The sequence below is a fragment of the Roseomonas sp. WA12 genome (genome assembly GCF_054165765.1).
The window spans coordinates 3,817,150-4,044,581 of record NZ_CM135108.1 but is presented as its reverse complement, the minus strand read 5'-3'; the positions used below and the strand labels follow the sequence as shown (position 1 = coordinate 4,044,581).

At 70.0% G+C, this 227,432-nt stretch carries 189 protein-coding genes, 2 pseudogenes and 1 riboswitch (1 of these 192 running past the window's edge); of the genes and pseudogenes, 108 read left to right on the top strand and 83 right to left on the bottom strand.

The window, feature by feature from the left end:
• Positions 1-1,528, bottom strand: the 5' portion of a protein-coding gene (locus tag ACVBD7_RS19135) for a PAS domain S-box protein (RefSeq protein WP_458094834.1). 836 nt of this gene lie to the left of the window's left edge; only the first 1,528 of its 2,364 coding nucleotides appear in the window; the start codon lies at positions 1,526-1,528; its stop codon lies beyond the left edge, outside the window.
• Between the two features lie 192 nt (positions 1,529-1,720).
• Positions 1,721-2,815: an alkene reductase gene (locus ACVBD7_RS19130; protein ID WP_458094833.1), complete on the bottom strand. Its 1,095-nt coding sequence runs from the start codon at positions 2,813-2,815 to the stop codon at positions 1,721-1,723.
• A gap of 173 nt (positions 2,816-2,988) precedes the next feature.
• On the opposite strand from ACVBD7_RS19130, the gene ACVBD7_RS19125 reads away from it, so the two are divergent.
• Both ACVBD7_RS19125 and ACVBD7_RS19120 read left to right on the top strand, forming a co-directional pair.
• Positions 2,989-3,810: an alpha/beta fold hydrolase gene (locus ACVBD7_RS19125; protein WP_458094832.1), complete on the top strand. Its 822-nt coding sequence runs from the start codon at positions 2,989-2,991 to the stop codon at positions 3,808-3,810.
• A gap of 227 nt (positions 3,811-4,037) precedes the next feature.
• The gene (locus ACVBD7_RS19120) at positions 4,038-5,528 is read left to right on the top strand and encodes a mannitol dehydrogenase family protein (protein ID WP_458094831.1); all 1,491 of its coding nucleotides are present in this window, start codon (positions 4,038-4,040) and stop codon (positions 5,526-5,528) included.
• 24 nt (positions 5,529-5,552) lie between these two features.
• Here the strand turns inward: ACVBD7_RS19120 and ACVBD7_RS19115 are convergent, their stop codons facing one another.
• A complete protein-coding gene (locus ACVBD7_RS19115; RefSeq protein WP_458094830.1) occupies positions 5,553-6,467 on the bottom strand; it encodes a DMT family transporter in 915 nt (304 codons plus the stop codon).
• A gap of 235 nt (positions 6,468-6,702) precedes the next feature.
• On the opposite strand from ACVBD7_RS19115, the gene ACVBD7_RS19110 reads away from it, so the two are divergent.
• The 3 genes from ACVBD7_RS19110 to ACVBD7_RS19100 all read left to right on the top strand — a co-directional run bounded on the left by ACVBD7_RS19110 (position 6,703) and on the right by ACVBD7_RS19100 (position 9,178).
• Positions 6,703-7,677 (top strand): hypothetical protein, encoded by a 975-nt coding sequence (locus tag ACVBD7_RS19110; RefSeq protein WP_458094829.1) that lies wholly within the window; start codon positions 6,703-6,705, stop codon positions 7,675-7,677.
• A 60-nt stretch (positions 7,678-7,737) separates the two neighbouring features.
• Entirely contained in the window at positions 7,738-8,187 is a 450-nt protein-coding gene (locus ACVBD7_RS19105) for a DMT family transporter (RefSeq protein WP_458094828.1), read from the top strand.
• Positions 8,188-8,350: 163 nt separating this feature from the next.
• Positions 8,351-9,178, top strand: coding sequence for an SDR family NAD(P)-dependent oxidoreductase (locus ACVBD7_RS19100; RefSeq protein WP_458094827.1), 828 nt, complete (start codon positions 8,351-8,353; stop codon positions 9,176-9,178).
• Between the two features lie 85 nt (positions 9,179-9,263).
• Here ACVBD7_RS19100 and ACVBD7_RS19095 read toward each other — a convergent pair whose 3' ends face one another.
• The 5 genes from ACVBD7_RS19095 to ACVBD7_RS19075 form a co-directional block, all read right to left on the bottom strand.
• Positions 9,264-9,464, bottom strand: a complete 201-nt coding sequence (locus ACVBD7_RS19095) for a hypothetical protein (protein WP_458094826.1) — start codon at positions 9,462-9,464, stop codon at positions 9,264-9,266.
• 76 nt (positions 9,465-9,540) lie between these two features.
• A complete protein-coding gene (locus ACVBD7_RS19090; RefSeq protein ID WP_458094825.1) occupies positions 9,541-9,888 on the bottom strand; it encodes a DMT family protein in 348 nt (115 codons plus the stop codon).
• A complete protein-coding gene (locus tag ACVBD7_RS19085; protein ID WP_458094824.1) occupies positions 9,885-10,658 on the bottom strand; it encodes a phosphatase PAP2 family protein in 774 nt (257 codons plus the stop codon). The genes ACVBD7_RS19090 and ACVBD7_RS19085 overlap by 4 nt, the downstream gene beginning before the upstream one ends.
• Positions 10,655-11,929 carry an AmpG family muropeptide MFS transporter gene (locus ACVBD7_RS19080; RefSeq protein ID WP_458094823.1) on the bottom strand — a complete coding sequence of 425 codons (1,275 nt, stop codon included), beginning with the start codon at positions 11,927-11,929 and terminating at the stop codon, positions 10,655-10,657. Before ACVBD7_RS19080 ends, ACVBD7_RS19085 begins: the two co-directional genes overlap by 4 nt.
• 293 nt (positions 11,930-12,222) lie before the next feature.
• Entirely contained in the window at positions 12,223-12,462 is a 240-nt protein-coding gene (locus ACVBD7_RS19075) for a DUF3072 domain-containing protein (protein WP_458094822.1), read from the bottom strand.
• A 130-nt stretch (positions 12,463-12,592) separates the two neighbouring features.
• On the opposite strand from ACVBD7_RS19075, the gene cuyA reads away from it, so the two are divergent.
• Positions 12,593-13,609, top strand: coding sequence for a D-cysteate sulfo-lyase (cuyA, locus tag ACVBD7_RS19070; protein ID WP_458094821.1), 1,017 nt, complete (start codon positions 12,593-12,595; stop codon positions 13,607-13,609).
• A gap of 170 nt (positions 13,610-13,779) precedes the next feature.
• Complete coding sequence (locus ACVBD7_RS19065) at positions 13,780-14,301, top strand: hypothetical protein (RefSeq protein WP_458094820.1); 522 nt, start codon at positions 13,780-13,782, stop codon at positions 14,299-14,301.
• A 214-nt stretch (positions 14,302-14,515) separates the two neighbouring features.
• On the opposite strand, the gene ACVBD7_RS19060 is transcribed toward ACVBD7_RS19065, so the two are convergent.
• Together ACVBD7_RS19060 and hemE are read right to left on the bottom strand one after the other, a co-directional pair.
• The gene (locus ACVBD7_RS19060) at positions 14,516-15,514 is read right to left on the bottom strand and encodes an alpha/beta fold hydrolase (RefSeq protein ID WP_458094819.1); all 999 of its coding nucleotides are present in this window, start codon (positions 15,512-15,514) and stop codon (positions 14,516-14,518) included.
• Between the two features lie 293 nt (positions 15,515-15,807).
• Entirely contained in the window at positions 15,808-16,860 is a 1,053-nt protein-coding gene (gene hemE, locus ACVBD7_RS19055; RefSeq protein ID WP_458094818.1) for a uroporphyrinogen decarboxylase, read from the bottom strand.
• Between the two features lie 329 nt (positions 16,861-17,189).
• Here hemE and ACVBD7_RS19050 point away from each other — a divergent pair, with 329 nt between their 5' ends.
• The gene (locus ACVBD7_RS19050) at positions 17,190-18,074 is read left to right on the top strand and encodes a pyruvate, water dikinase regulatory protein (RefSeq protein WP_458094817.1); all 885 of its coding nucleotides are present in this window, start codon (positions 17,190-17,192) and stop codon (positions 18,072-18,074) included.
• Between the two features lie 259 nt (positions 18,075-18,333).
• Positions 18,334-18,972: a Maf family protein gene (locus ACVBD7_RS19045; protein WP_458094816.1), complete on the top strand. Its 639-nt coding sequence runs from the start codon at positions 18,334-18,336 to the stop codon at positions 18,970-18,972.
• A 52-nt stretch (positions 18,973-19,024) separates the two neighbouring features.
• Here ACVBD7_RS19045 and secB read toward each other — a convergent pair whose 3' ends face one another.
• On the bottom strand, positions 19,025-19,561 hold the full coding sequence (gene secB / locus ACVBD7_RS19040; protein ID WP_458094815.1) for a protein-export chaperone SecB: 537 nt from the start codon (positions 19,559-19,561) through the stop codon (positions 19,025-19,027).
• 114 nt (positions 19,562-19,675) lie between these two features.
• Positions 19,676-20,233, bottom strand: coding sequence for a histidine phosphatase family protein (locus ACVBD7_RS19035; RefSeq protein ID WP_458094814.1), 558 nt, complete (start codon positions 20,231-20,233; stop codon positions 19,676-19,678).
• Between the two features lie 440 nt (positions 20,234-20,673).
• On the opposite strand from ACVBD7_RS19035, the gene ACVBD7_RS19030 reads away from it, so the two are divergent.
• The 8 genes from ACVBD7_RS19030 to ACVBD7_RS18995 all read left to right on the top strand — a co-directional run bounded on the left by ACVBD7_RS19030 (position 20,674) and on the right by ACVBD7_RS18995 (position 27,930).
• On the top strand, positions 20,674-21,327 hold the full coding sequence (locus tag ACVBD7_RS19030; protein WP_458094813.1) for a Tim44/TimA family putative adaptor protein: 654 nt from the start codon (positions 20,674-20,676) through the stop codon (positions 21,325-21,327).
• Positions 21,305-22,318: a murein transglycosylase A gene (mltA, locus tag ACVBD7_RS19025; RefSeq protein WP_458094812.1), complete on the top strand. Its 1,014-nt coding sequence runs from the start codon at positions 21,305-21,307 to the stop codon at positions 22,316-22,318. The genes ACVBD7_RS19030 and mltA overlap by 23 nt, the downstream gene beginning before the upstream one ends.
• Positions 22,319-22,446: 128 nt before the next feature.
• Complete coding sequence (locus ACVBD7_RS19020; RefSeq protein ID WP_458094811.1) at positions 22,447-23,262, top strand: hypothetical protein; 816 nt, start codon at positions 22,447-22,449, stop codon at positions 23,260-23,262.
• Between the two features lie 334 nt (positions 23,263-23,596).
• Entirely contained in the window at positions 23,597-24,382 is a 786-nt protein-coding gene (locus tag ACVBD7_RS19015) for a (Fe-S)-binding protein (RefSeq protein ID WP_458094810.1), read from the top strand.
• A complete protein-coding gene (locus ACVBD7_RS19010; RefSeq protein ID WP_458094809.1) occupies positions 24,379-25,011 on the top strand; it encodes a DUF1345 domain-containing protein in 633 nt (210 codons plus the stop codon). Before ACVBD7_RS19015 ends, ACVBD7_RS19010 begins: the two co-directional genes overlap by 4 nt.
• A gap of 395 nt (positions 25,012-25,406) precedes the next feature.
• Positions 25,407-26,393, top strand: a complete 987-nt coding sequence (locus ACVBD7_RS19005) for a KpsF/GutQ family sugar-phosphate isomerase (RefSeq protein ID WP_458097725.1) — start codon at positions 25,407-25,409, stop codon at positions 26,391-26,393.
• A gap of 92 nt (positions 26,394-26,485) precedes the next feature.
• The gene (locus ACVBD7_RS19000; RefSeq protein WP_458094808.1) at positions 26,486-27,337 is read left to right on the top strand and encodes a 3-deoxy-manno-octulosonate cytidylyltransferase; all 852 of its coding nucleotides are present in this window, start codon (positions 26,486-26,488) and stop codon (positions 27,335-27,337) included.
• Entirely contained in the window at positions 27,334-27,930 is a 597-nt protein-coding gene (locus ACVBD7_RS18995) for a histidine phosphatase family protein (RefSeq protein WP_458094807.1), read from the top strand. The genes ACVBD7_RS19000 and ACVBD7_RS18995 overlap by 4 nt, the downstream gene beginning before the upstream one ends.
• Before the next feature lie 75 nt (positions 27,931-28,005).
• On the opposite strand, the gene ACVBD7_RS18990 is transcribed toward ACVBD7_RS18995, so the two are convergent.
• The 3 genes from ACVBD7_RS18990 to ACVBD7_RS18980 form a co-directional block, all read right to left on the bottom strand.
• Positions 28,006-29,640 carry a heparinase II/III family protein gene (locus ACVBD7_RS18990; protein ID WP_458094806.1) on the bottom strand — a complete coding sequence of 545 codons (1,635 nt, stop codon included), beginning with the start codon at positions 29,638-29,640 and terminating at the stop codon, positions 28,006-28,008.
• Positions 29,637-30,341, bottom strand: a complete 705-nt coding sequence (gene rpe / locus ACVBD7_RS18985; RefSeq protein ID WP_458094805.1) for a ribulose-phosphate 3-epimerase — start codon at positions 30,339-30,341, stop codon at positions 29,637-29,639. Before rpe ends, ACVBD7_RS18990 begins: the two co-directional genes overlap by 4 nt.
• Before the next feature lie 91 nt (positions 30,342-30,432).
• Positions 30,433-30,903, bottom strand: a complete 471-nt coding sequence (locus ACVBD7_RS18980; RefSeq protein WP_458094804.1) for an Lrp/AsnC family transcriptional regulator — start codon at positions 30,901-30,903, stop codon at positions 30,433-30,435.
• A gap of 121 nt (positions 30,904-31,024) precedes the next feature.
• Here ACVBD7_RS18980 and ACVBD7_RS18975 point away from each other — a divergent pair, with 121 nt between their 5' ends.
• Entirely contained in the window at positions 31,025-32,041 is a 1,017-nt protein-coding gene (locus tag ACVBD7_RS18975) for a tripartite tricarboxylate transporter substrate binding protein (RefSeq protein ID WP_458094803.1), read from the top strand.
• Positions 32,042-32,049: 8 nt separating this feature from the next.
• Here ACVBD7_RS18975 and ACVBD7_RS18970 read toward each other — a convergent pair whose 3' ends face one another.
• From ACVBD7_RS18970 to ACVBD7_RS18940, 7 genes are all read right to left on the bottom strand, one after another.
• Positions 32,050-33,117 carry a dihydrodipicolinate synthase family protein gene (locus tag ACVBD7_RS18970; protein ID WP_458094802.1) on the bottom strand — a complete coding sequence of 356 codons (1,068 nt, stop codon included), beginning with the start codon at positions 33,115-33,117 and terminating at the stop codon, positions 32,050-32,052.
• Positions 33,118-33,146: 29 nt separating this feature from the next.
• Positions 33,147-34,160, bottom strand: a complete 1,014-nt coding sequence (locus ACVBD7_RS18965; RefSeq protein WP_458094801.1) for a Bug family tripartite tricarboxylate transporter substrate binding protein — start codon at positions 34,158-34,160, stop codon at positions 33,147-33,149.
• A 61-nt stretch (positions 34,161-34,221) separates the two neighbouring features.
• Complete coding sequence (locus ACVBD7_RS18960; protein WP_458094800.1) at positions 34,222-35,361, bottom strand: mandelate racemase/muconate lactonizing enzyme family protein; 1,140 nt, start codon at positions 35,359-35,361, stop codon at positions 34,222-34,224.
• 8 nt (positions 35,362-35,369) lie between these two features.
• Positions 35,370-36,545, bottom strand: coding sequence for a mandelate racemase/muconate lactonizing enzyme family protein (locus ACVBD7_RS18955; protein WP_458094799.1), 1,176 nt, complete (start codon positions 36,543-36,545; stop codon positions 35,370-35,372).
• On the bottom strand, positions 36,542-37,537 hold the full coding sequence (locus ACVBD7_RS18950; RefSeq protein ID WP_458094798.1) for a hydroxyacid dehydrogenase: 996 nt from the start codon (positions 37,535-37,537) through the stop codon (positions 36,542-36,544). The genes ACVBD7_RS18955 and ACVBD7_RS18950 overlap by 4 nt, the downstream gene beginning before the upstream one ends.
• Positions 37,538-37,539: 2 nt before the next feature.
• Complete coding sequence (locus ACVBD7_RS18945; protein ID WP_458094797.1) at positions 37,540-38,679, bottom strand: mandelate racemase/muconate lactonizing enzyme family protein; 1,140 nt, start codon at positions 38,677-38,679, stop codon at positions 37,540-37,542.
• A 36-nt stretch (positions 38,680-38,715) separates the two neighbouring features.
• A complete protein-coding gene (locus tag ACVBD7_RS18940) occupies positions 38,716-39,471 on the bottom strand; it encodes a FadR/GntR family transcriptional regulator (RefSeq protein ID WP_458094796.1) in 756 nt (251 codons plus the stop codon).
• Positions 39,472-39,532: 61 nt separating this feature from the next.
• Between ACVBD7_RS18940 and ACVBD7_RS18935 the strand changes: the two genes are divergently transcribed.
• The gene (locus ACVBD7_RS18935) at positions 39,533-39,859 is read left to right on the top strand and encodes an NIPSNAP family protein (RefSeq protein WP_458094795.1); all 327 of its coding nucleotides are present in this window, start codon (positions 39,533-39,535) and stop codon (positions 39,857-39,859) included.
• A gap of 10 nt (positions 39,860-39,869) precedes the next feature.
• On the opposite strand, the gene hemJ is transcribed toward ACVBD7_RS18935, so the two are convergent.
• The 3 genes from hemJ to hemH are packed head-to-tail and all read right to left on the bottom strand — an operon-like array spanning position 39,870 to position 42,195.
• A complete protein-coding gene (gene hemJ, locus ACVBD7_RS18930; protein WP_458094794.1) occupies positions 39,870-40,322 on the bottom strand; it encodes a protoporphyrinogen oxidase HemJ in 453 nt (150 codons plus the stop codon).
• Entirely contained in the window at positions 40,319-41,005 is a 687-nt protein-coding gene (locus ACVBD7_RS18925) for an HAD family hydrolase (protein WP_458094793.1), read from the bottom strand. Before ACVBD7_RS18925 ends, hemJ begins: the two co-directional genes overlap by 4 nt.
• Positions 41,005-42,195, bottom strand: coding sequence for a ferrochelatase (gene hemH, locus ACVBD7_RS18920; protein ID WP_458094792.1), 1,191 nt, complete (start codon positions 42,193-42,195; stop codon positions 41,005-41,007). Before hemH ends, ACVBD7_RS18925 begins: the two co-directional genes overlap by 1 nt.
• Before the next feature lie 191 nt (positions 42,196-42,386).
• Here hemH and ACVBD7_RS18915 point away from each other — a divergent pair, with 191 nt between their 5' ends.
• The 3 genes from ACVBD7_RS18915 to ACVBD7_RS18905 all read left to right on the top strand — a co-directional run bounded on the left by ACVBD7_RS18915 (position 42,387) and on the right by ACVBD7_RS18905 (position 45,109).
• A complete protein-coding gene (locus ACVBD7_RS18915; RefSeq protein WP_458094791.1) occupies positions 42,387-43,190 on the top strand; it encodes a lytic transglycosylase domain-containing protein in 804 nt (267 codons plus the stop codon).
• A gap of 148 nt (positions 43,191-43,338) precedes the next feature.
• Positions 43,339-44,514: a zinc-dependent alcohol dehydrogenase gene (locus ACVBD7_RS18910; RefSeq protein ID WP_458094790.1), complete on the top strand. Its 1,176-nt coding sequence runs from the start codon at positions 43,339-43,341 to the stop codon at positions 44,512-44,514.
• Positions 44,515-44,554: 40 nt separating this feature from the next.
• Positions 44,555-45,109 carry a hypothetical protein gene (locus ACVBD7_RS18905; RefSeq protein ID WP_458094789.1) on the top strand — a complete coding sequence of 185 codons (555 nt, stop codon included), beginning with the start codon at positions 44,555-44,557 and terminating at the stop codon, positions 45,107-45,109.
• Between the two features lie 291 nt (positions 45,110-45,400).
• On the opposite strand, the pseudogene ACVBD7_RS18900 reads toward ACVBD7_RS18905, so the two are convergent.
• Positions 45,401-46,496: pseudogene (locus tag ACVBD7_RS18900) on the bottom strand (Bcr/CflA family efflux MFS transporter).
• Between the two features lie 367 nt (positions 46,497-46,863).
• Between ACVBD7_RS18900 and ACVBD7_RS18895 the strand changes: the two are divergent.
• From ACVBD7_RS18895 to dnaJ, 3 genes are all read left to right on the top strand, one after another.
• The gene (locus tag ACVBD7_RS18895; RefSeq protein ID WP_458094788.1) at positions 46,864-47,409 is read left to right on the top strand and encodes a nucleotide exchange factor GrpE; all 546 of its coding nucleotides are present in this window, start codon (positions 46,864-46,866) and stop codon (positions 47,407-47,409) included.
• A gap of 199 nt (positions 47,410-47,608) precedes the next feature.
• On the top strand, positions 47,609-49,558 hold the full coding sequence (gene dnaK / locus ACVBD7_RS18890; protein WP_458094787.1) for a molecular chaperone DnaK: 1,950 nt from the start codon (positions 47,609-47,611) through the stop codon (positions 49,556-49,558).
• A 112-nt stretch (positions 49,559-49,670) separates the two neighbouring features.
• Positions 49,671-50,819 carry a molecular chaperone DnaJ gene (gene dnaJ, locus ACVBD7_RS18885; RefSeq protein ID WP_458094786.1) on the top strand — a complete coding sequence of 383 codons (1,149 nt, stop codon included), beginning with the start codon at positions 49,671-49,673 and terminating at the stop codon, positions 50,817-50,819.
• A gap of 145 nt (positions 50,820-50,964) precedes the next feature.
• Here dnaJ and ACVBD7_RS18880 read toward each other — a convergent pair whose 3' ends face one another.
• Together ACVBD7_RS18880 and gshB are read right to left on the bottom strand one after the other, a co-directional pair.
• A complete protein-coding gene (locus ACVBD7_RS18880; RefSeq protein ID WP_458094785.1) occupies positions 50,965-52,779 on the bottom strand; it encodes a CocE/NonD family hydrolase in 1,815 nt (604 codons plus the stop codon).
• A 2-nt stretch (positions 52,780-52,781) separates the two neighbouring features.
• Positions 52,782-53,729, bottom strand: a complete 948-nt coding sequence (gene gshB / locus ACVBD7_RS18875; RefSeq protein ID WP_458094784.1) for a glutathione synthase — start codon at positions 53,727-53,729, stop codon at positions 52,782-52,784.
• Between the two features lie 363 nt (positions 53,730-54,092).
• On the opposite strand from gshB, the gene ACVBD7_RS18870 reads away from it, so the two are divergent.
• The 5 genes from ACVBD7_RS18870 (at position 54,093) to ACVBD7_RS18850 (ending at position 60,192) form a co-directional block, all read left to right on the top strand.
• Positions 54,093-54,953 carry a shikimate dehydrogenase gene (locus ACVBD7_RS18870; protein WP_458094783.1) on the top strand — a complete coding sequence of 287 codons (861 nt, stop codon included), beginning with the start codon at positions 54,093-54,095 and terminating at the stop codon, positions 54,951-54,953.
• Positions 54,950-55,564, top strand: coding sequence for a dephospho-CoA kinase (gene coaE / locus ACVBD7_RS18865; RefSeq protein ID WP_458094782.1), 615 nt, complete (start codon positions 54,950-54,952; stop codon positions 55,562-55,564). The genes ACVBD7_RS18870 and coaE overlap by 4 nt, the downstream gene beginning before the upstream one ends.
• Entirely contained in the window at positions 55,561-56,934 is a 1,374-nt protein-coding gene (chrA, locus tag ACVBD7_RS18860) for a chromate efflux transporter (RefSeq protein WP_458094781.1), read from the top strand. Before coaE ends, chrA begins: the two co-directional genes overlap by 4 nt.
• Before the next feature lie 61 nt (positions 56,935-56,995).
• On the top strand, positions 56,996-57,697 hold the full coding sequence (gene dnaQ, locus ACVBD7_RS18855; protein WP_458094780.1) for a DNA polymerase III subunit epsilon: 702 nt from the start codon (positions 56,996-56,998) through the stop codon (positions 57,695-57,697).
• A gap of 407 nt (positions 57,698-58,104) precedes the next feature.
• The gene (locus ACVBD7_RS18850; RefSeq protein ID WP_458094779.1) at positions 58,105-60,192 is read left to right on the top strand and encodes a PAS domain S-box protein; all 2,088 of its coding nucleotides are present in this window, start codon (positions 58,105-58,107) and stop codon (positions 60,190-60,192) included.
• A 97-nt stretch (positions 60,193-60,289) separates the two neighbouring features.
• Here ACVBD7_RS18850 and ACVBD7_RS18845 read toward each other — a convergent pair whose 3' ends face one another.
• Positions 60,290-62,254: an AI-2E family transporter gene (locus ACVBD7_RS18845; protein WP_458094778.1), complete on the bottom strand. Its 1,965-nt coding sequence runs from the start codon at positions 62,252-62,254 to the stop codon at positions 60,290-60,292.
• A gap of 161 nt (positions 62,255-62,415) precedes the next feature.
• On the opposite strand from ACVBD7_RS18845, the gene ACVBD7_RS18840 reads away from it, so the two are divergent.
• Positions 62,416-62,637: a zinc-finger domain-containing protein gene (locus ACVBD7_RS18840; RefSeq protein ID WP_458094777.1), complete on the top strand. Its 222-nt coding sequence runs from the start codon at positions 62,416-62,418 to the stop codon at positions 62,635-62,637.
• A gap of 238 nt (positions 62,638-62,875) precedes the next feature.
• Positions 62,876-65,644 (top strand): DNA polymerase I, encoded by a 2,769-nt coding sequence (gene polA, locus ACVBD7_RS18835; protein ID WP_458097724.1) that lies wholly within the window; start codon positions 62,876-62,878, stop codon positions 65,642-65,644.
• Between the two features lie 277 nt (positions 65,645-65,921).
• Here polA and ACVBD7_RS18830 read toward each other — a convergent pair whose 3' ends face one another.
• The gene (locus ACVBD7_RS18830; RefSeq protein WP_458094776.1) at positions 65,922-66,899 is read right to left on the bottom strand and encodes a S1C family serine protease; all 978 of its coding nucleotides are present in this window, start codon (positions 66,897-66,899) and stop codon (positions 65,922-65,924) included.
• A gap of 128 nt (positions 66,900-67,027) precedes the next feature.
• Between ACVBD7_RS18830 and ACVBD7_RS18825 the strand changes: the two genes are divergently transcribed.
• Genes ACVBD7_RS18825 through ACVBD7_RS18815 form a run of 3 tightly spaced genes read left to right on the top strand, consistent with a single transcriptional unit; the run spans position 67,028 to position 72,548 of the window.
• Positions 67,028-67,816: an ImuA family protein gene (locus ACVBD7_RS18825; protein ID WP_458094775.1), complete on the top strand. Its 789-nt coding sequence runs from the start codon at positions 67,028-67,030 to the stop codon at positions 67,814-67,816.
• Positions 67,737-69,248, top strand: coding sequence for a Y-family DNA polymerase (locus ACVBD7_RS18820; RefSeq protein WP_458094774.1), 1,512 nt, complete (start codon positions 67,737-67,739; stop codon positions 69,246-69,248). Before ACVBD7_RS18825 ends, ACVBD7_RS18820 begins: the two co-directional genes overlap by 80 nt.
• A 42-nt stretch (positions 69,249-69,290) precedes the next feature.
• Positions 69,291-72,548: an error-prone DNA polymerase gene (locus tag ACVBD7_RS18815; protein ID WP_458097723.1), complete on the top strand. Its 3,258-nt coding sequence runs from the start codon at positions 69,291-69,293 to the stop codon at positions 72,546-72,548.
• A gap of 280 nt (positions 72,549-72,828) precedes the next feature.
• Here ACVBD7_RS18815 and ACVBD7_RS18810 read toward each other — a convergent pair whose 3' ends face one another.
• Positions 72,829-73,920: a S1C family serine protease gene (locus tag ACVBD7_RS18810; protein ID WP_458094773.1), complete on the bottom strand. Its 1,092-nt coding sequence runs from the start codon at positions 73,918-73,920 to the stop codon at positions 72,829-72,831.
• A gap of 219 nt (positions 73,921-74,139) precedes the next feature.
• Here ACVBD7_RS18810 and ACVBD7_RS18805 point away from each other — a divergent pair, with 219 nt between their 5' ends.
• On the top strand, positions 74,140-75,528 hold the full coding sequence (locus tag ACVBD7_RS18805; protein ID WP_458094772.1) for a carbohydrate porin: 1,389 nt from the start codon (positions 74,140-74,142) through the stop codon (positions 75,526-75,528).
• 263 nt (positions 75,529-75,791) lie between these two features.
• Here ACVBD7_RS18805 and ACVBD7_RS18800 read toward each other — a convergent pair whose 3' ends face one another.
• Positions 75,792-76,580: an enoyl-CoA hydratase gene (locus ACVBD7_RS18800; protein WP_458094771.1), complete on the bottom strand. Its 789-nt coding sequence runs from the start codon at positions 76,578-76,580 to the stop codon at positions 75,792-75,794.
• Between the two features lie 108 nt (positions 76,581-76,688).
• Between ACVBD7_RS18800 and ACVBD7_RS18795 the strand changes: the two genes are divergently transcribed.
• Positions 76,689-77,366, top strand: a complete 678-nt coding sequence (locus ACVBD7_RS18795) for a class I SAM-dependent methyltransferase (RefSeq protein ID WP_458094770.1) — start codon at positions 76,689-76,691, stop codon at positions 77,364-77,366.
• Between the two features lie 288 nt (positions 77,367-77,654).
• On the opposite strand, the gene ACVBD7_RS18790 is transcribed toward ACVBD7_RS18795, so the two are convergent.
• Together ACVBD7_RS18790 and ACVBD7_RS18785 are read right to left on the bottom strand one after the other, a co-directional pair.
• Positions 77,655-80,840: an efflux RND transporter permease subunit gene (locus ACVBD7_RS18790; RefSeq protein ID WP_458094769.1), complete on the bottom strand. Its 3,186-nt coding sequence runs from the start codon at positions 80,838-80,840 to the stop codon at positions 77,655-77,657.
• Positions 80,841-80,854: 14 nt separating this feature from the next.
• Positions 80,855-82,054, bottom strand: coding sequence for an efflux RND transporter periplasmic adaptor subunit (locus ACVBD7_RS18785; RefSeq protein WP_458094768.1), 1,200 nt, complete (start codon positions 82,052-82,054; stop codon positions 80,855-80,857).
• 120 nt (positions 82,055-82,174) lie between these two features.
• On the opposite strand from ACVBD7_RS18785, the gene ACVBD7_RS18780 reads away from it, so the two are divergent.
• Entirely contained in the window at positions 82,175-82,786 is a 612-nt protein-coding gene (locus tag ACVBD7_RS18780; protein WP_458094767.1) for a TetR/AcrR family transcriptional regulator, read from the top strand.
• A 12-nt stretch (positions 82,787-82,798) separates the two neighbouring features.
• On the opposite strand, the gene ACVBD7_RS18775 is transcribed toward ACVBD7_RS18780, so the two are convergent.
• Positions 82,799-86,452, bottom strand: a complete 3,654-nt coding sequence (locus tag ACVBD7_RS18775) for a hydantoinase B/oxoprolinase family protein (RefSeq protein ID WP_458094766.1) — start codon at positions 86,450-86,452, stop codon at positions 82,799-82,801.
• 162 nt (positions 86,453-86,614) lie between these two features.
• Between ACVBD7_RS18775 and ACVBD7_RS18770 the strand changes: the two genes are divergently transcribed.
• Positions 86,615-86,821, top strand: coding sequence for a hypothetical protein (locus tag ACVBD7_RS18770; protein WP_458094765.1), 207 nt, complete (start codon positions 86,615-86,617; stop codon positions 86,819-86,821).
• 18 nt (positions 86,822-86,839) lie between these two features.
• Here ACVBD7_RS18770 and hydA read toward each other — a convergent pair whose 3' ends face one another.
• Both hydA and ACVBD7_RS18760 read right to left on the bottom strand, forming a co-directional pair.
• Positions 86,840-88,231: a dihydropyrimidinase gene (hydA, locus tag ACVBD7_RS18765; RefSeq protein WP_458094764.1), complete on the bottom strand. Its 1,392-nt coding sequence runs from the start codon at positions 88,229-88,231 to the stop codon at positions 86,840-86,842.
• 199 nt (positions 88,232-88,430) lie between these two features.
• The gene (locus ACVBD7_RS18760; RefSeq protein WP_458094763.1) at positions 88,431-88,577 is read right to left on the bottom strand and encodes a hypothetical protein; all 147 of its coding nucleotides are present in this window, start codon (positions 88,575-88,577) and stop codon (positions 88,431-88,433) included.
• A gap of 191 nt (positions 88,578-88,768) precedes the next feature.
• Between ACVBD7_RS18760 and ACVBD7_RS18755 the strand changes: the two genes are divergently transcribed.
• Both ACVBD7_RS18755 and ACVBD7_RS18750 read left to right on the top strand, forming a co-directional pair.
• Entirely contained in the window at positions 88,769-89,305 is a 537-nt protein-coding gene (locus tag ACVBD7_RS18755) for a metallophosphoesterase (protein ID WP_458094762.1), read from the top strand.
• A 7-nt stretch (positions 89,306-89,312) separates the two neighbouring features.
• Positions 89,313-91,070: an ABC transporter transmembrane domain-containing protein gene (locus ACVBD7_RS18750; protein WP_458094761.1), complete on the top strand. Its 1,758-nt coding sequence runs from the start codon at positions 89,313-89,315 to the stop codon at positions 91,068-91,070.
• A gap of 54 nt (positions 91,071-91,124) precedes the next feature.
• Here ACVBD7_RS18750 and ACVBD7_RS18745 read toward each other — a convergent pair whose 3' ends face one another.
• Entirely contained in the window at positions 91,125-91,259 is a 135-nt protein-coding gene (locus ACVBD7_RS18745) for a hypothetical protein (protein WP_458094760.1), read from the bottom strand.
• Between the two features lie 113 nt (positions 91,260-91,372).
• Positions 91,373-93,832 (bottom strand): SLBB domain-containing protein, encoded by a 2,460-nt coding sequence (locus ACVBD7_RS18740; protein ID WP_458094759.1) that lies wholly within the window; start codon positions 93,830-93,832, stop codon positions 91,373-91,375.
• A 253-nt stretch (positions 93,833-94,085) separates the two neighbouring features.
• On the opposite strand from ACVBD7_RS18740, the gene ACVBD7_RS18735 reads away from it, so the two are divergent.
• Positions 94,086-95,312 carry a tyrosine-type recombinase/integrase gene (locus ACVBD7_RS18735; RefSeq protein ID WP_458094758.1) on the top strand — a complete coding sequence of 409 codons (1,227 nt, stop codon included), beginning with the start codon at positions 94,086-94,088 and terminating at the stop codon, positions 95,310-95,312.
• Positions 95,313-95,887: 575 nt separating this feature from the next.
• Positions 95,888-96,673, top strand: a complete 786-nt coding sequence (locus ACVBD7_RS18730) for a KilA-N domain-containing protein (RefSeq protein ID WP_458094757.1) — start codon at positions 95,888-95,890, stop codon at positions 96,671-96,673.
• Positions 96,674-98,269: 1,596 nt separating this feature from the next.
• Here the strand turns inward: ACVBD7_RS18730 and ACVBD7_RS18725 are convergent.
• Positions 98,270-98,365, bottom strand: a complete 96-nt coding sequence (locus ACVBD7_RS18725; protein WP_458094756.1) for a hypothetical protein — start codon at positions 98,363-98,365, stop codon at positions 98,270-98,272.
• Between the two features lie 176 nt (positions 98,366-98,541).
• Between ACVBD7_RS18725 and ACVBD7_RS18720 the strand changes: the two genes are divergently transcribed.
• On the top strand, positions 98,542-98,856 hold the full coding sequence (locus ACVBD7_RS18720; RefSeq protein WP_458094755.1) for a hypothetical protein: 315 nt from the start codon (positions 98,542-98,544) through the stop codon (positions 98,854-98,856).
• A gap of 100 nt (positions 98,857-98,956) precedes the next feature.
• On the opposite strand, the gene ACVBD7_RS18715 is transcribed toward ACVBD7_RS18720, so the two are convergent.
• The 3 genes from ACVBD7_RS18715 to ACVBD7_RS18705 all read right to left on the bottom strand — a co-directional run bounded on the left by ACVBD7_RS18715 (position 98,957) and on the right by ACVBD7_RS18705 (position 102,287).
• A complete protein-coding gene (locus tag ACVBD7_RS18715) occupies positions 98,957-99,775 on the bottom strand; it encodes a hypothetical protein (protein ID WP_458094754.1) in 819 nt (272 codons plus the stop codon).
• A 184-nt stretch (positions 99,776-99,959) separates the two neighbouring features.
• A complete protein-coding gene (locus ACVBD7_RS18710) occupies positions 99,960-100,232 on the bottom strand; it encodes a Rap1a/Tai family immunity protein (RefSeq protein WP_458097722.1) in 273 nt (90 codons plus the stop codon).
• Between the two features lie 1,812 nt (positions 100,233-102,044).
• Positions 102,045-102,287, bottom strand: a complete 243-nt coding sequence (locus tag ACVBD7_RS18705; RefSeq protein ID WP_458094753.1) for a helix-turn-helix domain-containing protein — start codon at positions 102,285-102,287, stop codon at positions 102,045-102,047.
• 131 nt (positions 102,288-102,418) lie between these two features.
• Here ACVBD7_RS18705 and ACVBD7_RS18700 point away from each other — a divergent pair, with 131 nt between their 5' ends.
• The 13 genes from ACVBD7_RS18700 to ACVBD7_RS18640 all read left to right on the top strand — a co-directional run bounded on the left by ACVBD7_RS18700 (position 102,419) and on the right by ACVBD7_RS18640 (position 111,544).
• Positions 102,419-102,823: a hypothetical protein gene (locus ACVBD7_RS18700; protein ID WP_458094752.1), complete on the top strand. Its 405-nt coding sequence runs from the start codon at positions 102,419-102,421 to the stop codon at positions 102,821-102,823.
• Positions 102,820-103,338 (top strand): hypothetical protein, encoded by a 519-nt coding sequence (locus ACVBD7_RS18695; RefSeq protein ID WP_458094751.1) that lies wholly within the window; start codon positions 102,820-102,822, stop codon positions 103,336-103,338. Before ACVBD7_RS18700 ends, ACVBD7_RS18695 begins: the two co-directional genes overlap by 4 nt.
• The gene (locus ACVBD7_RS18690; protein WP_458094750.1) at positions 103,335-103,691 is read left to right on the top strand and encodes a hypothetical protein; all 357 of its coding nucleotides are present in this window, start codon (positions 103,335-103,337) and stop codon (positions 103,689-103,691) included. The genes ACVBD7_RS18695 and ACVBD7_RS18690 overlap by 4 nt, the downstream gene beginning before the upstream one ends.
• Positions 103,688-104,170 carry a hypothetical protein gene (locus ACVBD7_RS18685; RefSeq protein WP_458094749.1) on the top strand — a complete coding sequence of 161 codons (483 nt, stop codon included), beginning with the start codon at positions 103,688-103,690 and terminating at the stop codon, positions 104,168-104,170. Before ACVBD7_RS18690 ends, ACVBD7_RS18685 begins: the two co-directional genes overlap by 4 nt.
• Positions 104,171-104,868: 698 nt before the next feature.
• Positions 104,869-105,597, top strand: coding sequence for a hypothetical protein (locus tag ACVBD7_RS18680; RefSeq protein ID WP_458094748.1), 729 nt, complete (start codon positions 104,869-104,871; stop codon positions 105,595-105,597).
• Between the two features lie 148 nt (positions 105,598-105,745).
• Positions 105,746-105,940, top strand: a complete 195-nt coding sequence (locus ACVBD7_RS18675) for a helix-turn-helix domain-containing protein (RefSeq protein ID WP_458094747.1) — start codon at positions 105,746-105,748, stop codon at positions 105,938-105,940.
• 148 nt (positions 105,941-106,088) lie between these two features.
• The gene (locus ACVBD7_RS18670) at positions 106,089-106,298 is read left to right on the top strand and encodes a hypothetical protein (protein WP_458094746.1); all 210 of its coding nucleotides are present in this window, start codon (positions 106,089-106,091) and stop codon (positions 106,296-106,298) included.
• Positions 106,298-106,852, top strand: a complete 555-nt coding sequence (locus ACVBD7_RS18665; protein ID WP_458094745.1) for a hypothetical protein — start codon at positions 106,298-106,300, stop codon at positions 106,850-106,852. The genes ACVBD7_RS18670 and ACVBD7_RS18665 overlap by 1 nt, the downstream gene beginning before the upstream one ends.
• Entirely contained in the window at positions 106,849-107,853 is a 1,005-nt protein-coding gene (locus ACVBD7_RS18660; protein ID WP_458094744.1) for a hypothetical protein, read from the top strand. Before ACVBD7_RS18665 ends, ACVBD7_RS18660 begins: the two co-directional genes overlap by 4 nt.
• Positions 107,853-109,904, top strand: coding sequence for a DUF927 domain-containing protein (locus ACVBD7_RS18655; protein ID WP_458094743.1), 2,052 nt, complete (start codon positions 107,853-107,855; stop codon positions 109,902-109,904). The genes ACVBD7_RS18660 and ACVBD7_RS18655 overlap by 1 nt, the downstream gene beginning before the upstream one ends.
• A 53-nt stretch (positions 109,905-109,957) precedes the next feature.
• A complete protein-coding gene (locus ACVBD7_RS18650) occupies positions 109,958-110,215 on the top strand; it encodes a hypothetical protein (RefSeq protein WP_458094742.1) in 258 nt (85 codons plus the stop codon).
• A 67-nt stretch (positions 110,216-110,282) separates the two neighbouring features.
• The gene (locus ACVBD7_RS18645; RefSeq protein ID WP_458094741.1) at positions 110,283-110,867 is read left to right on the top strand and encodes a hypothetical protein; all 585 of its coding nucleotides are present in this window, start codon (positions 110,283-110,285) and stop codon (positions 110,865-110,867) included.
• Entirely contained in the window at positions 110,867-111,544 is a 678-nt protein-coding gene (locus tag ACVBD7_RS18640; protein ID WP_458094740.1) for a hypothetical protein, read from the top strand. The genes ACVBD7_RS18645 and ACVBD7_RS18640 overlap by 1 nt, the downstream gene beginning before the upstream one ends.
• A 409-nt stretch (positions 111,545-111,953) precedes the next feature.
• On the opposite strand, the gene ACVBD7_RS18635 is transcribed toward ACVBD7_RS18640, so the two are convergent.
• The 3 genes from ACVBD7_RS18635 to ACVBD7_RS18625 all read right to left on the bottom strand — a co-directional run bounded on the left by ACVBD7_RS18635 (position 111,954) and on the right by ACVBD7_RS18625 (position 113,808).
• The gene (locus tag ACVBD7_RS18635; RefSeq protein ID WP_458094739.1) at positions 111,954-112,547 is read right to left on the bottom strand and encodes an SH3 domain-containing protein; all 594 of its coding nucleotides are present in this window, start codon (positions 112,545-112,547) and stop codon (positions 111,954-111,956) included.
• Between the two features lie 306 nt (positions 112,548-112,853).
• Positions 112,854-113,318 (bottom strand): hypothetical protein, encoded by a 465-nt coding sequence (locus ACVBD7_RS18630; RefSeq protein ID WP_458094738.1) that lies wholly within the window; start codon positions 113,316-113,318, stop codon positions 112,854-112,856.
• 274 nt (positions 113,319-113,592) lie between these two features.
• Positions 113,593-113,808, bottom strand: a complete 216-nt coding sequence (locus ACVBD7_RS18625; RefSeq protein WP_458094737.1) for a hypothetical protein — start codon at positions 113,806-113,808, stop codon at positions 113,593-113,595.
• Positions 113,809-114,234: 426 nt separating this feature from the next.
• On the opposite strand from ACVBD7_RS18625, the gene ACVBD7_RS18620 reads away from it, so the two are divergent.
• The 11 genes and pseudogenes from ACVBD7_RS18620 to ACVBD7_RS18570 all read left to right on the top strand — a co-directional run bounded on the left by ACVBD7_RS18620 (position 114,235) and on the right by ACVBD7_RS18570 (position 129,134).
• The gene (locus tag ACVBD7_RS18620) at positions 114,235-115,905 is read left to right on the top strand and encodes a heparinase II/III family protein (protein WP_458094736.1); all 1,671 of its coding nucleotides are present in this window, start codon (positions 114,235-114,237) and stop codon (positions 115,903-115,905) included.
• A gap of 28 nt (positions 115,906-115,933) precedes the next feature.
• Entirely contained in the window at positions 115,934-116,836 is a 903-nt protein-coding gene (locus ACVBD7_RS18615) for a hypothetical protein (RefSeq protein ID WP_458094735.1), read from the top strand.
• 187 nt (positions 116,837-117,023) lie between these two features.
• Positions 117,024-118,280, top strand: a complete 1,257-nt coding sequence (locus tag ACVBD7_RS18610) for an O-antigen ligase family protein (RefSeq protein ID WP_458094734.1) — start codon at positions 117,024-117,026, stop codon at positions 118,278-118,280.
• A complete protein-coding gene (locus ACVBD7_RS18605) occupies positions 118,273-118,917 on the top strand; it encodes a sugar transferase (protein WP_458094733.1) in 645 nt (214 codons plus the stop codon). Before ACVBD7_RS18610 ends, ACVBD7_RS18605 begins: the two co-directional genes overlap by 8 nt.
• Before the next feature lie 201 nt (positions 118,918-119,118).
• A pseudogene (locus tag ACVBD7_RS18600) lies at positions 119,119-120,338 on the top strand (DegT/DnrJ/EryC1/StrS family aminotransferase).
• 86 nt (positions 120,339-120,424) lie between these two features.
• Positions 120,425-121,642 (top strand): glycosyltransferase family 4 protein, encoded by a 1,218-nt coding sequence (locus tag ACVBD7_RS18595; RefSeq protein ID WP_458094732.1) that lies wholly within the window; start codon positions 120,425-120,427, stop codon positions 121,640-121,642.
• 147 nt (positions 121,643-121,789) lie between these two features.
• Positions 121,790-122,899, top strand: a complete 1,110-nt coding sequence (gene wecB / locus ACVBD7_RS18590; RefSeq protein WP_458094731.1) for a non-hydrolyzing UDP-N-acetylglucosamine 2-epimerase — start codon at positions 121,790-121,792, stop codon at positions 122,897-122,899.
• Complete coding sequence (locus tag ACVBD7_RS18585; RefSeq protein ID WP_458094730.1) at positions 122,896-125,367, top strand: glycosyltransferase; 2,472 nt, start codon at positions 122,896-122,898, stop codon at positions 125,365-125,367. Before wecB ends, ACVBD7_RS18585 begins: the two co-directional genes overlap by 4 nt.
• Before the next feature lie 10 nt (positions 125,368-125,377).
• Positions 125,378-127,351, top strand: coding sequence for a polysaccharide biosynthesis protein (locus ACVBD7_RS18580; RefSeq protein ID WP_458094729.1), 1,974 nt, complete (start codon positions 125,378-125,380; stop codon positions 127,349-127,351).
• A 50-nt stretch (positions 127,352-127,401) separates the two neighbouring features.
• Positions 127,402-127,797 carry an OmpA family protein gene (locus ACVBD7_RS18575; RefSeq protein WP_458094728.1) on the top strand — a complete coding sequence of 132 codons (396 nt, stop codon included), beginning with the start codon at positions 127,402-127,404 and terminating at the stop codon, positions 127,795-127,797.
• Positions 127,797-129,134, top strand: coding sequence for a nucleotide sugar dehydrogenase (locus ACVBD7_RS18570; protein ID WP_458094727.1), 1,338 nt, complete (start codon positions 127,797-127,799; stop codon positions 129,132-129,134). The genes ACVBD7_RS18575 and ACVBD7_RS18570 overlap by 1 nt, the downstream gene beginning before the upstream one ends.
• 117 nt (positions 129,135-129,251) lie before the next feature.
• Here ACVBD7_RS18570 and atzF read toward each other — a convergent pair whose 3' ends face one another.
• A complete protein-coding gene (gene atzF / locus ACVBD7_RS18565) occupies positions 129,252-131,015 on the bottom strand; it encodes an allophanate hydrolase (RefSeq protein WP_458094726.1) in 1,764 nt (587 codons plus the stop codon).
• Positions 131,016-131,112: 97 nt separating this feature from the next.
• Here atzF and ACVBD7_RS18560 point away from each other — a divergent pair, with 97 nt between their 5' ends.
• From ACVBD7_RS18560 to ACVBD7_RS18550, 3 genes are all read left to right on the top strand, one after another.
• Positions 131,113-133,299: a VTT domain-containing protein gene (locus tag ACVBD7_RS18560; RefSeq protein WP_458094725.1), complete on the top strand. Its 2,187-nt coding sequence runs from the start codon at positions 131,113-131,115 to the stop codon at positions 133,297-133,299.
• A 6-nt stretch (positions 133,300-133,305) separates the two neighbouring features.
• Entirely contained in the window at positions 133,306-134,040 is a 735-nt protein-coding gene (locus tag ACVBD7_RS18555) for an endonuclease/exonuclease/phosphatase family protein (RefSeq protein WP_458094724.1), read from the top strand.
• 222 nt (positions 134,041-134,262) lie between these two features.
• Complete coding sequence (locus ACVBD7_RS18550) at positions 134,263-135,984, top strand: SDR family oxidoreductase (protein WP_458094723.1); 1,722 nt, start codon at positions 134,263-134,265, stop codon at positions 135,982-135,984.
• Positions 135,985-136,065: 81 nt separating this feature from the next.
• Here the strand turns inward: ACVBD7_RS18550 and ACVBD7_RS18545 are convergent, their stop codons facing one another.
• The 9 genes from ACVBD7_RS18545 to ACVBD7_RS18505 all read right to left on the bottom strand — a co-directional run bounded on the left by ACVBD7_RS18545 (position 136,066) and on the right by ACVBD7_RS18505 (position 148,029).
• On the bottom strand, positions 136,066-136,407 hold the full coding sequence (locus ACVBD7_RS18545; RefSeq protein WP_458094722.1) for an NIPSNAP family protein: 342 nt from the start codon (positions 136,405-136,407) through the stop codon (positions 136,066-136,068).
• Between the two features lie 48 nt (positions 136,408-136,455).
• The gene (locus ACVBD7_RS18540; protein ID WP_458094721.1) at positions 136,456-136,983 is read right to left on the bottom strand and encodes a TetR/AcrR family transcriptional regulator; all 528 of its coding nucleotides are present in this window, start codon (positions 136,981-136,983) and stop codon (positions 136,456-136,458) included.
• A gap of 314 nt (positions 136,984-137,297) precedes the next feature.
• A complete protein-coding gene (locus ACVBD7_RS18535) occupies positions 137,298-138,293 on the bottom strand; it encodes a glutathione S-transferase family protein (RefSeq protein WP_458094720.1) in 996 nt (331 codons plus the stop codon).
• Between the two features lie 47 nt (positions 138,294-138,340).
• Positions 138,341-139,327, bottom strand: coding sequence for a TRAP transporter substrate-binding protein DctP (gene dctP, locus ACVBD7_RS18530; RefSeq protein WP_458094719.1), 987 nt, complete (start codon positions 139,325-139,327; stop codon positions 138,341-138,343).
• 161 nt (positions 139,328-139,488) lie between these two features.
• Complete coding sequence (locus tag ACVBD7_RS18525; RefSeq protein WP_458094718.1) at positions 139,489-140,607, bottom strand: OmpA family protein; 1,119 nt, start codon at positions 140,605-140,607, stop codon at positions 139,489-139,491.
• Positions 140,608-140,837: 230 nt separating this feature from the next.
• Entirely contained in the window at positions 140,838-141,893 is a 1,056-nt protein-coding gene (locus ACVBD7_RS18520; RefSeq protein WP_458094717.1) for a hypothetical protein, read from the bottom strand.
• 492 nt (positions 141,894-142,385) lie between these two features.
• Entirely contained in the window at positions 142,386-144,113 is a 1,728-nt protein-coding gene (locus ACVBD7_RS18515; RefSeq protein ID WP_458094716.1) for a hypothetical protein, read from the bottom strand.
• Between the two features lie 374 nt (positions 144,114-144,487).
• A complete protein-coding gene (locus ACVBD7_RS18510; protein ID WP_458094715.1) occupies positions 144,488-146,842 on the bottom strand; it encodes a glycosyltransferase family 9 protein in 2,355 nt (784 codons plus the stop codon).
• On the bottom strand, positions 146,839-148,029 hold the full coding sequence (locus tag ACVBD7_RS18505; RefSeq protein WP_458094714.1) for a tetratricopeptide repeat protein: 1,191 nt from the start codon (positions 148,027-148,029) through the stop codon (positions 146,839-146,841). The genes ACVBD7_RS18510 and ACVBD7_RS18505 overlap by 4 nt, the downstream gene beginning before the upstream one ends.
• A gap of 239 nt (positions 148,030-148,268) precedes the next feature.
• Here ACVBD7_RS18505 and ACVBD7_RS18500 point away from each other — a divergent pair, with 239 nt between their 5' ends.
• A complete protein-coding gene (locus tag ACVBD7_RS18500) occupies positions 148,269-148,664 on the top strand; it encodes a DUF6165 family protein (protein WP_458094713.1) in 396 nt (131 codons plus the stop codon).
• An 8-nt stretch (positions 148,665-148,672) separates the two neighbouring features.
• On the opposite strand, the gene ACVBD7_RS18495 is transcribed toward ACVBD7_RS18500, so the two are convergent.
• Complete coding sequence (locus tag ACVBD7_RS18495) at positions 148,673-150,970, bottom strand: polysaccharide lyase 8 family protein (protein WP_458094712.1); 2,298 nt, start codon at positions 150,968-150,970, stop codon at positions 148,673-148,675.
• A gap of 75 nt (positions 150,971-151,045) precedes the next feature.
• The gene (locus tag ACVBD7_RS18490) at positions 151,046-152,107 is read right to left on the bottom strand and encodes a polysaccharide pyruvyl transferase family protein (protein WP_458094711.1); all 1,062 of its coding nucleotides are present in this window, start codon (positions 152,105-152,107) and stop codon (positions 151,046-151,048) included.
• 150 nt (positions 152,108-152,257) lie between these two features.
• Here ACVBD7_RS18490 and ACVBD7_RS18485 point away from each other — a divergent pair, with 150 nt between their 5' ends.
• The 5 genes from ACVBD7_RS18485 to ACVBD7_RS18465 all read left to right on the top strand — a co-directional run bounded on the left by ACVBD7_RS18485 (position 152,258) and on the right by ACVBD7_RS18465 (position 162,287).
• The gene (locus ACVBD7_RS18485; protein WP_458094710.1) at positions 152,258-153,850 is read left to right on the top strand and encodes a DUF1800 domain-containing protein; all 1,593 of its coding nucleotides are present in this window, start codon (positions 152,258-152,260) and stop codon (positions 153,848-153,850) included.
• Positions 153,851-154,235: 385 nt separating this feature from the next.
• Entirely contained in the window at positions 154,236-155,333 is a 1,098-nt protein-coding gene (locus ACVBD7_RS18480; RefSeq protein WP_458094709.1) for a glycosyltransferase family 4 protein, read from the top strand.
• Between the two features lie 262 nt (positions 155,334-155,595).
• Positions 155,596-159,852 carry a glycosyltransferase gene (locus tag ACVBD7_RS18475; protein WP_458094708.1) on the top strand — a complete coding sequence of 1,419 codons (4,257 nt, stop codon included), beginning with the start codon at positions 155,596-155,598 and terminating at the stop codon, positions 159,850-159,852.
• Position 159,853: 1 nt separating this feature from the next.
• Positions 159,854-160,918 carry a glycosyltransferase gene (locus ACVBD7_RS18470; RefSeq protein WP_458094707.1) on the top strand — a complete coding sequence of 355 codons (1,065 nt, stop codon included), beginning with the start codon at positions 159,854-159,856 and terminating at the stop codon, positions 160,916-160,918.
• Between the two features lie 298 nt (positions 160,919-161,216).
• Positions 161,217-162,287, top strand: a complete 1,071-nt coding sequence (locus tag ACVBD7_RS18465; protein ID WP_458094706.1) for a hypothetical protein — start codon at positions 161,217-161,219, stop codon at positions 162,285-162,287.
• Positions 162,288-162,533: 246 nt separating this feature from the next.
• On the opposite strand, the gene ACVBD7_RS18460 is transcribed toward ACVBD7_RS18465, so the two are convergent.
• Positions 162,534-163,418 carry an amidohydrolase family protein gene (locus ACVBD7_RS18460; RefSeq protein ID WP_458094705.1) on the bottom strand — a complete coding sequence of 295 codons (885 nt, stop codon included), beginning with the start codon at positions 163,416-163,418 and terminating at the stop codon, positions 162,534-162,536.
• Between the two features lie 123 nt (positions 163,419-163,541).
• On the opposite strand from ACVBD7_RS18460, the gene ACVBD7_RS18455 reads away from it, so the two are divergent.
• The gene (locus tag ACVBD7_RS18455; protein WP_458094704.1) at positions 163,542-164,729 is read left to right on the top strand and encodes a fumarylacetoacetate hydrolase family protein; all 1,188 of its coding nucleotides are present in this window, start codon (positions 163,542-163,544) and stop codon (positions 164,727-164,729) included.
• A gap of 49 nt (positions 164,730-164,778) precedes the next feature.
• Here ACVBD7_RS18455 and hppD read toward each other — a convergent pair whose 3' ends face one another.
• Entirely contained in the window at positions 164,779-165,891 is a 1,113-nt protein-coding gene (gene hppD / locus ACVBD7_RS18450; protein ID WP_458094703.1) for a 4-hydroxyphenylpyruvate dioxygenase, read from the bottom strand.
• Positions 165,892-166,003: 112 nt separating this feature from the next.
• On the opposite strand from hppD, the gene ACVBD7_RS18445 reads away from it, so the two are divergent.
• The 4 genes from ACVBD7_RS18445 to ACVBD7_RS18430 all read left to right on the top strand — a co-directional run bounded on the left by ACVBD7_RS18445 (position 166,004) and on the right by ACVBD7_RS18430 (position 168,873).
• The gene (locus ACVBD7_RS18445) at positions 166,004-166,492 is read left to right on the top strand and encodes an Lrp/AsnC family transcriptional regulator (RefSeq protein WP_458094702.1); all 489 of its coding nucleotides are present in this window, start codon (positions 166,004-166,006) and stop codon (positions 166,490-166,492) included.
• A 103-nt stretch (positions 166,493-166,595) separates the two neighbouring features.
• Positions 166,596-167,369 (top strand): hypothetical protein, encoded by a 774-nt coding sequence (locus ACVBD7_RS18440; protein ID WP_458094701.1) that lies wholly within the window; start codon positions 166,596-166,598, stop codon positions 167,367-167,369.
• Positions 167,366-167,761 carry a phage holin family protein gene (locus tag ACVBD7_RS18435; protein ID WP_458094700.1) on the top strand — a complete coding sequence of 132 codons (396 nt, stop codon included), beginning with the start codon at positions 167,366-167,368 and terminating at the stop codon, positions 167,759-167,761. Before ACVBD7_RS18440 ends, ACVBD7_RS18435 begins: the two co-directional genes overlap by 4 nt.
• Complete coding sequence (locus ACVBD7_RS18430) at positions 167,758-168,873, top strand: DUF3618 domain-containing protein (protein ID WP_458094699.1); 1,116 nt, start codon at positions 167,758-167,760, stop codon at positions 168,871-168,873. Before ACVBD7_RS18435 ends, ACVBD7_RS18430 begins: the two co-directional genes overlap by 4 nt.
• Before the next feature lie 115 nt (positions 168,874-168,988).
• Here ACVBD7_RS18430 and ACVBD7_RS18425 read toward each other — a convergent pair whose 3' ends face one another.
• Entirely contained in the window at positions 168,989-170,272 is a 1,284-nt protein-coding gene (locus ACVBD7_RS18425; RefSeq protein WP_458094698.1) for an amidase, read from the bottom strand.
• Positions 170,273-170,402: 130 nt separating this feature from the next.
• Here ACVBD7_RS18425 and ACVBD7_RS18420 point away from each other — a divergent pair, with 130 nt between their 5' ends.
• Positions 170,403-171,419: a phosphotransferase gene (locus ACVBD7_RS18420; protein WP_458094697.1), complete on the top strand. Its 1,017-nt coding sequence runs from the start codon at positions 170,403-170,405 to the stop codon at positions 171,417-171,419.
• 35 nt (positions 171,420-171,454) lie between these two features.
• Entirely contained in the window at positions 171,455-172,759 is a 1,305-nt protein-coding gene (locus ACVBD7_RS18415; protein ID WP_458097721.1) for an aspartate aminotransferase family protein, read from the top strand.
• A 270-nt stretch (positions 172,760-173,029) separates the two neighbouring features.
• Here ACVBD7_RS18415 and crcB read toward each other — a convergent pair whose 3' ends face one another.
• Positions 173,030-173,428: a fluoride efflux transporter CrcB gene (gene crcB, locus ACVBD7_RS18410; RefSeq protein ID WP_458094696.1), complete on the bottom strand. Its 399-nt coding sequence runs from the start codon at positions 173,426-173,428 to the stop codon at positions 173,030-173,032.
• Positions 173,429-173,581: 153 nt separating this feature from the next.
• A complete protein-coding gene (locus ACVBD7_RS18405; RefSeq protein ID WP_458094695.1) occupies positions 173,582-174,643 on the bottom strand; it encodes an NAD-dependent epimerase/dehydratase family protein in 1,062 nt (353 codons plus the stop codon).
• Positions 174,644-174,746: 103 nt separating this feature from the next.
• A riboswitch (TPP riboswitch) is annotated at positions 174,747-174,853 on the top strand.
• Between the two features lie 141 nt (positions 174,854-174,994).
• Here ACVBD7_RS18405 and ACVBD7_RS18400 point away from each other — a divergent pair.
• A complete protein-coding gene (locus ACVBD7_RS18400) occupies positions 174,995-176,572 on the top strand; it encodes an ABC transporter substrate-binding protein (RefSeq protein WP_458094694.1) in 1,578 nt (525 codons plus the stop codon).
• A 65-nt stretch (positions 176,573-176,637) separates the two neighbouring features.
• Here the strand turns inward: ACVBD7_RS18400 and ACVBD7_RS18395 are convergent, their stop codons facing one another.
• Positions 176,638-176,868 (bottom strand): hypothetical protein, encoded by a 231-nt coding sequence (locus tag ACVBD7_RS18395; protein WP_458094693.1) that lies wholly within the window; start codon positions 176,866-176,868, stop codon positions 176,638-176,640.
• A gap of 176 nt (positions 176,869-177,044) precedes the next feature.
• On the opposite strand from ACVBD7_RS18395, the gene ACVBD7_RS18390 reads away from it, so the two are divergent.
• The 3 genes from ACVBD7_RS18390 to ACVBD7_RS18380 all read left to right on the top strand — a co-directional run bounded on the left by ACVBD7_RS18390 (position 177,045) and on the right by ACVBD7_RS18380 (position 180,585).
• Positions 177,045-177,968: a LysR family transcriptional regulator gene (locus ACVBD7_RS18390; protein ID WP_458094692.1), complete on the top strand. Its 924-nt coding sequence runs from the start codon at positions 177,045-177,047 to the stop codon at positions 177,966-177,968.
• An 83-nt stretch (positions 177,969-178,051) separates the two neighbouring features.
• Positions 178,052-179,407: an aldehyde dehydrogenase family protein gene (locus ACVBD7_RS18385; protein ID WP_458094691.1), complete on the top strand. Its 1,356-nt coding sequence runs from the start codon at positions 178,052-178,054 to the stop codon at positions 179,405-179,407.
• Positions 179,404-180,585, top strand: coding sequence for an NAD(P)/FAD-dependent oxidoreductase (locus ACVBD7_RS18380; RefSeq protein WP_458094690.1), 1,182 nt, complete (start codon positions 179,404-179,406; stop codon positions 180,583-180,585). The genes ACVBD7_RS18385 and ACVBD7_RS18380 overlap by 4 nt, the downstream gene beginning before the upstream one ends.
• Positions 180,586-180,625: 40 nt before the next feature.
• On the opposite strand, the gene ACVBD7_RS18375 is transcribed toward ACVBD7_RS18380, so the two are convergent.
• Both ACVBD7_RS18375 and ACVBD7_RS18370 read right to left on the bottom strand, forming a co-directional pair.
• Complete coding sequence (locus tag ACVBD7_RS18375; RefSeq protein ID WP_458094689.1) at positions 180,626-185,383, bottom strand: glycosyltransferase; 4,758 nt, start codon at positions 185,381-185,383, stop codon at positions 180,626-180,628.
• A 114-nt stretch (positions 185,384-185,497) separates the two neighbouring features.
• Entirely contained in the window at positions 185,498-186,454 is a 957-nt protein-coding gene (locus ACVBD7_RS18370) for a glycosyltransferase family 2 protein (RefSeq protein WP_458094688.1), read from the bottom strand.
• A gap of 307 nt (positions 186,455-186,761) precedes the next feature.
• Here ACVBD7_RS18370 and ACVBD7_RS18365 point away from each other — a divergent pair, with 307 nt between their 5' ends.
• On the top strand, positions 186,762-187,496 hold the full coding sequence (locus tag ACVBD7_RS18365; RefSeq protein WP_458094687.1) for a class I SAM-dependent methyltransferase: 735 nt from the start codon (positions 186,762-186,764) through the stop codon (positions 187,494-187,496).
• A 13-nt stretch (positions 187,497-187,509) separates the two neighbouring features.
• Here ACVBD7_RS18365 and ACVBD7_RS18360 read toward each other — a convergent pair whose 3' ends face one another.
• Together ACVBD7_RS18360 and ACVBD7_RS18355 are read right to left on the bottom strand one after the other, a co-directional pair.
• On the bottom strand, positions 187,510-188,136 hold the full coding sequence (locus ACVBD7_RS18360) for an acyltransferase (protein ID WP_458094686.1): 627 nt from the start codon (positions 188,134-188,136) through the stop codon (positions 187,510-187,512).
• Positions 188,137-188,150: 14 nt separating this feature from the next.
• Positions 188,151-189,701, bottom strand: a complete 1,551-nt coding sequence (locus ACVBD7_RS18355) for a class I SAM-dependent methyltransferase (RefSeq protein ID WP_458094685.1) — start codon at positions 189,699-189,701, stop codon at positions 188,151-188,153.
• Positions 189,702-189,907: 206 nt separating this feature from the next.
• Between ACVBD7_RS18355 and ACVBD7_RS18350 the strand changes: the two genes are divergently transcribed.
• Both ACVBD7_RS18350 and ACVBD7_RS18345 read left to right on the top strand, forming a co-directional pair.
• On the top strand, positions 189,908-191,539 hold the full coding sequence (locus ACVBD7_RS18350; protein WP_458094684.1) for an NAD(P)/FAD-dependent oxidoreductase: 1,632 nt from the start codon (positions 189,908-189,910) through the stop codon (positions 191,537-191,539).
• 115 nt (positions 191,540-191,654) lie between these two features.
• Positions 191,655-192,686, top strand: a complete 1,032-nt coding sequence (locus ACVBD7_RS18345) for an LLM class flavin-dependent oxidoreductase (protein ID WP_458094683.1) — start codon at positions 191,655-191,657, stop codon at positions 192,684-192,686.
• A 257-nt stretch (positions 192,687-192,943) separates the two neighbouring features.
• Here the strand turns inward: ACVBD7_RS18345 and ACVBD7_RS18340 are convergent, their stop codons facing one another.
• The 3 genes from ACVBD7_RS18340 to ACVBD7_RS18330 form a co-directional block, all read right to left on the bottom strand.
• Positions 192,944-193,732, bottom strand: coding sequence for an SDR family NAD(P)-dependent oxidoreductase (locus ACVBD7_RS18340; protein WP_458094682.1), 789 nt, complete (start codon positions 193,730-193,732; stop codon positions 192,944-192,946).
• 29 nt (positions 193,733-193,761) lie between these two features.
• The gene (locus tag ACVBD7_RS18335) at positions 193,762-194,931 is read right to left on the bottom strand and encodes a zinc-dependent alcohol dehydrogenase (RefSeq protein WP_458094681.1); all 1,170 of its coding nucleotides are present in this window, start codon (positions 194,929-194,931) and stop codon (positions 193,762-193,764) included.
• 129 nt (positions 194,932-195,060) lie between these two features.
• Positions 195,061-195,933: an SDR family oxidoreductase gene (locus ACVBD7_RS18330; RefSeq protein WP_458094680.1), complete on the bottom strand. Its 873-nt coding sequence runs from the start codon at positions 195,931-195,933 to the stop codon at positions 195,061-195,063.
• A 106-nt stretch (positions 195,934-196,039) separates the two neighbouring features.
• Here ACVBD7_RS18330 and ACVBD7_RS18325 point away from each other — a divergent pair, with 106 nt between their 5' ends.
• Positions 196,040-196,789: a hypothetical protein gene (locus ACVBD7_RS18325; protein ID WP_458094679.1), complete on the top strand. Its 750-nt coding sequence runs from the start codon at positions 196,040-196,042 to the stop codon at positions 196,787-196,789.
• Here ACVBD7_RS18325 and ACVBD7_RS18320 read toward each other — a convergent pair.
• Positions 196,773-197,252 carry a GNAT family N-acetyltransferase gene (locus ACVBD7_RS18320; protein WP_458094678.1) on the bottom strand — a complete coding sequence of 160 codons (480 nt, stop codon included), beginning with the start codon at positions 197,250-197,252 and terminating at the stop codon, positions 196,773-196,775. The two genes, ACVBD7_RS18325 and ACVBD7_RS18320, sit on opposite strands and share 17 nt — an antisense overlap.
• Before the next feature lie 102 nt (positions 197,253-197,354).
• Between ACVBD7_RS18320 and ACVBD7_RS18315 the strand changes: the two genes are divergently transcribed.
• Positions 197,355-198,350: a Bug family tripartite tricarboxylate transporter substrate binding protein gene (locus ACVBD7_RS18315; RefSeq protein ID WP_458094677.1), complete on the top strand. Its 996-nt coding sequence runs from the start codon at positions 197,355-197,357 to the stop codon at positions 198,348-198,350.
• A 141-nt stretch (positions 198,351-198,491) separates the two neighbouring features.
• On the opposite strand, the gene ndk is transcribed toward ACVBD7_RS18315, so the two are convergent.
• Together ndk and nhaA are read right to left on the bottom strand one after the other, a co-directional pair.
• The gene (gene ndk, locus ACVBD7_RS18310) at positions 198,492-198,914 is read right to left on the bottom strand and encodes a nucleoside-diphosphate kinase (RefSeq protein ID WP_458094676.1); all 423 of its coding nucleotides are present in this window, start codon (positions 198,912-198,914) and stop codon (positions 198,492-198,494) included.
• A gap of 78 nt (positions 198,915-198,992) precedes the next feature.
• Positions 198,993-200,180: a Na+/H+ antiporter NhaA gene (gene nhaA / locus ACVBD7_RS18305; protein ID WP_458094675.1), complete on the bottom strand. Its 1,188-nt coding sequence runs from the start codon at positions 200,178-200,180 to the stop codon at positions 198,993-198,995.
• A 136-nt stretch (positions 200,181-200,316) separates the two neighbouring features.
• Between nhaA and ACVBD7_RS18300 the strand changes: the two genes are divergently transcribed.
• Both ACVBD7_RS18300 and ACVBD7_RS18295 read left to right on the top strand, forming a co-directional pair.
• Positions 200,317-202,200, top strand: a complete 1,884-nt coding sequence (locus ACVBD7_RS18300) for an ABC-F family ATP-binding cassette domain-containing protein (protein WP_458094674.1) — start codon at positions 200,317-200,319, stop codon at positions 202,198-202,200.
• 117 nt (positions 202,201-202,317) lie between these two features.
• Positions 202,318-203,280 (top strand): redoxin domain-containing protein, encoded by a 963-nt coding sequence (locus ACVBD7_RS18295; RefSeq protein WP_458094673.1) that lies wholly within the window; start codon positions 202,318-202,320, stop codon positions 203,278-203,280.
• On the opposite strand, the gene ACVBD7_RS18290 is transcribed toward ACVBD7_RS18295, so the two are convergent.
• Positions 203,277-203,522 carry a DUF6356 family protein gene (locus ACVBD7_RS18290; RefSeq protein ID WP_458094672.1) on the bottom strand — a complete coding sequence of 82 codons (246 nt, stop codon included), beginning with the start codon at positions 203,520-203,522 and terminating at the stop codon, positions 203,277-203,279. The genes ACVBD7_RS18295 and ACVBD7_RS18290 overlap by 4 nt on opposite strands.
• A gap of 132 nt (positions 203,523-203,654) precedes the next feature.
• Between ACVBD7_RS18290 and ACVBD7_RS18285 the strand changes: the two genes are divergently transcribed.
• The gene (locus ACVBD7_RS18285; RefSeq protein WP_458094671.1) at positions 203,655-204,116 is read left to right on the top strand and encodes an Lrp/AsnC family transcriptional regulator; all 462 of its coding nucleotides are present in this window, start codon (positions 203,655-203,657) and stop codon (positions 204,114-204,116) included.
• 61 nt (positions 204,117-204,177) lie between these two features.
• On the top strand, positions 204,178-205,881 hold the full coding sequence (locus ACVBD7_RS18280; RefSeq protein WP_458094670.1) for an IlvD/Edd family dehydratase: 1,704 nt from the start codon (positions 204,178-204,180) through the stop codon (positions 205,879-205,881).
• 257 nt (positions 205,882-206,138) lie between these two features.
• Here ACVBD7_RS18280 and hflX read toward each other — a convergent pair whose 3' ends face one another.
• Entirely contained in the window at positions 206,139-207,491 is a 1,353-nt protein-coding gene (gene hflX, locus ACVBD7_RS18275) for a GTPase HflX (protein WP_458094669.1), read from the bottom strand.
• A gap of 412 nt (positions 207,492-207,903) precedes the next feature.
• A complete protein-coding gene (locus tag ACVBD7_RS18270; protein WP_458094668.1) occupies positions 207,904-208,353 on the bottom strand; it encodes a nuclear transport factor 2 family protein in 450 nt (149 codons plus the stop codon).
• 507 nt (positions 208,354-208,860) lie between these two features.
• Between ACVBD7_RS18270 and rfbB the strand changes: the two genes are divergently transcribed.
• The 10 genes from rfbB (at position 208,861) to ACVBD7_RS18220 (ending at position 218,357) form a co-directional block, all read left to right on the top strand.
• The gene (rfbB, locus tag ACVBD7_RS18265; RefSeq protein ID WP_458094667.1) at positions 208,861-209,925 is read left to right on the top strand and encodes a dTDP-glucose 4,6-dehydratase; all 1,065 of its coding nucleotides are present in this window, start codon (positions 208,861-208,863) and stop codon (positions 209,923-209,925) included.
• On the top strand, positions 209,922-210,791 hold the full coding sequence (gene rfbA / locus ACVBD7_RS18260; protein ID WP_458094666.1) for a glucose-1-phosphate thymidylyltransferase RfbA: 870 nt from the start codon (positions 209,922-209,924) through the stop codon (positions 210,789-210,791). Before rfbB ends, rfbA begins: the two co-directional genes overlap by 4 nt.
• A 110-nt stretch (positions 210,792-210,901) precedes the next feature.
• Positions 210,902-212,638, top strand: a complete 1,737-nt coding sequence (locus ACVBD7_RS18255) for an outer membrane protein assembly factor BamB family protein (RefSeq protein ID WP_458094665.1) — start codon at positions 210,902-210,904, stop codon at positions 212,636-212,638.
• Complete coding sequence (locus tag ACVBD7_RS18250) at positions 212,635-213,162, top strand: c-type cytochrome (protein ID WP_458094664.1); 528 nt, start codon at positions 212,635-212,637, stop codon at positions 213,160-213,162. The genes ACVBD7_RS18255 and ACVBD7_RS18250 overlap by 4 nt, the downstream gene beginning before the upstream one ends.
• A complete protein-coding gene (gene coxB / locus ACVBD7_RS18245) occupies positions 213,159-214,145 on the top strand; it encodes a cytochrome c oxidase subunit II (protein ID WP_458094663.1) in 987 nt (328 codons plus the stop codon). Before ACVBD7_RS18250 ends, coxB begins: the two co-directional genes overlap by 4 nt.
• Complete coding sequence (gene ctaD / locus ACVBD7_RS18240; RefSeq protein WP_458094662.1) at positions 214,142-216,049, top strand: cytochrome c oxidase subunit I; 1,908 nt, start codon at positions 214,142-214,144, stop codon at positions 216,047-216,049. The genes coxB and ctaD overlap by 4 nt, the downstream gene beginning before the upstream one ends.
• Positions 216,046-216,648, top strand: a complete 603-nt coding sequence (locus ACVBD7_RS18235; RefSeq protein ID WP_458094661.1) for a cytochrome c oxidase subunit 3 — start codon at positions 216,046-216,048, stop codon at positions 216,646-216,648. The genes ctaD and ACVBD7_RS18235 overlap by 4 nt, the downstream gene beginning before the upstream one ends.
• Positions 216,648-216,974: a hypothetical protein gene (locus ACVBD7_RS18230; protein ID WP_458094660.1), complete on the top strand. Its 327-nt coding sequence runs from the start codon at positions 216,648-216,650 to the stop codon at positions 216,972-216,974. The genes ACVBD7_RS18235 and ACVBD7_RS18230 overlap by 1 nt, the downstream gene beginning before the upstream one ends.
• The gene (locus ACVBD7_RS18225; protein WP_458094659.1) at positions 216,962-217,843 is read left to right on the top strand and encodes a cytochrome c oxidase assembly protein; all 882 of its coding nucleotides are present in this window, start codon (positions 216,962-216,964) and stop codon (positions 217,841-217,843) included. Before ACVBD7_RS18230 ends, ACVBD7_RS18225 begins: the two co-directional genes overlap by 13 nt.
• Before the next feature lie 58 nt (positions 217,844-217,901).
• Positions 217,902-218,357, top strand: coding sequence for a c-type cytochrome (locus ACVBD7_RS18220; protein ID WP_458094658.1), 456 nt, complete (start codon positions 217,902-217,904; stop codon positions 218,355-218,357).
• Positions 218,358-218,638: 281 nt separating this feature from the next.
• On the opposite strand, the gene ACVBD7_RS18215 is transcribed toward ACVBD7_RS18220, so the two are convergent.
• Genes ACVBD7_RS18215 through ACVBD7_RS18205 form a run of 3 tightly spaced genes read right to left on the bottom strand, consistent with a single transcriptional unit; the run spans position 218,639 to position 222,263 of the window.
• Positions 218,639-219,562, bottom strand: coding sequence for a c-type cytochrome (locus ACVBD7_RS18215; protein WP_458094657.1), 924 nt, complete (start codon positions 219,560-219,562; stop codon positions 218,639-218,641).
• A gap of 50 nt (positions 219,563-219,612) precedes the next feature.
• Positions 219,613-221,442 carry a glycoside hydrolase family 15 protein gene (locus tag ACVBD7_RS18210; protein ID WP_458094656.1) on the bottom strand — a complete coding sequence of 610 codons (1,830 nt, stop codon included), beginning with the start codon at positions 221,440-221,442 and terminating at the stop codon, positions 219,613-219,615.
• The gene (locus ACVBD7_RS18205; RefSeq protein ID WP_458094655.1) at positions 221,442-222,263 is read right to left on the bottom strand and encodes a glucose 1-dehydrogenase; all 822 of its coding nucleotides are present in this window, start codon (positions 222,261-222,263) and stop codon (positions 221,442-221,444) included. The genes ACVBD7_RS18210 and ACVBD7_RS18205 overlap by 1 nt, the downstream gene beginning before the upstream one ends.
• Positions 222,264-222,668: 405 nt before the next feature.
• Between ACVBD7_RS18205 and purH the strand changes: the two genes are divergently transcribed.
• On the top strand, positions 222,669-224,243 hold the full coding sequence (purH, locus tag ACVBD7_RS18200) for a bifunctional phosphoribosylaminoimidazolecarboxamide formyltransferase/IMP cyclohydrolase (RefSeq protein WP_458094654.1): 1,575 nt from the start codon (positions 222,669-222,671) through the stop codon (positions 224,241-224,243).
• A 260-nt stretch (positions 224,244-224,503) separates the two neighbouring features.
• Here the strand turns inward: purH and gnd are convergent, their stop codons facing one another.
• The 3 genes from gnd to ACVBD7_RS18185 form a co-directional block, all read right to left on the bottom strand.
• Positions 224,504-225,484 (bottom strand): phosphogluconate dehydrogenase (NAD(+)-dependent, decarboxylating), encoded by a 981-nt coding sequence (gene gnd / locus ACVBD7_RS18195; protein WP_458094653.1) that lies wholly within the window; start codon positions 225,482-225,484, stop codon positions 224,504-224,506.
• 96 nt (positions 225,485-225,580) lie between these two features.
• Positions 225,581-226,108 carry a gluconokinase gene (locus ACVBD7_RS18190; protein WP_458094652.1) on the bottom strand — a complete coding sequence of 176 codons (528 nt, stop codon included), beginning with the start codon at positions 226,106-226,108 and terminating at the stop codon, positions 225,581-225,583.
• Complete coding sequence (locus tag ACVBD7_RS18185) at positions 226,105-227,352, bottom strand: CaiB/BaiF CoA transferase family protein (protein WP_458094651.1); 1,248 nt, start codon at positions 227,350-227,352, stop codon at positions 226,105-226,107. Before ACVBD7_RS18185 ends, ACVBD7_RS18190 begins: the two co-directional genes overlap by 4 nt.
• Positions 227,353-227,432 lie beyond the last annotated feature (80 nt).

Sequence of the window (227,432 nt, the reverse complement as noted above, 5' to 3'; positions counted from 1 at the left end):
GGTCCTCGGCGGTGTAGAGCAGGGCGGCAGACTGGCCGAGGGCCTCCCCCGAGGTCCAGCCGAAGACGGCGGCGGCGCCGGGGAGCCAGGTGTCGATGCAGTAGTCGGGGTCGGTGGTGAAGATGGCGTAGTCGTGCACGTTCTCGACGATGAGGCGGAGGCGTTCCTCGCTCTCGCGCAGGCGGTGCTCGGCCCGGGCGCGCTCGACGGCGGCCCAGAGGCGGTCGCAGGTCTCATCGACCAGGGCGAGCTCGGCGGGCTGCCATTCGCGCGGGGCGGGTTCGTGGATGAAGAGCATGGTGGCGAGGCGGCCGTTGCGGATGCGCGGCACGTCGAGGATGGCCTGCACGCCGATGGCGGCGAAGGAGGCGGCGGTCCCGGGCTCGCTGGTGCGGGGGTCCAGGGTGATGTCGGGGATGGCGACGGTTTCGCCGCGGTGCAGGGCGGCGGCGAAGTTGGGGCCGAAATCGTCCAGCAGCCAGAGGCCGGCGACCGAGGGGATGCGGCCGTCCGTCCAGTCCCGGTGGACGGCGACATGGGTGCCGGCCTCGTTCAGCTCGCCGAAGCCGACCTGGGCGACGGACAGGTGCTCGCCGAGAAGGCGGCAGGCCTCGGCCTGGATCTCCGCCGCGTCCGCCAGGGGGGCGAGGGTGTCGCCGAGGCGAAGGAGGAAGCCCTGGCGCGTCTCCATCGCGCGCAGGCGGGCCTCGGCGTCCTTGCGGGCGGTGATGTCGCTGAAGAGGACGGCAACATGGTGCGCGCCGGGCTCGCCGATGCGGAAGGCGTTGACGTCGAACCAGCGGCCCATGGCCTGGGTGTGGTTGGCGAAGCGGATGGGCTTGCCGGTGAGAGCGACCCGGCCATAGGTCTCGATCCAGAAGGATTCCAGGTCCGGCACCAGGTCGCGAGCCCTGCGGCCGAGGACGTCCCGGAGGCCGGTCTGGCGCTCGAACACCTCGTTCGTCTCGAGGAAGGCGTAGTCGGCGGGCCGGCCGTGCTCGTCGAGCAGCATTTCGATGACGCAGAAGCCCTGGTCCATGGAGTCGAACAGGGCGCGGTAGCGAGCCTCGCTCCGGCGGCGTTCGAGAACGACCCTGGTGGTTTCGCGGCAGACGACGATGACCCCGCCGACGCCGGTGGCGGCTTCGTCATCCGCGACGGGGCTGATGCTGTAGGTCCACCAGGTGTCGCGGCGCTGGCCCTGGCGGGTGATGGGGAGGAGCTGGTCCACATGCCGGGTGGCGCCCTGGCCGGCCATGACCGCTTCGATCTGCGGGCCGATGATGTGCCAGAGATCGGCCCAGCCCTGCTGGCCGGGAATTCCAAGGACGGCGGGATGCGTTTCCGGATCGAGGGTCTCGCGGTGGGCATCGTTGTAGAGCTGGATGAGCTCCGGACCCCACCAGAGGACCATTGGGTGGCGGATGCCGAGCATGAGACCGGCGGCGGCGCGCAGGCTTTGCGGCCAGGCCTCGATGGGGCCGAGAGGGGTTGAGGCCCAGTCATGCGCACGGATGAGAGCGCCCATCTCTCCCCCGCCCGTGGGCCAGTCGGACGTGGTATGGGTGCGTGTTTGCATCGATAGGCCGAAGTTAGTGCAAACTCGCGGAATGCAAAGCCACGGTGGCGCGAGCGGGAGTCCGGCCCCCTGCGAGGGAGGCCGGGCGCATCACCGTTGGCGCGACTTGCGGCCTTGGCCGCAAGCGCAGCGGATGGCGGCTCAGGCCGCCAGCGCAGGGTAATCCGTGTAGCCGTGGTCGTCGCCGCCGTAGAAGGTGGTGCGGTCGGGCTCGGCCAGCGGGGCGCCGGACGTCATGCGCTCGACCAGGTCGGGGTTGGCGATATACGGGCGGCCGAAGGCGACGAGGTCGGCGCGGCCTTCGCGGAGCGCGGCGTCGGCCATGGCGAAGTCGTAGCCGTTATTGGCCATGTAGGCGCCGCGGAAGAGGCGGCGGAGCTCCATGAAGTCGTAATCGGGCACGATGTCGCGCGCGCCGCCCGTCGCGCCCTCGATCATGTGGAGATAGGCGAGGCCGTAGCGGTTCAGGCCTTCCACCGCGTGGCGGAAGAGGGGGGCGGGATTGCTGTCGCTGGCGTCGTTGGCGGGGGTGACGGGGGAGAGGCGGAGGCCGGTGCGGTCGGCGCCGATGGCCTGGGTGACGGCATCCAGCACCTCGAAGAGGAAGCGGGTGCGGTTCTCGATGCTGCCGCCGTAGTTGTCCGTGCGCTTGTTCGTGCCGTCGCGGAGGAACTGGTCGATCAGGTAGCCGTTCGCGCCGTGGATCTCGACACCGTCGAAGCCGGCCTGGCGGGCAGTGGTGGCGGCATGGGCAAAGTCGGCGACGATCCCGCGGATCTCATCCACCTCGAGCGCGCGGGGCTCGCCATGGGGCTGGAAGCCGGTCTCGGTGAAGGCCTGGCCCTTGGGCGTAACGGCGGAGGGGGCCACGGGCTGGCCGTTGTTTGGCTGCAGGCTGGGGTGGGAGATGCGGCCGACATGCCAGAGCTGGGTGACGATCTTGCCGCCCTTCTCGTGCACCGCATCGGTCACGCTGCGCCAGGCCTTGGCCTGTTCCTCGGTGAAGACGCCGGGGGTGAAGGCGTAACCCTTGGCGGTCCAGCTGATCTGGGTGGCCTCGGTGATGAGAAGGCCGGCAGAGGCGCGCTGGGCGTAGTAGGTGGCGGCGGACGGGCGCGGGACATCGCCCTTGAGCGCGCGGCTGCGCGTGAGGGGCGCCATGGCGACGCGGTTGGCGAGGTCGAGGGCGCCGATCTTCACGGGCTGGAAAAGCGGGCTGGCGCTGTTGTCGGGCAAGGGGGTCGTCCTCTGTCGGCGGACCGAGCTCAGGCCCGGTGGTCGGGGCGATAATTGGGGGCGGGGGCGGCGCTTCCGCCGTTGCAATGCAACATGGCAGCCATGTAGTGCGCGGCAACCCGCGCCCTGGAACGACCGTTCTGCCCGGGATTTCAGCGCAGGAGAGACGATCGGTGCCCTTCATCAAGACCCGCGACGACGTGGCCATCCACTACACCGACTGGGGTGCCGGCAAGCCGGTGGTGCTGATCCATGGCTGGCCGCTGAGCGGGGCGATGTGGGAGTACCAGGCGCTGTTCCTGGCCGAGCACGGCTATCGCGTCATCGCCTATGACCGACGGGGCTTCGGGGAGAGCGGCAAGCCCTTCACGGGGTATGACTACGACACGCTGGCAAACGACCTGTCGGACCTGATGGAAGGGCTGGACCTGCAGGGGGCGGCGCTGGTCGGCTTCTCGATGGGCGGCGGCGAGGTGGCGCGGTATCTGGCGCGGCATGGGGCTTCGCGTGTCTCCAAGGCGGTGCTGGTGAGCGCGGTGACGCCCTTCCTGGTGAAGACGCCGGACCACGAGGACGGCGTGCCGCGCGCGACCTTCGACGACATGGTGAAGGGGCTGCGCGACGACCGGCCGAACTTCCTGGCGACCTTCGGCAAGCAGTTCTTCGGCGCGGGGATGCTGAACTTCACCGTGACGGCCGAGATCATGCAGTGGGCGCAGATGCTGGCGCTGCAGGCCTCGCCCAAGGCGACGATCGACTGCGTGCGGGCCTTTTCGGAGACGGACTTCCGCGCGGATATGCGCGCCTTCACGGTGCCGACGCTGGTGATCCACGGGGATGCCGATGCCACCGTGCCGACCGATGTGAGCGGGCGGGCGGCGGCGCGGATGATCACCGGGTCGAAGCTGATCGAGTATGGCGGGGCGGCGCACGGGCTGTTCTTCACGGAGAAGGATCGGCTGAACGCGGATCTGGTCGCGTTCCTGGGGGCGTAGGGCTTCGTGGCCTCCGGGAGGGAGAAGGAATTCTCCCTCCCGGACCCTCCCTCATCTTTTTCTGATCCTTGGCGCTTGTGGCCGATGTCGTGCGCCGAGGGTCGTGGACCCTCGGCGAGACCCCTGATCCGCATCTCGCAGCAGCCTGTTAGAAGAAGATGAGGGGGTTTTCAAAGGGGGGAGAATTCCTTCTCCCTCCTTTGGGGCGGCCTGCGCGGAGAGCGTCGATGGAAGCGGTGGTGTTGAACCGGGCCAATCTCGGGCGGATTGCCGCGCCGGTGCGGGTGCCCGGGTACGACGTGGCGTCGGTGCGGGCGGGGATCCTGCATCTCGGGCTGGGGGCATTTTACCGCGCGCATATGGCGCGTTACGCGCACGCGCTGATGGAACGGGAATCATCGGCGCTGGAGTGGGGGATTCTCGGCGCGGGGCTGCTGCCCGGGGATGCGCGCGTGGAACAGGCGTTGGGGCCGCAGGATGGGCTCTACACGCTGGTAGAGCGGGATGGGGTGACGGAGGCGGTGTCTGTCATCGGGTCGCTGGCGGGGGTGGTTTACGCGGGGGACTCCACGGCGGGGTTGCTGGGGCGGATGGACGATCCGGCGATGCGGATCGTCAGCCTGACGGTGAGCGAGAACGGGTACCTCCTGAACCCGGCGACGCGGCGGCTGGATGCGGGGCATCCGGCGGTGGTGGCGGATCTGGCGGAGCCGGCGCGGCCGCGGAGCGCGATCGGGGTCATCGTGGAGGCGTATCGGCGGCGGATGTTGGCGGGGGCGGGCGCCTTCACGGCGATGAGTTGCGACAACATCCAGAACAACGGCGACGTGCTGCGCGGGGCGGTGCTGGATTTCGCGCGGATGCGGGATGCCGGTGAAGGAAATCTGGGCCTGGCGGAATGGATCGCCGAGCGCGGGGCGTTTCCGAACACGATGGTGGACCGGATCACGCCGGCGACGCGGGCGGATCATGTGGCGCATCTGGAGAGCGCCTATGGCGTGCGGGATGCGTGGCCGGTATTTTCCGAGAGCTTCACGCAGTGGGTGGTCGAGGATCGGTTTGCTGCGGGGCGGCCGGACTGGGCTTCGGTGGGGGCGCAGTTCGTGGGGGATGTGGCGCCTTACGAGATGATGAAGCTGCGGCTGCTGAACGGGAGCCATCTGGCCATCGCGGCGCTGGGGCGGCTGATGGGGCATCGCTTCGTGCATGAGGTGATGGGGGATGCGCGGATGCGGGCCTTCATGGCCGCGCTGATGGAGCGTGAGACGGGACCGACGCTGGCGCCGGTGCCGGGGGTGGATCTGTCGGCGTACAAGCGCGCGCTGATCGAGCGGTTCGCCAATCCGGCGATCGAGGACACGGTGGAGCGGATCAACACCGATGCGCCGATCAACCTGCTGGTGATGCCGATCGAGGCGAGCCTGGCACGGGGCGGGCCGGTGGAGCTGCTGGCGCTGGGGCTGGCGGCGTGGATGCGGCGGATGCGCGGGGTGGACGAGGCGGGGGCGGCGATCGGGATCCGGTATCCGCAGGCGGAGCGGCTGATGCGGCTGGCGGCGGAGGGCGGGGCCGATCCGGGGCCGCTGCTGTCGGTGGAGGAGATGTTCGGCGGGTTGCGGCATGACGAGCGGCTGGTGGGGCCGCTGCGGCGGTGGCTGGCGTCGCTGTACGAGGTGGGGGCTTCGGCGACGCTGGATCGGGCGCTGGCAGCGGGGTGAGGTGCCGGCTGCGGGGGCCGGGGCCTACTCGCGGCGCTGCCGGGATTTCAGCGTCTGGGCGAGCACGCCGCCGCCGATGACGAGCAGGGCACCGAAGAGGCTGGCCGGCACGGGCATGACGTGGAGGAGGATGGCATCCAGCGCCATGGCCCAGAGCAGCCCGGAGAATTGCCAGGGCGCCAGGCGCGATGCCTCGCCCCGGTGCAGGGCGGCGGCGATGCAGGCCAGCGCGGCGGTCTGGACGACGGTCACCGCCACGACCAGTCCGGCGGCGAGGAGCGTGACAGGGTGCCAGTCGGCGGCGACGGGCACGGCCAGCAGGACGACCCCGACAAGCGCGACCTGCATGATGGTGTCCTGTGTGGTGGCGACGTCCCGCAGGCGCCGGATCACGATCTGGTAGCCGGCATAGGTGAGCGCGCCCGCGAAGGCCGCTGCGATGCCGAGAGGGCTCGCCTCCCCGCCCGGCCTCACGATCAGCAGCATGCCAGCGAAGCCGACCAGCGTTCCGAGCCAGCGGCCGAGCGAGACCTTTTCGCGCAGGAAGAGGCCGCCGAGCAGGGCGAGCAGGAGCGGGGCGGTGAAGCCGAGAGCCGAGGCGGCGGTGACGGAGAGGAGCGTATAGGCGAGCACCGCGAGGGCGTTGGAGGCCACGAGCGCGGCGGCGGCCGCTCTCTGCTCCCAGGCCCGTTCGGGCCGGAACAGGCGGTGCCAGGTCAGGCGGGTGCCGGGCCAGGCGGTGGCGGCCAAGGTGGCGACAAGGATCGCGGCGCAGCGGAGGAAGGTGACCTGCAAGGGGGTCAGGCCGTGATCCGTAACCAGGGTCTTGGAGAGCGCGTAGCCCAGGACATAGAGGAGGCCGGAGAGGATGGTGAGGGCAATGGCGGCCGATGCCGTCGAGCCCGGCGCGGCGTCCGCTTCGTTCTTCCGCAGTTCCACGCGCCCACTCCGCCAATCCGGGATCGGCTCGGTGCTGCGCCGTCACGCCGCACCATAGCCGGGGACGCGGCCCAAGGGGATGGCGGGCGATGGGCCGGACGCCGGTTCCCGAGCTGGGGGCTGATGCTGCGGACTGCTGCCGGGGGCTGCCGGATGATATTGCGGGGGCGAGGGCGGCGGGGCATGGCCGTTGGGCCACCCTTGGCGATCGGGCCGACGCGACAAAGAATGGGGCATGACGATGGAACGACGTGCCCGCGGCTGGACCCTGCATCGCGGGGGGGGCCGGGCCACCCAGGCCGAGGTGCTGCGCAAGCTGACCCGCGCGATCATGTCCACCTGCCTGTGGGATCCGCAGGAGGAGGGGACGTCCTGGTCGCTGGGGGACATGCGGTTCCTGACCGTCTCGGCGATGATGCCGGATGTGGGGGAGGCGGCCTATGCGCAGGTGTTCTCCGCCCCCTACGCGAGCAGCGCGGTGGAGGTGGCTTCCGGCCGATTCGCGCCGCGCGGCGTATTCGCGAAGCTGCCGGTTTCGGCGCGCAAGCGGGCGAGCGTGCTGAAGCAGCTCGGGCTGACGCTGGCGCCGCATGGGCGGGAGGACTGGTCGCGCGACCTGCCGCCGCTGGACGAGGCGGGATGCGCCTCGCTGGCGCGGATGGCGCTGGACGCGATCACCGGGGGGTTTGGCTGGGATCCTTCCGTGTCGCTGCAGGCTTCCGTGATCCATGAGACGGCGCTCGGCGATGCGGAGGCCTTCCTGGAGGGGCTGCGGCCGATCCATGTGGAGGGGCTGCTGCGCGAGGCCGGGCTGGAGATCGTGGAGGGGGAGCCGGAGGATGACGAGGAGGCGCCGGCCTTCCTCGTGCAGCACGGCGCGCCGCTGCCCTTCCAGGTGGAGCTGACCGATCCGGTGGAGGAGGAGGATCCTCCGGCGCTGGCCTGGCATTACGGGACGATCGTGTTCTCGCTCGCCATCAATGTGGAGGAGGGGGATGCGCTGGCCCTGGCGCTCGCCCTGCACGGGCTGACGCGCTGGGCGCGGGTGGAGCTGCCCGAGGAGAAGCGGGTGGTCGTCTCGCGCCTGGACAGCGTGGAGGGGGTTACTCCCGAGGGGCTGCGGGCAATGCTGGATCGCTGGCTGGAGGAGCTGACGGCGGTGCGGAGCCGGCTGGAGCGCGGGCCGGAGGGGATCGGCGAGGAGGATTAGGCCGGGACGCCGTGGCCGGAGGTTCCGCGTTAAGGCCCAGGACGGACCAGGAGACGGGCCTTGGCCTATTTGCTCGCAGCGATCGCCGGCATCCTCAACACGCTGCAATCCGGGGCGAACGCGACGCTGCACGAGCGGCTGGGCGCGGGGCCGGTGGTGCCGGCGCTGGTGGTCTATGCCGCCGGGGCGCTGGGGGTGCTGGCGGCTTGGCCGTTCCTCGGCGGGTTCGGGAGTGGGTCGGGCGCCGCGTTGCGGCAGGCCGGCGAGGTGCCCTGGTGGGGGTGGGTCGGCGGGCTGATGGGGGCCTTCTACGTCGTGGTCACCCTGACCCAGGCGAAGGCGATGGGGGCAGGGCCCTTTACCGCGGTGACGCTGACGGCGGCGGTGGTGGCGAGCCTGGCGATGGATCATTTCGGGCTGCTGGGCTTCGAGGTTCACCCGGCCTCGGCCATGCGGCTGCTGGGCGGGGCGCTGATGGTGGTGGGGGTGGTGCTGGTCGCGCGGTTCTAGGGGCGCTGGCCGCATCCCGCCGCCGGGCCTGATCGGATGCGGCTTTCCGGCGTGCCCTCCCTCACCAGCGGCTGGCCCGCTTCGGCCCGGCGCGGGCAGGGCCCCGCACAACGGAGGCGCAGCCTGCGCGTTGCCGGACGGGACAGGCGATGGAGCTGTGTGCGTGGACGCGATCGCGGTGGGAAACGTGGCGGTGGTGACAGGCGCCGCGGGCGGCATCGGCCTTGCAATCGCCGAGCGACTGGCCGGGGCCGGGATGCGGGTCGTCCTCGCCGATAGCAGCGCGTCGGTCATGCAGGCGGCGCAGTCGCTCGGCGATAGAGCGGCGGGCTTCGTGGTGGACGTTGCCGATCGCGCGGCGGTGGAGCGCTTCGCCTGTGAGGTGGCGGACCGCTTCGGGCCGGTGTCGTTCCTGATGAACAACGCCGCGATCCATGGCGGCGCCGATGCGCTGACGGGCGCCGGGATCTGGGACCGTACCCTTGCCGTCAACCTCATGGGCGTGCTGCACGGGGTGCAGGCCTTCGTGCCGGCGATGGTCGCGCATGGCCGTCCGGCCGTGGTGGTCAACACCGGGTCCAAGCAGGGCATCACACAGCCGCCCGGCAACACCGCCTACAATGTCAGCAAGTCCGGCGTGAAGGCGCTGACCGAGGGCCTTGCGCACACGCTGCGCGAGGAGACGGGCGGGCGGGTGACGGCGCATCTGCTGATCCCCGGCTCCACCTTCACCGGCATGACCGGCGCCAAGGGGCGCCCGGCGGGGTCTTGGCTGCCAGGGCAGGTGGCCGACTTCCTGCTCGCCGGGCTTGGCGACGGCGACTTCTACGTGCTGTGCCCGGATGACGAGACGACGCGCCCGATGGATGAGAAGCGCATGGCCTGGGCGATGGGCGACGTGATCCACAACCGCCCGGCACTCTCGCGCTGGCATCCGGCCTTCCGGGACCGGTTCGCCGCCTTCCTTTCCGGCGAGGGGCCGAACGACTGAGGGCGAGGTTCGCAGGGGCAGACGGCCGGGGCGGCACCGGCTCCGGAATCGGGTTGCCTGCAGTGCCTTTTGGCAGCGGGCTGTTCTAGGCGCCGCTCCGTGGCGGGGTTCCCTCCGGCGCCGGGCCGGGAAGGGCGGCCAAGAGGTCGAGGGAGCGGTCGAGGGACTGGCAAGAGCGTGCCAGGAGGCGGCTGACCAGGGCCGTGGTCTCGGCCGCGCGCGTCACCGCTTCCTGAGCCACCAGCTGGCGTCGCGCCATGCCGGTGGTGGTCCAGTTCCCTTCCATTTCCGTCCTCTCAGCCTGTCGCGGGAGGAGTTCGTGGCGATCCGCCGGACGGCAATGGGGGATGGGGTGTTCGCGTTCAGTCCACCCGAATGAAGATGAAGCCGACGGCGGCGATGAGGCAGGCCATGGCGGCCAGGTAGTTCCAGCGCAGGGGTTCCCCCAGCACCGCCACCGAGAAGCCGGCAAAGACGGCCAGTGTGATCACCTCCTGCATCACCTTCAGCTGCTGGCCGGTGAAGGTGCCGTAGCCGATGCGGTTGGCGGGGACGGCCATGCAGTACTCGAAGAAGGCGATGCCCCAGGAGGCGAGGATGGCCAGCCAGAGCGGCCAGGATGGGCGCTTGAGGTGGCCGTACCAGGCGAAGGTCATCAGCACGTTCGAGCCGATGAGGAGCAGGGGCGTCCAGATCGCGGCGGGGGTCATTCGGGCCTGGGTGGTTCCGGGGGCTCGGCGGGGGTTTCGACCCGGCCGCGGCGTTGCAGGGTGACGGCGGCGAGCCAGCAGAGCAGGGCCCAGGCGGCCCCGAGGCACCAGCCCGCCAGCACGTCGGTCGGCCAGTGGACGCCGAGATAGACGCGGCTGGCGCCGACGAGAACCGTGGTGAGCACGGCGACGAGGATGACGTAGCTGCGGGTGCGCCAGCGGGCCTGCACCTGGGCGATAAGGGCGCCGAGGGTGAGGTAGGTGGCGGCCGAGAGCATGGCGTGGCCGCTGGGGAAGCTGGCCGTGTAGACCTCGACCGCATGGGGCACGAGGTCCGGCCGGGGGCGCTCGAACAGGATCTTCAGGCCCGCGCTGATGAGCATCGCGCCGGCGATGGAGCCGAGGACGAGGAAGGCGGCGCCGCGCTTGCGGTTGAGGGCGAGAAGGATCGTCACCCCGAGGGTGAGGCCGATGAGGATGGTGTGGCTGCCCAGGCCGGTGACGTCGCGCGCCGCTTCCTCGAACCAGGCGGGGCCGATCGGGTCGGCGGGGTTCGCGGGATCCCGCAGGGCGAGGAGGACCGCGCGGTCGAAGGCCAGGGTCTCGCCTTCCAGCACCTCGCCGGCGAGGCCCACGAAGGCGAGGACGCCGGTGATCGCGAGCAGCAGGGCAGCGAGGCGGGTGAAGGCGGCGGCGCCGATGCGCTGGGGCGCGCGGGCGAGGGCGGAGAGGGCGGCGGCGAGCCGGCCGGGGGGCTCGGGGGCCGTCACAGGACGGGTTCCGCCAGCTTGTTCGGCCCGGGCGCGGGTTCTGCGGGGGGCAGGCGCCAGAGGAGGAAGAGCATGATGGCCATGGCGGGCAGGGCGGCCGCCGTGGTCATCAGGAAGAAGGCGGGCCAGCCGAGGGCTTCCGCCATGGCACCCGACGAGGCGCCAAGGGTTCGCAGCGGGACGGCGGCGAGGGAGGACAGCAGCGCGTACTGCGTGGCGGTGAAGGCGCGGCTGGTGAGGCCGGAGAGGTAGGTGACGAATGCGGCGTCGGCCAGGCCATCCGTGAAGTTCTCGATGCCGACCTGGGCCCAGAGCATGGGCATGTCGTGGCCCGCATGGGCGAGCGCCACATACATCAGGTTGGAGAGCATCTGGCCGAGGCCGGTGAGGACGAGGGCCTTCGCGGTGCCGAGGCGGGCGACAACCCAGCCACCGGCCAGCGCGCCGCCCAGGGTGGCGAAGAGGCCGAAGACGGTGCCGACGGCGGCCACCTCCTCCCGGGTAAAGCCGAGGGATCGGTAGAAGGGGGTGGTCATCACCCCTGCCAGGGCTTCGCCCAGCTTGAAGAGGGCGATGAAGAGCAGGATGGCCAGCCAGAGGCGGCGGCGGGTGAAGTCGGCGAAGGGCTGGACGACGGAGGTGCGGAGGCGCTCGCCCCAGGGCAACGGCCGGGCGGCGGGGGTTGGGGCCTCGCGAGAGGCGAGGGTGGCGATGACGCCGACGAGCATGAGGGCCGCCGCATAGGCGTAGGCGCCGCCCCAGCCCAGGGCGCCCACCAGCCAGAGCGTGCCGCCGCCGCTGGCGAGCAGGGCCAGGCGGTAGCCCCAGACATAGCAGGCGAGACCGTAGCCCTGTTCCGTCTCCTCGAGGATCTCGATGCGGTGGGCGTCGACCACGATGTCCTGGCTGGCGGAGAGGAAGGCGACCAGGGCCGCGAGCGCCGCGGTGCCGAGGGGGCCGGTGCTGGGGTTGCTGTAGCCGGTGGCGAGGATGGCCAGGATCAGCAGGGGCTGGATGAGGAGGAGCCAGCCGCGTCTCCGGCCCATTCGCGAGAGGAAGGGGGGAGCCACGGTGTCCAGCGCGGGGGACCAGAGGAACTTCAGGGAATAGGCGAGGCCGATGAGGGCGGTGAGGCCGATATCGGTCAGCGACAGGCCGGACTCGGTAAACCACTGGCGGAGGACCTGGCCCGCAACCAGGGGCAGGGGCACGCCGGCGGAGAAGCCGAGGGCGAGGAGAATGAGAAAGCGGCGGTCTCGAAGTGCGGGCATCGCTTGGCAGCGTGCCATGGGTGGGGGTGGCGCGGGAGACCCCTGGAGAAGGCTCTGCCTCTCCAGGCCCATCATCAGGGAACCGAGTTCCCCTGAGCCCTCATCTGTTTAAAGGCGGTGCGCCTGAGGTCCGCGACCCTATGCGATCGGCACGGTGGAGATGTGGCCGGGGTTTACGGCCTGTGGCAGCGAGTTCGGGCGTCGTTCCCCCGGAAACCGATCGCAGGGTCCGGGGAGGCCGTTGGCTCCCGGGCGATGGGGGAGAGGAAGCGGCGCTCTCCCCCGAGCCGCCCTTATGTCCCGCGGCCGGTCTTTTCCTGCAGTTCGTCGATGCGCTTGGAGGCATCGGCCTTGTTCAGCTTGTCGTCGAACTCCTCATGCGCCTCTTCGGAGAGGGTCTTGAGGTAGGAGGCCTGGGCGCCGGTCATGGGCTGGTCGCCCGTGGTCCAGTCACTCGGGTCCTTGATGGTGTTGGAGCCGGGGTTGGGGTCGGTCTTGGGGTTGTGGTCGTCGTGCTCGGGCTGCTTGGCCATGGTGAGTCCCCTCTCGTGTGTGTTCTCTAAACGTTCGGGGGCGGCGCGGGTTGCCGGCGTGGGACGATTGGCGTGGGGGGCCGGGCGGCCTAGCGTCCTGGCCCTGCGACGCCTTCGGGAGGAAAAACCTGTGAATCTCGCCCGCTTTCCCCGTGTCCGCCTGGGCCATCTGCCGACGCCGCTGGAGCCGATGGAGAACCTGTCCCGCCACCTCGGCGGGCCGAAGCTGTGGATTAAGCGGGATGATGCGACGGGGCTTTCCACCGGCGGCAACAAGACGCGGAAGCTGGAATACCTGATGGCCGATGCCCTGGCGCAGGGCGCGGATGTGGTGATCACCCAGGGGGCCACGCAGTCGAACCATGCCCGGCAAACGGCGGCGGCGGCGGCGAAGCTGGGGCTGGCCTGCCACATCCTGCTCGAGGACCGGACGGGATACACGGACCCGGCCTATACGCGGTCTGGCAACGTGCTGATGGACAAACTGCATGGCGCCACCGTGTCCCGCCGGCCGGGTGGGGCGGACATGCAGGCGGAGATGGAGACGCTGGCGGCGGAGCTGCGGGCCTCGGGCAAGCGGCCCTATGTGATCCCGGGCGGCGGGTCCAACCCGGTGGGGGCGCTGGGCTATGTGGGGGCGGCGCTGGAGCTGGTGGCGCAGGCTTCCGAGCTCGGGCTGCGGATCGACCATGTGGTGCACGCCACGGGCAGCGCGGGCACGCAGGCGGGGCTTGTCGCCGGGCTGGTGGGGCTGAACAGCGGGATCCCCGTGCTCGGCATTGGGGTGCGGGCGCCGCGGGAGAAGCAGGAGGCGAATGTGCTAGCGCTGGCCCAGCGCACAGCCGCGCATCTGGGGCTGCCCGAGGGCACGGTGCGGGCGGAGCATGTGGTGGCGAATTGCGACTATGTCGGCCAGGGCTACGGCATCCCGACCGAGGGCATGGTGCGGGCCGTGAGGTTGCTGGCAGAGAAGGAGGGCATCCTTCTCGACCCCGTCTATTCCGGGAAGGGCATGGCGGGGCTGATCGACCTGATCGCGCAGGGGCGGTTCGGGGCGGAGGAGAACGTGGTGTTCATCCATACCGGCGGGCAGGTGGGGCTGTTCGGGTATCCGGAGGTGTTCGACCTGCCGGCGGAGGTGGGCTGAGGGCGGCGGTAGCGCGGCGCTTCTCCTCGGGGCGGGCTCTTGCGAAGCGGTTCGTTCCGCCTCCCAATGGCCCGATCGGATGGAGGATTTGCCCGGTGCACCACGGACTTCGCGCGATGGCTCTCGTCGCGTTCCTGCCGCTTGCCGCCTGCGGGACAGCGGAGCTGCCCATGACCTACAACCCCCTGACGGCGCCGCGACCGGTCGCGATGGCGCGGCCGGTGGTGGCCGTCGGGCCCGTGACGGACGAGCGGACGGACGGGCAGGCAAATACCAGCCAGTTCGGGACCATCCGCGGCGGCTACGGCAACCCGTTGCGTCGTCTGGCGGCGCCGACGCCGGTGAGCGATGTGGTGGCTCAGGCGTTCCGCGACGCGCTGGCCGCGCGCGGGCTGCTCGCCCCCGGTGCGGGCGGCGGCTACGAGCTGCGGGTGCGGGTTCTGCAGTACAATGCCAGCAAGCTGATGCGAACCGAGGCCAACGTGCAGTTCCAGGGAAGCCTGGTGAACCGCGCGACCGGCGCCGTGGCCTGGACGGGCGAGGGGCGGTCGGACCTGGTGGAGAGCGGCGACATCCTGGCGGGCGGCATCCTGGCGAACCCTGAGGAGCTACGGGGGACGACGCTGCGAGCCATGGCGGCGGCGATCGACGCGATGCTCGACCGGCCGGATTTCGTGGCGGCGCTGCGCTGATTCTGGGTGGGGCGGGTGGCCGCTAGGGGCGGCTTTTCCTTCCCCACTCTCCCTCCACCGGGGATGCATCGGCCTCCCCGCACCCCGCGTTCGGCTTTTCGGAGTGCCCGGACAACGCGGGCTGAGATGGCCGGTGCCAGGGGTCTGTGACCCTCAGCGAGACCCCTGAAAACAAATGGTGGGGTTCAGGGGGGACGCCCCTGGCGCAACACTCTCACCAGGCCGGTAAAGGCGCCTTGGCCCAGGCCAACCCCGCCGCATCCGCGCCGGAGGGGAGCGGGGCGGCCGGGCGGTCCATCCAGGCGAGCATGTCGGCGATGACGGTGGGGGCCGCGAGGTCGCGCAGCGGCATGTGGTGGACGGCGGTGTAGTAGGCGATGCGGGCCGGGGCGTCGGGTGAGATGGCGCTCAGCAGGGCGCGGGTGGCGACGGGGGGCACGAGCTGGTCCCGGGCGCCGTAGACCAGCAGCATCGGCGGGGTTTGGGCGCGCAGGCGCGGGCCGGCGGCGAGGGCGTCGTCCATCAGGTCCACCAGGCCGCGCGTGGTGTCCACGCGGGTTTCGCGGATGGTCAGCGGGTCCCGCGCCAGGCGGTTGAGGGCGCGCATGTTGTCGGTGGGTGCGAGGCCCGGGACGCTGGAGGCCACCGCAATGCGCGGGATGGTGTGGGCGAGCACCTCGAGCAGGCCGACCGCCAGCCGGGGCATGGTGACGCGGCCCCAGACGGCGGGGGCGAGCAGGACGTAGCCGGTGACCTCGGGCGGCGCCTGGCGGGTGGCGGTGAGGAGCAGGACGGCGCCGCCCATGCTTTCGCCGAGCAGGAACAGCGGCACGCCCGGGTGGCGGGCGCGGAGGAGGCGGGCGGCGGTGGCGGCGTCCTCGGCCAGGGTCTCGGCGCCGGGCCAGACCCCGCGGTGGGGGGCGCCGCCGAAGCCGCGCTGGTCGTAGGCGTAGACGGCCAGGCCAGCGGCGGTCAGCGCCTCGGCCGGTTCAATCATGAAGTTGCGGCTGTCGTTGAACCCGTGGAGGCAGAGGAGGACGGCCTTCGGGGTGCCCTCGGGCTGCCAGGCGCGGAGCGGCAGGCGGGCGCCGTCCGGCATGGTGAGGGCGTCCTCGGCCAGAGCGGCGTCGGCGATGCGTGGGCCGGCGGGGATGAGCTGAGGGGTGCAGGCGGCCAGGGGCAGGGCGAGCAGGGCACGGCGGGGGAAGGGCATCGTGCGGGGATGTGGGGCGGCGGGGGCTTGGCGTCCATGAGGGGTGCGGGTGACCCCAGGGGCGTCGCCCCTGAACCCCGACCGGGGAGCCTGAGGCTCCCCGGACCCCACTATCTGCTTTGGGTGGGTGCGCCTGAGGTCTTGGACCTCAGGCGACTGGCAGGGCGGCTTCAGTGGCCTTGGTTTTGGCCTGCGGCGCGTTTGGACGTGGTTTTTGAAACCGATCGCGGGGTCCGGGGAGGCCGTTGCCTCCCCGGCGAAGGGGGAAGGGGGGAAGCAGCGCTTCCCCCGGGCTACCCGCGCTTTACCTGCTCGACCAGCGCCGCGACGTTCTCGATCGGCGTGTCGGGCGTGATGCCGTGGCCGAGGTTGAAGACGAAGGGGCGGCCGCGCATGGCGGCGAGGATCTCGGCGGTGGCGGTGCGCAGGGCGTCGCCGCCGGCGACGAGGATGCGAGAGTCGAGGTTGCCCTGGAGAGTGACGCCTTGGGGGAGCGGGCCGCGGAGGTCCACGGTCTCGTCCAGGCCGACGGCGTTGACGCCGGTGCGGGCGGCATAGGCGGGGGTGCCAGGGCCGGCCAGGCGGGGGAAGCCGATCAGGGGGTAGTCGGGGCCGAGGCGGGCCCTCAGCCGGGCCGTGAGCGCGGTGGTGGGGGCGATGACCCAGCGCTCGAACCCGTCTGGGGGGAGGAGGCCGGCCCAGGAGTCGAAAAGCATCAGGGCTTCGGCGCCGGCCTCGGCCTGGGCGACGAGGTAGGACTCCGCGGCGTCGAGCAGGGTGGCGAAGAGGGCGTCGAGGAAGGCGGGGTTGGTCTCGGCCATGCCGCGGGCGATGGGGAAGCCGTGGCCGCCGCGCCCGTCGATCATGTAGCAGGCCACCGTCCAGGGGGCGCCGGCGAAGCCGATCAGGGCGGTGCCGGGGTGGTTCGCCTCGAGCCCGGCGCGGATGCGGGCGACGGTTTCCATAATGGGGGCGGCCCGCGCTGCGGCGCCTTCGGGGCGGAGGGCGGCGAGGGCGGCGGTGTCGCGCACGGGGTCGAGCATGGGGCCGACTCCCTCGGGGCCGCCGGTGCCATAGCGGAGCGGCTGGCCCATGGCCCAGGGGAGCATGGGCAGGTCGGTGAAGAGGATGGCAGCGTCCAGCCCGGGGAAGCGGCGCAGCGGCTGGAAGGTGACCTCGGCCGAGAGCTCGGGGTTGAGGCAGAGCTGGAGGAAGCCGCCGGCCCTTTCCTTCGTCGCGCGGTACTCGGGCAGATAGCGGCCGGCCTGACGCATCAGCCAGATCGGCGGTGGCCAAACGGGGTCGCCTGCCAGGGCACGCAGGAAGGGTTTGTCCACGGGGTCCATCGGGCCCCTTTCACTCTAATTGGATTCTTAAGGAAAGGAGGGGGTGTAGAGGGTCCCTGTGAGTCCTGTGGACGCAATCCTCGGGGTAATCTGTCCAGAGGGTTGTCCACAGGGGTCCGAGGCAGGGACTCGGTGAGTCGAGCCGAGTCGGCGACTCACGGTGGGGGTTATGGAGCGGGGCGGCTGGATTCTATTCAGGGTGGCGTGAGTCGTGACTCACCCTCCCCGTGACTCAGGGAGGGGGGATGAGTCGGGAGATCTATCCCCAGGACTCACCTTTGGGAGTCGTATCCTCCCCAAGGGTCACGGGGTTGGGCTAGGGTCCGCGGATGCCACGCACCACCAACCTCCACCTCGTCTCCGACAGCACGGGGGAGACGCTCAACTCGATGGCGCGGGCGACGCTGGCGCGGTTCGAGGAGCCGAATGTCATCCAGCACCGCTGGTTCCTGGTGCGCTCGCGCTTTCAGCTGGAGCAGGTGCTGGAGGGCATCCAGGCGGAGCCCGGGCCGGTGCTGTTCACCATGGCCGACACCTCACTCCGGCACAGTCTGGAGGAGTTCTGCGGGCGGCTGGGGGTGACGCATCTCTCGGTGCTCGATCAGACGCTGGACCTCCTCCAGAAGGAGATCGGCGAGGCGGCGAAGGAGAAGCGGGCCGCGCAGCACGTGCTGGATGCCGACTACTTCCGACGGATCGACGCCATGCATTACGTGCTGGCCCATGACGACGGGCAGGGCACGGCCGGGATCGCGGAGGCCGATGCCTGCCTGGTCGGCGTCTCCCGCAGCAGCAAGACGCCGACCTGCTTTTACCTGGCGAACCGCGGGATCAAGGCGGCGAACGTGCCGATCGTGCCGGGTGCGACCCTACCGCCCGAGCTGGAGCATCCGCCCTGCCCGGTGATCGGGCTGACGATCGAGGCGAACGCGCTGCTGGAGATCCGGCGGCATCGGATGAAGCTGATCGGTCAGGGCGCAGTGCGGCAGGACGCGACGGATTACGTGGACCCCGAGGCGGTGCGGGCCGAAATCCTTGCGGCGCGGCGGTTGTGCACCTCGCGGGGCTGGCCGGTGATCGACGTGACGCGGCGGAGCATCGAGGAGACGGCGGCGACCGTGCTGCAGCTGATGGAGGCCTGGCACGCGCGGATGGCGCCGCAATCCGTGCAGGGCGTGCCGCGCGGGGCGAACCAGGGGCCGCCGGCGCGATAGGTGGGCGTTCGCGGTCGGGTGGCCCCGGGGAAAGCGCTGCTTTCCCCAGACCCCTATCGCCAAAGGCCTGAGGCCCCTGGACCCCCATCCGGCTGCCGCGGATTGGTTCCTGATCTGTCAGTCGCCTCGGGTCGTGGACCCGAGGCGCACCGTCAGCCCAAGTGATTCCGAATATCAGAAGAAGATGATGGTGAGGGGTCCGGGGAGAGGAAGAATTCCTTCTTCCTCTCCCCGGGACAGACCGGAAGAGGCGATAGGCATGGCGGGTGAAGGTTTGCAGGTGGAGGCGCCTGTGGTGGTGCTGGCCAGCGCGTCGGCGGCGCGGCGGGCGGTGCTGGCGGGCGCGGGGTTGCGCTTCGAGGCGGTGGCGGCTGCGGTGGACGAAGGGGCAATCAAGGAGGCTGCGCGGGCCGAGGGGATTCCGGCGGCGGATGCGGCGCTGATGCTCGCCGAGGCGAAGGCGCGGCGGATCGCGGCGCGGTGGCCGGAGGCGCTGGTGGTCGGCTGCGACCAGATCCTGGTGCTGCCGGAGCCGGACGGGGAGGATCGCTGGTTCGACAAGCCGGAGAGCGTGGCGGAGGCGCGGGCGCATCTGCTGGCGCTGCGGGGGCGGACGCACCGGCTGGTGACGGCGGTGCTGTGCTGGCGGGGCGGGCGGCGGATCTGGCAGCACGTGGCGGCGCCGTCGCTGGCGATGCGGCCGTTTTCGGATGCGTTCCTCGACGCCTATCTGGCGATGGAGGGGGAGGCGCTGACGGCGACGGTGGGCGCGTACCGGCTGGAGGGGCCGGGGGTGCAGCTGTTCGACACGGTGGAGGGGGAGCACGCGGCGGTGCTGGGCCTGCCGCTGCTGCCCTTGCTGGGCTTCCTGCGGCAGCACGGGGTGCTGGTGGGCTGAGGCCGTCCGGATGGAACGGCCCGCGCGATGGGGCGGGCCGTTCCGGTGTTGCTCAGGAGAGCATCGTGCCTTCGGGCAGGCCGCCGGGGGCGCCGCCCTGGCCGCGGCGGGACTGCCACAGGGCCACGAAGTCGATCGGCGTGAGGGCGACGGGCATGAAGCCGCCATCGCGCGTGACGTCCGAGAGGATGTTGCGGGCGAAGGGGAAGAGCAGGCGCGGGCATTCCACCAGCAGCACGGGCTCGAGCACGTCGGGCGCCACGTTCACGGTGAAGAGGCCGGCATAGGCAAGCTCGGCAATGAAGGCGGTGGTGCCGTCGGAGGTCTTCGCGTCGCAGCGGATCTGGAGCGTGACCTCGAAGACGTTGCCGCCGTCCTGCAGGGCGCGGGCCTGGACGTCGAGCGCCACGTCGATGCGGGGCTGCTCGCGCAGCGAGGTGTAGATGCCGGGCGCGCCCGGAACCTCGAAGGAGAGGTCGCGGACGTACTGCAGGTTCACCACCAGGGGGCCCTGGGGCTGGTCGTTCGGAAGGCCATTCGGAGGCTGGCCGTTCGGGGGGAAGTCGGCGGGCGGCGGCAGGTCGGACATGGGATCGGGCCTTGTTCGGCGGGGATGGCGGCGGCGGGGTAGCACGGGGCGGGGCGGGCTGTCAGGCGGGGGCGGCGCGGGGTTGCCGCGCTTTTGGCCTCCGGCGGCGCGGGTTCAGCCGTGGTGCCAGTTCACGCTTTCCGGGCCGTCCTCGGTTGGGTCCACGCGGAGCCACTGGCCGTTCATCAGGGACTGGCCGGTCATCGCCATGATGAACCCCCAGTGGCAGACAACGACGGTGTGGGCCCAGTCCGGGCGCTCGCGCATCTCGCCGCGAAAGAGGCGGGCGCGGGACATGATGGATTCCGCGGGTTCCTCCTCCTGCGGCCACCAGATGGCGTCGAGATGGGCGAAGTCGTGCTCGGGCCAGGCCTCGGTGAGGCTTTCGCGGGGGGAGCCGACATCGCAGGCGAAGGCGTAGCGTTCCCGCACCAGGGAGTGGACCTCGACGGGCAGGCCCAGGCGGCGGGCGAGGGGAGCCGCGGTCTGCAGTGCGCGGGTATAGGGGCTGGCGACGATGCGTCGGACGCCTTCGTTCCCGAGGGCCTCGGCGGCGGCCTCGGCCTGCTCCTGGCCGAGCGGGGTGAGGCGCGGGTCCTCGATGCCCGGGTCAACGCGGGTGGCATTGAAGTGCAGGTTGAACTCGCTCTGGCCGTGGCGCAGCAGGATCATGGCGGGGGCCTCCGGGAGGATCTTGGGGTCGGCGATAGCGGGTGGGGTTGGAGGGCACAACGCCTGGGATGGGGAGTGGTCGGGAGCCATCCTGGGCTGAGGCGCGGGCGGCGACGGGGGGCCAACTTCCCGAACTCCAGGGCAGTCGCCGAGCGTTTGTCCCACCGCGGGGAAGTGGCGGCACTCCCGGATTCTGCGAGGGGGTTGCTGCCGGGGGAGGAAGGGATCTGGCAGCGCGGGCTGCCACGCCGGTCGCCCGAGATCATGGGCTTCAGGAGCCCCCAGCCGTGACGTCCTGCGACAGCCCCGTACAGGAGTTTGAGGGAGGGTTCGGACAGGGGAATTCCCTCCTCCTTCCGGGTGCAGACCCTCTCAAAGGGGGCGCGGCTGTTGCGGCGGGGGGCTGCCGCCCCTACCTGTAACCGATCAAGGAGAGAAAAATGCAGGGCGGCGGCTTCCCGATTGATCTGATCCTGTTCGGGATGGTGGCGGCCTTCCTGGTGCTGCGCCTGCGCAGCGTGCTGGGGCGGCGGACCGGTTTCGAGCGGCCTCCGGGCGAGCGCGGGCCGGTGGCGGTGCCGCCGGCGGTGGGCGATGCGGCGCCAGTGGCGGCCGGGCCGGTGCGCGGTGTGCCGGACCCGCGCGGGCCGGTGGGCCAGGCACTGGCGCGGATTCGCGCGGCGGATCCGAATTTCGACCCGGCGGGCTTCCTGGGTGGGGCCGAGGGCGCGTTCCGTATGATCGTGGAGGGCTTTGCCGCGGGGAACCGGGTGGTTCTGCGCGACCTGCTCTCGGACGAGACCTATGCGGGCTTCGAAGGTGCGATCACCGAGCGGGAGTCCAAGGGCGAGGTGCAGCGGACCGAGATCCGCGACATTCGCGAAGCCTCGATCGACGGGGCGGATCTGCGCGGGACGGTCGCCGATGTGACGGTGCGCTTCGTGTCGGATCAGGTGAACCTGACCACCGATGCGCAGGGCAAGCCGGTGGCCGGGGCCGATGCGGTGACCGAGCTGACGGATATCTGGACCTTCCAGCGCGACGTGCGGAGCCCGGATCCCGCCTGGAAGCTTGTGGGGACGCGCTCGGCTTGAGGGCGGCCTGAAGGTGGTGCGGCGCGCCCCTGCGGGGGCGCTTCTCCTTCTTTCACTGGTTCTGTCGGGCTGCGGCGGGTTGCCGGGCTGGGAGCGCGACCGGGTTTCGGAAGCGCTTCCGGCCTTTCGGGCGGGCTGCGCGGCGACGAGGGACGCGGGTGCGTTGGCGGCTGCCTGTGCCGAGGTGGCGCGGGTGCCGGCGGGCGATGAGCGGGCGGCGCGGGCCTTCCTGGACCGGCATTTCGAGCCGGTGCCGGCCGGCGAGGGGCTGATCACCGGGTATTACGAGCCGGTGCTGCGCGTTTCAGCCACGCCTGGGCCGGGATTTTCGGCGCCACTGCTCGCGGTGGCGCCAGGCGCGCCGAATCTGGACCGTGCGGGGATCGAGGCGGCGGTGGCGCGCGGGCAATGGCCGGGCGCGGTGCTGGCCTGGGCCGATCCGGTGGATGCGTTCTTCCTGCAGATCCAGGGATCGGGCCGCGCGGTGTTCCCGGATGGGACGGTGCGGCGGCTCGGCTATGCCGGGAAGAACGGGCATCCCTATGTGCCGGTGGGGCGGCTGCTGATCGAGCGCGGGGCTTTGACGCGCGAGACGGTCTCGATGCAGACCATTCGCGCCTGGCTCGCGGCAGCGCCGGCCGCGGAGGCGCGGGCGTTGATGGAGGCGAACCCGTCCTGGGTGTTCTTCCGCTGGCGGGACGACCTGGCCGTGGAGGGCGGGCCGGCGGGGACGCTGGGGGCGCCTCTCGTGCCCGGGCGGTCGGTCGCGGTGGACCGGGCGCATGTGCCGCTGGGAACGCCGATCTGGATCGCGACGCGGGACCCGGTGACGGGCGCGCGGCTGGAGCGGCTGGTGGTGGCGCTGGACACCGGCGGGGCCATTCGCGGGCCGGCGCGGGCGGATCTGTTCTGGGGCTGGGGCGACGAGGCCGGGGCGGCGGCCGGGCGGATGCGCGAGACCGGGCGGGTGTGGGTACTGCGGCCGCGGTGAGGCGGCCGGCCCCGGTGGTGAGCGAGTGGTGACGCGCATTCGCGGTGGGGTTCTTTCGCGATAGGCGCGGCCTGCCTAGCCTTGGTGCCGAGATGCGCCGCGACCGGCGGTGCCAAGGGATGCGTCAGATGCCGGCAGGTGAGCCGAACCCCGTCGATCCGCCCTCGCCCGAGGTGGTGGCCTTGCAGCGCGAGCTGAAGGCGCTGCGGGCGCAGATGAAGGTGCAGGCGCACAAGATGCTGCTGATGCATCGGGCGCTGGCGGCGGGCGGCGTGCTCGGCCCCGCGATCCTCGATTCACCCACCGCCGAGGGAGCGGCGGAGGTGTTGCATCGGGTGGGCTCGCCGCATGCCGTGTTCTCCTTCGGATCGAAGGGGCAGGGCATCTATTCGCCGCGGCCGGAGATGGCGGCGACGCTGACCGAACTGGGGGTCGATGTCCTGTTCTACCGGGATTTCCAGCAGGCCTGGTGGTGCCAGGGGCTGATGGGGTTGAGCCGCGACGTCGCCTCCACGGCCGAGTATCTGCGCGGGCGGGTGCGGGCGTTCGGCTACAGCCGCGTGATGACCACCGGTACCTCGATGGGCGGCTACGCGGCGATCCTGTTCGGGGTGAAGATCGGGGCGGAGCGCATCATCGCCTTCGGGCCGCAGACGCGCGTCAATCTCGCGGCTTTTGAGCAGTACGAGGGCACGGATGCGCGGGCGGTGAAGTTCGACTTCCGCGGGCGCGACGCGGATCTGGCGCGGGTGCTGGATGAGATCCCGTATGACGGGCGTATCGAGATCCACTTCAGCACGCGCAGCGGCACCGATGCGCTGCAGGCGCGGCATCTGGCGCGGTTTCCACAGGTGTCGCTGCATGCCTATGACAGCGAGGAGCACAACACGGCGGCGGTGCTGAAGGCCGAGGGGCGGTTGGCGGGGTTGTTCCGCTTCGACTGAAAGGCGCTTGTGGGCTGCTGGGGGAAGTATCGTTTCCCCCAAGGGCGACAGTGAGCTTTTGCCCGCGCCGGCGAGCCACCAGGCTCCTCGTATCCCGCGTGAAGTTAGCTGGGGCGTGCTGATCGAGGGCGGCGCTTCAGGACAAAGATCTTGGCGGCTTGAGCGGATCTGCCAGGCACCGAGGGTCGCTGGCCCCTGGCGAAGCAACCGGAAACAGATGGAAGTCCGGGAAACCTGGTTTCCTGGTGGAGGGGTTCAGGGGAGGTGACGCCTCCCTTGGGGCAGCCCGTGGTTCGTGTAGCGCCGGGTCTGGCGCGGGCCTATTCTGCGGGGGATGTCCGAGATCCTGTCCAAGCCCCGCGTCGCGCTGTTCGTCACCTGCCTGGTGGATCTGTACCGGCCCAGTGTGGGGTTTGCCGCGATCCGGCTGCTGGAGGAGGCGGGGTGCCAGGTGGAGGTGCCGGCCACCCAGACCTGCTGCGGGCAGCCGGCCTACAACACGGGGGACCGGCGGACCGCGGCGGACCTTGCGCGGGCGGTGGTGGATGCTTTCCTGGGATATGATTTCGTGGTGGCGCCCTCCGGGTCCTGTGCGGGGATGATCGCGCATCATTATCCCGCGCTGTTCGCGGATGATCCGGAGTATCGGGGGCGGGCGGAGGCGCTGGCCGCGCGGACACATGAGCTGACCGCGTTTCTCGTGGATGTGCGCGGGGTGGATGTGGCGCGGGCGCCCTATGATGGCGTGGCGGCCTATCACGATTCCTGTTCGGGGCTGCGGGAGCTGGGAGTGCGGGCGCAGCCGCGGCGGCTGCTGTCCCGCGTGCCGGGGCTGACGGTGAAGGAGCTGGCGGAACCGGAGGTGTGCTGCGGCTTCGGCGGCACCTTCTGCGTGAAGTATCCGGACATCTCGACGCGGATGGTGACGGACAAGGTGGCGGATATCCGCGCGACGGGAGCGGACACGCTTCTCGCGGGCGATATGGGCTGCCTGCTGAACATGGCCGGGCGGCTGAAGCGCGAGGACAGCCCGGTGCAGGTGCGCCACGTGGCGGAGGTGCTGGCGGGGATGACCGGGGATGTGCCGCCGATCGGGGAGACGGTGGGCGAGCGGCGGTGATCCTGCCGCGGCTCACGCGCCGGCCCATCCTGATGGGGGCGCTGGCGACGGGTCTGGTGGCCGGTGTGCTGGCTTGGTGGCTGGGGGCGGGCGGGGTCTCGGCCGGGCTGTTCGGCTGGGATGCCTCGGCGCTGGTGTATCTGGTGGCGATCCTGATCTGGCTCTGGGGTGCCTCTCCGGAGGATCTGCGCGACCGGGCGGCGCGGCTGGACGAGGACCAGTGGGCGATCCTGCTGCTCTCAGTGACGGCGGCGCTGGTGGCACTGGTGGCGGTGGGCGCGGATCTGGTGCTGGCAAAGGGTACGCCGCGTGCCGGGGCGGCGGCGGCGCTGGCGGGGGCGACGGTGCTGCTCTCCTGGGTGTTCGTGCAGGTGCTGTTCGCGCATCACTACGCGCATGTGCACTGGCTGCACGGGGAGGCGCTGGACTTCCCGGGAAACGAGCGGCCGGACTTTCCGGAGTTCCTGTACTTCGCGATGACGGTGGGGATGACGGCGCAGGTCTCGGACGTGACGACGCAGTCCGCGGGAATGCGGCGGCTGGTGCTGGGGCACGCGCTGCTGGCCTTCCTGTTCAACGCCGTGGTGGTGGCGGCGGCAGTGAACCTGGCGGCGGCGCTGGTGGGATAGCGGCGCCGGCCCGTTGCGAGCGCGCGGCTTGCGGTACATGGCACGCCTTCAAGGCCTATTCCGCGAAAGCGGTATCCCGGCCCCTGGGTGGGAAGCGTGGCTCCCCCGGCTTGGCTCCCGTCCGGGAGCGCGGGGCAGGGATGGGGGAGAGGCTTTGCTAACCTCGGACCCACATCCTAAAGAACGCGGCGAAACGGCCGGAGATCGTCGATGCGCGAGGCGCAGCCCGTCCTTGACGCCTTCGGCCCGCGATTCGGCCATGCCTCACGGGGGGTGCCGTACCAGGCATGGGGCCCGGCAACGGGCCTTGCGCGACGAGGAGCGGCATGATGCGCGCTGCGGGCGGCATGGCGGGTTCGCCGGAGGGTTCGACGATGGAAACGGACGCGCAGCAGATGGATGGCGTGGACGCCGCAGCCGATGCCGTGCGCGACGAGGCGCGCCGGACCCTGCGGCTGGAGGCCGAGGGGCTCGAGGCGCTGCGCGCGGCGCTGGACGGGCCGCTGGGCGAGGCCTTCGGGCGTGCGGTGGCGGCCATTGGCGGCGCGGGCGGGCGGGTGATCGTCACCGGCATGGGCAAGTCCGGCCATGTCGGGCGCAAGATCGCGGCCACCCTCGCCTCCACCGGTACGCCCGCCTATTTCGTGCATCCGGCCGAGGCGAGCCACGGCGATCTCGGCATGATCGCGGATGACGACGTGGTGCTCGCGCTGTCCTGGTCCGGGGAGGCGCCGGAGCTGGCCGATGTAATCGCCTATGCCCGCCGCTGGAGCATCCCGCTGATCGCCATCACCTCCCGCGTCACCGGCACGCTGGGGGCGGCGGCGGATATCCCGCTCGTCCTGCCCGTGATGCCCGAGGCCTGCCCGAACGGGCTGGCGCCCACCACCTCCACCACCATGCAGATGGCGATCGGCGACGCGCTCGCCGTCGCGCTGCTGTCCCGCCGCGGCTTCTCGGCGCAGGACTTCCGGCGCTACCACCCCGGCGGCCGGCTCGGGTCCCAGCTGCGCAAGGTGCGCGAGGTGATGCACACGGGTGCCGACGTGCCCACCGTGGCGGAGGACGCGACGCTGTCCCGTGCCATCATGGAGATGACGGGCAAGCGCTTCGGCACAACGGCGGTTGTGGATGCGGGCGGCCATCTCGTCGGCGTGGTGACGGATGGCGACTTGCGGCGCGCTTTCCAGACCGGGTTCAACGACGGGCCGGTGCGGGAGGCGATGTCGCGCCAGCCGCGCACCATCGGGCCGGACGCGCTGGCAGAGGAGGCGCTGCACCTGATGAACGAGCGGCGCATCACCAGCCTGTTCGTGCTGGAGCACGGGCGGCCCGCGGGGATCCTTCACCTGCACGACCTGCTGCGGATCGGCGTGGCCTGAGGGCCGGCCTTCGCGCATCCCTTACGCGCATTCTCAACGTGCATTCCTAATCCGGGCGCGCGGCTGCCGCCCGATGCTGATGGGCGAGCTGCATGAGTGTTCTGATCGTCATTCCCGCGCGGTGGGGATCGACCCGGTTTCCCGGCAAGCCGCTCGCGCCGCTGCGCGGCGTGCCGATGCTGCAGCGGGTCTGGGCCATTGCCCGCGCGGCGGCGCCCGGAGCGCGGGTGGTGATCGCGACCGATGACGAGCGGATCGGCGCCTTCGCGGCGGGGATCGGGGCGGAGGCCGTCATGACGGATCCGGCGATCCGCAACGGGACGGAGCGCGCGGCCGCGGTGCTGGCGTCGCTCCCGGCGTCGCCGGGCGGCACGGCAGGCGCCACACCGGGCGTCGTTGCAAGCGCAACGCCGGACTTCGTCGTCAACCTGCAGGGGGATGCCGTGCTCACGCCGCCCTGGGTGATTGCCGCGATGATCGAGGCGGCGCGGGACCCGGCGATCCGCATGGTGACGCCGGCGACGCGGATGCTGCCCGAGGCGCTGGCACGGCTGGTGGCGGCCAAGGCAGCGGGGGAGGTCGGCGGGACGACGGTGGTGCGGAACCAGGCGGGCGACGCGCTGTACTTCTCGAAGTCGATCATCCCCTATCGGCGCGCGGCGGATGACGTGCCGGTGCTCAGGCATATCGGGCTGTACGGCTACCGGCCGCAGGTGCTGTCGGCGCTGGTGGCACTGCCGATGGGGCCGCTGGAACGTGCGGAGAGCCTGGAGCAGCTGCGCGCGCTGGAGCACGGCATCCCGATCCGCGTGGTGGAGGTGGATTACCGGGGGCGCACGCATTGGGGCGTGGACACGCGCGGCGACCTGGAGCGCTGCGAGGCGCTGATCGGGGAGGAGGGTGAGTTGCTCTCCGCCTGGGACGGCACGGGGGTGGCGGCATGATCCTCTTCGCGCGGCACGGCAACACCTTCGACCCCGGCGAGCGGGCGGTCTGGGTGGGAGCGCGGACCGATCTGCCGCTGGTCGAGGAGGGGCGGCGGCAGGCGGAGCGGCTGGCGGCGGGGCTGGTCGCCGAGGGCTTCGCGCCGGCACGGATCGTAGCCGGGCCGCTGCGCCGGACGCGGGAGTTCGCGGCCATCCTGGCGGGGGCGCTGGGCGGCAGCGTCGTGATCGACGACCGGCTGCGGGAGTTGGATTACGGCGCCTGGGAAGGGCTGGACAGCGCGGAGGTGGTGGCCCGCGAGGGCGCGGCCGTGCTGGAGGATTGGGAGAAGCGGCTGCGCTGGCCGCCCGCCGCCAGCGGCTGGGGCGAGGGCGAGGCGGCGGTGCGCGCGCGGGTGGAGGGCTTCCTGGCGGAGGCTGGGGCGGCGACGCCTGTGCTGGCCGTCACCAGCAACGGGATCCTGCGCTTCGTGCGGGCCTTGCTGGAAGGGCCGCCGGCGGCCGGGGAGGGGAAGGTGCGGACCGGCGCAGCCTGCCGGCTGCATCGGGTGGGCGAGGCGTGGCGGATCGAGAGCTGGGACCAGCGCCCATGAGAGGGACGCCCCTGGCCGCGTAACAGGCCTGCGTCGCGGGGCGTCGCCCGGGCTCTCTGGTGTCAGCCGCTGGTGTCAGCCGTCCGTCGCCGCCACGCGGCCGATCGCCCATTGCACATGGCCTGACCCGGCCTCCGCCGAGACGACGACCTGGGTGGCGGGGCGGGCCTCGCCGAACATCTGGATGCTGTCCTCGACCGAGACGCGGCCGCCGCGGGCACGCAGGCGCCAGGGGCTGCCGGTGGGAGGCCGCAGCAGCACCGAGGCGCCGTCCTCGCCCATGGTGGCGGTGACGGCGGGGTGGAGGTGGAAGCGGACGGTGAAGGCGGGGATTTCCTCCGCCTCCACCAGGTCCTCGCCGCGCAGGTCGTCCCCGGATTCCGCGAGGTAGAGGCGGCGGCGGTGAATGGCGTTGAACCCGCGCTTCCAGCCGTCATGCGTGGCTTCCAGCCATTGGGCGCCGCTGGCCTCGTGGCGTTCGGCTTCCACATGCTCGGGCCGGCGGCCGAGGCCGTCCTCGGTCAGCTCACTGCTGTTGGTATCGGCTAGCGTCAGGGTGGAATGGGCGGCGGTGGCGCGCAGCGCATCGCGCCAGGCGCCTTCGGCGGCCGGCGCCGCGCCGCAGTTGATGATCAAGCGGTCGCGGCCGATCGACATCTCGAAGGAGAGGGTGCCGGCATGGTGCATGCGGTCGGCGCCGCGGGGCAGGCCGCCCGGGGCGGGGCCGCCGCCGAGCCCGGCGCCGCGGGCCGGGGGCGGGCCGCAATCGGCAATGACGAGGGTGCGGCCGGCCTGCAGGCGCTGGAAACCGGCATCGCCGAGGATGAGCGGCGCGCGGCCGCGGGCCTGGGCCTGGGTAAGGACGAGGTCCAGCAGGCTCGCGGATTCCTCGCGCGTGCCGTTGAAGGCGGCGAGGCCCCCGTCGCCGTGGCGGAACAGGCGCAGCGCGGGCGCGGCGCGGTCCAGCGCATGGGCGAGATGGGGCGGGGCCTCGATGCCGGCGCCGTGGAGGAGGTTGCGGATCTCGATGAGGTCCTGCAGCGCCAGCAGCAGGATGCCGGGGCTGCGTTCCACATGCGCGCCGTCGGGCAGGATCTGGCGGTCGATCTCGGCGGGCAGCAGCTTGAGGCAGCGGGTGAGCCAGGGCTCCTCCTCGAGCGCCACCGCGGCGGCGAGCGCGCCCTTCAGTGACACCAGGGCGCCGCGATGGCGGGCGTCGGCGGGGAGGATGGCGACGAGGGCGCGGGCGTCGGAGGCCAGGCGGGCCATCATGGCGCGGCGGAAGCCGTCCTCGGCCGTGGCGGCGATGAAGTCCCAGTGGCCGAGCCAGGCGGAGAGGCGGGCGCCGACCACTTCGGGGGCGTTGGCCAGCGGGTCGGCGACCGGGGCCTCCAGCCAGGCACGGGCGATGTCGCGGGCGTGCATGCGGGCGGAATCGGTACCGAGCGCCCGGAGGTCGCGCAGCCAGGCGAAGCCGTGGAGTGCGGCGCGCCAGGGCGGGCTACCGGCGGCGGGGCCGAAGGCGGCGGGGTCGTCGGGCAGGGGACGGACGGTGCCGGCCACCTCCAGCTCGCCCTGCAGGAGGCGCTGGCCGCGTTGCGCATCGCCCGGCCAAAGGTCGCGGAAGGCGCGGGAGGGCGCCTCGGGCACCCGGATGGGCTTGAGGGTGGAGAGGGTGCGGCGGGCGCCGCGGAGCCAGCGGCCGCTCATGCCCAGACTCCGGTCTTGGCGCATTGGGGGCTGCGGAGGGCGGCGATGGCCTGGGGGCGGTCCGGCGCACCGAACACGGCCGTGCCGGCGACCAGCACGTCGGCCCCGGCCTCGAGGCAGAGGGGGGCGGTCCTGATGGTGACGCCGCCGTCGATCTGGAGGCGGATGTCGCGGCCTCCCCCGGCAACCTGCGCGTCGATCATGCGGCGCAGGGTGGCGATCTTGGGAAGTTGGCTTTCCAGGAAGGACTGGCCGCCGAAACCGGGGTTCACCGTCATCACGAGGATCAGGTCCACGAGGTCCAGCACATGGGCAATGCTCTCGACGGGGGTGGCGGGGTTCAGCACCACGCCGGCTTTCCTGCCCAACGCCCGGATGGTCTGCAGCGAGCGGTGGAGATGCGGGCCGGCCTCGGGGTGGAGCGAGATGAGGTCGGCGCCGGCCTCGGCGAAGGCGGCGAGATAGGGATCGGCGGGCGCGATCATCAGGTGCACGTCGAAGGGCATGCGGCTGAGGGGGCGGAGCGCCTTCACGATGGACGGGCCGAAGGAGATGTTGGGGACGAAATGGCCGTCCATGATGTCCAGGTGCAGCCAGTCGGCGCCGGCCGCCTCGATGGCGGCGACCTCCTCGGCCAGCCGGGTGAAGTCGGCCGCGAGCAGCGAGGGCGCGATCAGGACGGGGTGTGGGGCGCGTGTCACGCGGGGGTTATGCGGCAGAGGGGAGGGGGCATCAACACGCGGCGCTGCGCTTCGTCTCGCGAGATGCGGCCACCGGGCGCGACGCGGCTCATCAGACCGGCAGGGCCGTGGTGGACTTCACCCGTTCCATGGCGAAGCGGCTGGTGACGTTGCGCAGGCCCGGCACGGCGGCGGTGAGGCGGCGGTAGAAGGCGTCATAGGCCGGCATGTCCGCCACCGCGACGCGGAGCAGGTAGTCCACGTCCCCGCCCATGCGCCAGCATTCCAGCACCTCCGGCATCGTGGTGACCGTCTCGGCGAAGGCGTCGATCCAGGCGGCGGAGTGATCGCCGATCTCGAGCGCGACGAAGACGGAGAGGGGCAGGCCGACCTTGGCGGGGTCGAGCAGGGTGGCGCGGCCGGTGATGACGCCGGCTGCCTCCATCCGGCGGATGCGCTTCCAGCAGGGGGTGGGGGTGAGGCCGATCTCGGCCGCGATGGCGGCGAGCGACAGGGCCGCATCCGCCTGGATCAGGCGGAGGATGGCGCGATCGGTGGGGTCCAACTCCGGCTGTGCCGACATGGGCCAGATCCTTCTCCCGTTGCCGCTCGTACGAGCAGAAAAATCTTTGTGTTGCGGGCATAGCCGAGGGAGAGGAGAAAAACCATCTCCTCCTCAGATCATTTCGCTGGACTACCGCCCAATGCGCGACCTTTCCCGCCGCCGTCTTCTCGCCCTGGCGGCCGTCCTTCCTGCTCCCCTGGTTCTCCGCCACGCCGAGGCCCGGCCCGCCTTTGCCCAGGGTGAGGTCCCGGCGGCCGCGGCCTGGCCGGACCGGGCGCTGCGGATGATCGTGCCGGTGGCGCCGGGCGGCAGCCTCGATATCCTCGGGCGCACGGCTGCCCGCGCGCTCACCGGGCCGCTTGGCCAGCCGGTGGTGGTGGAAAACCACACGGGCGCGGGCAGCAACATCGCTTTCGAGCTGGTGGCGCGCGCCCGGCCGGACGGGCTGACCCTGCTCGTCGGGTCCGACCCGCTGACCATCAACCCCTCGCTCTACGCCAGGATCGGCTTCGATCCCGTGCGGGACTTCGCCCCAATCGCGGAGCTGGTGCGGGCGCCGCAGGTGCTGGTGGTGAAGAACGGGTTGGAGGCGCGGAGCCTCGCCGAGTACCGGCGCCTGGCGCAGGAGACAGCGGGGGCGACCACCCTGGCCAGCCAGGGCAATGGCAGCATCGGGCATCTCGGCGGCATCGTGCTGGGCCAGGCGATGGGCTTCCAGACCACCCATGTGCCCTATCGCGGCGGCGGGCCCGCCGTGGTGGACCTCGTGGCCGGGCATATCGACAGCCTGCTCGTCACCCTGCCCGCCGCCATCGAATATATCCGCCAGGGCCAGATCCGGGCGCTGGCCGTGACCGGCAGCAGCCGCGCCGCCTCCCTGCCCGATGTGCCGACGGTGGCCGAGAGCGGGTTCCCCGGCTTCGAGGTGGTGACCTGGCAGGGGCTGCTGGCCCCGGCCGGCACGCCGGAGCCGATCCTGGAGCGGCTGCATGCTGAGACGCGCCGGGCCATGGCGCGGCCGGAGGTGGCGGACGGGCTGCGGGCGCAGGGCTTCGACATGGCCTCGGGCAGCCGGGCCGATTTCGCGGCGCTGGTGCGGGCCGAGGCGGCGCGGTGGCCGGCGATCGTGCGGGCCTCCGGCGCCCGGGTGGACTGAGGGGCGGCCTAGCCACTCGCCTCGGCAGGCTGGACGTAGCCGCGCGCCGGCATGAGCCCATGCCGGTCGAGGCTGGCCAGCACTTGATCAATCGCGCTGCGCGGCAGGCTGGAGCCGGCATGCAGCCGGGGTGGCGGCATCGTCCCGGCCTCCCGGCCGAAGGCCATGGCATGGGCCAGCGCCTTGTTGGCGTTGGTGAAGCCGTTGCCGTCCGGCAGGCCCTCAACGGCGGCGAAGGCATCGGCGACGACGGCGGAGAGGCGAGCGGAGCGCTCCGTCGCCCGATCGGCCTGACCGTCGCGCAGCGCGTGGAGGATGCCAGCCAGCTCGCCGGGGAAGGCATTGGCTGTGCTGAGCAGGAAGCCGTCATAGGGGCCACCCAGCGCCGCGTGCCAGCGGGCGTAGTCGCCCTCGGCGCCGCGCAGCAGGGTGAGGTCGGCCGGTAGGAGGCCGGAGAGGGCTACCTCGTCCGTGCCGCCGCTGTCTTTGAAGAGCAGGAAGTTGGGGTGGCGGTTCGCGAGCTCTGCCACCAGCTCGGGCGTCATGCGGTTCCCGGTGACCTGGGGCAGTTGGTACAGCGCCACCGGCAGTCCGCGCGCGAAGAGCGGCGAGAGGGCCGCGGCGATGGCGGGCTGCGCCAGCGGTGTCTCCGTGGTGGGCGGGGCGATGGTGATGCCGCGCAGCCGGCACGCCGCGAAGGCGTGGGGGACGGAGGCCGTGCCCGCGCGGTTGCAGACATGCCGCACCACGCGCTCGAGCAGCGTCTCCATCGCGGCGGCATCGGGGCGCAGCACGCCGGCGAGCAGGTCGATGCCGCGGGGGACCGCGAAGTCGATGGCGAGGTCGAGTGCTGCGACCGCCTCGTCGTCCTCCATCTCCCAGGCATCCCCGGTGGAGCCGGGGATGAGGAGGCCCTTCACATCCGGCGCCATGAAGGCGAGATGCGCCGCCTGGCGCGCGCGGTCGAAGCCGCCCTGCGGGTCGTAGAAGAACAGGCTGGGCGACCAGAGCTGCGGCACGCCATCGGGGAACAGCGCGGCCCGCAGCGCGGCGCGGTCGGTGGGGAAATGGTCCATCGGTGCTGTTCCGTTTGCTGTTCGGGCTTCTATTCGGGGCGGATGTTGTGTTCGCGGATGATGCTGCCCCAACGCTGCCGGTCGGTCGCGATCTGGCGGATGAAGTCCTCCCGCGTGCCGCCCAGGCGTTGCAGCCCGTTCTCAGTGAAGCGGCGCTGCACGTCGGGGGCTTCCATCGCGCGGTTCAGCTCGGCGTTCCAGCGCGCCACCATCGCATCCGGCGTGCGGCCGGGGATCACCACGCCGAACCAGCTGGGGATGACGAAGCCGGGCAGGCCGTCCCTGGAGATGACGGGGAGATCGGGCACCAGGGGCGAGGCCTCGGCGGCGCCATAGGCGACTGCGCGCAGCCCGCCGTCGCGGATCTGGCCCATGAATTCCGGCATGTTGCCGAACATCACGTCCACGCGGCCGGTGTTGATGTCGAGGATGGCGGGGGCGCCGCCGCGATAGGGGATCTGCGTGATCTGCCCGCCGGTGAGGGCGGCAAACAGGATGCAGGAGAGCTGCTGGCTGGAACCCGCGCCGACGGTGGCGCAGGTGGTGGTCCGGCCGCGATCCTTCGAGAGCTGGACCAGGTCCTGCCAGCTGCGGATCGGCGAGCGCGGGCCTGTCACGAGGATGTTGTAGACGGAGGCGATGTTGACGACGGGCACGAGGTCCCGGTCCACGTCATAGGGCGTGGTCTGCATCTGCGGCGTGACCGCCAGGATGCCCATGGAGGCGAGCAGGATGGTGTGGCCATCGGGCGCGCTGCGGGCGAGTTCCTGCGCCGCCACCACGCCGCCGCCGCCGGTGCGGTTCTCGACCACCACCTGTTGGCCGATCTGCTTGCTGAGCTGCTCGGCCAGGATGCGGCCAATCAGGTCCGAGGTGCCGCCGGGGGCGAAAGGGTTGAGGAAGCGCACCTCCCGGGTGACGAAGGGCGGCGCTGCCGTTTGGGTTCCTGCCGTTTGGGCGGCGGCGGGGCCGAGCAGCGCGCCGAAGGCGAGCGCCGCAGCGGCGATGTGACGGGCGATGCCGCGCCGGTTCTTGTGCCTCATGGAAGTCCTCCTCGTGGTTCTTGCGCCGCCCTCGTTCCGGGGCGGTCGTCAGGGATGCGGTTCAGACGTAGCCGGGACCCTCGATGGCGGGGTGGGCGCGCAGCCAGTCCTCATCCACCTCCACGCCGATGCCGGGGGCCTCGTTCGGGCGCACGCAGCCATCGGCGCCGATCGTCCAGGGCGTGGTCACCAGCGCGTCGCGGAAGAGGTTGGCGCGGGAGATGTCGGCCTCGAAGTAGCCGGGGTTGTCGATGGCGCAGAGGAAGTGGATCGTCGCCGCCTGGTTCAGCCCGGTCATGGAGCTGTGCGGGTGAATCGGGATCTTGTGGGCGGAGGCGATGGCGGCGATGCGCAGCGCCTCGGTGATGCCGCCGCATTTGGACAGATCGGGCTGCCAGATGGCGATGCTGTCATCGGCGAGAAGCGGCGCGAATTCGTAGCGGGTGAAGTGGTTCTCGCCCACGGCGAGCGGGGTGCGGCCGAAGCTGCGGGCCTCGCGGTAGTTGCGGTGGTCGTGCGGCGGGAAGGGTTCCTCCAGCCAGCCCATGGAGAGCGCGTCCATCGCGGGCATGACGCGGCGGACATCGGAGAGGGTGTAGGCGGTGTTGGCATCCGCCAGGATGTCGATGCCGTCGCCGAAGGCGTGGCGCACGGCCTCCATCCGGGCGATGTCGTTCGGCACGGTGTCGCCGATGCGGAGCTTCACGGCGCGGTAGCCGGCCTCCATATGCGGGCGCGCCTCCTCCACCAGTTCTGCGGGCGGCTGGTAGCCGAGGGCGACGCCGCCGGCATAGGCGGGCACGGCACGCGACGCGCCGCCGAGCAGCCGGTAGAGCGGCATGCCCAATGCCTTGGCGCGGATGTCCCACAGCGCCATGTCGAGGCCGGACATGGCGAGCGCGCAGCCCGCGCCCATGCCGTGGCTGGCGAGCTGGCCGCGATAGATGCGGTTCCACACGCCCACCACGTCATCCGCATCCATGCCGGTGACGAGGCGGCGCAGGGTGGTTTGCAGCAGGGCGGCGACGGCGGTGTGGGCGCGGCCGTGATGGCTTTCCCCCCATCCGGTGATGCCGTCCTCGGTGGTGACCTTCACCACCACCGCGTCGCGCTTCACCGCGCGGCCGACGCCGAGGGAGACGCTGCCGCCCTCGGGCACGGGGAAGGAGGTCGGGAAGGCCTCGACGGATGCGATCTTCATGCCCGAACTCATGAGCGGGCCCCCTGGCCGTACTGCGTGAGGAAGGATTCGCGCACAGTGATTCCGAGGCCGGGGCGGTCGGGGATGAGGACATGGCCGTCCTCCACCGGGAAGTCTTCCTCGATGAGGTCGTGCAGCATCGGGTTGTGGCCGAGCGAGTATTCCAGGATGAAGCCCGCGCTCTGGGTTGCTGCCAGATGCATGCCGGCGGCGAAGGCGGGCGCGCCGGACCAGAGATGCGGGGCGAGGCGGAGGTTGAAGGCGGAGGCGAGGGCGGAGATGCGCAGGCCCTCGGTCAGGCCGCCTGCGATCGCCAGATCGGGTTGCAGCACGTCGGCCGCGCGCAGCTCGCAGATCTCGCGGAAGTCGTGCCGGGTGAACTCGCTCTCGCCCGCGCTGATCGGCACGGAGGAGGAGCGGCGGACCTCGGCCATGCCCGCCTTGTCGTCGGCGCTTACCGGCTCCTCGAACCAGAAGAGGTCGCAATCCTCGACCATGCGGGCGAAGGCGCGGGCTTCGGCCACGGTCCAGGTGCCATGCGCGTCGGCCATGAGGCGGATATCCGGGCCGAGGGTCTCGCGGGCGGCGCGCACGCGGGCGGCGGAGCGGGCCGGGGAGCCGTCCATCACGCCGACGCGCATCTTCACCGCGCGGAAGCCGGCCTTGTCGCAATAGCCCTGGAGCTGGGCGCCGATATTGGCGGCATCGGCCCAGCCGCCGGAGGCGTAGGCGGGCATGCGGTCCACGCGCTTGCCGCCGAGCAGGCGCCAGACCGGCACGTTGAGCGACTTGCCCAGGATGTCCCACAGCGCGACATCGACACCGGCGATGGCGGAGATGGAGAGGCCGCGGCGGCCGACCTGCGGCAGGGCGTAGCCGCCGGCCACCGCGTAGCCCTCGCGCGGGGTGTTGTACATCACGTCCCACAGGCGGGAGATGTCGCGCGGGTCCTGGCCGACCAGCAGGGGCGCGTAGTCGTCGTTGATGATGGCGGCCAGCCCGGCGCAGGCTGCGGCGCTGCCGACGCCCGCCTTGGCCTCGCCCCAGCCGGTGATGCCGCATTCGGTCCCCACCCGCACGATGACGGAATCGAAGGTGGGGACGCGGCCGAAGTCGCTGGTGTGCTGGCGCTCATAGGGGATGGGCACGCGGCACCAGGTGGCCTGGACGCTGCGGATCCTCATGCGGCATCGGCCTCCCCGGCCCGATAGCCGAGTGCCGTGCGGCGCGCGCGCGACGCGGCCCAGGCCTCGGGGTTGATGAAGGAGCGGGGGCGACTCCCCGCGAGAATGAGCACCACCTCCTCGGCGGCGCCGGTGCTCATCCGCTCCACCGCCTCGGTGCTCAGCCCGGCGGCGTGGGGGGTGAGGATGACGTTGGGCAGGGCCCGCAGCGGGTGGTCGGGCGCGAGGGGCTGTTCGTCGTACACATCGAGGGCCGCGCCGCCGATGCGGCCCGCGCGCAACGCTTCAAGCAGCGCGGCGCCGTCCACGACCGGGCCGCGCGCGAGGTTGAGCAGCCAGGCGCCGGGCCGCATGCGGGCGATGCGCGCGGCCGAGGCGAGGCCGCGCGTCTCGGGCGTCAGCGGGCAGGCGAGGGCGATGAAGTCGCTCTCGGCGAAGAGGGTGTCGAGATCGGCATAGGTGATGCCCGGCGGCATGAAGCTGGCGTTGCGGCGGTTGCCGAGGACCTGCATGCGGAAGCCGGCGCCTGCGATCTCGGCCAACCGTGTGCCAATGGCGCCGACGCCGACGATGCCGAGCGTGCGGCCGCGCAGTTCGAAGGCGCGGGCGGTGCGGGCGCGGGCCGTGTCCCAGCCCTTGTCCATCTCGGCATGCATGGTTTCCACGCGCCGTGCGATGGCGAGCATCTGCGCGATGGCGAATTCGGCGACGGAATCCGCATTGGCGCCGGGGACGTTGGCGACGAGCACGCCGTTGGCCGTGCAGTCCTCCACCGGGATCATGTCCACGCCGACGCCCTGGCGCACGGCGGCGAGCAGGCGCGGGGCGCGGGCGGAGAGGTCGTCGGGCAGCTTGCGGCGGACCACCACGGCCTCAGCACGGGCGAGCAGCGCATCCAGCCCATCGGGGCCGGGGAGCGCCACCTCATACCCGGCGGCGCGCAGAACGGCCTCACCGGTGGGGTCGATGGGATCGGTCAGGGCGACCAGCATCGTCAGGCCACCTTGTACTGGGCGAGGATGGCGGGATCGATCTCGATGCCCAGCCCCGGTCCGTCCGGCACGCGCACGATACCGCCGCGCTGCACGATCGGGTCCTTCGCCAGGTGGTCGCGCAGCGGGTTCGGCGTCTGCTCGAATTCCAGCATGGGCGGCATCGGGCGGAAGGCGGGGGGCGTGTCGGGCAGGGCGGCGAGGAACTGCACGGTGGCGGCCAGGCCGATGGCGGAACCCCAGGCATGGGGCACGCATTCCACCCCGTGGGCGGAGGCCATGGCGGCGATCTTGCGGCACTCGCTGATGCCGCCGGCGGCGCAAACATCGGGCTGGACGATGTCCATCGCCTTGCGCGCGATCACATCGCGAAAGCCCCAGCGGGTGAAGTCGTTCTCGCCTCCGGCGACCGCCATGTCGAGCGCGCGCGTGACCTCGACATAGCCGTCATGGTCCTCGGGGGAGATGGGCTCCTCGAACCAGAGGATGTCGTGCTCCTCCATGGCGCGGCCGAGGCGGATGGCCTGGGGGACGGTGAAGCAGTGGTTGGCGTCCACGGCCAGCCTCACATCGGGGCCGATCGCCTCGCGCACGGCGGCGACGCGGCGCAGATCCAGCTTCGGGTCGCCGAGGCCGATCTTCATCTTGATGGCGCGGAAGCCCTGTTCCGCGTACTCGACCGCCTCCTCCACCGCTTCCTCGACGAGGCGGTCCATGTCGATGAAGTAGAGGCCGGTGGCATAGGCCGTGACCTCGGTGCGGTGCGCGCCGCCGATCAGCTTGTGGATGGGCTTGTTCACCGCACGGCCGATGATGTCCCACAGCGCAATGTCGATGCCCGACAGTGCCGCGATGGTCATGCCGGTGAGGCCGTAATCCTTGATGCGGTTGTACAGGTCCTCCCACACCACCTCGACATCGAAGGGATCGCGGCCGATGACGCGGCTGCGGTACTGCGTCTCGATGATGGTGCGGTTCACCGCGGCGGGGCCGTAGCACTCGCCCCAGCCGGTGATGCCCTCATCCGTCCGGATCTCGACGATGCAGGAGGCGCGCGTGGTGTAGAGCCAGCCGCGCGCCGAGGTGAAGGGCTGCTCCACCTTGGATTGCAGCACGTGGCAGATGACGTCCGTGACCTTCATGTTCTTTTCCGTTTCCCCCGTCCTCGCGCCGCCGGTTCAGTCCCCGCGTGCGCGCCGTTCCAGCAGTTGCATCCAGTAGCTCTCCACGCCGCGCAGATGGCCGCCCATCGCGGCCTCCGCGCGGTCCGCATCGCCCGCCTCCACCGCGTCTCGCATCGCCAGGTGCTGGGCCTGCGAGTGCGGCGCCCGCGTGCCATCGGCGAAGTAGGCGCGGCGGCGGTTGCGGGACATGAGGTAGAAGGCGTTCACCACGCGCAGGAAGACGTGGTTGCCGGTGGCCTCGACCATGGCGAGGTGGAAGGCGGCGTCGTTGTCGGCCAGGTTCTCGCCGGCGGCGATGGCGCGGTCGCCATCGGCGAGGATGGCGTCGAGATGCGCGATGTCGTCGCCGTGGCGGCGCTCGGCGGCCAGGCGCATCGCCTGCATCTCCAGGATGCGGCGCAGCTCCACCACCTCCCGCACCTCCGCCTCGGTCAGCGGGATGCCCAGCTCGGCCTGCAGGACGATGGCCTCGATGGAGCCCTGGCGCTCGACGGAGCGCAGGTAGATGCCGGAATTCGGGCGGCGCTCCACCACGCGCAGCGTCTCGAGCACGGCGAGCGCCTCGCGCAGGGCGCCGCGGCTGACGCCGAAGCGCTCGGCCAGCTCGCGCTCGGAGGGCAGGCGTTCACCGGGTTCGAGGCGGCGATGAGCAACGAGGGAGAGCAGCTGGCCGATGAGGCTGGCCCGCTCGTCGGGCTGGACGGCGGCGACGTCCGAAGGGCCACTTTGACGGCCGGATAAATTGGTCATACCAAATTGGTAGGACCAAAAAGGGCCGGGACGCAAGCGGCCCATGCTGGAGGAGCGCCGAATGATCGTCGAGGAGCGGATCTACACGCTGCAGGCCGGGCAGGCGGCCGCCTATGTCGCGGCCTATGAGGCGGAGGGGATGGCCATCCAGAAGCCGATCCTCGGCCGGATGGTCGGCTACTACACGACCGAGTTCGGGCCCCTGAACCAGGTGGTCCATCAATGGGCGTACGAGGATCTCGCGGAGCGCACGGAGCGCCGGGCGCGGCTGCTCGCCCATCCGGGCTGGCGGGCCTATGCGGCCAAGGTGCGGCCCATGGTGCTGACGCAGGAGAACAAGCTGCTGGTGCCCGCGCCTTTCATGCGCGTCGCCTGGCAGGGGGGGTGATGGCGCCGGCTCAGAACGGCCGGACGATCACCATCACCACGATCAGCACGAGAAGCAGCGTCGGCACCTCGTTGGCGATGCGCCAATAGCGTTCGGTCTTCGGGCGTTCGTCGCGCTCGAAGCGCTTGCGGGCGGCGGAGAGGTGGCCGTGGAAGGCGCTCATCCCCAGGAAGCCCGCCATCTTTCCGTGCCACCAGCCGGCGGACCAGTCGACGATGCCGGGGGTGAGGACGAGGGTGATGCCGAGCAGCCAGGCGGCGGCCATGGCGGGGTTGATGATGGCGCGCAGCAGGCGGCGCTCCATCACCTTGAACATCTCCGAGCTCTCGGAGCCGGCCGGGACGGTCGAGTGGTACACGAAGAGGCGGGGCAGGTAGAACATGCCGGCCATCCAGGCGAACACCGCGATGAGGTGCAGCGCCTTGGTCCAGGGATAGAGGTTCAGCAGCCAGGGGATGGTCATGCGGCGGCGCCCAAGGGCGCGATGCCGAGCAGGCCGGGGAGCGCCGCGTGGTCGGCGAAGGTCTCGGCGACGCCGGCGGCCAGCAGGTCGGCCGCCGGGGTGTCGCGCGCGAAGCCGAGGACGCGGCAGCCGGCGGCGAGGCCGGCACGGGCGCCCGCGATGCTGTCCTCCACCACCACGCAGTCGCGCGGGTCGGCGCCGCAGAGCTTGGCGGCGGCGATGTAGAGATCGGGGTGCGGCTTGGGGCGGGCGACATCCTCGAAGCAGAGGAGGCGGCCCTCGAAGTGACGGAAGAAGGGGAGGAGGGCCGCCTTGTTGCGCAACTCGTCGCGGCCGGAGTTGGAGGCCACCGCCATGGTGATGCCGGCGGTGGCGACGGCTTCCACGGCGGCCTGGGCGCCGGGGATCGGCTCGAGTTCGCCGGCGCGGTAGCGGCCGACGATGCGGGCGACGATCTGGCGCGGCCAGTCATCGGGCAGGGGCCGGCCGAGCTGGCGTTCGACCACCTGCATGATGTCGGGCAGGGCGGTGCCCATGAAGGTGGCCTTGGCGGCCTCCATGGTCATGGGCCAGCCGCGCTCGGTCAGGTCGTCCGCGATGGCACCGTTGGCGGTGGCCTCGGTGTCGGCGAGCACGCCGTCACAGTCGAACAGGACAGCGGCGGGGCGGGTATGGATGCGCATCAGGCGGCCACCCGCAGCGGCTGGGCGGCGCCGTGGGGGCAGTCCTTGTGCGCCTTCGGGCATTGGCGGCCGCCGGCAAAGGAGCAGAGCTTGCCGCCCTGGGGGTCGCGGGAGCCGCGGGTTTCCTCGCGGGTGCGGGCCACGAGCGCGGCGAGCGCGCGGATGAAGGCGGGGTCGCTGTTCTGGGCGGGAACACGGAAATAGGCGGGGACGCCCTTGTGTTCGGCCAGCTCGCGGTACTCGACGTCCAGCTCCACCAGGGTTTCCGAATGCTCGGAGACGAAGGCAATGGGGCAGATCAGCAGGGCGACCTTCTCGGCGCCGGCTTGGGCAATGGCCTCCTCGGCGCTGGGGCCCAGCCATTTCTGCGGGGTGACGCGGGACTGGTAGCAGAGGGCGTGGTCCAGCTCGGGCATAGCCAGCGCCTCCATCACGGCGGCGACGCTGCGCTCGACCTGCCACTGGTAGGGGTCGCCCTGGGTGACGATGGTTTCGGGCAGGCCGTGGGCGCTGAAAAGGAGACGGAGCTTCGTGCCCTCCGGCAGCTTGGCGCGCGCCTCCGTCAGGGCATGGCGGATGATGGCGGCGGTGGCGCCCGCATAACCCTCATCCGAGTGCCAGCAGCAGAGGGTGGTGGTGGGGGCGGCGAAGCCGGCCTTCCTTGCGGCATCGTGCCAGGCGGTGAGGCTGCTGCCAGTCGTGGTGGTGCTGAACTGCGGGTAGAGGGGCAGCAGCAGCACCTCGTCGGGCGACCATTCCATCACCTCGCGCAGCGCCTGGTCCGTGAAGGGGTGCCAGTAGCGCATGGCGACGAAGCAGCGGGCGTCCACGCCATCCTGTGACAGGACGGCTTCAAGGGCGCGGCCCTGCTCCTCGGTCAGCTCGCGCAGCGGGGATTTGCCGCCGAGGATGGCGTAGTTCTCGGTGGCCGCCTTGGTGCGGCGGGCGGCGACGAGCCAGCCCAGCGGCTTCCGGATGATGGCGGGGAACCGCAGGATCGCCGGGTCGGTGAACAGGTTGGTCAGGAAGGGGCGGACGGCGGCGGGGCTGTCCGGGCCGCCGAGGTTGAACAGCACCACGGCGAGCTTGCGGCGGCCGATCAGGCTGCCCCCGGGCTGGTCGGGGCGGGGCTCGGCCGGGGGGGCGGGCCGATCGGCGGTGCTGCTGCTCATCAGGGGGGCAGATGCCATCTGGGGCACCCGGGTCAAGGGGCGGGGCGGGAATGGCGGGGTCCCGCAGCGGGGGTGTTCGCGGGGGGCGGCTGTTGGCGGGCGGCCACGCCGGGCTTCGTTCCGCGGGCGGGGCGGCGGTTTTGCCCTGCCGGAGCGGGCGGGATGGGGCAGGATGCGGGTTCTGCCATCCAGGGATCGTCCCACCTTCCATGCCCGCATGCCCGCCCGGTTCGTCCCGTTCCCCTGCCCTCCTGGCGGTGGCGCTCGGCCTTGCGGCGCTGCTGGCAGGCTGTGCCGGGGCGGGGTCCTCGGCCGTGAGCTGGGATGGGCGGCGCGGTTACGACGGCAATGGGGATTACGGCTACGTGCCGGGTTCCCCCGCACAGGCGGAGGCGGGGGCCTACCGGGCGCAGGCGGCGCGGAACTACGCGGTGCCGGGGCCGCCGGAGGACCCTTGGGGGCCGCATATCCGCGAGGCCGCGGCCCGCTTCCGGGTGCCGGAGCGCTGGGTGCGCGCGATCATGCGGCAGGAGAGCGGCGGGCGGCTGTACGATGCCAGCGGCCTTCCCATCACCTCGCCCGTGGGGGCGATGGGGCTGATGCAGGTGATGCCGCGCACCTACGACACGCTGCGGGCGCGGCACGGGCTGGGGGACGATCCCTATGAGCCGCGCGACAACATCCTGGCAGGCACGGCCTATATCCGGGCGATGTATGACCGCTTCGGCGCGCCCGGCTTCGTCGCGGCCTATAACGCCGGGCCGGAGCGAGTGGAGGGCGTGCTCTCGGGCGCGATGATCCTGCCGGACGAGACGGTCAACTACCTGGCCAATGTCACGCCGCGGCTTGGGACTGAGGTGGCGATGAGCGGGCCGCTGGCGGGCGCGTCCTCGGAGCTGGCGTTCCAGGGCGGCGGCTATGGGGTGACGGCGGTGGCCGATGATCCCTCGCTTCGGGCCTTCGAGGGAGGCGGGCTGGTGATGCCGGGTGCTCCGACGGGGCTGTCGCGCTAGCGCAACTAGCGCGGTATGGTGGCGTTGGGTGTTCCGGTGACCGCAACGGCTGGATCGCGCCGATCCATGCGATGACGGGTGCCTAGGCTGCCGGGCCGGTCCTTGAACGGGTGCGGTTTCGGCCCTGCCGCGATGAAGGATCCACGCCGTGAAAGCTCTCGTTTGGCATGGCAAGCAGGACATCCGGTGCGACACCGTGTCCGACCCCGAGATCGAGGATCCGCGCGACGCGATCATCAAGGTGACGAGCTGCGCGATCTGCGGCTCGGACCTGCATCTGTTCCACAACTTCATTCCGGCCATGCTGCCCGGCGACATCATGGGCCATGAGGCCATGGGCGAGGTGGTGGAGGTGGGCTCCGCGGCCAAGGGCAAGCTGAAGAAGGGCGACCGCATCGTCGTGCCCTTCACGATCATCTGCGGCGAGTGCGACCAGTGCAAGCGCGGCAACTTCTCGGTCTGCGAGCGCACGAACCGCAAGAAGGACCTGGGCGACAAGGTGTTCGGCCATACCACAGCCGGGCTGTTCGGCTACACGCATCTCACCGGCGGCTATCCCGGCGGGCAGGCCGAGTACCTGCGCGTGCCCTTCGCGGACGCGACGCATATCAAGGTGCCGGACGGGCTGACGGACGAGCAGCTGCTGTTCCTGAGCGACATCCTGCCCACGGGCTGGCAGGCCGCCGTGCATTGCGACATCGAGCCGACGGATACGGTGGCGGTGTGGGGTTGCGGCCCGGTCGGGCAGATGGCGATCCGCAGCGCGATCCTGCTGGGCGCGAAGCAGGTGGTGGCGATCGACTGCGTGCCCGAGCGGCTGTCGATGGCGGCCGCCGGCGGCGCCATCACCATCAACTTCGAGGAGGAGAGCGTCGTCGAGCGGCTGAACGACCTCACCGGCGGCAAGGGGCCGGAGAAGTGCATCGATTCCGTGGGCCTCGAGGCGCATGTGTCGATAAGCCAGCCGGACACGCTGCTCGACCGCGCGAAGCAGATGATGATGCTGGAGAATGACCGGCCGCATGTGCTGCGCGAGATGATCTATGTCTGCCGGCCGGCGGGCATTATCTCCATCCCCGGTGTCTATAGCGGGCTGGTGGACAAGATCCCGATGGGGATGCTGATGAACAAGGGCATCACCATCCGCACCGGCCAGACGCATGTGAACCGCTGGACAGACGACCTGCTGCGGCGGATCGAGGAGGGGCAGATCGACCCGTCCTTCGTCATCACCCACACCGTCAGCCTCGAAGAGGGGCCCGAGATGTACAAGGTGTTCCGCGACAAGCAGGACAGCTGCATCAAGGTCGTTCTCAAGCCGTGATCGCCGTCATTGTGATCTCTCAAGCCCTGGGATGTTCGTCATGAACCTGCTGGCACGTGCTGCGGGCATTGCCCGGTCGCCGGGCGACCCGGTGGTGCAATCCTCCGGACCGAGTTCGCTCGGCGCCCCCGACCAACTGGCGCGCGGGCTGGGCTGGTTCAGCTTCGCGCTGGGCGCGGCGGAGCTGTTCGGCGCCCGTCCCCTGGCGCGTGCACTGGGCATGCGCGGCTTCGAGCCGCTGATCCGCTTCTACGGCGCGCGCGAGATCGTGGCGGGCATGGCGACCCTCTCGGCGACGCCGCAAATGGGGGTGGTCAGTCGCATCGCGGGCGATGCGATCGACATCATCACGCTGCTGGCCTTCCTGCGGCGGGACAACCCGCGGCGGAACAATGTGGAGGTGGCGCTGGTGGCGGTGGTGGGCGTTACGTTGCTCGACATCCTGTGCCAGGCCGGGCTCTCCGCACGGCATTCCCGCCCGTCCGGGCCGGGGCGCGACTACAGCAATCGGTCGGGCTTTCCCAATGGGGTGGCCGCGGCACGCCGGGCTGCGGCATCGAAGGCCATCGAGGCGTCTCCGGTTGGGGCGCCGTAACTTCTGCGCTGGCGGTATCGGTGGCCTCCGGGAGGCCAGCCTCCCGGACCCTCCGCTGAGGTCCCCAGACCCCAGCGATGGGGCTGCTGCGGATGCGATGATTGATTGCGGCGCCGCAGGCCTTGGTTTGTGCGGTTCGGGCTGACCTTTCCCGCGGCGGGGATCGTGTGTCCTCAGAGAGCCGTAGCTGCGGCATTCCGCGGCAGTTTTCAAAAGAATGAGGGAGGGATCGGACGTATACGTCCGATGGAGGGAGAATTGCTTTTCTCTTAGCGCCACCGCCCTGTCATCTCACGAGGGTGCCCGCTTCTCTCGAAGCGCGATGCGTAAGGCCACCTGACCGATGACGCCCGCACCGGCCAGCACCAGCGCTGCCGAGAGGGCCGGGTTTCCGCCCAGGCCGGCGAGGGCGGAGCAGATTGCGCCGACTGCCATCCGGGTGAAGCCGTAGAGGCCGGAGGCGGAGCCGACCACGCGGGGGTTAAGGCTGATGGCCTGAGTGAGGGCGGCGGGGCTGCCGATGCCGACGCCGAGGGTGAAGGCGAACATGCATCCCATGGCCCAGGCGACCGAGAGTTGGCCGGCCAGCACGATCGCGAGCAGGAGGAGGGTGGCCGCGAGGCTGAGGGCTCCGGCGAGGAGGAGCACGCGATCGATCGGCGCGCGGGCGACGAGGCGGCTGGCGAGCCAGTTGCCGATGGAAATGCCGATGATGAGGATGGCCAGGTAGAAACCGGCCTCGTGCTCCGGGCGGCCGAGATCCCGGAAGATGAAGGGGGCAGAGCCGAAGAAGGCGTAGGCCGCCGTGGTCATGCAGCCGCCGCAGACGGCGTAGCCGAGGAAGACGGGGGAGGAGAGGAGGCGGAGGTAGTCCTGGAGAAGGGTGCGTCCGTCGGGCGGGGCGTCGCGCAGGCCGGTTTCGGGCAGGAGGCGCCAGGCGAAGGCGAGGTTGGCCAGACCGAGGCCGCAGAGCAGGAGGAGGACGGTGCGCCAGCCCGCGGTGGTGACCACCGCGCTGCCGACCAGGGGGGCGAGGCCGGGGCCGACGGTGACCATGAGGTTGAGGAGGGCGAGGCGCTGGGCGGCGGCCTTGGCTTCCGAGGTGTCGCGCACGATGGCGCGGCCGAGGACGAGGCCGGCGCAGCCGCCAAGGGCCTGGAAGAAGCGGGCCGCGATCAGGGTTTCGGCGTTGGGGGCCAGCCAGGGTGTAGAGGACGAGGCCCCCCATCAGGACGGGGCGGCGGCCGAAGCGGTCCGATAGCGGGCCGTAGACGGGTTGGCCGAGGGCGAGGCCGAGGACATAAAGGCTGACGGTGAACTGCATGGCGCCGGTTGTGGCGCCGAGGGAGGCCGCAGCCGCGGGCAGAGCGGGGACGAAGACATACATCCCGACCGTGCCGCTGAAGGTGATGAGCGCCAGCATCCACATAGGTACGATGGGGCGCCTTCGCTCGGCGCCGCCGCTCATGCGCGGGTTGTCCGGCGGGGGGCGGGGATGCTTGGCCTGGCCTGTGCCGGGATGGGGATGGCCTGGGCGCCGCCTCCGGGCGCGGCCTGCCCCGAGAGTGTAGGGCAGGCGGCGCGGAGCGTGGAGCGAACTGGCATGGACCCTATGGGAGACCAAGCGATGCTGCGGTGCAACGCGGTAAGGCGCCGTTCCGGCTTGTCCCGCCGCCGCGCGGACCCTAGGTGAGGCGCCGAGATATGCCCCCCATGGTTAGAACGGACCGGGCCAGGAAAGATCAGATCCCACGATGAGCGACACACCGAACAGCACCACGCCCGACGATGCCGTGACGGATGCCGGCGCGGCTCCCGATGCCCAGGCCCAGACGCCCGACCTGGCCGCGCAGCTCTCCGAGATGAGGGACAAGTGGCTGCGGGCCGAGGCGGAGATGCAGAACCTTCGCAACCGCCACAAGCGCGAGCTGGAGGATGCGCGGAACTACGCCGTGACGAAGTTCGCGCGCGACGTGGCGGATGCGGCCGAGAACCTGCGCCGTGGCCTGGATGCCCTGCCCGCGGTGGCGGAGGGCGAGGACGGGCCCGTCGCGAAGATGCGCGGCGGCTTCGAGGGGGTGGAGCGCGCCTTCATCGCCATGCTGGAGCGGCATGGGGTGAAGGCCGAGGATCCCACCGGCAAGCCCTTCGACCCCGAGCTGCACCAAGCGATGTCCGAGCAGCCTGCGCCGGAAGGGGTGGAGCCGGGCTCGGTCATCACGGCCTGGACGCCGGCCTGGACGATCAACGGGCGGCTGCTGAAGCCGGCCATGGTGGTGGTGGCCGGGAAGGCGGGCTGAAAACCGCCTTTTAAGACCGCGTACCTAACCTGCGTTGGATTCAGGGTCGGCAGGGTCTTGTCCCGGTGCCTGCCCCTGAATACATCCTGGGCCGACGGGGCGAGCCCCGTCCCCCAACCCCATCCGCGTTGAACAATGGGGCCGCGCACGGTGCCTGATCACGGGCCGTGCCCCGGCCGCCGCGAAGGAGAGTGAACGGATGAGCAAGGTCATTGGTATCGACCTCGGCACGACCAATTCCTGCGTCGCCATCATGGAAGGCGGCGACACCAAGGTGATCGAGAACGCGGAGGGCGCGCGCACCACCCCCTCCATGGTTGCCTTCGCGAAGAACGGCGAGCGTCTCGTCGGCCAGGCCGCGAAGCGCCAGGCGGTCACCAATCCGACCGACACGCTGTATGCCGTGAAGCGCCTGATCGGGCGCCGCTTCGACGATCCGACGGTGCAGAAGGACATCAATCTCGCGCCGTTCCAGATCGTGCGCGGCGACAACGGCGATGCCTGGGTGCAGGCCGGTGGGTCCAAGCAGGCGCCGCAGCAGATCAGCGCCTACATCCTCGGCAAGATGAAGGAGACGGCCGAGGCGTATCTCGGCGACAAGGTGACGCAGGCCGTCATCACCGTCCCGGCCTACTTCAACGACGCCCAGCGGCAGGCGACGAAGGAGGCCGGCCGCATCGCGGGCCTCGAGGTGCTGCGCATCATCAACGAGCCGACGGCGGCCGCGCTCGCCTACGGCCTCGACAAGAAGAACGGCGGCACGATCGCCGTGTACGACCTGGGCGGCGGCACCTTCGACGTGTCCGTGCTCGAGATCGGCGACGGCGTGTTCGAGGTGAAGTCCACCAACGGCGACACCTTCCTCGGCGGCGAGGACTTCGACCAGCGGGTGATCGACTACCTCGCGGACGAGTTCAAGCGCGAGAACGGCATCGACCTGCGCGGCGACAAGCTTGCCCTGCAGCGCCTGAAGGAGGCGGCCGAGAAGGCGAAGATCGAGCTGTCCTCGGCCAAGCAGACCGAGATCAACCTGCCCTTCATCACCGCCGATGCGTCCGGCCCGAAGCACTTGGTGCTGCAGCTGAGCCGCGCGAAGCTGGAGAGCCTGGTCGATGACCTGGTGCAGCGCACGCTCGAGCCCTGCCGCGCCGCGCTGAAGGATGCCGGGCTGAATGCCGGCGAGATCGACGAGGTGATCCTGGTCGGTGGCATGACGCGCATGCCGCGCGTGATCGAGGCGGTGAAGCAGTTCTTCGGCAAGGAGCCGGCCCGCAACGTCAACCCGGACGAGGTCGTCGCCATCGGCGCCGCGATCCAGGGCGCGGTGCTGAAGGGCGAGGTGAAGGACGTCCTGCTGCTCGACGTGACCCCGCTCTCGCTGGGCATCGAGACGCTGGGCGGCGTGTTCACCCGGCTGATCGACCGCAACACCACCATCCCGACCAAGAAGTCCCAGACCTTCTCGACCGCTGACGACAACCAGACGGCCGTGACGATCAAGGTTTTCCAGGGCGAGCGGGAGATGGCGGCGGACAACAAGCTGCTGGGCAACTTCGACCTGCAGGGCATCCCGCCGGCGCCGCGCGGCGTGCCGCAGGTGGAGGTGACCTTCGACATCGACGCGAACGGCATCGTCTCCGTCTCCGCCAAGGATAAGGCGACGGGCAAGGAGCAGCAGATCAAGATCCAGGCCCGCTCCGGCCTGTCGGATGCCGATATCGAGCGCATGGTGAAGGACGCCGAGGCGAATGCCGAGGCCGACAAGCGCCGGCGCGAGGGCGTGGAGGCGAAGAACAACCTCGAGGCGCTCGTCCACTCGACCGACAAGGCCCTGAAGGACAATGGCGACAAGCTCGCCGATGCCGACAGGGGCGAGGTCGAGGCCGCGCTCTCCGCCGCGCGCAGCGCGCTGGAGGGTGACGACGCCGATGCCATGAAGACGGCCGGGGAGCGTCTCTCCGCCGCCGGCATGAAGATCGGCGAGGCGGTGTACAAGGCGCAGTCCGAGGCCGCCCAGCCGGGCGCCGAGGGCGAGGCCAATGGTGGTCCCGGTGCGGGGGCCAGCGGCCCGAGCAACGCCAACCCGAACGGGAAGGTGGTCGACGCCGAGTTCGAGGACGTGGACCCCTCGAAGAAGAAGCAGGGCTGATCGCCCCCTTGCGGTAGAATGAGGCGCCCGGCATCGCGAGAAGCGGGCCGGGCGCTTCTTTTTTGCGGATTCAACCCCTCAGGGCACAGATGCGCCCCGCACGGGAACCAAGATGGCCAAGCGTGATTATTACGAGGTGCTGGGCGTCGCCCGCGACGCGAACGAGGACACGCTGAAGAAGGCGTTCCGCAAGCTCGCCATGCAGCACCACCCCGACCGCAACCCGGGCGACAAGGCGGCGGAAGCGAAGTTCAAGGAATGCAACGAGGCCTATGACGTCCTGAAGGACGCCGAGAAGCGGGCCGCCTATGACCGCTACGGCCATGCCGCCTTTGAGGGCGGTGGCGGGGGGGGCGGCGGCTTCGGTGGCGGCGGCTTCGGCGGCGGCGGGTTCGAGGACATCTTCGAGCAGATGTTCGGCAACCTGAACGCGCGCGGCGGCCGCGGCGGTGGCCAGGCGAGCGGGCGCGGATCCGACCTGCGGACCGAGGTGACGATCACGCTGGAGGAAGCCTTCGCGGGCACCAAGCAGACAATCCGCGTGCCCTCCTCTGTCACCTGCGACAACTGCACCGGCACGGGCGCCGAGGGCGGCAAGGCGCAGACCGAGACCTGCGGCACCTGCAAGGGCGCCGGCAAGGTGCGCGCGCAATCCGGCTTCTTCCTAGTGGAGCGCGCCTGCCCGACCTGCAACGGCCAGGGCCGCATCATCAAGAACCCCTGCAAGGTCTGCCACGGCGCCGGCCGGGTGGAGCGCGACCGCAACCTCAACGTGACCATTCCCGCCGGCGTCGAGGAGGGCACGCGCATCCGCCTTTCCGGCGAGGGCGAGGCCGGGCTGCGCGGGGCGCCGTCCGGTGACCTCTACGTGGATATCGGCGTGAAGCCGCACCCGATCTTCCAGCGGGAGGGGAACAACATCTTCATCCGCGTGCCGCTGCGCATGACGCAGGCGGCGCTGGGTGGGGCGGTGGAAGTTCCGAGCATCGATGGCGGGCGCGCGCGCGTCTCCATTCCCACGGGCACGCAGGCGGGCGACCAGTTCCGGCTGCGGGGCAAGGGCTTCTCGGTGCTGCGTTCCGCCGCGCGCGGGGACATGTATGTGCAGGTCTCCGTCGAGACGCCGCAGAACCTGACCGCGAAGCAGCGCGAGCTGCTGGAGCAGTTCGAAGCGGAGGCAGAGGCGAACAGCCGGACTAGCCCGGAGAGCGAGGGGTTCTTCTCTCGCGTGAAGGAGTTCTGGGAAGGGCTGGGGCGGTAGGCCGAAGGTTGGGGGAGATGAATTCCCCCAAGCCCCCTCTTCTTTTTCGGCTAGTTTTCTGATGCGCGTTTTGGCCGCTGTTCCGCGGCAGCCTTGAAGAAAAAGATGAGGGGTCCGGGGAGAATTCCTTCTCCCCGGCCTTTTTCTATTTCAGCGGCAGTTCCACCGAGGACGCCCGATCGCCACCCCGCAGCACGCCCAGCACCGGCGGCCGCCCGTGGGGCACCTGCACGCAATGATCGGCATCCGCACCCGCCAGCGACAGGCGGATGCGGCTGCCCGCGCGGAAGGTCCAGGCGGTGGGCAGGAGCGGGATGCGGAGGCGGGTGGGTTCGCCCGGGGTGAGCGGGGCGGCGTCGGCGCGGCGGAAGGAGCGGAAGGGCCAGGTGGTGCGGTAGGTGTCCGGCGTTGGGCTTTCCTTGCGGTGCAGGGCGCGGAGAAGGCCTTCGGTGACGTAGCGGACAGTGCCGTCGCCATCGACTTCGGAGAGATAGACGAAGAGGGCGGCGTCGGGCTCGCTGGAGGTGATCCAGAGATCGGCGATGGCATGGCCCTGCAGCTCCTGCGCGGCGGCGAGGACGGCCGAGGTCCAGGAGAGCATGTTGGCCGAACGCTCGGCCCAGTCCGGATAGTAGGTGGTGCTGTTGATGCCGGCGATGCGCTCGTAGCGCGTGCCGTGGCCGGTGCCGGCGGCGAAATCGGCGCGGGTCTCGTCGGTGCCGGGGGCGACGGGCTCGGTGGTGAGGGTGGCGTCGGGGCCGAGATACAGGCGGTCGGTGTCGCGGATCGGGGGCCAGGATTCGGCGGCGCGCCATTCCTCCGCGTGCAGGGCGAAGAAGTGGATGCGGGCTTCCTGGCGCAGGCCGGTGTCGCGGCCCATCAGGTACTCGTCGAGGAAGCGCAGCAGGGCGGCGAGCAGGTCGAAATCGGGGGTGACGTTGTCGCGCCAGGGGGAGACGTTGCAGCGCGCGCCGTGATCCCAGGGGCCGAGCAGGAGATGCACGGGGTTGTCACGTAGGGTGAGCAAGCGGCTGATCGCGCCGTTGGCGTAGCCCGCGCCGTCCATCCAGCCGGAGACGGCCATGACGGCGACGCCGGGGCGGATGCCCGGGCTGACGGAATAGGGGCTGAACGACGCGGAGGAGAAGCCCGCGTCATAGGGGAGCGGGTCCTCGCGGAAGCGGAACTCGCCCATGAAGTCGGGCTGGCGGAAATTGCCGAGGTGTTCGTGGATGGCCTGGGCGAGCAGCGTGCCGTCGGCATCCTCGTCCACGGGGTGGGGGCCGCGCAGGTCGGGGTTGGCGTAATAGACGTAGTTGCGCAGCAGGTCGCGGCGGTCATGGTCCATGGCGACCATCAGCGCGTCGTAGGAGCGGGCGAGTTCCTTCAGCAGGATGCCGCCGGGGTAGTAGTTGTCCATGTAGGTGTCCCACACGGCGAAGAGGGGCGCGATGGCCTTCACCGCCGGGTGGCCGGTGCTGGCGAGGAAGTCGGACGCCGCGCCGGGATAGGAGATGCCGGTGGCGCCGACGCTGCCGTCGGACCAGTCCTGCGCCACGATCCAGTCGGTGATCTCGCGGCTGTCCTCGCGCTCCTTCGGGGAGCGGAAGCTGTCGCGCGTGCCGAAGCTGGCGCCGGTGCCGCGGACATCCACGACCACCACGGCGTAGCCGCGCGGGACGAGGTAGCGGATGAACTTGCCGGCGTTGGGGATGGCGTCGGCGTCGCTGCCCTCGGCCACGGCGAAGCGGCGGTAGTAGGGGGTGAGGATGAGGATGGCGGGGACGCGGTCGGTTGCGCCCTCCGGCAGCCAGGTGTCGATGGCGATGCGGCAGCCGTCGCGCATCGCGAGATACTGCGAGGCGGGCCTGGCGGGGAGGGCGAAGGGCACCTCCCGGCCGGCCGCGTAGAGCGAGGGGGCGGTGCGCCAGGCGGCGCCGCGCCAGTCGCCATCCGCCATGGCTAGCGCTTCGCCTCGATCGCGTCCCAGATGGACTTTTCGAGATGCACGCCGTCGAAGCGCGCCACCTCCTGCAGGCCGGTGGGGGAGGTGACGTTGATCTCGGTGAGGTAGTCGCCGATCACGTCGATGCCGACGAAGATCATGCCCTGGCGCTTCAGCTCCGGGCCGATCGCCGCGCAGATCTCCTTTTCGCGGTCCGTCAGCACCGTCTGCACGGCCTTGCCGCCGACATGCATGTTGGAGCGCGCCTCGCCCTCGGCGGGCACGCGGTTGATGGCGCCCATCGCCTCGCCATCCACGAGGATGATGCGCTTGTCGCCCTGGCGCACGGCGGGGACGTATTTCTGGATGACCAGCGGCTCGCGCGACTTTTCCGTGAACATCTCGATTAGCGAGTTCATGTTGGGGTCGTCAGGGCGCAGGTGGAAGACGCCGGCGCCGCCATTGCCGAAGAGCGGCTTGATGATGATGTCGCCGTGCTTTTCGCGGAAGCGGGCAATGAGGCGGCGGTCGGCCGTGACCAGCGTCTCCGGCATCAGCTCCGGGAAATGGGTGACGAACAGCTTCTCGGGCGCGTTGCGGACGCTGGCGGGGTCGTTCACCACCAGGGTCTTGGGGTGGATGTGCTCGAGGATGTGGGTGGCCGTGATGTAGGCCATGTCGAAAGGCGGGTCCTGGCGCATCAGCACCACATCGGCATCGCGGCCGAGGTCGAGCTCCACCTGCGCGCCGAAGGTGAAGTGGTTGCCCTTCTCGCGCCGCACCTCCACCGGATGGGCCCAGGCCGTGACGCGGCCGCCCTGCAGGGCCAGGTCCCGCACATGGTAGTGCCACAGGGCGTGGCCGCGCGCCTGGGCTTCCAGCATCAGGGCGAAGGTGCTGTCGCCCTCGATCCCGATGCTCTCCATCGGGTCCATCTGCACTGCCACTCGCAGGGTCTTCGCCATGGCCGTCCGTATCCGTGATCGCGTTGCTGGCTTTGGTGGCATTCCTCGCGCCAGCGCGCCAGGGGGGGCGAGCGCGCGGCTGAACCCTGGAGAGGGCGCTGCCCTCTCCAGACCTCTTCCGCCAGGGGCCTGAGGCCCCTGGACCCCCATTTGGCTGCCGCGGATACGATGGGAGCAGGGGCCGCTTACCCCTGATCCTGCCCTGTCCGTCACCTCGGGTCATGCACCCGAGGCGCACCGCCCGCCGGGTGATCTCCACCGCTAGAAGAAGATGATGGTGAGGGGGACGGGGAGAGGAAGAATTCCTTCTTCCTCTCCCCGGGACATCCCGCATCCGCCCGGGCTGGGCTATGCCTTACTTCCATGCAGCCCCTTCCCCGCACCCTCACCGGCAAGACGCAGCTCGCGGGGCTGCTGGGCTGGCCGGTGTCGCATTCGCGCTCGCCGCTGCTGCACGGGACCTGGCTAGCCCGGCACGGGATCGATGGGGCCTATGTGCCACTGCCCGTGCGGCCGGAGCGCTTCGCGGGCGCGGTGCGGGCGCTGGCCGATCTCGGTTTCCGTGGCGCCAACGTGACCATCCCGCACAAGGAGGCGGCGCTGGCAGCCTGCGATCTGGTGGAGGAGGAGGCGCGGCGGATCGGGGCGGTGAACACGCTGGTCTTCCATCCGGACGGACAGATCGAGGGCTGGAATACAGATGGCTGGGGGTTTCTGGAAAGCCTGGCCGAGCAGGCGCCGGGCTTCTCCGTGGCATCCGGGCCGGCGGTGATCCTGGGTGCCGGGGGCGGGGCGCGAGCGGTGGCGCATGCGCTTCTCTCCGCGGGCTGCCCGAGGCTGACGCTGGTAAATCGCAGCCCGGCGCGGGCGGAGGCGCTGGCCGAGGAGCTTTCGGCGCATGGGGGTCGTGTGGCGGTGGCCGAGGCGCCGCCGCTGGAGGCCGCGGCGCTGCTGGTGAACACGACGAGCCAGGGGATGCGCGGGCAGCCGGCACTCGACATCGACCTGGCGCCGCTGCCCGGCCATGCGGTGGTGGCGGATATCGTCTACGTGCCGCTGGAGACGCCGCTGCTGGTGGCGGCGCGGGCGCGTGGGCTGGTGGGCGTGGACGGGCTGGGGATGCTGCTGCACCAGGGGCGGCGGGGGTTCCAGGCCTGGTTCGGGGCGATGCCGGCGGTGGATGCGGAGCTGCGGGCGCTGGTCGCGGCGGATATTCCCTCGTGAAGGTCTGGGGCCTCACCGGCGGCATCGGGATGGGCAAGTCCACCGCGTCCAGCACCTTCCGCCGGTTGCGCGTGCCGGTCTTCGACGCGGATGCCGCCGTGCACCGGTTGCAGGGGCCGGGAGGCGCCGCCGTGCGCCCGATCGAGGCCGCCTTTCCCGGCACTGTACGCGAGACGCCGCGCGGGCGGGCGGTGGACCGCGAGGCGCTGCGCCGCGCCGTGCTGGGCCATGACGCGGCACTGAAGCGGCTGGAGGCGATCGTGCATCCGCTGGTGCGGCGGGAGGAGCGACGGTTCCTGGCCGCCGCGCGCCGCCGGGGCGCGCGGCTGGCGGTGCTGGATGTGCCGCTGCTGTTCGAGACGGGGGGCGAGCGGCGGGTGGATGCTGTGGTGGTGGTGACCGCGCCGCCCGCCATCCAGCGCGCCCGGGTGCTGCAGCGGCGGGGCATGACGGAGGAGCGGCTGCGCGCCATCCTCGCGCGGCAGGTGCCGGATGCGCTACGGCGGCGGCGGGCGGATCACATCGTGCAGACCGGGCTGTCGCGGCACCACGCGCAGCGGGCGGTGCGGCGGCTGGTGGCGGCTTCCGGCATCGAGAGGGATTGCGGATGAGCGAGACCACGCCCGGTGTGCCCGCGCTGCCCACGGGCGCGCCTGCGCTGCCCTCCTTCGCGGAGGCGTTCCGCGTGTGGCTGCGGATCGGGCTGCTCTCCTTTGGCGGGCCGGCGGGGCAGATCGCGCTGCTGCACCGGGAAGTGGTGGATGAGCGCCGCTGGGTTTCCGATGCGCGCTTCCTGCACGCGCTGAACTTCTGCACGCTGCTGCCGGGGCCGGAGGCGCAGCAGCTGGCCACCTATCTCGGCTGGCTGCTGCACGGGGTGCGCGGCGGGGTCGCGGCGGGGGTGCTGTTCGTGCTGCCGGGCATGGCGGTAATGCTCGCCCTGTCCATTCTGTATGCCACGCTGGGCACGGTGCCTCTCGTTGCCGCGCTGTTCTTCGGGCTGCAATGCGCGGTGCTGGTGCTGGTGCTGGAGGCATTGCTGCGCGTCGCCCGGCGCGCGTTGCGGACGCCGGCGGCCTGGGCGGTGGCGGCGGGGGCGCTGGTCGCGCTGCAGGCGTTCGCGATCCCGTTTCCCGTCGTGGTGCTTGTGGCTGCGTTGATCGGCGCGGCGCTACCGAGCGCTTTCCGTGTTGGCGCGCATGGTTCGGTGCAGGAGGGGCCGCCCGCACTTCTGGATGCCGTGCTGGCGGCGGATCCGGGGCGGCCGGCGCGGCAGGCCGCGAAGGCCTGGCGGGCGGGCTGGGTCGCGGTGGGCCTGTGGCTGCTGCCCGTGGTGGCGCTGCTGCTGCTCGAGCGCGGGGTGTTCGCGGACATCGCCCTGTTCTTCTCGAAGATGGCAGTCGTGACAGTGGGCGGGGCCTATGCGGTGCTCGCCTATGTCGCGCAGCAGGCTGTGCAGGGTTACGGCTGGCTGACGCCGGAGCAGATGCTCGTCGGGCTCGGCCTCGCGGAGACGACGCCGGGGCCGCTGATCCTGGTGCTGCAATTCGTGGGCTTTCTGGCCGGCTATGGCCAGGGCGGCGGGCTGCTGGGCGGGGTACTGGCCTCGGTGCTGACGGTGTGGGTGATCTTCGCGCCCTGCTTCGCCTTCATCTTCCTCGGCGCGCCCTATGTGGAGCGGCTGCACGCGCATCGCGTGCTGACCTCGGCGCTGGCGGCGGTGACGGCGGCCGTGGTGGGGGTGATCGCCAATCTGGCGCTGTGGTTCGGGATGCGCGTGCTGTTCGCGGAGACCTGGCGGGCCTCGGCGGGGCCGCTGGCGCTGGACCTGCCGGTGCCGGCGAGCCTGGACCCGCTCGCGCTGCTCCTGGCGGCCATCGCGGCGGCCTGCCTGTTCCTGTTCCGGATCGGGCTGCTGTGGACGCTGGCGGTGACGGCGGCGCTGGGGCTCGTCGCGCGGCTGGTGCCGGGGATGTGGTGAAGGTGTGTGGTGACCGGCCGGCGGTGACCCGCCGCCCCGGATCGCCTATCTTGAGGGCACCATGACGCGCGCCCTTATCCTCGACACCGAGACCACCGGCCTCGACCCCGCCACCGGCGACCGCGTGCTGGAGGTGGCGGCGATCGAGGTGGTGAACCTCATGCCCACCGGCCGGCATTTCCACCGCCTCATCAACCCCGAGCGCGACGTGCCGCCCGAGGCCAGCAAGGTGCACGGCTTCACCGCCTCCATGCTGGCGGACAAGCCGCTGTTTCCCGCCATCCTGCCGGAACTGCTGGAGTTCCTGGGCGACGATCCCGTGATCGCCCACAACGCGCCCTTCGACTTCAACTTCCTCGACCACGAGTTCGACCGCTGCAAGGCGCCGCGCATCTCGCGCACACGGATGATCGATACGCTCGAGATGGCGAAGAAGCGCTTCCCCGGCCTGCCGAACAGCCTGGACGCGCTGTGCCGGCGCTTCGGCATCGACCTCTCCGCCCGCACCACCCACAACGCGCTGCTGGACGTGCAGCTCCTCGGCCAGGTCTATCTGGAGCTGATGGGCGGCAAGCAGCCCGGGCTGGCGCTGGCGACGACCATCGGCGGGGTGCGCGGGGGCGGACGGGCCGAGACCGGGCCGGTGGCGCCGCGGGTGCCGCGGCCGATCACTCCCTCGCCGGAGGAGCTGGAGCGGCATGCGGCCTTCGTGGCGACGTTGAAGGATCCGGTCTGGGCGACGATGGAGGGCGTACCGGGCTGATCCGGACGGCGCTTGTGGCCCCGGGGAGACTTTGCCTCCCCAGCCCCGCGTCGGGTTTTTCGGTGCGCCTGATGATGGGTGGCGGTGCTGCGGGCCATTTTTCCCAGCCGCAAGGGCTGACACGGCCGGCGCCGAGGCTCATCGACCCTCGACGGAAGCTCTAGAAACAGATGGTGGGGTCCGGGGAGCCTCAGGCTCCCCGGTGGAGGGTTCCAGGGAGGCAAAGCCTCCCTGGGGACCATCAGCGCGACCTGTTGAACCCGGGCCGGGTCCCCAGGCCACGTTCCCAGTGGCATAATCGGCTACCAGCCCCATTTGCTGCCGGGCGCGAAGGGCCTGTTCCCGACCAGCAATACGAGAGAGCGGCCATGCACCCCCTGGGGGGAGCCGGCCGGGAGCAGAGGTGTATGGAGCCACAGGACGCGGCGGAAGGGCCGGGGCATCCCTTCCTCGCCGGCGGCGGCGCGCTGGGCGTGTTGATCGCGGCCCATGACTGGTCGGCCACGCCGCTGGGGCCGATCGAGGGCTGGTCCGCCGTGCTGCGCTCCACGGTGGCGCTGATCCTCCGCTCGCCCGTGCCGATCGTCACCCTGTGGGGGGAGGACGGCGTCATGATCTACAATGATGCCTATTCCGGCTTCGCGGGCGGCCGGCATCCGCGGCTGCTCGGCTCGAAGGTGCGCGAGGGCTGGCCCGAGGTCGCCGACTTCAACGACAACGTCATGCGGGTGGGGCTGGCCGGGAACACGCTGGCCTATCAGGACCAGGAGCTGACGCTGCACCGGAGCGGGCGGCCGGAGCAGGTCTGGATGAACCTCGACTACTCGCCGATCCTGGGCGAGGACGGACGGCCCGTGGGGGTGATCGCCATCGTGGTCGAGACCACGGGCAAGGTGCGGGCCGAGGGCGAGCTGCGCGTGGCCGCCGAGGCGCTCGCCGGGTTGAACGCCGAGCTGGAATCGCGGGTCGCCGCGCGCACGGCCGAGCGGGACCGGATGTGGCGCCTCTCCTCCGACATCATGCTGGTGGCGGATTTCGAGGCGCGGATCGTCTCGGTCAACCCGGCCTGGACTGCGCTGCTGGGCTGGAGCCCGGAGGAGTTGATCGGCACGGATTTCATGCGGCTGATCCATCCCGACGACATGGCCGCGACCCTGGCGGAGGTGGGCAAGCTCGGCCAGGGCATCGCCACGATGCGCTTCGAGAACCGCTACCAGTGCAAGGGCGGGGATTACCGCTGGCTGTCCTGGACCGCCGTGCCGGACGAGCGGTTCATCCATGCGGTCGGGCGCGACATCCAGGCGGAGAAGGAGCAGGCCAGGGCGTTGCACCAGGCCGAGGAGGCGCTGCGCCAGGCGCAGAAGATGGAGGCGGTCGGGCAGCTCACGGGCGGGATCGCGCATGACTTCAACAACCTGCTCGCCGGCATCACAGGCAGCCTGGAGCTGCTGCACAGCCGGTTGCGGCAGGGTCGGCTGACGGAGGCGGAGCGCTACGTCACCGCCGCCCAGGGCGCGGCCTCGCGCGCCGCGGCGCTGACGCACCGGCTGCTGGCCTTCGCGCGCCGCCAGACGCTCGACCCGAAGCCGACCGATGTGAACCGGCTGATCCATGGGATGGAGGAGTTGATCCGCCGCACCGTGGGGCCGGCGATCGCAGTGGAGGTGGTCGGGTCCGCGGGCGCGTGGACGGTGCTGGTGGATCCGAACCAGCTCGAGAGCGCGCTGCTGAACCTGTGCATCAACGCGCGGGACGCGATGCCCACGGGCGGGCGCATCACCATCGAGACGGCGAACAAGTGGCTGGACGAGCGCGCAGCCGGTGAGCGTGACCTGCCGCCCGGGCAGTTCCTGTCGCTCTGCGTGAGCGACACCGGCACGGGCATGGCGCCCGAGGTGGCCGCCCGCGCCTTCGACCCCTTTTTCACCACCAAGCCGATCGGCCAGGGTACCGGGCTCGGGCTCTCCATGATCTACGGCTTCGTGCGGCAGTCGGGCGGGCAGGTACGGATCTATTCCGAGCTGGAGCAGGGCACGACCATGTGCCTGTACCTGCCTCGCCATCACGGGGCGGAGGCCCCCGATGCGCCGGAAGCCGCACGGGCCGACGCGCCGCGGGCGGAGCGCGGCGAGACGGTGCTGGTGGTGGATGACGAGCCGGTGGTGCGGATGCTGGTAACGGAGGTGCTGGAAGACCTCGGTTACACCGCGATCGAGGCCGGCGACGGCGCGTCCGCGCTGCGGGTGCTGCGTTCGGACGCGCGGATCGACCTGCTGATCACCGATGTGGGGCTGCCCGGCGGGATGAACGGCCGGCAGGTGGCGGATGCGGCGCGGGTGATGCGGCCGGGGCTGCGCGTGCTGTTCGTCACGGGCTATGCCGAGAACGCGGCGCTCGGGCACGGGCACCTGGAGCCTGGGATGCATGTGCTAACCAAGCCCTTCGCGCTCGACGCGCTGGCCAGCCGGATCGGGCAGCTTCTCACAGGGTCCTAGGGCGCGCTTGTGGCCCGCAGAGGGCTAGCCCCCTGCGCCCCCACCGGGGTCCCCGCGGGGCGCCCGGACCCGGCGATCGGGCTGCCGCGAACCCGCATCAGCTCTTCTGGGTATCCCCTGCCGCCGTCGCCAGGCATTCCACTGCCTCGCGGAGAGAGCGGGCCTCGCACACGCCGCCGCCTCCCTCCCGGAGGGCAGCCATTACCGCGCTGTCCCGTTCGGCGCCCCAGAGGCCCGCGACGAGGGTGGCCTCGGGGAAGCGGCGGCGCAGGCGGCGCATGGTGTAGCGGGCGCTGGCGGCGCCGCTGCCGCCATCGAGGGCGGAGAGCACCACCGCGCGCACGCCCGGGCCATTGGGTGATGACGCAAGGGCGTCCGGGGCGGTGGCGCCGGATTCGGTGGGGCCGCCGCGCAGTGCCTCATTGGGAAGGGCGGCGGCGCCGAAGCCGTGCAGGGTCAGGACCTGGGCCAGCATGGCGGTGGCCTGCTCGTCCAGCCGGCCTCGCCCGGCGACGCAGAGCACGGCGCCCGGGGCCTGCCAGATGGGGGGCAGCGGGGGCAGGGGAACGGGCTCGGCGACGTTGGGATCGGGGTTCTCCACGGGACCGTCGGTGACGAGGGCGGGGATTTCCGCGTCCTCGTGCTCGGAGAGGTCGTCCAGCAGGCCGTCCACGCGGGTGCGCAGCACGCCGAGGCGGGTGCGATCGATCGCGCCGCGCGCGGCATCGCCCTGGGCGAGAAGGAGGCCGGGGAGAGCCACCGTGTCGTAATAGGCGCGCAGCGGCAGGGTGCGGAGCTGGAGCTCGGCCTGTTCGGCCAAGCCGTCGCCATCGCCGGAGAGGGCGCGCTGGTAGAAGGCCTCGGGCGGTTGCAGCGCCGCGCGGTCGCCCAGCAGCACGTCGAGGAATTCCAGCCGGTCCACGTGGCGGCCCATCACCACGAGCCCGACGGTCAGCGGTGTGGCCAGCAGCAGGCCGACCGGGCCCCAGAGCCAGGCCCAGAAGGCGGTAGCGAGGAGGATGGCAACGGGGGAGAGGCCGGTGGAGTGGCCGTAGACCAGGGGTTCGAAGACCTGGCCCATCACCGGCTCCATCACGCCGAAAAGCACGACCACCCAGATCAGCATGGTCCAGCCGGGATCGACGGCGACGGCCAGCAGCACCGGGAAGGCGGCCGCGATGAAGCCGCCGATGAAGGGCACGAAGCGCATCAGCCCGGCGATCACGCCCCAGAGCAGCGGGTTGGGGATGCCGATGATCCACAGGCCGAGGGCGATGATCACGCCGAAACCGGTGTTCAGCGCCGTCTGCGCAAGGAAATAGCGTGAGAGGCGCGAGGCGGCCTCGTTCAGCGCCGCGGTGGTGCGCTGCAGGTCGCGCGAGCCGATCAGCTTGATCAGCCGGTCCCGCAGGTCCTCCCGGTACAGCAGGAGGAAGGCGACGAAGACGATGACGATGCCGGTATGGGCGACCGGGCCGAGCAGGGGGCCGACAACGCGCTGCAGGACGGTGATCACGCCGGGGGTGGGCTCGCGCAGCTCCACAGGCAGGGGGGGCAGGCCTGCGGGGGCGTTCGCGGCGGAAGGGCTTTCCCCGCGGCGGGACAGGTTCTCGCCAAGGTCGTGCAGCAGCTCGGAGGCGCGGCCGATCAGCCCGTGGTCCCCGAACAGCCCGTTCAGCTTGCGGGCGATGGTGAACTGGTAGACCGGCAGCTCGTTGGCCAGATCCGCCAGCTGGCGGCCCACCAGCACGCCCACGCCGGTGAGGAGGCCGACGGCGAGGATCACCCCCAGCAGCTCCGCCGCCACGCGGGGGACATGGATCTTGCGGAAGCCGCGGACCACGGGGGCCAGCACGAAGGCCAGCAGCACCGCCATGGCCAGCGGCACCAGCAGTTCCCGGGTGAAGTAGAGGACGCCCACCAGGGCGATGCCGGCATAAAGGATGCCCGGCCCTCCGGTGGGGACGCCGGCGGCGGGGACGGCGCCGGAGAGGCTGGACCCGGACAGTGCTCCGCCGGTGAGCGTGCTCCGGCTGGGGCGGGGGGCGATCGGGTCGGGCATGGTCTCCGCACGGAATGAGGGCGCGGGGGGAACGCGGGATGTTGCTGTTGGTCACAAAGGTTAAAAGGCGGCAGGCGTGGCGCTGAGGTGGCGGCGCTGGCCGGATGGCCGCACCGACCCTATCTTCCGGCCCAGCCCCCTCCAGCACTGCCGAGGCCCCGATGCGCGACCCCGATTTCACCGGCTACACCCCCAACCGCGTTGCCGGCGTGACGGGCGAGGAGGTGATCCAGGTCACCTCCCGCCACGTGTTCTGCGACGGTGGCGGGGCGGGCGGGCATCCCGGCATCTGGATGCGGATCGAGGGGGAGGAGATCACCTGCCCCTATTGCTCGCGCACCTATCACCTCGAGCCGGGTGCCGGGGACGACAGCCACCATTGAAGGTGAAGGCCGGGGGGGCCGAGGCACTGCCTCGGACGCGATCCCGGGCCCCCTCCTTTTTCTTCGAGTTTATTGGCGCGCCGGTGTTGCTGGCGTGCCAACGCTAAACCCCAAAAATAGAAGGGGGTCCGGGGGGATACCTCCCTCCGGCCTTGCCGACGGGATCAGGCCAATGGACCGCGAGAACGCCGACGAAGCCGCCGACAAGGCCCCGGTCTCCGACCCCGTCCTCGACGAGGTGAACACCGACCGCCACCTGATCCTGGTGGATGGGTCCGGCTATATTTTCCGCGCCTTCCACGCGCTGCCGCCGATGACCAATCCGGCGGGGGTGCCCGTGAATGCCGTGTTCGGCTTCACGCAGATGCTGGCGAACTTCCTGAGCAAGCATGCGGGCAGCCACATGGCAGTGGTGTTCGATGCGTCTAAGAGCACCTTCCGCAACGAGATCTACCCCGAATACAAGGCGCAGCGCCCGGAGGCGCCGCCGGAGCTGGGGCCGCAATTCGCGCTCATCCGCGACGCGACGGACGCCTTCTGCGTCGCGCGGGTGGAGCTGGACGGCTATGAGGCGGATGACCTGATCGCGACCTATGCGACGGCCTTCGCCAAGGAGGGCGGGCAGGTGACCATCGTGTCCTCGGACAAGGACATGATGCAGCTGGTGGATGACCGCATCCGCATGCTGGACCCGCTCAAGCAGAAGCCGATCCACGCCGCCGAGGTGATGGAGAAGTTCGGCGTGCTGCCGGAGAAGGTGGTGGAAGTGCAGGCGCTGGCCGGTGATTCCACCGACAACGTGCCGGGCGTGCCGGGCATTGGCATCAAGACCGCGGCGCAGCTGATCGACCTGTATGGCGACGTGGAGACGCTGCTGTCGCGGCTGCACGAGATCAAGCAGCCCAAGCGCCGGCAGGCGCTGGAAGAGAATGCGGAGAAGGCGCGCATCTCCCGCCGCCTGGTGGAGCTGGACCGCAACACGCCGCTGCCCTGCCCGATGGAGGAGCTGGCGATGCGCTCGCCGGAGACGGGCCGGCTTTCCGCCTTCCTCAAGCTGCACGGCTTCCGCAGCGTGCAGCACCGGCTGGGGCTGGATGCGACGGGAGAGGTGCCGAAATCCCGCCCCGCCGGGCCCGCCCCGACGCCGGTTGCGCTGTCCCTGCCCGAGGAGGGCGCGGCTTACGGGCCGTACCAGACCATCACCACCATCGACGCGCTGCACGAGTTCGTCGTGGCCGCGCGCGAGGCGGGGGTGATGGCGCTGGATACCGAGACGAGCAGCCTGGATGCGCTGAACGCCTCGCTGGTCGGTGTCTGTATGGCGGTGGCGCCGGGGCGCGCGGCCTATCTGCCACTGCGGCACGAGGGGACCGACATGCTCACCCCCGCGCCGGAGCAGCTGCCCTTCGACTCCGCGATCGAGGTGCTGCGGCCGCTCTTCTCCGACCCCTCCGTGCTGAAGGTGCTGCACAACGCCAAGTACGATCTTGAGGTGCTCGGGCGCGAGGTGAATGGCGGGTTCGAGGTGTCGCCGATCGACGACACGATGATGATCTCCTACTCCCTTGATGCCGGGCGGCACGGGCACGGGATGGACGAGCTCTCGCGCCGACATCTCAACCACCAGCCCATAACCTATGACGAAATCACCGGCACTGGCCGCGGGCGCAAGCCCTTCGCGCAGATCCCGCTCGGCGACGCCACGCGCTACGCGGCCGAGGATGCGGATGTGACGCTGCGGCTGTGGCAGGCGCTGCGGCCGAAGCTGCGGGAGGAGAAGGCGCTGGCCCTGTATGAGCAGGTGGAGCGCCGGATGATCACCGTGCTGCGCGACATGGAGGTCGCGGGCGTGAAGGTGGACGGCCCCGCGCTGAAGCAGACGGGCGCCGAGTTCACCGAGCGCATGGCGGCGCTGGAGAAGGAGATCCACGAGATCGCCGGGCGCCCCTTCGCTGTGGGCTCGCCCAAGCAGCTCGGCGACATCCTGTTCGGCGAGATGGGGCTTCAGGGCGGCAAGAAGGGCAAATCCGGCGCTTACTCTACCGACGCGGCGACGTTGGAGGAGCTGGCGGCGAGCACGGGCCATCCGCTGCCGCGCAAGGTGCTGGACTGGCGGCAGCTGTCGAAGCTGAACTCGACCTATGTCGAGGGGCTGCAGGCGCAGCTTGCCGCAGATGGGCGCGTGCACACCGACTTCTCGATGGCGATCACGAGCACCGGCCGCCTCTCCTCCACCGAGCCGAACCTGCAGAACATCCCCATCCGCACCGAGGAGGGCGTGCGCATCCGCCGCGCCTTCGTGGCGGAGCCCGGACATCTGCTGATGGCCGCCGACTACTCGCAGATCGAGCTTCGGCTGTTGGCGCATGTGGCGGGCGTGCCGTCTCTGCTGGAGGCCTTTTCCACGGGCCAGGACATCCACGCGCGCACGGCGTCCGACATCTATCGCATCCCGCTGGATCAGGTGGACCGCGAGGCGCGCAGGCGCGCGAAGACGATCAACTTCGGCATCATCTACGGCATGTCCGCCTTCGGTCTGGCGGGGCGGCTGGGCATCGGTGCCGCCGAGGCGCGCGGTATCATCGACGCGTATTTCGCGCAGTACCCGGGCATCCGCGACGCGATGGAACGCTTCAAGGAAGACGCACGCACCAACGGCTACGTGACCACGCCCTTCGGCCGCAAGCTGTGGATCCCCGAGATCGCATCCCGCAACCAGGGCCTGCGCGGCAATGCCGAGCGCGCGGCCATCAACGCGCCTTTCCAGGGCGGCGCGGCCGAGGTGATCAAGCGCGCGATGGTGCGCGTGCCAGCCGCGCTGCGCGATGCCGGGCTTTCGGCGCGGATGCTGCTGCAGGTGCATGACGAACTGCTGTTCGAGGTGCCGGAGGGCGAGGTGGCCGCGACGGAGCCGGTGGTGCGCGCGGTGATGGAGAATGTCGCGACGCTGCGCGTGCCGTTGGCGGTGGAGATCGGGACGGGGCATTCCTGGGCTGAGGCGCACTAGCCGCCTCTAGGAGGGAGAAGGAATTCTCCCTCCCGGGCCCTCCCTCATCTTTTTCTTATTGGCTGCCGCGGAATGCGGATCAGGGGTTTCGCCGAGGGTCGATGACCCTCGGCGCCCGACATCGCGGCGCGCGCTGCCAATGGTTTTTAAGCCTGCGGCGCCGCCCTTCTTGCATCGTATCCGCGGTAGCCTTTTCGCGGGGTCCGGGGAGCCCGTTGGCTCCCCGGTGCGGGCGAAAGCGAGCTTTCGCCTTGGGGGTCAGGGAGGAGGCAACGCCTCACCCCTGGGGGCCCTTCTCGCAGCGGATGAGGAACACCGACCTTCCCGCAATCTCCCCCACCTCCACCGCGCCCAGCTCCGCGCCGCCATTCCCCGCCAGGCGCGGCGTGATGCCGGCCGCGCGTAGGAAGGCCACGGCGCGGTCCGCGCGCACGGCGAAGTTCACGTTCTGCGGGGGCACGCGGCCCGAGCCGCGCAGCACGGCGGTGTTGATGCCCACCAGCCGTCCCTGCATGTCCAGCAGCGGGCCGCCGGAGTTGCCAGGTTGCAGGGGCGCGCTGATCTGAATCTGGTTCTGGTCGTCGCGGATGCCCGCGAGGCCGCTCACCTCGCCGCGCGTCAGCTTCGGGTCGGAGGAGAGGACGGCGTTGAGTGGGAAGCCGTAGGTGACCACGCTCTCGCCGCGCCGGGGCAGCTCCTCGCGGAAGGACAGGGCAGGGGCGGAGAGGCTGGGGACCGAGAGGACAGCGAGATCGAGGTCGCGGTTGGTCTGCACGGGCGGCACGGCCTCGTAGCGGTAGCCGCTGGGGGCGCGCAGGGTGATGCGGGTGCAGCCGTCAACCACGTGCTGGTTCGTCATCACCCGGTTGGGTGCGACGAGGAAGCCGGTGCCGGAGGAGCCGCGTGGCGCGGCGCCCTGTTCCGGTGCGGCGGCCCCGACTGCCGAGGCCTCGACGATGACGGCGGGTGCGGCGCAGACATCATGGCCCTGCATCACCGCCTCCCGCCCGTCGGCCAGGCGCATGCGGATGTCGAGGCGGCAGGGCTGGTCGGCGCGGCGGCGAAAGCCCTTTTCCGCGCCGTTCGCCACGGGCTCGCGCAGGCGGTTGCGGCCGCGGGTGGAGCCTGGTTCGGCGGCGACCAGCGCCACCACCTCCTGCCCGGTGCGGTTCACCACGCGCCAGGCGCTGCCGCGTTCGGCGGCCAGGGCGGGGGTGATAAGGAGAAGGAGCAGGACGGGAAGGGCACGGCGCATCACGCGAGTGTGAGGCCCACCTAACGGGCTGAAAAGAGGGTTTTAGGGGGCAAGTTGGTTCCGGAGGCAGACGTAATAGGAAAAAAGGCGCTTCGTGCGAATCCAATGTTCTGTTTATGTTCCTGCAGATGCGAACCGGCTTAGCGCATCCTCCCCGTTCTTCAGCCCAGGCCCTGTCCGATCTGCGGGACCGTGTCTCCCAGTTGGGGGCCGAGGTTGCCCGCGCTGCCGGTCACCAGCCCTTCGGCCATCCGGAGCTGGATGCGGCCCTGCCCGGTGGCGGCTTGGCGCTCGGGGCGCTGCACGAGGTGGCCGACACCGGGCCGGATGTCGAGCACGGGGCGGCGGCGGCCCTGTTCGCCGCGGGGTGCCTCGCCCGCCGGCCGGGCGTCGTGCTGTGGGTGCTGGAACGGGCCGACCTGTTCGCCCCTGGCCTGGCCGCGGCCGGCCTGCCCCCGGCCCGCGTGCTTTATGCCGAGGCGGGGCGGGCCGCGACCGTCCTTCTCGTCATGGAGGAGGGGCTGCGGGAACCCGGCCTGGCGGGGGTGGTGGGGGAGGTTTCCGGCCGGCTGACCCTGACCGCCTCCCGCCGCCTGCAACTCGCGGCCGAGCGGAGCGGCGTGACCGCCTTCGTCCTCCGCCGCAGCCGCCGGCCGGACGACCCCGCCCTTCTCGAACCCTGCGCTGCCGTCACCCGATGGCGCGTCGCCGCCCTGCCCAGCGGGCCACCCCTGCCCGAGGCGCCGGATGTGCCGGGCCTGTCCCGCGCGCGATGGCGGCTGGAGCTGGTGCGGTGCCGGGGTGGCGAGGCGGGCGGTTGGATGGTGGAGGCGTGCGATGCGCAGGGTCGTCTCGGTGTGGTTTCCGATGCTGCCGACCGACAGGCTGCGCCGGTCCCCTGGCGCGCCACCGGCTGACGTGCCGCTCGTCACCCGTGCCCATGATGGCGGGCGGCAGGTGATCGCGGCCGCGGATCGCGCGGCGCTGGCCCTTGGCTTGCGGCCGGGCCTGCCGCTGGCCGAGGCGCGGGCGCGGCTGCCCGGCCTTGTGGTGCAGGATGCGGATCCGGTGGGGGATGCGGGCGCGCTGCGGGGCCTGGCGGGCTGGGCGCTGTGCTACGGGCCGCTTGCGGCGCCGGCGCCGCCGGACGGGCTGCTGCTGGATGTGACGGGGTCCGCCCATCTGCGCGGCGGCGAGGCGGCGCTGCTGGAGGATCTGCTGACGCGGTTGGGACGGCGGGGGCTGGAGGCGCGGGCAGCGGTGGCGGGGACGATCGGGGCCGCCCATGCGCTGGCGCGCTTCGGCCCCACCGGGCGCGACATCGCGGCGCCGGGGGGGGAGGAGGCGCGCCTGGCCGGCCTGCCCCATGCCGCGCTGCGACTGCCGGAGGAGGTGCGGCACGGGCTGCGGGTGCTGGGGATCGAGACGGTAGGGCAGTTGGCGGCGATGCCACGCGCGCCGCTGGCGCGGCGCTTCGGGTCTGCCCTGCTCGACCGGCTGGACGCCGCGCTGGGCCGGCGCGCGGAGCCGCTGGAGCCCTGGGTGCCGCCCGGGGTGCCCCAGCACCGGCTGGCCTTCGCGGAGCCACTGCTGACGGCGACTGCCCTCGAGATCGCCATTCACCGGCTGCTCGGCCCCGTCTGCGCCACGATGGAGGCGGCCGGCACGGGCGCGCGGGCGGTGGACCTGCATTTCGAGCGGGTGGATGGCGGTGCGCAGGTGGTGCGGATCGGCACGGCGCGGCCCTCGCGCGATGCCGCGCATCTCGGGCGGATGCTGCGGGACCGGCTGGAGCGCGTGGATCCGGGCTTCGGGATCGAGGCGATGCGGCTGGTGGTCGGCATCGCCGAGCCGCTCGCCTGGTCGCAATCCGCCGCCATGCCGGGAGAGGCCGGGGAGGCGGATGTCTCGGCACTGGTAGACCGGCTGGGCAACTGGCTGGGCAGCGACAAGGTGTTCCGGGCGATGCCGGTGGAATCCCGGGTGCCGGAACGGTCCCAGCGTCGGGCTGCCCCTCTCTGGGACGACAGGCGGGCCAGCTGGCCTGCGGCCCTGCCACGCCCGGTGCGGCTGATGACCCCGCCCCAGCCCGTGGAGACCATCTCCGCCCTGCCGGACCGGCCACCCGCCGCCTTCACCTGGCGCCGGCAGCGCCGCCGCGTGCGCCGCGCCGATGGGCCGGAGCGCATCACCGGCGAGTGGTGGCTGCGGGATGCCGAGACGCGGGCCGTACGCGACTACTGGCAGGTGGAGGACGAGGAGGGCCGACGCTACTGGCTGTTCCGCCGCGGCGACGGCGAGGATCCGGCGACCGGCGATCTCGGCTGGTTCCTCCATGGGCTGTTCTGAAACCCTGCGGCGCGGGCTGCGACGCGCGATGCCGATGCGGCGCTGAAGCCCGTGGCCCTGCTTTATGCCGAGCTGCAGGTCACGACGAACTACTCCTTCCTGCGCGGCGCGAGCCATCCGCAGGAGCTGTTCGCCGCCGCCGCCGTGCTGGGCCTGCCCGCGCTCGGCATCACCGACCGCAACAGCGTCGCGGGCATCGTGCGGAGCTGGGATGCGGCCAAAACCACGGGCGTGCGGCTCGTCGCGGGGTGCCGGGTGGATCTGGATTGCGGCACGGCGCTGCTGCTGTATCCAACCGATCGCCCGGCTTGGTCGCGCCTCACCCGGTTGCTGACGCTGGGCAAGGGGCGCGCGGGGCATGGCGGCTTCGATCTGGGTTGGGCGGACCTGGCCGCTGAGGCGAAAGGATTGCTCGCCGCTCTCCTGCCTGAAGAAGAGGAGGAGATCGCGCCCCGGCTGGCGCGGCTGCGGGAGGTGTTCCGCGACCGCGCCTATGCCGTGCTGACGCCGCGGCGCTTGCCGGGGGATGCCGCGCGGCTGGAACGGATCGCGGCGCTTGCGCGCGCGGCGCGCGTGGCGGCGCTGGGAACGGGCGACGTGCTGTATCACGCGCCGGGGCGGCGCATCCTGCAGGATGTGATGTCCTGCGTGCGCGAGGGCTGCACGATCGACACGGCGGGATTCCGGCTGCAGGGCGAGGCCGACCGGCATCTGCGCCCGCCCGGGGAGATGGCGCGCCTTCTCGCGCGGCATCCGGAGGCGGTGGCGCGCACGGGCGAGATTCTGGAGCGCTGCCGCTTCGATCTCGGCGAACTGCAGTACCAGTATCCGGATGAGACCGAGATGCCCGGCGAGACCGCGCAGGAGACGCTGGAGCGGCTGACCTGGGCGGGGGCGGCACTGCGCTATCCTGTTGGCGTGCCGGATGACGTCGCGAAGCAGCTGCGGCACGAGCTGACGCTGATCGCGCAGCTGGATTACGCGCCCTACTTCCTCACCGTGAACGCCATCGTCCGCTACGCCCGCTCGCAGGGCATCATCTGCCAAGGGCGGGGCTCCGCGGCCAATTCGGCGGTCTGCTACGTGCTGGGCATCACCAGCATCGACCCGACGCAGTCAGGGCTGCTGTTCGAGCGCTTTATCTCGGCCGAGCGCCGCGAGCCGCCCGATATCGACGTGGATTTCGAGGCCGAGCGGCGCGAGGACGTCATCCAGTGGGTCTATGCCCATTACGGCCGTGACCGCGCCGCGCTCTGCTGCACCGTGATGCGCTACCGGCCCCGCGGGGCGGTGCGCGACGTGGGCAAGGTTCTCGGCCTGTCGGAGGATGTGACCGGCGCCATCGCCGCACAGGTCTGGGGCGGGGAGGAGGAGGGGCTGGCCGAGGAGCGCACGCGCGAGCTGAACCTCGACCCCGGCGACCGAAGGCTGCGCATGACGCTGGATCTGGCGCGCGAGCTGATCGGCTTCCCGCGCCAGCTCGGCACGCATCCCGGCGGTTTCGTCCTCACGCGGGACCGGCTGGACGACCTTGTGCCGATCGCGCCCGCCGCGATGGAGAACCGCTCCGTCGTCGAGTGGGACAAGGACGATATCGACCTGCTGCGGATGATGAAGGTCGATGTGCTCGGGCTCGGGATGCTCGGTTGCCTCAGGCGTGGCTTCGACTTGCTCGAGGCGCATCGAAGCCTGCCGATGACCCTGGCGGATGTGCCGCAGGAGGATGACGCCACCTATGCCATGATCCAGCGCGCCGACACGCTCGGCACCTTTCAGATCGAGAGCCGGGCGCAGATGGCGATGCTGCCGCGGCTGAAGCCGAAGACGCTCTACGACCTCGTCATCGAGGTGGCGCTGGTGCGGCCCGGCCCGATCCAGGGCGACATGGTGCATCCCTATCTGCGTCGGCGCGAGGGGCTGGAGGAGGTCAGCCATCCGACGGCCGAGCTGAAGCGCGTGCTGGGCAAGACGCTCGGCGTTCCGCTGTTCCAGGAACAGGCGATGCAGGTCGCCATCGTCTGCGCCGGCTTCACGCCGGGCGAGGCCGACCAGCTCCGGCGCTCCATGGCGACCTTCAAGGTCACGGGTGGCGTCGGCATCTTCCGGGACAAGCTCATCGGCGGCATGGTCGCGCGCGGCTACGAGCGCGATTTCGCCGAGCGCACCTTCCGCCAGATCGAGGGCTTCGGCAGCTACGGCTTCCCGGAGAGCCATGCGGCCTCCTTCGCGCTCATCGCCTATGCCTCCGCCTGGCTGAAATGCCATCACCCCGATGTCTTCTGCGCGGCGCTGCTGAACAGCCAGCCTATGGGTTTCTACGCGCCCGCGCAGGTGGTGCGCGACGCGCGCGAGCACGGGGTGGAGGTGCGGCCGGTCTGCGTGAACCGCAGCGACTGGGACTGCACGCTGGAGACAACGAAGGAGCAGTACCTGGCCGTGCGGCTGGGGCTGCGAATGGCGCGCGGGCTGGACGGCAAGCATGGCGAGGCGGTCGTGAAGGCACGGGGGAACCTGCTCTACCGCTCGCCTGAAGACCTTCAGCGCCGGACGGGATTGCCCGCCCTCTCGCTCCGCCATCTGGCCGAGGCGGACGCCTTTCTCGGCCTGGGTTTGGGGCGGCGCGAGGCGCTCTGGGCCGTGCGGGGTCTGGGCGACGCCCCGCTGCCGCTCTTCGCCGCGGCCGATGCGGCGGAGCACGCCCCTGCGCCGGAGGCGGACGAACCCGCGGTTTCGCTGGCGGCGATGCCGGAGGGGCGGAAGGTCGTCGAGGATTACCGCGCGGTCGGGCTCAGCCTCCGCCAGCACCCCGTCGCCTTCCTGCGCGGGGAGCTCTCCCGCGCGGGAATGCTGCCCTGCGGCGCGTTGGCGAATACTCCTGCCGGGCGGGTGAGCGTGGCGGGGCTCATCCTCGTCCGCCAGAAGCCCGGCAGCGCCAAGGGAGTGATGTTCCTCACCATCGAGGACGAGACCGGGGTCGCCAACCTCATCCTCTGGCCGAAGCTGTTCGAGGCGCAGCGGCGCGTGGTGCTCTCGGCGGGCATGATTGCCTGTCGCGGCCGCGTGCAGACGCAGAACGGGGTCACCCATCTCGTCGCCGAGCACCTGACGGACCTCACCCCCCTCCTCAACAGCGTGGGTCAGCGGGATGAAGACTTCCCACTCTCCCATGGCCGCGGCGACGAGGCGCGGCGCGGGAGCGGGCCGGACCGGCGGGGGGAGGCGTTCGTCGCGCGCGACGTGGCGGAGGGGGCGGCACAGCCCCGTCGCGGCCTTCGGGTGGCGACGCGGGATTTCCGGTGAGCGATCTGCTGCGCTTGCGGCCCCAGGTGAGGCTTTGCCTCCCCTGAAACCCCTCCACCAGGAAACTGAGTTTCCTGGACCTTCCGTCTATTTTTGGTCGTGCGCCTGAGGTCGATGACCTCAGGCGACTGGCATGTCAGAACCGCTGCTCAAGAACATGGCCTGCAGTGCTGCCCTCGGGTTATGGCGCGCCCCGAAAAACTGAACGCGGGGTCCGGGGAGCCCGGTGGTTCCCCGGCGAGGGGTCCAGGGGAGCGGCGCTCCCCTGGGGCCACGAGCGCTACTTCTCGCAGCGGATGAACACCGTCGCCCGCTCCGCGATCTCCCCCACATCCGCTGCCGAGCGATCCGTCCCGTTGCTGCGGGCGGCGGCCGGCGTCACCCCGGCCGCGCGCAGGAAGGCGGCCGCGCGCTCGCCGTGGATGGCGAAGTTGATGTTCTGGGCGATGTCGCCCGTGCGGCCGGCCACCGCCTGGGCGTTCAGCTTGGAGACGATAACGCCGACCACGTTGCCCTGCATGTCGAGCAGCGGCCCGCCGGAGTTGCCGGGCTGGACGGGGGCGCTGATCTGCATCTGGTCGGGGTTGTCGCGCAGGCCGCGCAGGCTGTTCACCTCGCCGCGGGTCAGCTTGGCGTCCGAGGAGAGGAGGCCGGTGAGGGGATAGCCATAGGCAATCACGCTCTCGCCGCGGCGGAGCGCCGGGTCCTGGCGGAAGGCGAGGACGGGGCCGTTGAGGCCGGGCACGGTGAGTACCGCGAGATCCAGCCGCGCATCGGTGCGGGCGGGCGGGGTGGCGGCGTGGTTGCGGCCGTCCGAACCGCGCACGAGGACGCGGTCGCAGCCATCCACCACGTGGCGGTTGGTCAGCACGCGCTCACCGGCAACGAGGAAGCCGGTGCCGGTGGCGGCGCGCACGCCGGGGCGGGGCAGGGCCTGGGGGGCGGTGGGAGATTCGGGCGTGGGGCGCGGGGTGGCGCCGGCGGGGGCGATGGCGTCGGCGCCCATCTCCACCTGGCGGTCCGCGCAGATGTCCTGGTTGCGCGTCACGGCCTCGCGCCCGTCGGCCAGCACCAGGCGGATGTCGAAGCGGCAGCCGGCCTGGGGATTGGGGCGCAGGCGATAGCCGGCATCATCCGCCAGGGGGCGGGGGAGGAGATTGTTGCCCCAGTCTGGCCGCCCGCTGCGGACGGCGTGCAAAGCCCTGGCCTCCTGGCCCGTGCGGTTGAGGACGCGGAAGCCCTCCTCCGCCGCGGTCGCGGTGGGTGGCGTGGGGGCCTGCGCCAGCGCCGAGGCGCCCAGGAATGGGGTTCCCAGGAGCGAGGCCCCCAGGAGCGGGGCAAGAAGGGTGGAGGCGAGGAGGAGGGAGCGCATGCCCGGTGGATGTGTGGAACAAGGCGAGTGCAGTCAATGAGGCGGGGTCTCGGACCGGCAGGACGCGCAGGAGCGGCTTGCCAGGTCGGAACGGGCGAGATACGACAACAAACAATTGAATCTATTACACAATTACTGCACAGGTCGTAAGATGAACAGCTGTTCACCCGTTGTCATTCCAGAGGGCACGCCGATGCCCCATCCAATCGGCCGCGCCGCATGAGCACCGGACCGCGCCGTTGGCCGCTCCTCTGGGCCGCCCTTCTCCTCGCCCTGGCGGCACCTGCTGCCGCGCAGCAGGGCGCCAGCCCCGGCGGGGGCGACACGGACAGCCCGGCCCTGTTTCCCGAGACCGCCGCGCGGCTGCGGGCGCTGGAGCAGCAAGGATGGCTGGTCCATGGTCAGGCGACCTTCGTGCTGCAGGGCCATCCGCGCTTCCGCTCGCCCTACCAGGGCGAGGGCAGCATGAAGCCGGAGGCCTCGGCGGCGAACACCTTGTCGACGGACCTCATCCTCGGCCGGCGGCTGTGGCGCGGGGCGGAGGCGGTGGTGGACCTCTCCGTCACCCGCGGCTTCGGGCTGTCCAACTCCACGGGCATCGCGGCCTATCCGAACAACGAGGCCTTCCGCCTGGGCTCGACGGAACCGACCTTCTTTGTGCCGCGCGCCTTCTTCCGCCAGACCATCGGCCTTTCCGCCGACACGGTGGAGGCCGAGGACGACCCGCTGCGCTTCAACGAGCCGCTGGCCCGGGAGCGGCTGACTATCACCGTCGGCAAGATGTCGGTCTGGGACATCTTCGACCGCAACAGCTACTCCCATGACGCGCGCACGCAATTCCTCAACTGGGCGCTCGTGGGCTCGGGCGCCGTAGACTACGCGGCGGACGCGCGCGGCTGGACGATCGGCGCCGCGGTGGAGTGGGAGGACGGGACCTGGGGCCTGCGCGCCGGCGCCTTCCAGGTCTCCCGCCGCGTGAACGGCCTGTTCCTCGACCCCGCGCCCACCCGCGCCTATCAGTTGCTGGGCGAGGTGGACCGCTACACCCGCATCGGCGGCCGGCCCGGCGCCGTGCGCGTCATCCTCGGCCTGTCGCGCACGCGGCAGTCCAGCTGGGGCGAGCTGCTGGACGTCGACAACCCCGTGAGCTTCGAGCTGAACCCCCGCGGCTACCGGACCAAGCAGATGGCGGCGCTGAACCTGGAGCAGGAGATCATCGACGATCTCGGCGCCTTCGCCCGCCTGTCCTGGAACGACGGGCGCACGCAGAACTGGATGTTCACCGAGATGGACCGCGCCGTCTCCGGCGGCCTCTCGCTGAAGGGCACGCGCTGGGGGCGGGCGGAGGACACGGTGGGGCTAGCCGGCAATGTCGGCTGGGCCTCCACCGGCCGCCGCCGCTATCTCGAGGCAGGAGGGATCGGCTTCATCACCGGCGACGGACGGCTGCGCGGCGGGCCCGAATACGTGGCCGAGGCCTTTTACGACGCGGCGGTGGCCCCGGGCGTGAACCTGGCCTTCGACGTCCAGCACGCGGTGAACCCGGCCTACAACCGGGACCGGGGGCCGGTGACGCTGTTCGCTCTGCGGGCTCGGGTGGCGTTCTGAGTGGCCCCGCAGGGGCTCTGCCCCTGCACCCCGCCAGGAAACTGAGTTTCCTGGACCTTCCATCTGTTGGACGTGGTGCGCCTGAGGTCCAAGACCTCAGGCGACGGCCATGGGCGGTTTAGCGGCCTGCGGCGCTGCCCTTGATCGCTGGGCACCCCGAAAAACTCGACGCGGGGTCCGGGGAGCCCGGTGGCTCCCCGGCGCGGGCGAAAGCACGCTTTCGCCCTAGGGTCTGGGGAAGCAGAGCTTCCCCAGGGGCCGCCCTAGCGCCCCGTCCAGACCGGCTTCCTGCGCTCCAGGAACGCCGCGACGCCTTCCTTGAAGTCCGCGCTGGTGAAGGTCAGCGCCACCATGTCGTCGGCATTCGCGCCCTGGATGGCGTGCTCGCGCAGGCGCTTCAGCGTGGTTTTCGCGGCCTGCAGCGTGAGGGGCGCGTGGCCGGCGATGGTGCGGGCGAGGGCTTCTGCGCGGGCGAGGAGGGCGGCCTGGTCGGGCAGCACCTCGGTGACGAGGCCGAGGGCCTTCGCCTCCTCGGCTTCCACCAGGCGGGCGGTGAAGATGAGCTCCAGCAGCCGGCCGGGGCCGAGCAGGGCCGAGAAGCGGGCGTAGTTGCCCAACGAGAGCGTGTTGCCCAGGGTGCGGGCGATCGGCACACCGAAGCGCATGGAGGCGGAGGCGATGCGGATGTCGCACACGCCCGCGACCCCCGCGCCGCCGCCGGTGCAGGCACCGTTGATGGCGGCGATGGTGGGCTTGGGGCAGTCCTCGATGGCGGAAAGGACGTGGCCGATCCGCTCCTCGTAGTCCAGCGCGTGCTGGGCGGTGGTGAAGGTGGTGAACTGCTTGATGTCGGTGCCGGCGGCGAAGGCCTTCTCGCCGCCGCCGGTGATGATCCAGGCCTTGATGGCGGGGTCCTGCCCGATCTCGGCGGCCTTGGCGGCCAGGCCTTCATACATGCCGAATGTGAAGGCGTTCATCGCCTGGGGGCGGTTGAGGGTGGTCAGCAGGATGCCGCCCTCCTTCACCTCATGGATCAGCTCGTCTTCGGCCATGCTGGCGCGTCCTCTCCGTCGTGTTGGGACGGAGCCTGCCCGCCTGCGGCGCCCGGGGGAAGGGTGGCCGCGTTGCCGCCCCGTGCCGGGACCGGCATGGTCGGGCCCATGGCGGCTTCCTCCCTTTCCTCCCTGGATTCCGGCGCGCTGATCGACGCGGTGGCCGCGCGCTATGCCGGCGCGTCGCGCTTCACGCGCAGCTATGTCGGCTCAAAGCTGCGGCGGGACCCGGCCACGGCCGCGATCCTGGCGCTGGCGGCGCGGGCCGGCGGGCTGGGGGAGGTGGCAGATCTCGGCTGCGGGCGAGGGCAGCTGGCGCTGGCACTGCTGCTCTCCGGCGCGGCCTCTCGCGTCATCGGGCTGGATTACGAGGCGGGGAAGGTGGCCGAGGCGCGCGCGGCGGCGGAGGGGATGCCGGCGGAGTTCGCGCGGGCGGACCTGACCACGGCGGCGGTGCCGGCCTGCGACACCGCAATGCTGGTGGATGTGCTGTACCAGTTGCCGGAGGCGTCCCAGGTGCCTCTGCTGGACCGGATGGCCGGTGCGGCGCGGCGCCGCGTGGTGCTGCGGCTGTTCGACCCCGACCGGGGCTGGCGCAGCACCTTCGGGATGGCGATGGAGCGCGCTGGCCGGGCCATTCGGCGCGATGGGGCGGCGGTGCGGCCCATGCCGGTGCCCGCGGTGGCGGCGCGGCTGGAGGCAGGGGGGTTCCGCTGTGCGGTGTCGCCCTGCTGGGTGGGGACGCCGCTGCCGAATGTGCTGCTGGTGGCGGAACGCGAGGGGTAGGGGCGGTGGCCCCAGGAGGGAGAAGGAATTCTCACTCCTGGACCTCCCTCATCTTCTTCTGGAGGGCTGCCGCGGAATGTTCGGCTGGCGGTTCGCCGAGGCTCCATGAGCCTCGGCGTGGGACATGGCAGCTCGCGCCGTAGAGAAAACGAACCCCCCCTTGATCAGGGTATCCGCGGCAGCCTGATCGCAGGGGTCCGGGGACCCCGCGGGGTCCCCGGTTCGGGACAAACGCTGCGCGTTTGCCCTGGGGTGCAGGGGGCTTAGCCCCCTGCGGGCCACGCGGTGCTACCCGTGATGGGCCTCTGCCGTCCGCGGCGCTGCCACATCCGGCGCCACGATCGGCCGCCGGGCGATGGCCCGGGCGACGACGTAGAACACCGGCGTGAAGAGCAGGCCGAAGAGCGTCACGCCGAGCATGCCCGCGAAGACCGCGGTGCCGAGGCTCTGACGGATTTCCGCGCCGGCGCCGGTCGCGATGGCCAGGGGCAGCACGCCGAGGATGAAGGCGAGCGAGGTCATCAGGATCGGGCGCAGGCGGGTGCGGGCGGCGGCCTCGGCCGCCTCCCAGCGGGTCATGCCATCCGCTTCGGCGGCGCGGGCGAACTCCACGATCAGGATGGCGTTCTTCGCGGCCAGGCCGACGAGCACGACGAGCCCGACCTGCACGAGCACGTTGTTGTCGAGCCCGCGCCACACCACGCCCTGAAGTGCGGCCAGCACCGACATCGGCGCGATCAGCACCACCGCGATGGGCAGCAGCCAGGATTCGTAGAGCGCGGCCAGCAGCAGCACGACGAAGACGACGGCGAGGCCGAAGGCGACCGGAGCGGTGTTGCCCTGGGTGGTTTCCTGCAGCGCCAGCTCCGTCCACTCGTAGGAGAAGCCCTCCGGAAGTTCGGCGAGGATCTCCTGCATGGCGGCAATGGCCTGGCCGGTGGAGACGCCGGGTGCGGGCGTACCCTGGACCTCGGCGGCCGGGAACAGGTTGTAGCGCGGCACGCGGTAGGGGCCGCTGTCATCCTGGAAGCTGGCCAGGGCACCGACGGGCACCATCTCGCCCTCCGTGTTGCGGGTGCGGAGGAGTGCGACGTCGCGCGGGGTCTGGCGCTGGGATTCCTCAGCCTGGGCGGTGACGCGGTAGGTGCGGCCGAGGATGTTGAAGTCGTTCACGAAGGCGGAGCCGAGATAGACCGAGAGCGTCTCGGACACGCGGGCAAGCGGCACGCCGAGCATCTCCGCCTTGGTGCGATCTACCTCCACCCGCAGGCGGGGCGTGGAGGTGTTGAACAGGGAGAAGGCGAAGCCGATCTGGGGCGTCCGCTGCGTGGCGACGAGCACCTGGCCGGTCACGCGCTCCAGCTCCCGCGGGCCACGGCCGGCGCGGTCCTGGATGTAAAGCTTGAAGCCGCCGCCGGTGCCGATGCCCGGAACGGAAGGCGGCGGGATGACCAGGGCCATCGCCTCCCGGTCCTCGCCCAGGCGCGCCTGCAGCTGGCCGATAATGGAGGCGTAGGACACGCCCTCCTCTGCGCGCTTCGCGAAATCGCTGAGGCCGACGAAGATCACGCCGCTATTGGGGGCGTTGGTGAAGGTGGCACCGTCGAAGCCCGCGAAGGCGATGGCGTGCTCTACGCCGGGGACCGTCAGCACGGTTTCGGAGGCGCGGCGGATCACCGCATCGGTGCGTGCGAGCGACGCGCCGGGCGGCAGCTGGAAGGCGGCGATGAGGTAGCCGCGGTCGAGCGGGGGGATGAGGCCCGTCGGCGTGGAGAGGACGGTTTTGCCGGTGAAGGCGAGCAGCCCGCCGAAGAGCAGCAGCAGGATGAGCGAGAGCCGCACCAGCCGCCGCGTGAGCGCGCCGTAGCCGATGGAGAGGCGGTCGAACACCGCATTGAAGCCGCGGAAGAACAGCCGGGCCGGCGCCGTCAGCGCACCGCGCAGGCCGCGCGGGGGCTCATGCGAATGAGGGCGCAGGAGAAGGGCGGCGAGGGCGGGCGAGAGGGTGAGGGAGACGACGGCCGAGATCAGCGTCGCCACAGCGATGGTGACGGCGAACTGGCTGTAGAAGGCGCCGGCAATGCCGGAGATGAAGGTCGTGGGGATGAACACCGCGCAGAGCACGAGCGCGATGGCGATGAGCGCCATGCCCACCTCGTCCATGGTGCGCTTGGCGGCCTCGCGCGGGTCCATGCCCTCGGCCAGATGGCGCTCGACATTCTCGACCACGACGATGGCGTCATCGACCACGATGCCGATGGCCAGGATCAGCCCGAACATCGACAGGGTGTTGAGGGTGAGACCAAGGGCTGCCATCGCGGCGAAGGTGCCGATGATCGAGACGGGGATGGCGAGCAGCGGGATGATCGCCGCGCGCCAGGACTGCAGGAACAGGATCACCACGATGACGACGAGCAGCACGGCCTCGGCGAAGGTGTGGATCACCGCCTCCATCGACTGCTGGATGAAGAGCGTGGTGTCGTAGACGATGCTGTAGGACAGGCCGGTGGGGAAGGACTTCTGCAGCTCGGTCATGGTGGAGCGCACATCAGCGGCGAGCTGCAGCGCGTTCGAGCCCGGGCGCTGGAAGATCACCATGGCGGTGGCGACGCGGTTATCGAGATAGGCGTTCAGCGTGTAGTCCTGGCTGCCGAGTTCCACCCGGGCAATGTCGCGCACGCGCACCGGGGCGCCACCCTGGCCGGTGGCGACGACGACATCGGCGAATTCCTCCGGCGTGGTGAGGCGGCCGAGGGCCTGGACGTTCAGCTCGAAGGCGCCGCCGCCGACGCCCGACGGGGGCTGGTTCAGCCCGCCGGCCGCCACCTGCAGGTTGGCGCGGCGGAGCGCATCGACCACTTCGCCGGCGGTCAGGTTGCGGGCGGCGACCTTGGCGGGGTCGAGCCAGATGCGCATGGCGTAGTCGCGCGCGCCGAAGACCTGGGCGTCGCCGATGCCCTCCAGCCGCGCCAGCCGGTCGCGCACGTTCAAGGTGGCGTAGTTGGAGACGTATTGCTGGTCCCGCGAGCCGTCGGGCGAGGTCATATGCACGACCATCAGCAGGTCGGGGGAGGCCTTGCGGACGACGACGCCGAGGCGGCGCACCTCTTCGGGCAGGCGCGGCTCCGCGATGGCGACGCGGTTCTGCACGAGCACCTGGGCGTCATCGACGTTGGTGCCCTGGCGGAACACCACGTTGATGGTGATGCGGCCGTCGCCGGTGGACTGGGAGCCGACATAGAGCATGCCGTCGACGCCGTTGATCTCCTGCTCGATCGGCGTCGCCACCGTCTCGGCCACCACCTGGGCGGAGGCGCCGGGATAGTTGGCCGTGATGGTCACGGTGGGGGGCGCGATGTCCGGGTACTCGCCGATCGGCAGGCGCAGCCCGGCGATGGCGCCGATGAGGGTGATGGCGATCGAGATGACGGCCGCGAAGACCGGCCGCTCGATGAAGAAGCGGGAGAGGCGCATGGGAGGAGCTTTCTTCAGCGCGCGTCGGAGAGCTGGGTGCCCGAGATCTGGGCAATGGGAGCGGGGCCGATGCGGCTCATTTCGGCCGTGACGCGGGTGCCCGGGCGGGCGCGGTGCAGGCCGGCGATCACCACGCGGTCCTCGGGCGCGAGGCCGCTGCGGATCACGCGCAACCCGTCCACCACGGGGCCGAGCTGGACGGGCTTGGGCACCACCGTGCCGTCCTCGGACACGGTCAGCACCATGCGGCTGGCCTGGTCGGCAGCCACCGCCGCATCCGGCACCAGCAGCGTGTCGGCCTCGCCGGTCCAGAGGCGGATCCGGGCGAAGACGCCGGGGGTGAGGAACAGCTCCGGGTTGGGCAGGACGGCGCGGGCGCGGACGGTGCCGGTGCGGGGATCCAGCGCGACGTCGAGGAAGTCCATGCGGCCCTGGCGGTCCCAGCCCTCCTCATCGGCGAGGCGGAGGCGGATGGGGTGGCCCTCCTCGCGGTCCGAGCCGCGGGTGCCGGCACTGGCGAGGCGGGCAAGGCGGAGGTAGTCGGCCTCACTGGTGTCGAAGGTGGCGTAGATGGGATCGAGGCGGAGGATGGTGGTCAGCACCGTGCTGCCCTGCTGCACCAGGTTGCCCGCATCGACGCGGCGATCGGAGACGCGGCCGCCGATGGGGGCGCGCAGCTCGGTCCATTCCAGCTCGAGTTCCGCGTTGCGCAGCGCCGCGCGGGCGGAGAGGAGTTGCGCCGCCGCTTCGCGCTGCGCGCCGCGCCGGGTGTCGAGCTGAGCCTGTGGGACGATGCGGGAGGCGATCAGGGGCAGGGTGCGGTCCACCTCCTGTTGGGTGAGGTCGAGCCGGGCTTGGGCGCGGGCCACCTCGGCGCGGGCGATGTCCACCGCCACCTCGAAGGGCCGGCGGTCGAGGGTGAAAAGCAGGTCGCCGGGGCGGACCACCTGGCCATCGCGGAAATGGACGCGGTCGACCTGGCCGGAGACGCGGGCGCGGAGCTCCACGCGGGCGGAGGGTTCCAGCCGGGCGGTGTGCTCGTCCCACTGGGTGACGCTGCGGCGAAGCGGCTGGGCGACCGTGACGGCGGGCGGCGGGCCGCCCTGCTGGGCCAGGGCAGGGGCGAGGGGGGCGGGGGCAGCCTGCAGGGCGGTGGCGAGCGCCAGGGCTGCAACCACCTTGGTGAAACGGGCCTTGCGGGAGGGGGTGGGCATCGCCTATCTCCGGGGTCAGATGATACCGACCGGTTCGTAACGTGCCCTATTGATACGAACCGGTCAGTCGCATTGCAAGAGGGCGGTAATGCAGTGCGAAACATGAGAGGAGCAGAAGCGGTGAGCGAGGCTGATCCCGGGGTGACGCAAGGGGTGCCGCAGGACCGGCGCACGGCTGCCCAGCGGGTGCGCGATGCGGCAAAGGAGCTGTTCTATCGCCAGGGCATTCATGCCACTGGCGTCGAGGAGGTCTGCCGCGCCGCCGGTGCGACGAAGATGAGCCTGTACCGCGCCTATCCTTCGAAGGACGCACTGGTGGAGGCGATCCTCAGGGACTCACGCTCCACCATGGATCAGGGCTTCGCCTGCTGCTGGGATGATTCGGTCGAGACGCGGGAGCGGCCGATGGCCTTCGTCCGCGGTGCGGCCGCGCTGTTGCGCACGCCGGAGTTCCGGGGCTGCCCACTGGGGCTGGCAGTGGTGGAGTTCCCCGATCCGGCCCATCCCGTGCGGCAGCTGGCCGATGCGGCGAAGCAGGAGAACCGCGACCTGCTGCGCCGGCTTTGTGCCGAGGCGGGGGCGGCGGCGCCGGATGCGCTGGGCGACGCGCTGCACCTGCTGATCGAGGGCGCCTATGCCGTCGCGCCCTCGCTCGGGAACGAGGTGGCCGCGCAGTCGCTGGAAGCCTCGGCCACGGCGATGCTGGCAGCGGGGCTGCCGGCGAAGGGCTGAGGGCCCGGCCCGCTACGCCCGCTCGCCTGCCGGGCCGTAGCCGCCGCCGGTGGGGGTGACGATGGTCACGGCTTCGCCGGCTGCCAGGGCGGAGCGGGCGCAGCCGGGCAGGGTCTCCACCGTGCCATCCAGGCGGCGGACGAGGTTCTGGCCGCGTTCGCCATCCTTGCCGCCGAACAGGCCGGGGGGCGGCACCTCGCGGTGGCCGGCGAGGATGGCGACCTCCATTGGCTCGAGGAAGCGGATGGTGCGGCGGGTGCCGTCACCCGCGCGCCACTTACCACGGCCGCCTGAGCCTTCTCGGATCGAGAACTCCTCCAGCACCACGGGGAAGCGGGTTTCGAGGATTTCGGGGTCGGTCAGGCGGGAATTGGTCATGTGGGTCTGCACGCCGGGGGCGCCGTCGAAGCCCTCGCCGGCGGGGGCGCCGGAGCAGATGGTCTCGTAATACTGGTAGGTGCTGTTGCCGAAGGTCAGGTTGTTCATCGTGCTCTGCGCGGGCGCCAGCGTACCGACGGCGGCGAGCAGGGCGGAGGTGACTGCCTGCGACACCTCCACATTACCGGCGACGACCGCGGCCGGCCATTGCGGGGAGAGCATCGAGGATTCCGGCACCAGGATGCGGATGGGGCGGAGGCAGCCCGCATTCATCGGGATGTCGGAATCCACCAGCAGGCGGAAGGCATAGAGGACGGCGGCGCGTGTCACCGGCCTCGGCGCGTTGAAGTTGTCGGGCTGCTGCGGGGAAGTGCCGGTGAAATCCACAACCGCCTCGCGCGCGGCGTGGTCCACGGTGATGCGCACCTGCACCTGGCGGCCGGAATCCATGGCGTAGGTGAAGCCAGCCTCGGGCGGCAGACGGTCCAGCGCGCGGCGCACACTTTCGGCGGCATTGTCCTGCACATGGGACATATAGGCGTGCACGACATCGGCGCCGAAGCTCTCCACCGCGCGCAGGAGTTCCGCCGCGCCGCGCGCGTTGGCGGCGACCTGCGCCTTGAGGTCCGCGATGTTCTGCGGCGGGTTGCGGGCGGGGTATTTCGCGCCGGTCAGCAGATCGAGCGCAGCCTCTTCCTGAAAGCGGCCGCCCTGCACCAGCAGCAGGTTGTCTATATAGACGCCCTCCTGCTCGATGGTGGTTGCATCCGGCGACATGGAGCCCGGGGCGGTGCCGCCGATATCGGCATGGTGGCCGCGGGAGGCGACCCAGAAGATCAGCTTGCCGTCCGCGCCGAAGACGGGGGTGCAAACCGTGATGTCGGGCAGGTGGGTGCCGCCGTTGTAGGGCGCGTTGATGGCCCAGACATCACCGGGGCGCGGGTTGGGGTTGGCGCGCGCCACGCTCTCCACGCTGCCATCCATGGAGCCGAGATGGACGGGGATGTGGGGCGCGTTGGAGACGAGGCCGCCCTCCGCGTCGAAAACGGCGCAGGAGAAGTCCAGCCGCTCCTTGATGTTTACGGAAGAGGCGGTGTTCTGCAGCGCGACCCCCATCTGCTCCGCGATGGAGCGGAAGAGGTTGTTGAAGATCTCCAGCATCACCGGATCCGCCTCGGTGCCCAGCGCGTGTCCGCGGGGCAGCGGCTCGACGCGGTCGAGCACGAGGTGGTCGGCTTGGGTGAGGACCACGGACCAGCCGGGCTCGACGACGACGGTCTGGTTGGGCTCGATGATCAGCGCGGGGCCGGCGATGGGCTGGCCAGGCGTGAGAGATTCGCGGCGAAGAGCCGCGGCCTCGTGCCAGGTGCCGCCGGAGAAGAGGCGGGTCTGGCGCAGGGCTTCGGGCTGCGCGCCCTCGGCGGCGCGGCTGGGCTGCGGGGCGGTGGCGCCGCCGCCGGCGGCCTCGGCCAGCGCGGCCTCGATCACCACGTCCCGCGAGGGATCGGTGAAGCCGAAGCGGGCGAGATGGGCGGCCTCGAAGGCCTCGCGCAGGGAGGCGGCGCGCAGCGCGGCGGTGGTGACCTCGGCCTCGCCCTGGATGTCGAGGGCGGGCACCTCCAGCGGCGTGTCGGTGCCGGCGTAGCGCAGCAACAGGGCAATGCGGGTGGTCAGCTCGTCCGGCGTGACGCCCTGGCCGAGGACTTCGGTGCGTGCCTCGGCGGCGAGCGCCGCGAGGGCGGGCGTGGCGGCGGCGAGCGCGTCATCGGCCAGCGGGCGGTCCAGCGTGCGCTGACGGACAGCGCGGATATCAGCGAGGCCCATGCCATAGGCCGAGAGCAGGCCGGAGAAGGGGTGGATGAGCACGCGCGTCATCGCAAGCGCATCCGCCACCAGGCAGGCATGCTGGCCGGAGGCGCCGCCGAAGGCGTTGAGCACGTATTTCGTGATGTCGTAGCCGCGCTGGACGGAGATGGTCTTGATCGCCTCCGCCATGCCGGCGACCGCGATGCGCAGCGCGCCATCGGCCACCGATTCCGGCGTGCGATCGCTGCCGAGCTCGGCCGCAAGCGCCGCGAAGCCCGATCGCACGGCCTCCACGTCCAGCGGCTGGTCCTGCTCCGGCCCGAAAATGGAGGGGAACAGGTCCGGCACCAGCTTCCCCGTCATGACATTGCAGTCGGTGACGGTGAGCGGGCCGCCGCGGCGATAGCAGGCGGGGCCGGGATTGGCGCCGGCGCTTTCGGGGCCGACGCGCAGCCGCCCATCCCGGTACTGCACGATGCTGCCGCCTCCGGCGGCGACGGTGTGGATGAGCATCATCGGCGCGCGCATCCGCACGCCCGCCACCTCGGTTTCCAGCGCGCGCTCGAACTGGCCGGCGTAGTGCGCGACATCGGTGGAGGTACCGCCCATGTCGAAGCCGATGACCTTGTCGAACCCCGCTTCCGCGCCGGTGCGGGCCAGGGCCACCACGCCGCCCGCAGGGCCGGAGAGGATGGCGTCTCGGCCCTGGAACAGGGAGGCGGCGGTGAGGCCGCCGGCGGAGGTCATGAACATCACCCGCGCACCGGTGCGGGCGACGTGCAGCTCCTCCTCCACCTGGGCCACGTAGCGGCGCAGCACGGGGGAGAGATAGGCATCCACGACCGTGGTGTCGCCGCGGCCGACGAGCTTGATGAGCGGCCCGACCTCATGGCTGGCGGAGACCTGGGCGAAGCCCATGGCGCGCGCCATGGCGGAGGCACGCGCCTCGTGCTCCGGGTGCTTCCAGCTGTGCAGGAAGACGATGGCGAGGGACCCGAAGCCATCCGCGCGCAGGGCACCCAGCGTGGCGCGCAGCGCATCCTCGTCCAGCGCGGATTCCACCGTGCCGTCGGCGCGCACGCGCTCGCCGATCTCCTCCACGCGGGCGTAAAGCAGCTCGGGCTTGATCACGCGGCGGGCGAAGATGTCGCGGCGGGCCTGGTGGCCGATGGCCAAGGCGTCGCGGAAGCCACGAGTGGTGATCAGGGCGGTGCGCTCGCCCTTGCGCTCCAGCAGGGCGTTGGTGGCGACCGTGGTGCCCATCCGCACCTCGCCCACCGCGCCCTCGGGGATGGGGGCACCGGCGGCCAGGCCGAGATGCTGGCGGATTCCGTGGACGGCGGCGTCGCGATAGGCGCCGGGGTTTTCGGAAAGGACCTTGCGGGCGTGCAGGCGGCCCTGGGGGTCGCGCCCGATGACGTCGGTGAAGGTGCCGCCGCGATCCACCCAGAAATCCCAGGATGTGTCGGTGTATGCGGGCATGGGGATTCCTTGCGGCGGGGCAGCGATGCTTAACCCGTGGCCGGGCAGGCGGCGAGAGGGCCGGGCGAGAGCGCGGCAAACCGGGCGTTCTCCCAGGCGTTGCCCCAGCCTGAACAAGGCGTCCGCGCTCCGCGACCGCCAGAATGTCGAAGGGCGATACCCATGATCCCGCTGCGCGCCGTGCTGTCCCTCTCGGCCCTGGCCGTTCTTGCGGGCCTGGTCTCGGCCTGCTCGCCGACCGCCTCCCCGGCCTCCAGCCCGTCCGCGACGATGCGCGCCGAGCCGCCGCCGGGGCTCGTCAGCCCGGGCAACACTGGCATGGGCAATCGCGAGCGGGTGTTCGACTCCAACCGCGGCGCGCCGCTCTGAGACTGAGGCGCGGGCCGGTCAGCCCGCGCCCGGTCCGCGCGCCAGCCATTGCCCGGTACCGGGCCGGGCCAGCACCATCCCGTCCTGCATCACCACCTCGCCGCGGCGGATGGTGGCGGCGGGCCAGCCGGTGACCTGCATCCCCTCATAGGGCGTGTAGTCGATGGCGTGCTGCATCAGGGCGTTGGTGATGGTCACCGGGCGCTGCGCGTCCCACAGCACGAGGTCGGCGTCGCTGCCCACCGCGATGACACCTTTGCGCGGGTAGAGGCCGGCGATGCGGGCGGGGTTTTCCGCGATCAGCTTGGCAAAGATCGGCAGGTCGATGCGTCCCTTCGACACGCCTTCGGAGAAGATGAGGGGCAGGCGCGCGGCGAAGCCGGGGATGCCGTTGGGAATGGCGTCGAAAGCGGCATCGCGGCCGTTCTTGGCCTTGCCGCGCGTGCCCTCGTACGAAAAGCCGCAATGGTCCGAGGTGACCATATCCAGCACGCCGCGGCGAAGCATGGCCCAGATGCCCTCATGGTCGGCGGCAGTGCGGGGTGGCGGGCTGCACATGAATTTGGCGCCCTCGAAGCCCGGCCGGTCCATGTCATCCGCCGTCAGCACCACGTATTGCGGGCAGGTCTCACCGCGCACGGGGACGCCGCGGGCCTGCGCGCGCGCGATTTCCTCGGCGACCTCTGCGCAGGAGACGTGGAAGATGTGGATCGGTTGCCCCACCAGCTCGGCCAGTGCGATCGCGCGCGCCGTCGCCTCGCGCTCCACAACCGGCGGGCGGGAGAGGGCATGGTATGTCGGCGCGGTGCATCCATTGGAGAGCAGCGTGCCCACCGCGAGATTGATGGCGTCGTAATTCTCGCAATGCACATGCACCATCAACCCGTGGCGCTTGGCCGCCTGCAGCACGCGCAGGAAGGCGGCGTCGTCCAGATGCACGTTGTCATAGGTGAGGAAGGCCTTGAGGCTGCCCACCCCATCCGCGACGAGGGCGGGGATCTCGGCCAGCGCGGCGTCGCTCGGGTCAGCGACGATCTGGTGGAAGCCGTAATCCACCATGGCCCCAGCCGCCGCGCGCTCGCGGTTGGAGCGGTGCCGCGCCATCAGCGGCCCGCCCTTGTCCTGGGTGGTGTGGCAGACGACGCTGGTGGTGCCGCCGGCGAAGGCGGAGCGGGAGGCGCTCTCCCAGCTCTCCTCCTGGTGGCCGCCCTCGGGGAGGGGTTCCTCGATATGGCAGTGCGTGTCCACGCCGCCGGGCAGGACGAGCAGGCCGGAGGCGTCGATCACCTGTCGCGCCTCCCCGATCCGGTCCGCGATGGCGGTGATTCGGCCGGCGGTGACGCCGATGTCGCAGCGGGCGACGGCGCTGCCGAGCACGGCGGTGCCGCCGCGGATGACCAGGTCGTGCATGCCCCAATTCCCTCGATTCCCGGGCAGGTTAGGGGGAGCGTGACCGGTCGTCAGCCCGGGGATTGAGACGGGCTCTTTCAGGGTTCGGCGCCGTCTCGTGTCCCCAAGGGAGGCCTTACCTCCCTGGCCTCCGCTTCGGGTTTCCTAGGGAATGACGATCAGGCACCTCAGGGGGCGATGGCCCCTGCGGCGCACCCTGTCACCCGCGCTTCGACCAGACCGGCCGCCGGTTCGCCGGCGCGCGCATCCAGAGCGCGGCGTCACGGACAAGGCGGAGCTGAACGCCGCTGTGAAGCTGCCATCCCGTCAGAAGGGCGCGGAAGATGGGGGACATCTTGATGGTCACGGACGGCATTGCGGAGGACCTAGGCGCCACCATTGGCGCGCGATGGACGCAATCTGCAACGGAATGCTGACGGGCCGCTTACGTTCTTTCACCTGCCTTTCAGGTCTGATTTGCGGCGCCTACCACCCCATCTCTGCGCGGCCGGACGGGCGCGGCCCCTATGCCTTCCGGCAGGATCACGGACGGAGCGGATGCAGAGCTGGTTCACCGCGGATACGCATTTCGGCCACGGGTCGCTTCGCGCCCTCCTGCGGCGCCCCTTCGCCACCACCGCCGAGATGGACCAGGGGCTGGCGGCGGCATGGAACGCGGTGGTCGGGCCGGAGGACGAGGTGTGGCATCTCGGCGATTTCGCCGTGGGGCATCCTGATCCCGCCGGGCTGCTGGCAGGGCTGCACGGCGTGAAGCACCTGGTCTGGGGCAACAACGACCCGCCGAAGATCCGCGCGCTGGATGGCTGGGCGAGCGCGCAGCCCTTCATTGAGATGGAGCGGGAGGGGCGCGCGCTGGTGCTGTGCCACTATCCCCTCCGCAGCTGGAACGGGCAGGGACGGGGCGCGTGGAACCTGCATGGCCACTCGCATGGGCGGTTGAGCCGGCTGCCGCGCCAGTTCGACGTGGGGGTGGACCCCCGCGGCTATCGGCCTATCCGCCTAGCCGAACTCTCTGCCCGCGTCGCACGCCGCACGGCGGCTGCAACCCCTGCCACGACCGGCCTGGATGCCTGAGCCCCGCATGAACCGTCTTCCCGCGCTTCGGATCGTGTTTCCCCTGCTGCGCCCGCACCTTCCCCGCGTGCTGGGGGCGATGCTGGCCATGGGCATGGCGGCGGGGCTGCTGCTGCTGCTCGGCCAGGGGCTGCGCCGCATCATCGATGACGGCTTCGCCGGCCAGGGCGGCGCGTCCAGCCTTGATCAGCACGCGCTGCTGATGCTCGGGCTGGTCGTGCTGCTCGGGGCCAGCACGGCCAGCCGCTTCTATCTCGTCTCCTGGCTCGGCGAGCGGGTGGGGGCGGCGCTGCGGCGCAAGGTGTTCGCCCATGCGGTGCGCCTGCCGCCCAGCCATTACGAGCAGCGCCGCACGGGCGACGTGCTGACGCTGCTCACCGCCGATACCGAGATCCTGCGCGGCCTGGTGGGCGCCGCCGTCTCGCAATGGCTGCGCGCGGCGATCATGGCGCTGGGCGCGCTGGGAATGCTGTTCTTCACCAGCGCGCGGCTCACGCTTCTCGTCGTCGCGGTCACGCCGCTGATCGTGCTGCCGCTGGTGATCTTCGGGCGGCGGGAACGGCGGCTGAGCCGGGTGGCGCAGGAGCGCGTGGCCGATCTCGGCGCCCAGGCCGAGGAGACGCTGAACGCCATGGCCACCGTGCAGGCCCATGGGCATGAGGCTGCGGATGTGGCGCGCTTCGTGGACCGCGCGGAGGGCAGCGTCGCTGCCTCGCTCGCCCGCGTGCGGGTACGCGCCTTCCTGATGCTGCTGATCATCCTGCTCGGCTTCGGCGCCATCACGCTCAGCCTGTGGGTGGGCGGGCATGCGGTGCTGGCCGGGCGGCTGACGGGCGGCGAGCTGTCGGCCTTCGTCTTCTACGCGGTGCTGCTGGCCACCTCCGTCACCTCGCTCTCCGAGCTGTGGAGCGAGGTGCAGCGCGCCGCGGGCGCGGCCGAGCGGGTGGGCGAGTTCCTGGATACGGTGCCGGACATCCTGCCGCCCGCACAGGCCGTGCCGCTTCCCAGCCCGGGGCCAGGGCGGCCGGTGGGGCGGCTGGAATTCAGGGGCGTCCGGCTGCGCTATCCCAGCCGCCCCGACCGGCCTGCGCTGGACGGCGTCTCGCTCGCGGTGGAGCCCGGGGAGACGGTGGCGCTCGTCGGGCCGTCCGGCGCGGGCAAGACCACACTGTTCCAGCTCGCGCTGCGTTTCCGGGATCCCGAAGCGGGGCGCGTGCTGCTGGATGGCGTGGACCTGCGCGCGGCGGACCCCGCGGCGATTCGCTCGCGCATCGGGCTGGTGCCGCAGGACCCCGTGATCTTCGGTGCCGATGTGTTCGAGAACATCCGCTACGGCCGCCCCGATGCGAGCGACGCGGAGGTGCGGGCCGCTGCCCGCGCGGCGGATGCGGAGGGCTTCGTCGAGGCGCTTTCGGCGGGCTATGCCACCTTCCTCGGCGAGAAGGGCGTGCGGCTCTCGGGCGGGCAGCGTCAGCGCATCGCCATCGCCCGCGCCGTGCTGCGCGACCCGCCGCTGCTTCTGCTGGACGAGGCGACGAGCGCGCTGGATGCGGAGAGCGAGGCGGCGGTGCAGGCGGCGCTGACGCGCCTCGCGCGCGGTCGGGCGGTGCTCGTCATCGCGCACCGCCTGGCCACCGTGCGGCGCGCGGACCGGATCGTGGTGATGGAGGACGGTCGCATCGTGGCCGAGGGCACGCATGATGCGCTGGTGGCGGAAGGCGGGCTTTACGCGCGGCTGGCGCGGCTGCAATTCGCGGCGGCGTGACGGGACGGCCGGAGGGCGAGCCTTTCCGGCCTCCGCCTTCTTCCGGGCTGTTCGCTAGCGCGCGTTCCGGTGCAGCGGGAACGGCCATTCGTAGACGTGCTCGACCACCAGGAAGATTACCACCAGCGCGAGGGCGATGAGCGCGACGGTGAGGTTCGTGCCGCGAAGCGGGTGCAGGACGCTGGTCATCTGGGCCTCCCATTCCGGATTGGCCTGGGCTCCCTTTCGGTACCCCGGGCCACGGAAGCCTAGCACCAGACCTTACCGCCCCGTCATCTCCTCTCCACTTTTCGTGATCACCCCTATCGTCCCTGCCGCGAGATCACCGCCAGCGCCGCCGAGCTAATGGAGATCTGCCCGAGCACGGAGGTGAGGTCGCGGATGAAGCCCCAGGTTTCATAGGGCGACGGATCCTGCGGCACGACGACGAGGCTGCCGGGCGGGATGGGCGGCCCGCCCTGCTGCCAGCTGCCCAGCCCCGCCGGCACGCTCTGCCCGTTGGGCAGCACGACGAAGGCGCGGGAGATGTCGGCGAAGCGCTGCTCGCCGCCGGCGGCGCGCACATACTGGCTGGCCTTCCAGCCCGTCGAGAACTGCAGGCTGCCCGGGTTCAGCACGGCGCCCACCACCGTCACCTCGTTCGGGCGCTTGGGAATGACGACGAGGTCGCCCGGTTCCAGCAGGACATCGAGCTCCGGGCGGGAGGCGAGGACGACGGGGTTCGCCTCCACCACCATGCGGCCGGCGGCGCGCGCCTCGCGCAGCGTGCCGGCCAGCGCCTGGCCGGCATTGATGGCGCCGCCCAGGTCGAGGCTGCCCTGGCGGCTGCCCGCCACGGCCTGGCCGGCGGCGACCTGGATGAGGCTCGTCTCCAGCTCCCGCGCCGTGCGTTGGAAGCCCTCCTGCTGGCGCTGTCGAACGCTCTCCCGCGTGAAGACGGCGCCATAGGGATAGGCCTGGGCGGTCAGCCCGCCGGCGCGGGCCAGCAGCTCCGACAGGCGCTCGCCGCGGCGGATGTCGTAGGTGCCGGGGCGCAGGAACTCGCCCACCAGCGTGACGGGGCCGGTGTCGCGGTCACCGAAGCCGCGCGGCACGCGCACGGCGTCGCGGGGGGAGAGGCGGACGGCCGCGAAGTTGCGGGAGCGCAGGTCGAGCCGCGTGCGGGAGAGCGGGATGGCGCCCGCATTCTCCAGCGGCTCGCGCGCGAATTCCACGGCGGAGAGATCGGCGGTGTCGGCCGGGCCGCCAGCGGCGGCGAGCACCATGTCGAGGCCCGTGTCCTCGATGATGGGGAACAGGCCGGGCAGGCGCACCTCGCCGGCCAGCAGCACGGATTGGTCGAGCAGGAAGGGCAGCAGGGCCGGGTAGTCCACGAAGAGCTGCGGGCAGCCGGGGGCGCCGATATCGGGGAAGCCGGCACTGCGGGCATGGGCGAAGCGCAGCGGCGAGGAGCGGGCGGCAACGGCGAGCGCGGTGAGGGCCGGGCAATCGGGTGCACCATGCGAAATCGGGCCGGCCATTGCCGCCCCGGGCAGGCCGCCCGGCATTGCGGCCAGTCCGTTGGCCATGCCGTTCGGCATTCCAGCGACCTGGATGCCCCCGGCCTGGATTCCTCCAGCCTGCATTCCTCCGGGTTGCATTCCTCCGGGCTGGAAGCCCCCGGCTGCGGTTCCCGCGACGGGCTGGGCGGCCATGGGTGCCGCCGTTCCTGCCTCACCGCGCAGGGCGCGCTGCACGGCGGGGGAGGCGAGCCAGAGCACATCGGCCTGAGAGAGGAGGATCACCTCATCCCCCTCGCGCAGCGGCAGCTCCGCCCCTCCGTTCATCACGCGGCCGAGGTCGAAGGCGATGAAGCGGCGCACCCGGGTGCGATCGTCCATCCGCCAGGCGACGCCCATGCGGACATAGGGGTCTGGCCGGATCACGCGTGGATCGGCCAGCAGGGCGCGCAGCCCGGCGCCGCGCGGGCCGACGCCGCGGGTGATAGGCGCCACCACATGCCCGGCCAGGCGCAGCCCGCCCGAGATGACATCGACGCCGGGGGAGACAACCACCGCGTCCCCGCGGCGGACCGCCGAGCCCGGGGCGAGCTCGGACACGGCGCGGCGGCCGCCGGCATCGGTGCCGGTGGAGAGGAACCGGTTGCCGGCCGGGCGCAGCGCGCCGCCGGCCAGCGCCAGCATGGCGGAGAGCGGGGCGGAGGCGGCGCCCGCGGGCAGCTCGTAGATGGCCGGCCGCGTCACGTCGCCGCCCAGCGCCACCACCCCGCCCAGTGGCGGCACCACCACCCGCTCCCCCTCCCGCAGGGTGAGGTCGGGGGTACCCGGGCTGCCGGCGATGGCGGCGTAGAGATCGACCACCCGCGTGCCCTCCGGCCCCTCCACGCGCAGGGCGCGAAGGCTGCCGGTGCGGCGGATGCCGCCCGCCGCGCCCAGCGCATCGAGCAGAGAGGAGATGGCAGGCAGCGGCACCAGGCCCGGCCGCACCACCTCGCCCGCCACGAAGATCGCGATCTGGCGGGTCTGGCCGATGGAGACGAAGGCCTCCGACCCGCCGAGTTCGCGCGCCACCCGGGCCTCGATATCGGCGCGCAGCTCGCCCAGGCGGCGGCCGGCAGCGGGGAAGGGAGCAAGGTCTGGCAGGGTGAGCAGCCCGTCCCGCCCGACGCGGAGCGAGAGCGACTGGCGGGAGCGGCCGCGGATGGAGACCACCAACTCGTCATCCCGGCCCAGCACGTAGCTGTCGGGCAGGGCGCCGACCACGGCGGCGCCGGGATTCGGCAGGGGGCCGAGGTTGCGGAAGGTGTCGTAGCCGAACTACTGTCCGCAGGCGTCCAGGGCCGTCCGGAAATCCCTGTTTGACTGCAATAGGATAGAGGGTGACTGTCCGGGGGCGTTCGGGAGTGTTCGGGTAAATCCGGCTCTCTCTTGTGGGCTGAGATGGGGGCTGGGCCGGAGCCCCTCAGTTCGCCTCTCCTTGTGGGCTGGGTGATGAATGGCTGGGAAGCTAACCGCCTTGAAGATCAAGGCCCTGACCTCTCCCGGACGCTACGGGGATGGCGGAGGACTTTGGCTACAAGTTCGCGACGCAGAGCACCGGTCTTGGCTCTTCCGGTACACCCGCCACGGCAAGGCCCGGGAGATGGGGCTGGGGCCCTTCCCTGACGTGTCCCTCGCCGACGCCAGGCAGCACGCCCAGACCCAGCGTGCCCTGCTTCGGGACGGTGTGGATCCGCTGGTTCGCAGGCAGGAGACGAAGGCTGCTGCAGCAGCCGAGGCGCAGAAGACCACCCTGACCTTCAAGCAAGTGGCCGAGCGCTTCCATGCAGCGCACCAGGCGAGCTGGCGCAACGAGAAGCACCGGGCGCAGTGGCTGACCCAGATGGAGGCCTATGTGTTTCCGGTGTTCGGCAGCATGCCGGTGGAACGGGTCGGCACTGCCGAGGTGCTGAATGCTCTGGAGCCCATTTGGCACGAGAAGTCGCAGACTGCCGTGGTGCAGCGTGGGCGGATCGAGGCGGTGCTTGACTACGCCAAGGCCCGGGAGTGGCGGACAGGAGAGAACCCGGCCCGCTGGCGGGGGCACCTCGGGAAGTTACTTCCGCCACGGAGCCGGATCACGAAGGTGGAGCACCACGCCGCCCTCCCCTGGGCCGAGGTGGGTGCCTTCATGGCATCGATACGGGCCAGCCCCGACCTAGCCGCCCGCGCCCTCGAGCTGCTGATCCTCACCGCGGTCAGGACGAACGAGGCCATGGGCGCCGAGTGGGCAGAGATCGACATGGCTAAGGCGCTCTGGACCATCCCGGCTGATCGCATGAAGGGGAAGAAGGAGCATCGGGTACCCCTCTCCAAGTCAGCCCTTGCTCTGCTGGAGTGCCTCAGGGAGGCCGGAGAGGGCCGGTACCTGTTCCCCAGCCCCCGAGGTAAGAAGCCCCTCTCCACCCGAGCCTGCGCCGTCCTACTCGGGCGGATGAAGCGTACCGACCTCACTGTGCACGGCTTCCGCTCCACCTTCCGCGACTGGGCAGCGGAGCGCAGCACCTTCCCGAGGGAGGTAGCCGAGGCCGCGCTGGCTCACACCCTCCGGAACCAGGTTGAGGCCGCCTACCAGCGTGGGGATCTGCTGGCGAAGCGTGCCCAGCTGATGGAAGCCTGGGGACGGTACTGCGGGCAGGTAGCGAAGGCTGGAGAGGTGGTCCCAATCCGGCAGAGGAATGCTGTTTCCAACCCCACCCTCTGATTTCCGGTCGGACAGGTCGGACGGGTCGGACAAGCCTTATTTTCCGGGTCTAAACCGCTGTCCGACCTGTGTGGCGGCGGTCGGACAGGTCGGACAGGGGGAGGGCCGGAACGCTGTTTCCAACCCCGCCCCTCAATGCCCGGTCGGGACAGTCGTGGCGGTCGGGACAGAATTATTTTGCTGGGCTTTTCGCGTCCCGACCGGTCGGGTCGGGGTCGGGACGGTCGGGACAGGGATGGGGCGGGCCACTGCAGCGCTTCTCGCCTGCCGACCTGAGTGCGAAGGTGAAGGCCTAGAACGCAGGGCGGCGATGACCGAGGACCAAACCCTTTTCGACGTGTACCCCGACCCGCTCGGCTCCGAGGTCGTCCCTACCGAGGGCGGCACCCACCCCGCCTATGGCCAGGTCGGCCAATGATTGAGGACGCGTCCAAGAAGGAGCTCTCGGCGGGCGCCATAGGCCGGATGGAGATGCTCCGGGCTTGGGACAGCCTACCGGCGGACGGACGCAAGGCGCTGGTGAAGGCGGCTCGGGTGCTGCTGGCGCGGGAGAGTCGAAATGGAGAAAGCCAAGAATGAGCGGTGCCGCACCCAAGGGGCAGCTCCCGCTGCCCTATACCCTGCACAAGGTGGAGGGCGAGATTGTCAGCCAGCGGAAGCGCGACGGTTACATCAACGCGACCGCCATGTGCCAAGCCGCGGGGCGGCGGTGGAGCCACTACGCTGAGAATGCGGGGACTAAGGCATTCTTCGCTGAGCTTTCGAGCGCCGTCGGAATTCCGACGGCGGAGCTAATTCAATCACTTACAGGCGGCATTCCCCACCTTCAGGGGACCTGGGTTCACCCTCAAGTGGCAATCCACCTCGCCCAGTGGCTCTCACCAAAGTTCGCGGTGATGGTGACCAAGTGGGTGTACGACTGGATGAGCGGTGGGCCGAAGCCCTCCATGCCGTTCCATCTCAGGCGCTACGTAGCCAACAGCCAGAACGTGCCGAAAGGTCACTTCTCGGTCCTCAACGAAATTACCCTCGGCCTGATCGCTCCCATGGAGTCCCAGGGCTACACGCTACCGGAGAGCCTTTGGCCGGACATTTCACAGGGCAAGATGTTCGCCAACTATATGAAGTCAGTCCACGGCGTGACTGCCGAGGATTGCCTGACTTACCCGCACGTTTTCGAGGACAAGCGCCCGACGGTCCAAGCTCGGGCCTATCCCGATGAGTTCCTGCCAGCATTCCGAAAGCACTTTGTGGAGGTATGGATCCCCCAGAGGGCGCTGGACTACTTCAAGGAACGTGATCCAAAAGCGATCCCATATCTGACCCTGCTTCTGCCGCCTCCTACCAGTTCAGAAACGTAGCTCCATCCTCGACCTAACGGCGACAGAAGGTAGTTAGGAGAGCCGCACTCAATGCATTTAGCCTTAGCAATGGCCGGGTTTGTGTTGGCCAGTTACACCGAGCCGCTGAGTCCGCACACCCTCTACCGCACGTCGCCCGTTTTCCCTGAAGCAAGGATTCACGTCGCTACGTTCGACTCTGCTGAGGGCGACCTTTTCAACCGTGCCAACTGCGAACAAGCGGCTCGCCTACTCACTCGAGATCAGGCCATCCCCAGGCGGTACTGGTGCGAGAAGGGGCGGTTCCTCCCCTAAGAGCCCGCCCTAACCGGCGGGGCTTCGTCGTTGTTGGTTCATGCTGCGGGCTCTTGGCCTAGGAACAATCCTCGCCTGAGAGGGGTGCCGCATCCACGCTGAGCCCCCCACTTTGGCTGCGCTTCCCCGCACGCTTGAGACCACGACACCCGACTTGGTCCACCTCCTTGCGGAACTAAGCAGGGCGCACAGGGACACAAATTACTACCTCGGGGAGATTCTGAAGGCGCTTTCGAGGGAGTAGCGTCGTTCAACTCAGCCCCGTTTTTGAGTTGCGCATCCGGAACAGTAGTCTAGGCTTCCCCAATGCGACTTGCGCTCTTAGCTCCCGTGTTGGCCTTAGCAGCCTGCTCCGCACAGCCCTCCTCGCAGGGCGGCGCCGGTGCCTTCTCGTGTCCACCAGCAGGAACGATTGTGCGGTTTGAACGGGGTTCTCCTCAGGAGTGGCTTGGCGCTGACCCAAACGATCCCCGGGTTTGCCTCCGAAAGCAGGGCCGCCAAACCGTCCGGCTGACGACTGTCCTCCCGACCTTTGAGGCGGGGTCTCTGTTCGACGCAGCACTATCAAACCTACCCAGACTTTGGCCTCTCGAGGTTGGTAGAGAGATAAGCTACAGCGGTTTCCTTAGATCTGCGGAGAGTTGGAACCCCGCAGAGGAAGGTTTGTACCGGAACAGAGTGGTAGTTGAGAGCGAGGGAACACTGCGACTGCAAGAGAAAGAGCGCGCAGTTTGGATTGTGCGTCGCAATGCGGGCCCAGCTAACGGGGCAGGCGGCCAAGTTAACCGATTCTGGATCGACAAAACGACCAATACAGTTCTACAGGCTTTGACGGAGCCGCATCCGCCACGGGCTGCCATTTCAATTGCAGTCCCACCTGCTGGACCAGGTCTTCCGGAGCCTATCTCCAATCCTGCGCCAGCACAGCCGACAGCACCTCCTTCGGCAGATAGGGGCACTTAGGGCTTCTTCCGTCCCACACCAGCCAGCACCAGAGCCGTCCAACTCCGCCGCTGCTGCCGGCAGCGGCGCTACACTCTACCCTCGCGCGGATCCCGGCTGATCCGGCTCAGCACTTCGACAGCCTTTTTCAGTCGCTCCTGGGCGGCAGGCGCGTCCCCGCGCTCAAGGGCCTTGGCGCATTGGGCGAGCGGCCCGGTGAGTACCCCGAGGATCTAGTCGGCGGCAAACACGGCAGGATCAATTTAAGACATGTTGGGACTATGCCCGACCTCACCTTCGTAGCCAGCGGGACCTGCCTAACTTCGCCCGCGCTGCTGGCGGGGTTTCGCGGATCTAGCGCTATCGACACAGCGTCTCACACGGCACCCCATCCCCGTCCAGCCGCGAGAGCCCGCACTGGCTGTGGTAGAGCCGAGCCTCGGCGCAGCTCGTCATCTCCCGGCAGTACCGCTTGGCGCCGCAGGTAAAGCCGCTGAAGGCCAGCGTTCCAGCCGAGGAAGAATTTAGTCCAGCCCGCGACCTGAAATGCGCGCTGTCCAGTCGCGAGCACCAGACTTCGCGAATCGGCAGCGCCACGTTATCCGCAGTGGCGCGACACATCGGAAGCAGCCATGCATCAATTCAGCTCAATCTATCTCGCGATAGCCATCTCTACAGCGACTTCGGTGGGAGCGCTCGCTCAGCCTCGCAACAACCCTGCGCCGCAGTCCACGCCCGCAATGGTGCCTCTTAACATGATTCCGGTGAACGACACGCCACAAGCACTCATCCAAAAAGGCGCAGAGGTCTTAGGGTATAGTACGACATTCGTACTGAACGCATTAGCGACAACCATGATGCTGAAATCCGGGAGCGATGTTTTCGTTTGCACCATGCTGTTCGCCGACCGGAATAACAATACTGTAGGCTGCGCAAAATTGGTGTAAGAAGGGGTAGATCGGGCCCGCAATACATCATCGGCCGGGCACGAATACACCAGATCCTGCTGTATGGGTTGAAGCGGAATGCTCCAAACCATACACATTGCTAAGCAGAATGCTCGACCAGTTCATTCGGTCTTTGACCCTTAATGCGGTTGATGTTCATGACCCACTGTTCAGCATCAGCAGCACGTCCAAGCGGCAGGACAAATATTTTGACCGCCTCATTATTAGTGTCTCGGTAGGCAACATGCACACTGAAGTGCTCCCAGGTTGAGGAGTGGGCACTGTTGTGCACCGTAGCGGAATGGGTTCCGCCGTTTTTAAGGCCGTACCCGTCAGCAGACGATCTAAATGTTGCGGACGAAGTAACTGTCGAGATGGAAGAGGAGGAGGACCGGACTTCTCTGTGAACCTTCGCTGATATGATACCAGAACCACTCAGTCTGGTCGGTACATAGGCCTGATCTTTCGATATCATGACGATTGTAGCGTCTGACAACAATATTGCTGCAGATGCCGGATATCCGAACCTTGATTTCGCTATGGCGGGAACCCGATCAAAATAGTCATCAAGTAGCTGGTTCATTTTGGCGAAGTTACGCTCCACCTGTTTGACGACATCTCTGGATACAAAACTCGAAACCAACTCTGCCACAAATGCCCCCATCCAGTATGAAATGACCGAGAGCACCAGCCATACAATAGAAGAGACGTAAATGTTTGCAGTCCCATCTATCCAAAAGATGTACACAGCAAAGAGTGCGGGAAGAATTAGAAGATAATATCGAAATCCTCTTTTTTCTACTGAAGGATACTCACATCCTTTCGCCAGCACCCGAGCTTCGGCGGTAGGAAACTTATAGACCTCTCCTGCATATACCTCGAGCTTCTCAATATTTGTGGTAGACGGCACTGCACTCATGAAACCTCGCCAACCCTTTCGTAGCCGCACCTTGCCTGCCCCGCGCGATATGCCATAAGGCATCTTCCGGCCGAGCATAGACACGCACAGTTTTTGGATGAATCAAGCCTGCTGGCGAGCTCCGTTTGCGGAGGATTCCGGCGGCCGAGATCTCCCTCTAATCTGCTTATGGTCTCCAGCGATTCTACCGCCGAGATCGAGGGCACTGAAAAGCTACGGCCACGGCGTTAGCAACCAGGTCAAATGCTGGCAGGCTTCGCTGTTGTGGGTTCCTGACGAGAGCTTCCCTGACCACCGCCTCCAGCTGCTGTGGTGGGACACCCTGTGGGATGCATGCGCGCCAACCTTGATACCCGTTCGGCTCCGTTATTACTTGCGTGACTGCAAGGACGTAGCCCCTACAGAATGCTGCCAAGTGGGTCGTGGTACAACCTTCGTAGATCTGATGGCCTGACACTTTTGGAACTTGCCAGTCTTGGGCCTGCGGCCTCTCGGAAAATGCCAGTAAGCAAACCGCGCCAGCGAATAATCCAGCACATTTCTTGAAGTGTTTAGCGGAAAACACGAAAGCCACTGAAAATCTTCCCTCTCGTTTTGCAAATACACTTGAGCCCGGCGCAATATGCCGCCATTCCGTTTGGGTCCGATCAGCTACGCCCGCGGCTGCCGGTATCCCGATTCGGAGAGTATATTGGCCACCGCTTGGAAACTCGAGTAGAGGCGCAGTTACGCTTCCACAAATGCACTACGGCCTACCGGCGTCCCTCGCGCTGAACTCGGCCCTGGCGCGGGACTCTAGCAACGGCGGCAACTAGCTTTTGAAGCGGTACTGACGCCGGGAACGGCTGCTAGAGCGCTGGCGGCTTGCCGGTCAGAGAGGGAGGCGGCTCCACCGGAGATGGCTGGCCTACGATGGCAACGGCGCGTGCAGACGCCACGATACCTTGCACGCATGCGTCCCGGTTTCGAGCGCCTCGGCAGTCGCGGTCGGCCCGCTGGCGAGCATCGTTTTCGGCTGCGTTTGCAGCGATCACCGCCGCAGCTGCATGGGCGCTTCGTTGATCGGCTAGGCGAGCGTCTTCAAGACGTCTTTCCTTCTCGGCGACGGTGTCGAGGCGCCATGCTTGCATGCACAAGTTCTGCACTTCGACCTGCGTCACTGCACTCTCGATGACGTTTCGAACCGGAGCACCTGCTTGGCGACCCTGAGCTTGGCAGCGTGCCCAAGCGGCAGCTTCGGCGGTAGTCGCCGGTTGGTATGGCTGCCCGCAGGCGGCAAGCAATGTCACCACAGCCAAAACCGCAACGAGTCGCATCCGGACCTCCACACTCAACCGGAACGATACCAGCATCACGGGAGCGTGAGTAGGTGTTCTGTGCGCTTACAGTCCGAAAGTGTTCTTCAGCCCCACCCCCATTCTCGGCAATGAAGTCCACGCTTGCGGATTGGCCTGGAGCTGTTACGTGCACAGAGTCTCACAAGGCACCTCATCCCGATCCCCAGCCAGCCGCGAGAGCCCGCACCGGCTGAGTTAGAACCGAGCCTCCGCGCAGCTTGAGAAGGCGGGTACCCGCGACATGTATGTCCGCCGGGGAGCAGCCAAGTATGGTGCATACTTCTACACTGTAGCAGCCCAATTTCCTTAGGCTGCCCCGGGCCTCAATCAGCGGCGGGTAAGCTCGTAGTCGACGACACATCGTCCTCCGAAGGAATTGTCGGACCTATTAAAACCGCGCCAACCATCCTGTGAGAAGCCCGCTATACGGCGACCCGTTGCGGAGTTTATTGCATAACCTTCAGCATCCAATACGCCAGCGCCTACCCGGCGTTCGAACGATGTGGCGTACCAGCGACCGTCGTACACTTGCATCGTGTAAGGAAACGGTGATGACAAGCCCGGGCAGTATGTGCCCTCTCTGACCCGCCCAATGCCTACGTAATGACCCTCCAGCGCTGGCAGCACCGGGATAACTCTGCGCTCGCCTTCACCGCTGCCTTGGCTTGTCGCTGAGGCAGCTGGGCTGACCGGGGCATTTGCGCAAGACGAAAGAAGGAGCGCGAAAGCCAGCACAACTGCCCACCTCGAGTCGTGATGTTGAGAACACATGGCCACCACTCGAATCGGATTGGCAACACTACAATCAATCCAACCGTAAGGGTCAACCAGTCCTGGTTCTCGGCTCACTCATCCCGCCTAGAAACATCACCCGCTCTGCCGCTCGCCGCTTCACCAGCCCATTCAGCACCCGCCCGCGGTCGCTCCACCGCTCAAACATCGCCCTTCCGCAGCCGTACCCCAGCTCCGCCCCCGTTCTCCGCGATGAACTCTACGCCGGCTGCCTCTAGAGCGGCGCGGATTGCTGCGAGGTTGTTCGCCATCGGCTGGCGGCGCCCAGCCTCAAAGTCCTTTACGGTACTCAGGGAGACGGCCGCCGCTTCGGCAAGGCGCCCCTGAGACCAGTCGACAAGGCCGCGGGCGGCCCGGATTTGCGCTGGTGCCACTATGTCCAACTAAAATGGTTGACCTGACCAGCATAGCACGCCATTTTGGTTGTCGTCAGCCTTTATGGTTGACGGCCGACGAGTGGGGGTAGGAGCCCGCCCGCCGGCCTAGCCCCACCAGCTGAAGGGATCAGCAGGCGATGACCATGCACGCCCATATCATGCCCGACGCACTGCCCAGAAGAGTTCTCGCAGACCTGGCGCAGGGCCCGAGAAGAAGACAGCTCCCCTTCGCCGCCCTGGTGATGACCCCAGAGCTCCGCGCCGCGATCGAGCGGGAAGCGCATAGCCTGCTCGACGCCGCCACATTCCTGATCGACTTCCTCAATGCGGCCGATCGGCCGACCCTGGACATGGAGCCCGACGCCGAGGGCGAGGCCGAGCCGGACGAGGCGAGCGCCCAGCCCGTCACCCTGGCGCCCGATTGGGTGCGCCCCGTCCAGGTGATCCGCCCCACCCGTCGCCAGATGCGCCAGGCCTACCGCCGCAACGGCGACCCGATCCCCGCCAATCTGTGCGGCCTGTTCGGGAGGGCGTTCGCATGACCCTGCGTCCGTTCCTCGAGCCGGGCCAGCAGCCCCCGGCAATCCCCCCACGCTTTCCCGGCAAGCCTGCCCCTGGCCGTCCGCCGCGCCGCAAGCCGTCCAAGGCGCTCGCGCCCCTGCCGATCCTGCCTTCCGAAGCCGCCATTGGTCGCCCGGAGATCGTGCAGCCCGACCCGAATCCACGCGGTCACGCGCCGCGCATCTTCCGCATGGTCGGGGATGCGATGGCGCCCAGCGTGCAGCGCAATGACCTCCTAATCGCGGTGCCGGTCTCGGCATACCACTGCGAGGGCCTTTACCTGCTGTCTTTCGCGGCTGGGCATCTCTCCCTTTACCGCTGCGAAGCGAGACAGGGCGCCGTCCACGCCTGGAAGGACAACAAGGCGATCGGCTTCGAAAGATTGGTGCTCACCCGCGCCGTGTTTGAGGAGGCCGTGATGGCGCAAGTCGCCATGACCGGCCGCCTGATCGCGGGCGGGCTGCTGCCCGAGGTAGTCGGGGAGATCGTGGCATGAGCCGCCGTATCCCAACCGGCTGCGTGGTGTCTGAATTGGATGGCGCGCTGATCGCGTTACTGGCTGATGCCAGAAGAGCATCCGAACAGCATTGCGCGGGCCTGCAAGCACGGCACAATTCTGGCGTTCCCGTCAGCTTCGCAGAGCATACCGCACCGGATCCCGGCGTCGCCCTGATCGTCCAGGCCTGCGCGATCCCGGCCCGTACTGCCGAAGGCCTACGCGCCAAGGCCGAAGCCGCGCGATGGTGGACCCTGCGGGGGACCATGGACCTCTGCAGCCGCTTCCACGTCCCCCAGGAGTGGCTGGCCGTCTCCTTTGCCGACGACCTGACGGGGAGGACTGGCGCATGAGCCGCGCCAGCCGCCGCGGTGTCCTCTGTGGCATCGCCACCCTCAGTGCGGCGGGCGCCTTGCCTGCCGTGGCTGCTGTGCCCCCGGGGAGGGTAGAAACTCTGTGGCAGCCTGTCCCGGCCCTTCAAACGGCCTTCTATGCCACCCAGGACGCCATAGACCCCAGCGTGTCCGAAGCCGAGCGTGTCAGGTTGTGGGAGCAGTCGCTGGCCGCGACCAATGCCATCGGGCGCATTGAACTCGAGGTGATGAAAACGCCGCCCGAGACAACCGCCGACGCGCTGCTGATCCTCGGCCTGACAGCCTCCTATGCGGGATACGCGGGCGACTGCGACATGGAGGACGAGGCGACCGCCGAGAAGTTCCGGGGCTATGCGCGCGCAGCTCGCCGGGCTGCCGACTTCCTGGCCGCCCGTCTCGGCTACGACCTCCGGGGCGCGCTGGGCAGATACTACGACGAGCGGGGAGGGGTGGCATGAGCCGCCAGAAGACCGGCGGCGTCCCGCCGGTCATACCAGCAGATCAGTCGGCGCATCGATATCGAGGCATCTGGCTCAGCAGCAGGGACTTCTGGAGCGCAATCCGTGCTCCGACCTGCGCTGCCACGAGTACCGCTATTCCGGCGAGGAAGAGGATTTCGAACATAGGTAGGACCCCTAATGTTGTTCCTCCCTATCCCGACCTCACCCTGCATGGTGCAGTGCAGCATAACAACGCACGACACCGCGATCTGGAAAGATCAACCCAGGCGGGGTCAGGTGCGGTCCTCACGCACCAACGTTGCCTCGCCGCAATCCTTGCCACCGGCGCTACCTACCGAGACTTGGGCGCCGCGCTGGACCTCTCTCGAGACGCTGCCAGGATGCGCGCCAGGCGGGCCGGGCTGCGGTCCCTACACCGGAAGCGCCCACCCGATCCCGATACGCCCAGGCGCGTCCGGGTGGCGCGCCAGATGTTGGACGATGGTCACGACATTGAGGCGGTCGGGGAGCGGCTGGGCATGAAGCCGCCGGCCGTGCGGATGATGCTGCGGAGGGCTTCGGCGTGACCGGCTCTCTCGCCGCCACACTCGCGCCTGCTACAATCCCCATCGGCAGGGCGGGGGTGGCCACCCCTTGCGCCGGGATCTCCGCCCCGGCCGCCCTGCCGCTCACATGCGGGATGCGCTGCGGGGGCGATGATGGACGAGGAAACAGAAGCTCTACTGCTGAGCGCCGACGTGGACGAGACGTGGGAGCGCTCGCCTCTATCCCGCGAGGCTATCGCGCGTATTTTCGCTGCGCCGGCAGGCCCGCTGACCGACGAGCCTCTGGACGTGGAGGCGCTGTATCTCACCCTCGCGCGCATTTCCGACTGGCTGATGCATGCTTCATTCGACCGTCCGAAAGCACCCCGAAAAGCAGCGCAGGAAGTTGCCGACAGCTATATCCGCTTGTTCAAGGCCTACCCGGCAGTGATGGACTTTGCGAGCCCACCGCCGCTTCCGCCTGTCGAGTGGATGGATGCTATGAGGTCGTGGATCGCGGCAGAAGCTGTCAGGAAGAACCCTGCTGGCCGCCCGAAGAACGATTTCGACCGGTTTGCATATCCGACGCTCCTGGCAGTGTATCAGTACGCCTTCCAGCGCAAGCCCGCAGCCACGGTCGACGGACCAACCGAACGGTTCATGATGACCTACCTCCGGGAGTTGCACGCGGCCGTTGCGCTCTGGACTGTCGAGCCGGCCGACAAGGCGCGGCTGCTTCGCGAACGCTGGCGGTTACCGGAGCCCGATACTTTACGTGTGCGGATCCGGACCTACGAACCGTTCAGCGAGGAGCAGGCCGCCCTGCCAGCGTACTACTGGCCGCGCTTTCGAAAGGAACTCGAAGCCACCGCAGCCGCCAAACCACCTCACCTGCACTAGGCTGTGTGGCATTTACTTTTCTGAGGGAAACCAGTTTTTCCAATGGTGTTTATGGGTGCGATCACCCTGAGTTTTCTCAACTTACGCTAGGCATGATGGGCCCGCATCTTCGCCTTGTTCACGAGGACAAGGACGAACGGAAGTGCACATGGCCCCCGCCAAACTGGCCTTCACGATCCCCGAGGCCGTTAGCAGCTCGGGCATCGGTCGCACGGTGCTGTACGCGATGATCAAGCAGGGAAGGTTGGAGGCCCGCAAGCTGGGCAACCGAACGCTGATTCCTGCCCCGTCGCTTCAGGCTCTCGTAGATGGCCTGCCCCGCCTGACCAAGACCGCCGCCTAGAAACGCAAAAACCTGCCGCGGTGGGGCTCACCGGGCAGGCTGCGGAACTCAACGCTACTAGACTACGCGGGCAATCGACACCCCGCATGTAGCGTACCGCACGCCGGCTTTCCAGCCCTTTCCGTGGCCTCCTCGACGGAGACCACCGATGCCGAAATCCGCTGCCGATTACGCCCGCCAGTCAGACCCGGAGTGCAACGCGCACTTCCGCCGACGCTGGATCGAGACCGCCTGGCCGATGGACCACTCGCCTGCCCGCATCTGCGGCCAGCGCGTGCTGCCGATCGACGCCATGGTGCAGCACTCCGCCGATCGCAGCCGCCACGTCCTGGCCGGCCGCAGCCTGGAGGCGCGCTGATGCTGCACTCCCATCATCGCCAGGCCGCGTTGCCGCCGCTGGCCTTCATGGACCTGCCGCCGGCCACGATCAGCGAAGCCATCCGCCGCATGGAGGGGGCACGCGGCGACTTCGCCGTCCCGCTCTGGCGCGGCTCGCTGACGGGGGACTACCGCATCGCGGTGGCGCTGCCGGGTGGGCGGCTCCCGGCGAAAGTATTGGACCGGACTAGGCCGGCGACCGTGATCGTCCTCTCGGGTGATCCCGACTTTCCCGCGCCGACGCCGCCCCCGTCCGCCTTCCCGAAACTGTCCCGCTACCTGGAGTGGGCAGCCTCGATCGTCGTTCACGCTACGGGCGGGACGCGGGACCACTACGCCGCGATCGCCGCGGCCGTGCCGATGATGCGTCGGGTCCTGCTGATTGAGACGGCAACGGTTCAGGAGGACGCCTGGATCGCCCTGGCGCAGACAGAGGCGGAGCGGCGCGACAGGCAGGGCCAGCGCCTTCCCTGCCTGTGCTGGAGCGCCACGCCACGCGGCGGCATCCATCCCGTGCAGGAGGGCGCTCGATGAGCGCTGACAACCTCACCATCCTCCGCAGCCGTGGCCGGCGCCTGGCGAAGCTGATCCGCCTCGGGGCCGAGGCGCAGAGCTATGACAGCGCCAAGCACTACGACATGCACGCTGTCACCTTCGACGGGCTCGACGGGCTGCGCGATCACTTGGCCGCCCTCGCTCACCGCCCCGAGCACTGCGTGGTTCGCGGCGCCATCCTCGATCCCACTTACACGGTTGGCGTGCGGCGGCTGGTGCATCCCGACAAGGAGACCGGCGAACTCCCGACGCTGACGGACGCGCCGCGCCGCTGGGTGGCGCTGGACTGCGACGGCATTCCGGCACCCGACGGCATGGACCGACGCGACTTAGAGGCCTGCGGCATCCTGGCCCGGCTGACGATGCCCGACGCCTTTCACGGTGCCGCCTGCATTGTCCAGGCAACCGCCAGCCACGCGATTAAGCCCGGCCTGCGGCTGCGCCTTTGGTTCCTGTTGGAGCGGGCGCTGACAGGGGCTGAGTGCCAGCGCTGGCTGCGCGGGGTGCCGGGGGTGGATCCGTCCACCCTCCGGGCCGCGCAGGTCACCTACACGGCCGCACCGCTGTTCGTGGACATGGCCGATCCCCTGCCGCGCCGCCTGGCGATGCTGCCGGGCGCCGAGGCCGTAGACTGCCCGAACGAGGCTGAGCTGCAGCCGCCGCCCCGGCCGACCTTCGAACCGTCACGCGTCGCCACCGCGGCCAGCACCGACCGCTACGTGCGGGCTGCCCTGATGCGGGCCTGCACGAACATCTCGACCGCCCCGATCGACAGCCGCCACCCCACCGCAGTCTCCGAAGCCTGGGGACTGGCCCGGTTCGTCGTCGCGGGCCTGATGACCGCCGACGAGGTGATCCGGGCCGTGGACGGCGCGCTTGAGCAGGCCGGCAAGCCGAAGGGGGAAGGCGCGAAGATCGCTGCCTGGGCGGTCGCGCAGCGCACCGACGCCGGCAACTTGCCCACGGGAGGGCGCGGCTGATGGACGCTCGCATGGAAGAGGATCCGATCCTCCGCGGCTTCGCCAACGCCTCCACCGATGCGCCGGAGGAGGAGGCATTCACCTCCCGCGCCGACATCGCGCTCGTGGTGGTGCGCCTCGCCGGGATGACCGAGGCCGAGTACCAGCAGCACCGAAAGGCTGCGGCGCGAGAGTGCGGCCTGTCCCTCACCGCCCTCGACAAGCTGGTGAAAACTGAGCGTGCTCGCCGCCGCCGGGAGCAAGCCACCACCACCCGTCGCAAGACCCCGCCCAAGCCCGGTGAGGTCCGCTGGCCCCACGGCTATGACATGGAGCGGGATGGCCTCTACGCCGATCAGGGCGAGGCAGGGCAGGTCTGGCTTTGCGCCCCGCTGGAGGTGCTGGGCGAGGCCCGGGACGCGGCTGGAGAGGGCTGGAGCCTGTGGCTGCGGTGGAAGGACCGGGACGCCCGGATCCACACCTGGCCCATGCCGGCCCGGCTGCTGGTGACTGCGCCCGGCGAACTCGAGGCGGCGCTGCTCGAGCGGGGGCTGCGGGTCTCGCCCAACCCCTCCGCCCGCATGCTGCTGCGCGAGGCCCTGGGCGGCGTCCAGGCCGGCTCCCGCGTCACGCTGGTATCCCGGGCAGGCTGGCACGCCATCGGCGCTGAGGAGGCCGCCTACATCCTCCCGGACGGCACGGTGATCGGTGCCACGGCCGAGACTCTGGTGATGAAGGCGCCGCCCGAAAATGCGGCGCAGATGGTGGCGCAAACCGGCACGCTTGAAGGGTGGAAGGAGGAGGTGGCCGCGCTCGCCGCCGGAAACCCAATGGCCGCCTTCCTGCTCGCCGCCGCCTTCGCCGGGCCACTGCTGGATCCCTGTGGCGAGCCGTCAGGCGGGTTCCACATCGCGGGCCGCAGCAAGGTCGGTAAGACGCTCGCCGCGCGCATCTCGCTCTCCGCCTACGGGCCGCCCGTGAAAGGCGCGATGCTCCGGGACTGGCGCAGCACGGCCAACGGGCTAGAGGGCGCCGCGGAGGAGGCCGGCGACGGGGTGCTCGGCCTGGACGAGCTGCACCAGGCCGACCCGCGGGAGGTGGCTTCCGCCTGCTACATGCTGGCCAACGAATCCGGGAAAGGCCGGATGCGTCGCGACACCACCGCCCAGCGCCGCCGCACCTGGCGCACCTTCATCATCAGTACGGGCGAGCTCGACATCGCATCCGTCGTCTCCAAGACGGGGCAGAGCCTTCCGGCCGGCGCCGAGGTGCGGCTTCCCTCCATCAACGTGGACGCTGCGACCGCCTGGCCGGACCTGCACGGGCGGGCAACGCTGGGCGCGCTGATGACGGACCTGCACGCCGGGGTGCGTCGCCATCACGGGCACGCTGCGCGGACTTTCATCGCCAAGCTGGCCGAGGCACGGCGCGACGATGCTGCTGGCCTGGCGGAGGCGGCGGCGGCCATGCGGGACCGGATGGCTGCCACCCTGCCAGCCAGCGCGGATCCGCAGGTCCGTGACGTGGCCCGCCGCTGTGCCCTCGTGGCGCTGGCCGGCGAGCTCGCCACCCTCTGGGGCATCCTGCCCTGGGCCGCGGACGAGGCCTTCCGCTCGGCGGCTGTCATGCTGGCGCGGTGGATCGAGAAGCGCGGAGGCGGTGGCGCCACTGAGGAGGCCCAGCACGTCCGAGCGGTGCGGCTGTTCCTCACCGAGCATGGCGCGTCGCGCTTCGTCGCCATTCACTTCGAGCGCGGCCTGAACAGCAGCGGGTGGGTGGAAAGCCACCCCGATCGTCCCGTCATCAAACGGGCCGGCTGGCGCCGTCGGCAGGAGGACGGACGGGACGAGTACCTGATCGCGCCGGAGGTGTGGCGCGAGCTCTGCCGCGAGGCAGGCATCGATCCGACTGAGGCGGCGCGCACGCTCCGGGCTGAGGGCTTCTTGAATGCCGGCGAAGACAAGAACCTGGCCCGGCGTGAGACCGTTCCGGGCGTAGGGCGGCCCAGAGTCTACGTCATCAAGGCCGACTTGGTGGATGATCCGGAGCCGCGGAAGGAGGGTGCCCGATGAGCACCCCCTGTCCGACCTGTCCGACCACGCCCGAGGCGGCCGGACAGCACTTTATGCCCGGTTTCATTGGTCAGTCCGACCTGTCCGACCTGTCCGACCGCAAACCGCTGGGGCGGGGTAAAAACAGCATTCCTCTGTCTGCCCTGGCGGCTCGCTGGAGGGCTGGTCTGGACCACGACGAGGCCGAGGCTAGGGCGATGGCGGAGCACTACGCCGCTTCCGTCGTGCCTGACCCGGCAGAGCCTGACCCGCTTCGGGACGGGCTGTTGCGCGGCTTCCACGAACATCGCGCCCGGTTGACCGGCCGCTGACCCCTTTGCCCGGACGGCGCCGCCGTCACCTCCGGGCCAACCTCTCCACGGCAGTAAGGAGTCCATCATGGACCTCACGACACTCCGCCCCGCTGACACCTCCTCGGCGGCGATCATGGAAGCCCTGGCCCGATCCCAGGCAATGCAGGACACCGCTCAAACGCAGGTCACGAGTGCAAAGGCTGCGCGCGACGGTCTCCTGCTGGACGGCGACGCCCAGCAGCTCTCCGTTGCGGAGAAGGCGCTGACCGAGGCGCGTGGCGACTGCGAACGGGTTGAGGCCATCGTCACCGAGCTTGGGCACCGACTAGTAGCCTCACAGCGCGCTGAGGTGTTCGGCAAACTCAGCGATGCCTTGGACCGCACTCGCACCGCCAAAGCCGCTCGCCTGGCCTGGTGGCGAAAGAATGGTCCGAAGATGCAGGCCATGCTTCGGGAGGTATCCACTCTGCATGAGCAGGCTGAGCGTGGCACGGGAGAGGTAAGGGAGACGCAGCGGCTTGCACTGAGCCGCTACGAGGATGCCGAGGCGGAGATGAGCGCCATCTTCGCAGGCAAGGAGGACATCGAGGGCGACAGCGATGCGTGGCGTTTCGGGGATATGCTCGCCGACTGGTGTGCTGGCCGTGGCCTTAACGAGCAGGTGCGCTGATGAGCAAGGGAATGCAAACCCGTAAGGCGCCGGTAGGCGCTGTCGTATCCGCCGCGATCGCATCAGGGCGGGCAGGCCGTCCGACAGAGCGCCTCTCCGAACAGGAGATCGCCGAGATACGCGCCAGCCGCGGGCGCGCCGCGGAGCCTGTGTCCGCCGAGACATTGGCTGTGGCAGAGGAGATCGAGGATCGGGATGCACGAGCGAGGATAACTCATCCTGCGTTCGACATGCGGGCGAAGAGTGGGGCACCAATCTCGCCGCCGCCGCGCAGGTCTGTACCTGCCCCGGCTGCACTCCCCAATGTTCACAGCCCAGCCGACGCCACATTCGTGGCCCAGGCCTGCACGGATGGCGGACACCCCGAGCTGATCTCTAGGCTTCTGTCGCTCGGGGCGACGCAGGCCGGCGTGGCGAAGGATCTCGACCGGGCGCAGATGATTGCAGGGATCGGCCGAAACCTTGGACTGCCGACCGCTGCAGCAAAGGCGATAGTCGGAGGGATGGAGGTGGACAGCTTCCGCGAGATCGCCTTCGGCGCGAAGGCAGATGCAGATGCCGCCATCGTCACCGACACTTCACACCATAGCGGTATGCCGGTTCCCACGGCCAAAGCCCCTGATCCTGACAAGGTCTATGCCCGGCTGAACACGAGTGAGTCCGTCGCCCGGGGCTGAACCGCGGGGCAGGCGGCGGGGGAGGCGAGGGCAACCTCCGCCTCCCTTCGCCTCCTCGAGGTGGCGGGGCCCCTGAGGTCCTGCAACGTATGCGGGTGGCGATAGCGCGCGAGTTCGCTAGCGGCAGGGCCGCACAGGTATTTCGGAAATAGGAGGGCGGCTTGTCCAAGGCCTGTGACCCTCAGGCTTTGCTACTCTCTCGCCGAAAGCCCTACCGATGAGAGGCCTTCGTAAAGCCGATTTCCGACAAACGGCGTCGCTCTCAACGCTTCGAAATGTCAGCAAACGTTGGGTATTCTCGCAAAGTAGGCGGCGGAACCCTTAGGCATCGGGCACTCCCTAGCGAACTCGCGCGCTATTGCCACCCGCATACCATAGGAGCGGTCAGGGGCCCCGTCGGGGTTGGGAGCTACCGGGTTATCAGGCTCTCAGCCACCCAACCTTCTGGCTCGCTCTTGCCCACACGGACCCAGCCCCGATCTCGACCAAACTCGATCAGCTCTTCGCCTGCCTGGGCCACCCGGACCACCGGGTTGCTCTGCCCTGCCCCTGCCCTAACGTTGCCCGTTATACGCATCCTCAGGCTAGCGCCCGAAGCTGCAACGCTGGGAGTAGCAGGGGGAGCCATTGCTGGCCGCGCCAGGGCCGGCGCTCGATCGGGCCTCGGCGCCTGAGTGGCTACGTATGCTTGAAAAATGTGGTCAAGGTCCGGGCAGGCCTTCACGCCAAGGCGCATCATCGCGTCCATAACTCTCGTGCCCGCAACCAGGATCTTCACATCGCGACCAAAGGTCGCTGCGCCTGGAACGTTGCTCCAATCTGAACCGTCGAGCCATCGCGCCGCTCGGTCATTAAAGTTCTGACCGGACATGCACTGACCAGTGGCGAGATAGCCGACTGTATAACGGTCACGATCATCCTGGGTCTCCTCCCGCTTGGGGAGGAGCGACCCCAGGATAAACAGACCCACAAGGCCGACGAGCATGAACTTGAGGATCTTCATCGCCTGATATCTTTGCGCCAGAGCAATGCTTGCGGCAACGCTCCTCGACCACTGTCAGCATCCGTGCGGGGTGCTGGCCGGCCTAACATAAACGCAGCGGCGGCTCGCTACTGCCTTACCACGCGGACCTCTCACACTTGCTAGGCAGATCATTTCGGGGCGTGCTTAGATCGCCGCAGAGAGGGCCGCTCTATCTCCAGTAGCTTGTTCCTTCAAGCAAACGGCCTGGACCGGCGGTTGGGCAGATGTCCGACGCCGGTCCCCCTCTACCTCAAGCACAGCGTCCGCATTGGTGCGAACAACCCCTTAGGCGTGCAGCCTCGCATCACTCTCAGCTAGGCGACCCAGCGGCAACCGACCGCTCACCGGCCGCACGTTGCCAGCCAGCCTCCAGGCGCCGCGGAAGACGGAGACTGCACCGGCTCCCATCCCCTCCACCCGCATTGATGCTCGCATGCTCTCCGGCGTCTCCGGCGTGCTCAGGTCCACCAGTAGGTCGAGCGGGATCCTGTTCGCCGACTGCTTCGCCTCGGCCTCGGCGGCTGCAAGCTGGTTGAGGACGAGAGCGCCCACAGTCCGCGCAGCCTCGCGCTCCACCAGCGGCATCGGCCAGCTCGGATGGTGAGCGCCGAAGTCGGCTACCGCCTGCTCCCAGGCTTCCCACTTCGGACAGCCGCGGCCGACGGCTAGTCGATAGACGAGCTCGGCATGCCGGGCGGCCAGCACGTCCAGGTCAGCGGGAGGGGCGTGGGTGTCGTGGAGGTGGCTCATGCGGCGGACGCTAAACCGACGGAGAACGATTCGGGAACACCGATTCTGGGGCCAGCCCGATCACGAAAAATGACGGCCCTTGTCTGGGGCCCTCTCGCATGAGGAAGCTGGGAGGGGGTTCGCAGATGCTCCCCGCGCGCGTGAGGGATTTGCTGCGCACTTGGGTGCGAACCCCCCTGCGAACCCCTCTGAAGGTTCGCATGGGCTGGGATGTGGGCTGAAAGAGATAACCCAGCAAGAATTCAGCAAAATGAGGACTAATCAGCCCTGATCGTCAGAAGGTGTCGTAGCCGAACTGGCGGAGCGGCGGCTGCTGGTCCGGCAGACGGGCGGCGAAGAAGGCCTCGGTGTTGGAGAGCGGCTCCCCCGGCTCGGCACGCGGCGCGAGCGGCTGTGGGTAGGTGGTAGGGCCGGGGTTGGAGCTGCCAGGGTTCGAATAGGTGGAAGGCGGGGCGGCGAGGGAGGGCGCCGGCACGGGCGTGGCGGCCATCCCCGCCGCACGCCCGCCCGCTGCATCCAGGATGCGTTGGAGGACATCGGCCTGCGACCCGGCCGAAAGCCCGGGCAGCGGCGCGCCGCCGGGCAGGGTGGAGCGAGGGGGGCAGCAGCGGCTGGCCCTGCGCCAGGGCCATCGACGGAAAGACGGATGGAAGCGCGAGGACAAGGGCCATGCCCACCCGCCCCGCCCGACTTGCTGCGTCCCGGATCGACAATCTACCCCCGCTTGGCTGTGCCGCCCCCGCCGCCGCAACCGGAGGGCGAAAAACAGGGCAATGACAAACCCGTGATCGTGCTAGCACGCAGAACAATGGCTTTCCAAGCGCGCCAGATCCCCCTTCGGCTCGACGCCGCTGCCCGGTTGGGTGCGCGGCCGCTGCTGTGGCTGGCATGGCACAGGATCAGGCGGGCTGCCGGAATGCCCGGTCGGGCCTTGCGGGACATGGCGGTGCCGTCCGGGCCCTTCCTGCCGGATGTGGCGCTGCCGGCCCCGTTGCTGGCGCCGGGCACGCGCGCCGCGGTGCTGGCGGCGGCGGGCCGCCTCCTGCCGGCGGTCGCGCACGGGCCCTTCGATGCGGCGGCGCCGGCGATGGGGCTGGATCTCTTCGCGCCTGGTGATGTCCGGCCGGTCTGGGAGGCCAACCGCCTGGCTTGGTTGCCCCTTCTGGTCCAGGCGCATCGGCTGGAGCCCGCTTGCGGGCATCTGGCCTGCGCCGAGGCGCGGCTGGCGGAATGGGCGGCGGCGAATCCGCCCTTCCGCGGCCCGGTCTGGGCCTGCGGGCAGGAGGCGGCGCTGCGGGCGCTGCATCTTCTTCTGGCCCAGGCACTGCTGGGTGGTGAGGCGCCCCGGCCTGGCATGATGGCGCTGCTGCGGCTGCACGCGCGGCGGATTGCGGCCACGCGGGCCTATGCGGTGGCGCAGGACAACAACCATTCTGTGAGCGAGCCGGCCGGGCTGCTGGCCCTCGGCTGGGCGCTGGATGACGCCGTGATGGCCCGGCACGCGGCGCGGGATCTGGCCACGGCGATGGGGCGGCTGGTGGCGCCGGACGGGGGCTTCGCGCAGGTTTCGACCGGCTATCACCGGCTGTTGCTGGACGTGCTCTCGGTGCTGGAATGGTTGCGCCGGAAGCAGAAAGCGCCGCCGTTGCCGGAACCCGTGAGCCAGCGGGCGGTGGCGGCCACGCGCTGGCTAGCCCGGCTGGTTGACGGGGTGACCGGCGCCGTCCCCCGGCTGGGGCATCAGGACGGCTCCGCCTTCGCGGATCTCTCCCTCGGTGGGCCAGGGGATGCGCGGGGCAGCGTGGAGCGGGCGGCGCGGCTGTTCGCGGGCGCCTCGGCCGGGGTGGCGGAGGATGCCGGCTGCGCCTGGCTGAGCCTTTCGCCTGCCGCGCCGATGCCGCCCGAGGCGGATTGGGTGGCGGCGGGCACGCGGGGCTGGCGGCGGGGGGCGGCGCGCGCCCTCCTCCGCACCGGGCCCCTGCGTTTCCGGCCAGGGCAGGCCGACCTGCTGCATTTCGACCTCTGGCAGGGCTCGCGAAACCCGCTTCGGGATTCCGGTACCGGTGCCTACAACCCGCCGGCCGGGTCGGCTTGGTGGACTGCGCATTTCGCGTCCGCCGCCGCCCATAACCTTGTTCTGTTCGACGAGGCGGAGCCGATGCCGCGCGCCGGGCGGTTCCTCCTCGCCCGCTGGGTGGTGACCGAGACGCTGGCGGACGGCGCCGCCACACGGGACGCCTGCGGCAACCGCCATGCCCGGCGCGTGGTGCCCCCGGAGGATGACAAAGCGGACTGGGCGGTGGAGGACCGGGTATCCGGGCCCTTCCGCCTCGTCACGCTGCGCTGGCATCTCTCGCCCGGCCCCTGGAGGCTGCTGGAGGATGGAGTGGAAGGGCCGGAGGCACGCATCATCCTCTCGGCCGACGCGCCGCTCCGCCTCTCGCTGGACAAGGGCTGGAACAGCCCGGGCTATGGCGATGTGCGGCCAGCACCGGTGCTCGTGGTCCGTGCAGCGGCGCCACTCACTGCCATCATCACGCGAATCCAGCTTTTCGGCGATTGCACCGGCCCGGGACTCACGGAATAGAATGCACCACACACATTCGTGAGTATTGATGCCGCTCGAACTGTTGCTGCTCGGGGTTTGGGGATTGCGCTGGCGCGTCATCGCGGCGGTCCTGGTGCTACTCGCGCTCGGGGCAACGCTGGTGATGACCTGGCCGCGGCAATACGTGGCCGAGGCCGTGGTCGCGCCGGCCGAGACCACCGGCCTTGCCGCTTCCACCCTCATTCAGGGCGGGCTGGTGATGCCCGGTGGGCTGCTGGACAACCGGGCGGGCGGGAACTTCGCCATCTACCTCGCAAGCCTGCGCAGCGCCGAGGCGGTACGAATGCTGGCGCGTGACACCGCCATTCTTGAGGACCTCACGCTTCGCAAGCGGGAGGGGATCATCGGCCAGCTGCGCGTTCTTCTCGGCATCCCGCCCGCGCCCGCGGACCTGGACGACCTGGACCGCTGGCTCGACCGCAACCTGGCCGTGACCCAGTCCCTCGCCACGGTGACAACAAGCCTCTCCCTGCCGCATCCTGACCGCGACACCGCGCTCGACCTTCTCACCCGTCTGCACGCCTTCGGGGAGCAGCGGGTACGCGACAGCCTGGACGACCTGGCCCGCCGCCGCGTTGCCGCGCTGGAGGCGAGGCTTGCCGCCGAGCGCGACATCTTCATGCGCAACCCGATGTACGAGCTGCTGGCCCAGCACCAGCGCGCCGGCGTCATCGCCCGCGCCGACGAGGCCGTGGCCGCGCGCCTGGTCTCCGCCCCCAGCGTGGGAATCTGGCCCGCCCTGCCGAACCGGCCGCTGCTGCTGATGCTGCTGGGTGTGGCCGTGCCGCTGGCCTGCCTGCTGCTGGCTGCCTGCCGCGTGCTGCTGTTCGGGGTGCCGGCGGAGCGGGTACGGCGGGTGAGGGGCGCGCGGGTGGCGCCGCCGGAGTTCGCGCGGAAGCTGGAGGAGTGAGCGCGGGCGGGCCCGGGGGAACCGTTGCTTCCCCCCTTCCCAGGGCGAAAGCTTGCTTTTGCCCGTGCCGGAGAGCCACCGGGCTCCCCGGACCCTGGGCGGCTCCTCTGAAAACAGATGGGAGGTCCAGGAACCTCAGGTTCCTGGCGAGGGATCCAGGGGAGCGGCGCTCCCCTGGGGCTGCCCGATGACCATCCCCCGCCCCACCACCGCGACCCTGGCCGCGATGGCCGGCCTGCCTGCTGCCGGGATGCAGTTCGCCGGCGCACTCAAGTCCGCCCCGCCGCTGGCCAACCTGCCCTTCGACCTGACGCTGCTCTGCACCTCGGCATTGCTGCCCGGCCTGCTGCTGCTGGCCGCCGGTACGCGCTGGCGGGCGCGGCCGGTGCTGGCGGGGCCGCTGGCCTGCTGCGGGCTGCTCTGGCTCTGGCTGGTGGTGGCGTCGCTGTGGAGTCCCTCGCGGGAGGTGCTGGCGGACAAGCTGCCGGAGGTGGTGCTGGTAGCGCCGGCGATGTTGCTGGCCGGGCTGGCCGTGGGAGGCGATCCCGGGGCGCGGCGAGTGCTGGCGGGGGCGACCCTGGTGCTGGGGCCTTTCGTCGCGGCCTCGATCGCCTGGGGGCTGATGCACGGGGAGGTGGTGCTCGGCGGCGCGGTGGGCGCCAACCCGGACTTGGTGCGCGTTCAGTATCAGCTGGCGGGGCTGGCCATTGCCTGCGCTGCGGGGCTCTCGGCGCTTCGGGTGGTGGAGGCGCGAGGAGCATGGCGGCTGCCCTGGATAGGGCTGACCGGATTTCTCGGCGTGGCGGGGCTGCTGCCGGGCGGGCGGGCGGGGCTGATCGCGCTGGGGCTGGCGGTGGTGCTGGCGCCGGCGGCGCATCTCTGGTCGGCCGGGCGGGGGCGGGCGGCGCTGGGCTGGGTGGGGCTGGCCGCGGCGGCGGGCGCGCTCGGGCTTGCGGTGGTGCTGGCCGATCCGTCGCGGGCGGAGGGGCTGCGGACGCTGGAGCGCTTCACCGGCGACGGGCTGGCGGCCTCGGCCCGGCCCGCGCTGTGGGCGGAGGCGGTGCACTGGGCGGGGGAGACGATGCCCTGGGGCCTGGGCACGGGCGGCTTCACCCTTGCGGCAGGGAACGGAGAGCGGCGGGGGTTGTATCCGCACAACCATCTGCTGGAGGCGATGGTGGAGGGCGGGTTGCCCGGGCTGCTGCTGTGGCTGGGGGCTTTCGGGGGCGGGGGGGCGCTGCTGCTGGGGCGGCTGCGGGCGATGCCGCCGGGGGCGGCGGGGCGGCTGGTCGCGCTGGTCTTGCCGGTGGCGCTGGGGGCGATGGTTTCGACCGATATGGGCAACCGGATGGTGTGGTTCGCGCTTGGCCTGGCACTCTCGGCCGGGCTGGAGGCCGAGGCGCGCGGGCCGGGCATCGAGGGTTCCGGGGGACGGGATGTCTGAGGGGTTCTACGCGCGGTGCGGCAAGCGCTGGCTGGATGCGGCGGCCGCGGCGGCGCTGCTGGCCGTGCTGTCCCCGGTGCTGGGGGCGGTGGCGGTCGCGGTGCGGGTCGCGCTCGGGCCCGGGGTGGTATTCCGGCAGGAGCGGGCAGGGCGGGGTGGGGCGCCCTTCACCCTGTTCAAGTTTCGCTCCATGCGCGCGCCCCGGTATCCCGGGGAGCCGGACGAGGCGCGGCTGACGCGCTTCGGGCGGGTGCTGCGCGCCTCGGCGCTGGACGAAGTGCCGCAGCTGCTGAACGTGCTGCGCGGGGAGATGAGCCTGGTAGGGCCGCGGCCACTGCCGGTGGCGTATCTCGCCCGCTACACGCCGCGCCAGGCGGAGCGGCTGCGCGTGCGGCCGGGGCTGGCGGGGTTGGCGCAGTCTCGCGGGCGCAACGCGGTGCCCTGGGCGGCGCGGCTGGAATGGGATGCGCGCTATGCCGAGCGGGTGACGGCGCGGGGGGATCTGGGTTCGGCGCTGGGTACGCTGCGGGTGCTGTTGTCCGGCCGGGGTGTCTCTGCGCCGGGGCACGCGACCATGCCGGAGCTTCCGGCCCGCCCGCCCGCCAGGGGTGATGCGGCAGGGCCCTGGGCGGGCTGATTCGGCCGGGACCACGTGGGCAAGGTCTCTTGGCCGGGGGTGACTCAGGGGTTCTGAAGAGCGTAATGTGAGGCGCGGTTGCACCACTTCCGAAAATGCAACACGGAAAGGTGAGAAATCCCTACCGGAGGTTGAGCAGGGCCTTGCCGACTCGCTCAGTGGCAAGACAACGTAAGATGAAGATCACGATTGGGGGGCAGAATGGCCCTGCAGCTCATCCCGCCTGCTGAGCCCGCATCCACGGCCCTGGCGCTTTCGGGGCCGAATATTCTGCGCTTCTGCCGCCCGGCCGCGGAGGCCGGCCAGCTGGCCCGCATTCATCTCTCCCCGCCCGAGCTGGCGGGTGGCGAGATGCTGGCGCTGGAGGAGACGCTCCGCAGCGGCTGGATCGCCCCGGCCGGGCCGATCCCCCGCGCCTTCGAGAAGGCCTTCGGCGAGGCCTCGGGCTTCAGCGACGTGCTTGCCACCTCCTCCGGCACGGCGGCGCTGCATCTCGGCTACCGCGTGCTGGGCGTGCAGCCCGGGGACGAGGTCTGGGCGCCCGGCCTCACCTTCGTTGCCACCGTGGCGCCGGCCGCCCAGATGGGCGCCAAGATCACCTTCCTGGATGTCTCGCCCGAGAGCTGGACGCTGGACCCCGACCTGCTGCGTGACGCCCTGGCCCAGGCGGCGCGGGAAGGGCGGCTGCCGCGGGTGGTGGTGCCCGTGGATCTGTACGGGCAATGCGCGGATCTCGACGCCATCGTCGCGGCCTGCGATCGCTGGGGCGTGCCGGTGCTAAGCGACAGCGCCGAGAGCCTGGGCGCGGGCGGGCGGCCGGGCAGGGCGCGCGGCTCGCCTGCTTCTCCTTCAACGGCAACAAGATCATCACCGCCGGCGGTGGCGGGGCGCTGGTGTCCGACGATCCCAGGCTGATCGCCTCGGCCCGGCATTTCGGGATGCAGGCCAAGGAATCCGCGCCGCACTACCAGCACGAGACGATCGGCTATTCCTACGGCTTCTCCTCGGTGCTGGCCGCCGTGGGGCTGGCGCAGCTGCGGGCGCTGGAGCCGCGCGTGGCGGCGCGGCGGGCGGTGTTCGCGCGCTATGTCGCGGGGCTGGCGGATCTGCCGGGGATCTCTTTCATGCCCGAGCCCGCCTGGGGCCGCTCCTCCCGCTGGCTGAGCGCCATGCTGATCGACCCCGTGCGCTTCGGCGCCGACCGCGAGGTGGTGCGCCGCGCGCTGGATGCGGCGGGGATCGAGAGCCGGCCGGTCTGGAAGCCACTGCACCTACAGCCGGCCTTCCGCGGCGCGCGCAGCATCGGGGGCGAGATCGCGGCCGGTTTGTTCGAGCGGGGGCTGTGCCTGCCTTCGGGCAAGATGACGACCGCCGAGCAGAGCCGCGTGATCGAGGTGATCCGCCGGCTGGCCCGCGCCTGAGCCCTCGGCCGACGACGCTGCGCCTTCTCTATCTCCACCAGCACTATTCCGGCCCATCCGGCGCCACCGCCACCCGGGCCCATGCCATGGCGCGGGCCCTGGCCGCGCGGGGCCACGACGTCACCCTCGCCTGCGGGCGCTACGAGGGCGCGGAGACCGGGCTGGACGGCCCTTTCCGGCAGGGCCGGCGAGAGGGGAGGGTCGCGGGCTTTCGTGTGGTGGAGTTCGATATTCCGTGTTCCAACGCCCAGGGGCTGGGTGCGCGCAGCGCCGTCTTCCTGCGCTACGCCCAGCGCGCGGCGCGGCTGGCGCTGAGGGGGACGGACCAAGGCAGGGGAGGGCGGGGCGGCTTCGACCTGCTGCTCGCCTCCTCCACCCCGCTGACGGTCGCGCTGCCGGCCCTGGCCGCGCGGCGGCTGCGCGGGCTGCCCTTCGTGTTCGAGATCCGCGATCCCTGGCCCGAGCTGCCCCGCGCGCTGTCCGAGGCGCATCTCGGGGGTGCGGTGCCCGGCCCGGTGCTCGCCGCGATGGACCGGCTAGCCGATGCCGCCTGCCGGGGCGCCGCCGCCGTGATCGGGCTGACCGAGGGCATGGCCGAGACCGCCATTGCCCATGGCGCTCATCCCGCCCGGGTGCATGTGGTGCCGAATGGCTGCGACCTGGACCTGTTCGGGCCGCACATTGCCCCCTGGCGCCCGCCCGAGGCGCAGTCCTGGGAGGTGCTGGGCGTCTATGCCGGCGCGCATGGCCGGGCCAACGGGCTGGACGCCGCGATTGAGGCCGCGACCATCCTGCGCAACGCCGGGGAGCGCCGGCTGCGCCTGGTTCTGGTGGGCGAGGGGGGCGAGCGGGCCCGGCTGATGGCCGAGGCCAGCAGGCGGGACCTGCGGAACCTCACCCTCCTTGATCCGCTGCCCAAGACCCAGCTGGGAGGCCTGCTCTCCGCCGCCGGGATCGGGCTGCACCTGCTGGCGCCCATCCCCGCCTTCGCGGAATGGACGGCGCCGAACAAGCTGATGGACTACCTCGCCGCCGGGCTGCCGGTCGTCACCAACGCCCCCGGCCGCGCCGCGCGGCTGGTCGAGGCGGGGAGCGACGGCATCGCCTGTGGCATCGCCGCGCCCCCCGGCGACGCGCCGGCCCTGGCCGATGCGCTGGCGGCGCTCACCGCGGATCCGGGCACCCGGACCGTGATGGGTGCCGCCGCCCGGGCGCGCGCGGTGCGGGACTGGGACCGGCGGCTGCACGCGACCCGGTTCTGCGAGGTGCTGGAGGGGGCTGTTGCCGTGAGGCAGGCGGCCTGAAGGAGACAAGGCCGGGGAGAAGGTATTCTCCCCGGACCCCTCATCTATTTTTCCGAGTTCTAGGATGCGCCAATGCCGCTGGCGCCCCAACGCTTTAACCAAAACAAGGAGGGGGTCTGGGAGGTTCGCTCCCCCGGCCTTTGACCCGTGCGACCCGAAATCCACCTGATTGCCGCCGCGCGCCCCAACCTGCCAAAGCTGGCCGCCCTGATGCATGCGCTGGCCGAGGCGCCGCCTTTCTGCACCCCCGTGGTGGTCCATACCGGCCAGCACCACGATGCCCGGATGTTCGGCGGCCACCTGGCCGATCTCGGCCTGGCGCCGCCTGATGTGTCGCTGGGGGTCTCGGGCGGCGGCCATGCCGGGCTGACCGGGCGGACGATGATGGCCTGTGCCGAGCTGTGGGAGAGCCGCCGCCCTGCGATGGTGGTGGTGGCGGGGGATGTGGACGGCACGCTCGCGGCGACGCTGGCGGCGCGGAAGCTGGCGATCCCGGTGGCGCATCTGGAGGCCGGGCTGCGCTGCGGCGACCTGGACATGCCCGAGGAGATCAACCGCCGGGCCGTGGATGCGGTCAGCACCCTGCTCTGGGCGCCGGACGAGGGCACGGCGGTGCGGCTGCTGGCCGAGGGGCATGACCCCGGGACGGTGCGGGCCGTGGGCAATGCGATGATCGACAGCCTGCTGCGGGCGCTGCCGGCCGCCCGGGCCCGGGCGCTGCCGCCGGGGTTGCAGGCCGGGGGTTATGGCGTCCTCACCCTGCACCGCCCGGCGAATGTGGACACGGCGGAGGCGCTGCGTGGGATGCTGGGGGCGGTAGCCGAGGCCGCGCGGCGGCTGCCACTCGCCTGGCCGGTGCATCCCCGCACCGCACAACGTCTTTCGGAATTCGGCCTCCTCGTGCCAGAAGGGGTCATGCCCTTGCCGCCGCTCGGATACCTGGATTTCCTGGGCCTCCTCGCCCACGCCCGCCTCGTCGCCACCGATAGCGGCGGAGTGCAGGAGGAAGCCTGGGCGCTGGACCTGCCCTGCCTGACGCTGCGCCCTTCGACCGAGCGGCCGGTGACGCTGGAGGCCGGGACCAACCGGCTGGTGCCGCCGGCGCGGCTGCCCGAGGCCGTGGCGGCGGTGCTGGAGGGCGACCGGCCGCGGGCGCGGCCCATCCCGCTCTGGGACGGGCGGGCGGGCGCGCGGATGGTGGAGCACCTGGCGGCGTATCTGGCGGTGCCGGTCGGCATGGCGGGCCCCCGGGCATGAGCGAGGCCCGCAAGGTGCCGCAGCAGGGGGTGCCCACGAAGGCTGCCGCCCTGAGGCGCGCGGCCTCGCGCGAGGCACCGCTGATCCTGATGTTGTCGGCCGCGCATCCGCCAACGGATCTGCGGATCGTCGGCAAGGAGGGCGCGGCGCTGGTGGAGGCGGGGTGGCGGGTGACGCATCTCGCCCCCGCGCCGCTGCGGGGCGCGAAGGACGTGCCGGCGAGCCATGCGGGGGTGGAGATCGTTACCTATCCGCGGACGTCGGGCTGGATCGGGCGCCTGCGCGCCGCGCGGGCGCTGGCCCGGCGGGCGGCGCGGCTGAAGCCCGACGTGATCCACGCGCATGAGCCGGACAGCTGGTATGCCGCAATTCTGGCCGCGCGGATGACGGGCGCGGCCGTCGTGATCGACGTGCACGAGCACTATCCGTCGCGCCTCGACAGCCGCCTGCCCGGGATCTTCCGCGGGCTGGGGCGGCGGGCGGTGCGCGCGGCCTGCCAGTGGATGGCGGCGCGGGCGGATGCCGTGGTGGTGGCCAAGGACGGGCTGGAGGACGCCTTTCCCAAGGCGGAGGTGGTTCCCGTGCGGAACTACGCGGCGGAGGTGGCCGTGCAGCCGCGGACACATCGGCACGGGCCGGTGACGCTGGTGCATCTGGGCGCGCTCACCCGCGAGCGCGGTGCTTTCGAGATGCTGCGGGCGCTGGCGCGCTCCCCGGAGGGGACGCGGCTGTCCCTCATCGGGCGGTTCACGGACGCGTCGGAGACCGAGTTCCTCTCGGAGGCCAAGCGGCTGGGCGTGGCGGGCGCGGTGGAGCGGCATGGCTGGTTGCCGCATGAGAATGCGGTGCGGCTGGCGGCCGCGGAGGCGGATATCGGTCTGGTGCTGTTCCAGCCCGGTCATGAGAATCACCGCCTCGCGCTGCCGCACAAGCTGTTCGACTGCATGCTGGCCGGGCTGCCGGTGATCGTGCCGAACTTCGCGGAGGAGGTGGCCGCGGTGGTGCGGGAAACCGGCTGCGGCGTGCTGGTGGACACCGCCGATCCCGACACGGTGGCCGAGGCGGTGCGCGCCCTGACGGACCCGCATCTGCGCGCGGAGATGGGCGCGGCCGGGCGGGCCGCGGCGCGGGGACGGTATGGCTGGGCCGGCGAGGCGGCGCGACTGGTTTCCCTGTACCAGGAACTGGCGCCGCTGCCCGCGTCCGACCGGACACGCGAGCCCGCGGACGCGCCCGTGGCCGAGCCGGAGCCGCTCCGGCCGGCGGCCGCCGTGCCCCGTCCGGAGCCGGTGCACGTACTGAGTCCAGTGCGGATTTCCGATCCGATCCGGCCCAAGGTGCCTGCTGCGATGCCCGTCGCGGCGCCCGTTGAGACACACATTACTGCGCCGCAGCGGCCCGTACCTGACCCTGTGCCGGCGCCCGCGGTCGCCCCCGCGCAGCCCTTCATATCGCCGGCGCCGGTTCGGCCCGTGCCGATGCAGGCCGTGCCTGCCGCTGCAGCGCCCGCGGCGGCCATCGGTCCGGCCGATGCCTTCGCCAGCCTTTCCGCCGCCATCCGGGGCACCCGCCCCACGGTGAGCCCGCCTCCCGCCACCGCGCCGGCCCCGATCGTGTCCCAGCCGGCCGAGGTGCCGCGGATGCTGCTGGATTCTGGGCTGGGCGGGACGCAGGAAATGCCGGCCTCCCTGGCGGCCATGCTCGCGCGCCAGGTGCCCGGGCCAGCGCCCGTGGCCAGCAGGCCCGTCCCCGTTCCGCCCCCCGCGCAAACTCCGCCGGCCGCCGAGGCCCCGCGGTTGCTGCTGGATGCGGCCCTGGGTGGCGGGCAGGAGATGCCGCCAGCCCTGGCCGCGATGCTGACGCGCGAGGCGCCGGAGCCGCCGCCCGGGCCGCCGCCCGTCGCGCCCCCGCCGGGCGAGCTGCCGCCGCCCTCTCAGGTTCTCGGGCCGCTGCCTGCCGAGGAAGAGGGCCCGGTCGCGCCGCTCGCGCCTGCGCCCACACCCACGGCGGCGCTGGGCTCGATGGTGCAGGCACTGCGGGTCTCGCCCGCGCCGCGGCCGGTCGCGCCGGCTCCCGTGGAGCAGCCTTTCTCCATGCTGGCCGGGATGGTCGCGGCGCCCGAGGCACCGCCGCTGCCGTCCTCACCGCCGCGGCCCGTGCCGCCGGCGCCCACCGGCCCCGCACTGACGGGGCAGTTCATCCAGCTTCCGACGAAGAGCCGCGGGATGCGCCTGCTGGACGAGGCAGGGCTTTCGAGCGTGCGGGGGGTGCCGGCCTCGGTGGCCGCCCTGCTGGCGCGTGAGCCGGAGATCGCGCCGGAGCTGCCCGTGCCGCTGCTCATCACCTCCGACGTGCCGCTGGTGGAGGCGGGGTTGCGGGCCGCCGGCCCGCGCGGGCCGGAACCGGTGCCCCCGGAATGGCGGCTGCTGCAGCCCGGGGCGGTGACGCCGCCCGCGGCAGGGGCCTAGGCTTACTCCCATGGCATCGCCGCGCATCCTCCTGAATCTCGGGCTGGACCTGGCGCTGGCCGCGCTGGCGCTGCCGGTCGCGCTGTGGCTGGCCACGCCCGGCGTCTGGCCAGGGGCCGGGTGGTGGCCGGGGGCCGTTCTCGGCACGATGCTCACCTTTGCGGCGGCCGCGCTGCCGCTGCGCCTGCCGCGTCAGTACTGGCGCTATGTCGGCCTGCCGGACCTGATGCCGGTGGCCGGCGCCTCGGCGGTCGCCGCCGCGCTATTCTGGCTGGGGCTGCTGGCCAGCGGCGCCTGGCGTCCGCCCAGCATCGCCTTTCCGCTTCTCCACGCCGGGGTGCTGGCCGCCTTCGTGGGTGGGGCGCGGCTGCTCGGGCGCGCTCGCTCGGCGCACCGGGCTGGGCCAGTCTCTGACGTGCCGGCACAGCCCGTGCTGCTGGCAGGCAGCGTGGATTCGGCCGACCTGTTCCTCCGCGCCCTGATCGCCCAGCGCGCGCCCGGCTATCGGGTGGAGGGCATTCTGGCGCCGCGCGCGCGGCAGCGGGGCCGGCGGCTGCTCGGCGTGCCGATCCTGGGCACGGTGGAGGAGGCGGGCGGCGTGCTGGACGCGCTGCGCGCCGAGGGGCGGCTGCCCGCGCTGCTGGTGCTGGCCGATCCCGCGATTTCCGGCGCCGGGCTGGAGGCGCTGCTGGACGCGGCTGACCGGCATGGCGTGCCCGTGCGCCGCGCGCCGCGCCCGACTGCGCTCGACCCCGCGACCGCGCGTCCCCAGGGCGTGACGCAGGGTGCGATCCAGGCCGCCAGGCGGCTGGACCTGCGCCCGGTTTCGATCGAGGAGCTGCTGGACCGTCCGCAGGTGCCGCTGGACCGCGAGGGCATGGCGCGGCTGATCCAGGGGCGGCGGGTGCTGGTGACGGGCGCGGGCGGGACGATCGGCAGCGAGCTGTCGCGCCAGATCGCGGCGCTGGGCCCCTCGATGCTGACGCTGCTCGATCACGGGGAGTTCGCGCTCTACGAGATCGACCTGGAATTGTCGGAGACGCATTCCGGCGTGCCGCGCCGCGCCGTGCTGGCCGATGTGCGTGACGAGGCACGGCTACGGCGGCTGATGGAGGAGATCCGGCCGGAGCTGGTCTTCCACGCGGCCGCGCTGAAGCACGTGCCGATGGTGGAGAACGATCCGCTCGAGGGGCTGCTGACGAATGCGCTGGGCACGCGGCTGATCGCCGACACGGCGCGCGCGAACGGGTGCCGCGCGATGGTGTTCATCTCCACCGACAAGGCGGTGAACCCGACGAGCGTGATGGGCGCGTCCAAGCGCCTTGCCGAGATGTACTGCCAGGCGCTGGACGTCGCGGCGCGCCAGGAGAGTGACGAAGCGCGCTCCGCGCGCGGGGGCGGGATGCGCTGCGTGACCGTGCGCTTCGGCAACGTGCTGGGCTCCACGGGTTCGGTGGTGCCGCTGTTCCGGCGGCAGCTGGAGCGGGGCGGGCCGTTGACGGTGACGCATCCCGACATGCGCCGCTACTTCATGACGGTGCGCGAGGCCGTGGGGCTGGTGCTGCAGGCGAGTGTGATCGGCGCGGAGGACCGCGACGACCAGCCGCCGGAGCTAAAGGATGGCGGCATCTTCGTGCTCGACATGGGCAAGCCGGTGAAGATCGTGGATCTGGCGCGGCGGATGATCCGGCTGGCCGGGTTGCAGCCGGACGAGGAGGTGGAGATCCGTTTCACCGGCCTGCGCCCCGGCGAGAAGTTGTTCGAGGAGCTGTTCCACGGGCAGGAGCCCCCGCGGCCGACGGGCTTCGCCGGGCTGCTGGTGGCGACGCCGCGCACCTCGGATGCGGCGCTGGTGGGGCGTGCGATCGACGAGGTGTCCTCGGCCGCGAAGGGCGGGCAGGCGCGGCTGGCGCTGGCCGGGCTGGCGCGGCTGGTGCCGGAATTCGAGCACGCGCCGAACACGCCGGCCGCGGGGCGGGCTTGAGCGGATCGGCGCGGCTTCATCGACGCAGCTTCATCGGCGTCGGAGGACTTGTGACATCCCTGGCCGCCTGCACGGAACCGGTGCGGCCCATCATCAGGACCGGCGGGCCGGACTATGCGCGGTCCCTGGTGCTGCTCTTCGAGCCTGGTAGCACTGAGCTCACGCCGCGGGCACAGTTCACCGCATTCGGCATGCTGTACAACTTCCTGGTACCCCTCGCGGGCCAGCCGATGAGGGTGGAGGGCCATTGCGACGGGGCCGAGGAGTCCAGGGGCGGCCTGCGCCTCAGCCGCAAGCGCGCCGAGGCCGTGCTGGCCTTTCTCGCGCTGAACGGTGTTCCATCCGATCGGATCACCGTTACTGCCTTCGGCGCCTCCCGGCCCATGATCCCCACCGCCCGCGGCGCGCCGCAGCAGGAGAATCGCCGGGTGGAGGTCTGGGTGTGATGATGGACAGCCCTGAGGGCCCTGCTGCCCGCTGCGATATCCTCATCGCCCGCCTCGCCGCACGGCAGGCCCGCATCGGCGTTGTGGGCCTCGGCTATGCCGGCCTGCCCCTAGCGCTGCGCTTCGCCGAGACAGGTTTCGCGGTGGATGGGTTCGACATTGATCCCTTGAAGGTCGAGGCGATCAATGCCGGACGCAGCCCCGTGCACGGCATCGCGGATGATCGCATCGCGGCCTCAGGCATGCGCGCGCATGCCACGGCGGAGGCGGCCGCGGGCTGCGACGTTCTGGTGGTATGCGTGCCCACACCGATCGGGCCGCACAAGGAACCCGACCTGACCGCGGTGCGCGAGACCCTGTCCGCGCTGGGGCCGCATCTGCGCGCAGGGCAGGCGGTGGCGCTGGAGAGCACGACCTATCCCGGCACGACGGAGGAGTTGGTGCTGCCCGTGCTGGAGCGCGCAGGGCTGCGGGTGGGAGTGGACGCCTTCGCCATCTATTCGCCGGAGCGCGAGGATCCCGGTAATCCCGAGGGCACCGTCGCGCGGGTTCCGAAGCTGGTCGGCGGCGCGACGCCCGCCTGCCTGGCGGTGGGGGAGGCGCTTTACGGGCCGGTGGCGGGGGGTCTCGTGCCCGTATCGTCGCTGGCCGTCGCCGAACTGGCGAAGTGCTACGAGAACGTCTTCCGCGCCGTGAATATCGGGCTGGTGAACGAGCTGAAGCGCATCGCGCACGCCATGCACCTGGATGTGCACGAGGTGATCGACGCCGCGGCCACCAAGCCCTTCGGCTTCATGCCCTTCCGCCCGGGCCCTGGGCTCGGCGGGCACTGCATTCCCGTCGATCCCTACTACCTTGCCTGGAAGGCGCGGGAGTTGGGCGTGCCGAGCGACTTCGTGGAGCTGGCGGGGCGGGTGAACGACGCCATGCCTGGCTACGCCATCGCGCGGCTGCGTGATGCGCTGGACGATCGCGGCGTGACGCTGCGCGGCGCGCGCATCCTGCTGCTGGGGCTGGCCTACAAATCCGGCGTGCCGGACACGCGGGAAAGCCCGGCGGTGGAGATCTTTCGGCTGCTCGAGGAGCGCGGCGCGGTGCTGTCCTACCACGACCCGCTCGTGCCGCGGTTCCCGGCGACCCGGCGGCTGCACGGAACCTCGCCGGAGTTGGAGAGCGTGGTGCTGGATGAGGCGATGCTGGCGGCGCAGGACGCAGTGGTGGTGGTGACGCCGCAGCCGGGGATGGACCTGGCGCTGGTGCGGCGGGCGGCGAGGCTGGTGGTGGATACGCGGGGGGTGTTTCGTGGGGATGGGCCGGGAGTTGTGGTGACGGCCTGAAGGTTGGGGGAGCGAACTCCCCCAAACCCCCTCCTTTTTCTTCAAGGCTGCCGCGGGCGGGTGGCCGAGGCCGCGCCTCAGAAAACTAATCAGAAAAAGGAGGGGGTCCGGGGGAGTTCATCTCCCCCGGCCTTCCTTGCTGGCCAGCCAGGCGCGCCATCCGCCATGCACGGTGATGTCCGGCGCGCCCTCCACCCCCGCCGCCTCGGCCAGGAAGCCCAGGCAGGGGCCGGATTCGAGCGAGACGGTGCCGAAGCCGAGCGGGGCGGGCACCTGGGCCAGCAGCGGGCCGATGGCGGCGGCGGGAAGGGCCCAGACCTCCCCCTCGATGCGGGCGCCGCCTTCGGTGCGGATCAGGCCGGGGCGATTCCCGAGCGCATGGAGGCGGTAGGCGGGGGTGGTGCGGTCGACGCGCAGGAAGCGGCCGCCGAGGGAGGTGACCTGCCCGTTCAGGGGCAGGCCGGACATATGGGCGCCGATACAGAAGAGGAGGATTTCGCCCTCGGCGGGGCCGGTGGCGGGGGTGGGTTCGGGCGTGGGTTCGCCGGTGGCGCCGAGTGGGAGGCCGGCGGCGTGGTGCAGGCGGGCGGCCAGGGCGCAGAGGCGGGATTCGGTGAAGGCGGAGGCGATGAGGGTGATGCCGGCGGGGCGCCGGTCCGCCCGGAAGCCGGAGGGAAGGGCGATGGCCGCCAGGTCCAGCAGGTTCACGAAGTTGGTGTAGGTGCCGCAGCGGCTGTTGGCGGCGATGGGCTCGGCGGCGAGCGCTTCCAGCGTGGGGATGCCAGGGGCGGTGGGAACGGCGAGGAGGTCGTACCGAGCGAACATCGCGCGGGAGAGAAGGCGGGTTTGCGCCACCGCGTGGAAGTCGTCGAAGGCGTCCACGGTGAGGCGGGCGAGGCCGCCTTCCAGGATGGTGCGTGTCGTCGGGTGGAGTGAGGCCGGGTGGTTCACCACCATGTCCCGCAGGGCGGAGGTGCGCTCGGCGACCCAGGCGCCGTCGTAGAGGCGGCGGGCCAGCGCCAGGAAGGGGGCGATGGAGACGCGCTCGAGGGTCGCGCCCATGGCTTCCAGGCGGGAGAGGGCGGCGGCGAAGAGGGCGGCGTCGTCCGGGGTGTCGAAGAGGAGGTCGGTTTCCTCCGGTACGGCGACGCGGAGGGCGGGGGGGACGGTGCCGCCCGAGGCGCGCCAGCCAGTGGGGGCGGCGCGCGAATAGGGGTCGGCGGGGTCGGGGCCGGCCATGGCGTCCAGCACGGTGGCCGCGTGCTCGGCGGTGAGGGCGAAGATCGAGACGACGTCGAGCGAGCGGCAGGCAGGGACGACGCCGCGCGTGGGCACGAGGCCGAGGCTCTGCTTGAGCCCCACGATGTTCTGGAACATCGCGGGCACGCGGCCGGAGCCGGCGGTATCGGTGCCGAGCGCGAAGCCGGCGATGCCGGCCGAGACGGCACTGGCGGAGCCGGAGGAGGAGCCGCCGGGGACGCAGGCGGCGTCGATCGCGTTGCGCGGGGTGCCGTAGGGGCTGCGGACGCCGACCAGGCCGGTGGCGAACTGGTCCAGGTTCACCTTGCCCAGCAGGATGGCACCGGCGGCGCGCAGGCGGGCGACGCAGGGGGCGTCCTCCGCAGGGGTATAGGCATAGTCGGGACAGGCAGCCGTGGTGGGGCGGCCGGCGACGTCGATATTGTCCTTCACGACAAAGGGAATGCCGTAGAGGGGGCGGCCCATCGAGCCCTCGGCGGCGAGGCGGGCGGCCTCGGCCATCACCTCATCGGCGGGGATGCGGTGGAGGAAGAGGGCAGGGTCGGCCCAGGCCTCGATGCGGTCCAGCGCGGTACGCGCCGCCGCTTCCGGGCCTTCGGACCGTGCGATGTTCCAGAGCATGCAATTCCCCCTGACCGTTCTGACCAGGGGTTTAGCAAAAGGCAGGCCGCCCGTTTGCCGCCTCGAACGATCCGGGGATTGCGGCGTTAGCGGGGGAATGCTGACCGAAGCTCCCACCCGCGCGCGGGCCCGTCCGGCGCCGCCGCGCACTATCCCGCCTGCCTCCCTTCTTGAGGCCGGCCGCAACGCCTGGAAGGTGGCGCGGGCGCCGCGGGCCGCGGTGCTGTCGGATGGCGCAGCCTATTTCGGGGCAGTGCGGGCCGCGATGCGGAACGCCCGGCACAGCATCCACATCGTCGGCTGGGATATCGACAGCCGTGCCCGGCTGGTGGGCGAGATGGCGCCGGATGACGGGCTGCCGGAGGAGCTGGGCGCCTTCCTGACCGCGCTGGTGGAGCGGCGGCCGGAGCTTTCGGTGAAGCTGCTGCTCTGGGATTACTCGGTCCTCTACGCGCTGGAGCGGGAGATGTTGCCGGCGCTGCACCTGCGCTGGAACGTGCCCGAGGCGGTTGAGCTGTGCCTCGATGACCGCACGCCCTTCGGCGCCTCGCATCACCAGAAGGTGGTCGTGGTGGATGGGAAGCTGGCCTTCTCGGGCGGGCTGGACCTGACGATCCGCCGCTGGGACCGCAACGCGCACGACCCCGCCGACCCCGCGCGGCTGGACCCGGCGGGCAAGGCCTACAAGCCCTTTCACGACGTGCAGATGATGGTGGATGGAGAGGCGGCTGCCGCGCTGGAGGAGCTGGTGCAGGCGCGCTGGAACCGGGCCTGCGCGGAATGCCTGCCGGTGGTCGCGCCGCCCGGAAGCGACCATGACCTCTGGCCCGCGCATGTGGAGCCGGACCTGCGCGACGCCACCATCGGCATCGCCCGGACCATGCCGAAATGGAATGGCGAGGCGGAGGTGCGGGAGGTGGAGGCGCTGTATCTCGACATGATCGGGGCGGCGGAGCGCATCATCTATGTGGAAAACCAGTTCCTCACCTGCGGGCGGCTGGCGCGCGCGCTGATCCGGCGGATGAAGGAGCGGCCGGCGCTGGAGGCGCTGATCGTCGCGCCCAAGACGCATCACACCTGGCTGGAGCACCGCACGATGCTCGCCGGGCGCATCCGCTTCATGCGCGCCATCCGCCGCGCCGGGCTTGGTGAGCGCGTGCGGCTGGTTTTTCCGCATGTGACCAATGGGGAGACAGAATCCGAGGTGATGGTGCATGCGAAGGTGATGGTCGTGGACGACCGCTTCCTGCGCGTCGCTTCCTCCAATCTGTGCAACCGCTCCATGGGCACGGATACGGAGTGCGACCTGATGGTGGAGGCGCGGGATGGTGGACAGGGTGCGGCGGTGGAAGCCGTGCGGGACCGGCTGATCGCCGAGCATACGGGGGCCTCGCCCGGGCTGGTTTCGGCCCGCATCCGCGCGACGGGGTCGATCTTGCAGGCCGTTTCCGGGCTGTCCGCGAATGGCAAGAGCCTGCGCGACGTGGAGGACGGCGACCAGCCCGCGCGCAGTCTGCTGCCGGGCATTGAGCGCGCCGCCGATCCGCGCCGGCCGATCGAATCCGGCGAGTTCCTCTCGGACTATCTCGGCAATCCCGATATCGCCCCGCCCTCGGGCAAGCCCTGGCCGCTGCTGGCGCGCGCGGCGCTGATGCTGGTGCCGGTGGCGCTGCTGATCCTGCTGTGGAAGGTGACGCCGATCGCCGGCTACATGACGCCGGAGGCGATGCGGAACGCGCTGACCGCCGGCGGGTCCTGGGGGCCGGCAGTGTCGGTGGGGCTGTTCCTGCTGCTGGGCTTCGTGGCCTTCCCCGTGAACGTCCTCATCCTCGGCACGGCGGCGGCCTTTGGCACCTGGCCGGGGCTGGCCTATGCGGCGGTGGGGGCGATGGTTTCGGCGGCCGCCACCTATGGGCTGGGGCGGAAGCTCGGGCCGAACCTGCTGCGCCGGGCGCTGGGGCCGCGGATCAATCGCGTGAGCCAGACGGTGAACCGCAACGGCATCCTGGCCGTCACCACCATTCGGTTGCTGCCGGTGGCGCCCTTCACGCTGGTCAATCTCGTTGCCGGCGCGATGCGGATCCGCTTCCTCGATTATATGGTGGGGACCGCGCTCGGGCTGCTGCCGGGGATCGCACTGCTGTCGCTGGTGGGAGAGGGGCTGTCCCGCATCCTCGAGCATCCGACGCCGCGAAACATCGGGATGCTCGTTCTCGTGCTCGGCGCCTGGGCGGCGGTCACCTGGGGGCTGCAGACACTGTTCCGGCGCCTTCGCCGGGAGTAGCCGGACTTGCCGACGAGCGGTTTCCTGTTCCGGGCGATGACCTGGAACATCCATGGCGGCGTGTGCCCGTCCGGGCGGCACGACCTGCAGCGCGCGATCGACCTGATCCGCCGGCACGACCCGGACGTCGTGGCCATCCAGGAGGTGGAGGGGCGCAGCCGGCCGGGCAGCCTGCCCTTCACCACGCTGCGCGACGCGCTGGGCGGGCATGCCGTGGAGGCGCCGACGCTGAGCGCGACCGATGGGTGCTACGGCCACATGCTGATCAGCCGCTGGCCGCTGGAGGAGGGCGTGCTGCACGACCTTTCCGTGCCCGGGCGGGAGCCGCGCAAGGCGATCGCCGCGCGCGTGCAGACGCCTGCAGGGCCGTTGCGGCTGCTGGCCGCGCATCTGGGCCTGGGTTGGCGGGAGCGGCGGACGCAGGCGGCGAAGCTGGCGGCGCTGGCGCGTGCTACCGCGGACCCGCTGCTCGCGATGGGCGACTTCAATGACTGGGAACCGCATGGCCCGGTGGACCGGGCCTTTCTGGGGGTGCTTCCGTCCCGTACGCGCGGGCGGACCTTTCCCGTGGGGCGGCCGCTCTTCGCGCTGGACCGGATCTATGCGCGGCCGCGCGCGTCCCTGTTGCGGAGCTGGACGGACAAGGCGGCGCGCCTGGCTTCCGACCATTTGCCGATGATCGTGGAAGTATGCCTGACGCCGGAAGGCGAGGGGCGGGTGACGCGGCTGGCCGTCGCGTAACTCCTCCCGCCCCAACGGAGCGTTGAAACACAGCTGGCGGGTTCCCGGGGCGCCTCATGCTCCCCGGTCGAGGGCACCGAGAGGCAACGCCTCCCTGAGATCATGGGCGCACCGCGTGCTGCGGAGCAAAACAACGGCCAGGCGTTGCGACGGCCGCTGAGTCGGGCGCGTAACCCTGGCAGGGTTCCGCCGTTGAGACCCCGCAATGCCTGGGACCCCGACATGCCCTCACTTCAACTAAAGCCCCTCTCGGAGCAGGTCATCGTCATCACTGGCGCGACCTCCGGCATCGGTCTGGCAACCGTTCGAATGGCGGCCGAGCGCGGTGCGGCGCTGGTGGTCGTGGCGCGCAACGAGGAGGCGCTGAACGCACTGGCCGACGAGATCCGCGGGCAGGGCGGGCGCATCGAGCCTGTCGTGGCCGATGTGGCCGACATGGCGCAGGTGGAGAAGGTGAGCGAAGCCGCCATCCTGCATTTCGGCGGCTTCGATTCCTGGTGCAACAACGCCGGCGTCGCGATCTACGGTGAGATGGAGGACGTGCCGCTGGAGGATCAGCGGCGGCTGTTCGACGTGAACTACTGGGGCGTGGTGCACGGCACCCTGGTGGCCGCGCGGCACCTGAAGGGCAAGGGCGGCGCGATTGTGACCACGGGCAGCGTTCTGTCCGACCGTGCCATGGCGCTGCAGGGCCCGTACTCGGCGGCGAAGTTCGCGGTGAAGGGGGTGACGGAGGCGTTCCGCACGGAGTTCGACGCTGAAGGATACCCGATCAGCCTGACGCTGGTGAAGCCGGGCCCGATCGACACGCCCTATATGGAACACTCCCGCAACCTGATGGGCACACCGGGCGTGCGGAATCCGCCGCCGGCCTACCACCCGCGGGTGGCGGCGCGCGCGATCCTCTACGCGTGCGAGACGCCGGTGCGTGACCTCGTCGTGGGTGGCGGGGGTTGGATGGTATCGGCCATGGGCCGGTTTGCCCCGAGATTGATGGACCTGATCATGAGCAAGATCGCCCGGCCGAGTCAGGCCTCCGACCAGCCCGGCCGCGCTGAGCGGCGGGACAACCTCTATGAGCCGAGGGAGGACCTGGCGGAGACCTCGTCCCTCTCCGGCCCGCCCCCGCGCAAGACCAGCTTCCTGCTGGAAGCGCAGATGAACCCGCTCGGCCCGGCCGGGCTGATGATCGGCGCCGCGGCGCTGATCGCGGGTGCCGCGTTCGGCATGTACACGATGCGCCGCCCGAAGCCGGTGCAGGACCGGTTGGCCGATCGCGCCTGGCGGATCGGGAACTCGGTGGCGCGGGATGCCGGGCACGGCATCGGCACGCTCGGGCATGAGGCAAGCCGCATTGCGCATCGCGCACTGGACTATGCCGAGAAGGCCGAGCGCGAGGCGCGGCCGCATCTCAGGCGCGCTCGCAAGGGCGCCGAGCGTTTCGCCGACCGGGCGAGCCGCTATGCCGCTTCCGCGTATGACGATGTGCGCGAGCGCGGGACCGATCTTTACGACGGTGCGCGGGATCGCGGGCGCGGCGCCTACAAGAACGCGCGCGATCGCGGCGAGGACCTTTACGACGACGCGTCCGATCGTGGCTGGAGCCTGTTCAAGCGGGCCCGTTCCGACAGCCGTGACGCGTATGAGGATGCGCGCGATACCGGCTGGAGCCTGTTCGGTCGCGCCCGCGACCGGGGCGAGGACCTGTACGACAAGGCGCGCCGGCGTGGCGCTGCTGCCGCGGAGGATGCGCGCGACGAGGGGTGGAGCCTCTTCAAGCGGGCGCGCTCGGAGGGCCGTGATGCCTATGAGGACACGCGCGACCGCGGCTGGAGCCTGTTCGGCCAGGCGCGCAAGGAGGTTGAGAAGCGTGGTCGCCATGCCGTGCGCGAGGGCGACGGGCTGCTGGACCGTATCAACGCTTTCCTGAAGTCGCGCCTGTAACAGGAAGGGGCGCACCAGCCCACTGGTGCGCCCCGTGCTGTGAGATGAGGTCCCGGGAGAATTCCTTCTTCCCGGGCTTTTCTATTTCTGCGCCTGCTCGTCCATGTAGGTCTTGAAGAAGGCCGTCGGGGCGACGATCCGGTTCTCCATCTCCTGCAGCACGCCGAGTTCCGCCACCTTCGCCAGATAGGCCTGAAAGCCCGGATCCTGCGCGATGGCGGTGCGGCGCTGCTCGCGGTCCGCCTGGCTGTCATAGCCCCAGAGATGGACGACGCGGTTCAGCGGGCCTTCCAGCGTCGTGTACCAGCCAAGGCAGCGGCCGAGATACTTCTTCTGCAGCGGCCAGGCCATGGTCTCGTACAGCTTCACGAACTCGGCCATGCGGTTCGGTTGGCAGGTATAGATCCGCAGGTCCACGATCATCGTGTTCGTCCCATCACTGATTGGGCCTGGCCGGGATCAGGCCCGCGGTCAGGCCGCCGCACGTTCCCCGACAGTGAGCAGCGCGTCCAGGGTGCGGGCGGCATTTCGCAGCACCACCTCATCGCCGCTGCACATCAGCCCGGCGGAAGCCCCGTCGATGAGGATGAGCAGCTGCCCGGCGAGCTCTTCGGGTGCGGCGAAGCCGGCATCCTGCGCCAAGCCGCCGAGGAAAGCGCGGCAGGCAACGTGGTGCTCGGCTGCGAGTTCCTGCAGCCAGGGCTCGCCCTTGGTGTGCTCGGCCACCGCGTTGATGAAGGCGCAGCCGTAGAAGCGGCCGCTGTGGAACCACTCGGCCAAGGCGGGGATGATGGCGCGCAGGCGGCCCTCCGGCGTGTCGGCGAGGGTGTTGATCCGTGCAGCAAAATCTTCGCGCCAGACCTGACCCTCCTCGCGCAGCGCGGTGCGGACGAGGGCCTCCTTGGAGCCGAAGCGGGCGTAGAGGGTCATCTTCGAGGCGCCGGCCGCGGAGAGGATGCGGTCCACGCCGGTGGCGTGGATGCCGTCGCGGCAGAACATCTCCCGCGCGGCGGTGACGATGCGCTCCTGCGGCGAGGCGCCCTGAGTCGAAAGCGTCGTGTCGGGCGCGGCCTTCGGTGTGATGGGACTGCTCCTGTCCTTCGCAGGACGCCGCCCCGGAAGGGCAGTGCCGGCGAGTGATCATGTATTTCCCAGATCCGTGCCGGGCGGGTCTGGGGATGCAAAACTGGGGTGCGGAGCGATTGGCACGGAGCTTGCTCAAATTCAAGCAATGAACGGTCTGTCCATCCTCGCTCAGCAAGGGGTGAAGAGACAGAAGCTCATCGGTGCTTCTGGCACCTGCTGGAAGGGAGCTAGGGTCGAGAACCCTGCCTGAGGTTGTCGCGCCCATGTGGGGCGGACAGGTCCTGAATCGGGCCGAGGGGCACGACCCCTGTTGGATTGATGTTGGGATGGCTCTCGTAATAGTGGCGCTTCATATGCGCGAAGTCACAGGTCTCACCGAAGCCCGGTGTCTGGTAGAGGTCGCGTAGATAGGGGAACAGCGCCGGGTAGTCGGCGATGCGGCGCAGGTTGCACTTGAAGTGCCCGTGATAGACGAGGTCGAAGCGCACCAGGGTGGTGAAGAGGCGGATATCGGCTTCGGTCAGGCGTTCGCCCAGCAGGTATCGCTGCGTCGAGAGGCGTGCATCCAGCGTATCCAGCGTCTCGAAGAGCGGGCGCACCGCGTCCTCGTAAGCCTGCTGCGTGGTGGCGAAGCCCGCCTTGTACACGCCGTTGTTCACCGTGTCGTAGACAGTGGCGTTGAGGGCGTCGATCTCGGCGCGAAGCTCTTCGGGCAGGTGGTCGTTGGGCGTGGCACCGACGCCGTCGAAGGCGTGGTCGAGCATGCGGATGAGTTCGGCGGATTCGTTGTTCACGATGGTGCCGCGCCGCTTGTCCCACAGCACGGGCACGGTGACGCGGCCGGAATATTGCGGGTCAGCGGCGGTGTAGACCTGGTGCAGGAAGTCCGCGTGGTTCACGTCATCGGGGATGACGCCCGGACCCTCGGCGAAGGTCCATCCGTCCTTGCCCATATGCCAGTGCACGACGGAGAGGGTGATGGCGTCTTGCAGGCCCTTCCGCGCGCGCATGATGAGCGCGCGATGGGCCCAGGGGCAGGCCAGGGACACGTAGAGGTGGTAGCGGCCGGGCTCGGCCACGAAGCCGCCTTCGCCCGAGGGGCCGGGGGCGCCATCCGGCGTGATCCAGTTGCGGTAGGCGCTGTCCTTGCGGATGAAGCGTCCGCCGCTGGCCTTGGTGTCGTACCACTGGTCCTGCCAGCGCCCGTCCACGAGCAGTCCCATCGTGTTTCTCCTGTGCTGCCGGTGGAACGCCGGGCGCGGCGCTTCGGTCAGCCCGCGCGATAGGTGGCGAGGATTGACTGGCCTTCAGCGCCGGCGCGGGCAACCCAGGCCTCCACCACGGGGCTGGCGGCGGCGGTCAGCGCCGCGCGCAGGGGCGCGTCGCTGGCAACGGTGACGCCGTTGGCGCGCATTCGCGCCTCGTTCTCGGCCAGGCGGGTGACGATGGCCTGGAACTGGCACGCTTCGGTGTCGCGACCGGCCTGGGCGATGGCATCCTGCGCCGGGGCGGGCAGGGCGCGCAGGGCAGCGGTGTTGCAGAAGGCGAGACTGAGCGGGGAGGCGTAATCCAGCACGGTGAAGTGGGGCAGGATCTCCCATAGCCGCGCGCCGGCGCCGCCATCGCCGGAGGAGAGGACGGCGTCCATCTCGCCGGAGCGAAGGCGGGGCATGGCATCGGCAAAGGAGATCTGCGCGGGGGCGGCGCCGGCGGCCTGCATCACCGCGGTGCTGGCGGCGTCATAGGTGCGGATCTTGAGGCCGCGCAGGGTATGCGCACCTGTGACGGGGTGGCGGGACCAGAGACCGGTGGCAGGCCAGGGAGTGGCGTAGAGCAGCGTCAGGCCGCGGGCTTCCAAGGCCGCGGCATAGGCTGGTCGAGCAGCGCGCAGCAGCCGGGCGGTGTCCTCGCCCGAGGCGGTGAGGAAGGGCAGGGCGGAGAGCTGGAAGATGGCGCCTTCCGCGGCCAGCGCACCCGTGAAGGCGTCCGCGGCCTGCACGCGACCCTCGGAGGCGGCGCGGATCATGGCGGCGGAGCGAATGCCGTCCGGTGCGTCAAAGGCGGCGGTGACGGTGAGCGCGCCGGCCGCAAGGCGCGTGGCGGCCTGGGCAAAATGGGCGATGCCTTCGCCGGGCATGGCGGTGGCGGGGTACTCGGTAACAATGCGCCAGGTCGGCTGCGCCCCGGTCTGCGCCCGGGCCGGAAAGGCGAGGAACGGAGCGGGCAGAAGGGCGAGCAGGGCGCGGCGCGGCAGCATCGTTCAGGTGACTCCGAGGAACAGGATGAAGGGAGTATCCTGTCCGCAGCAGGATCAGGGCAATGTTCCCGTCCGTCGGACTGCTCCGGGGCGCACGACATGAAAAAGGCGGGACCTTTCGGCCCCGCCCCTTCCAGTTCCCTTGCGGGAGGTCGTGCTGCTTAGCGCAGGACGATCTCGACGCGGCGGTTCTGCGGCTCACGCACGCCATCGGCGGTCGGGACCAGCGGACGGCTCTCGCCGAAGGCCTGGATCGACATTTGGCCGCGCGAGATGCCGCGGCGGGCGAGCTCGGCGGCAACCGCCTCGGCGCGGCGCTGCGACAGGCGCTGGTTGTACTGCGGCGTGCCCGAGCGGTCGGCATGGCCAGCCACTTCGATGCGCGTCGTGCCGGTGGAGTTCACCGCCTGGGCGGCCTCGGCGATGATCTGGCGGGCGCGGTCCGTCAGGTCAGCGCGATCGAAGTCGAAGAACACCAGGTAGGTGCGGGCCGGGGCCGGCTGAGCGGCAGGCGCCGGAGCGTAGGCGGCGACGGGCGCCGGGCGCGGCTGGCCGAAGGCGTAGCGAACGCCGAGCATCACGGAGTGGTTGTAGTTCTCGACCTCGGTGCGGGTGGCGGAGGCGACGCCGCCGGCCGGGGTGAAGCGGGAGGCGATCCGCGGCTCGGTCGTGCCGAGGAAACGGTACTCGGCCGTCAGGCTCAGGCCGGGCACGGCGGCGATCGGCAGGGCTGCGCCCGCAATGCCCTGATAGGCGAAGTTGCCGTCCGTCCCGAACAGGTCCAGCCGGGTGGCGCCAGCGCCCGCACCCTGGACGCGAACGCCCTGGTAGTTGGTCCAGACATAACCGGCGCCCGCGCCGAGATAGGGCTGCACGGGGAAGCCGGGGATGACGAAGTCGTAGAAGACGTTGCCCATCACGCCGTAGTTGAGCACGTGGCCGCCAGTGTTCAGCGGACGGCTCAGCCCGCCGAAGGCGGACGCACCGTCGACGTTGTTGCGGCGGAAGTTACCCTCGACCTCGGCGCGGAAGCCGTTGCCGAAGCCCCAGCCGATGCTGGCCAGGCCAACGAAGCCGGTGTCGAAGCGCAGTTCACCGCCGCGGCCGAGGCCGGCACGCGCCGCGGCGCTGCCCTGGTCGAGTTCGGAGTCCATCAGCCAGTTCGCACCGGCGCCGCCCGCGATGTAGAGGCCGGTCACCGGCTGGAACGGCGTCTGTGCTATGGCCGTGGCCGGCAGCGCGAGAATGGTGGCGCCCAGAAGGGCTTTGCGGAGCGACATCGATTTCCTGTCCTTCGTTGCACGGGACGCGCTTAGCGCGCCTTTATGAGATAGTTCAGGAACCAAATGCGGGACTACCAAGCTGGTTGTCACGGTTGCGCAGGGATGACCGTATTCAGAGCTGCTGTGGCAGTACAGCCACAGCGAGTAGAGTCGTAGGTTCGTACAACCTTCCTTATGTCACACCCGAACAGAGCACCTTGGGAGCGTGCTAACCGAAGATACCCAAGTTACTCGAAAGCCGAGACGCCCATTTCCAACGCCTGCTGAATGCGTTCGCGCGCAGCAAGGCGCACGCGGGTTGCTAAGCCGATGATATCACCAAGGGACGGCATGACGTGCTGCGTGGGCATTGTCAGCGCGGCAAGGCACCGTCCCGCGGCCTGAGCAGCGGCCAAACTGTGGGACAATTCGGCAAAGAGGACGGATCTGCGTGGATCCGCCTCCGCGGCGGCCAGTCTGAACAGGGCAACGCAGCGTTCCCAGCACGCCCTTGCCTGCTCGACCTCGCCGAGGCGCCACTCGAGCCAGCCCGCAAGCAGGAGCGACTTGCTGGCGGAATAGGCGAGTGTCCAGTAGCTGGCTCGAACGCGCGTACGTGCCAGCAGCTGTTGGAGCGTTAGCCGGGTTCCGTGCAGATCACCCAGTGCCGCCTGAAGGTGCCAACGCGTGGTGAGAAGGGAGATCTCCAGGTGCTCGGGGTTGCAGCGCGGATGCGAGCTGGGCCCTAGCGTGGCAAGCAGTTCGAACGCGGAACTGTTCACCTTGAGAGCGCGCAACATGTCCCTGGTATTGCCGACCTCAACAGCCTTGTAGGCCATGATGAGCGCGGCCCCGATGCTGTGTTCCGGGGCGCCAGTGAAGAAGCGGGAGATTTGCTCAGCGAGAAAGAAGCGGGTGCGGACATTGCCCCAGCGGCGAGTGTTGCTCTGGAACATCTCCACATAGGCGTCGTCATCGCACGGGAAGATGTTGGCCAGGCGGCGATCCAGGCCATTGGCAAAGGCGAGCAGGATGTCGGGGCTGGCGGAAACGAGGGAGAGCCCATGCAGGGCATGGGACGCCGGTGGCAGGGGGATGATGATACGGAAAGAGTCTTCCCGGTACGGCTTCATCGCCCTGGCAGAGAGGGCGAAGGGCGCGACGGGGTCGGTCGGGCGGTTCCAGACAACCCAGGCCACAGTCGACGGCAGCGCGAGATCCACGCCGCGCGCCCGTTCTTCGGCCATCAGGGTGAGGCGAAGGCGCGGACCATAGAGCTCTGCATCGACCAGCGTCAGAAGCATTTAGCCCAGGTCTCCGTCGTTCTCACCCGGAACTCCAGGAACTGTCGCCCTTTGGCATCCACGGCCTCATGTACAAAGGTGAGAGGCGACGTGGAAGATGGCAAGCCTGAGTTGGAAGGGCGCTGGCCTGCTACCACCCCAAGGGCACCGTAGCTACGGCGGGCAACTGCGCGCACCGTGATCCAGGCGGTATGGCGGCGACACACCGCGTCCTGCGTGCCCTTCCTCTGGCAGATCTGGTTTCCTGGCCAAGGAAATGGGGCTTGGTCCTCCTGTGCCCCCGGGGATTATTGCCGGCGGTAAATCATTCTCCCTCGTCTTTCGTGAAGTGGTTCCCTTCACGTAATCAGCCAGTCAGTCGTGAAAGATGTCAGCAGCGGTCTGCTCGGGAGGCCCGCTAACCACCGCCCCCCGGCTCTGAACAACCAGTCATGAGAACGGCCCCCTGCGCGAGGCGCAGGGGGCCGTTCCGGGCGGCGCTTAGGGCGAGGTTCAGGCCACGCCGATGAAGTCGCTGGCCTGGACGGTGTGAAGGCCGTTCAGCTGGATCATCATGTCGCGGTTGCCGTCGCCATCGAGGCCGATGTCGATATAGGTGTTGCCCTGGAACTGATGGACGAACACCTCGCCGGCCCCGGCCTTCTCGGGCGCGGTGCTGATGCCGCGGAACACGAAGCCCTGGATCCCGTCGGCGTCGGGATCGGTGTCGATGGCACTGAGGTCGATGAAGTCGTCATCGCTCCAGTCCGTGATGACGTCGCGCCCGGCGGTGGTGGTCAGGGAATCCGCGCCGCTGGTGAAGGCGAAGATGTCGCTGCCGGCACCACCGGTCAGCGTGTCACGGCCCGTGCCGCCGATCAGCGTGTCGTTGCCGGTGCCGCCGTTCAGCCGGTCGTTGCCGGCAAGACCGCTGATCACGTCATCACCCGCCGAGCCGGTCAGCGTGTCGTTCCCCGGCGTGCCCGTCGGCGTCGTGTCCACGGTCGCACCGACGAAGTCGGCAGCGTCGAGGGCGTGCAGCCCGTTCAGCTGGATCATGATGTCACGCGTGCCATCACCATCGACGCCGATGTTGATGAAGGTGTTGCCTTCGAACTGGTTGATGAAGATCTCGCCGGCCATCGCCTTGTCCGGCGTGGTGCTGGTACCGCGGAACACGAAGCCCTGGATGCCCGCGATGCTGGGGTCGGTGTCGATGGCACTGAGGTCGATGGTGTCGCCATCGCTCCAGTCCGTGATCACGTCGCGCCCGGCAGCGGTGGGCAGGGAGTCCGTGGCGCTGGTGAAGGCGAAGACGTCGTTGCCGGCGCCGCCGGTCATCACGTCACGGCCGGTGCCGCCGGTCAGCGTGTCGTTGCCGCTGCCGCCACTCAGCCGGTCATTGCCAGCGAACCCGCTGAGCTGGTCGTCGGCCGACGAGCCGGTCAGCGTGTCGTTGCCGGGCGTGCCGGTCAGGGTCTGGCTCGTCGCAATGCCAGAGAAGTCGCTCCCGTCGAGCGTGTGGAGCCCGGTGAGCTTGATCACCATGTCGCGGTTGCCGTCGCCATCGAGGCCGATGTCGATATAGGTGTTGCCCTGGAACTGATGGACGAACACCTCGCCGGCCCCGGCCTTCTCGGGCGTCGCGGTGATGCCGCGGAAGATGAAGCCCTGGATGCCCGCGAGAGTGGGATCGCCATCGAGGCCGCTGAGATCGATGCTGTCGCCCTCGGCCCAGTCGGTGATGGTGTCGCGACCCGCGAAGGCAGCCTGGGAATCCGTGGCGCTGGTGAAGACGAAGCGGTCGTTGCCGTCACCGCCGGTCAGCGTGTCCCGGCCCGCGCCACCCACGAGCACGTCATCGCCCGCATCACCGAGCAGGGTGTCGGCGCCCGTGCCGCCATTCAGCCTGTCATTGCCGATGCCGCCGTCCAGCGTGTCGTCGCCGGCGTCGCCGTTGAGGGTGTCATTCCCCGCGAGGCCGGACATGGTGTCGTTGCCGCCAAGGCCGCTCGCGACGTTGTCCTGCGCCGCCTGGAGAATGCCGAGGGAAACCTGCGGGTTCAAACCCAGGGTGACCTTGGCCTCCAGAACGCTGTCGCCTGTGTAGGTGTCGTCACCCTGCGTCGCGCCGCCACTGACGACGTCCACCCGGAGCGGTACGAGCGACCGGATACCAAGCACTTCGTTCCCGAAGGAGCCGTTCTCGCCAACGGTCAGATTAACAAGGGAGCCGCTCATTGGATTTTCCTCATGAGTTGGTTGTCCAAACCTACGGGTGGGTCTCACCCGCAAGAGTGAGTTGCACCGCCGTGGGGCAGTGCCCCCTTTGGTGAGACCGCGTGTGTCTTTTTGAGTTCAACAGTCCCTGCTCACGCGTCACCACACCATTAGTGGTTTAGTAATCTTTCGATTGCAACCATGAATTGTATTTCGGCCTTATAGTTGGATTTCCAAACAACTTGTGGTTGCAGTGCGAGATGCATTACTCTGTATAATTGTCAGACAATCATCTCGTCAGATTGGATAAAGAAGGTGCGTTGGTGCCCTGTAGCGGACAAATCTCATGGGTGGAGCAAAGCTGAAGTGAGCGCCGCAGCGCTCCTGCCCCGCATTCAGCCGTTGCTGATTGTCGGACCCAATTTGGGCAGAGCGATCCACCTCTGCCGCTCAGCTCTGACCGAAGCCACGTCGCTGACGCGCTCCAACACCGCGCTCTCAACCTCGGAGACCGGGATCGCAGCGATGCAACTGCAGGCCTGCCGGTAGAATGGCCCTGCCGTGCCCAGGAGTTCGCAGGGCGCACAATCGCCTGACAGGGCAAGGCAGATGCTGCGTGGGCCGAGTGGGCCGCGCGTGCGAACCTCAGTAGGGCCGAACAGTGCGACGAGAGGAATATCGAGGGCGTTCGCGACGTTCATCAAGCCGCTATCATTGCTGACGAAAGCGCCGCAATCCTGCATTGCCCGCGCCATCTGCTCGATCGAGCCGCCCGTGCGGTTGATCGTGCCTTCGACGTGCTCATCCTCGCTGCCGAAGGACGCGACTTTCAGCCCGGCCAGCTGGAGGCGACCGGCAAGTTCGGCAAAGTAGGGCCAGCGCTTTGCGGCCCACTTCCCTGATTTCGAGCCAGCATGAAACCCAACAAGGCCAGCCGAACCGGGGCGCTGCTTGATGCCAGCAATGAAATAGCGCGCGACATCTTCCGGTGCGTAGGGGACGCCCAGGAGCTCGCGCAGCGCCGCCAGGTTGAATTCGGTCTCATGCAGGTGGTGACCGGCGTGGAAGCTGTCCCAGTCGCGGGAGTGGACCACGCGCGAGGCACGAAATGGCGGCTGCAGGGCGCCGAAGCTGTTGGTGAGAAAGACCGTGTCATAGGCGCGGCGTACTGGAACGTCGTTGAGGGCGAAGACGTGCCGGATGTAGCGGGGGTCGGCTGGGATGGCCGTGGCGCTTCGAGAATCTCCGGCGACCACGACGTCGATGCGCTGGCCGAGATGCTCCGAGAGGCGACGGAGCATCGGAGTGGTGTGAATGATGTTCCCAAGGCCTGAGCCGACGCCCACGAGCACGGGCGTGAAAAGCCCCGAAAGCAACCCCGATAGCCGCGCCGGCTGATTGGCGAAGGGATGGCGGGCGGCGTTTTCCAGGGATGCTGCCGAGCGCGCGTCCCAGTAGCCGGGATCGGTGAAGAGGCGTCGCACCTCCTCGGCCCAGAGGTCCTCGTCCTCGGGAAGGCTGACGCCGCTCTCGTGCAGGAGAAGAGGAATGTTGCCGCGGTCGGAGCCGATGACGGGAATGCCGTGGCGTTGCGCCTCGAGAACGACGCGGGAGAAGGTTTCGACAAACCGGTAGCTCGGGGCAAGGACGACGCGCGCCGTGGCGTAAAGCGCGTCCATCTCGTCCTGTCGGCCAAGGATCGTGACGTTGACGACGCCGGATGCGTCAAGCAGGGCCTGGGCGACCTCACGCCCCGACTGGCTGGCAAGGGCGACGAAATGGACCTCCGGCACTTTGGGCGCGACCCGCAGCAGCATGTCAAAGCCCTTGTCGAACCGGCTGTTCGCGAGCAGCGCGACCTCCCGGCCCGTAGATGAAGGCAAGGGCGAGGCGCGATCGTCGGGGAGGGACGGAATCACGCCGACGCGGGCGCCGAAGCGGGTCTCCAAGATCTCGCGCGTGAACGCGGAATTTGCGTAGACCGCATCAGCATCCGTCAGGAGAAGCGGCATGTTCCGGCGGGTGGCGTAGCCCTCCGGGCAGTCCGGGTAGTAGCCGGGATGGGAGGTGGGGGGCTCGAAGATCTCGCGCCAGAAATGGACGCCGAAAATGATGCGGGTTTGAAGGTATCGTAACGTCGCAGCGACCTCGTGACCGAGCCCCGAGACGACATGAGCGATGCGGGCCCGCTCCGCAACGGCAAAGCGGAAGAGGGCAGCGGGGGTTGGCTGCAGGAATACGTAGCGCAGCCCGTCGATGGTGGCGACTTCGCCGGCGCGGCGGGACAGAAGGCCAACCACCACCGGCTCGTAGCCGAGATCCCGGTAAAGCCCGGCCATCTGCTCCAGGAACCGCTCCGCCCCACCAAATTTCTCGAAGCCGAAGGCAGAGATCAGGAGCACCGTCCCGCCATGGGCCTCGGCCTCACCGATGCGAGCGACCGGGGGGCCATGCGGGGCGTGAAGGTAGTGGTGCAGATTGGGGAACTCGGCCGCGCGAGCGAGGATCCCCGCCGGGTCTTTGGGGTCGGCGAGGTTGTACTCGGCAAGTTGGCGAAGGTAGTCCCGCCGCCAGAGGATGACGCCGCGTTTGCGCCCTCCCTCGATCAGCGCAATGGCACCGGCGCGGTCCGGTGCGGTGCGGATGGCTGCGGCTGCGACGTCAGGCCGGACCGGGTGGGCGGGATCGGCGATCCAGTCAGGAAGGTCGGCGAGAGGAGGGGCGACGCTTCCCACATCGTTAGCGCTCAATGCGGCCTCGGCCATTCGCCAAAGGAAAGTGGGCCCAGGCGGCGGGCGTCCTGCCACCGCTCGAGCACGCGGACGGTGAAACCGGCGGAATCGCTTTCGGGATCGGTGGCCAGGGCATCACGCGCTTCGACCAGTGCCTCCTCGATGCGGTCGAGGCGGACGAGCAGCCGGGCGCGTTCAAGCGCGAGGGCCACGAGGCCAGGCGAGCGACGTCGGGCCTCGTCGAGCGCGTCAAGTGCCTCCACGAACAGGCCCTTCTGCTGGAGGAGGGCGGCAATCTCCCGGTGCGGGCGGCCGTCCCTGCGCATGACGGCGGCCGCACGGGTCAGGAGTTGGATCGCATCGTCGATCAACTCGGGCTGCGGGCGGGAGGCGCCGAAGCTGCCGTTGCAGCACTTTGCGGTGCAGCGGCCAGTCTCAAAGAGGTAGCGCGCCTCGCGCGGGCGCCGCTCCAGGCAGCGGAGCAGCAGGGGGCGCGCCTCGTCGTTACGGCCCTGTCGCTGAAGCGCAACGCCGAGCAGGTAGTCCGACTCCTCTGTCTCGGCTGACACGATAAGGAGGCGGCGAAGGACCAGTTCGGCCTTTGCGGGGCTGCCGGTCTCGATCAGGGCGCGCGCGATCGCGATGGCAGCGGCCGGCTCGGCCAGGGCCTCCTCGGACCCCTCCGCGGCAAGGGCGAGGACGGTGGTCCAATCGCGGCCGGCCGCCGCCGCGCGAAGAGCCTCCGTGAGGGAGGGGGCAGAAGAAGTTCCGGCTGGTGCAGCAGGAGGAGGGTTTGTTGCCGGTTCCTCCGCCATGCGGGCGCTGACCGGGTTGGGGGCGTGCTGCCGCTCGATGGTCCGTGGATGGACGGCTTCCGGGGCGCCGCGGATGTCGCCGCAACGGTCAAAGGTGGCGGCAGCCGCGGCAGTGCGAATGATGACCCCGGCCTCCCGGAAGGTAAGATCCACGGCGAGATCCCGTGGAACTTCCGGCGCGCCAAGGCCAAGGCGGGTCTCCTTGCCCCACACACCGGCCGGACAATCATTGATCACCAGTTCCGGCGGCTGGAGGCGAACCTTCAGGTGCAGGAGGACGGTTCCGCCGGCGAGATAGTCTACGCTGTGCCCCCGCTCGACCGCTTCGCGCGAGAACAGAAAACGTACCTGGTCGGGATGCTGGGGGCCAGTGACGTGCTCCACATCCATGGAAGGCAACTCCAGGGCGGCGAGGGCGCCGCCGTAGCAAGGAAAGAGATCTCAAGAGGGCCATTATTATAAGGCGACAGCCCGCGACGCTATGGGATGCCGTTCCATTCCACAACGTTGGGTTGCATTGATTGATTGACGATGACGGGCGGTTGTCTCATCTTGTCTTTCAGCAGGTAGGCACGGTCCGGTAGCGGGCACGGTGCCGGTTCTGCCGCCACGTTGATCAGGAGGATCGATTGGAACGCGAGGTGATGGTCGCCATCTCCGTGGGCGAACTGGTCGACAAGATCACAATCCTCGAGATCAAGCAGCAGCAGATCTCAGATCCGGTCAAGCAGCGGAACATACGTGCGGAACTGCAGGCGCTGCGGCCCGTGTTCCTGCAGCTGAGCGCGGCGGCGCCGGACGGAACGGATGCGCTGATCGATCGCCTGAGAGTAACAAACCGGACACTCTGGTGGATTGAGGATGAGCTTCGGTCGCTGGAGCAGGACCAGAATTTCGGAACGGAATTCATTCGGCTTGCGCGGGCTGTGTACATCAACAACGATGAACGTGCGGCGCTGAAGAAGCGGCTGAACCTTCTGTTCGGGTCTCGCCTCGTCGAGGAAAAGTCCTACCACACGGCCTGACGCCGCCGTCAGCCCCTCAGGCGGAAGCTGGCCATCAGCGTGCTGCCAAGGGTTTGACGGAGGTCGACGGTCAGCTCGATCGTATCCTGCGTCAGACTTGCGGCCATCCGCTTGTCGCAAGACAGAACGGCCCCAGCAGTGGCCCTGACCGTGAGTGCCAGGGGCGCAGCGAGTTTGTGGGTGGGGTCGCAGACACCAAGCCGGAGCATGCCGGTGCTTCGGCGCATGATGACCGCGCAAGGTGCGCTGGCCGAAAACGGGCCAGCGGTGGTGGTGGAGCGCCAGGCGGGAACGCGCCAGATCGCGGCGGCCGTCACCTGCGCGACGGCGTGCTCGGCCACATGCGCCTGTCCGCTGGCTTCCAGGATCCGGAATCCGTCGTCAGCGCGGGCCCGGTTAGCGGTCCGCTCGGCAGATGCCCCGGGCAGGAGAATGTAGGCGTAGGACGCGTCGTCGGGATCCGCGCCATGATCGATCCAGGCAGTGCAGTACTCGCGCTCAAGCTGTGTGTCCGGGGCCGCGGGGTCGCGGGTCTCGTTCCGCCAGCTTCCTGTGCGCCGCTCGCGTAACACGTGCAGGGCAGGGGCGCCTGGGAGGAAATAGCCTCCCGTTCCCGCCAGATGGATCCAATCGACGCCTTCGTGGAGCATGGCCGGGCCGGCTTCGATCCGAGCAATGCGGCCATCGGCCTGGCCGATCACGCAGGAGATGTCCGGGCGGACGATCTGGTTCGCGATGATCGTCTCCACAGTACTTCCCATGCGGCCCTTGATGGAGGAGCCAAGGGCAAGGATCTCGCTCCCGACCATCAGCCAGCTCTTCCGGGCGGCGAGGCGGCCGTCCTCGGCATAGAGATGCATGGCGGCGAAGCCGACATCCTCGAGCGCGGCACCGCCGACCCAGGAGGAGCCGCGGCGGGCAGCCTTCGGCCCCGTGCCGTCCGCCCAGGTGCTGACGGTGGTGCCCGGCAGCCGGTGCGCATCGATGGTTGGGGCGAGGTTCTCTTCCGCCGGTTCGGTCGGAGGGCCGTAAAGGTGGGTCTGACCATAGGCGGAGAACCAGCCGCGCAAGTTCTCGCCATTGATGGATTCAAAATTGGCAGTGCGCATGGAGTGCATCGCGAGGCCGAACGAGAAGCCGGGCCCGCGGTGCACAACGCGATCCATGCAAGGGTACTGAACGTGCTGACTCACGGGATGGGCCGTAGGCCTCCCCCGCATCGCAGAGACGGCGAGCGCTGCGGTGCCCGGGGTGATCTGGTGGGCAAGGCGGGATGGATCGTGGCGGATGACGTTCTCGACGCCACCATCCGTGATCCACCGACAGGCGAACGCGCGGAGGAGGCGGGCCTGGGCCGGTGGTGCGGCTTGGGCAAGCCACAGCGCGGTGGCGATCAGGCCGCGCCCGGCGACAGTGGCTGTGACAAGGGGGCGGGAAGCTTCCCGTCCGCGCACCATGTCCATGATGCCGGAACCGTGCACCAGGGGCGCGAAGCCTGAGGTGAGGGCGCGGCGAAGGCTGGACCAGGCGCCTTCAGGAATACGCCAGGAGCCTTCATCGAGCAGGTGAATGATCTCGGCCGAGTGCCTCAGGTAGTCGATGCCATAGCCGCCGCTGTAGGCGAAGCTGCGATGCTGGATGAAGGATCCGTCGCGATAGAGGCCGTCTCCGGTGGTGACATAGCGAAGGGCCGGGTACAGGGCGAGGCGGGCACGGCGGAGATGGCCGGCGTCGCTCGCCAGGATGGCGCAGCGAACAGCGACCGCGCAGCACCAGACCCGATTGGCGGCCGTGGAGACGGCGTGGCCGTTCAGGATGCGAGGATCGGGAGCGAAGTGGCGGCAGGCCGCGACGAGACGCGCGGAGAGGTCCTTCTCCAGATCTTCACCCAGGAGGAGGGCGGCATCCAGCAGGTGAAGGGGAATGCCGATCTCCCAGTGCCACCAGTTGCCGGTCTTCTCCCGGCCGGCTGCGTAGGGACCGTCCAGCAGGGAGCGCATCGTCTCCTCGGCTCGGGCCAGCAACTGATCCTGGCCGAAGAAGCGCGAGCGCGGCCAGCGCAGCGCGATGGCCAGCAGGCGGAGGCGCTGGGCCGTCTGAGCGATAGCCGCGGGCTCTTCCGCTGGACTGTCCCGGGTATCTCCAACGATCGCGCTGACATGGGCGTCCAGCCCTGCAACCAGCCCGTCGATCGCCGGATGCGTCGGGGCGGGCTCCCGGCCGAGGATCATGGCGACGAAGCGATCGCGAAGCAGCGGAAACCGAGGATCGTCAGGCACCGGCTCCGGCCGGAGACGGGCGATCATCACACCCTCAGGGTGTTAGGAACCGAGCCAGGGGGGCCGCCCATTCCGGGCGGCGTTCCGCCCGGTCCCGAGCCATCAGCGCTGCGCCAGGGCTGCACCGATGGCGTTCCGGAGCTGGGTCAGCATATCCACAGCGCCGTCGCGCAGCCGCTCCACCCAAGCAGGATCTATCGGCTCCGGGAACGGCTTGAAGCGGTCCACCAACTCGGGGGAATCGAAGCGGCAGAGAAGGTCGTTCCGGTCCATGCGCCGCATGAAGTTGCGGTTCTTGCTCGTCGGAACGAGCACCATGGAAGGCACGCCGTACATGGTGGCGACGACGCTTCCGTGAAACTTCATGCTGGCCTGGGCGGAGCACTCGCCGATGGCGCGGCTGAGGTCGTCGAGACTCTCGCTGTACACAACTTCCTTGCCGGGGATGGGCACGCGCTCGGCGTTCACCACATCGACCTGGCCGACCCGGCCGGTTCCAAGAATGATGTGACGGACCTTCCAGCCCTGCGAGATCGCGTAATTACCAAGCTCGACGAGCTTCGAGTAATCGTCGTCCTGGTCATGGCCGGGACGGTGACGCGTAACGATGCCAAGGATCGGCGTCCCCGGCTTCTGCACAGCGGGAAGCGTGAGGCCGCATACGAGATCCGGTGACTCGATGATCTCGACTTTCGGGTCGATTTTCGACCGGATCCAATTGGCCGATTGGCCATCGCGCACATTCAGAAAACGGATGTTCTCGTGCTGAAAGAAATTCCGGTGGCGCGCGATGATATGCGGCTTCTCGACCTGGTTCGCGGTGCCCTGCGCACGGATCGGCACGCCAAGGCCGGCGAGGAAAACCGGCTTCTGCAGGTAGACGGAGTTGAAATAACGGGAGTCGATGGACCAGGGGAGGACGAGATCGCCTCCTCCGATGAGGATGGCGTCCACCTCCTGAATCCGCTCCTCGACAGGGACGGAGAAGTAGGGCTTGTCCAGCGTATCGGGCAGCACCTGCAGCCGGAATTCCGTGCCGAGATGTTCCTTGAACACTTCGAGGAACAGCTCGTCGCCGTAATTGCCGTAGCCGAAAAAGCCGCCCAGCCCGATGACTGGACGGGTGTCGCCATCGGTGTCTCCGGCATTCAGGTACTTCGCCATGCTCGACAATCTCTCGACCTAGCTAGCGGTGAGCGGGAGTTGTGAAGCCTGATAGCGTCTGGGCCGAGTCACCAGGCACCGCAGCACGCCCGAAAGCCCCCGACTACCGCAGGTGATGGCTCTCGCTAACCTTTCAAAGCCGTTTTGTCCATGACGCCGCCACCCGGCCCCTTGATGCAGTGGGTCTGCTTCGCCGGACGGTTCGGGTTTGCTGTGCCAGCTCTGCCCTTGGGGCGTGGTTTGGTTTCGTTCCCTGAGCTGCTGGCCCGGCCGGAGTATTCGTCGCTTTCAGTAGGACTGGCCGCGGGAATCGTGTTGCAATGCAACCCGACGTCATTCGCGCGCCAGGGTGCCTGTTCCAGCGGAGAAGCCTCCATGTCTGTCGCAGCCCAGGTGAGCCTGAGGGCACTGAACGGCTTCGGGCTCGGCGCGGCACCCGGTGAGCACCGCGCCGTGGCGGCGGACCCGCGCGGCTGGGTACTGTCGACCCTGGCGGACGGCTCGGGCCAGCCCGCGCCGGGGCTCGCGCTCACATCGGAACAGGCGGTCGGTCACTTCACCCGCTGGCAGGCAGTCCGCCGCGGGCGCGCTCGGGCGATTGCCGCCGGCGCGACATCGGCGCAGATCGCAGACCAGGTTGCTCGGCCGAGCTTCGCCGATGTCGTCGAGCAGGCATTCAAGGCGCGGCTCGACGTGGCTACCACAACCGGGGCCCATCTGCGCGAACGGCTGTCCCTGTTCTGGATGGACCATTTCACCGTCAGCAGCGGCGGTGCCGTGGGGTTCTTCATCGGGCTGATGGATCAGGAAGCGATTCGTCCGCACATGTTGGGGATGTTCGGTGACCTTTTAAGGTCGGCCGTTCTGCACCCGGCGATGTTGTTCTACCTCGACAACCGAAACTCGGTCGGGCCTGGTTCTGCGCTCGGGGTTCGGTCGCGCGGGCGGCGCGGCCTGAACGAAAACCTTGGGCGAGAGCTTCTGGAGCTTCACACAATCGGGGTGGACGGAGGCTATGGCCAGGCCGACGTTGTTGCGATGGCCAAGGTGCTCTCAGGCTGGAGCATGGAGGTGGCGAACGGGGCTGCCGGTCCACGGGTGGGCTTCTTTGCTGACCGGCACGAGCCTGGTCCGCAAACCGTGCTGGGCAAGACCTATGCCCAGGAGGGGCCGGATCAGGCGCTGGCAGTGTTGGACGACCTCGCGCGCCATCCAGCAACGGCGCGGCATGTCTCGCGCCGCATGGTACGCCACTTCGTGGGCCATGGTCTGCCAGGGCTCGAGGAGCGCGTGGCCGGGGTGTTTCTCCGAAGCGGCGGCGACCTGGACGCGGTGACGCGGGCGCTGGTGACGGATGCGGAGGCCTGGGGTGCGCCGCGCAAAGTTCGCTCTCCCGTTGAACTCGTCTTTGCGACCGCGCGATTGCTGGGCGGCCTACCGCCACAGCCGCAGGTGCTGCGGGCGCTGCAGACCATGGGGCAGCCATTCTGGGCGGCACCTTCCCCCAAGGGCTGGCCAGCGGAGGACGAGGCCTGGGCAGCACCGGATTCGATCAAGACGCGCCTTGACTGGGCTTCCGAACTGACGGCCCGGCTGCCGGCGACGACCGATGCGCGGGCCCTGCTTGAGGCGGCCCTCGGCGCGGCGGCGAGCCCAGAGACGCGCCGAACGGTGGAGCGGGCGGCCGACGGGCGGCAAGCGCTTTCCTTGCTTCTTCTCTCGCCGGAATTCCAGAGGCGGTAGAAAGCGCGTGTGATGAGCCAGCGAGCACGTGATTGCCGATGGACCGGGCCTCGCGCTTGGTGGTCAACGAGGGCCGCACCAGCCCAGCACCGGAAGCCGTGCCGGTCCGAATGTTAGCATGCGCCAACTCCCGGACTGTCCAAGCCAACGACTTCTGCCGTATTGCCCGGCGGCACTGCATGTCGGTCCGATGCGACAGGCATGACCAACAAGGCCCCGGTAATCGCTCGGGGAAGGGGCGGCTTATGACCATCGGCCAACGGAGTATTTTGCTGTCTCCTTCTCGGGACTTTGCCAGAATTATTTGCAGGATCCTGGCCGGCCGTATCCGCAACGGCTCCGAACAGGTTATTCGACAGAACGAAACATGAGGTCTGAACCAGAGATGAAGCCGAAGGTTCTATTTGTTCAGTGCTTCGTGACGAACCGCGAGACGGCGCCGCGTGAGCAGGCCTTCGCCCGGGTTCTGCGGGATCTGGGATACCCGCTGAGCATGTTCACGATGACCCGCGGAAAGCCTGATACGCGGACGGTCGATGACATCCTGATGCAAACCTTCCGAGTGGATGACCGGACGGCCCCGAAGCACATGCAGTTCTCCTCGGATCTCGTCGAGGCAGCGCGAGAGTATGCGCCGGATGTTGTCGTCTTCAAGAATATCGGCTTCGCGATTATCGACCAGTTGGCTGCCGTGCTTCCGCCAACCGTCGTCTACGGAACCATTCTCGGCGGCGGTCTGAAGTCGAAGCAGATCAACCTGATGGATATGTTCTTCGTTGAGTACAAGGCGCAGATCGGGCTGCTCGAGGATCGGCCGAAGCTGAAGGAGCCGCTGCTTCAGCTGATGCCCAAGCTGGTTTTCTGGTCGTTGATCGAGAAGGTCGGGCGGCCGGAGCGCATCTACGATGTCTGTGTCGTTGGCTCCTTTAATCCGCGGAAGAACCAGAAGGCGCTCATTCCGCTTTTCGACGATGTTTCCATCGCCTTTGCAGGGAACGGCTCCACGCTCGAGGAAATCCAAGCCGCGGCGGCAGGGCGGCCCAATGTTCACTTCCTCGGGCGAGTTGCCCACGAGGACGTCTTCCCCGTCATGTGCCAGTCGAAGCTCCTGGTTCATCCATCCTTCTGGGAAGGTGTCCCTCGGGTCTCGGCGGAGGCCTTCGCTTGCGGAACACCGATGGTCGCTTTGCGGAGCACGCTGGGGAAGGCCTATGCGAACGAGTCCTTTGTCCAGCTCGTCGATGATGATTCGGAGATCAGGGATGCGGTGCTCGCCATCCTGAACGACCCCGCCCGGCTGGCCGAGATGTCCAGAGCAGCGCGGGAATACGCCGAGACAGTCCACGGGCCGAACCGGATCCAGGAAATGGGAACTCTCTTTGACGAGTTCGTGGCGAAGCGAATCCCATGGAAGCAGCGCGTGGTGGCGCGGCGCGAGAGGAAGAAGGCGTTGTCCCAGCAGGCAGCGCTCGTACACGAATGAGAGGAAGGCCGGGTGCAGGGGCGGGTCACGCAATGCGACAGCACGGTACGGCCGTGATCCCCGACCAAGTGACCTGTCTCACCGGTGACGTTTGGCCGACGCTAACACGTAAGGCCAGAGACTGTCCGCGGATTTTGAGATCGGCCTGCCCATCCAAACGGCATCTTGGTCCGGCTCCTTGTCCAGACTCCATCCGTGCACCGTGTTGTCGCGGCTAAGTGTCTCAGGTTAATTTGCACTGGCGGCATCTCCGGTGAGCACGATGAATACGGCTACCGCTTCCATCCTCGACTCAGAGGCACTGCCCGACGACATCGTCACCATCTTCGAGCTCGTCCTGAACCGGAAGCTTTCGAAGGAGGCGGACATTGCCTTCCATGCGGGCCGGACGATCCGGCACGTTCTGTTGCACGTTTCCAGATCCGCCGAGTTCCGCCGCGAAATCCTGCCACAGCTGGCCGAGAGGGACACGAACTCCAAGCTTGGTCGCGAGACGTTCAAACCCGGTGTGACGTCCTGGCTGAACCGCGTGCTGCCCGGAGGCAAGTGGGAGCGAACCGAGACGAAGCTGGACACGCTTCTTAAGGTCGCGGCGCTTGTTCCGTTGCCGGTCGCGGCTGGCTTTGCGCCGGTGCCTACCGCTCAGGCTTCGGCCCATTCTATGCCCATGCCGCCGCTGAGGAAGCCTGCCCCGACATCAATTGCCCCTGCACCGCCAAAGGCCGGCCCAGTGCGGGTTGCTCCGACAGCCGTGTCATCGCCAGCTGCTTCTGAAGAGCAGGCCCGGGCCGCCGCGCCCACCCAGGATAAGCGCGCGACCGCGGTGGACCGGAATATGATCCGGCGCATGATCTGCGGAGAGACGGGCCAGGTCTCCGCCACTTCGGGTGAGGATGCGGTATTCTTCGCGCGTTCGCTCATCCTTGAGACAGGTGCGGATGTATTTCGCGCCCTTTCCGAAGGACGGCCGGTGCCGCAGGAGGCAGTGTTCGGCGAGCAGGTTCCGCCTGATCTTCAGGTGCTTGCCAGAAGCCTGTTCAGCCGGACGAAGCAAGTGGCGCGGACCGTAGTGCCGGAAAGCTGGGGGCGCTTCCTGCTCGGCCTTGTCTCGGGCAGCGATTCCGACCTCAATCTCGACGACCCTGCCTTCGCATCGCATGGACGCGTGGCGGAAACGCAGAAGCGTCTCGTCGAATTGAAACTGCTACGGCAGCAAGCAACCGAGACGGTCGGAAGAGCGGACCCCTTCGTTAAACATCCGATGTTCACCGCGCCAGTGTCGGTCACCGGCATCGAGACCCTCTTCCGTTTCATCCTGGGTCGGGCACCCACAAAGCAGGACGATCTGAACGCCGCGGTGGCGGATGGCTACCTGGCCTGCATGAAGCGGTTCTTCCTGTCTCCCGAGTTCGAGCGGGAGGTCTTGACTCCTCTCTGGGCCGGTAAGTCGCTCCGCCACGTGACCAACGCAGCGCTGGGCGAGGAGAGTCTGCAGCTTCTCACCGCGATGTTCGGGCGGCCCGGTAGCGGACCGGTCAGCTGGCCAGGCGACCTGATCCGTTATGCGCTCGATCCCCGGATTGTGGAGGCTGCTCTCGGGCCGGTGGCCGATGGGGAGCCGGACCCCCGGCAGGCGCAGGTCCATGCAAGCCTGAGAGCCCTGGCGGAGCTGGCCAGTCATCATCCGGGTTGGAGGTCGCCCTTCACTGTCGAGGCCAGGGAAGGCCGGCGGTATCGCGTGCGCCTGGAGCGGGCGGAGGCCCGCGGCCCGATGAGGGGAACGCTGGACTTGGGGGCACTCTCGCCCGCCGATCCCCCGCCAGAGATCCTGTTCACTGGTGAGCCGCCGCAGGCGACGTTCACGATCCCGGTGATACAGAACGACGGCTTCGCCTATGCAGGAACGATCACCGTGGCCGGGTTCGGCGAGGAGCCGGTACGGCTGCCGATCGCTGGCCGCGTTACCAGGGAGACCGTGCAGGACGTCCTGAAGAAGCAGTCGCCCGAGGTGGGGAGAAGTCACTTCCTTGCCGCGCGCGGCCGTAACCGGGAGTCTCAGAACCTTCTTCGCCGCATTCTTGCGGATGTGCCGGTGCTGGTGGACGGGTGGTGCCTCCTTGCGGAGCTGCATGCCGTATCGGGGCGCTTTGCAGAGGCTGCCGCGATCGTGGGGCGGTGCGACCGCTATGTGCCGGACAGCCCGAAGGCGGCCGAATTGGCCGGGCGCATCGCACTCGCGCAGGGGGATGTGGCACAGGCGTCTGAGCACCTTGCGAAGCTGGCCAAAGGCCAGGATCTCTCGCCCGCGGTCCGGCTGCTGGAGGCCGCAGCCGCGTGGCGGCCGGACAAGCCGCTTCCGGCGCTCGCCGGGGTGAACCCCTGGGTGCAGGAACAGCTCTTTCGTCTCCTGCATGATCGCGGGCGGCCCGTTGGCTTTCTTCTGACGGCGCTCAGCAACGCCAGGGCGGGCGCCGAAGGTGGGCAGCAGATGCGCCTCGCGATCGAGGTGCTCGCACTCGCCTTCATTCCGGCTGACCAGCTGATGGAAGTGGTACGGGAGTGCGACCGGCAGGGGATGAACATCGTCGCGCTGGCAGCGGAGATGTCGAAGCGAAACGCGCTCTTCCTGCTGTTGCCAGGCCTGATCGCACTTCCACCGTCGCGCTTCCAGGACGAGACGATGCTGCTGGCCGTGGCGAGGACGGCCGACCATCTGAGCGACCATGTGACCGCGCTGCGGTTCGCCGAGGCTGCGATCGAGCGCAAGCCGGATGACTTCGACGCCCTGAACCTGGCAGCGAACATGCAGCGCCGGCTTCGGCGACTTGATCCTGCGATCGCGCTGATGGAGCGGGCGCTCGCACTCAAGCCAGAGGATGCGAAGCTGCGCGAACGCTTGATGGCCGCCGAGTTGGACGCGATCAAGCAGAACCCCCTGCGCCCGAAGGCCCGCGCGACCGAGTTGCTCGATTGGCTGATGAACCTGCGGCAGAAAGCCCTGTTCGAGGCGCCGGCATCAGTGGAGGTGCGGTTCGACTATGCCCGGGCGGCGGTGATGAAGGGCATGCTCGACGAGGCGTCGATCATCCTCGAGCAACTCACCAAGGAGCGGCCGGACTGGCGCGAGCCAAAGGCGTTGCTGGTACGGATTGCGCAGCTGCGGGGCGACGAGGAGGGCGTGCTCCGCTGGTTCGGCACGATGTCCGAGGCGGAGAAGGATGCGCGCCTCATCGTGGCGGCCCTGAAGTCCATGCGGGCCGTCGGGCAGTTCGAGGATGCGGAGGCACTTCTTCTTCGGTACGCGGATATCGAGGATATGGAGCTTCGCCGCGAGTCCGTGCGCAGCCTCTTCTTCGTCGGGGAGTTCGAGCGGGCAACGGCGCTGGGAGAGCGGTATCTAAAGCTCTATCCCCGTGACCTGGAACTGCGGCTGCTGATGGCTGCGGCACACCAGGAACTCGGCCGGCACGAGACGGCGTTCTTCCATGTTTCCTGGGTGTACATGAACGGCGGGCTGGAGGCGTTCCCGCTCGAGATGCCGCTCTTCCTCTATTCGGTCGCGCACAAGACGGGCGATACGAGCATGGGGCTATCGCATCTCGACCCGATGTTTGGGCGAGTGGGCGCGCAGTCCGTGCGGATCGATCGCCGCTATGGGCATGATCCGTTCGACTCCTTGATGGGCACCGGGATCTATCCCGTCGGGGAGGATGTGCCGCAGCCGGTTTTTGATGGCCCGAAGGTGTCGGTGATCATGACGTCCTACAACGTCACCCGTTACCTTCCCACGGCGGTGCGCTCGATCCTGCAGCAGAGTTATCGCAACCTGGAGCTGATCATCGTCGATGACGCCAGCACGGATGCAACCCCCGACCTGCTGATGGAAATTGAGCGTTCCGACCCGCGGGTGAAGGTCATCCTGAAATCCACCAACGACGGAACCTATGTGAGCAAGAACCTTGGGATACTGCAGTCCCAGGGCGAGATCATCGCGCTGCAGGATTCCGATGACTGGTCCCATCCGGACCGGATTGCCTGCAGCGTGGGAGTGCTGATGCGGCATCCGGAGGTCATGGGCCTGACGACCGACTGGCTCCGCATGACCACGGATGGTGACATCGTCATCAAGGCGGGCGGGCAGATCTCGCACCGTTGCTGCATCTCGCTGGTATTCCGGCGGGCACCCGTGATGGACCGGCTGGGATTCTTCGACAGCGTGCGGATCGCAGCCGACCTGGAGTTCATACAGCGTATGGGCCTCGTTTTCGGCGAGAACGCTGTACCCAGGCTGCGCTGGCCGCTGCTCTTCGGGCGGGCGCGCTCCGACTCCCTGACCGCGAGCGAGGAGTTCGGTGTGTCCCGCACCGGCTTCACCGAGCCTCGACAGGTGTATCACCGCCACTCCGAGGAGTTCCACGCCCGGATCGTTGCGGGAGGGCCGGCCTATCTGCCGTTCCCGCAGCTGGAGCGCGAGTTTAAGGCTCCGGCCATCATCCTTCCGTCGAAGGGGAACGACTGAGGTGCAGATCATCAACTGCACCCTGTACCGGGACAATCCCTATCAGTCCGCACTCTACTCTGCGCTGGAGGGCCGGTACGAGGGCGTGAAGGGAACGATCGACGACGGCATTGCGGGGCTTGCTGCGGACGGACGGGCTCTCGTCCATGTTCACTGGGAGGAGCACGTCGTTCGCGGGCGGCGCACAGCTGCCGAGGCGCGCGCAGCGGCGGACTACTTCGTGCGACGGCTGAGGGAGTTCGTCGAATCCGGAGGGCGGATCCTCTGGACGGTGCACAACAGCATGCCGCACGAGCTCGAGTACCCGGAGGTATTCCAGTATATCCGGGAAGTCCTGGCTTCGACGAGCGAGCGGATCATTGTGCACAACACGGAGGGGATCAACGTCCTCTCGGCGCAGGTCCGGCTCGATCGCCGCAAGCTGTATTTCCTCCCGCATCCCTCCTATCTCGGCGTCTACGAGCCGGAGGAGGCGACTGAGCGCGCTGTGGAGGTGCCGACGGCGCGCCAGATCCTGGCTTTCGGAAAGCTGCGCCGGTACAAGGGCCTGGGACGGCTGATCGACATGCTGCCGGCCGAGTTCCTCGCCGGCGAGCAGGCGATCCTTCGGATCAGCGGCGAGCCTATCCGGGATGATCCCTACCTTCCCGAGCTTCGGAAGCAGTACGCACCCAGGCAGGACATCGTCTGGGATGTGCGGAGCATACCGGACGCGGAGGTTCCGACGCTGCTTCGCTCCGCCCGCTGCCTGGCGCTGCCCTATGAGCGATTCCTGACCTCGGGTGTCGCGCTCCTGGCGCTGAGCGTGGGAACGATCGTGGTGGGTCCAGCGACGATGCCGATGCGCGAGGTGCTGCCGGTGGAGGCACAGCGTTTCCTCTTCAAGCCGGATTCCACAGAGGACTTTCAGCGCGCGGTGCGTGACGCCATGGCGCTCGGCACGGAGGAGGTGCAGGAACTGCGCCGCGCCTTGCTGAAGCGCGCCCGATACCTGCACCCGCATCGGATCAGCCGGCAGCTCGGGGGCCTTTACGACCAGATGCTGGCGATGGCCGGCGCCCCTTGAAGTGCCAACGCTTTGGTGATGGGGCGGCCCCTACCTCCGTGGTAGAGCGCTGGTTCGCGTGGACGTCGGCATAACGGGCCTGGATTTGGATTTGTGCCGCGACCTGCGCGTTCCAAGATCGCAGGCGCAAGCGGCACCACTGCTTCCGGGTCGGATAACAGGTGGGCCGCCTGTGTAGTAACGCGCGCCAGTCATTCTCTCTCGGCGGCTCCATGATCTGCAGTTTACACGGCGTCTGTGGCGAGTGGACGCCCCTCTCTCTTGCGGGACCGTGCGTGGCAGGAATGGAGTGCATTGAATGACGCGCATGACGATCCTCGATGCGGAACTCTTCGATGGCCAGCTCACGCTGCGACTGACGCTTGGGCCCGGGGCGGATGAGGAGGCGGTGCTGGCGCTGGTCGGCTTTGACCGGCCGGCCGCGCCGGTGCCGGCCTTGCCGCTGCGTCGCGATGCGCTGCGGGTGGCCGAGGACGGGGTGTTTCTGGCCACACTGCCGCTGCCACCGCCGGATTGCCCTCTCCACGGCATCTCGGTTCTCCCTGCCGGCGCGGGGGAGGAGGTGGCATTCGCAGGCGATCTCGAAAGGCAGCTGGCGCGCCTGTTCCCTCAAGGCCGCGAGACCCGCACGGAGTTGCCTGAGCATCGCGCCCAACATTGGGAGAGCGGGCGGATGCGCTACTTCCTGGCGGAGCAGGTTGTGCGGTTTTTCCGGACGCCGAGGGAGCGCCGGATCAGTGCCGTGCTTGTTCTTGCCTATGAGGCAGTGGAGATCGGTGGGTCGGCGCAGGTGGCACGGGCGCGTGCAGCGTTGCGAACGGCCTTTTCCTGGCTCCCACGCCTGCCCTTGGACATACAGCCGAGGCGTAATCGCGAGCACCGGGAAATCTCGCTTCTGAGTGCGCAGTGGCACCTGGAGCTGGCAGCAGGAGAGGTGGAAGCGGCGCGCAGCACATTGCGACGGGTGCTGGCCCTGGCGGATAGTCGGACGAGCTACGCGACACTAGCGAGGTCCGCCTCCAGGTCGCTGCTCATGGCCGGATGGATGGAGTGGCGCTCCGGTGACGTGTCGGCGGCGCTGGCCTGCTGGGAGGCGGGTGTCACGATGTTCAAGCGGGCGTCCCGCGACGCCGACCCTCTGCAGCCTGCGCTCTTCGGCGAGCTGACCCATAGCCTTGAGGCCGCGCAGCTTGCCGGACTGTGCATCCGCACCATTGAGGGGCATGCAGGGGCGGAGATGCCGTCGTTGGAGCGCGTGCTGGAAACGGCAGCCCGGGTAGGGGTTGCGGGGCGCCGGCTGCTTCTCGCCAATCTTGTCGACTATTTCGGGACGGAAGGTGCCGGGCCGGCGATGGCGAGCGAGGCGTGAAAGCCACCGCGGACGTCAACGACTTCGCTGCCCAAATCGACGAGTGCCGGAGGACGGCAGGTACCGGCCCTGTTCACGCAAACAAGGCTCTTCAGCCACGACGACGTATGAGGCCGTCGCCGAGGGTCGTGGACCCTCGGTGCGACCCCTGAAACAAGATGGTGGGGTCCGGGGAGCCTCAGGCTCCCCGTCGAGCGGTCCAGGGGGGCAGAGCTCCCTTGGGGCCGGATAGCGCCACAGGTCCGCTCAAAGCCGATAGGTCGCCCGCGCCGTATTGTGCAGCACGGCGTGCCGCTCGGCCGGGGTGAGGCCGGATAGGCATTCCAGCATCACATCCAGCAGCTCGTCATAGCGGGTCCACAGCATCTCGATGGGATAGTTGCTGCCAAACAGGCAGCGCTCGGGGCCGAAGAAGCCCAGCGTTTCCTCAACCACGGGTTTCCAGAGCTCCACGGAGCAGGTCCGCTCGAAGGTGCCGAGACCGGAGAGCTTGCTGACGATGTTCGGGCAGCCCGCCAAGGCGCGCATCCCCTCGCGCCACTGCGCCCAGCCCTCCGGGCTGCGGTCCTGGAGCATGCCGGCATGCTCCAGGATGAAGCGCGTCTCCGGGAAGTCCTGCACGAGGCGCAGCGCGTGATCCATCTGGCCGGGGAAGACCTGCAGGTCGAAGGCAAGGCCGCGGCGCGTCACCTCGGAGAGGCCGGCGCGCCAGGCGGGGTCATTCATCACGTCCGGGCGCGGGGCGAAGCGGTAGAGGGGCGTTTCGTGCCAGTGGAGCTGCTGGCGGATGCCGACGATAGGGCCTGCGGCCATCTGGCGGTCCAGCACCGTGGCCACATCGGGTGCGGCGAGGTCGGCGAAGGCGACGATGGCCATGGGAAAGGACTGCGTGGCGGCTTCGGCCTTCACCCATTCCACCTCGGCCACCTCGTCGCCGGGTGCGACGTTGATCTGAATGTAGACGGAGCCCACCACCCCTCGGCGCTTTGCGGCGGCGATGAATTCGGCGGCCCCGTAATCGCGGCGGAGGGCGCCGTACTCGCCGAAGATGCGCGGCACGGGCGGGCCGGAGAGCCAAGGCACGCGGGCCAGCGCCCAGATATGGTGGTGCGCGTCGATGATGGGGTCCATGGCTGCCCTCCCCCGTGCCGCCACCAGGCGGTCTTTCGCCATGGGTGCCGCGCCGGGGATGATGGCGCAAGATGCCGTCCTGCGCTGAGAATGGCCCGCGCGCCCCAATCGTCAGAGGTGACCATGCCCCGTCTCGTTCTCGATCCCGCCCAGGTCCTGCCTGCCGACCGGGGGGAGGCCTGCCTTGTCGGCCGGGTCTGGCGGCCTGAGCTGGAGGGGCCCTCCGTCGTCGCGCTGCGGGGCGATGACGTGATCGACGTGACGGCGAGCTTCCTGACGGTCAGCGAACTGTGCGAGCGGCAGGATCCCGCGGCGGCGTTGGCGGGCGCCACGGGCGAAAGGATCGGCGCGATTGGCGACATCCTGGCCAACACGCCGCCGGGTGCGCGCGATGCGGGCCGTCCCTGGCTCCTGGCGCCGGTGGACTTGCAGCCGATCAAGGCCGCGGGCGTGACCTTCGCGGTCTCGATGCTCGAGCGGGTGATCGAAGAGCGGGCGCGGGGCAATGCGGATGCGGCTGCGGCGATCCGGGCCGAGGTGGTGCGGCTGGTGGGGGACGACCTGTCGCGGCTGAAGCCGGGTTCGGCGGAGGCAATGCGGCTGAAGGAGGTGCTGATCGCCCAGGGGGCCTGGAGCCAGTACCTGGAGGTGGGCATCGGGCCGGATGCGGAGATCTTCACCAAGGGGCCGCCTATGTCGGCGGTGGGCACGGGGATGGATGCGGGGCTGCACCCGAAATCCTTCTGGAACAACCCGGAGCCGGAGGTGGCGCTGGCGGTGTCCTCCACCGGGCGGATCGTCGGGGCGATGCTGGGGAATGACGTGAACCTGCGCGACGTGGAGGGGCGGTCCGCGCTGCTGCTGGGCAAGGCGAAGGACAACAACGCGGCCTGCGTGCTCGGGCCGTGCCTGCGGCTCTTCGACGCATCCTTCTCATTGGACGACGTGCGGCAAACCACCGTGACGCTGGTGGTGGAAGGGGAGGATGGGTTCCGGATGGAGGGGTCCTCCTCCATCGCTCAGATCAGCCGCGACCCCGAGGATCTCGTGGCGCAGATGATCGGGCCGCATCATCAATATCCGGATGGCGCGGTGCTGTTCCTCGGCACGATGTTCGCGCCGGTGGCGGATCGTGGCGCGCCGGGCAAGGGCTTCACCCATGCAATGGGCGATACTGTCACCATCGCGGCGCCGAAGCTGGGCGCGCTGGTCAACCGCATGCGCTCGACCGACGATTGCGAGCCCTGGACCTTCGGGACGGGCGCGCTGATGCGGGCGCTGGCGCGGCGCGGGTTGCTCGGGGCAGTTTAGAACGGCGCACCGCGCGGCTCAGGAAGGGGCCGCGCGGCGCGCATGCGACTCACTCGGCCGCGGGTGCCGCCGAGAGCACGCCGCGGCGGAGCTGATCCTCCTCGATGCTCTCGAACAGCGCGCGGAAGTTGCCCTCGCCGAAGCCGTCATCGCCCTTACGCTCGATGAACTCGAAGAAGACGGGGCCGATGACGTTGGCAGAGAAGATCTGCAGCAGCAGCCGCGCCTTGCGATCCTCCACCACGCCCTCGCCATCCACGAGGATGCCGTTCTTCTTCAGCCGCACCAGGTTCTCGCCATGGCCGGGCAGGCGGGCGTCCACCCTGTCGTAATAGGTGTCGGGCGGGGCGGGCATGAAGTTGAGGCCGGCCTCGCGCAGGCCCTCGATAGTGCCGTAGATGTCGTCGCAGCCGCAGGCGATGTGCTGGATGCCCTCGCCCTTATAGGCGCGCAGATATTCCTCGATCTGGCTCTCGTCATCCGCGCTCTCGTTCAGCGGGATGCGAATGCGGCCATCCGGGCTGGTGAGGGCGCGGGAGAAGAGGCCGGTGTACTCGCCCTTGATATCGAAGTAGCGGATCTGCCGGAAGTTGAAGATGCGCGCGTAGAAGTCGTACCAGAAATCCATCCGGCCGCGGAACACATTATGGGTCAGGTGGTCGATGTAGTAGAGGCCCGCGCCCGTCGGCCAGGGATCGCGCGCGCCGAGCCACTCGAACTCGGCGTCATAGGCGGAGCGGCCCTCGCCATACTGGTCGATGAAGTAGAGCAAGGACCCGCCGATGCCCTTGATGGCCGGAATGTCCAGCGTCTTGCCCGAGGTCGCGGGCTCGGCGCCGTTCTTCAGCGCGTGGTCAAAGGCGTGCTGCGCGTCCACCACGCGGAAGGCCATGGAGGGAACGCAGGGGCCGTGCGAGCCGGCGAACTCCACGGCGTGCGAGCCGGGCTCCTCGGTCAGCAGGTAGTTGATGTCGCCCTGGCGGTAGAGGGTGCTGCGCTTGGTACGGTGCCGGGCGACGGCGGTGAAGCCCATCTGCTGGAACAGGGCGTGGAGCTTCTCGGGCTCGGGGCTCGCATACTCGACGAAGCCGAAGCCATCGGTGCCGGCCGGGTTGTGCTCGGTGATGGTGGCGCGGGGGGCATCGTGGGGGAAGGGGCCCATGGGAAGTCTCCTCTGATTGCGTCCAGCCTAGGCGCCATCGGGCGCGAGAGGCGTGCGAAAGCAGGAAGTTTCGGCTGTTGGATGCACGCTTCTCGCGGGTTAGGCTCCTGCCATGCACGGAACCGTCACGCTGGACGCGATCGACCTGCGGCTGCTGGCTGCGCTGCAGCGGGATGGGCGGCTGACCAACCAGCAGGCCGGGGAGGCGGTCGGGCTCTCGCCGTCCCAGTGCTCGCGCCGGCGGCTGGCGCTGGAGGCGGCGGGGGTGATCCGCGGTTATCATGTGGAGCTGGCGGCGGAGCCTCTCGGGCTGCGGCTGCTGGTCTTCGTGCAGGTGACGCTGGCCACCCATAGCCGCGACAACGCCCAGCGCTTCCGCGAGCTCGTCTCGCGCCTCGAGGAGGTCCAGGAGGCCTATGCGATGACGGGGGATGCCGATTACCTGCTGAAGGCCGTGGTGCCGGATCTGAAGGATCTCTCGGCGCTGGTGAACGACGTGCTGCTGCCGCATGAGAGCGTGGCGCGGGTGCGGTCCTCGATCGTGCTGGAGCGGCTGAAGGAGTCGAATCGCCTGCCGCTCGGGGCGCTGCGACGGGGGTAGAAGCCGCTTCTATCGTTTCCTTGGATGGAACCTTCTCCTCGCAAATCGGTTCTTTCCCTGTGGCGTGTCGGACCCGGTTGGGTGCGCCAGCAGGAGGCATGCGATGAGCGACAAGCCGGGAGCGCAGCCTCCCCCCACCCATCCCTTGGCCGACATCAAAGGCGACGCCCAAGCTGCTGCCGCGAAGCTGCAGGCCGGGGCCGGACAGGCCGCGGACTCGGTTCGGGACACGGTGGCGGGCGCGGCCGAGGATGCCGCCTCCACCGGTGCGGAGATCGCCGACGCCGCGCGGGAACGTGCGGAGGGGCTGGCTGACCAGGGCAAGCAGGCCGCCGCCGAGCAGGCCACTGGCTTTGCCCAGGCCATCCGCCATGCGGCGGAGGACCTCGAAACCTCCTCCCCGGAAATCGCTCGCCATGTCCGCACCGCGGCCGATTCCGTGGAGGGCATTTCCGCGGCCCTGCGAGATCGCAGCGCGGGCCAGCTTGTGCAGGACGTGACGGATTTCGCCCGCCGGCAGCCGGCGGCTTTCTTCGGCGTGGCGGCAATCGCGGGCTTCGCGCTGGCGCGCTTCGCCAAGAGCTCGTCCGATAGTGCCTCCGCCAGCGCGGGCCGGCATGGCGGCCCTGTCTCGGTCAGCCCGAATGCGGCTCCGGGCTGGGTGCCGATGCGGGGTGACGACGTGCCACGGCCGGCAACGATGGCGGCGGCCTCGCTGGGCGGCGCTGTGGCGCACCGGCCGGGCGACGCGATGCCGGGCAGCATGCCGGAGGCGCCGGCATATCAGCCCGCCACGGTGGCACCCGGCGTGACCTCGGGCGCTTCCTCTGGCGCGGCCTCCCCGCAGCCAAGCGACCGGTCGGGAACGCCGCTATGAGCCAGCACACCGATCGCTCCATCCCTGACCTCCTCGGCGACCTTGTCGACCAGACCTCGACGCTGGTCCGCAAGGAGGTGCAGCTTGCCCGCGCCGAGTTTAGCGAGAAGCTGGCCACCATGGGCGCGGCGGGCGCCTCGCTGGCAGTGGGCGGCGTGCTGCTGCTCGCGGCGCTGATCGTGCTGCTGCAGGCAGTCGTCGCGGCATTGGTGGAATACGCCCATCTCTCCGCGACCGTCTCCGCGCTGATCGTCGCGGTCGTCGTCGCGCTGATCGGCTACTCCGTGCTGCGCGGCGGGCTGAGCCGCCTCAAGGCCTCCAACCTCACACCCGACCGGACCGTCGCGCAGCTGTCGCGAGACGCCGAGGTCGCCAAGGAGCAGGTGCGATGAGCGGGATGGGCACGGACCCCGGGAGCAAGTCGCCCGGGCAGATCGAGAGCGAGGTTGAGCGGACCCGCGCGGATGTCTCGGGCACGCTGGACGCGCTGCGCGGCAAGCTGGCGCCGGGCCAGTTGATGGATCAGGTTGTGGACCAGGTGACGGAATATGCGCGGGGATCGGGCGGCGCGGAGTTCGCACGCAATCTCGGCGCCTCGGTGCGGGACAACCCGCTGCCGGTCGCGCTGATCGGGGCCGGGATCGCCTGGCTGCTGCTGTCGAAGAACGGGTCCGGGACGTCCACCACCGCCCCGGCCCCCGCCTCCGGGCAGCGGCTGCTGCCAGCGCCCCGCCATGAGGGGGCCTATCTCGGCAGCATGCCGGTCGGCGGCGCGGATGGTGGGTCGGATACCGGGCAAATGGGAACCGCGCGGGCGCGGGTCTCGGATGCGATGGAATCCGTGCAGGACCGTGCGGGGCAGGTGGCCGGGGCGGCGGGCGACGCCGTCTCCCGCGCCGGGTCTGCCGTGGGCGATGCGGCATCCCGCGTCACCGCGGCCGGGTCCGACCTTGCGGACAGCGTGTCCGACGCCGCTGGCCGGGCGGTGCATGCGGTCGGGGCCCTGGGCCATCACGCGGCCGGTGTCGTTGGCGGCGGAATCGACTCGGTGCAGGGTGGGGCGTCCTCCATGGCCCGCGGCGTGTCACGGAGCGTCGAGGATCTCGCGGGGGCGCAGCCGCTGCTCCTCGGTGCGCTCGGGCTCGCGCTCGGTGCGGCGCTCGGGGCCATCCTGCCGCGCACCCAGGCCGAGGACCGGCTGATGGGCGAGGCGCGCGACGCGGTGGCGGATCGCGTCGGCGACGCGGCCCGCGAGGGATATGAGAGCGTGAAGGCCAGCGCCGGCGAGGGGCTCGGCCAGGTGCAGGAACGCGTGGCCGACACCTATTCCGAGGTGAAGAACCGGCTGGACCAGGGCGGGCTTTCCACAGCGGGCGAGACGCTCGGCAAGGCCGCCGGCGATATCACCCGTGCGGCCGGTGACGCGCTGCGCGGCGTGGCGGACGAGGCGAAGCGCAGCATCGCCGAAGGGCCGGACGGCAAAGGCGGTTCGGGCCAGGGCTAGGCGCGGGCTGCCTCCGGGAGGGAGAAAGAATTCTCCCTCCCGGGCCCTCCCTCATCTTCTTGCTGTAGGCTCCCGCGGAGAGATCTCCCCAGGCGGTTCGCCTGGGGATTTTTCGTCAGGCTAGGGCTTGGCGCATCCATTCTGCCCAGCGCAGGGCGTCGCGGTCACGGCCCGGCGCGGCGACGATCTGGATGCCCAGTGGCAGGCCGCGCGGGCCCGTGCCGGCGGGCACACTCACGGCCGGTGCGTGCAGGGCGGTCCAGAGGAGGTTGAAGGCCGGGTCGCCGGTCCAGCCGAGGCCTTCGGGAGCCTCGCCAGGGGCGCTCGGCGTCAGCACGGCGTCGTACTCCGCGATGGCGGCCGGGAAGGCGGCGCGGGCGGCGGCGAAGGTGGCACGGGCCCTGTCCAGCACCTCGGCAGGCATGGCGCGGGCGGGTTCCAGCTTCTCGCGCAGGACAGCGGAGACGCGATCCGGGTGATGCTCCAGTTCCCAGGCCAGAGCCTGGGCACTTTCCATGTTCATGACGGTTGGATGGACTTCGGCGGCATCGGTGAAGACGGGCGGAAGCTCGCCCCGCACCACCGTGGCCCCGGCGGCGGTGGCGGCGCGCTCGGCGCGTTCCATCAGCGCCAGGGTCTCGGGCGCGGCCTGGCCGGCATGCGGGCCGAGGGCGAGCAGCAGCCGCGGCGCACGGTCTGGCCGCGCCGTCGGGTCGCCAAGGTCGCGGCCAGTCACGGCGCCGATCAGCAGGGCGCAGTCCTCCACGCTGCTGGCCAGGGCGCCGATCGTGTCGAGCGATTCGCTCATCACCTTCATGCCCGCGCGATGGATGGAGCCATGAGTGGGCATGAAGCCGACGATTCCGCAGAAGGCCGCCGGGCGCAGAACGCTGCCCGCTGTCTGCGTGCCGAAGGCCAGCGGGAACAGCCCCGCCGCCACCCCAGCCGCAGAGCCGGAGGAGGAGCCGCCGGGCGTATGGGCGGAGTTGACGGGGTTGGTGGTCGGCCCGGGCTCGCGGGTGGCAAATTCCGTCGTCACGGTCTTGCCCATCACCACCGCCCCCGCGGCGCGGGCCAGTGCCACCGCTGCAGAGTCCGCACGGGGCACGTAACCCGCCCAGATTGGGGAGCCGTAGCCGGAGGGAAAGCCTGCTGCATCCAGCACGTCCTTCACGCCCAATGGCAGCCCGTGCAGCGGGCCGAGGGGGGCGCCCGAGGCTGCCTGCGCATCCGCGGCGCGGGCGCCGGCGAGGGCAACATCGGCGTCCAGATGGGCGAAAGCACGCAGCACCGGCTCGCGGGCCCGGGCGCGTTCGAGGCAGGCCTCCATGACGGCGACGGCGGTCAGCGTGCCGGCACGGAGGCGGCGGGCGGTTTCGGCGGCGGTGAGGTCGGTCATCCCGGGATGTTCGGTCGCGGAACGGTCGGGGGGAAGTCCGACGGCAGCGGCGATCCCCGAACTTGAAGAAAAAGGAGGGGGTCTGGGGGAGTTTGCTCCCCCGGCCTTCGCTCTCCGCTATACCGGCCGGGTGACCACGCTCCCCGACCCGCTGCTCGACCCACTGATCCTGGCCGCACCGCCCGCCATCGCTCCAGCCCCGCTGACGGCGGCCCTGGCCGCGCATTGGGGCCTGACAGGCACACTGCATCCGCTGGGCGGGGAGCGAGACCGCAATTTCCGGCTGGATCGGGCCGAGGGGCCGCCGCTGCTGGTGAAGCTCTCCCATCCCGACGAGGAGGCGGCGATTACTGGCTTCCAGACCGAGGCGCTGCTGCATCTCGAGGGAGCCGATCCGGCCCTGCCGTTGCCCCGGATGCTGCGTGCGCGAGGCGGAGAAACCGCCCTCTCCCATCCGGCCGATGATGGGCGGCCCTGCCTGTTGCGGGTGCTCACCTACCTGCCGGGGCGGCCGATGACGGGTGCGGTTGCCTCCGCCCGCGAGCTGGGTGTGCTGACGGCGCGGCTGGACCGGGCGCTCGCGGGCTTCGAACATCCGGCGGATGGGCGCCGCCTGATCTGGGATTTGCGGGAGGCGCCCGCGCTACGCACCTTCCTCAGCGATGTGGAGGATGCGGGGCTCCGCGCGCTGGCCGCCGCGGCGCTGGACCGGTTCGAGGAGGAGGCTGCGGCAATGCTGGCAGCACTTCCCGGCCAGGTGATCCACAACGACCTCAACCCGCACAACGTGCTGGTGGACGAGGCGGGCGCGCTGTCGGGGATCATCGATTTCGGCGACATGGTGCGCGCCTCGCGGCTGCAGGAGGTGGCGACGGCCTGCGCCTATCTCGTGCGGCCCGGGGATACGCTGCTGGCCGGGCCCGCGGCGTTTCTGGCGGGGTACCGCACGGTGCTCGATCTGCCGGAGGAACAGGCGGCGCTGCTGCCCGTGCTGATCGCCGCGCGCATGGCGATGACGGTGCTGATCACCCATTGGCGCGCGCGGCGGCAGCCGGAGAACGCGCCCTATATCCTGCGCAACATGCCCGGCGCGCGGGCGGGGCTGGAAGGCCTGGCGCGGCTCGGCCCTGCCATGATCGAGGAGTGACGGCGATGCCCGATACCGGCCCCAAGGGCATGGCGATGATCAACGCCTTCGACCCGCGCCATGCCGCCGCGCTGAACCCGCGCGAGCAGGCGATGGTGGAGCGGCGGCAACGGCTGCTCGGCCCCGCTTACCGGCTGTTCTACGAGCATCCCGTGCATCTCGTGCGCGGGGAGGGCGCCTGGCTGTTCGATGCGGAGGGCAACCGCTACCTCGACTGCTATAACAACGTCGCCTCCCTCGGCCATGCGCATCCCCGCGTGGTGGAGGCGATCGCGCGGCAGGCGGCGCGGATCAACACCCACACGCGCTACCTGCACGAGACGGTGCTGGACTACGCGGAAGCGCTGCTGGCCACACTGCCCGCCGCGCTGGGCCATGTGATGTTTACCTGCACGGGTTCGGAGGCGAACGACCTCGCGCTGCGGATCGCGCGCGCCCATACGGGCGGCGAGGGCATCGTCGTCACCTCGCTCGCCTATCACGGCGTGACGAGCGCGCTGGCGCAGCTGTCGCCTTCCCTCGGTGAGGGCGTGCCGCTGGGGCGCCATGTGGCAACCGTGGCCGCGCCCGACCTGTATCGCGGCGGCGCGGAGATGCCCGCGCGCTTCGCGGCCGATGTCGCGGCCGCCTTTGCGGATTTGCGCCGCCACGGCATCCGCCCCTGCGCGCTGCTGGTGGACACGATGTTCACCTCCGACGGCGTGTTCCCCGATCCCGCCGGCTTCCTGGCCGGTGCGGCCGAGGCGGCGCGAGCGGCCGGGGCGCTGTTCATCGCCGACGAGGTGCAGCCGGGCTTTGGTCGCACCGGCGCGATGTGGGGCTTCCAACGCCACGGCGCAGAGCCGGATATCGTCACCATGGGCAAGCCGATGGGCAACGGGCATCCCCTCGCAGGGCTCGCCATCCGGCCGGAGCTGCTGGAGCGCTTTGGCGGCCAGGTGCGCTACTTCAACACCTTCGGCGGCAATCCGGTCTCTGCCGCCGCCGGCCTGGCAGTGCTGGAGGTGCTGCGGGACGAGGGCTTGCCCGCGAACGCGGCGGCGGTGGGTGCGCATATGCTGGACGGGCTGCGGGCGCTGTTGGCACGCCACCCGATCATCGGCGATGTGCGCGGCGCCGGCCTGTCGATCGGGGTCGAGTTGGTGCAGGACCGGGCGACGAAGGAGCCGGCGACGGAGGCGACGGCGCGCATCGTGAACGCGCTGCGCGAGCGCCGCGTTCTGATCAGCGCCTCTGGCCCCGGTGCGAATATATTGAAGATCCGTCCGCCGCTCTGCCTGACGCAGGAGCAGGCGGGGCTGTTCCTAGAGACGCTGGACGCGGTGCTGGGGGAGGTCTGACGGCGCTGGAGAGGGCGCTGCCCTCTCCAGACCTCGCCCGCCAAGGGCCTGAGGCCCTTGGAACCCCGTTTGGCTGCCGCGAAGGCGATGCCGGCAGGGGTTTCTAGCCTCCCTTTAAAGACTTCGCCGTCGTTGCAGTCGCCTCGGGTCACTGACCCGAGGCGCACCGTCAGCCAAATGGATCCAATCCGAAGAAAAAGATGATGGTGAGGGGTTTGGGGAGAGGAAGAATTCCTTCTTCCTCTCCCCGAGGCCATCAGCACCGAATGCTCAGGACGGCCTCGCCGAACCGCCGCCGAGGGCAAAACCGGCGGCGGTGGCCACAAGGCAGAGCAGGACGGAGCCGGCAATGTTGGCGAGGGCACTGACGGTGCGGCCCTCCCGCAGCAGCTCCAGGGTTTGCAGGCTGAACGAGGAAAAGGTGGTGAAGCCGCCGCACAGGCCGATGATGACGAAGGCGCGAAGGTCGGTGCTCTCAGCGAAGCGTCCGCTGCTTGCGGTGAGGGCGGCGAAAAGGCCGATGGCAAAGGAGCCTGCGACGTTGATGCCGACCGTTCCCCAGGGAAAGCCGGGGCCGGTGAGGCGGGCGATGGCAAGGGCCATCCAGCCGCGCGCGACGCTGCCGAGGGCGCCGCCGAGAGCGATGAGGAGCACGGCCCGCGGCGTCATGCGGCGATCCACTCCAGCACGGGTGCGGCCGGGCGTTTCAGCCTGAAGGATGCGGCCTGCGCCAGGGCTTTCGGCGCCAACGCGGCGGCGCTGTTGGGATTGAAATTCGCGCTCAAGGAGGATTTCAGTGCGCGGGGCAGATGCTCGGAGTGCCTAGCCGAAGTGCCCGCGCCACCACCCGACGAAACGGGTGAGGCCGGTGCGCAGGTCCGTGGTGGGCTGCCAGCCGAAATCGCGCAGCATGGCCGAGGTGTCGGCGAAGGTGGCGGGGACGTCGCCGGGCTGCATGGGCATCAGCACGCGGCGGGCGGGCACATCCAGCAGCTCCTCCAGGATCGCCACCATGTCGAGCAGCTTCTCGGGGTTGCTGTTGCCGATGTTGTACAGCCGGTGCCCGCCATCGGCGGGCGGATGGTCGAGGGCGGCGATGATGCCGGCGACGATGTCGTCCACGAAGGTGAAGTCGCGGAGCATGCGGCCTTCGTTGAAGAGCTTGATCGGTTCGCCCTTCAGCATGGCATCCGTGAACAGCCAGTAGGCCATGTCGGGCCGGCCCCAGGGACCGTAGACGGTGAAGAAGCGCAGGCCCGTGAGCGGCAGGTGGTAGAGATCCGTGTAGACGCTGCTCATCAGCTCGCCCGCGCGCTTGGTGGCGGCGTAGAGCGAGGCCGGGCGGTCCACGCGGTCGGTCTCGAGGAAGGCGCCGCCCTCGCTGCGCGATCCGTAGACGGAGCTGGTGGAGGCATAGACGGTGTGGCGGATGCGGCCCTCGGAGCGGCGCACGCCCTCCAGGATGCCGAGATGGCCGGTGACGTTGGCCGCCGTGTAGGCGAAGGGCGCCTCCAGCGACCAGCGCACGCCGGCCTGGGCGCCGAGATGGGCGACGCGGTCGATATCGGGGTTCGCGGCCATGAGGGCGAGCAGGGACTCGGTGTCCGCCAGCTCGAGCCTGTGCATCTGGAAGGCACCTGGGCGCGCATTGCCGGTGAGGGCGTTGACGCGCGCCTCCTTCAGCGCGGGATCGTAGTACGGGTTGAAGTTGTCGAGGCCGATCACCTCCTCACCGCGGGCGAGAAGGGACTGGCAGAGATGGGCGCCGATGAAGCCGGCCGCGCCGGTGACGAGGATGCGGCCCATGCTCAGGCCGGCATCGCCGAGCGGTCGGTGGGGCTGGAAAGGGGCATTGCGGGGCTCCGTCGGCGGCCACGGGGGCATGCTTTACCGCAACAGTCCTAGCGGAGCCGGGCCGGAGCGGCCATCCCGGGCGGGAGGCGGTGTCGCAGCTTGCCTTTTCGACAGGCGGCGCGCCATACCAGCCGCGGACACCGGGGGGAGCCCATTTCGGGCTGAGAGGCGGGACTTTCCCGCGACCCCTGGAACCTGACCCGGTTCGGACCGGCGTAGGGATCGGTGCACCATGACGACCATGCGCCCGCAACACGCGAGCCCGCCAACCCTCCATTCCGCTCCTCAGGCGGTTGGTCGGGGAACGGCGTGCCCGTGGGCTGGTGCGTCGCGTCCGGGCCAGCCGTCTCCGCCCCCGCCTGGCGGGAAGGAGGAGACCCCATGCAACGCCGCTCCCTGCTGACAGGCGCCGTCCTTTCGGCGCTTCCACTGCCCAGCCTGGCCCAACCCACCCTTGCCCAGCCGGCGCGCGCCCGCACGCTGCGCTTCGTGCCGCAGGCGGCGCTGACGGCGCTGGACCCGATCGTGCAGAACGCCACGATCAGCACCACCCACGGCTTCTGCGTGTTTGACACGCTCTACGCCACGGACGGAAAGCTGCACCCGCGCCCGCAGATGGCGGCCGGGCACGAGATGAGCGCGGACGGCCTGCTCTGGACCATCCGCCTGCGCGACGGCCTGCGCTTCCATGACGGCGAGCCAGTGCGGGCGCGGGATTGCGTCGCCAGCCTGAAGCGCTGGTGCGTGCGGGACCTGTTCGGGCAGATCCTGGCCCGCGCCGTGGCCGAATGGGGCGCGCCGGATGACCGGACACTCACCATCCGGCTGAACCGCCCTTTCCCGGCGATGCTCTACGCCCTGGCCAAGCCCGCCGGCATCCCGCCCTTCATCATGCCCGAGCGCCTGGCGAACACAGATCCGGCGCGGCCGGTGCCGGAGATGGTGGGCAGCGGGCCGTGGAAGTTCATTGCCTCCGAGTTCAACCCGGGCAGCTTTGTCGCCTATGCGCGCAACGAGGCCTATGTGCCGCGCGATGAACCCGCCGAGGGCGCCTCGGGCGGCAAGCGCGTGCATTTCGATCGCCTGGAGTGGCACATCATCCCCGATGGCGCGACGGCTGGCGCGGCGCTGCAACGGGGCGAGGTGGATTGGGTGGAATATCCGTTGCCGGACCTGCTGCCGCTGCTGGCGCGGGACCGCAACATCCGCACGCAGATCTACGACCCGATCGGCTTCCTGGGCGTGATCCGCTTCAACCACCTGCACCCGCCCTTCGACAAGGTGGAGGTGCGTCGCGCCGTGCGCGACTGCATCAGCCAGCCCGACCACATGGCCTCCGTCGCCGCCCCTGGCGACTGGCGCGAGTGCCACGCGCTGTTCCCCTGCACCCTGCCCGATGTGGTGGAGTTCCCGTCCCCCCCGCGCGACTTCGCCCGCGCCCGCGCCGCCATCCGCGCGGCAGGGGCGGAGGGGGCGAAGGTGGTGGTGATCAACCCCACGGATTTCGCGGCCGTGGCCCCCCAGGGCCGGCTGGCCGCGGATGTGTGCCGCCAGCTCGGCTTCCAGGTGGACCTGCAGGAGATGGACTGGGCCGCGATGCTGACGCGCCGCAACTCGCGCGAGGATGCGAGTCATGGCGGCTGGAGCATCTACCCCACTAACTTCCCGGCCGCTTCCATCGCCAATCCGGCGGTGAATTCCGGCATCCGCGGCGACGGGCCGACCGCCTGGTTCGGGTGGCCGACCGATCCGGCGACGGAGGCGAATATCGAGCGCTGGCTCTATGCGCCTGACCCCGCCGCGCAATCGGCCGCCTTTGCGGAGGTGCAGCGCACGGCCTGGGACCATGTGGGCTTCGCGCCCAGCGGGCTCTTCGTGCTCAAGACCGGGTTCCGGGCGGACCTGTCGGGTGTGCTGCAGGGCCCCAACCCGTATCTGTGGAACCTGCGGCGGGGCTGACGCGCGAAGGGGGCCGCCGGACATGCCGGCGACCCCCTTTCACGCGTTGGCAGGCATCGGCCCGCTCAGCTGTGCTGGCCGTCGCCGCCCGTCGCGCCGCTCTCCTCCAGCGTGTTCAGCGCCGGGTTCACATCGGCCGTGCCCTGCGGGGCGGCGTTGCGGGAAACCGCGGGCAGGTCGATCGGGCCATCGACGGTCCAGGCGGTGCGGGCAAGCGCGCCCTGACCGAGGGCCGGGCCCATTAGGGCAGCGGCAAGGCCGAGGGTACGGAGGGTCTTGGTGAGCGAAGTGGACATCGCGCTATATCCTTGGTGAATGGCGGCGGCACTATGTCGTCGTCGTCTGGCCGGGATATGGACCCCCGCGCGGGGCGGATCCAACGCATGCGGCGGATAGGCCGTATCCGTCTAGTGAATGGAAGTGCCCCGTTGCATGATACGGCCGGATCGGCACGGAAGGCTTGTGGGGCAGGATGAACCAGCGCGCGGATGAGGCCGGGCTCCGGCAGTTCGACCTCAACCTGCTGCCGGTTTTCACCGCCCTGATGCGGGAACGCAGCGTGACCCGGGCCGGCGAAACGCTGTTCCTCTCGCAGCCTGCCACCTCCTCCGCCCTCGGGCGGCTGCGCGCCATCTTCAAGGATGAGCTGTTCATCCGGAACGGCCGCGTGCTGGAGCCGACGCCGCGGGCGGAGGCGCTGATGGAGCAGCTCGCCCCCGCGCTGCAGAGCATGGCCGGCGCCATCGCGGGCGCCGTGCCCTTCGACCCGGCGACGGACACCCGCACCTTCCGCATGGGCATGAGCGAGGACGTCGCGATGACGATGATCCCCTTCCTGCCGATGCTGCGGCAGGCCGCGCCGCACTGCCGGATGATCGTCCGCAGCGCCAGCTTCCGCACCATCCCGCACATGCTGCAATCGCGCGAGATCAACCTGGCGCTCGGGCATGTCGTGGAGCTTCCGGCGGCGGCGAAGCTGCGGGTGCTGCGCCGCGGCGGCTGGCGCGTGCTGCGCGATGCCGCCTCGCCCGGGCCGGTGGACCTGGACGCCTATTGCGCCCGGCCGCACATGCTCGTCACCCCACGGGGCGACCTCACGGGCTTCGCGGATGAGGAGCTGGCAAAGCTGGGCCGGAGCCGGCAGGTGGTTCTCGGCGTGCCGGATTTCGCGCTGATGCCGCGCACCCTGATGGGCACGAACCTGCTCTGCCTGGTAACCGAGGCGGTGGTGGATGCATTGCAGGCGCTGGGGGAACTGGATCGCCTCGCGGTGGATACGCCTCCCTTTCCCTGCCCTGAATCGGTGCTGCACATGGCCTGGCGGGCGGCGGTGGACCAGGATCCGGGCGAGGCTTGGCTGCGCGGGCAGCTCGTGCAATGGCTGGCGCGGCGTTGATCCTGGAGGGGGCTGCGGGCCATGAGTGGTCCGGCCCCCGGCTGTCCATCGCCTTCCCACGGCGCGCGGGGTAGAGGGGGCGCATGGCCGACGCCCCCGCCCTGCTGGCAGCCGCCCGCGCCCATTTCGCCACCGGCGCCACCCGCCCGTTGGAGGCCCGCCGCTCCGCGCTGCTGGCGCTGCGCGACGGGCTGGCGGCGATGGAGGACGACCTCCTGGCGGCCCTGGCGGCCGATCTCGGCAAGTCCGCCTTCGAGGCCTGGACCTCCGAGATCCTGCTGGTGCGGCAGGAGATCGCGCTCACGCTCAAGCGCCTGCCCCGCTGGGCGGCGGAGCGGCGCGTGGGTGGGCGCTGGTTCCACCTGCCCGGCCGCGCCGCGCTGCGGATGGAACCGCGGGGCGCGGTGCTGATCCTCGGCCCGTGGAACTACCCGGTGCAGCTCTGCCTCGTGCCGCTGGTCAGCGCCGTCGCCGCAGGAAACACGGTGGTCTTGAAGCCCTCCGAGGTCGCGCCGCGCACGGCGGCGGTGCTGGAGGTCATGGCGGCGCGCTGCTTCGCGCCCGGCCATGTGCAGGTAGCCCAGGGCGGCCCCGATCTCGCCGCAGCCCTCACGACCGAGCCCTTCGCCCACATCTTCTTCACCGGCAGCACCGAGACCGGCCGCAAGGTGGCCGAGGCCGCGGCGCGCAACTTGGCCACCACCACGCTGGAGCTGGGCGGCGCCAATCCCTGCATCGTGGACGAGAGCGCGGATGTCAGGCTCACCGCGCGGCGCATCGCCTGGGCGAAGTTCATGAATGCCGGGCAGACCTGCCTCGCCCCCAACCATGTGCTGGTGCATGAATCCCGCGCCGAGGCGCTGACCGCCGCGCTGCGCGAGACCATCCGCCGCTTCTACGGCGCCGATGGCCGCGGGATGCAGCGCGTGGTGGATGCGCGGCATCTCGGCCGGCTGGAGGCCGTGCTGGCGCGGGGACGCGTGGTGCAGGGCGGCGGCGTGGACAGGAACGCGCTGCACATCCAGCCGACGCTGATGCTGAATCCCGATCCCGCCCTGCTGCGGGAGGAGATCTTCGGCCCCATCCTGCCCATCGTCCCCTGGCGCGACCGTGGCGCGCTGCTCGCGGAACTGTCCACGCAGGCTGAGCCGCTGGCGCTGTATGTCCACACGCGGGATCGCGGCTTCGCCGATGCCGTGGCGCAGGCGCTGCCATCAGGCGGGTTCTGCGTGAACGAGCACATCGTGCACTGCACCGTGCCCGACCTGCCCTTCGGCGGCGTCGGGCCGAGCGGGCAGGGGCGGTATCACGGGCAGGCAGGGTTCGAGGCCTTCTCCAACGCGCGCGCCGTCTTCCGCCAGCCTGCCGGGATCGATCCGCCCATGCGCTACCCGCCCTACACGACCCCGCTCTCCGTCATCAAACGGCTGATGGGATGAGCGCCTTCGACGCCATTATCCTCGGCGCCGGTGCCGCCGGGCTGATGGCCGCCTTCACCGCGGGGCAGCGCGGGCGGCGCGTGCTGCTGCTCGACCATGCCGATGCGCCGGGCGCCAAGATCATCATCTCCGGCGGCGGGCGCTGCAACTTCACCAACACCGGGACCGAGCCGTCCCGCTTCTTCTCGGCCAACCCGCACTTCGCGCGCTCGGCCCTCGCCCGCTACACGCAGGACGATTTCATCGCGCTCGTCGAGCGCCACCGCATCCCGTATCACGAGAAGACCCTCGGCCAGCTCTTCTGCGACGGCTCGGCGCGCGCGATCGTGCAGCTGTTGCTGGACGAGTGCGAGACGGGCGGCGTGGACCTGCGCCTGCGCCACCGGATTATCGACGTGACCCGCGCCGATACCTTTCGGGTGGAGACGGATCGCGGCACCTTTACCGCGCCGGCCCTCGTGCTGGCCACGGGCGGCCTTTCCATCCCGAAAATGGGCGCGACGGGCCTCTCGCTCGACCTCGCGCGCCGCTTCGGCCTGGCGCTGGTGGAGCCCCGACCGGGGCTGGTGCCGCTGACCTTCGGCGAGGCCGAGCTGGCGCTGATGCGGCCGATTTCGGGCGTCTCCCTGCCCGTGGAGGCGCGCGCGGGCGCGACGCGCTTCCGCGAGGCGATGCTGTTCACCCATCGCGGCCTGTCCGGCCCCGCCATCCTGCAGGCCTCCACGCCCTGGCGGGCGGGGGAGACCGTCCAGCTCGACCTGCTCCCGGATGTGGACGCCACCGCCTGGCTGCTGGCGCGCAAGGAGGAACGGCCGCGCGCCGCGCTGCACACGGTGCTGGCGGAACGCCTGCCGCAGCGCCTGGCCGCGGCGCTCGGCACCACGCGGCTGGCGGGGCACACGCGGCCGATCGGGGAGCTCGGGAACAAGGCGCTGAAGGAGGTCTCGGCGATGCTGAAGGGCATGGCCGTGACGCCGACGGGCACCGAGGGCTACGCGAAGGCGGAGGTGATGGCCGGTGGCGTCGATACCGCGGCCCTGTCGCCGCAAACCCTGGCGGCGAAGGCAGTGCCGGGGCTGCATGTGATCGGGGAGGCGGTGGACGTGACGGGGTGGCTGGGCGGCTACAACTTCCAATGGGCCTGGTCGTCCGGCTGGTGCGCGGGGATGTCGGTCTAGCGACCCCTCCGCGCACCGACCGGTTTTAGGCTCGTCAAGGTCAGGCGACAGGATCCTCGCTCAGCAGCCCGTGTGGCCCCTCCTCCCCGGCTTCCGCCGAGGGCGGGGCCTGTTGGTCCCGGAGCAGGCTGCGCAGGTGGAGATCGATGCCCGTTCCGGCCGGGTGCGCCAGCATCGCCGCGCGTGCCGCACGCCGTCCCTCCCGGCCCAGCGCCGCGCGGCGGGGCGTATCGACGGAAAGCTCTGCCACTTGGCGCAGCAGCACGTCCCGCGCCAGATCTGCGGCTACGGGATCTTCGCCGGCGAGGGCGGGCGGGATAGCCAGCACCGGAAGGCCCGCCGCCTGCATGGCCAGCAGGGCCGGCCCGGCATGGGCGAGGCCGAGATCGTGGTCGCGTGCCGTGCGGCGCAGGGCCGCTACGCCGTCCATCTCCGCGACCCCGAGGGCCTGATACCAGGCCGCCGGCAGGGCACCGAGCACGCCGAGCGTTGCCACCCCGAGCGCCGTCAGGTCATCGAAGACGGGGTACAGCGCCGCGAGCTGGGCGTCGTCCCCGGTGGTGGCGAAGAGCACGCGGCAGGGCACGCCGGCCTCCGGCCCGGCCGCCGACGCGGCCCCGGGCACGGCAGGCGGGCCGTCCGATAGCCAGGATGCCAGATCCAATCCCTCGCCCAGGAAGATCTCCTCGCCCGGTGCGCCCGTTTCCGGCTCGCCGACAGGCGCCGCGATCACCGGCAGGCCGATGGCGGCGCAGCGTTGCCGCAGCGCCGCCAGATCCTCCGCAGGCAGCGCATCGGTCGCGACGAGCACGGCATCGGCCGTCCCCGCGGAGGGGTCGCCAAAGGAGAAGGAGGGCAGGATGGGGCGGAAGATGAAGGGGCGGGACACCGCGTTGCGCGTGGCGGCGGCGAGCGGCGAGGGCAGGGCGCCGCGGGGCGCATCGAGCGTCAGCACCACGCGGGGCCGCTCCGGCTCCGCCCGGAAGGCGCGGCGGCGGTCGAGCACCTCGCGGTACAGCCGGTCGTATTCAGCCGCCATGGCCGTGGTGGTGCGGTGGCGCCCGGTGCGCGCCTGCCAGTCCAGCACCTCGTCACGGCGCGCGCGCACCTCGGCCGGGTCACGGCGCAGGCGCAGCAGTTCGGCGAGCATTGCCTCGGGCTCCATCCAGCGATCGACAAGCCAGCCGCCGCCGCTCTCGCCGATGCGCTCGGCCAGCGCGCCCAGGGCAGTGGCCATCACGGGGAGACCGGCGGCCCAGCACTCCGTGAGGGTGTGGCAATAGGTCTCCGGCCAGAGCGACAGCACGGCGCCGAGATGCGGCCGGATGCGCGCGACATGCGCCGCGAAGTCCGCGCGGTCGTAGCGGCCGTGCAGCACGATGCCCGGCGCGTTGGCGAGGGTGGAATCCACCCCGCCCAGGACGTGGAACTCCACCTGCCGCCCCCGGTCGATCGCCGCCATGGCCGCGACCAGCCCGCCGCCCTTGGCGCCCGAGACATTGCCCGGCACCAGCACACGCAGCTTCTCATCCAGGCTCGGCTCGGCACCCAGCCCCTCCATCCGCGCGAAGCTGCGGCCATGCGGGATGACCCGGAAGTCGCGCTCCGCCAGGAAGGGGAAGTTGTCGGTCATCACGCGCTGTGCGGAGGGCGAGGTGGTGACGAAGGCATCGCAGGCCCGCAGCGCCTCCGCCATCATCTCCTGCCAGCGATGGACGAAGCGGTGGCGCAGCGGGGGGACGGCTTCCGCCGGCCACAGCTCCGCCGTGCAATCCGCCTCGCCCTCGGTGCAGGGGCCGCCGCAGAAGCGCCCCTCGGCGTCCAGAAGCTTCGTCACAGGGCAGGCCGTGTAGAAGTCATGGAAGGAGAAGACGACAGGGACGCCCAGGCGCCGGCATACCCGCGTCAGCCCCGTGCCGTGCCAGGCGATGTGGCGCACATGCACCAGCTCGAAGCCGTGGCGCAGGATGAGGTCGGCGGCGATGCGGTCGTACTCGGCGCTGCCATGGGTGGCGGGCGCGATCCGGCGCTCCAGCCGGTGCTCCTCCACAGGCTCTGCGACCGGCCCGCCCTCGGCCCGCAACTCGGCAGGGATGTGGCGGGAGAGGGTGAGGGCCCGGGAATCGCAGCGCAGCACCCAGGGCTCGTAGCGGTCCGACAGCGCGTCCATCAGGTCGCGGTTGGTCTGCGGCGTGCCGCCGCTCTCGGTGGAGATGACGAAGAGCACGCGCGGGCGCGGTACCGCTCCCACGGCTCGCGCCCTTGCCTCGGCGCGTCGCACGCGCCAGCGCACGGCGAGGATGGCCGGGTCCCTCTCGAACAGGCCGATGAGCGTGCGGTAATCCGGGTAGCGCTCGTCCACCACCTGGCTGCCGGCCGCGCTCAGCCCTTGCTTCTCGGCACCGAACGAGGCCGATCGCTGGTGCCAGACGAAGGTCCGGTCATCCAGCACATTCTCCCAGCCCGCGCGCCCGGCGCGCATGCAGAGGTCGTTCTCCTCGCCATAGCCGCGGGGGAAGGCGGCCTCGTCCAGCACGCCCACCTCGTCCAGGCAGTCGCGGCGGATATACAGGCAGAAGCCGTGCCCGGTCGGCACAGTCGGGTACAGGGAGAGGGCGGCGCCGCGCACCAGCCGGGCCATCTCGTCCACGCCGAACCAGGGCGGCATCGGGTTGTCGATGCCCAGCTCGGGCACGGAGAAGGCGCCGGAGTTGTTCGATATGGCGGTGGCGGTGCCCGTGCGCGGCCCGGAATAGGCGGCAGCGCGCAGCCCATCCAGCCAGCCTGGCCCGACCGCGGTGTCCGAGTTCAGCAGCACCACGTCGTCCCGCCCGGCCAGCGCCATGCCGCGATTGGCGGTGCGGGTGAAGCCGAGATTCCCGGGGTTGCGATGAATTTCGATCCCCGGCGTGTCCGCCCAGCGGCGCAGCACCTCGGCCATCTCCGGCTGCGGGCTGGCATCGTCCACCAGGATCAGCCGGGCAGGGGCGGTGGTGTGGCGCACGAGGCTGGCGATGCAACGGTCCAGTTCGGCGGCCGCGTTGTAGATCGGGACGACGACGACAACGCGCGGGCCGCCCTCCTCGGGCAGGCGGAAGGCCAGGTCGCCGCGGCCCTTTCGCCAGGCCGGGACCGCCTCCTTCACCACCTCGCCCGCCAGCGGTTGCACCGCGAGCCGCGGCATGGCCGCGATGCCCAGCGGCCCGCCCTCCCCGGGATGGAGATGGGGCAGGGCGATGCGGAAGCCGCCGCCGCGATGGACCACCCCGGCCCGGGTGAGGTCGGGCCGGTCGATATCGGCGGTCACCGTCGCCCAGCGCGTGCCGTCGAGCAGCAGGTCCACGGCCTGCATGTCCTGCGGCCGGCCGCGCTCCGCCACCCAGCCCTTCGCCTCCTCGTTGTCGGTGCGCTCGAGCTTGCCGATGATGTCGCGCCGGAAGGCGAGGGTGCGCCGGACGATCACGACGCCGGAGGAGAGAAGGACGAGGTCGCGCGGCTTTCCGTCGAAGAGCAGGGCACCCGGGTCGCTGTCGCGCAGGCTGTCGGTCAGCGCCTCGATGGGCAGGTGGAAGCCGAAGAGGAAGCTGTCCGTGCCGTTGTCGAAGGGCAGGTCCGGGCGCTGGACGGTGAGCGGGACCGGGATCGGCTCACAGTCGTCGAGCACGAGGAAGAGCGGTGCCCCGGCCTCGTCCAGCACCCAGCCGCGCACCCCCTCGCGGTCGCCGACATCCATGGTGCCGCGCGGGGTGAAGGGCGTCGGTTGCAGGGCTGGCGGATTGAGCGGCGAGAGGTCCTCTCCCAGGCGCAGCGCGGCCGTGGCCGCATCGCCGGTCTCGGGGGCTTTCAGCAGAAACTGAAAGCCGCGGCCGGCCGGCAGGTCGCCTTGGGCGGGCAGGTCGCGCCGGTTCCGCAGGCGGCGCAGCGGCATCTCAAGCTGCTCCTCGCCCCAGCGCAGGATGAGGCACGGCGTCTCGGCGGCGAGCCGGTCCTCGGGGGCGCGGAACCAGCCAACAACGAAGACAAATCGTCCCCGGCGCGCGAAGATCTCGACATGGCCGTGGATGCGCGCGCCCTTCGGCCGGGGCGTCTGACCCGGAACGGCTCCGGGCGCGGGCCCGGGGGCAGCGGGGGGCACCAGCACCAGCGTGCCCTGGGCGAGCTCGACCCCGGAGGCGACGAGGACGACCTCATGCGGCTTTCCGTCCGTGAGCACGGCGTCCGGCCGGATGCGGCGCAGGGCCTCGACGGAGAGATGGAAGCCAAGGAGCAGCGTGTCCGAGCCGTCGTCGAAAGGCAGATCGGGGCGCGGCAGCGTGAGCGGCACCGGGATCGGTTCGCCCCCGTCGATGCGGACCAGAGGCTCCTCCCCCGGAATGTCGAAGACCCAGCCGCGGATACCCTCGCGGTCGGGCGCGTCCATGCCGCCGCGCGGCCTGAAGGGCCTGGGCTGAAGGGCGGCAGGATTCAGCGGCACCGCCTCCTCGCCCAGGAGCATCGTGGCGGAAGCGGCGTCCTCCGTCTCCGGAGCCTCGATCAGCACCTGGAAGCCGTGGCCGGGGGGAAGCTGGCCCTGGGCGGGCAGGTCGCGCCGCTCGCGAAGCCGCCGTAGCGGCATCTCGCGCCGCTCCTCCCCCCAGGCCAGCACGAGACGCGGTGTCGCGGCCGCGAGCTGCTCTGCGGTGGCGCGGAACCAGCCGGCCACATGGAGAAATCGGTCGCGCCGGCCGAAGACCTCGATATGGCCTCGGCTGGCCGGGCGGGCAGCCTCGATTGGCGGCGGCGTCGCATCCGTGCTCACGAGGCGTGCTCAGGCGGCAGCCCACCTCCCTTACACGGGCGCTCTAGAATGCGTGCCAAGCTGCCATTTATGAGACCGGTCGGCCGGCCGCTTCCAGATTGATGCCGCACGATCTTATGCAAGCTCCCAGGAGCGCCGGAGATCAACGAGATGGCGGCGCATCCGCTCATCATTCATCGTATCGCGGCCGAGAAGGTGGCGCAGGTTGGCGTGCATCGCGACTACCTCCGCAAAGTGGCGGGGGCGAGGCAGCGCGCCGGTCACGCTCGCGCCATGGCGCCGGTGCCGATTGAAGGGCCGCGCGTCGTAATGCACCGGCCCGCCGGAGGCCGCTGCCTCGGCGTAGATCCGCCAATCGCCGGCCACTCGCCAGCGGTCGATCATATCGCCCAGCCTCTCCAGCGCTGCGCGCAGCGCCTGCGTGCGCCATAGGACGGCGCTGGCGCTGACCACGAGGTTGCGCGGGCAGAGGCACCGCCGCAGGAAGTCCGTTCCCGACAGCGTCGCGTCACGGTCCAGGACATGGTCGCCCAACGCGGATGCGTGGGTCTTCGTGCTCTCGGCGACAACGGCGTCGTCCGGCCCGACCCCCACGGAATCGGAGAAGGCGAAAACGGCGGCCTCGTCTTCGGCCAGCCGTCTGGCCAGGGCTTCCAGCATCCCAGGCTCTGCACCGTCATCGGCCTCGGCGATCCAGAGGAGAGGCGTATCGGCGCTCTCCAGCCCGCGCGCCCACTGGCGAAAGACCGAGCCCGAGTTCACGGCGTTGCGCAGCACCGTGACCGGGCAGGAGAAGCGGGCCAGCAGGGGCTCGGCCACGGCCATGCTGTCGTCGGTGGATGCGTCATCGAGGAAGATCAGCCGGCCCACCAACTCCCCTTGCGCCATGATGGAGGACAGGCGTCCCGGGAGGTAGCGGGCATAATTGTAGTTCGGCACCACCACCCCGACCGAGCCGGCGAGCGCGAACCCTGCTACGGCGGAGGTGAGCGCAGGCTGCTGGCCGGGGTTGGTGCCGGCGCCCGAAGCCGCGGGAGGGGAGGCCGTGCCGGACGGAGGGGGCGTACTCATCTCATTCCTCACCGAGGCCGTGCCCCTTCACCCCGGACAAACAATCCCGGAACCGGATGGTTCGGCTAGCCAGGACGGCAAGGTCGGGGAGCGAAAGGAGTTTGCGCTCAGGAGGATGGATCATCAAGCGATACCGGAACACGTGTCCAGCATGGGGCCAGAAGAGGGAAGCGGCCTGACCCGTCGCCCGCTTTCCGCGGTGCGACCCTTCGGCTAGCCTTGGTGGACGCCGCGGGCAGGATCTTCTCATGCAGACATCCGACGACTTCCGCCCGAAGCGGATCGCGACACTTTCCCGGACTTCGTGGTGACCGGAAGCCGCCCGCCTGGCCGGATCCCGGAGGACAATCCTGGCGGGCCAGGGGAGGCCGGGGGCGCCGCACCGCCGAGCATCGGCCGGGTCCGGCGCCTGCTGCACGACGTGGACCCCTATGCCGAGCTGCAGCACAGCTATCCGCAGGACATGCAGGGCTGGGGGTCGAAGGACCCGATCTTTCGCCGGACGATCACTGCCCAGAGGCCGAAGCTGATCGTGGAGGTCGGTACCTGGAAGGGTGCTTCCGCCATCCACATGGCCGGAATTTGCCAGGAGATCGGGCTGCAGGCGGAGATCGTCTGTGTCGACACCTGGCTGGGCAACTGGCAGCACTGGAAGCGAACGGAGGGGACGGGCAGCCGGGCGGACCTGCGGATGCGGAACGGCTTCCCCACGCTGTACTTCCAGTTCCTGTCGAACGTGATCGCGACCGGCCACCAGGCCCGGATCACGCCGCTGCCGCTCACCGGCGTGGCGGCCGCGAAGCTCTTCGCCGCATACAGGCTGCGGCCCGACCTGATCTATATCGACGGCGACCACGAGTATGAATCGGTGATCGGCGACCTGCGCGGCTGGCTTCCGCTCCTCAACGAGGGTGGCATGCTGATCGGGGACGATCACGATTTCTCCGGCGTCAGCGCGGCGGTGCGCGAGGTCATGGCGGAAGGCCGCTACGCGGGCGAGGTCGGCGGGAACAAGTTCTGGTTCCGGCACAAGGCGCCGTGACGCCGGCCTAAAATCAGGCGGTGCTCTCCCCCTCCTGCCTGTTGCGGATCAGCCGTGCCGGGTTGCCGCCGAGGACGCTGTAGTCGGGAAAGGAGGCCGTGACGACCGCGCCGCCGGCGACGATGCAGTGCTGCCCGATGGAAACCCCGTCCACGACCAGGCTGTTTGCGCCGATCCAGCTACCGTCCCCGATGACGATGCCCTTGGAGGTGCGGGGCTGGCGATGGATCGGCTGATCCAGGCGGCTGCTGCCGTGGTTGAAGCCGTAGAGCGCGACGCCGCCCGCGATGCGCACCCCGCTGCCGATCGTCACCCGCCCGGCGATGTGGGCGTAGGGATTGATCGTGCTCTGTGACCCGATCCGGATGATGCCGCGCAGGATGGCCCCCGCCGCGATCCAGCTCCGGTCACCGAGCACCAGCCGGTCCGTGAAGATATTCGCCAGCGCCGAGACGAAGCAGCCCTTGCCGATCTTCGCGCCGGCATGACGGGCGAGGATCCGCTGCACCTCCTCCTGCTCCCGCCGCTCCTCCTCTCCCGCCCGGCCCGCCAGCCATGGCTGGTACTCCAGGCGGCGGCGGAGATAGTCCCGCTCCAGCTCGGAGGGAGGCTCGTCCGTCGGGGGAAGCGGCTCGCTCACGCCGGCAGGCCCGGTCAGCGCGCCTCGAGGGCGTAGAGCTGCACGCGGCCCTCGAACCCCGTCCGGCTCACCACCCCGGCCCAGACATCCATCACCGAGCCGACATCGACGGCGATGCCGCCCGCCAGCCGGGCTTCCTGGCAGTAGACCTTCCCGAGCACGCCCGCGCCGACGAAATAGAGGCCGCCGCGCCGCGCCTCCCGGATACGGGCCACAATCGCGTCGAAGGCATCCGGGTAGTGGCGCGTCACTGGCAGGTCGCGCGGCCGCGTCCGGTAGGCTTCGGGCACCGGGATGTGCTCGACATCGGCGAAGCCCAGCCGGCGGAACTGCGGGCGCAGGTCGCGGCAGCCGATCAGCGTCAGCGCCGGGGCCACCGCCGCCATGTGCTCGAGGAAATTGCTGTCCTGCAGGCGCAGATGGATGTTCGGGGAGGTGATGGTCGTATCGGCATGCAGCAGCCGGTGGCGTTGGCAGGCCGGCGCGACCTCGTTCCAAAGGCGCAGGTTGTTGTCACCCGCCTCCATCCGGGCCCGCTCGTCCTTGGTCAGCACGGGCACGCCGACGATGTCGGAGCAGGCGACCGCGGCGCGCATCATGGCGGCGATCGCGTCGATGTCCCGGTTCTCGATGTCCACATAGCCGAACTGCCGGCGGAGGGACTTGTTGATCTCCTCGCGCGTGAAGACGTCGGGCCAGTTGATGAACTTGGACTCGCAGTGGCTGAGCCGGACGAGGCTGCTCGGCGTGCCCGCCCGCAGGTTCCGGACGAGGGTGTCCGTCACCTCTGCCGCATTGGCCTGGCGCGGCAGCCCGGAACTGCCCGGCGCCTCGGCGCGCGGTGCAGCGCCGGCGGCCTGCTGGCGGTCGGCGACTTCCTTCTTGAGCTGGCTGATACGGCGGATCAGCCGGGTGTAGGTGACCCTGTGGACAAAGGTCGCGGGCTCGCCCGTGATCCGGAAGGGCTCCAGGCTCTTCGGAACGGGCTGGTCGCGGCGGAGGAACAGCAGGGCGTTCTGCTGCATCCAGGGCTCCACATCGGCATCGCCCCAGAGCGTCCGCCGGATGGGGTCGAAGGCGTCGAATCCTTCGGCGGCGAAGAGCTGCGTCCAGCTCTCCGGCCAGCACTCGTTGACATGATCGGCCCCGCCCTGGCCGGGCAGGGCAGCCGAGAACAGAATCTGGTCGCCATGACGGGCGATCGAGGCGACGAAGCCCGCCGCCGCGACCGGGCGCACATGCTCGCCGGTTTCCAGCGAGACGACGAGGTCGAAGCGGCGCCCGAGGTCGAAGGCTTCGTTGAGCTCGATCTGCCGGAACAGGCCGGGATCGAAGGCGAGGAGCTGCGGGTCCGCCCAGGCCCCGTCGATCCCGAGGACGTCTTCCGCGCCGCCCTCAATGACGGCCGAGAGCAGCGCGCCCGTGCCGCACCCGACATCGAGGACCGAGCCGAAGCGGAGGTGCCCCCGCAGGAGGTCCAGCACGCGGCGCGAGGAGAGACGGGCCGCGTCCAGCTGCCGGAGATGCTTCGATTCGGCGGTGGGATGATCGAGGCCTGCGTTCATCTCAACTTCCCGGGCGCCTGATGTGCTTCAAAGGTGGTCGGCCCCACACCCCTCATCCGGCCGCGACGTGCGGCAGCACGCCGCTATGCCATCACTCGACAGTACTGTCCTTCGCTGGCCAGTCCAAGACGCATGGCACAGGTCCGCGGGCGGGGGAGTCAATCGCGTATGAATTCCCGGACGGAAACCCTATATCCCGCCCTGCCATGCTGCGCCTGACCGAGATCAAGCTCCCCCTGGACCATGCCGACGACGCGCTGCGCGACGCCGTGCTGGCGCGCCTTGCCGTGTCCCCGGACGAGGTGCTGGACATCACCGTCTTCCGCCGCGGCCACGATGCCCGCCGCCGCGGGGCGATCGCGCTCATCTACACGCTGGACGTGGCGTTGCGGGACGAGGCGGCGGTGCTGGCGCGGCTGGGCGGGGGCACCAAGCATGTCCTCCCCACGCCCGAGACCGCCTATCGGCTTCCGGCGCCCCCGGCCGTGCCGCCACGGCTACGGCCCATCGTGATCGGCGCCGGGCCCTGCGGGCTCTTCGCCATGCTGATCCTGGCCCAGATGGGCCTGCGCCCGATCCTGCTGGAGCGCGGGAAGGTGGTGCGGGAGCGCACGCAGGACACATGGGGCCTGTGGCGCCGTTCCGTGCTGACGCCGGAATCCAACGTGCAGTTCGGCGAGGGCGGCGCCGGAACCTTCTCGGACGGCAAGCTGTGGAGCGGGATCGGCGACAATGCCAACCGCATCCGCAAGGTGCTGGAGGAATTCGTGCGCGCCGGCGCACCGGAGGAAATTCTCTACGTCTCCAAGCCGCATATCGGCACCTTCCGCCTCGTCTCCATGGTCGAGCATATGCGCGCCGGGATCGAGGCGCTGGGCGGGGAGTACCGCTTCGGCACGCGGGTGGAGGATGTCGCGCTCGGCCCCGATCGCGCCGTGCGCGGGCTGCATCTTTCCGACGGGTCCTTCCTGGAGGCGGATCACGTCGTGCTCGCCGTCGGCCATTCGGCGCGCGACACCTTCACCATGCTGCATGACCGCGGCGTGTTCATGGAGGCCAAGCCCTTCTCCATCGGCGTGCGGATCGAGCATCCGCAGGGGCTGATCGACCGCTGCCGCTTCGGGCCGCAGGCCGGGCATCCCGTGCTCGGTGCGGCGGACTACAAGTTGGTGCACCACTGCAGCCCGGCGGTGGCCGAGGGGCGGGCGGTGTACTCCTTCTGCATGTGCCCGGGCGGCACGGTGGTGGCCGCGGCTTCCGAGCCAGGTCGCCTCGTGACGAACGGGATGAGCCAGTACTCCCGCAACGAGCGCAACGCGAATGCCGGCATCGTGGTGAGCGTCACGCCCGAGCGCGATTATCCCGGTTCGCCGCTGGCCGGCATCGCCTTCCAGCGGCACTGGGAGGAGCGCGCCTTCGTGGCCGGCGGCAGCGACTACCGCGCCCCGGCGCAGCGCGTGGAGGATTTCCTGGCGCGGCGACCCTCGACGACGCTGGGTGAGGTCATCCCGTCCTACAAGCCGGGCGTCACGCCCACCGACCTCGCGCAGTGCCTGCCGGATTTCGCGGTGGCCGCCATCCGCGAGGCGCTGCCCGCCTTCGACCGCCAGATCAGGGGCTTCGCCATGGGCGATGCCGTGATGACGGGAGTGGAAACGCGCACCTCCTCGCCCCTGCGCATCCGGCGCGACGAGACCGGGCAGAGCCTGAACACCCCGGGCCTGTACCCGGCCGGTGAGGGCGCGGGCTATGCGGGCGGCATCCTCTCCGCGGGGGTGGACGGCATCCGCGCGGCGGAAGCGGTGGCGGCGCGGCTCTCGGCGGCGGCGCTCGCCTGAACCGCCCCGCATCACCCGCATCAATGAGGGTGATTGACGGTGCCGCATCGCAGGACGGACGGGCCATGGCTACCTCCGGCTGCATCTGAAGCGCACCACCGACAGAGGACATGACGTGGCAGCCCCCCTTGAATTCGCCCTGGATACCTTCGGGGATGTCACCACCGGCCCGGACGGCACACTGCTTCCGCACGCGCAGGTGATCCGGAACCTCGTCGACGAGGCGGTGCTGGCCGATGGGCTCGGCATCGACTTCTTCGGCATCGGCGAGCACCACCGCGAGGATTTTGCCGTCTCCTCGCCCGAGGTGCTGCTGGGCGCGATCGCCGCGCGCACGGACCGCATCCGCCTTGGCACCGCCGTGACCGTGCTCAGCTCGGACGATCCCATCCGCGTCTTCCAGCGCTTCTCCACTCTCGACGCCGTCTCCAACGGACGGGCTGAGGTGATCCTGGGGCGCGGGTCCTTCACGGAATCATTCCCGCTCTTCGGCTTCGACCTGCAGGATTACGAGACGCTGTTCGAGGAGAAGCTGGACCTCTTCGCGGCGCTCAGCAGGGGAGGGCCCGTCACCTGGCAGGGCAGCATCCGCCCCCCGCTGCGGGACCAGCGCGTCTTCCCGCCGATCGAGAACGGCGCGCTGAAGGCCTGGGTGGGCGTGGGCGGCAGCCCACAATCGGTGGTGCGCGCCGCGCGCCACGGCCTGCCCCTGATGCTCGCCATCATCGGCGGCGACCCGAACCGCTTCCGCCCCTATGTGGACCTGTTCCATCAGGCGCTGGAAAAGCTCGGCCAGCCCGTGCAGCCCATCGGCATTCACTCGCACGGCTACATCGCCGACACGGAGGAGGCCGCGCGGGAGGAGTTGTTCCCGCACTGGAAGCGCACGCATGACCAGATCGGCGGTGAGCGCGGCTGGCCGCCGGCGCAGCGCGCGGGTTTCGAGCGCGAGATCGAGGGCGGCTCGCTCTATGTCGGCACGCCGGAGACGGTGGCGCGCAAGATCGCGGCGACGGTGCGCGCGCTCGGCCTCGCGCGGTTCGAGATGAAGTACAGCGCGGGGTCGCTGCCGCATGAGAAAATGATGCGGAGCATTGAGCTGTACGGGAGCAAGGTGGTGCCGCTCGTGCGTGACATGCTGGGGTAGGAGCGGGGTGCCCCAGGGAGGCATTGCCTCCCTGGACCCTCCACCAGGAAACTGAGTTTCCTGGACCTTCCATTTGCTTTGCGTGGCTCGCCGGGAGGTCTGAACGCTCGGCGCTCTGAGATGCGTTCTCGCCAGAGCCTTTGGCCCGTAGCGCGACGACGATCAGCCTTACCCTGAAAACTCGACGCGAGGTCAGGGGAGGCCGGTGCCTCCCCGGTGGAGGGTCCGGGAGGCAAAGCCTCCCGGGGCCACCCGCGCTACGACTTGTCGTGCTCCGGCTCCGCCATGCCGCGATGCATCTGCGCCGTCACGGCGGCCGGCAGCACATTCGCCACCGCGGACTGCAGCTTGTTCTTCCAGCCGCTGACGATGTCGCCATCGCCGCGCATCATGGCGTCGAAGCCGTCCTTCGCCACCTTCGCCGGATCGTCCTTCTCGGCCTGGCCAACCGGCGTGTCCATCAGGTCGCCGCGCTCGAAGAACTCGGTCTCGGTCGGGCCGGGCATGAGGCAGGTGACGGTGATGTCCGTCTCCTTCAGCTCGTTCCGGATGGCCCAGGAGAACGAGTTCAGGAAGGACTTCGTGCCGTTGTACACGGCCTGAAAGCTGCCGGGCATGAATCCCGCGATCGAGCCGGTGATGAGGATCTTGCCGGCATTGCGCGCGCGCATCTGCTGCCCGACCTTATGGACCAGGTAGATCGTGCCGGTGATGTTGGTGTCCACCACACGCCGCGCCTCGTCCCAGTCCTGGTCGAGGAAGCCCTTGCCGAGGCCGCGGCCGGCATTGGCCATCAGAATCTCGATCTGGCGGCCCTGCGCGGCGGCGAGGAGCTTGTCCACGCCCTCGGTGGTGGACAGATCGGCCTGCACCGTCTCGACCGTGGCGCCCAGGCCGCGCAGCTCGGAGGCGGCGGCCTCGATCTCGGGCTCGTCCGCCGCGATCAGCAGGTCGTAGCCATGCGGGGCCACCTGCTTGGCGAGCTCCAGGCCGATACCGGTGGAGGCGCCGGTGACGATGGCGAGGGGGCGGATGGAATCAGCCATGCTGGCTCTCCTTACCGAAGGGGTTGGGATCAGGGCTTGAGGACGACCTTGATGCAGCCGTCCTTCTTGTCGCGGAACGTCTTGTAGAGGTCCGGTCCCTCCTCAAGATTCGCTGTGTGGGTGATGACGAAGGAGGGGTCGATCTTCCCGCTCTCGATCAGCTCCAGCAGCTTCGGCAGGTAGTGCTGCACCGGGGTCTGGGCCATGCGGAAGGTCAGGCCGCGGTTAATCGCCGAACCGAAGGGAATCTTGTCGAGGAAGCCGCCATAGACGCCGATGATCGAGACGGTGCCGAAGTTGCGGCAGCAATGGATCGCCTGGCGCAGCACATGCGGGCGGTCCGTGCCCATGAAGGTGGCGACCTTGATGCGGTCGATCACGGAATCGAAGCTGGCGGTGCTGTCGGCCTCGGTGCCGACGGCATCGATGCAGGCATCGGCGCCGCGGCCCTTCGTCAGGTCCTGGATGGCGTCATAGATATCCACTTCCTTGAAGTCGAGCGTGTGCGCGCCGGCCGCGCGCGCCATGGCCAGGCGCTCGGGCACGGTGTCGATCGCGATCACGCGCTCGGCGCCCATCAGGAAAGCGCTGCGGATCACCATCTGGCCTACCGGGCCGCAACCCCAGATGGCGATCGTCTCGCCGCCTTGGATGTTGCAGAAATCGGCGCCCATGTAGCCGGTGGGGAAAATGTCGGACAGAAACAGCACCTGCTCGTCCGTCAGGTGCGACGGCACCTTGATCGGGCCGACATCGGCATAGGGCACGCGCACATATTCCGCCTGGCCACCGGGGATGCCGCCGAGAAGGTGGGAATAGCCGAACAGCGCGGCCGGCGAGTGGCCCCACAGCTTCTCCGCCATTCCCTTGTTGGGGTTGGACCGCTCGCAGCCCGAGAAGAAGCCCTTCTGGCAGAAGAAGCACTCGCCGCAGGAGATGGTGAAGGGCACCACCACGCGGTCGCCGACCTTCAGCTTCTTGTTGTCGCGCCCGACCTCGACGACCTCGCCCATGCATTCATGGCCAACGATGTCGCCGCGCTCCATAGTCGGGATCACCCCGTCCATAAGGTGCAGGTCGGAGCCGCAGATCGCGCAGGACGAGACCTTGATGATGGCGTCGCGGCCATCCTCGATTGTCGGGTCCGGAACGGTGTCGCAGCGCATGTCGCCTTTGCCATGCCAGGTGATCGCCTTCATGCGCGCTGTCTCCGTGCTGTTGTCTTGTGGGATCGGCTGTCGAGCGCGTGAGCCCGCAGCATTCGGACAAGCACAACGCGGGGAAGGGCGGTGCGCTGCATGGGCGACGCCGTGGCGCCGCCCGTGGGATCAGGCGTTCACGACGTCGCCGCCATTCGGGTGCAGCACCTGGCCGTTGATGTAGGAACTGTCGGCCTCGGAGGCGAGGAAGATGTAGGAGGGCGCGACCTCGTCCGGCTGTCCCGGGCGGCCCATCTTGGCGGAGGAACCGTGCTTGGCGGTGCTCTCGTCGTCGAAGCTCGCAGGGATCAGCGGCGTCCAGATCGGGCCGGGTGCCACGGCGTTCACGCGGATCTTGCGGGAGTTGTACAGCTGCTGCGACAGGCTGCGCGTGAAGGCCAGAATGGCGCCCTTGGTGCTGGAATAATCGATCAGCATCGGGCTGCCCTTGTAGGCGGTGACGGAGGTGGTGTTGATGATGGCACCACCCTCCGGCATGAATCGCAGCGCGTTCTTCGCCACCCAGAAATAGCCGAAGATGTTGGTGCGGAAGGTTCGCTCCACCTGCGCCTCGTCGATGGTGACGAAGTCCTCGTTGGTGTGCTGCTCGGCGGCGTTGTTCACCAGCACGTCGATGCGGCCGCCGAGGAACCCCGCGCCGCGCGAGACGGCGTCCTTCACGAAAGCCGCGTCGCCCACATCGCCCGCGATGGTCTCACAGCGGCGGCCGGCGGCCTCAACCAGCCGCTTCGTCTCGGCCGCGTCCTCGTGCTCGTCCTTGTAGAGGATGACGACATCGGCGCCCTCCTTGGCGAAGCCGATGGCCACCGCACGGCCGATGCCGGAATCGCCGCCCGTCACGAGCGCGGTTTTGCCCTGCAGCTTGCCGGCGGGTTTCCAGTTCTCCATCGAGGATTGCGGCCGTGGCGTCATCTCTGCCTCGATGCCTGGCTGCCTGTCCTGGTGCTGGGGCGGCTGGGGGGTGGGCTTCTCGTCAGACATGCGTCGGCTCCTCGGGGCGGTGGAGAAACGGGGTGCCGGACCGGGCAGTTGCGCTGTCGCGGCGAATTAACCCTTTGATTAACCTATGTGGTGCAGACTTCCCGGCATGAGCACGCAGGCAGTGCAGGCGGCCGCGTCGCGCGCGTCCGGCGCCGGGAAGGCAGTCGCCAAGACGGCGGACTTCAAGGGCGCGCTCGCGCGGGCGCAGGTGCCATTCACCCCCATGGCCCAGGCCGCCTGGCCCGCGCCGCAGATCGCCATCGCGCAGGCGGCAGTGCCGCTTCCACGGGCCGAGGCGGAGCCGCGCGGCGCAGCGCGGGTGGGGGATGCCGCCTTCCGCGGCCGGATCGCGGCGCAGGAAAGTGCGGGCGCCGGCTGGGCGGCCCGCAACGCCAGCTCGGGCGCGCTCGGCCGCTACCAGATGCTACCGGTCGCCTTGCGCGATATCGGCTGGCAAGGCGCGGATGGCAGCTGGACCGGGGGCGCGAGCCGCTACGGGATCGGGAGCGAGGCCGATTTCCTCGCCAACCCCGCGGCGCAGGAGGCCGCGATGAGCCAGTACCTGCAGCGCACGGAACGGCAGCTCGCCGCCAATGGCGCGCTCGGTGCTGCGGGCCGCACCGTGACAGCGACAGACGGCCAGCCGCTCGCCATCACCGAGGCGGGGCTGGTCGCCGCCGCCCATCGCCGCGGCGCCGGCGCGGTCGCCCGCTGGCTGGACCACCGCACCCGCACCCCCGATGCCCCGGTGCCCGAGGCCAGCCGCGCCGCCTTCACCAGCGTGGAGCAGCGCCTGCGGGATTTCGTGGGCGTGGCCTACGCCACAGGCGATCGCAGGATCAGTCCTTCCGCATGAACAGCACGGGCATGGAAACGCCCGCGGCCAGGGCCCGCTCGCCGGGCCGGTCCGCGCGATAGCCCAGGCTCTCATAGAGGGGCACGGCGCCGAGATAGGCGCGCAGCACGAAGCGCGAGTGGCCCGCCGCGCGCGCCCGGTCCTCCGCCGCCCGCACAAGCCGGGTCGCCAACCCCTGCCGCGCCGCGTCGGGATGAACAAAAACCTTGCGGATCCGGGCCGTGCCGTCCGGCTGGGGGAGCCATCCCCCGCTGCCCAGCAGGGTTTCGTCGTGGACTGCCACCCAGATGTCGCTCGCCAGCACCTCCGGCGGGTAATCCGGCGCATGCAGCATGGTGGTGTAGGCAGGGACCAGGGAGGCCGGATAGGCGGTGGTCCCCAGGGCGGCGAAGGAGGCTGCGTGCAGCGCCACCAGCTCCGGCATTTCATCGGCGCGCAGCGGGCGGAGAATGGGGGTAGTCATGCGCGCAGGGCTCCCTCGGCCTCGACCGGGGCGGCGGGGCGGCGCACCATCACGGCAATGATGGGGCCCGCCAAGGGTCGCTTCGATGACAGAGGAGCCTCCATGGCATTGAACCCACGGCCGGGCATCGGCCGCCGCATTGCCTTGGCCGGAGCCGGCGCCCTCCTGGGCGCACCGGCCGTGCTGGCGCAGGGAACCGGGACCTTTCCGAACCGCCCGGTCCGCGTCGTCGTTGCCTTCGCCGCCGGTGGCAATTCCGACACCATGGCGCGGCTGATCCAGCCCAGGATGTCGGAATTCCTCGGCCAGCCCGTGGTGGTGGAGAATCGCGGCGGTGCGGGCGGCGCGCTGGCGGCCGGCCAGATCGCGGCGGCCCCGGCAGATGGCCACACGCTGCTGCTCGATGCTGCCTCCTTCATCATCGCGCAGTTCATCCACCGCAACCTGCCCTTCTCCTATGAAAGGGACTTCCAGCCGGTCGGCATGGTGGCGGAAGTGCCCTACATCCTGGCCGTCTCCAGCGGCACCGGCATCGAGGACATGAAGGGTTATGTCGAGCAGTCCCGGATCGCCCAGGGCGGGATGCCCTACGGTTCCCCGGGCATCGGCAATATCGGCCATCTGGCCGGCGCCCTGCTGGCGCATCGCACTGGCGCGAGGATGGAGCACATCCCCTATCGCGGCGGCTCCGAGGTGGCGCGGGACCTCGCTGCGGGCACGCTACCCTCGGGCTATCTTTCGGCCAGCTCCCTGGCTCCGGTGCTCGATGCGGGGAAGGCGCGGGCCATCGCGCTGACCTCGGGCGAGCGGCGCGGCGGGATCGAGGGCGTACCGACCATCGCGGAATCCGGCTTCCCCGGCTTTGACCTGACGAGCTGGAATGCCCTGTTCTGCCGCACAGGCACGCCCGAGCCGGTCCGGCGACGGCTGGAAGAGGCGGTGAACTTCGCCAATGCCGATGAGGAGGTGCGGCGGCGCCTGGCCGGGATGGGTGCGGTGGCCACGCGGGCGGAGGCGGACAAGCTGGCGGCGCGGCTGGTGAGCGAGCGGACGCTGGTGCAGGGGCTGATGCGGGATACGGGAATCAGCTTCGGGTAGGGAATGCCGGGGGGAGGTATCCCCCCGGACCCCCTTCTATTTTTGTCCGTAGCGCTGGTGCGCTGGTGGCACGGGTGCGCCCGGTAAACTCGAAGAAAAAGATGAGGGTCCGGGAGAATTCCTTCTCCCGGCCTTTTTTCTTCAGCCGACGATCTCAGACCCGGCAAAGAAGAACGCAATCTCGGTGGCCGCGTTCTCGGCGCTGTCCGAGCCATGGACCGAGTTCGCCTCGATGCTCTCGGCGAACAGCTTGCGGATGGTGCCCTCGGCCGCGTTGGCGGGGTTGGTGGCGCCCATGATCTCGCGGTGGGCGAGCACGGCGTTCTCGCCTTCCAGCACCTGCACGACCACGGGGCCGGAGGTCATGAAGGAGACCAGGTCCTTGAAGAAGGGGCGGTCCTTGTGGACGCCGTAGAAGGTCTCGGCCATGTGCTGGGACATCAGGATGCGCTTCTGGGCGACGATCCGCAGACCCTTCTCCTCGAAGACGGCATTGATCTTGCCGGTGAGGTTCCGGCGGGTCGCGTCGGGCTTGAGGATGCTGAAGGTGCGCTCGGTGGCCATGGTGGCGGATTCCTGTGTGATTCGGAGGGGCGGGTAGCGGCGTGGGCGCCGTTCCGCAAGGGGGAGGGATGTGAACCCTTAGCGGGAGGGGGTTCCCGGGAAGTCGTTCCGCGCCACGCGGAGCAGGGCGTAGCCGAGCAGACCCGAGACGAGGGAGCCCGCCAGGATGCCGATCTTCGCCTCCGACTGGAGGAGGGCCTCGCCGGGGAAGGCCAGCAAGGTGATGAACAGGCTCATGGTGAAGCCGATGCCGCAGAGGAGGGCGGTGCCGAAGAGCTGGGTGCGGCTGGCATAGGCGGGCATGTCCGCAAGCCCGAGGCGGATGGAGAGGGTCGCCGCCCCGAACACCCCGACCGCCTTGCCGATCAGCAGGCCGAGGCCGACGCCGAGGGTGGCGGGCGCCGTCAGGGCGGAGGCCGGCAGGCCGAGGACGGGCACCCCGGCATTGGCCAGGCCGAAGATGGGCACGATCAGGAAGCCGACGGGGATGAGAAGTGCGTGCTCCAGCCGGTGCAGGGGGCTGGCCACCTCGTCATCGGGGGCGGCGGCGCGGGAGCGCAGGGGGATGGCCAGGGCCAGGAACACCCCGGCCAGGGTGGCGTGAACGCCCGAACGCAGCACCAGCACCCAGAGCACGAGGCCGAGAACGAGATAGGGCGCCAGCCGCAGCACCCCCGCCCGGTTCAGCCCGAACAGGAGCGCCAGCACCACCGCGGCCCCCGCAAGATCCGGCAGGGAGAGGCCGGAGGTATAGAACAGGGCGATGATGATGACCGCGCCGAGGTCGTCGATGATGGCCAGCGCCGCCAGGAACACCCGCAGCGAGGCCGGGACGCGGTTGCCGAGCAGGGAGATGACGCCGAGGGCAAAGGCGATGTCGGTGGCGGCCGGGATGGCCCAGCCATGGGCGGTCTCGCCGGGGTTCAGGGCCAGGTAGACGATCGCAGGCACCGCCATGCCGCCGGCGGCCGCGATACCCGGCAGGGCCCGGCGCGGCCAGGTAGAGAGCTGGCCGTCCAGCGCCTCCCGCTTGATCTCCAGCCCCACCAGCAGGAAGAACACGGCCATCAGCCCATCATTGATCCAGTGCTCGACCGAGAGGGGACCAAGATGGGCGTGCAGGGTGGCCTGGTAGGCGCCGAGCAGCGGCGAGTTGGCGATGAGCAGCGCCAAGGCCGCCGCCGCCATCAGGACGAGACCGGCGGAGGACTGCCCTTCCAGGAAGCGGCGGAGGGCGCTGGGCCGGGACTCGTGCTGCGAGGTCATTATGCGTCCTAGATCGTGCGGGCATGGCCCTAACACGGGCGGGGGCGAAGGTGAGCGCAGATCGAGGGTTGCTCCCGGAATGATGCACCGCATCATGGCCGTTCCAACGGGGGCCCTGGCGGTCTAGAAGCCCTTCATGACTGTTCTGGCCATCCGCGACCTCACCATCCGCATGGCGGGCCGCACCCTGCTCGACAATGCCAGCCTCCAGCTCGACCCCGGCCGCAAGGTCGGACTGGTCGGGCGAAACGGCGCCGGCAAGTCCACCCTGTTCCGGGCGCTGACCGGCGCGCTGCAGCCCGATGGCGGCGAGATCCGCATCGCGGCCCGCGCCCGCATGGCCCATGTGGCGCAGGAGCAGCCGGGCACGGACGTGTCCCTGATCGACACGGTGCTGGCCGCCGACACCGAGCGCGCGGCCCTGCTGGCCGAGATGGAACATGGCGACCCCTCCCGCGTGGCCGAGGTGCAGGAGCGGCTGATCGCCATCGGCGCCGATGCTGCCCCGGCGCGGGCCGGTTCCGTGCTGGCGGGCCTCGGCTTCGACGGCGAGGCGCAGCTTCGTTCGGTGAAGGAATACTCGGGCGGCTGGCGCATGCGCGTGGCGCTCGCCTGCGCCCTGTCGCTCGAGCCCGACCTGCTGCTGCTGGACGAGCCGACAAACCACCTCGACCTCGAGGCGACGATCTGGCTGGAGGGCTGGATCAAGCGCTTCCCCGGCGCCGCCATTATCATCTCCCACGACAGGGAGGTGCTGGACGAGTGCGTGGACAGCATCGCCCATCTCGATCGGGGCAAGGTCACCCTCTATCCCGGAGGCTATTCCGAGTTCGTGCGCATCCGCACGGAGCGCATGGCCCAGCAGACCGCCGCCAACGCCAAGATCGTGGCCGAGCGAGCCCATATGCAGGCCTTCGTGGACCGCTTCCGGGCCAAGGCCAGCAAAGCCCGCCAGGCGCAGTCCCGCATCAAGGCGCTGGAGAAGCTGCCGCCCGTATCCGCCGTGGTGGAGGACGGGGTAACGCGGTTCGAATTCCCCGACCCGCCCTCCGTCTCGCCGCCGATCCTGACGATGTATGGCGCCTCGGTCGGCTACGGGAACCGCACCATTCTGCGGAACCTGGAACTCCGGCTGGACCAGGAGGACCGGATCGCGCTGCTGGGCGCGAATGGCAACGGCAAGTCCACGCTGGCGAAGCTGATCGCCGGCAAGATGGAGCCGATGTCGGGCGAGGTGCGCCGGGCGCCGCGGCTGAAGATCGGTTATTTCGACCAGCACCAGGCCGAAGCCCTGGACATGAACGGCACGCCGCTGACCCATATGCAGGCCGCGATGCCGCAGGCGACCGTGACCCAGGCCCGCTCCCAGCTCGCCCGCTTCGGGCTGGATGTGGACCGGGCGACGACGAAGATCAGCGACTGCTCGGGCGGCGAGAAGGCCCGGCTGCTGCTGGCGCTGACCACCCGTGATGCCCCGCAGCTGCTGATCCTGGACGAGCCGACCAACCATCTGGACATCGACGCGCGCGAGGCGATGGTTCGCGCCCTGGCCGACTACAAGGGCGCCGTCGTCCTCATCACCCACGATCCTCACATGGTGGAATTGGCGGCCGACCAGCTCTGGCTGGTAGCGGATGGGGTGGTGAAGCCCTTCGACGGCGATCTGGCCGATTACCGCGCCTGGCTCGCCGGCCGGGCGCGCGATGCCCGCAGCGAGGCGCGAGCCGCCGCACGGGGGGATTCCGACGCCCCGGCCAAGCCCACCGCCGCCAGCCGTGCTGCCACCCGCGCCGCCATGGCCCCGATCCGGGAGCGGGTGAAGGAGATCGAGGCGCGGATGGAGAAGCTGCGCCTGGAGGACCGGCTACTGGAAAAGAAGCTCTCCAACACCGAGACCTATGCCCGCTTCAAGCCCTCCGACATCGCCTGGGCCAATACCCGCCGGGCCGCGATCGCCTCCACCATGGCGAAGCTGGAGGAGGAGTGGCTGGAGCTCTCGGAGAAGCTGGAGGCGGCCTAGCCCGGCGGCGCATCCCGCGGAACGGATCCTGGCTCGCCGCGCTTGAAGGAGGCGGGCCGCGTGGTCAGCTGCCGCGGGGACGGGGCGGCTGCAACCGCCACCTCACGGGGAACCGCCATGCTGCGACGCCGCCTGCTGACCGCCGGACTTGCCGGGCTGCTGCCCGCCCTGCCCGTGCTCGCCCAGCCTGATCCGGCGCCGGAATTCGTCGGGCTGGAGGGCTGGATCAACAGCGACGCGCCGCTCACCCTCGGCGGGCTGCGCGGCAAAGTCGTGCTGGTCGATTTCTGGACCTATTCCTGCATCAACTGCCGCCGCACCGTGTCCTATCTCAACCGCTGGCAGGCGGAGTTCGGGCCGCACGGGCTGCAGGTGATCGGCATCCACACGCCCGAATTCGGCTTCGAGCGGGCGCGCCGCAACGTCGAGGATTCCGTCCGCGAATTCGGCATCCGCTATCCCGTCGGCCAGGATAATGCTCGCCGGACCTGGCGCGCCTGGAACAACCGTGCCTGGCCCGCCTTCTACCTGCTCGACCGGGGTGGCCGGGTCGTGCTGCTGCGCGAGGGCGAAGGGCATGCGCGGGAGATGGAGGGAGCAATCCGAGGGCTTCTCGGCCTGTCCAGCCGCGCCTCGGTCTGGCAGGCCGAAGACGATCCGGACCTGTCCCGCATCCGCACGCCGGAGATCTATTTCGGGGCTATGCACCCCACACCGCAGGACCGTGCCCAGTCGCCCCGGCGGGGGGAGGCGGCCTATCAATACGGCCGTGGCGCGGGGCCCATGCTGAATCGCTACGAGCTGGACGGCAGCTGGGATCGGCAGGAAGAGGAGTTGGTGCTCCGTTCGCCCCAGGGCGGCCTTCGCATGCGCTTCTCGGCCGCGAAGCTGCATCTGGTGGCCGCCGCGCCCGGGCCCGCACCGCTGCGCGTTCGCGTCGACGGCGGCGAGGCCCGGGTGATCGAGGTGGGCCGGCCGACGCTCTACACGTTGCTGGACGGCAGCCTGTATGGCGAGCACCTGCTGGAGGTCGAGGCGACGACCCCCGGCCTGTCGCTGTACAGCGCCACCTTCGGCTAGGCCGCGCGGCGCTCCGCGCCCGTCGCAGCCGTTGCCCGCACCCGGTTCAGCACCATGCGGTCATGCAGCTGCGTAACGGTCGCCGAGCCCGTGCGGGTGAACAGGAAGGGCAGGATCGCGTGCACGAAGCAGGCGAAGGAGCCCAGCAGCATGCGCCAGCCGAACCAGGCGGCGGTGTGCATGTGCTCCGTGTAGCTCTCGCCGACCGAGGCCGGATGCTCCGTGAAGGAGGGGCGCGCCATGTCCGTGATTCCTGGATGACTTTGGGCAGGGTAGGGGTACCGGGCCGGTAAGGGATTGCGTTCTGTTCCCTGTTTTCCCAGGATTGCGCGATTCTGTGCCCCCGGTTACCGATCTCGCGCAAAAGGATTTCCATGGACGCGTTCGACCGCAAGATCCTGGACCTTCTGCAGGAGAATGCGACCCTGTCCGTCGCCGAGGTCGCCGAGCGGACAGGGCTGTCCCCCTCCCCCTGCTGGCGCCGGATCCGCCGGCTGGAAGAGGAGGGGGTGATCCGCCGGCGGGTGGCGTTGCTGGATGCGGGCAAGATGCGGGTGGGGGTGACGGTCTTCGTGACGATCCGCACCAACCGGCACAGCATGGACTGGGCGGAGCGCTTCTGCCGGGCGGTGAGCGACATCCCGGAGGTACTGGAGTTCCACCGGATGAGCGGAAGCGTGGATTACCTGCTGCGGGTCGTGGTGCCGGACATCGCCGCCTATGACGGGGTGTACAAGCGGCTGATCGAAATGGCCGACCTGTTCGACGTCAGTTCCAGCTTCTCGATGGAGCAGATCAAGTACACCACCGCCCTGCCCACGGCTTACGCGCCCTGACGGGATTTGAAGCGGGCCCGATCCGCACTACCCTGCCGACAGGAACGGGAGGGAACGCATCATGTCCACAGGCCTTCGCAAGGGTCTCACCAGCTACGGCGATGCCGGCTTTTCCCTGTTTCTCCGCAAGGCCTTCATCAAGGCCGCGGGATATTCGGACGACGCGCTGGACCGGCCGATCATCGGCATCACCGACACGGCGAGCGACTACAACCCCTGCCACGGCAATGCGCCGCAGCTGATCGAGGCTGTCAGGCGCGGCGTAATGCTCTCGGGCGGGCTGCCCATGGCCTTCCCGACCATCTCGATCCACGAGAGCTTCTCCCACCCCACCTCCATGTATCTCCGCAATCTGATGGCGATGGATACGGAGGAGATGGTCCGCGCCCAGCCCATGGACGCGGTGGTGCTCATCGGCGGCTGCGACAAGACGCTGCCGGCCCAGATCATGGGTGCGGCGTCTGCCGGCATTCCGGCCATCGTGGTGCCCGTCGGCCCCATGGTGGTCGGCCATCACCGGGGCGAGGTGCTGGGCGCCTGCACGGATTGCCGGCGGCTCTGGGGCCAGCACCGCGCGGGCAAAATCGACGAGGCCGAGATCGAGGTCATCAGCGGCCGGCTCGCGCCCAGCGTCGGCACCTGCATGGTGATGGGCACGGCCAGCACCATGGCCTGCATGATCGAGGCGCTCGGCCTCTCCCTGCCCTACAGCGCCGCCATTCCCGCCCCCCATGCCGAGCGCTTCCGCTGCGGCGAGGCGAGCGGCCGTGTGGCGGTGGAGATGGCCCGCCGCGGCGGGCCCGCGCCCAAGGCGCTGCTCACCGAGGGCTCGCTGCGCAACGCGATGACGGTGCTGCAGGCGATTGGTGGCTCCACCAACGGCCTCGTGCACCTGGCTGCGATCGCTGGGCGCGTGGGGCTGCGCGTGGACCTTGAGGAGTTCGACCGGATCGGCCGCGAGGTGCCCGTGCTGATCGACCTGAAGCCTTCGGGCGACCACTACATGGAGCATCTGCACCATGCCGGCGGCGTGCCGCGCCTGCTGCAGGAGCTGGAGCCGCATCTGGACCTTGACGCGCCCACCGTCCTCGGCGGCACGCTACGCGACTACCTGGCCCTGGCCGAGGATGTGCCCGGCCAGACCGTCATCCGCTCGCGGGCCAACCCGCTGAAGTCCACCGGCGGCATGGCGGTGCTGCGCGGCAACCTGTGCCCTGATGGCGCCGTCATCAAGCACGCCGCCGCCACCGCCGCCCTGCTGCAGCACACCGGCCGCGCCGTGGTCTTCACCAGCGTGGAGGACATGACCAACCGGATCGACGACCCCGAGCTCGACGTGACGGCCGACGACGTGCTGGTCCTGCAGAATGCCGGCCCCAAGGGGGCGCCGGGCATGCCGGAGGCGGGGTACCTGCCCATCCCGCGCAAGCTGGCCCAGGCCGGGGTGAAGGACATGGTGCGCATATCCGACGCCCGCATGTCCGGCACCGCCTTCGGCACCATCGTGCTGCACATCACGCCCGAGGCCGCCGTCGGCGGTCCGCTCGGCCTGGTGCGGGATGGCGACCGGATCACGCTGGATGTTGAGAAGCGCCGGATCGACCTGCTGGTGGACGACGCGGAGCTGGAGCGGCGCAGGGCCGGGTTCACCCCACCCCGCCTGGCGCCGAAGCGCGGCTATGCCAAGCTGTTCCACGACACCGTGTTGCAGGCCGACCGGGGCTGCGACTTCGACTTCCTGGCCGGGGAGGATGACGAGGCCTGAGACCGGCCGGGTCTGGTCCCCTGGCCCTGGAGAGGGCGCTGCCCTCTCCAGACCTCGCCCGCCAAGGGCCTGAGGCCCCTGGACCCCCATCTGGCTGCCGCGACCCATTCCTCTGACCTGTCAGTCGCCTCGGGTCATGGACCCGAGGCGCACCGCCAGCCGAGTATCTCCACTCGAAAAGAAAGATGATGGAGAGGGGTCCGGGGAGAGGAAGAATTCTTTCTTCCTCTCCCCGGGTTCACCAGCGCCGCCGACGCCTACTGCGAGGCGAGGCTCCGCTGCAGCCGGGCAATCGCACCGGGCAGGCCACGCACCTTCAGCACGCGGCCGTTCTCGTCATAGTCCTCGGACAGGACGCGGGCGCTTTCGTACACCTCGCCGATGAGGCCCTGCTTCGCGTAGGGCAGCACCAGCACGTCCTCCACCATCTCCGCCTCGAAGAAGGCGATGATGGTGTCGCGGAGTGCGCTTACGTCTTCAGGGCGGTGGGCAGAGAGCAGGATGGCGTCCGGGTGCTTTTCGATGAGGGCGGCGCGGCCGGCGGCGTCCACGCGGTCCATCTTGTTCAGCACGAGGCGGGAGGGGACTACATCCGCGCCGATTTCGCGCAGCACGCTGCGGCTCACCTCCAGCTGCGCCTCATAGGTCGGGTCCGAGGCGTCCACGACGAAGAGCAGCAGCGAGGCTTCCAGCGCCTCCGTCAGCGTGGAGCGGAAGGAGGCGACGAGGTCGTGCGGCAGCTGCTTGATGAAGCCCACGGTGTCGGAGATGAGGACGCGGGGGCGGGTTTCCGGTTGCAGAATTCGGACGGTAGTGTCGAGGGTGGCGAAGAGCTTGTCCTCCACCAGCACCTGACTGCCGGTAAGCGCCCGCATCAGGGAAGACTTTCCGGCATTGGTATAGCCGACGAGGGCCACCCGCAGCTGGTCCCGCCGGGCGGAGCGGCGGTTGTCGCTGTCGCGCTGCACCGCCTCCAGCTGCTCCTTCAGCTCGGCGAGACGGTCGCGGATCTTGCGACGGTCGAGGTCGAGATTGCTCTCGCCGGCGCCCGGGCCCTGCCGCCGCTCGCCGCCGCCCGAGGATTCGCGCAAACGGGGCGCGACGTATTTCAGCCGCGCCATCTCCACCTGCAGCTTCGCTTCGCGGGTATTGGCGTGGCGGTGGAAGATCTCGACGATGACGCCAGTGCGATCCAGCACCTGGGCGCCGGTGGCGCGCTCGAGATTGCGGATCTGGCTGGGCGAGAGCTCATGGTCGACGATGACGAATTCGGGCTTGCGGGCCGCGTCCGCATCGGGCTCGGGGATGTCAGCGGCCTCGGCGGCGCCTTCGAAGCGGGCCCGCGCCTTGGATCGCGGAGGCGGCGCCATCGTGCTGACCACGCCGGTGCCACCCGTGAGCGCCGCAAGTTCGGCCAGCTTGCCGGTGCCGAGAAGCGAGCCGGCGCCGGTTCCTTCGCGCCGCTGCGATACGGTACCGACCACCTCGTAGCCCAGCGTCTTCACTAGGCGCCCCAGCTCCTCGAGGCTGGCCTCATGGGCGACATCGTCGACCTCGGGTGTCTGAATGCCGACGAGAACGGCGCGCGGGGTAGGGGGCTTGGTCTCCATTGTGGTCATCTAGCATGGAACGGCGCAGGTCCGGCACGGCTGCACGCTTATCCCGCCTTTCGCGCGGGCGTAGCCCAGGCTGCGAACGTCCGCCGAAACCGATCTCTACGCCTGGATGGGCGCCGCCCAGGGAGGCACCGGCAATGTCACGATGGTTGTCGTGCTGAGCCGTTGCGCTCGGCCCGTTTGCATGTGGTGGGTGACCGCACACATTCTTGCTGGCCGCGGACGCGCGAGGACGTGGACGGCGGTGGTGTTCTCCGTGCGGGGCTGCTGCCAGGGATTGAGGCGAAGGCGCGGCTCGCGGTCCTCACGCGTAAGCCGCATGAGAACCGCGTACTGATCCGACGGGGCGAGGTCTTCAACCCGGATGGGCTGCGGCTTCGACTCGTGGAGCAGAAGCCGCATCAGGTCACGCCGGGCGGGGAACGGCCTGACGGGCGAGCAGCTTCCAGGCGCCGCCCTGCTTCTGCCATACCAGCAGCACGCCGATCCGCACGTTGCCGGGCCGCCCGCCATCGGCGGTCTCGGCTGTGAGGATGTGGCGGACGAGGGCGACATCGCCGGAAAAGGCCACGGTCTGCTCGGAGAGGGTGATGCTGCGGAAGACGCTGCGGCCTTCCACGATGGCCGCGACGAACTGCGCCTTGTCCTCCACCCGTCCGGAGGAGTGGCCGTAGCTGAGCCCGTCGGCCGCGATCGCCTCCAGCTTCGCGCGATCGGCCGAGACCATGGCCTCGCGCAGCGCCTCCACAGCCTGGGTGACGGCGGCTTGGTCCGTGGACTGGGCTGAGGCGGGCGAGGCGGCGAGCAGCGCGAGGCCCCCGGTGGCGATGGCGAGATGGCGGCGGGACTGGGGCATCGTATTCCTCCTGAAGGGCTTGGGCGGCGTGCGCCGCGAGAGAGCCTAGGGGGGCAGCGGGTTGCCCGCCATGGGGGATGCGCTCAGCATCGCGCTGGGCTGCCATCACACCAGCCTGCGGGCCATGGGGGCTGGCAGCTCGGGACGCTGTCCATGGCGGCGCCGGGATTGGTGCCGATCTGCGACGCGCCTTTGCCACGGCTCCACCTCATGGCGCCGGCATTGCGGGGCGGTGCCGTTGCGGATGCCCGCCTCGGTCTCCGGGTGAGGATGAGCGCGTCACTGGGCCAGGCACGGCTTGGGATCGGGTTCCGGTGTATTGCGCTGGCCGCCGCGGGCCGGGCGGGCCTCGTCGGGGCGATCCGGCCGATACTAGCCGGGATGGGGGCTTGCGATTAAGAGTGCCCGCATGTTCGAGAACGTTCCGCTCCCCGGCCCGCGCCAGGCGCCGCTTCCGGAAAAGGCCCGCGCGCGCCGCATGCCCGAGCCGCTGGTTGGATCCTCCCCATGCGCGTGATCGTCACCGGCGGCGCCGGCTTTATCGGGTCCGCCCTTGTCCGGCTGCTCGTGCTCGAGCAGGGGCATGAGGTGCTGGTGATCGACAAGCTCACCTATGCCGGCGACCGCCGTACGGTCGCCACCTGCGAGGGGCGGCCCGGCTTTGCCTTTCTGCAGGCCGATATCTGCGACGCCGAGGCGATGCGTACGGCCTTCCAGGATTATGCGCCGGATGCGGTGATGCATCTGGCGGCCGAGAGCCATGTGGACCGATCCATCGCCTCGGCCGCGCCCTTCATCCAGACCAACGTCATGGGCACCTTCGCCCTGCTGGAGGCCGCCCGCGCGCTGGTGGCCGGGTATGAGCCCGCGCGGCGGGAGGACTTCCGCTTCCTGCATGTCTCGACGGACGAGGTGTTCGGCTCCCTCGGCCCCACGGGTGCATTCACCGAGACCACGCCCTACGATCCGCGCTCGCCCTATTCGGCGAGCAAGGCGGGGTCCGACCACTTGGCGCGGGCCTGGCACGAGACCTACGGCCTGCCGACCATCATCACCAACTGCTCGAACAACTACGGGCCCTACCACTTCCCCGAAAAGCTGATCCCGCTGGTCACGCTCAATGCGCTCGAGGGCAAGCCGCTGCCGGTCTATGGCGATGGCGGCAACGTGCGCGACTGGCTCTTCGTCGAGGACCATGCGCGCGCCCTCCTCGCCGCCGTCACGCGCGGCGTGCCCGGGCAGACCTACAATGTCGGCGGGCGCGCGGAACGGACCAACCTGCAGGTCGTCCACGCCATTTGCGACACGCTGGACCGGCTCCGCCCGGCAGCAAGCGCCCGGCGCGAGCTGATCACCTTCGTCACTGATCGTCCCGGCCATGACCGGCGCTATGCGATCGATCCTGTGAAGGCAGAGCGGGAACTGGGCTGGCGCGCCTCGGTCACCTTCGAGCAGGGGATCGAGCGCACCATCGCCTGGTACCTGGAGAACGAGGCCTGGTGGCGCCCGCTGCGCGACAAGTACGGCGGGGAACGGCTGGGGCTGCTGCCCGGTACGGAGAAGACGCAATGAAGGGCATCATCCTCGCGGGCGGCAGCGGCACGCGGCTGTATCCCGCGACGCTCGCTGTCTCGAAGCAGCTTCTGCCGGTCTTCGACAAGCCTATGATCTACTACCCGCTCTCGGTGCTGATGCTCGCCGGGATCCGGGACATCCTGCTGATCTCCACCCCCCACGACCTGCCGCTGTTCTGCCGGTTGCTGGGCACCGGGGAGCAGTGGGGGATCAACCTCACCTATGTGGAGCAGCCGCGGCCGGACGGGCTGGCCCAGGCCTTCATCCTCGGCGAGGAGTTCCTCGCGGGCTCCCCCTCCGCCCTCGTGCTGGGGGACAACATCTTCCACGGACACGAGCTGGACGAGCGGCTGCTGGAGGCCCGGGTAGAGGGCAACGGCGCCTCCGTCCTCGCCTATCGCGTGGCGGATCCGGAGCGCTACGGCGTGGTGGAGTTCGACGCCGACTACCGTGCCCTGTCGCTCGAGGAGAAGCCCCTCAAGCCGCGCTCGGACTGGGCAGTGACGGGGCTGTATTTCTACGACGGCCGCGCCTCTGAACTCTCCCGCTCCCTCAAGCCCTCGCCGCGGGGCGAGCTGGAGATCACCGACCTCAACCGCCTCTATCTCGAGGAGGGCACGCTGCGGGTGATCCGCCTGGGCCGTGGCTATGCCTGGCTGGATACGGGCACGCATGACAGCCTGCTGGAGGCCGGCGAGTATGTCCGCGCCATCGAGAAGCGCACGGGCATGAAGGTGGCGGCACCGGAGGAGGTAGCCTGGCGCGGTGGCTTCATCACCGACGACCAGCTGCGGGCGCTGGCGCGCAGCCAGAGCAAGAGCGGCTATGGAAAGTATCTCGAGGGCCTCATCGGCCAGGTCTGACACGCCTGGCTGCCCGGCGGCCGCAACTTCGCCGGGGGCGAGCGTTTCCAGAGTAGATGGGGATGCGTCGCGGGCGGGGCCGCAGGACGGGATGAGCGAGGGGCGGGGTTGTGGTTAGGGCCTCCGGGTGCGGGCGGGCGCTGCGCCTCGCGCTGCTCGCGCTAGCCTGGATGGCGGGACCGGTGTCGGCCCGGGGCCAAGCGGTTCCGTCGCCCGGTGCTACCGCTATCGCCCCGGCCGCCATCACCCCAGCCACAGTCGGCGCTCTGCGGCCGGTGCTGGCCATCTCGACCGGGAGCCCGGAGCGCCACCTCGCCGCCCCCGTCACGGTGGAGGGGCTGGTCTTCGTCCTCACGCCCTTTCCCCACACCCTCCTCGCGATCGATCCTGCATCGCCCTCCGCACCCATCCACTGGCAGTTCACGCCGGAGGCCGCCCAGATGGCGCGCGGCCTTTCCCTCGGGCAGGCGGCGGGTGGGGTCACGGCGGAAGGCGGGCGCCTTTTCGTGGCGACGCTCGACGGGCACGCCATGGCGTTGGAGGCCGGCAGCGGCCGCGTGATCTGGGATGCCCGCGTCGCCGATCCCGCGGCCGGAGAGACCCTGGCGGCCGCCCCCCTGGTCACGGGTGGCCGGGTGCTGCTGGGCAATGGCGGCGACGATTTCGGGGCACGCGGCTGGATCGCGGCGCTGGATGCCGGGACGGGGCGGCCCTTCTGGCGGCAGCACAGCACCGGGCCGGATGCGGAGGTGGGCATCGGCCCGGGCTTCCGGCCCTTCTATCCGACCGAGCGCGGGGCTGATCTGGGACAGGCGAGCTGGCCGCCCTCGGCCTGGCGGCAGGGCGGTGGCGGCGTGTCCGGGCCGATCATGTTCGACCCCGTGCTGAACCTGATCTTCCACGGCACCGGCCAGGCCGCGCCCTGGAACCCCGCGCGGCGCCCGGGCGACAACCGCTGGACTGCCGGCCTCTTCGCCCGTGATCCGGAGACGGGCGCGGCCCGCTGGTTTGCCGGCTTCAACCCGCACGATCCGCACGCGCTGGGCAGCGCGACCGGCAATCTGGTGGCGGAGCTTGACTGGCGCGGCAACCGGCGCCGGGTGCTGATCCATCCCGACCCGAACGGGCGCGTCTATGTGCTGGATGCCGCGAGCGGCGAGATGCTCTCGGCCGAGCCTTTCGTGCCGGTGAACGCTATCACGGGCGTGGATCTGGCCTCCGGTCGGCCGCGATACGATGAGGCCCGGCGACGGGACAGCAACGGCACCGTTGGGGGTGTCTGCCCGGGGCGACCGGGGGCGCTGGGCGGCGATGCGGAGTTCCGGCCGGAAACCGGGCTGCTGTATCTGCCCGCCAGCCGCATGTGCATGGACATTGAGTTCCGCGATGCCGGCTATATCCGCGGCACGGCCTATACGGGCGCCAATCTCCGCCTCATCCCGTCTTTCGGCGTGTCACGCGGGGCGCTGGTCGGCTGGGATGTCGCGGCGGCGCGCCCCGCCTGGGTGGTAGATGAGCCCTTTCCGCTGGGCGGCGGTGTGCTGGCCACGGCGGAGGGGCTGGTGTTGTACGGCACGCGGGACGGGTTCCTGAAGGCGCTGGATGGGCGAAGCGGCCGGGAGCTCTGGCGATACCAGGCCGGCACGGGGGTCATCTCCCGCCCCGTTGCGTTCCGCGGTACGGATGGGCGTCCCTACCTTGCTGTGGTGGCGGGGGATGGCCGTGGGGCGGGGCGGGAGATCGATATGCGCGACGCCAGCGCCGATTCCGGCCTTGCCCAGGCCCTGCGCGACCTGCCCCCGCCGCGGGAGCCGGGCGGCACCATCCTGGTCTTCGGCCTGCCATGAGGGGCTGGCACGCGGGCGTGCTGGCGCTGCTGCTGCTCGCGGGCTGCAAGCGAGAGGCGCGCGAGACACGGACGGACCCGCCCGTGGCCGAGGCGCTGGACGCGGTGGCGGCCATGCCGATCGGGATCAATGGGCGCCCGCCGGCGGTGCTGGCCGTGATGGGCGAGCCCTACCGTGGCAATGCCTATCAGCTCTCCCAGGGAAAGCGGCTCTATGCGGGGTTCAACTGCCAGGGCTGCCATGCCGATGGCGGCGGCGCCTCCGGGCCCGCGCTAATGGACGGTTGGTGGCGCTACGGGCCCGATGCGGTCTCGATCTTCCTCTCGATCCGCGATGGCCGGCCGAACGGCATGCCCGCCTTTCGCCACGCGATGACGAGCGAGCAAATCTGGCAGCTCACCGGCTATCTGCAGAGCCTGGGCGCGACGCGGGGCAGCGCCGCCGCGACCAGCCGGAACGACGCCCTGCAGACACGCCCCTCGGAAAACCGGGTGCCGAGCATGGGCGCGCTTCCGCCACCATGAGGCGGCTCCTTCCCCTCACCGCGCTGCTCTGCGGGGGCTGCTCCGGCTGGCAATCCGCGAATGATCCGGCCGGGCCGATGGCGCGGGAGCTGGACGGGCTGTTCTGGCTGTTCACCGCCAGCTGCACGGTGGTGTGGCTGGCCGTGATGCTCGTGCTCGCCGCCGCGCTGCTGCGGCGGCCGCCAGCGAGCGAGGACGGGGCGGCGCGGGCGTCCCGGCGCTCGGCCCGGGTGGTGGGCGGCGCGGTAGCGGCGACGGTGCTGGTCATCATCGGGCTGACGACCGCGAGCTATCTCGCCACGCGCAGCGTCGCCAGCGACCAGCCGGACGCGCTGGTGATTCGCGTGCGCGGCTATCAGTGGTGGTGGGAGGTGACCTATCCCGACCCGCGCCCGGACCGCGTGCTGCTGACCGCCAACGAGATCCACATTCCCGTGGGCCGCCCCGTGCGGATCGAGCTGGGGGCGGCCGATGTCATCCATTCCTTCTGGGTGCCCAACCTCTCGGGCAAGCAGGACATGATCCCCGGCCGCAGCAACAGCCTGGTGCTGACGGCCGAGCGGCCCGGCACCTATCGCGCGCAATGCGCCGAGTTCTGTGGGCTGCAGCACGCGCATATGGCGCTGCACGTCGTGGCCGAGCCGGAAGAGGACTTCGAGCGCTGGCGCGACGCCCAGCTCGCCGAGGCGGCGGCGCCTGGAAACGCGGAGGAGGAGGCGGGGCGCCGCATCGTCGAGAGCCGCGCCTGCGCCGCCTGCCACACGCTGCGCGGCACGCAGGCCGCCGGCAATCTCGGGCCGGACCTCACCCATGTCGCGGGCCGGCAGTTCATCGCGGCGGGGATGCTGCCCTCTACCCGCGGCGCGCTGGCCGCCTGGGTCGCCGACCCGCAATCCGTCAAGCCCGGGAACAACATGCCGATGGTGCCGCTGAACGCGGAGGAGTTGCAGGCGGTGTCCGCCTATCTGGCGAGGCTGCGGTGAATCCGGACCGCGATTTGCGCGACGTCGCGCTCGACCCTGCCGGCACCAACACGGCGGCGCTGGAGGCGCGTCTGGCGCGCACCTGGCACACGCCGCCGGGGCTGTGGGGGTTCCTGGCCACCGTGGACCACAAGCGGATCGCCATCCGCTACATCGTCACCGCTTTCGCCTTCCTGCTGCTGGGCGGCGTGCTGGCGATGCTGATCCGCTGGCAGCTCGCCCAGCCCGAGGCGCGGGTGATGGGGCCGGATTTCTACAACCAAGTCTTCACCGTCCACGGCTCGACGATGATGTTCCTCTTCGCCGTGCCCGTGATGGAGGCGGTGGGGGTGTTCCTCGTGCCGCTGATGCTGGGCACGCGCAACATCGCCTTTCCCCGGCTGAACGCCTTCTCCTACTGGGTGTATCTGGCGGGCGGGCTGGTGTTGTGGGTGGCTTTCATCCTCGATATCGGGCCGGATGTGGGCTGGTTCGCCTATGTGCCGCTGTCCGGCCCGCAATTCGCCTCCGGCAAGCGCGCCGATATCTGGGCGCAGATGATCACCTTCACCGAAATCGCGGCGCTGGCCATCTCGGTGGAGGTGGTGGTGACGGTGCTGAAGCAGCGCGCGCCGGGCATGACGCTGGACCGCATCCCGCTGCTCGTCTGGGCGATGTTCGTGACCTCCTTCGTGGTGATCCTGGCGATGCCGGCCATCGTGCTGGCGACCACCATCCTCATCCTTGATCGCCTCGTGGGCACGCATTTCTTTAACCCGGCCGAGGGCGGGGACGTGCTGCTGTGGCAGCACCTGTTCTGGTTCTTCGGGCACCCCGAGGTCTACATCATCTTCCTGCCCGCTGTGGGCATGGTCTCCTCCATCCTGCCGACCTTCGTGCGGCGGCCGATCTTCGGCTATCTGCCGCTCGTGATGGCGCTGGTGGCGACCGGGCTGCTCGCCTTTGGGCTGTGGGTGCACCACATGTTCACCACCGGGCTGCCGCGGGTGGGGGAGAGCTTCTTCACCGCCTCCTCCATGGCGATCGCCGTGCCGTCGGGCATCCAGATCTTCTGCTGGCTGGCGACGATCTGGCTGGGGCGGCCGGTCTTCCGCGTGCCCTTCCTGTTCATCCTCGCCTTCTTCTTCACCTTCGTGCTGGGCGGGCTGACGGGGGTGATGGTGGCTTCCGTGCCGCTCGATACGCAGGTGCACGACACCTATTTTGTCGTCGCCCATTTCCACTACGTGCTGGTGGGCGGCGCCGTCTTCCCGCTGCTCGCGGCGGTGTACTACTGGTTTCCCAAGGCGACGGGGCGGATGATGAGCGAGCGCCTCGGGCGCTGGGTCGTCGGGCTGCTCTTCCTCGGCTTCAACTTCACCTTCTTCCCCATGCATATCCTGGGCCTGCAGGGCATGCCGCGGCGGGTCTACACCTACCAGGCGGACATGCCCTGGGGCGGGATGAACCTCTTTGTCAGCCTGTGTTCCATCGCGCTGGCCGCGGGCTTCGTGCTGTTCTTCATCGACCTGATCCGCAGCGCGCGGCGTGGCCCACCCGCCGGCGACAATCCCTGGGGTGCGTCGACGCTGGAATGGGCCACCTCCTCGCCCCCGCCGGCCTACAACTTCGCGCGCATTCCCGTGGTGACGGGCGCCAACCCGCTCTGGGAGGAGCGGGAGGCGCTTCCCGTGGCAGTCGGTTTGAGCGTGAACCGGCGGGAGCTGCTGGTCACCACCACGGCCGAGGTGCGGGAGACCTCGCCGGGCGATTCCATCTGGCCGTTCCTGGCCGCGATCGCGACCACGATCATGCTGGTGGGTTCCATCTTCACGCCCTGGGCCGTGGTGTGGGGCGCCATTCCCGTCGCCGTCACGCTCATCGGCTGGTTCTGGCCGCGCGGCACGGCGGAGGATGATTCGTGAGGCCGCGCATCGTCCAGGACCTGTCCGACCTGCCGCTGCACGGCTCGGGCACCGCGAGCATGACCTGGTGGGGCACGCTCGCCTTTATGCTGATCGAGGGAACGGGCTTCGCGCTGGCGATCGGCGTGTATCTCTACCTCGCTGCCCTCGCGCCGGAATGGCCGCCGGGCAATGCGCCGCCCGACCCATTCTGGGGTACGCTGATCACAGCGACGCTCGTCGCCAGCGTGGTGCCGAACGTGATGCTCTCGCGCTGGGCGGCGGCGCAGGACCTCCGCCGCGTGCGCATCGGCATCGTGGTCATGTCCGTGGTCGGGATCGTGCCGTTGGTGATGCGAATCTACGAGTTCGGCGCGCTCAACGTCTCCTGGGACAGCAACGCCTATGGCTCGATCACCTGGGTGCTGCTCGGGCTGCACACGACGCATCTGGTCACCGATGTGGCGGATACGCTGGTGCTTGCCGCCGTAATGTTCACGCGCCACGGCGACAACAAGCGCCGCCACGGCGACGTCCAGGACAACGCGATGTATTGGAACTTCGTCACGCTCAGCTGGCTGCCCGTCTATGCCTGCCTCTACGGGCTGGCGAGGCTGTGATGGGTTTGCGCCCCCAGTCCCTCCTGGCCTGGGCCGGGCTGGTGATCGGGCCGGCGGCCTGGGCGGCGAACACGCAGCTCGGGCAGATGCTGCCCTATCCGGGATGCGGGGCGGGGTTCCGCTTCAGCCTTCCTCTCTCGGCAGTGGCGGTGCTGCTATCGGTGCTGGGGTCCGGCCTGTCCTGGCGGGTCTCGTCATTCCGGCGGCGGGATGCGAGCATGCTGGGTTTCCTGGGCTCCCTCGGCGCACTCACCGGACTGCTGGTCGCCTTCGCGCTGCTGTTGCAGGCCCTCGCCTCCGTGCTGGTCAGCCCGTGCGCGCGCTGATCGTCGCCTTCGCCCTCCTGCCCGGCGCCGCCGCGGCGCATGGGGGTGAGGCGCACGACCACGCCGCGGGATGGACCTTTGATCCCTGGGTGGTGACGCCGCTTCTGTTCTCGCTGCTGCTCTACGCCGCGGGCACGCTGCGGCTGTGGCGACGCGCGGGCTTCGGGCGCGGAATCGGCGTGCCGCAGGCCGCGGCCTATCTGGCCGGGTGGCTGTCCATGGCCGGCGCTCTGCTCTCGCCGCTTCACTGGTTCGGCGAGCGCGTCTTCACGCTGCATATGATCGAGCATGAGATCGTCATGGCCGTGGCCGCGCCGCTGCTCGTCCTCGCGCGGCCGGCGGGGGCACTGGCCTGGGCGCTGCCGCGTCCCTGGCGGCGTTGGCTGCGGCATGTCCGCTCCCTTCGCGCCATTTGGGCCCTGGCGACGGTGCCGGCCGTGGCGACCATCGCCCATGGCGTGGCGATCTGGGCCTGGCACATCCCCCCGCTGTTCGACGCCACCGTGGGGAACGTGCTGCTGCACCGGCTGCAGCACCTGAGCTTCATCCTCACCGCGCTGGTGTTCTGGTGGGCGCTGCTGCGGCGCTGCCACGCGGGTTCCGCCGTCTTCCACCTCTTCGTTACCATGATGCACACGGGAATCCTGGGCGCGCTGATGGCCCTCGCCCCGCGTGTCCTCTACGCGACGCAAACCGCTCAATCCGACATCTGGGGGCTGACGCCGCTCGAGGACCAGCAGCTCGCCGGGGTAGTGATGTGGATTCCGGCCGGCACCGTCTATGCCGGCGCGGCGCTCGGCTTCCTGGCCGCCTGGATCGGGCGCTCGGGGCAACGGCAGGAGGGTACGCATGCGCTCCCCGCGCCCTAGCCTCGGCTGGCGCCCGGCGGCGCGGCTATTAGCGCTCGGCCTGCTCGGCTTGGCGACGTTGCGCGGCCGTTCCGCAGCCCCGCAGCCCGCCAGCCCGGCACCCTTGCCCGCCCGGCGCACGCGGTGGTGGCTCCTGTTCAGCCTCGCCGCAGTGCTGGCTCTCACCGCAGCCGGCGCGGCAGGCTGGCAGGTGATGCAGCGCCGTGAGGCCGAGACGCTAGCCCGCGCCCTGACCGGCGGCGAACCCGACCGCGCCATTCCGCTGATGATCCGCTACGGCTGCGGCGGCTGCCATGCCATTCCCGGCGTACCCGGCGCGGATGGCCGCGTGGCGGCGCCTCTGTCGGGCCTGCGCGAGCGCGTCTATGTCGGCGGGGTGGCGCGCAACACGGCGGCGAACATGGTGGCCTGGATCGTCGATCCGCGCGCGATGTCGCCGCGCACGGCCATGCCGGCGACGGGCATCACCGAGGCGGAGGCGCGGGACGTGGCGGCGTATCTGTACGCGCGGTGAACCTGGTGCCTGTGGCCCCAGGGTGAGGCCTTGCCTCCACCCCCTCCACCGTGGAGCCTGAGGCTCCCCGGACACCACCATCTGTTTTGAGTCGGGTATGCCGAGGGTCGATGACCTTCGGCGCCCGACATGTCAGGCGGGGTGCCCGAAGCAACTGCGTGCAGCGCTTCCATTGATCGTCTTGCTCGACGCGAAACCGATCGCGGGGTCCGGGGTGGCCGTTGCCACCCCGGCGTGTGGTCTAGGGGAGCGGCGCTCCCCTGGGGTCGCCCGCGCAAACCTCAATCGGAAAGCCCCGGCGTCGGCCGCGCCGGCAGGGTATGCACGAAGCGGGCGATGGCGCGGCGGTCGTCCTCGGGCAGGGTCGCCATGTTGGCGACGACATCGGCCATGGAGCCGCCGAGTTTGCGCAGGTCCGGTGTCTGCCCGGTGGTGAGCAGGGCGAGGATGGCGTCCTCGGACCAGCCGCCAATGGCTTGGGGCGTGATGTTCGGCACGAAGCCCGTGCCCTCCTGGTCCGGCCCGCCGGCGAAGCGCGCGCTCTCCTTCACGGCATAGAGCAGGTTCCGGGTGGAGTGGCATTCGGCGCAATGCGACATCGCCTCGACGAGGTAGCGGCCGCGGTTCCAGAGGGGGTCGCGCGTGGGGTCGTCGGGGATGGGCGAGCGGTCGAGGAACAGCAGTTTCCAGAGGCCGATGCCGCGGCGGATGGTGAAGGGAAAGGGCAGGTCGTGCGGCGGGGCCTTTCCGGAAACGGGCGGCAGGCCGCGCAGATAGGCCATGAGGTCGCGCAGGTCCTCGGGCCGCATATGCGCGTAGGCCACGTAGGGCAGCGCGGGATAGTAATGGGCGCCATTGGGCGAGATGCCGGCGGCAAGCGCGTTGGCCAGGTCGATGCCGCGCCAGCGCCCGATGCCATCCTGCGGGTCGGGCGAGATGTTGGGCGCGTTGAAGGTGCCGAGGGGCGAGGCGAGGGCCAAGCCGCCGCCCAGCCGCGTGCGGTCCGGCTGGCCGGGCGAGGCGTGGCAGGAGGCGCATTGCCCGGCGAGGAAAACGGTGCGGCCGTGCTCGGGATCTCCGCCCTCGAAGCGCGCCGCCTCGGCCTCGGCGAAGGCCGGGCGCGGGGCGGAGAGCACCCATGCCGCGGCCCCGCCGAGCACGGCGACAAGGAGGGCGGTAGCGAGGAGCAGGGCACGGCGCGACATCCACGTTTTCTGCCCGTGGTGCGGGCCGTGCGACAGGGGGGACCCCGCCGTCACAGTCCCGTCGTCGGGAAGGGCGCGGCACCCATGGCCTCCCGCGGCGCCGTTTCCTGGGCGGAGAGAGCGCGGTCGAGATAGTGCGCCGCGCTGATCAGGGCGAGATGGGTGAAGGCCTGCGGGAAATTGCCGAGATGCTCGCCTGCCGGTCCCAGCTCCTCGGCGTAGAGGCCGAGATGGTTGGCGTAGCCGAGCATCTTCTCGAACAGGAAGCGGGCCTTCTTCACGTCGCCGGCGCGGGCCAGGCACTCCACGTACCAGAAGGAGCACATGTTGAAGCTGCCCTCGATGCCGTCGAGCCCATCCACCGAGGCGTCCTCGTAGCGGCGCACCAGGCTGTCATCCACCAGCCGCTCGCCGACGGCCTTGAGGGTAGAGAGCCAGCGCGGATCGGTTGGGCTGATGAAGCGCATCAAGGGCATCAACAGGCAGGCGGCATCCAGCGTGGTGCTGCCGCGGCTCTGCACGAAGGCGCCCTGCTCCTCGTTCCAGAAGTTCGCGTGGATGTCGTGGTAAATCGCGTCGCGCGCGCGCAGCCATCGCTCCAGCGGCCCGGGGAGAGAGCGCTTGCGCGCCAGGCGCAGCGCACGGTCCAGCGCCACCCAGCACATCAGGCGGGAATGCAGGAAGTGCCGGCGGCCGCCGCGCACCTCCCAGATGCCCTCGTCCGGCTGCTCCCAGTTCTCGGCCACCCAGTCCATGGAACGGGTAATGCCGCGCCAGCCGTCGTGGGAGATCTGCTCGCCGTACTTGTCCGAGAGATAGGCGGCGTCCATCAGCTCGCCGTAGATGTCGAGCTGCAGCTGGCCGGCCGCGCCGTTGCCAATGCGGACGGGGCGTGAATCCTGGTAGCCGTCGAGATGCGGCAGCACCGTTTCGGTCAGCTCCTGGTGGCCGTCCAGCCCGTACATCAGCTCCAATTGGCCATCGGGTCCGCTCTCCTTCTCCCGCGCGGCAAGCCAGCGCATGAAGGCGTCCGCCTCCGCCGTATGGCCGAGCCGGAGGAAGGCGTAGACGGTGAAGGCGGCATCGCGCAGCCAAGTGTAGCGGTAGTCCCAGTTGCGGGGGCCGCCGATTGTCTCGGGTAGGCCGAAGGTGGGGGCGGCGACCATCGAGCCGTGCTCGGCCGAGGTCATCAGCTTCAGCGCCAGGGCGGAGCGGTTCACCATGTCGCGCCAGCGGCCGCGATAGGTGGAACGGGCGCTCCAGCGGCGCCAACTGTCGGAGGTCTGCTTGAAGGATTCCGCCACCTCGGCGGGATCGACGGGGCAGGCATTACCGAGTTCGGCGGCCTCAAGGATGAAGGCGGCGGCCTCGCCGGATTGCAGGTCGAACTCGGCCACGCCGTCGCCGCCCTCAATCCGCATCGGCACGGTGGCACGTAGGCGCAGCGCCGTGCCATCCGCCCCTTCGAAGACCAGGGTTCCCGCCTCCTCCAGCACCCTGTGTTCGGCGCGGGCGTAATCGAAGCGGGGGGCGCAGCGCATGCGGAAGCGCATGGGGTCGCGCACCGCCTTGGCACGGCGCACCAGTCGCTGGGCAGGGCCAAGCGCCATGAAATCCGAGATCTCGGCGACGCCGTGATGCGACAGGAAGCGGGTGAGGAGAACGTTAGTGTCGGGCAGGTAGAGCTGGCGGTGGCGCGCGCCGTCCAGTGCGGGCAACAGCTCGAAGCATCCACCCTTCGCCGTATCAAGGAGGGAGGCGAAGACGCTCGGGCTGTCGAAGCGCGGCCAGCACAGGAAGTCCACGGTTCCATCCAGCCCGACCAGGGCAGCGGTGCGCAGGTCTCCGACGATGCCGTGGTTCTCGATCGGCTCTCCCATCATCCGTTACCGACGAAGCCGGGATAGAGCGACATGCCGCCATCCACGAAGAGGGTAGCGCCGGTGACGTAGTCGGCCTCGTCGGAGAGCAGCCAAGTCACCGCACGGGCAATATCCTCCGGCTCGCCGATGCGGCCATAGGGAATGAGGCGGAGGAGCTCCTTCAGCGCTTCCTCGGTGCCCCAGGCCTCCTTGTTGATGGGCGTACGGATGGCGCCAGGGGCAACGGCGTTCACGCGGATGCGGTCGGGCGCCACCTCCTGGGCCAGAGTCTGCATCATCATGTGAATGCCGCCCTTGGAAGCCGCGTAGTTCACATGCCCCGCCCAGGGGATGATCTCGTGCACTGAGGACATGCAGACGATGCTGCCCCGCGCGCCCCCGGGCCGCTCCGGCCCCCGGCGGAAGGCGCGGATCGCCTCGCGGCAGCAGAGAAACTGTCCCGTGAGGTTCACGGAGATGACAGCGTTCCACTGGTCCAGGGTCATCTCGGCGATGGAGGCGTCTTTCTGCATGCCGGAATTGGCCACCAGCAAGTCGATGCCTCCAAACGCCCTCTCCGTGCCCTGGACGAGGGCCACCGCCTCCTCCTCCTTCGAAACGTCGCCGCCCAGCGCCACGGCCTGGCCACCGGCGGCGTGAATCTCTGCCACCAGCGCCTCGGCCGGCTCGCGGTTGGAGTGGTAGTTCACGGCCACCGCCGCCCCGGCCGCCGCCAGCCCGCGCGCCACCGCCAGCCCAATGCCGGAGGAGGCACCGGTGACGAGGGCGCGGCGCCCGGCAAGAAGAGGGCGGGGGGGCAGGTCGGTGGGAGCGGTCATGGCGCGTCGTTCCGGGGGACCGGGATGGCCCGAGCCGAGGAACGCCCCTGCCGGGCCGGGGTTGGACCTGGGTTGGGCAAGTGTGACACGGGGAGGGTGGCTGGCCGGGTGTTCCGGCCGCCCCGAGTCGCAGGCCGAACACATGCCGAACGGTGGCTTACAGGAATTGCGCCGAATCAGAGCCCTCCTCCGAGTCGCGCGAACGAATCGCTGACGGGCGTTCCAAGGCAGGGAACTACTATCCTTGGTAGGTAGCCAGCCCGGCGAGACACAAGATGATTCACGGCTTGTTCCCATTTTCCCCTGAGCCGCCGCTCCCCCAAACGGGTCTCTGTCTGTCGATCAAACCAGCCCCGCGCCCGTTTCGCCTTCCGTCCGGCGTCGCCCCGCGCTATCCGCCCGCCCATGTCCACCCTCCCGATCCGCCGTGCCCTCCTCTCCGTCTCCGACAAGACGGGGCTGGTGGAATTCGCCCGCAGCCTCGCCGCTGGGGGGACGGAAATCCTCTCAACTGGCGGCACCGCCAAGGCCCTGCGTGAGGCGGGCATCCCCGTGGTGGAGCTCTCCGACCACACCGGCTTCCCCGAGATCCTGGACGGCCGGGTGAAGACGCTGGTGCCCGGCGTGCATGGCGGGCTGCTGTTCCGGCGGGACGTGCCGGAGCATGTGGCGCAGGTGGTGCAGCACGGGATCGCGCCGATCGACCTGGTCCTTGTGAACCTCTACCCGTTCGAGGCCACGGTGGCCCGCGGCGCGAGCTACGAGGATTGCGTCGAGAACATCGACATCGGCGGCCCGGCCATGATCCGCAGCGCCGCCAAGAACCACGCCCACGTGGCAGTGCTGACCGAGCCCGAGCAGCTGATCGAGGTGGCGAAGGAGATCGCGGAGAACGGCGGCACCACGCTCGCCACCCGCAAGCGCCTGGCCGCCGCCGCCTATGCCCGCACCGCTTCCTATGACGCCGCCATTGCCCGCTGGTTCGCAGGCGAGCTGGAGCAGGACTTCCCGCCGCGCCTCTCCGTGCCCGGCCTGCTGAAGCAGACGCTGCGCTACGGCGAAAACCCGCACCAGAAGGCCGCCTTCTACGTCGACGGCAGCCACCGCCCCGGCATCGCCACCGCCGAGCAGGTGCAGGGCAAGGAGCTGTCCTACAACAATCTCAACGACACGGACGCCGCCTATGAGGCCGTCGCCGAGTTCGAGCAGCCTGCGATCGTCATCGTCAAGCACGCCAATCCCTGCGGCGTGGCCACGGCCGCCGACCTGAACGCCGCCTGGGACGCCGCGCTTCGCTGCGACCCCGTCTCGGCCTTCGGCGGCATCATCGCCGCCAACCGCGCGCTGAACGCCGAGGCCGCCGAGCGCATCACGCAGATCTTCACCGAAGTGGTGATCGCGCCGGATGCCGATGACGCCGCGCGCGCCATCTTCGCGAAGAAGAAGAACCTGCGCCTGCTGCTGACCGGCGGCCTGCCCGACCCCGTCGCGCCGGGCATGCTGTTCCGCAGCGTGGGCGGCGGCTTCCTGGCCCAGTCCCGCGACGCCGGTCGCGTGGCGGTGGCTGATCTGCGCGTGGTGACACAGCGCCAGCCGAGCGCGCAGGAGATGAACGACCTCCTCTTCGCCTTCCGCGTCTGCAAGCATGTGAAATCCAACGCCATCGTCTACGCCAAGGGCGGCGCGACGGTGGGCATCGGCGCAGGCCAGATGAGCCGCGTGGACTCCGCCCGCATCGCCGCCTGGAAGAGTGCCGAGGCCGCCAAGGCCGCCGGGCTCGACACCCCGCTGGCCCAGGGCTCGGTCGTCGCATCGGACGCCTTCTTTCCCTTCGCGGACGGGCTGCAGGCGGCGGCGGCGGCCGGTGCGACGGCGGTCATCCAGCCCGGCGGGTCCATGCGGGATAATGAGGTGATCGCGGCGGCCGATGAGGCGGGGCTGGCGATGGTGATGACGGGGATGCGCCACTTCCGGCACTGATGGCGCTGGGTGAGGCTTTGCCTCCCCCAGACCCCCTCCACCGGGGAGCCAACGGGCTCCCCGGACCTCGCGGGAGGGCTGCCGCGGATACGATGATCGAAGGGCGGCGCCGTAGGCTGGATTCAAAGGCTGCGCAGGCTGGCCTGTCAGTCGCCTGAGGTCTTAGACCTCAGGCGCAGCTCAATAGACGGAAGGTCCAGGAAACTCAGTTTCCTGGCGGATGGGTCTGGGAAGGCAGAGCCTTCCCAGAGGCCACCGGATCATCCCTTCGGCGGTTCCTTATGCCCGCCGAACCCGTCCCGCATTGCGGACAGCATCTTCTCCGCAAACGTATGCTCCTGCCGCGACCGGAAGCGCGTGTAGAGCGCCGCCGTCAGCACTTCTGCAGGCACGGCTTCCTCGATGGCGGCCTGGACGGTCCAGCGGCCTTCGCCGGAGTCGTTGACGTGGCCAGAGTAGGAGGAGAGGGCCTCGTCTTTGGCCAGGGCGGCTGCGGAGAGGTCCAGCAGCCAGGAGGTGACGACGCTGCCGCGGCGCCAGACCTCGGAGGTGGCGGCGAGGTCGAGGTCGAGGCGATGTTCCTCGGGCAGGGTGTCGTCGCCGGCGTGGCGGAGGATGTCGAAGCCCTCGGCGAAGGCCTGCATCATGCCGTACTCGATGCCGTTGTGGATCATCTTGGTGAAGTGGCCGGCGCCGACGCGGCCGGCATGGAGGTATCCGCGCTCCACGCGGGAATCGCGGGCGTCCCAGCCCTCGTGGCGGGGGATGGTGCCGAGGCCGGGGGCAAGAGTGGCGAAGATGGGGTCGAGACGGCGGACGGGCTCCTCCTTGCCGCCGATCATCAGGCAGTAGCCGCGATCGAGGCCCCAGACGCCGCCTGACGTGCCGATGTCGAGATAGTCGATGCCCTTGGGGGCGATCTCGGCGGCGCGGCGGATGTCGTCCTTCCAGAAGGAGTTGCCGCCGTCGATCAGCACGTCGCCGGGGGAGAGGAGACCGGCGAGGGTCTGGATGGCGGTTTCGGTCGCTTCCCCGGAGGGGAGCATGACCCAGACGGCGCGGGGGGCGGTGAGCTTGGAGACGAGGTCTTCGAGGCTGCTGGCACCGGTCGCGCCCTCGGCGGCGAGGGTCTGCACGGCGCCCGCGTCGCGGTCGAAGGCGACGCAGTCATGGCCGCCGCGCATGAGGCGGCGCACGATGTTGGCGCCCATCCGGCCGAGGCCGACCATTCCGAGTTGCATGCGCTGTCCTCATCATCAGGGGATCGGCGCTCGCCCTAGCAGCGGCGGCGCGATCCGGGAAAGGGTGGGATCGTCGGCCAGGCTTCACAGGCCGGCTCAAGGAGGGGGCGGGTTGCCCTGATCCAGCGCCTGCAGGATGGCCGCGACGATCTCCTGCGGGGCGTGACGGGCGGAGACAACGATCGGGTTCTCCTCCGGCGCCGGTTCCTCGAGGGTGGCGAGCTGGCTGTCGAGCAGGGAGGGCGGCATGTAGTGGCCGCGGCGGCCGGCTAGCCGCTCCTGCAGCAGGGTGCGGTCGCCCTGGATGTAGACCAGGCGGACGCCGGGCCGGTCGCCGATGATGATGTCGCGATAGACGCGCTTGAGCGCGGAGCAGGTGAGCACGGCGGAGGTGCCCTCCGCGAGCCAGGCATCAATCACGCCGGCAATGGCGCCGAGCCAGGGCCAGCGGTCCTCGTCGGTGAGCGGCGTGCCGCCGCGCATCTTCTCGACATTCTCTGGGGGATGAAGGCTGTCGCCCTCCTGGTAGGTCCAGCCCATGGTGTTGGCGAGCTCGATGGCGGCCGTGGTCTTGCCGCAGCCCGCGACGCCCATGATGACGAGGACGGTGGGTGCCCCGCTCACAGCGCACCGTCCTGCCGCAGGCGGGCGATCTCCTCCGCGCTGTAGCCGAGCTGGGCCAGCCAGCGGTCGGTATCGGCGGAGAGGGTGGGGGCGGGGGAGGCGGGAGCCGGATTACGGTCGCCCAGGCGGAAGCCGGCACGGGTGACGCGCTGCGTGCCGTCCGGCCCGTCCAGCTCGGCGACGAAGCCGCGGCCGGCGAGCTGGGGGTGAGCCATGATCTCGGGCACGGAGAGTACGCGGCCGACCGGAACGCCGGCATCGGTCAGGATTCCCTCCCACTCCGCCGCGCCGCGGGCGGCGAGCGCCGCCTCCACCTCAACGGTGAGGGCCGCACGGTTGACCTTGCGGGACTGGCGGGCGGCGAAGCGCGGGTCCGCAATCAGATCCTCGCGGCCGATCAGGCGACAGAGGGTGGCGTACTGGCGGTCCTCATTGGCCGCGATGTTCAGCAGCCCGTCGCCGGTGCGGAAGGTGCCCGATGGGGCGGCGGTGAAGTTGTCGTTGCCCATGGGAACGGGATCGACGCCGGCATTGAGGTGGTTGGAGACCACCCAGCCCATGGCGGAAAGGGTGGATTCCAGCATGGAGACGTCGAGGTAGCGGCCCTGGCCCGTGGTGCGGGCGCCGAACAGGGCGCTGGCGACGGCGAAGGCGGCGGTGAGGCCGCCCGTGGTGTCGCTGACGGGGTAGCCGACGCGAAGGGGGGCGGAGGCCGCATCCCCGGTCACGCTCATTACCCCCGCGATGCCCTGGATGATCTGGTCATAGGCCGGGCGGGTGGCCATCGGGCCGTCCGCGCCGAAGCCGGAGATGGCGCAGAGGACGAGGGAGGGGCGAAGGGCCGAGAGCGTGTCCCAGCCGAGGCCGAGGCGGTCCATCACGCCAGGCCGGAAGTTCTCCACCACCGCATCGGCTCCCTCGACGAAGCGCAGGAAGGCGGCTTTGCCATCGGGGTGCTTGAGGTCGAGGGTGACGGATTGCTTGCCCGCGTTCACGGCGACGAAGGAGGCGCCCATGCCGCGCGCCGCTGCCTCGGGGTCGGCGCCCAGGCGACGGGCAAGGTCGCCGCGGCCGGGCTGCTCGATCTTGATGACCTCGGCGCCCATTAGGGCGAGGAGATAGGTGGCGAAGGGGCCGGCCAGCACATTGGTCAGGTCCAGCACCCGCACGCCCGCGAGGGGAAGGGGTTGGAGGCTGGCGGAGTGGTCCTGCATCGATCCGATCTGCCCCGAGGGGTCCTTCACCGGGCGGCGCCCGGGCCGCCCCTCTTGGGAGGGCCCGTAGCACAGTCCCGCCGGTGCGTTCAGACCCCCCAAGGGTCAGG

Excerpts from the sequence above, each read along its gene's own strand:
- ACVBD7_RS19120 (WP_458094831.1), top strand. The coding sequence starts at position 4,038 with ATGGAAGCGGTGGTGTTGAACCGGGCCAATCTCGGGCGGATTGCCGCG.
- ACVBD7_RS19110 (WP_458094829.1), top strand. The coding sequence starts at position 6,703 with ATGACGATGGAACGACGTGCCCGCGGCTGGACCCTGCATCGCGGGGGG.
- ACVBD7_RS19095 (WP_458094826.1), bottom strand. The coding sequence starts at position 9,464 with ATGGAAGGGAACTGGACCACCACCGGCATGGCGCGACGCCAGCTGGTG.
- ACVBD7_RS19090 (WP_458094825.1), bottom strand. The coding sequence starts at position 9,888 with ATGACCCCCGCCGCGATCTGGACGCCCCTGCTCCTCATCGGCTCGAAC.
- ACVBD7_RS19080 (WP_458094823.1), bottom strand. The coding sequence starts at position 11,929 with ATGCCCGCACTTCGAGACCGCCGCTTTCTCATTCTCCTCGCCCTCGGC.
- ACVBD7_RS19075 (WP_458094822.1), bottom strand. The coding sequence starts at position 12,462 with ATGGCCAAGCAGCCCGAGCACGACGACCACAACCCCAAGACCGACCCC.
- ACVBD7_RS19065 (WP_458094820.1), top strand. The coding sequence starts at position 13,780 with ATGACCTACAACCCCCTGACGGCGCCGCGACCGGTCGCGATGGCGCGG.
- ACVBD7_RS19060 (WP_458094819.1), bottom strand. The coding sequence starts at position 15,514 with ATGCCCTTCCCCCGCCGTGCCCTGCTCGCCCTGCCCCTGGCCGCCTGC.
- hemE (WP_458094818.1), bottom strand. The coding sequence starts at position 16,860 with ATGGACCCCGTGGACAAACCCTTCCTGCGTGCCCTGGCAGGCGACCCC.
- ACVBD7_RS19050 (WP_458094817.1), top strand. The coding sequence starts at position 17,190 with ATGCCACGCACCACCAACCTCCACCTCGTCTCCGACAGCACGGGGGAG.
- ACVBD7_RS19045 (WP_458094816.1), top strand. The coding sequence starts at position 18,334 with ATGGCGGGTGAAGGTTTGCAGGTGGAGGCGCCTGTGGTGGTGCTGGCC.
- secB (WP_458094815.1), bottom strand. The coding sequence starts at position 19,561 with ATGTCCGACCTGCCGCCGCCCGCCGACTTCCCCCCGAACGGCCAGCCT.
- ACVBD7_RS19035 (WP_458094814.1), bottom strand. The coding sequence starts at position 20,233 with ATGATCCTGCTGCGCCACGGCCAGAGCGAGTTCAACCTGCACTTCAAT.
- ACVBD7_RS19030 (WP_458094813.1), top strand. The coding sequence starts at position 20,674 with ATGCAGGGCGGCGGCTTCCCGATTGATCTGATCCTGTTCGGGATGGTG.
- ACVBD7_RS19020 (WP_458094811.1), top strand. The coding sequence starts at position 22,447 with ATGCCGGCAGGTGAGCCGAACCCCGTCGATCCGCCCTCGCCCGAGGTG.
- ACVBD7_RS19015 (WP_458094810.1), top strand. The coding sequence starts at position 23,597 with ATGTCCGAGATCCTGTCCAAGCCCCGCGTCGCGCTGTTCGTCACCTGC.
- ACVBD7_RS19005 (WP_458097725.1), top strand. The coding sequence starts at position 25,407 with ATGGATGGCGTGGACGCCGCAGCCGATGCCGTGCGCGACGAGGCGCGC.
- ACVBD7_RS19000 (WP_458094808.1), top strand. The coding sequence starts at position 26,486 with ATGAGTGTTCTGATCGTCATTCCCGCGCGGTGGGGATCGACCCGGTTT.
- ACVBD7_RS18995 (WP_458094807.1), top strand. The coding sequence starts at position 27,334 with ATGATCCTCTTCGCGCGGCACGGCAACACCTTCGACCCCGGCGAGCGG.
- ACVBD7_RS18990 (WP_458094806.1), bottom strand. The coding sequence starts at position 29,640 with ATGAGCGGCCGCTGGCTCCGCGGCGCCCGCCGCACCCTCTCCACCCTC.
- ACVBD7_RS18980 (WP_458094804.1), bottom strand. The coding sequence starts at position 30,903 with ATGTCGGCACAGCCGGAGTTGGACCCCACCGATCGCGCCATCCTCCGC.
- ACVBD7_RS18975 (WP_458094803.1), top strand. The coding sequence starts at position 31,025 with ATGCGCGACCTTTCCCGCCGCCGTCTTCTCGCCCTGGCGGCCGTCCTT.
- ACVBD7_RS18970 (WP_458094802.1), bottom strand. The coding sequence starts at position 33,117 with ATGGACCATTTCCCCACCGACCGCGCCGCGCTGCGGGCCGCGCTGTTC.
- ACVBD7_RS18965 (WP_458094801.1), bottom strand. The coding sequence starts at position 34,160 with ATGAGGCACAAGAACCGGCGCGGCATCGCCCGTCACATCGCCGCTGCG.
- ACVBD7_RS18960 (WP_458094800.1), bottom strand. The coding sequence starts at position 35,361 with ATGAAGATCGCATCCGTCGAGGCCTTCCCGACCTCCTTCCCCGTGCCC.
- ACVBD7_RS18955 (WP_458094799.1), bottom strand. The coding sequence starts at position 36,545 with ATGAGGATCCGCAGCGTCCAGGCCACCTGGTGCCGCGTGCCCATCCCC.
- ACVBD7_RS18950 (WP_458094798.1), bottom strand. The coding sequence starts at position 37,537 with ATGCTGGTCGCCCTGACCGATCCCATCGACCCCACCGGTGAGGCCGTT.
- ACVBD7_RS18945 (WP_458094797.1), bottom strand. The coding sequence starts at position 38,679 with ATGAAGGTCACGGACGTCATCTGCCACGTGCTGCAATCCAAGGTGGAG.
- ACVBD7_RS18940 (WP_458094796.1), bottom strand. The coding sequence starts at position 39,471 with ATGACCAATTTATCCGGCCGTCAAAGTGGCCCTTCGGACGTCGCCGCC.
- ACVBD7_RS18935 (WP_458094795.1), top strand. The coding sequence starts at position 39,533 with ATGATCGTCGAGGAGCGGATCTACACGCTGCAGGCCGGGCAGGCGGCC.
- hemJ (WP_458094794.1), bottom strand. The coding sequence starts at position 40,322 with ATGACCATCCCCTGGCTGCTGAACCTCTATCCCTGGACCAAGGCGCTG.
- ACVBD7_RS18925 (WP_458094793.1), bottom strand. The coding sequence starts at position 41,005 with ATGCGCATCCATACCCGCCCCGCCGCTGTCCTGTTCGACTGTGACGGC.
- hemH (WP_458094792.1), bottom strand. The coding sequence starts at position 42,195 with ATGGCATCTGCCCCCCTGATGAGCAGCAGCACCGCCGATCGGCCCGCC.
- ACVBD7_RS18915 (WP_458094791.1), top strand. The coding sequence starts at position 42,387 with ATGCCCGCATGCCCGCCCGGTTCGTCCCGTTCCCCTGCCCTCCTGGCG.
- ACVBD7_RS18905 (WP_458094789.1), top strand. The coding sequence starts at position 44,555 with ATGAACCTGCTGGCACGTGCTGCGGGCATTGCCCGGTCGCCGGGCGAC.
- ACVBD7_RS18895 (WP_458094788.1), top strand. The coding sequence starts at position 46,864 with ATGAGCGACACACCGAACAGCACCACGCCCGACGATGCCGTGACGGAT.
- dnaK (WP_458094787.1), top strand. The coding sequence starts at position 47,609 with ATGAGCAAGGTCATTGGTATCGACCTCGGCACGACCAATTCCTGCGTC.
- dnaJ (WP_458094786.1), top strand. The coding sequence starts at position 49,671 with ATGGCCAAGCGTGATTATTACGAGGTGCTGGGCGTCGCCCGCGACGCG.
- ACVBD7_RS18880 (WP_458094785.1), bottom strand. The coding sequence starts at position 52,779 with ATGGCGGATGGCGACTGGCGCGGCGCCGCCTGGCGCACCGCCCCCTCG.
- gshB (WP_458094784.1), bottom strand. The coding sequence starts at position 53,729 with ATGGCGAAGACCCTGCGAGTGGCAGTGCAGATGGACCCGATGGAGAGC.
- ACVBD7_RS18870 (WP_458094783.1), top strand. The coding sequence starts at position 54,093 with ATGCAGCCCCTTCCCCGCACCCTCACCGGCAAGACGCAGCTCGCGGGG.
- chrA (WP_458094781.1), top strand. The coding sequence starts at position 55,561 with ATGAGCGAGACCACGCCCGGTGTGCCCGCGCTGCCCACGGGCGCGCCT.
- dnaQ (WP_458094780.1), top strand. The coding sequence starts at position 56,996 with ATGACGCGCGCCCTTATCCTCGACACCGAGACCACCGGCCTCGACCCC.
- ACVBD7_RS18850 (WP_458094779.1), top strand. The coding sequence starts at position 58,105 with ATGGAGCCACAGGACGCGGCGGAAGGGCCGGGGCATCCCTTCCTCGCC.
- ACVBD7_RS18845 (WP_458094778.1), bottom strand. The coding sequence starts at position 62,254 with ATGCCCGACCCGATCGCCCCCCGCCCCAGCCGGAGCACGCTCACCGGC.
- ACVBD7_RS18840 (WP_458094777.1), top strand. The coding sequence starts at position 62,416 with ATGCGCGACCCCGATTTCACCGGCTACACCCCCAACCGCGTTGCCGGC.
- ACVBD7_RS18830 (WP_458094776.1), bottom strand. The coding sequence starts at position 66,899 with ATGCGCCGTGCCCTTCCCGTCCTGCTCCTTCTCCTTATCACCCCCGCC.
- ACVBD7_RS18825 (WP_458094775.1), top strand. The coding sequence starts at position 67,028 with ATGCGAACCGGCTTAGCGCATCCTCCCCGTTCTTCAGCCCAGGCCCTG.
- ACVBD7_RS18820 (WP_458094774.1), top strand. The coding sequence starts at position 67,737 with ATGCGCAGGGTCGTCTCGGTGTGGTTTCCGATGCTGCCGACCGACAGG.
- ACVBD7_RS18810 (WP_458094773.1), bottom strand. The coding sequence starts at position 73,920 with ATGCGCTCCCTCCTCCTCGCCTCCACCCTTCTTGCCCCGCTCCTGGGG.
- ACVBD7_RS18805 (WP_458094772.1), top strand. The coding sequence starts at position 74,140 with ATGAGCACCGGACCGCGCCGTTGGCCGCTCCTCTGGGCCGCCCTTCTC.
- ACVBD7_RS18800 (WP_458094771.1), bottom strand. The coding sequence starts at position 76,580 with ATGGCCGAAGACGAGCTGATCCATGAGGTGAAGGAGGGCGGCATCCTG.
- ACVBD7_RS18795 (WP_458094770.1), top strand. The coding sequence starts at position 76,689 with ATGGCGGCTTCCTCCCTTTCCTCCCTGGATTCCGGCGCGCTGATCGAC.
- ACVBD7_RS18790 (WP_458094769.1), bottom strand. The coding sequence starts at position 80,840 with ATGCGCCTCTCCCGCTTCTTCATCGAGCGGCCGGTCTTCGCGGCCGTC.
- ACVBD7_RS18785 (WP_458094768.1), bottom strand. The coding sequence starts at position 82,054 with ATGCCCACCCCCTCCCGCAAGGCCCGTTTCACCAAGGTGGTTGCAGCC.
- ACVBD7_RS18775 (WP_458094766.1), bottom strand. The coding sequence starts at position 86,452 with ATGCCCGCATACACCGACACATCCTGGGATTTCTGGGTGGATCGCGGC.
- ACVBD7_RS18770 (WP_458094765.1), top strand. The coding sequence starts at position 86,615 with ATGATCCCGCTGCGCGCCGTGCTGTCCCTCTCGGCCCTGGCCGTTCTT.
- hydA (WP_458094764.1), bottom strand. The coding sequence starts at position 88,231 with ATGCACGACCTGGTCATCCGCGGCGGCACCGCCGTGCTCGGCAGCGCC.
- ACVBD7_RS18755 (WP_458094762.1), top strand. The coding sequence starts at position 88,769 with ATGCAGAGCTGGTTCACCGCGGATACGCATTTCGGCCACGGGTCGCTT.
- ACVBD7_RS18750 (WP_458094761.1), top strand. The coding sequence starts at position 89,313 with ATGAACCGTCTTCCCGCGCTTCGGATCGTGTTTCCCCTGCTGCGCCCG.
- ACVBD7_RS18745 (WP_458094760.1), bottom strand. The coding sequence starts at position 91,259 with ATGACCAGCGTCCTGCACCCGCTTCGCGGCACGAACCTCACCGTCGCG.
- ACVBD7_RS18730 (WP_458094757.1), top strand. The coding sequence starts at position 95,888 with ATGAGCGGTGCCGCACCCAAGGGGCAGCTCCCGCTGCCCTATACCCTG.
- ACVBD7_RS18725 (WP_458094756.1), bottom strand. The coding sequence starts at position 98,365 with ATGACGAGCTGCGCCGAGGCTCGGCTCTACCACAGCCAGTGCGGGCTC.
- ACVBD7_RS18720 (WP_458094755.1), top strand. The coding sequence starts at position 98,542 with ATGCATCAATTCAGCTCAATCTATCTCGCGATAGCCATCTCTACAGCG.
- ACVBD7_RS18715 (WP_458094754.1), bottom strand. The coding sequence starts at position 99,775 with ATGAGTGCAGTGCCGTCTACCACAAATATTGAGAAGCTCGAGGTATAT.
- ACVBD7_RS18700 (WP_458094752.1), top strand. The coding sequence starts at position 102,419 with ATGACCATGCACGCCCATATCATGCCCGACGCACTGCCCAGAAGAGTT.
- ACVBD7_RS18695 (WP_458094751.1), top strand. The coding sequence starts at position 102,820 with ATGACCCTGCGTCCGTTCCTCGAGCCGGGCCAGCAGCCCCCGGCAATC.
- ACVBD7_RS18690 (WP_458094750.1), top strand. The coding sequence starts at position 103,335 with ATGAGCCGCCGTATCCCAACCGGCTGCGTGGTGTCTGAATTGGATGGC.
- ACVBD7_RS18685 (WP_458094749.1), top strand. The coding sequence starts at position 103,688 with ATGAGCCGCGCCAGCCGCCGCGGTGTCCTCTGTGGCATCGCCACCCTC.
- ACVBD7_RS18680 (WP_458094748.1), top strand. The coding sequence starts at position 104,869 with ATGATGGACGAGGAAACAGAAGCTCTACTGCTGAGCGCCGACGTGGAC.
- ACVBD7_RS18675 (WP_458094747.1), top strand. The coding sequence starts at position 105,746 with ATGGCCCCCGCCAAACTGGCCTTCACGATCCCCGAGGCCGTTAGCAGC.
- ACVBD7_RS18670 (WP_458094746.1), top strand. The coding sequence starts at position 106,089 with ATGCCGAAATCCGCTGCCGATTACGCCCGCCAGTCAGACCCGGAGTGC.
- ACVBD7_RS18665 (WP_458094745.1), top strand. The coding sequence starts at position 106,298 with ATGCTGCACTCCCATCATCGCCAGGCCGCGTTGCCGCCGCTGGCCTTC.
- ACVBD7_RS18660 (WP_458094744.1), top strand. The coding sequence starts at position 106,849 with ATGAGCGCTGACAACCTCACCATCCTCCGCAGCCGTGGCCGGCGCCTG.
- ACVBD7_RS18655 (WP_458094743.1), top strand. The coding sequence starts at position 107,853 with ATGGACGCTCGCATGGAAGAGGATCCGATCCTCCGCGGCTTCGCCAAC.
- ACVBD7_RS18650 (WP_458094742.1), top strand. The coding sequence starts at position 109,958 with ATGCCCGGTTTCATTGGTCAGTCCGACCTGTCCGACCTGTCCGACCGC.
- ACVBD7_RS18645 (WP_458094741.1), top strand. The coding sequence starts at position 110,283 with ATGGACCTCACGACACTCCGCCCCGCTGACACCTCCTCGGCGGCGATC.
- ACVBD7_RS18640 (WP_458094740.1), top strand. The coding sequence starts at position 110,867 with ATGAGCAAGGGAATGCAAACCCGTAAGGCGCCGGTAGGCGCTGTCGTA.
- ACVBD7_RS18635 (WP_458094739.1), bottom strand. The coding sequence starts at position 112,547 with ATGAAGATCCTCAAGTTCATGCTCGTCGGCCTTGTGGGTCTGTTTATC.
- ACVBD7_RS18630 (WP_458094738.1), bottom strand. The coding sequence starts at position 113,318 with ATGAGCCACCTCCACGACACCCACGCCCCTCCCGCTGACCTGGACGTG.
- ACVBD7_RS18625 (WP_458094737.1), bottom strand. The coding sequence starts at position 113,808 with ATGGCCGCCACGCCCGTGCCGGCGCCCTCCCTCGCCGCCCCGCCTTCC.
- ACVBD7_RS18620 (WP_458094736.1), top strand. The coding sequence starts at position 114,235 with ATGCCCGGTCGGGCCTTGCGGGACATGGCGGTGCCGTCCGGGCCCTTC.
- ACVBD7_RS18615 (WP_458094735.1), top strand. The coding sequence starts at position 115,934 with ATGCCGCTCGAACTGTTGCTGCTCGGGGTTTGGGGATTGCGCTGGCGC.
- ACVBD7_RS18610 (WP_458094734.1), top strand. The coding sequence starts at position 117,024 with ATGACCATCCCCCGCCCCACCACCGCGACCCTGGCCGCGATGGCCGGC.
- ACVBD7_RS18605 (WP_458094733.1), top strand. The coding sequence starts at position 118,273 with ATGTCTGAGGGGTTCTACGCGCGGTGCGGCAAGCGCTGGCTGGATGCG.
- ACVBD7_RS18595 (WP_458094732.1), top strand. The coding sequence starts at position 120,425 with ATGGCGCGGGCCCTGGCCGCGCGGGGCCACGACGTCACCCTCGCCTGC.
- ACVBD7_RS18585 (WP_458094730.1), top strand. The coding sequence starts at position 122,896 with ATGAGCGAGGCCCGCAAGGTGCCGCAGCAGGGGGTGCCCACGAAGGCT.
- ACVBD7_RS18580 (WP_458094729.1), top strand. The coding sequence starts at position 125,378 with ATGGCATCGCCGCGCATCCTCCTGAATCTCGGGCTGGACCTGGCGCTG.
- ACVBD7_RS18570 (WP_458094727.1), top strand. The coding sequence starts at position 127,797 with ATGATGGACAGCCCTGAGGGCCCTGCTGCCCGCTGCGATATCCTCATC.
- atzF (WP_458094726.1), bottom strand. The coding sequence starts at position 131,015 with ATGCTCTGGAACATCGCACGGTCCGAAGGCCCGGAAGCGGCGGCGCGT.
- ACVBD7_RS18560 (WP_458094725.1), top strand. The coding sequence starts at position 131,113 with ATGCTGACCGAAGCTCCCACCCGCGCGCGGGCCCGTCCGGCGCCGCCG.
- ACVBD7_RS18550 (WP_458094723.1), top strand. The coding sequence starts at position 134,263 with ATGCCCTCACTTCAACTAAAGCCCCTCTCGGAGCAGGTCATCGTCATC.
- ACVBD7_RS18545 (WP_458094722.1), bottom strand. The coding sequence starts at position 136,407 with ATGATCGTGGACCTGCGGATCTATACCTGCCAACCGAACCGCATGGCC.
- ACVBD7_RS18540 (WP_458094721.1), bottom strand. The coding sequence starts at position 136,983 with ATGTTCTGCCGCGACGGCATCCACGCCACCGGCGTGGACCGCATCCTC.
- ACVBD7_RS18535 (WP_458094720.1), bottom strand. The coding sequence starts at position 138,293 with ATGGGACTGCTCGTGGACGGGCGCTGGCAGGACCAGTGGTACGACACC.
- dctP (WP_458094719.1), bottom strand. The coding sequence starts at position 139,327 with ATGCTGCCGCGCCGCGCCCTGCTCGCCCTTCTGCCCGCTCCGTTCCTC.
- ACVBD7_RS18525 (WP_458094718.1), bottom strand. The coding sequence starts at position 140,607 with ATGTCGCTCCGCAAAGCCCTTCTGGGCGCCACCATTCTCGCGCTGCCG.
- ACVBD7_RS18520 (WP_458094717.1), bottom strand. The coding sequence starts at position 141,893 with ATGCTTCTGACGCTGGTCGATGCAGAGCTCTATGGTCCGCGCCTTCGC.
- ACVBD7_RS18515 (WP_458094716.1), bottom strand. The coding sequence starts at position 144,113 with ATGAGCGGCTCCCTTGTTAATCTGACCGTTGGCGAGAACGGCTCCTTC.
- ACVBD7_RS18505 (WP_458094714.1), bottom strand. The coding sequence starts at position 148,029 with ATGGATGTGGAGCACGTCACTGGCCCCCAGCATCCCGACCAGGTACGT.
- ACVBD7_RS18495 (WP_458094712.1), bottom strand. The coding sequence starts at position 150,970 with ATGATCGCCCGTCTCCGGCCGGAGCCGGTGCCTGACGATCCTCGGTTT.
- ACVBD7_RS18490 (WP_458094711.1), bottom strand. The coding sequence starts at position 152,107 with ATGGCGAAGTACCTGAATGCCGGAGACACCGATGGCGACACCCGTCCA.
- ACVBD7_RS18485 (WP_458094710.1), top strand. The coding sequence starts at position 152,258 with ATGACGCCGCCACCCGGCCCCTTGATGCAGTGGGTCTGCTTCGCCGGA.
- ACVBD7_RS18480 (WP_458094709.1), top strand. The coding sequence starts at position 154,236 with ATGAAGCCGAAGGTTCTATTTGTTCAGTGCTTCGTGACGAACCGCGAG.
- ACVBD7_RS18475 (WP_458094708.1), top strand. The coding sequence starts at position 155,596 with ATGAATACGGCTACCGCTTCCATCCTCGACTCAGAGGCACTGCCCGAC.
- ACVBD7_RS18465 (WP_458094706.1), top strand. The coding sequence starts at position 161,217 with ATGACGCGCATGACGATCCTCGATGCGGAACTCTTCGATGGCCAGCTC.
- ACVBD7_RS18460 (WP_458094705.1), bottom strand. The coding sequence starts at position 163,418 with ATGGACCCCATCATCGACGCGCACCACCATATCTGGGCGCTGGCCCGC.
- ACVBD7_RS18455 (WP_458094704.1), top strand. The coding sequence starts at position 163,542 with ATGCCCCGTCTCGTTCTCGATCCCGCCCAGGTCCTGCCTGCCGACCGG.
- hppD (WP_458094703.1), bottom strand. The coding sequence starts at position 165,891 with ATGGGCCCCTTCCCCCACGATGCCCCCCGCGCCACCATCACCGAGCAC.
- ACVBD7_RS18445 (WP_458094702.1), top strand. The coding sequence starts at position 166,004 with ATGCACGGAACCGTCACGCTGGACGCGATCGACCTGCGGCTGCTGGCT.
- ACVBD7_RS18440 (WP_458094701.1), top strand. The coding sequence starts at position 166,596 with ATGAGCGACAAGCCGGGAGCGCAGCCTCCCCCCACCCATCCCTTGGCC.
- ACVBD7_RS18435 (WP_458094700.1), top strand. The coding sequence starts at position 167,366 with ATGAGCCAGCACACCGATCGCTCCATCCCTGACCTCCTCGGCGACCTT.
- ACVBD7_RS18430 (WP_458094699.1), top strand. The coding sequence starts at position 167,758 with ATGAGCGGGATGGGCACGGACCCCGGGAGCAAGTCGCCCGGGCAGATC.
- ACVBD7_RS18425 (WP_458094698.1), bottom strand. The coding sequence starts at position 170,272 with ATGACCGACCTCACCGCCGCCGAAACCGCCCGCCGCCTCCGTGCCGGC.
- ACVBD7_RS18415 (WP_458097721.1), top strand. The coding sequence starts at position 171,455 with ATGATCAACGCCTTCGACCCGCGCCATGCCGCCGCGCTGAACCCGCGC.
- crcB (WP_458094696.1), bottom strand. The coding sequence starts at position 173,428 with ATGACGCCGCGGGCCGTGCTCCTCATCGCTCTCGGCGGCGCCCTCGGC.
- ACVBD7_RS18405 (WP_458094695.1), bottom strand. The coding sequence starts at position 174,643 with ATGCCCCCGTGGCCGCCGACGGAGCCCCGCAATGCCCCTTTCCAGCCC.
- ACVBD7_RS18400 (WP_458094694.1), top strand. The coding sequence starts at position 174,995 with ATGCAACGCCGCTCCCTGCTGACAGGCGCCGTCCTTTCGGCGCTTCCA.
- ACVBD7_RS18395 (WP_458094693.1), bottom strand. The coding sequence starts at position 176,868 with ATGTCCACTTCGCTCACCAAGACCCTCCGTACCCTCGGCCTTGCCGCT.
- ACVBD7_RS18390 (WP_458094692.1), top strand. The coding sequence starts at position 177,045 with ATGAACCAGCGCGCGGATGAGGCCGGGCTCCGGCAGTTCGACCTCAAC.
- ACVBD7_RS18385 (WP_458094691.1), top strand. The coding sequence starts at position 178,052 with ATGGCCGACGCCCCCGCCCTGCTGGCAGCCGCCCGCGCCCATTTCGCC.
- ACVBD7_RS18380 (WP_458094690.1), top strand. The coding sequence starts at position 179,404 with ATGAGCGCCTTCGACGCCATTATCCTCGGCGCCGGTGCCGCCGGGCTG.
- ACVBD7_RS18370 (WP_458094688.1), bottom strand. The coding sequence starts at position 186,454 with ATGAGTACGCCCCCTCCGTCCGGCACGGCCTCCCCTCCCGCGGCTTCG.
- ACVBD7_RS18355 (WP_458094685.1), bottom strand. The coding sequence starts at position 189,701 with ATGAACGCAGGCCTCGATCATCCCACCGCCGAATCGAAGCATCTCCGG.
- ACVBD7_RS18350 (WP_458094684.1), top strand. The coding sequence starts at position 189,908 with ATGCTGCGCCTGACCGAGATCAAGCTCCCCCTGGACCATGCCGACGAC.
- ACVBD7_RS18340 (WP_458094682.1), bottom strand. The coding sequence starts at position 193,732 with ATGGCTGATTCCATCCGCCCCCTCGCCATCGTCACCGGCGCCTCCACC.
- ACVBD7_RS18335 (WP_458094681.1), bottom strand. The coding sequence starts at position 194,931 with ATGAAGGCGATCACCTGGCATGGCAAAGGCGACATGCGCTGCGACACC.
- ACVBD7_RS18330 (WP_458094680.1), bottom strand. The coding sequence starts at position 195,933 with ATGTCTGACGAGAAGCCCACCCCCCAGCCGCCCCAGCACCAGGACAGG.
- ACVBD7_RS18325 (WP_458094679.1), top strand. The coding sequence starts at position 196,040 with ATGAGCACGCAGGCAGTGCAGGCGGCCGCGTCGCGCGCGTCCGGCGCC.
- ACVBD7_RS18320 (WP_458094678.1), bottom strand. The coding sequence starts at position 197,252 with ATGACTACCCCCATTCTCCGCCCGCTGCGCGCCGATGAAATGCCGGAG.
- ACVBD7_RS18315 (WP_458094677.1), top strand. The coding sequence starts at position 197,355 with ATGGCATTGAACCCACGGCCGGGCATCGGCCGCCGCATTGCCTTGGCC.
- ndk (WP_458094676.1), bottom strand. The coding sequence starts at position 198,914 with ATGGCCACCGAGCGCACCTTCAGCATCCTCAAGCCCGACGCGACCCGC.
- nhaA (WP_458094675.1), bottom strand. The coding sequence starts at position 200,180 with ATGACCTCGCAGCACGAGTCCCGGCCCAGCGCCCTCCGCCGCTTCCTG.
- ACVBD7_RS18300 (WP_458094674.1), top strand. The coding sequence starts at position 200,317 with ATGACTGTTCTGGCCATCCGCGACCTCACCATCCGCATGGCGGGCCGC.
- ACVBD7_RS18295 (WP_458094673.1), top strand. The coding sequence starts at position 202,318 with ATGCTGCGACGCCGCCTGCTGACCGCCGGACTTGCCGGGCTGCTGCCC.
- ACVBD7_RS18290 (WP_458094672.1), bottom strand. The coding sequence starts at position 203,522 with ATGGCGCGCCCCTCCTTCACGGAGCATCCGGCCTCGGTCGGCGAGAGC.
- ACVBD7_RS18285 (WP_458094671.1), top strand. The coding sequence starts at position 203,655 with ATGGACGCGTTCGACCGCAAGATCCTGGACCTTCTGCAGGAGAATGCG.
- ACVBD7_RS18280 (WP_458094670.1), top strand. The coding sequence starts at position 204,178 with ATGTCCACAGGCCTTCGCAAGGGTCTCACCAGCTACGGCGATGCCGGC.
- hflX (WP_458094669.1), bottom strand. The coding sequence starts at position 207,491 with ATGGAGACCAAGCCCCCTACCCCGCGCGCCGTTCTCGTCGGCATTCAG.
- ACVBD7_RS18270 (WP_458094668.1), bottom strand. The coding sequence starts at position 208,353 with ATGCCCCAGTCCCGCCGCCATCTCGCCATCGCCACCGGGGGCCTCGCG.
- rfbB (WP_458094667.1), top strand. The coding sequence starts at position 208,861 with ATGCGCGTGATCGTCACCGGCGGCGCCGGCTTTATCGGGTCCGCCCTT.
- rfbA (WP_458094666.1), top strand. The coding sequence starts at position 209,922 with ATGAAGGGCATCATCCTCGCGGGCGGCAGCGGCACGCGGCTGTATCCC.
- ACVBD7_RS18250 (WP_458094664.1), top strand. The coding sequence starts at position 212,635 with ATGAGGGGCTGGCACGCGGGCGTGCTGGCGCTGCTGCTGCTCGCGGGC.
- coxB (WP_458094663.1), top strand. The coding sequence starts at position 213,159 with ATGAGGCGGCTCCTTCCCCTCACCGCGCTGCTCTGCGGGGGCTGCTCC.
- ACVBD7_RS18230 (WP_458094660.1), top strand. The coding sequence starts at position 216,648 with ATGGGTTTGCGCCCCCAGTCCCTCCTGGCCTGGGCCGGGCTGGTGATC.
- ACVBD7_RS18215 (WP_458094657.1), bottom strand. The coding sequence starts at position 219,562 with ATGTCGCGCCGTGCCCTGCTCCTCGCTACCGCCCTCCTTGTCGCCGTG.
- ACVBD7_RS18210 (WP_458094656.1), bottom strand. The coding sequence starts at position 221,442 with ATGGGAGAGCCGATCGAGAACCACGGCATCGTCGGAGACCTGCGCACC.
- ACVBD7_RS18205 (WP_458094655.1), bottom strand. The coding sequence starts at position 222,263 with ATGACCGCTCCCACCGACCTGCCCCCCCGCCCTCTTCTTGCCGGGCGC.
- purH (WP_458094654.1), top strand. The coding sequence starts at position 222,669 with ATGTCCACCCTCCCGATCCGCCGTGCCCTCCTCTCCGTCTCCGACAAG.
- gnd (WP_458094653.1), bottom strand. The coding sequence starts at position 225,484 with ATGCAACTCGGAATGGTCGGCCTCGGCCGGATGGGCGCCAACATCGTG.